Source organism: Rhizobium sp. WSM1328 (assembly GCF_057653715.1).
In genome coordinates this window covers 3925997-4152867 of sequence record NZ_CM172788.1, presented here as the reverse complement: position 1 = coordinate 4152867, position 226871 = coordinate 3925997, and the positions used below count along the sequence as shown (strand labels likewise).

Genomic DNA, 226871 nt, shown 5'->3' with positions numbered 1-226871 from the left:
CATCTGCTCGCCGAACCAAAGAATGTCGTGCGCGACTCCACGCTTTCGGCCGATGCGCTGGAGCAGAACGCCCGCATGCTCGAAGGCGTGCTCGAAGATTTCGGCGTCAAGGGCGAGATCATCCATGTCCGCCCCGGCCCGGTCGTCACGCTCTACGAACTGGAGCCGGCACCCGGGATCAAGTCGTCGCGCGTCATCGGCCTTGCCGACGATATCGCCCGCTCGATGAGCGCCATTGCCGCCCGCGTCGCCGTCGTGCCCGGCCGCAACGCGATCGGCATCGAATTACCGAACCAGACGCGCGAGACCGTCTATCTGCGTGAACTCATCGCCTCGAGGGATTTCGAGGGCAGCAAGGCGAAGCTCGCCATGGCGCTCGGCAAGACGATCGGCGGCGAAGCTGTGATCGCCGACCTCGCCAAGATGCCGCATCTGCTGGTCGCCGGCACCACCGGCTCCGGCAAGTCGGTCGCCATCAACACGATGATCCTATCGCTGCTTTACCGCATGACGCCGGAACAATGCCGGCTGATCATGATCGACCCGAAGATGCTCGAACTCTCCGTCTATGATGGCATCCCGCATCTGCTTTCGCCTGTCGTCACCGATCCGAAGAAGGCCGTCGTCGCGCTCAAATGGACCGTTCGCGAGATGGAAGAGCGCTACAAGAAGATGTCGAAGATCGGCGTGCGTAACATCGACGGCTTCAACACCCGCGTCGAGCAGGCGCTGTCGAAGGGCGAGGCGATCTCGCGTACGGTGCAGACCGGATTCGACCGCCACACCGGCGAAGCGATGTACGAGACCGAAGAATTCGATCTGCGGCCGATGCCCTATATCGTCGTGATCATCGACGAGATGGCCGACCTGATGATGGTCGCCGGCAAGGATATCGAAGGCGCCGTCCAGCGTTTGGCGCAGATGGCCCGTGCCGCCGGCATACATGTGATCATGGCGACACAGCGTCCGTCGGTCGACGTCATCACCGGCACGATCAAGGCGAACTTCCCGACCCGCATCTCCTTCCAGGTGACCTCGAAGATCGACAGCCGCACCATCCTTGGCGAACAGGGCGCCGAGCAGCTGCTGGGCATGGGTGACATGCTCTACATGGCGGGCGGCGGGCGTATCCAGCGCGTGCACGGCCCGTTCGTTTCGGATGTCGAGGTGGAGGAGATCGTCTCCTACCTGAAGACCCAGGGCTCGCCGCAATATCTCGACGCGATCACCGCCGATGATGACGAGGATGGCGATTACGGCGGCGGCGGCGGCCCGGCCGGCACGTCCAATCTTTCCGAATCGGAAGATCCCTACGACCAGGCGGTCGCCATCGTGCTGCGCGACGGCAAGGCATCGACATCCTACGTCCAGCGCCGCCTCGGCATCGGCTACAACCGCGCTGCCTCGCTCGTCGAGCGCATGGAGAAGGAGGGCATCATAGGACCGGCCAACCATGCCGGCAAACGCGAGATCCTCGTTCCCACAGAAGGCGACATCCTCGACCGCTGACAGAACAGGCATATATTTCCAATACAGCCGCTTTTGCGGAAACCTGATAGCGCCGAAGCCGTTACCTCTCGCAGGCCGATCGCAACGCCTTGAAGACGCCGCCTTTCGGCAGCATGCAGATCGCATAAAGGAGATTTAGATGAGTCACTCCGATACCTTCCTCTCCGGCCTGACGGTAACGCGCCGCGACCTTCTCGGCGCCTTTGCCGTCGCTGCGATAGCGAGCGCCATTCCCCTTGGTGCTTATGCGCAGGCGGCAGCTCCCGCCTCCGGCACGGCGCAGGCGATCGCCGATCATTTTTCCGGCGTCACGACGATGCAGGGCGAATTCGTGCAGTTCGGCCCGCGCGGCGAACAGACCGGCGGCAAGTTCTTCATCCAGCGCCCCGGCAAGCTGCGCTTCAACTATGACGATCCGTCGCCGATGCGGGTGATCGCCGATGGCAAGAACGTCGCCATCGGCAATATGAAGCTCAAAACCTGGGATCTCTATCCGCTGTCCAAGACCCCGCTCAGCCTGCTCCTCGCGCAGCATATCGATCTGTCGGCGGGCATGGTGAAGGGCGTGAAGGAAGAGTCTGACCTGACGACGATCGCGCTCGGCAACAATACGGTGTTTGGAAACTCGACCATTACCATGATGTTCGACCCGAAGACTTACGACTTGCGTCAGTGGACGATCACCGACAATCAGGGCAAGGACACCTCGGTGATGATCTTCAATGTCAAAACCGGCATGCAGTTCGAGGATCGCGTCTTCCGCGTGCCCTATGAGACCATTCCAGGCACGCCGCAGTCGCGCGACTGAGAGCTTTTCGGTTGATCGCCGGCCGCTTTTACCAGATCCGGATGTTTTCAGGCCGATTGGCTTGAAAACATCCGGATCTCAATCAACGATTTGAGCATGATGTCGTCCGAAAACCGCTCACACTTTTCGGCATCATGCTCGTGGCTGGTTCCCTCGCGTCCGCCTTTGTTTTAAAGCCCTTCATGAAAGCGCGTCGCGTCGAGCTGCGGTTCGGCCGGCATGCAGGCATTGGACGCGAGAGGGTATGGGGCATGGGTTTTTCGATCACCACCTGGAACATCAATTCGGTGCGGCTGCGCATGCCGATCGTCGAGCAGCTCGTTCTCAAGCACAGGCCCGATATTCTCTGCCTGCAGGAAACCAAGGTGACGAACGACCTGTTTCCGGCGGCACCGCTCAGGGCTTTGGGCTACACTCACATCATCATCCATGGCCAGAAGGGTTATCATGGCGTGGCGATCGCCTCGCGCATTCCGTTGACCGAGGATCACCGGCAGGATTATTGCGGCGTCGGCGATGCGCGTCACATCTCGGCGATCTTCGAGCGCGGCAATCGTCGGGTTCGGCTGCATAATTTCTATGTCCCGGCCGGCGGCGACGAGCCGGATCGCACGATCAATCCGAAATTCGGCCACAAGCTCGATTTCATCGAAGAGATGAAGCTGCTGAAAGCCAATGGCGAGGCCAACACTTCAGCCATCCTCGTCGGTGACCTCAACATCGCGCCGCTGGAGCATGACGTCTGGTCGCACAAGCAGCTTTTGAAGATCGTCAGCCATACGCCTGTCGAAACCGAGGGGCTGCTCGAGGTGATGAAGCGCGGCGCCTGGCTCGATCTGATGCGCCAGCATGTGCCTGCCAGCGAGAAACTCTACACCTGGTGGAGCTACCGCGCCAAGGATTGGGAGGCCGCCGATCGCGGCCGCCGTCTCGACCATATCTGGTCGTCGTCGGATCTCGGGCCGCATCTCAAGCGAATCGAGATCCTGAAGGAGGCACGCGGCTGGGACCGGCCCTCCGACCACGTACCGGTGACGGCGCATTTCGATTTCTAGGGCGATTCGGTTCAGCTTTTCGTAAAGCGCAGAAGCGCTCTAGCGGGGATCAGTTGAAGCGATAGAATTGGCTTGCGGCCTTTGCCGCGAGTTCGGCGAGATTGTCGCGGATGCGGTTCTCGATCAGTCGGGCTGCGTCCGGATATTCTTCGATCAGCCGGTGGAAGAGGGCGCGGGTGATACGGATGATGCTGGTGTCCTCGCGCGCTACCGCGGTGAACTTGCGCTCCACCAGCGTCACCAGCGCCAGCTCGGAAACCAGGGTTCCGGGACCGGCGATCCCCTCCGTCCTCTGCATGCCGTCGCTGCTCGTCGCGCTCAGCTCCAGGCTGCCGCCGAGGATGACATAGGCGCTCTCGGCGGGCGAACCCTGGCGAAACAGCATCTGGCCGGCAGCGATCATGCGCCGGTCGGCGCCAAAGGCGATCAACCGCAGCTGATCCTCGTTCATGTCCTTGAACAGAGGAAGCTGCGCGAGCATGTGGATGTCGTCGGTCAGCGCCATGCGGGCTTTTCGCCTTAGAGCAATTCCAGCAGAAGTGCGTCGCAGTCTGCGTTCGGAATTGCATGAAAACAAAGAGATAGGCATTTCCGTGATTCGGAGAAAAACGGAACTGCTCTAGGGTATGATCTTGTAGCCGCCGTTTTCCGTGACGAGGATTTCGGCATTGGAGGGATCTCGCTCGATCTTCTGGCGCAGGCGATAAACGTGGGTTTCCAGAGTATGCGTCGTTACGCCGGAATTATAGCCCCAGACCTCTTCGAGCAGCACGTCGCGGGTGACGACCTTCTGTTCGGCGCGGTAGAGATAGCGGATGATCGCCGCTTCCTTTTCCGTCAGTCGGATCTTCTGGCCGTTATCGGTGGTCAGGAGCTTCTGGCTGGGCTTGAAGAGGTAAGGGCCGACGGTAAAGGTCGCGTCCTCGCTCTGCTCATGCTGGCGCAGCTGCACGCGGATGCGGGCGAGCAGCACGGCGAAGCGGAAGGGCTTGGTGACATAGTCGTTGGCGCCGGCTTCGAGGCCGAGGATCGTGTCGGAATCGGTATCGTGGCCAGTCAGCATGATGATCGGCGCCTTGAAACCGCCCTTGCGCAGCAGCTTCACTGCCTCGCGGCCGTCCATATCGGGCAGGCCGACATCCATGATCAGCAGGTCGATCGGCGTCGCGCGGGCGGTCGCGACACCTTTGCCGGCGTTGGCTTCCTGCAGAGCCGTGAATTCCTCATACAGCGACAATTGCTCCGTCAGCGTCTGCCGAAGGTCATCGTCGTCATCCACCAGAAGAATGGTGCGTGCGGTCATGCCGTTTGCGTCCTCATGTTAAGTCCCCTAGTCCTACGCCAAATTCCTGGTTTGGCAAGGATCGGGCAGCGGGCTGTTGCCGGGTCGGTTTCGATATGATTTCAATCGAAGCCCCAGACAAGGCACGACATGCGAGAAAAATGGAAAAAGCAAGGCAGAGGCGGGGTATGACGCCGTCGACGATGGTGGTGCGTGCTGCGCCGGGGCGCAAGAACCGGGCGATCGTCCGGCTCGGCGCCATCACCGTGCCCGCTGCGATCGGCCGCTCCGGCCGCACAGTGATGAAACGCGAAGGCGACGGCGCCACGCCGATCGCCTCGATGAGGTTGATATCAGGCTTCCGGCGCGGCGAGCGGAATGGCCGGCTCGTCACTCCGCTTTCCATCCACCGCATCCGCCCCGACATGCTCTGGTGCGATCAGTCCGACAGTGCCAGCTACAACCGCCTCGTCCGGGCGCCGTTTTGCGCAAGTCATGAGGAAATGCGGCGCAGCGACGGGCTCTACGATATCTGCCTGGTGATGGACTGGAACATCTCCTCGCGTGCGCGCAATCGCGGCTCGGCGATCTTCTTCCATCTCATCAGGCCGGGCTACGAGCCGACGGCGGGCTGCGTGGCGGTAAGCCTGCGCGACATGCGCCGCCTGCTGCCTCACCTTCGAAAGGGAACGATTGTCCGCGTCGTCTGATTGTCTTCCGGATGCGGTCGCCTATATGCTGTCGGTGACCGAACGCTCCGGCTGAAATGCGTTCAGGGACGTCCGCAAGAGCGGGCGCAATTCATGCCTCGTCCAATTCTTCAAACTCCCGGAGATATATTGTGACCGCTCAACCTATCATCACTTTCCATGACGGACATTCCATTCCGCAAGTCGGCCTCGGCGTCTGGCAGACGCCGCAGGATATTGCCGCTCCCACCGTGCGCACGGCGATCGCCGCCGGTTATCGTCACATCGATACGGCTTCCGGCTACGACAACGAAGAGGGTGTGGGCGAAGGCATCCGCTCTTCCGGCCTCGACCGCAAAGACATCTTCGTCACCACCAAACTCAGGAATACCGATCAAGGCTATGACAATACGATGCGCGCCTTCGACGGCAGCCTGAAGAAGCTCGGTTCCGAGTACGTCGACCTCTACCTCATTCACTGGCCGTCGCCGCATCGCGGCCTCTATACAGAGACCTGGAAGGCTTTCGCCCGCATCCGGGAAGAGGGTCGTGCCCGTTCGATCGGCGTGTCGAATTTCAATCCCGAACATCTCGAGCGTATCATCGGCGAGACCGGCGTCGTTCCCGTCATCAACCAGATCGAGCTGCATCCCGATTTCCAGCAGAAGGTGGCGCAGGAGGCTCACAAGAAGCTTGGTATCGCCACCGAATCCTGGAGCCCGCTCGGCCAGGGCAAGTTCATCTCGAACGCGGTGATCGGCGAGATCGCCAAAAAACATCGGAAGACGCCGGCTCAGGTCATCATTCGCTGGCACATCGACACCGGCCTCGTCGTCATCCCGAAATCGGTGACGCCGTTGCGTATCGAGGAGAATTTCCAGGTGTTCGACTTCAAGCTCGATACCGATGATATGGCCGCGATCGCCAAGCTCGACAGCGCCGGTGCCCGCATGGGACCGGATCCGATAACGGCGACCTTCTGATCGTCGTCTCAATCATTGCCAAGGCAATCAACGGCCGCCTCGGGAGAGATTACCCGCGGCGGCCTTTGTATGACGGGCCTGCCGCTTCAATAATTACATTTGGACGAGCCGTTGGTCGGGGTAAAACCGAAGTTGCAGGCGTTGTTCAGGCGCTGCGGACGCCCGATCGAACCGGTATAATCGTCCGAAGCGAAGGCGCGCGAGGGATACCAATAGCCATTCGAGCTCTTGATATAGCCGGGCCGGGCGCTGCTATAGCCACGATAGCCATTGAGAGACGATGCCTTGTTTTGCGCGACCTGTTGCCACAAGCTGGAAGAGATCGTGATCGGCGGTGCTGCCGGATGGATCGGCGCAGCCGCGGCGGCATCGATCGATGCCAGCGATACGAACAGGCCCAGGATGGTTTGCGGCAGGCGTCCTGCCATTTTCTGTCTCATGGCTATTCTCCCAGATCACACAACGCGGAACTTTGCTCCTGCATAATTCCTTAAATCGGAATCGATTTAAGGATGAAATTATGCAGCAATCCAAAGTGTTACAGCGTCCTTTGCGCGTCTGAAAAGACGCGCGCGCTGTAGCGCCGCCAGGCCAATGATCGCCGAAACCGGCAATGGACGCCCGAAAGCGTGTCTGTCGAAAGTCGCGCGAGATGCGTCTGAAAGCGCCATCTCGATGAAGCCACAGGCACCCTCCGATGTCGATTGCCCGAACGGGTGAAATCGAGAACGCGGGTCATTCACTGACGAGCCCATGGGAGCATTATCCACCAGGTGCCGAAGGCACGGGGTGCCATAAATGCGAAGCCCACCGATGCGCAGGGGCATGGGTGGGCTTTTGATTGTCATCCGTTTCGACGGATCAGTTCCACTCGCGGATATCGACGAAGTGCCCGGCGATCGCGGCTGCAGCGGCCATTGCCGGCGAGACGAGGTGCGTGCGGCCCTTGAAGCCCTGACGGCCCTCGAAGTTGCGGTTTGAGGTCGAAGCGCAGCGTTCGCCCGGCTTCAGACGGTCGTCGTTCATCGCAAGGCACATGGAGCAGCCCGGTTCGCGCCAGTCGAAACCGGCGGCCTTGAAGATCTTGTCGAGGCCTTCGGCTTCCGCCTGTTCCTTGACGAGGCCGGAGCCCGGCACGATCATCGCGTCGACGGTTGAGGCAACCGTCTTGCCTTCGACGACCTTGGCGACTTCGCGCAGATCTTCGATGCGGCCGTTGGTGCAGGAGCCGATGAAGACGCGGTCGAGCGTGATGTCGGTCATCTTCGTGCCCGGCTTCAGGCCCATATAGTCGAGCGCGCGCCACTTGGAGGTGCGCTTGGTTTCGTCCTGGATGTCATCGGGGTTCGGAACGATGCCCTGGACGGAGATGACATCCTCGGGCGAGGAGCCCCAGGAAACGATCGGCGGCAGGCTGGCGGCGTCGAGGACGACGACGCGGTCGTAATGAGCGCCCTCGTCGGTTTGCAGCGTCTTCCAGTAGGCGATCGCCTGTTCCAGCGCCTCGCCCTTCGGCGCGCGCGGCTTGCCCTTGATGTATTCGAAGGTCTTTTCGTCCGGGGCGATCAGGCCGGCGCGGGCGCCGCCCTCGATCGTCATGTTGCAGACGGTCATGCGGCCTTCCATCGACAGCGCGCGGATCGCTTCACCGGCAAATTCGATGACGTGGCCGGTGCCGCCGGCCGTGCCGATCTCGCCGATGATGGCAAGGATGATGTCCTTGGCGGTGACGTGCGGCGGAAGCAGGCCGTCGACCCGCACCAGCATGTTCTTGGCCTTCTTCTGGATCAGCGTCTGGGTCGCCAGCACATGCTCGACCTCGGAGGTGCCGATTCCGTGCGCCAGCGCCCCGAAGGCGCCATGCGTCGAGGTGTGGCTGTCGCCGCAGACGATGGTCATGCCGGGCAGGGTGAAGCCCTGTTCCGGACCGACGATGTGGACGATGCCCTGGCGCTTGTCGCTTGCCGAATAATATTCGACGCCGAATTCGGCGGCGTTGGTGGCCAGCGCTTCCACCTGGATGCGGCTTTCCTCGTTCTTGATGCCGAGATGGCGGTCGGGCGAGGTCGGAACGTTATGGTCGACGACGGCGAGCGTCTTTTCCGGTGCGCGAACCTTGCGGCCGGTCATGCGCAGGCCTTCGAACGCCTGCGGCGAGGTGACTTCGTGGACCAGGTGGCGGTCGATGTAGAGAAGACAGGTGCCGTCCGGCTGTTCGTCGACCAGATGATCGTCCCAGATCTTGTCGTAGAGGGTACGCGGTGCGCTCATGGCGTTAAGTCCGTTTTTCTGAAGCTTTTGGAAAATCGAGAAATGGCAGATCAGGCTCCGCCGGCCGTCATTCGATCAACGAAGTCGGCTGTTGAGCGCACCGGATACACACGCAAAAAACCGCGCCGGCAGGCGATAATGGTCCTGCAGCACGAAAATATGCGCCCCAATGCATCTGAACTTGGATTCCATGGCCTGCATATACCAACTTTCCGCCGCCTGGGCAATGTTCTGCCAAAAGCCCTATGGGGTCAGCAAAAAGCGGTTATAAGGTCGAATATCCCTTGGGTGAAGCCGCTGCTCAATTCCAGCTACAGCTCAGTTCGTCTTGAAAGCAACTATAGCCGACATTGCCCGCCAAGCAGCGTAGGAGTGATCGATAAGATCCCGGGCCTAAGGTACGGCAGTAGCCAAATGATTTTTCTGAGACGATTGCCCAGTGCTCAGCGAGCTTCTTCTTTGCGTCAGCTTCATCCTGAAGGCACTTGTTAGTCTCGACATTCTTTTCATCGGCGTTCAGCATCTTTGAGGTTAGCCGGACACAGAACGAGCCGTCATATTCAGGCAACTCTGCCGCTTGCAGAGAATTCGATGTTGCAACAACGGGTACCAAAAGTAGCGACGCGACCGAAAATTCCAAGAGTGATATTCTCATAGCGTTTTTCCGCGACAGGTCAGCTTTCCCGAATACCATTTTTCGCCGACAGCCAGCGACAGACAGCCCATAAGCTGCTGATATGATTTCGTTTCGTTCTTGGTTCCCTTGTATTTCATACAGATTTTCATGTCATCGTCGGTGACCAGGGACCAATGTTTCTGCAATTGCTCCTTGAAGCGATTTTCGAAATTATTGCATTGCATATAGGCAAGGAAACGCTGGGCGGGCTTGATCGGATGTTGCGATACTTCTTCACAGTAACCCTGGAAGACGGGTAGTTCGGCAGCCTTGGTCGAAAATGATATCGTGCTGATAAGAACAAAGACCGCCAAGAAAAGGGAGATGGGCGCTGTCATTCAAAAATGCTCCAAGATTTTTGCAACCTAAAAATTGCTCTTGGGGAAATGCAAGTAAAAAGTTGATGCATTCACCGCGACTTCATCCATTTCTCCGTCCGCCGGAGCGCCAGCGACAGGCCGATCGTCAGGATCAGATAGATATAGGTGACGATCGAATAGGTCTCGAAGAAGCGGAAGGAGCCGGCGGCATAGACCTTGCCCATCTGGGTGATGTCGGCGACGCCGAGCACGGAGACGAGCGAGCTGTCCTTCACCATCGAGACGAAATCGTTGGAGAGCGGCGGGAAGATCACCCGGATCGCCTGCGGGAACACGACGGAGCGAAAGCGCCGGTAGCGCGACAGGCCAAGCGCCTTGGCCGCCTCGATCTGGCCGAGATCGACCGACTGGAAACCGGCCCGGAAGATTTCGGCGATGAAGGAGGAATAACCGACCGTCAGCGCGATGATCGCTCGCCACATCAGCGACAGGTCGCGCACCAGGATGGGCTCGGCCATGCCGGATGTCACCAGCGGCGAAATCAGGAAATTATAGGCTGCGACCAGAGCCGGCGCGCCGACGAAGGCGACGTAGAACAGCAGCACGAGGATCGGTATGCCGCGGATGATCTCGATGTAGAATCGCGCAATCTGACGCAGCACCTGGCTGTCGGCCATGCCGAGCAGGCAGATGCCGAGGCCGAGCACGGTGGCGAGCACGAAGGCGACCAGCGTGACGAAGACGGTGACGCCGACACCGTTGACGACGGTGCGGAAGACCTGGGCGTATATATCGTTGGCGACGATGACGACGGCAAGGACGATGCCGATCGTGACGAGGGCGACCAGCCACCAGGGATAGTCGTCCTTGACGTGTCTGTCGGGCGATGGTCGCAAGGCCATCAGCGGCTGCTCGGCGTCATTCGCCCATCTTGTAGTCGAGGAACCACTTCTTGTTCAGCCCATCCAGCGTGCCGTCGGCCTTGAGTGCGGCGATGGCGGCATTGACAGGGGCGACGAGGTCGGACCCTTTCGGGAAAATGAAGCCGAAATCTTCGGTGCCGAGCGGTTCGCCGATCAGCTTCAGGGCGCCGTTCGAGGCATCGACATAACCCTTGCCGGCGGTGCCGTCGGTCAGCACGACGTCGACATCGCCGGCCTTCAAGGCCTGGACGGTGGCGCCGAAGGTTTCGAAGAGCTTGATACGCGGGTTCTGCTCGTTGCCATCAAGCACTTCATAAACGGCGGTGTAGAAGGGCGTGGTGCCGGGCTGCGCGCCGACCAGGCCGTCCTTGAATTCGCCGAAGGACTTGGCATCGGTGAAGCGCTTCTCGTCGCCACGCACCAGCATGAACTGCTGCGAGCGCATATAGGGATCGGAGAAATCCACCTTCTGCTTGCGGTCTTCCTTGATGGTGATGCCGGTCATGCCGATGTTGTACTGGCCGTCGGAAACTGCCTGGATCATCGCGTCCCAGCTGGTGTTCTGGTATTCGACCTTGAAATTCAGCCGCTTGGCGATCTCGTTCATCGCATCATATTCCCAGCCGATCGCCTTGCCGGATTTCGGATCGACGAATTGCAGCGGCGGATAGGCATTCTCGGTGACGACGACGACGCTCTTGCCGCCGAGATCGGGCAGCTCGGCCGCCGATGCGGCGAGGGGTAGAAGAGCAAGGGCGGCGAAGCTCGCAAGAACGGTACGACGAAACAACATTGAACGGTTCCCCAAATTGAACGGCAAAAACTGTCACGGAAGATAGGCCCGAGGCAAGGCCGCCCACTGCGTGCTCACGCAAAAAATAGAAAAGGCGACCCGAAGGCCGCCTTTCCAAGCAAAGAATTTTGCGTGGCGCAGATCTTATTCTGCTGCCGGTTCCGCTGCAGCGGCGGCTGCTTCTGCGGCGGCCTTTTCAGCAGCGGCCTTGGCTTCCGCAGCTTCTGCTGCTGCCCTCTCGGCGGCGAGCGCCTGGGCTGCTGCAACCTTTTCAGCTTCGATGCGTGCCTTTTCCTCGGCAATGGCGGCGCGCTCGGCGTCGTTGAGCTTGCGGGCGCGGACGCCGGTGTCTTCAACAATACGGGCAGACTTGCCGCGACGGTCGCGCAGGTAATAGAGCTTGGCGCGACGGACCTTACCGCGGCGAACGACGTCGACGCTCTCGATCATCGGCGAGTAGATCGGGAATACGCGCTCGACGCCTTCGCCGTAGGAGATCTTGCGGACCGTGAAGTTTTCCTGCAGGCCGCCGCCGGAGCGGGCGATGCAGACGCCTTCATAGGCCTGAACGCGGGTACGGGTGCCTTCCGTGACCTTCACGTTGACGCGGACGGTGTCGCCCGGGGAAAATTCGGGGAGCGTGCGCTTGGCTTCGATCTTGGCGGCCTGTTCGGCCTCAAGCTGCTGAATGATGTTCATCGTCTTAACCTTTGGTTCTTCTGAAACAGCCAGAGCGCTCGACACTGATCCTTCGGAACTGGCCTCGGGACTTTGCCCGTCAGGGCGGGAGCGGATTCGCCATTCTTTGTTTGCTGGCAGACGGGGATAAACCCCATTTCCGCGTGCGCCAATACACGAAAGACCAGGGCTTGTCATCCCTTGGACGGCATTTTTGTGAAAAGGGCTGCAAAATCAGCCGTTTTTCTCACTTTACAGCGCCGATCGTCTTTTCAGACGCACAAAGGACGCTGTAGCATTTGAATCTACGCATCGCGCTTTCCGATATTCGATCCCGATTTCGGGGCCGATGCGCCAGCCTTTTCCAGCAGATCCGGCCGCCGCTCCCGCGTCAGCCGCACCGCTTCCTGATGCCGCCATTTTTCGATGGCGCCGTGGTTGCCCGAGGTGAGGATCGCGGGGATCTCCCGCCCTTCCCATTCCTGCGGCCGGGTATAATGCGGATGTTCCAGCAGTCCGCCTTCGAAGCTTTCGTGCAGGCCGGAAAGATCGTTGCCCATGACACCGGGCAGGATGCGGATAATCGCATCGAGCACGATCAGCGCCGCCGGCTCGCCGCCTGATAGGACGTAGTCGCCGATCGAGACCTCTTGCAGTCCGCGCGCCTCGATCACCCGCTGGTCGACGCCCTCGAAGCGGCCGCAGACGATGATGACGCCGTCACCCGCCGCGAGCTCGCGCACACGCTCCTGCGTCAGCGGCCGGCCGCGCGGGCTCATCAGCAGCCGCGGGCGGGTATCGTTTTCTGAGGCGCTGTCGATCGCACGCGCAAGAACGTCGGCCTTCAGCACCATGCCGGCGCCGCCGCCGGCCGGGGTGTCGTCGACGGTGCGGTGTCTGTCGGTGGCGAAGTCGCGGATCTGCACCGTGTCCAGCGACCATTTGCCCCGCTCCATCGCCTTGCCGGCCAGCGAGAAGCCCAGATGCCCCGGAAACATTTCCGGATAAAGTGTCAGCACGCTCGCCCGGAAAGCCATTACTTCTTCTTTTTCGGCTTGTCGGGAGTGAATTTCGAAAGCTCTTCGGGATCTTCGACCAGCCCCGCCGCCAGCGGATCGATCAGTAGCGTGCCGGCCTCGAGGTCGATCTCCAGCACCGAGGCTTCCGAGAAGGGGATCAGCACCGGGCGTTTGCCCGGACCTTTGAGTTCCAGCAGGTCGCCGGCGCCGAAATCGAACACGCCGGTGACGGTGCCATAACTGACACCCTTGTCGTCGCGAGCCTCGAGCCCTTCGAGATCGGCATAGTAGAACTCGTCGTCCTCCAGCTCCTCGTCCGGCAGGTTGTCCCGCTCGATATAGAGTTCAAGCCCGTTCAGGGCCTCGGCGGCATTGCGGTCGTTGACGCCGCGGAAACGGACGACGACGACATTCTTCATCTCGCGGATTTCGAGGACTTCGAAGCTGCGGCCATCCATGCTGTGCAGATGCCCGTAATCGCCAAGCGCGCCGGGATCGGCCGTATAGGCCTTGGCGCGCACCTCGCCCCGGAGGCCTTGCGCGCCACCGATCGTCGCCATCAGAACGGGGTTTTCAAGCTTGGTCATGGGTTCCTTCATGTGAAGCCGAAAGACAGGTTTCTCATAAACGAAGTGCGTGCGATTGGAAACGAAAACGGGCGGCATGTCGCCATGCCGCCCGCTCGAAGGGAATGTCGCGATTATTCCGCAGCGTCTGCAGCAGCAGCGGCGGCGTCGGTGACCTTCTGAGCCTTTTCGGCGGCGCGTTCCTGGGCGCGCTTGCCGGGCTTTGCCTTGACCGGGTTGTTCTTGACTTCGCGCTTGGCAACGCCGGCCTCATCGAGGAAGCGCAGAACACGGTCGGTCGGCTGAGCGCCGTGTTCGATCCAGTGCTTGATGCGCTCGGCGTTCAGCTGAACGCGCTTCTCGTCGTCCTTGGCAAGCATCGGGTTCCAGGAACCGAGGTTTTCGAGGAAGCGGCCGTCACGCGGGCTGCGCGCATCGGCGAGAACGACGTGGTAGTACGGGCGCTTCTTGGAACCACCGCGGGCGAGACGAATTTTCAGTGCCATGTTCTTTACTCCTTGGGCTTTTCTTGACCGCTTTCTTGAGCGGTACGGGTTATCGGGCTGCAGCGCTCTGTTCAGCGTGATCCGCAGCGATCTGCTCATGATGCCGGATGACTTCCTTGATGACGAAGTTCAGGAACTTCTCAGCGAAATCCGGGTCCAGATTGGCGGCTTTCGCCAGCTGGCGAAGGCGTTCGATCTGGTATTCCTCGCGCGCCGGGTCGGCCGGCGGCAAATTGTATTTGGCCTTCAGCACGCCGACCTCTTTGGTGCAGCGGAAGCGTTCGGCCAGCATGTGCACGAGAGCGGCATCGATATTGTCGATCGACTGACGATAGCTCGCGAGCTGGGATTTGACGTTTGGATCAATCATGGGGCAAGCGATCCTTTCACTTCTTCTTCGGCAATCCGGGCAATCCCGGGAAACCACCGCCAAGGCCCGGCAGCTTGGCGCCGCCGAGGCCCGACAAACCACCCGGCATACCGCCGAGACCGGGCATGCCCCCACCCGGTTTTCCAAGCCCCGCCGCTTCCGCCTGCTTCTGCAAGGCCTCGAGCTGTCGGGGATCGATATTCGAGAGATCGGGCATGCCGCCACCCATGCCGCCGCCGAGCCCCATCTTGCCGGCAAGGCCGCCCATCATCTGCTTCATCATGCCGCCTTTGCCCTTGCCGCCCATCATCTTCATCATGTCCGCCATCTGGCGGTGCATCTTCAGAAGCTTGTTGATGGCGGCGGCATCGGTGCCGGAACCGGCGGCGATGCGCTTCTTGCGCGAATGCTTGAGCAGGTCGGGATTGGTACGCTCGGCCTTGGTCATCGACTGGATGATGGCGATCTGGCGGCCGAAAAGCTTGTCGTCGAGGCCGGCTGCGGCCATCTTGTCCTTCATGCCGGCCATGCCGGGCATCATGCCCATGATGCCGCCCATGCCGCCCATCTTCTGCATCTGACGCAGCTGGTCGGCGAGATCGTCGAGGTCGAACTTGCCCTTGGCCATCTTGGCGGCCATGGCGGCCGCCTTCTCGGCGTCGATGTTCTCCGCCGCGCGCTCGACGAGCGAGACGATGTCGCCCATGCCGAGAATACGGTCGGCAATGCGGCGAGGATGGAATTCCTCCAGCTCGCTCATCTTCTCGCCGACGCCGATCAGCTTGATCGGCTTGCCGGTGACGGCGCGCATCGAAAGGGCGGCACCGCCGCGGCCATCGCCGTCCATGCGGGTCAGCACCAGACCGGTGATGCCGACGCGTTCGTCGAAACTGCGGGCGAGGTTGACGGCGTCCTGGCCGGTGAGGCTATCGGCGACCAGCAGAATTTCATGCGGGTTCGACCGCTTCTTGATGTCTGCCATCTCGACCATCAAGGGCTCGTCGATATGCGTACGGCCGGCGGTATCGAGGATGACGACATCATGGCCGCCGAGCTTCGCCGCCTGCACGGCGCGGGCGGCGATATCGGTCGGCGACTGGCCTGATATAACAGGCAGCGTGTCGATATTGGCCTGCGCGCCGAGCTGGCGAAGCTGTTCCTGGGCTGCCGGACGGCGCGTGTCGAGCGATGCCATCAGCACCTTCTTCTTCTCGCGCGTTGTCAGTCGATGGGCGATCTTCGCCGATGTCGTCGTCTTGCCGGAACCCTGCAGGCCGACCATCATGATGACGACAGGGGCAGCGGCATGAAGGTCGACGCCAACGCCTTCGCCGCCCAGCATCTCGATCAGTTCGTCATGCACGATCTTGACGACCATCTGGCCGGGCTTGATCGACTTCAGGATCTCGGCGCCGACGGCCTTTTCACGCACGCGGTCGGTGAAGGAACGCACGACGTCGAGCGCGACGTCGGCCTCCAGCAACGCACGGCGAACCTCGCGCAACGCTGCGGAAACATCGGCTTCCGAAAGCGCGCCACGGCCTGTCAGTCCATTCAGAATGGATCCAAGTCGGTCCTGGAGGTTTTCAAACATCGGCTCTTCCTTGATACGTTTCGGGCGGGTTCTTACCTGCCCGGAAACGTCGTGCTTTTCCTTGACGAAAACAAGACGCAAAGCCAAAAAGCACCCGAGGGCGCATCGCGCTGTCGGGTGTTGACCTCCGGGATCTTAAGGTCCCGGTCGGCGGCTCGGAGTCATGTGGCTCGTCGCGGATTGGGCGCGATAAACAGGAAAGCCGCGCGAAAGTCAAGGCAATGCGGACAAATGACCGCATGACCGACTTCTTAGAAGCCGTGTGACGAGAGGCCGATGGCGCCTCATCCAACGGTTGCAGCAAAAGTACATACGCAAACAAAGCGACGTATTGGCTTGCGCAATCCGCCAGGGTTTCAGGTTTTGCCGATAAATATTGCCACTCCGGCGGCCGAATTCGCTGTCAACGCCAGTTGCAAATTATTCTGCTTATGATTCTACTTTCTACTTAAGTGCGTCCTGTAAAATGATTCGTGAATATCCTTGATGCCGAATGAATCGGCGGAGATATCGAATGTTAAATGCTGATATTGAGAGCTGGGCGCTGGCGCGGGCCCATCATATTGTCCTGAACGAAGGCCTGAATCTTGCAAAGGCGGCACAGGATCTGGATCGCAAGCGGTCCCGCTCGCTGGTCTACGAGCTGAGAAAAGTCATCACCGCAGCGATTGTTGAAGCCCATGCTGCATCCTTCGATCCCGACGGTGCACAGCGGTAAAAGCCGAACTGCTGCCTCGAAGGGGTCGGCGGGCCGCAACGTCTGCCCGGCACTCACCCACTGGTAATTCCTTCGCATTTCCGCCATATACACCGGAAAGACAGACGGAATGATACCCATGAGCGCAACGGTCGAATTCGCGAGGATGAACGGGCTTGGCAACAAGATCCTGGTCGTCGACATGCGCGGCCGGCCGGACAAGGTGACGCCGGCGGCGGCGGTGGCGCTCAATGCCGATCCGCAGACTGAGTTCGATCAGATCATGGCGATCCATGATCCGAAGGCCGAAGGCACCGATGCCTTCATCGATATCCTGAATTCCGATGGCTCGAAGGCGCAGGCCTGCGGCAACGGCACGCGCTGCGTCGTGCAGGCGCTTGCCGCCGAGACCGGCAGGAAGGCCTTCACCTTCCAGACGGTTGCCGGCATCCTCAACGCCGTCGAGCACGAGGACGGGACGATCTCCGTCGATATGGGCCGGCCGGTCTTCGATTGGGACAGGATCCCGCTGGCGGAAGAATTCCACGACACCAGCCGCATCGAGTTGCAGATCGGTCCGATCGACAAGCCGGTGCTGCATTCGCCTTCGGCAATGTCGATGGGCAATCCGCATGCGATCTTCTGGGTGGACAGGGACGTGATGTCCTATGATCTCGCCCGCTTCGGACCGTTGCTCGAAAACCATCCGATGTTTCCCGAGCGCGCCAATATCACGCTGGCGCAAGTGACGTCGCCGACATCGGTGACGACGCGCACCTGGGAGCGCGGCGCGGGACTGACGCTTGCCTGCGGCTCGGCTGCCTGTTCTGCTGCCGTCAGTGCTGCGCGCACCGGCCGCACCGGCCGCAAGGTGACGATCAATGTGGCAAGCGCCAAGCCGCCGGCCACGCTTTCCATCGAATGGCGCGAGCGCGACGATCATGTCATCATGACCGGCCCGGCCGAATGGGAATGGTCGGGCAGGGTCGATCCTTCGACCGGTCTCTGGTCGCGCGAGGGTACCCGAGAGGCGGAGGCGCAGTGAGCGGCATCGAGGTCATTACCTTCGGCTGCCGCCTCAACACATATGAATCCGAAGTGATGAAGGCGCAGGCTGAGAAGGCCGGGCTCAACAACGCCATCCTGGTCAACACCTGTGCCGTGACCGGCGAGGCCGTGCGCCAGGCCCGCCAGGCGATCCGCCGGGCACGGCGTGACAATCCGCATGCCCGCATCATCGTCACCGGCTGCGCCGCGCAGACGGAAAAGCAAACCTTCGCCGCGATGGCAGAGGTCGATGCCGTGCTCGGCAACGAGGAAAAGCTGACGACCGCTTCTTATCGCGGCCTGCCGGACTTCGGCGTTTCGGCCGAAGAGAAACTTCGCGTCAACGACATCATGAGCGTCAAGGCGACGGCGCCGCAGATGGTCAGGCACATCGACGGCCATGTGCGTGCCTTCATCCAGGTGCAGAATGGTTGCGACCATCGCTGCACCTTCTGCATCATTCCCTATGGCCGCGGCAATTCCCGCTCGGTGCCGATGGGAGCCGTCGTCGATCAAGCCCGCAAACTGGTCGACGGCGGTTATCGCGAGATCGTGCTGACCGGGGTCGATGCCACCAGCTATGGCTGCGATCTGCCCGGTGCCCCGACGCTCGGGCTTTTGGCCAAGACGCTGCTGAAACAGATCCCTGATATCCGCCGCCTGCGGCTTTCCTCGATCGACAGCATCGAAGCCGATGCCCATCTGATGGATCTCATCGCCGACGAGCCCCGTTTCATGCCGCATTTGCATCTGTCGCTGCAGCATGGCGACGACATGATCCTGAAACGCATGAAGCGCCGGCATTTACGCGCCGATGCGTTGCGTTTCATCGAGGATGCGCGCCGCCTCCGCCCCGAGATGAGCTTCGGCGCCGATATGATTGCCGGCTTTCCCACCGAAACCGAAGAGATGTTCGACAATGCCGTGCGATTGGCGGAAGAAGCCAATATCGCTCATCTGCATGTCTTCCCCTATAGTCTGCGTCCGGGCACGCCGGCCGCCCGCATGCCGCAGCTCGACCGGTCGCTGGTCAAGGATCGTGCCGCAAAGCTACGCGCCGCTGGACATAGGCTGCATCAATCCCATCTCGATCGGATGATCGGAACCCGGCAATGGCTGCTTGTTGAAAACAACGGCCTGGCGCATACGGAGAACTTCACGCTGGTCGCAGCCCCCGGCCTTCGTCCCGGCGAACTTGTGCCGGTCACGATCACCGGCCACAATGGCAAGCATCTCGACATGCAATTGACGGCCGCAGCAGCGGCCTGACTTTCACGGAATCCCCATGGCGCTCAGTTTCATCAAAAAGGTCTTCACCTTCGGCAAGCCGGCTGAAGAACCTGTGCCTGCGGCCGTGGAAAGGGAGCTGGAGCCGCGTTCGCGCGACGAAGATCTGCCGGTTGCCGACGATCCGGTGCTGGCCGAGGAAATGGATACGGCCGGCGGACCGGCTGCCGATATTGACGAGGGCGGGGTCGAAGCAGCGGTTGCTGAAGATGATGTCGAATCCTCAATCCTGCCCGCCGCCGACCAGCTGAACGACATGGGTGTCGTGCCGCTCTCATTGCTGGAAGCCGAGGCAGCAGCGGAGGCGGAGGCGGAAGCTGAAATCCAGGCGGTCGCCGAACCCGTTGCGGAAATACCCGCTTCTGTCCCTCTGGAACATCTCCCGCACGAGGCGGCAGATCCTGTGGAGACCGGAGCGCTCGAACAGCCGGCTGACCTCGAAGAGATCGTCGAAAAGCTTCCGGAAGAGGTTCCGGCTGAGCCGGAAGAGATTCCGACTGAGGATGATGCAGGGCTGGATTCGCCCTCCCAGCCAATCTCCCCACCTGTGGGGGAGATGCCCGGCAGGGCGGAGGGGGATAGCCCCGCGGCAGAACCGGAGATTGGCTCTCCCATCCTCCCCAGAGGCTTTGCCACCGGCCCGAAGGTCGTCGAGCCGGAGCCCGTTGTCCTGCAGCCAAAACTCAGCTGGTTCCAGCGCCTGCGCAATGGCCTTGCACGCACCTCTTCGCAGCTGACCGGCCAGATCACCGCGCTCTTCACCAAGCGCAAGCTCGATGACGAGACGCTGCAGGATCTCGAGGACCTGCTGATCCAGGCCGATCTTGGTGTCGAGACCGCCATGCGCGTCACCGACACGCTCGCCTCTGAGCGCTATGGCAAGGATGTCACCGGCGAGGATGTCAGCCGGATCATGGCGTCCGAAATCGCCAAGGTCCTGAAGCCGGTCGCCAAGCCGCTGCAGCTCGACCTCTCGCACAAGCCGCATGTCATTCTCGTCGTCGGCGTCAACGGCACGGGCAAGACCACGACGATCGGCAAGCTTGCGGCAAAGCTTTCCGGCGCCGGGCTGAAGGTGATGCTGGCCGCCGGCGATACGTTCCGTGCGGCGGCGATCGAGCAGCTGAAAATCTGGGCCGACCGGACGAATTCCGAATTCATCGGCACCAAACTCGGCGCCGATGCCGCCGGCCTTGCCTATGATGCCTTCGAACAGGCGAAGGCGAAAAAATGCGACGTGCTGATCGTCGATACCGCCGGCCGCCTGCAGAACAAGGCAGAGCTGATGGCCGAGCTCGAGAAGATCGTGCGCGTGCTCGGCAAACTCGATCCCGATGCGCCGCATACTGTGCTGCAGACGCTCGATGCCACGACCGGGCAGAACGCGCTCAGCCAGGTCGAGATCTTCCGCAACGTCGCCGGCGTCAACGGGTTGATCATGACCAAGCTCGACGGCACGGCGCGCGGCGGCATTCTTGTTGCCATCTCTGCCAAGCACAAGCTGCCGGTCTATTTCATCGGCGTCGGCGAGGGCGTCGAGGATCTGGAGCCGTTCGAGGCCGAGGATTTTGCCCACGCCATTGCCGGACTTGGGCAATGATGCCACAGATATGCCGCCAAAAGCCTGCAGGCCAAGGCCGCGACAGGTTTCCAGGAAAACAGGTTTGAAGAACGCATGAGCACCGAAAGCGATATCACCCCGTCTGCTGCCGACCGGCATCATCCGCTGCTGAAACTGGCGCTGGAACTCGGGCCGCTGATGATCTTCTTCTTCGCCAATCTGCGTGGCCAGTGGCTGGTGGAGACGTTTCCCGCTCTTTCCGAATTGGGCGGACCGCTGTTCGTCGCGACCGGCCTCTTCATGGCGGCGACGATCATCTCGCTGATCGTTTCGAAGGTCGTGCTCGGCCATCTGCCGATCATGCCTTTTGTATCCGGCATCGTCGTCGTCATCTTCGGCTCGCTGTCGATCTGGCTGCAGAACGAAACCTTCATCAAGATGAAGCCGACCATCGTCAACGCGCTCTTCGGGGTGGCGCTGCTCGGCGGACTGGCTTTCGGCAAGTCACTGCTCGGCTACGTCTTCAACGCCGCCTTCCAGCTCGATGCCGAGGGCTGGCGCAAGCTCACCATTCGCTGGGGCATCTTCTTTCTCTTCCTTGCCGTGCTGAACGAAGTCGTCTGGCGCAACTTTTCCGACGGTACCTGGGTCGCCTTCAAGGTCTGGGGCACGATGCCGATCACCATCATCTTCACGCTGGCGCAGATGCCGCTGGTGCTGAAGCACAGCATCAACCTGGAAACGGAAGGCGAGAAGTGAGCGCTGCAGAGGCCGAATACCGCGTAAGACACCAGACCTTTTGGTTCGCCGCCTGCCTTGCGGTTCTGATCATTCAGATTGCCGCCGAATATATGATGGGCCGCGTGCCGATCTGCGCCTGCGGTTATGTCAAGCTGTGGGAGGGCGGGGTCAATACCAGCGGCAATTCGCAGCATCTGTCGGATTGGTATACGCCCTCGCACATCATCCACGGCTTCCTGTTTTACGGGCTCGCGCATCTCATCCTGCGCGGCAAGCCGTTGGCGGCAAGGCTGCTGCTGGCGCTCGCCATCGAATCCGGCTGGGAGCTGCTCGAGAATTCGCCGCTCATCATCGACCGCTACCGCACGGCAACGATCGCGCTCGATTATTACGGCGACAGCATCCTGAATTCGGCGATGGACACCGTCTTCATGTGCGTCGGCTTCTTCTTCGCGCGGCGCGCGCCGGTGGCGCTCACGGTGGCGATCGCCATCTTCTTCGAGATTTTCACTGGCTACGTGATCCGCGACAACCTGACGCTCAACGTTGTCATGCTGATCTGGCCGGTGGAGGCGATCAAGGTCTGGCAGAGCGGGCTTTAAGGCTTTTCCGGAGACGAAACTACGAAGCCGGCTTGCCGAGCGCCTTTTCCATCGCTGGAAAAAGCCCTTCCTTCAGGCTGATATCGTCGAAGGGGCCGACGCGCTTGTAGAGGATCGTGCCGTCAGGCCCGACCAGATAGCTTTCCGGAATGCCGTAGACACCCCAGTCGATCGCTGCCTTGCCGTTCGGATCGACGCCGATCGCCCGAAAAGGGTTGCCGAGCTCGCCGAGGAAACGCAGGGCGTTGGCGCTCTGGTCCTTGTAATTGATGGCGACGATATTCAGCCGTCCGTCCTTTGCCAGTTCTTTCAAGACCGGATGTTCGTCGCGGCAGGGGAGGCACCATGAGGCGAAGACGTTGACGAGGGTCAGTTTGCCCTTGATTGCCGCATCGGTCAGCGCCGGCAGGTTGGCGCCGTCGAGAGGCGGCAGGTTCAGCGCCGGTGCCTTGGTGCCGATCAGGGCGGAGGGAATTTCTGCGATGTTCTTGCCATGGAAATCCTGGTCGTAGAGCATCTTTGCGGCCGTGGCAGCGATGCCGCCGAAGACGATGAGCGGCAGCAGCGCCAATGCGTAACGGCTCAGCCCGCGCGGCTTGGCGGCGGTGTTTTCCGGCGTGTCGTTCATTCGCCATCCCCCACGCTGTCCTTGGGGCGCGCCGAACGGCGGCGGATGCCGGCAGCCTCAAGGGCTGCAAGTTCCCTGCGGCGGGCGCGGCCGTCGGCCCAGGTCCAGGCCGTGACGGCAATCGTCACCAGGGCTGCAAAGCCATAGGAAGCGTAGACGTAGAAGGCATGCGTCACGGCTATTCCTCCCGGCTCGCCATGCGGGCAGCAAGACGGCGCTGGGCGGCAATGCGGCGGCGCCAGATCTCGTTCCTCATCGCCATGATGTGCAGCGTGAAGAAGAGCAGGGTGAAGGCGATCGCCATGACGAAGAGCGGCCGCAGGAATTCCGGATCGATCGCCGGGCCGTCGAGGCGCAGCACGCTTGCCGACTGATGCAGCGTGTTCCACCACTCGACCGAGAATTTGATGATCGGGATGTTGACGAAGCCGACGAGGATGAGCACGGCGCTGACGCGCGCGGCCTTCGACGGATCGTCGATGGCGCGGCCGAGCGCAATCAGCCCGAGATACATCAGGAAGAGAACGAAGACGGAGGTCAGCCGTGCATCCCAGACCCACCAGGTGCCCCACATCGGCTTGCCCCAGAGCGAACCGGTGACGAGTGCAAGCAGGGTAAAGGCGGCGCCGAGCGGGGCTGCGGCTTTGGCGGAGACATCGGCCAGCGGATGGCGCCAGACCAGCGTGCCGATCGCCGAGACGCTCATGATCGTATAACACATCATCGAAAGCCAGGCCGAGGGCACATGCACATACATGATGCGCACGGTCTCGCCCTGCTGGTAATCGCCTTCGGTGGCGAAGCTTAGATAGAGGCCGACCGCGAAACAGAGTGCGGTGATGCCGGCCAGCCACGGAATGGCGCGCGCCGCCAGCGCCAGAAACCGCGTCGGGTTGGCGAGGTCACTGAATTTGCTAATGGCAAGGCTCGTTTCGCTCATGTCCGCTTCCTTACCTTGAACCGGCTTTTCCCGCAATCGAACGGCCCATCAATCCGCTGTGTTTCGTAGCGCCAGGGCGGCGGCTGCCGGGCCGATGACCGCGAAGAAGAGCGTCAGGGCAATGAGGATCAGGAAGGGTGGCAGGAAGGGGGCGGGATCCTCGACTGCGGCATAGGTGGCGCTGACGCCGAAGATCAGCACCGGAATGGTCAGCGGCAGCACGAGGATCGAGACCAGCAGGCCGCCGCGGGGCAGCGCCACGGCAACGGCAGCACCCACGGCGCCGATGAAGGTGATGGCGGGCGAGCCGACCAGCAGCGTCAGCATGGTCGCGCCGATCGCCGTCTCGTCCATGTTCATGAAGAGGCCGAGCAACGGCGAGGCGATAACGAGCGGCAGGCTGGTGGCGGTCCAATGGGCAAGGCATTTGACCAGCACGGTCAGGACCAGGGGCGTTTCCTGAATCAGCATCAGGTCGAGCGATCCGTCGTCGCGTTCGGCCTGGAACAGGCGGTCGAGGCCGAGAAGGGCGGCGAGCAGCGCGCCGATCCAGACGATGGCGGGGCCGATACGCGACAGCAGCTTGAGATCGGGACCAACGCCGAAGGGAATGACGGCGACGATGGTCAGGAAGAACAGCACGCCGATCAGCGCACCGCCGCCAGCGCGAATCGAGAGCTTCAGGTCGCGGAGAAAGAGGGCGGTCATGCGCGGCGGCTCTCTGCATGTGCGGTGGACGGGGTAGCTACGTCGAAAAGCATCAACCCCATACCCCATGATCCACACCGGCAAAGCCCGTCATCTTCAATTCCTGCGAATTCCTCAGCCCCAGCGGCTGATGCGTTGCCGCCAGCACGATGCCGCCCCTTGCCAGATACGCCGTGATCAAATCGGCAAGCAGCCCGTCGGCGTTGGCATCGAGTGCCGCGGTCGGCTCGTCGAGGATCCAGACGGGACGGTGGGCGACGAGCAGTTTGGCGAAGGCTATCCGGCGCTGCTGGCCGGCGGAGAGATAACCGAAGGGAAGGTGGGTGATGCCGGAAAGGCCGACGGCGTCAGCGGCGTCCTCGACGGAAAGGGCGGCAGCGGAGCCTGTATTGCCGAGAAAGCTGCGCCAGAAATCGAGGTTTTCTGCAACCGTAAGTTCGTTCTTCATCGCATTTCTATGACCGAGGTAGTGGCTTACTTCGCCGGCATGTCTGTCTGCCCCGCTCTCTCCATCGTGAAATTTGACGGTGCCTTTTTCCGGCCTGAGGAGGCCGGCCACGACACGCAACAAAGTGGACTTTCCCGATCCATTTCTACCGGTCAGGACAAGCGCCTCGCCGGCTGCCAAGTGAAAGGAAATGTTAACGAAAATGAGATCCTCACCGCGCCTTGCAGCCAGATTTTCGGCGGTGAGATGCATGCGTCGGCTCTTTCTTGGTTTCGGCTCGCGGAGGGGTCAAAAAATGTCCGATTTTGACTGTGCTCGGGTATGGCAAGTTTTTAGGAAATTATCTATAAGACCTGCAACCACGCCAGCGGTCGGCGTGAATTTCATCCTTGCGCCGAACTTGGAGCGTCTGTTCCACGTGCGGACAGCGGAAATGGCCGTACCCGCATCCTGATGTGCATTAAGTGCATAGGCGTTCGCACGACTGTGTTGGCTATCAGAAACGGGGTATCTCGTGTCTAAATCTCTTGACAGTTTCAATTGTCGTTCCACGCTTTCCGTCAACGGGAAGGACTATGTCTATTACAGCCTGCCCAAGGCTGAGGCAAACGGTCTGGCCGGCGTGTCGAAGCTTCCCTATTCGATGAAGGTGCTGCTCGAAAACCTGCTGCGCTTCGAAGACGGCCAGTCGGTCACCAAGGAGCACATCCTGGCTGTCGCCGAATGGCTGAACAACAAGGGTGCGGTCGAAAACGAAATCGCCTATCGCCCGGCGCGTGTGCTGATGCAGGACTTCACCGGCGTTCCCGCCGTCGTCGATCTTGCCGCGATGCGCGACGCGATGGTGTCGCTCGGCGGCGATCCCGAGAAGATCAACCCGCTCGTTCCCGTCGATCTCGTCATCGACCACTCCGTCATCGTCGACGAATTCGGCACGCCGCAGGCCTTCGCCCGCAACGTCGAGCTGGAATACCAGCGCAACGGCGAGCGCTACCGTTTCCTGAAGTGGGGCCAGCAGGCCTTCAAGAATTTCCGCGTCGTGCCTCCCGGCACCGGCATCTGTCATCAGGTCAATCTCGAATATCTCGGCCAGACCGTCTGGACCAAGGAAGAGGACGGCGAGACGATCGCCTATCCGGATACTTGCGTCGGCACCGACAGCCACACGACGATGATCAACGGTCTCGGCGTTCTCGGCTGGGGTGTGGGCGGTATCGAAGCGGAAGCTGCGATGCTCGGCCAGCCGGTCTCGATGCTGCTGCCCGAAGTCATCGGCTTCAAGCTGACCGGCAAACTCAAGGAAGGCGTCACGGCGACCGACCTCGTTCTCACCGTCGTGCAGATGCTGCGCAAGAAGGGCGTCGTTTCGAAGTTCGTCGAATTTTTCGGCCCCGGCATGGACAACATGCCGCTCGCCGACCGCGCGACGATCGGCAACATGGGCCCGGAATACGGCGCGACCTGCGGCTTCTTCCCGGTCGACGGCGAAACCATCAACTACCTCACCATGTCCGGCCGCACGCATGACCGGATCGCCCTCGTCGAAGCCTATTCGAAGGCCCAGGGCATGTGGCGTGAGGGCGACGGTTCCGAGCTCGTCTTCACCGATACGCTGGAACTCGATCTGAACGATGTCGTGCCGTCGATGGCCGGCCCGAAGCGTCCGGAAGGCCGCATTTCGCTTGAGAACATCGCGACCGGTTTTGCCGGCTCGATGGATGCCGACTACAAGAAGCCCGGCCAGTTGAACAACCGCTATGCCGTCGAAGGCACCGACTTCGATCTCGGCCATGGCGATGTGGCGATCGCCGCCATCACGTCGTGCACCAACACCTCCAACCCGTCAGTGCTGATCGCCGCCGGCCTTCTTGCCCGCAACGCCGTTGCCAAGGGACTGAAGACGAAGCCGTGGGTGAAGACCTCGCTGGCACCGGGAAGCCAAGTCGTCGGCGAATATCTCGCCAAGTCGGGCCTGCAGGCCGACCTCGACAAGCTTGGCTTCAACCTCGTCGGTTTCGGCTGCACCACCTGCATCGGTAATTCCGGCCCGCTGCCGGCACCGATCTCGAAGACGATCAACGACAAGGGCCTTATCGTTTCCGGCGTTCTGTCCGGCAACCGCAACTTCGAAGGCCGCATCTCGCCCGACGTGCAGGCGAACTATCTCGCATCCCCGCCGCTGGTCGTCGCTTATGCGCTTGCCGGCACGGTGCAGACGGATCTGACCAAGGAGCCGATCGGCGAGGACCAGAGCGGCAACCCGGTTTATCTCAAGGACATCTGGCCGACCTCGAAGGAAGTTCAGGAATTCATCCTGAAATACGTGACCCGCGAGCTTTACGAAAGCAAGTATGCCGACGTCTTCAAGGGCGACGTCAACTGGCAGGCCGTTCAGATCCCGCCGGGCCAGACCTATGCCTGGGACGACAATTCGACCTATGTGCAGAACCCGCCCTACTTCGTCGGCATGGGCAAGAAGGGCAGCGGCGTTTCCGACATCAAGGGCGCCCGCGTCCTCGGCCTGTTCGGCGACAAGATCACCACCGACCACATCTCGCCCGCCGGTTCGATCAAGGCGGCATCGCCGGCCGGCGCCTACCTCATCGACCACGACGTCGCCGTTGCCGACTTCAACCAGTACGGCACGCGCCGCGGCAACCATGAAGTGATGATGCGCGGCACCTTCGCCAATATCCGCATCCGCAACCACATGCTCGGCCCGAACGGCAAGGAAGGTGGCTACACCATCCATTACCCGTCGAAGGAAGAGACCTCGATCTACGACGCCGCGATGCAGTACAAGCAGGAAGGCGTGCCGCTCGTCATCTTCGCCGGTGTCGAATATGGCAATGGCTCCTCCCGCGACTGGGCTGCCAAGGGCACCAACCTGCTCGGCGTCAAGGCGGTGGTCGCCCAATCCTTCGAGCGCATCCATCGCTCGAACCTGGTCGGCATGGGCATCATCCCCTTCGTCTTCGAAGAGGGCACGACCTGGCAGAGCCTCGGCCTCAAGGGCGACGAACTCGTCACCATCGAAGGTCTGGAAAAGATCAAGCCACGCGAGAAGAAGATCGCCAGGATCACCTATGGCGACGGCACCGTGAAGGAGGTTCCGCTGCTGTCGCGCGTCGATACGCTCGACGAGGTAGTCTACCTCAACAATGGCGGCATCCTGCAGACGGTTCTGCGCGACCTCGCTGCCTGATTTTTAAGACACTCACATGATAATGGCCGCCGGAGAGCAGTTTCCGGCGGTTTTTCTTTGCGGCGACAGTCTTTAAACGGGGCTCACGATGATTTGTTTTACGCAAGTTCCCGTCTAGCTACGTCTCACCCGTTCGTGACTTTTCGTTTGAACCCGGAAGGATTATTCGTACGTTCATATGTCAGGGCCTCCGGTTCCAACATGCCGTCGGCGCTGAAAAAGAGGTGCAGGTGAATGTCCCCCCGTTTTTTGATTCCGCTGATCGCCGGCGTTGTTCTCTCGGGCCCGTTGCAGGCCGAAGACGGCACACCGAAAGGTGTCGTCGAACTCTTCACGGCGCAGGGCTGCTCCTCCTGTCCTCCTGCTGATGCCGCTTTCCGCAAGCTGGTGAACCAGGGCGATGTCATCGCGCTCGCCTATCATGTCGATTACTGGAACTATCTCGGTTGGGCCGATACGCTGAGTTCCAAGGAAAATACCGAGCGGCAGTATGGCTATGCCAAGACAATGGGCCGCAGCAACGTCTACACGCCGCAGGCGATCGTCAATGGACGCGGCCATCTGGCCGGCGCCGATCTCAATGGCATCAACAGCCAGATCGACACCTATAGCAGCGAAGGCAATGGGCTGACCGTTCCGATCAGTGCCGCGATGCGCGGCGATGAGCTGGAGATCAAGATCGGCGCGGGACAGGGCAAAGCCAATGTCGTGATGGTCTATTTCGACAAGGAAAAGACCATCGACGTCGAAAAGGGCGAGAACAGCGGCCAGAAGATCTCCTATCTCCACAGCGTCACCAATGTCGAAACCGTCGGCATGTGGGACGGCAAGGCGACCAGTCTGACGCTGCCGGCCAGCGTGCTGCAGCGGCCGCAGCTCGAGGGCTGCGCGATTCTGCTTCAATCGGCAACCGCAGACGGCGATCCGGCTGCGATCCTTGGCGCGACCGTGGTGATGGCTGGCAAAAATATCTGAAATTTCATCCGGCTGCGGATGAAATGCTGGGGCGGCCCGGCCGAGCGTATTCGGGGCTGGGGTTAAGGTCGATACGCTCCGCCGGGCCCTTTGGCGCGCTGGCGCCAAACTGGAGCTCATAAATCTCCTGCAAATGAGGCGCTGTTTTGACTGAAATGCGGCGCTGCGGAGAAAGCGTTGGCCTGCCCAGCGCCCTTGCCCGAGAGACGCGCGGCGCTGTAGTGCGGCTGAATGTGACAGCCGGCACTCTTGCAATTTGCGGCAGCTCGGGCAAACTGTCACTCTCCTGTCATATGTGGAGGCCTTGTGAGACTGATGACAGATCAGCCGGATTTGCGACACGGCGAAAGCCGTTCCGTCGACCACAGTTCCTCAGTCGTCGTCGATCTCAGGGAATACAAGCAAAGCAAGGACCCGCTTCCGGTGACCTTCCACCGGCGCGAACTGGACGCGATCCTCTGGATCTACGGTCGGATGGTCGGTGATGGTGAATGGCGCGACTACGCCATCGATCACCTGAAGGACAGGGCGGTCTTTTCCGTTTTCAAGCGTTCCGGTGAAATGCCGCTCTTCCGCATCGAGAAAAACCCGAAGCTCGCCGCCAAGCAGGGCGCCTATTGCGTGATCAGCGTCAACGGCACGATCCTGAAGCGCGGTCACGAGCTGAACCAGGTGCTGAAGGTCTTCGACAAGGCCCTGAAGCTCGTCGACAAGTAAACCATATCAGCCGTTAAACAGCGTGCCGGGATAGGTCGACGGGTCCGGATCTGCGCTCATACCCTCACCGAGGGCGCGCTGCATGAACATCGTATCCAGCCAGCGGCCGTGTTTGTAGCCGGTGCCCTTCATCAGACCAACCTCCTCGAAGCCGGCCGTGCGATGAAGCGCGATCGAGGCGGGGCTGGCGCCGCCGATGACGGCTGCCATCTGACGAAAGCCGAGGGTGGTGCAACGGATGATCAGTTCGGCGAGCAGCGCCTTGCCGATGCCGCGGCCGCGGGCTTGCGGCGCCAGATAAATCGAATCCTCGACCAGCCAGCGATAGGCAGGACGCGTGCGGAAGGCCGAGGCGTAGGCGTAGCCGAGCAAGGCCCCGTCCGTGCCGATGGCTGCGATATAGGGATATTGCTGGCCGACGATGGCCGCAAAACGTTGCGCCATCTCGGCCTCGGAGGGCGGGACGATCTCATAGCTCGCGACGCCGTTCAGGACCGATTCGCGATAGATATCGGCAATGGCGGGAATATCGGCGTTCGAAGCATCGCGCAGGAGGAAGGACATTTCAGCAGCATATCCATAAGGGCGGCAGGGGCTTTCTAAAACCATTCCGTGAAAGCCTGCGCAACAAAAAAGGCGGCCGAAGCCGCCTTTTCGATCTCAGTCTGCCCTGCTTATTTACGGTTGCCCATGAACTGCAGCAGGAACATGAAGAGGTTGATGAAGTCGAGATAGAGCGTCAGCGCACCCATGATCGCCTTGCGGCCGGCCACGGCGACGTCATCGGCTTCCAGGTACAATTCCTTGATCCGCTGCGTATCGTAGGCCGTGAGGCCTGCGAAGATCAGTACGCCGAGTACCGAGATCGCGAACTGCACGGCGGACGACGCCAGGAAGATGTTGACGATCGAGGCGATGATCAGGCCGAAAAGACCCATCATCAGGAACGAGCCCATCGCCGACAGATTACGCTTTGTCGTGTAGCCGTAAAGCGACAGCGCGCCGAACGAGGCGGCGGTGACGAAGAAGGTCTGAACGACGCTCTGACCCGTGTAGATCAGGAAGATCGACGAGAGCGACAGGCCGACGAGCGCGGCGTAGACCGCAAAGGTCGTCTGGGCGGCGGCCACCGTCATCGTATTGATCCGGAAGCTCAGGAAGAACACCAGAGCCAGCGGCGCCAGAATGACAACCCACTTCAGCGGGCTTACATAGATCGCCTGACCGAAAGCGGTCAGCTCACCATTGGCGAAGGCGAATTGGAACGACAGATATGCGGCCACACCGGTGATCGCCAGACCCAGCGCCATCAGGTTGTAGACCTTGAGCATATAAGCGCGCAGGCCTTGATCAATCATCTCGCCGGTCTGAGCGCGGCTTTGATAGTTACGAAGATCAGCCATAGTTTCCTCTTACAAGCTCCGATGGAAATACGGTGTCGGGGTTTTCGACCCGGGCGCCGCTGCGGAGCTCCAGCATGCCTGCGGATAATATGAGGCTTTCGCCCTTTGCAAACAAGAGGCTTGCAAAGGCTCGATCGGTTAAATCGCCGTAAGGTGAAGGGTTTGGGTGCCGCTGCCCGGTCAAAGCTCGCGCAAGACGGGTGCCGCCTTCTGCCCGAGGATGCGCCAGGTGCCGATCAGGCCGATGCCGACGGTCAGGACGAGCGCGGTGACAAGCGTCAGTCCCGCGACGTCGGGCAGAAAGGTCGAGGGCAGACGCATGATGCGGGCGACGATGAACCAGGCGGCGACGCTGCCGGCGATCAGCGCGAAGATCGCAGTCGCGAGGCCGAGGATTAGATATTCGTAGCTGAAGGCGCGGATCAGCATGGCGCGCGTGGCGCCGAGCGTCTTCAGCACCACCGCGTCGTGGGTGCGCGCCCGGTTTCCGGCGGCAAGCGCGCCGGCAAGGACGAGGATGGAAGCGAAAAGGGCGACGGAGGCCGCAGCGCGGATCGCGGTCGCGAGCTGTGCGACCAGCTGGTTGACGATATCGATCGCGTCCTTGACGCGCACACTGGTGATCGTCGGATAGGTGTTGGTGACGGTTTTCAGGATCGCCGCATCTTCGGCCGGTGTCGAAGAGGGATCGGTCAGGGTCGCCAGCCACGCATGCGGGGCGCCGCGGAAGGTATTCGGCGAGAAGACCATGACGAAATTGATCGACAGCGATTCCCACTCGACGCGGCGCAGATTAGCGATTTTCGCCGTGATGTTGCGGCCGAGCACGTTGACGGTGACTTTATCGCCGATCTTGAGGCCGAGCTCATGTGCCTCTTCCGAGGAGAAAGAGACGAGTGGCTCGCCGCTGTAATCCTTGTCCCACCATTTGCCTTCGGTGAGGGCGGCGTTGTCAGGCAGGGTTTCGGCATAGGTGATGCCGCGATCGCCGTTCAGCACCCAGCGGCCGGCGGCCGGCACGTTCATCTTGGTGACGTCCTCGCCGTTGAAGGCGATGATCCGGCCGCGCAGCATCGGCACTTCGACGAGCTTGCCCTGCGGCGCCTGGCCCTGGACGAGATCGCGGAAGGCGCCGACCTCGGCGCTCTGGATATCGACGAAGAAGAAGTTCGGCGCACCCTCGTTCATGCGGCCGGTCAGCTGCCGGCGCAGGTTCCCGTCGATCAGGGTCAGGGTCACCAGCAATGCCAGGCCAAGGCCGAGCGAGAGCACGACTGAGGGCGTCAGTGCGCCGGGGCGGTGGATATTGCCGATCGCAAGCCGCAGTGCCGGCGAATTGACGCGCGGGCTGCGGCGCGCGAGCCAGGCGATCAGCGCGGCGACGAGGCGCAGGACGACGAAGGCGAAGACGATCGCGCCAACGAAGACGACAGCGATGAAGCGGTCATAGGCGGTGAGGATGGCAAGCCCGGCAAGGGCGGCCATGAATAGGGCGGCAAGCAGGATGTAGGGCCAGGAGGGCAGGTGGCGGGCCTCGAAGCCCTGCTCGCGGAACAGTGCGGTCGCCGGCACTTCGCGGGCGTGGCCGAGCGGCAGGATGGCGAAGGCGAGCGTCGTCAGGATGCCGAAGAACGTGGCGAGCAGCAGGGCGCCGGGGTAGAGCGTCGGCACGGTCGAGACCGGCAGGAATTGCGCCAGGAACTGCGCGGCAAGCATCGGCGACAGGGCGCCGATGACGAGGCCGATCAGGATGCCGCCGAGAGCGATGATGGCGATCTGGAAGAGATAGATCAGAACGACGACCTGCGCCGGGGCGCCGAGGCATTTGAAGGTGGCGATGGTGGTGCGCTTGGAATCGAGGAAGGCGCGCACCGCATTGGCGACACCGACGCCACCGACGATCAGTGCGGTGAGGCCGACCAGCGTCAGGAACTGCGAGAAGCGGGTGATGTTTTCGGTGAGCGAGGGCGCGGCACGGTCGCTGGTGCGGATCGCCCAGCCGGCGGAGGGGAATTCCTTCGAGGCGCGCGCCTGGATGCCCGACATCGCGCCCTTGTCGCCCAGCCGGATCTTATAGGCATGTTCGACCAGGCTTCCGGTCTGGATCAGTCCGGAGGCTTGGAGCGCCTGGCGGCTGACAAGCAGGCGCGGCGCAAAGCCAAAACCTTCCGACAGTGCATCCGGCTCGGTTTTCACCGTGCCGGTGATGCTGAGCTTGACGTTGCCGAGCAGCAATTCGTCGCCCACCGCAAGCCCGAGCCGATCGAGAAGCAGTGGCGCTGCGACCGCACCATAGGTGCCGCCTTGGCCCGAAAGCAGGGCTGCAAGCGAATAGTCCGGCTCGGCCACGAACTTGCCGTAGAGCGGGTAAGCGTCATCGACAGCCTTGACCTCGACCAGCGCCTGATCGGAACCGTCGGGCTTGCGGGCCATCGAGCGCAGGCCGGTTGACACCGAAACGGTGCCGAGGCCTTCGAGGAAACCCAATTCCTCAGGCGTGGCTTCGCGGTTGTTGAGTTCGAAGCGGACGTCGCCTGCCAACAGTTCCTGCCCCTGCGAGGCGATCGTATCGGTGATCGACTGCGAAACGGAGTTGACGGCGGCAATGGCGCCGGTGCCGAGCGCGATGCAGGCAAGGAAGATGTAGAAGCCGCGGATGCCGCCGCGCAGCTCGCGCAGCGCCAGGCGAAAAGCGAGCGAGACGCGTGGGGTGATTATCCTCATGCGATCGCCGCTTCGCTGCGGCGGGCGGCGCTGTCGCCTTCGATCCTGCCGGAGCGGACGCGAATCTGGCGCGAGCATCGGTTTGCGAGCGAGACGTCGTGGGTGACGAGAAGCAGGGTCGTGCCGCGTTCGGCCTGCTTGGAGAACAGAAGGTCGGCGATCTGGCGGCCTGTCTCGGTATCGAGATTGCCGGTCGGCTCGTCGGCGATCAGCAGGGCGGGCGAGGGGGCGAGCGCCCTGGCGATCGCCACGCGCTGCTGTTCGCCGCCGGAAAGCTGGCCGGGATAGTGGTTCAGCCGTTCGCCGAGGCCGACCGACTTCAGCTCGCGATGAGCGATCTCGAAGGCGTTGCTGACATTGGCGAGTTCGAGCGGCACGGCGACGTTTTCCAGCGCCGTCATGTTGGCGATCAAGTGGAAGGACTGGAAGACGATGCCGATGTTGCGGCCGCGGAAATCGGCGACCTGGTCCTCGCTGAGGCTATGGAGCGGCGTATCGTTGATGTTGATCTCACCACTGTCGAGTTTTTCCAACCCGGCAAGCACCATCAGCAGGGTGGATTTGCCGGAACCGGAAGGGCCGACGATGCCGACGGATTCGCCGGCAGTGATATCGAGATCGATGCCCTTCAGCACATGGACGGAGGCGGCTGCGCTGCCGAGGGTCAGATCGGCGCCCTTCAACTCGATAATGGTTTTTGCCAACAGAAATCGCCTATATAAGTCCGTAATCGAATGGCCGCATAACGGCACTTCGCCAATCTAGGGAAGCTGGAATGAGATTTAAAGTTGCCGCCCTTCAATTCACCGTCATCGCCGTCGCGCTGATCCTTGCCACTGCGGCCGATGCCCGGACAATCAATCTCGTCGGTTTTGGGGACAGTTTGATGGCGGGCTATCAGTTGCCGCCCGGCGACGGCTTTCCGGAAAAGCTGCAGGCGGCCCTGAAAGCGAAGGGCCTCGACGTCGCCATCGCCAATGCCGGGGTCTCCGGCGACACGACGACAGGGGGCCTTGCGCGCATCGACTGGTCGGTACCCGACGGCACCGATGGGGTCATTCTCGAGCTTGGCGCCAATGACGCGTTGCGCGGCATCCCGCCAGAGGAGAGCGCGAAGAATCTCGATCAGATGATTACCCGGCTAAAGGAGCGTGGGATTGCCGTACTGCTCGCCGGTATCATAGCGCCGCCGAACATGGGAGCGGATTATGCCGCACGATTCAACCCGATCTATCAGAAGCTCTCGGAAAAACATGGGCTTCCACTCTATGCCTTCTTCCTCGACGGCGTCGCACTGGAGGCTGGGTTGAAGCTCGACGACGGCATGCATCCAAATACGAAAGGTGTCGACGTCATGGTCGAAAAGATGGAGCCTGCTGTCACAAATTTCGTCGAAACGATTTCTTCTGTGAAGAAATAGGGGCTTGCGCGGTTATTGATTGCATGATTCCGTGTGAGCACCTGCAAAAGATTCGGGGAGTGCTCGTGATGCCGAGACTGTTTACCGCCCTCGAAATTCCGCGCAATGCGGCGATGAGTCTTTCATTGCTGCGCGGTGGCCTCCCCGGAGCACGATGGATCGATGTGGAGAATTACCACATCACCCTGCGCTTCATCGGTGATGTCGACGGCCGCACGGCCGATGAAATCGTTGAACGCCTCGACCGGATCGACCGGCCGGAATTCCAGTTCCGGCTTGAAGGCATCGGTTCCTTCGGTTCGAAGAAACCGCATTCGGTCTGGGCCGGCGTCTCGCAATCGCCTGAAATGTATGCCCTGCAGGGCGAGATCGAGCGGATCTGCCAGCGCATCGGCCTGCCGCCGGATCCCCGCAAATTCATGCCGCATGTGACGCTGGCGCGGCTGAAATCCTCGCGGCTCGACGACGTCGTGCAATATCTGGCCGGACGCGGCAACTTCCACACAGCAACCTTCACCGCACCGCGCTTCGTGCTGCTTTCGTCACGCGAATCGGTCGGTGGAGGGCCTTACCTCACCGAGGAAGTGTTCCCGTTGCACGAGGCACGCTCGACGCCCAGCGTTTCGAGCAGCCTGCAGCAGCCGGTCAAGAGCCTGGTGTAGACCAGTTCGAAACCTTCAGGACCGCCATAATAGGGATCGGGAATATTCTCTCCCGTTCCCAGCGCGGCATCACCGAAAAGGTGGATATTCGCCCCATGCGGCGCGCTCTTTTTGAGCGCCGCCAGGTTGTCGCGGTCCATGGCAAGGATCAGATCGAAATCCATGAAATCCCTCGACTGAATGCGCCGGGCGCGCTGCCCCGATATGTCGATGCCGTGGTTTTTCGCGGTGGCGATCGAACGCCGGTCGGGCGGATCGCCTTCATGCCAGCTGCCGGTGCCGGCGGAAGCGACCGTAAAATCGCCGGTCAAGCCGGCCTCGGCGACGAGGTGGCCAAAAATTCCCTCCGCGAGCGGAGAACGGCATATATTGCCCATGCAAACGAAAAGGATGCTGATGCGTTTCATCGGTGAACCTGTCGGACAGAGAAGAGGAGCATGGCATGAAAATGGAAAAACTGGAACGGACGGCGGTTGAGGCTGAGCTGACCGAGCTTTCGGGCTGGGCGCTCAATGATGCGGGTTCGTCAATATCGAAGACGTTCAAGTTCGCAAATTTCGTCGAGGCTTTCGGTTTCATGACGCAGGCAGCACTTGCGGCCGAGAAGCTCAACCACCATCCCGAATGGTTCAACGTCTATTCCAGGGTGGATGTGACGCTGAACACGCATGATGCCGGCGGGCTGACGGAGCTGGATTTCAAGCTCGCCAAAGCCATGGAGAAGGCTGCGGCGCGACGTGTTGCTTGAAAGCGGGGCCGATTGAAAGGGGCCGATTGAAAGACTGGGCGCCGTCACCATATGTTCGCATGGACAAAAGGGATGCAGGGATGGACGAGGTCAAATTCGGGGAAATCCTGTTGCCGGGCGACGAGGACACCCAGAGCCGGCGCGAGAAGACCGTCAGGCAGAAATTCTGGCCGACATTCCGGCGGGCCGTGCGGCAGATCCCGTTCTCGCGCGATGTCGTTGCCGGTTTCTATTGCGCGCTCGATCCGCAGACGCCGACGAAGGTGCGCGGCGTACTGCTTGCAGCACTCGCCTATTTCGTCATGCCGATCGACATGATCCCGGATATTTTCGCCGTCATCGGCTTTTCCGACGACATCGCCGTGCTCTCGGCTGCCTTCGCCATGGTGCGCGGCCACATCCGGCCGGGCCACTACGAAGCGGCCGACCGCGTTCTCGCCGACCGGCCGGAAGAAGCGATGAAGACGATCTAAAGCGCGTCGCGATCTTTCGTCCTTCCAAAACCGCTGCCCACTTTGGGCGACATTCGTCAGGCGATTTCGCGTTCCAGCACCTTGCGGAGCTTGCCGAAGGCAAGCCGGATACGCGACTTCACCGTGCCGAGCGGCAGTCCGGTCGCTTCGGCGATCTCCGAATGCGATTGACCGAGGAAGAAGGCGGCTCGCAGCATGTCGCGCTGTTCCTCCGGCAATTGGCCGACGGCGGCGCGTATCTTGGCGTCGCGATCGTCATTGGCGATGATTTCTTCCGCGCCGATATCGGCCGGCGGCTGCAGGGCCGGATCGGTCTCATCGAAGATGCGGGTGTTGGCGCGCCGCTGCATGTCGATGCGGCGGTTACGGGCAATACGGAAAAGCCAGGTCGAGAGGGAAGATCGCGTGGCATCGTAGAGCTCTGCCTTGTGCCAGAGCACGATCATGATCTCCTGGACCAGTTCCTCAGCCTCGCCTGATGTCATCCTCTGGCGCATCAGCCAGGCTTTCAGGCGGGGTGCGAAATAGTCGAACAGGATGGAAAAGGCCTGCTGGTCGCGATCGTTCGCGACGGCCTTCGCGAGGGCAGCGAAACGCTGTCTTTCCTCGGCATCCATATCCCCTCACCAGCCCCCTGCGGCAATAATTTCGTCTCGGATTTCCAAGTCTTACTGAGGTACAACGGATTTGGGAAAGGTCAAACTCTTGCCTGAATCTTTGTGTCTTAAATTCAGCCGAACGGACGGCCAGTGCCATTGGGGCACGGTGTCGCGGTCGATACCGTCAAAGGGGCGAAAATTGACACTCGAGCTGAAATGACACAGGCACATACAAATCGCAGCTATCGTTGACCATTTGGTAACCTGAATTAAGTCAAAATAAAGCAGATCGTGATTATGCGGCGCCCGCTATGATCGCTTCGGGCCTTGAATCGCAAGAACCGGCAGGAATCCATGTTTGTAAAAAGTATCGTATCCGCTCTCGCACTCACCCTTGTTATGGCCGGAGTTGCGACAGCGCAGCAGGCCGCGCCGAACCGCATCCAGCAGTTCCAGGCATGGGGCGCTTACTCCTACAAGTCGGGCAGCAGCACCGTCTGCTACGTGCTGTCCGTTCCGACGGCAAAGCAGCCGGCAAGCGTCGACCACGGCGACAATTTCTTCATCGTCTCCCAACGTCCGGGCCAGAATATCTCCTACGAGCCGCAGGCGATGATGGGCTACACGGTCAAGGAAAATTCGAAGATCAACGTCGTCATCGACAACAAGACCTTCGTAATGTTCACCAAGGACAAGGCCGGCTGGGTCGAGAACGCTGCCCAGGAGCCGGCCCTCGTCGCCGCGATGAAGACCGGTCATTCGATGACGGTCAATGCCGTTTCGCGCAAGGGCACCGGCACCTCCTACAGCTATTCGCTCTCGGGTATCTCGGCTGCGCTGAAGCAGATCGAAACCTGCAAGTAAGCTTTTTTGTTGTCAGAGCTTCGAGGGCCGGCCTTGCGCCGGCTCTTGTCGTTTCCATCTATAGTGACGCGCGGGCAAAATGATGCTAAAGGCCGCGCAACAGCGGACAGATCGCGATATCAGTCGCCGTTCCGCCATTCAATTTCTGCCAATGTGCCGTCATGCACCCGCCAGTCTTCCGGCTTAGCCCTGAAGTTCGCAGGGTTTGCGGGGCGGTTACGTGTTCGAATTCGGGATGAAAGACTATGTCCGTCATGGATGCGATTGATGTCATCACGTCTCAGGCGCCTCGTGCCGCTTCCGGCGTCGAGAAGCCGTCCCTGATCGGGCTGTCACGCGAGGAGATGGGGGCGGCACTCCGGGAAAAGGGTGTGGCCGAGAAGCAGATCAAGATGCGCGTCTCGCAGCTCTGGAACTGGATCTATGTGCGCGGGGTCTCTGACTTCGACCATATGACGAATGTCGCCAAGGACATGCGGGAGATGCTGAAGCAGCATTTCACCATCGAACGTCCCGAGATCGTCGAGGAGCAGGTCTCCAACGACGGCACGCGCAAATGGCTGCTGCGCTTTCCCGCCCGCGGCGCCGGGCGTCCAGTCGAGATCGAGGCCGTCTACATTCCGGAAGAGGGCCGCGGCACGCTCTGCCTTTCCAGCCAGGTCGGCTGCACGCTCACCTGTTCCTTCTGTCATACCGGGACACAGCGTCTGGTGCGCAACCTGACGGCGGAGGAAATTCTTTCGCAGCTGCTGCTTGCCCGCGACCGGCTTGGGGATTTCCCGGACCGTGAAGCGCCGCAGGGCACGATCATGCCTGCCGAGGGCCGCAAGGTCAGCAACATCGTCATGATGGGCATGGGTGAGCCGCTTTATAACTTCGATGCCGTCAAACAGGCATTGCTGATCGCCACGGATGGTGACGGCCTGTCGCTGTCCAGGCGCCGCGTGACGCTTTCTACTTCTGGCGTTGTGCCGGAGATCTTCCGCACCGGCGAGGAAATCGGCGTCATGCTGGCGATTTCGCTGCATGCGGTGCGCGACGATCTGCGCGACCTTCTGGTGCCGATCAACAAGAAGTATCCGCTGAAGGAGCTGATCGAAGCCTGCCGGACCTATCCTGGCCTTTCGAACGCACGGCGCATCACCTTCGAGTATGTGATGCTGAAGGATGTCAACGACAGCCTGGAAGACGCCAAGGGGCTGATCAAGCTCCTGAAAGGCGTGCCGGCGAAGATCAACCTCATTCCGTTCAATCCGTGGCCCGGCACCAATTACCAGTGTTCGGACTGGGAGCAGATCGAGAAGTTCGCCGATTTCATCAATTCGGCAGGCTATGCCTCGCCGATCCGCACACCCCGCGGTCGCGACATTCTTGCCGCCTGCGGCCAGCTGAAATCGGAGTCGGAACGCATGCGCAAGACCGATCGTTTGGCCTTCGAGGCGATGATGATCGCCAATCACGGCGCCGACGACTGATCAGCAAGTTTGATCCTCGCTACAATTCTCCGCGATTGATTTCAGGGGGCACTTTTCCTAAAAGTGCCCCCAAAATCATTCAGGAGGATCCCCATGCGCCCGATTTTGCTCGCTCTTGCCGCCACTTTGGTCCTTTCCCTGCCTGCAAAGGCCGATGATGTCACCGTCGCCGTGACGGCGATCGTCGAACATCCGGCGCTGGATGCGGCGCGCAAGGGCGTTCTCGATGCGCTTACGGCTGCCGGCTACAAGGAAGGCGAGAACCTGAAATTCGTGTTCGAATCGGCGCAGGGCAATCCGGCGACGGCAGCCCAGATCGCCCGCCAGTTCGCCGGTGACGAGCCCAATGTCATCGTGCCGATCTCGACACCCTCGGCCCAGGCCGTCGTCTCCTCGACGCGCGACATTCCTGTCGTCTTCACGGCCGTGTCCGATCCGCTCGGCGCCCAGCTCGTCAAGAACATGGACAAGCCCGGCGGCAATGTCACAGGCCTCTCCGATATGTCGCCGGTCGCCGAGCACCTCGCGCTGATCAAGGAAATCCTGCCCGATGTGAAAACCATCGGCTATCTCTACAATTCAGGCGAGGCGAATTCCGTTTCGCTGCTCGCCGTGTTGAAAGCTGAAGCCGAAAAGGCTGGCCTGAAGGTAGTCGAATCGGCTGCCACCAAATCGGCCGAGGTCCAGGGTGCGACACGCGCGCTCGTCGGCCGCGCCGATGTGATCTACATTCCGACCGACAACACGATCATCTCCGCGCTCGAAGGCGCTGTCGCGGTGGCCGAGGAGAGCAAGCTGCCGCTCTTTACCGCCGATACGGATTCGGTTTCGCGTGGCTCGATCGCTGCCCTCGGCTTCAACTATTATGATGTCGGCAAGCAGACCGGCGAGATCGTCGTGCGTGTGCTGAAGGGCGAGAACCCGGGCGACATCGCGGTCAAGACTGCCGCCGGCAGCGACCTCGTCGTCAACAAGGCGGCGGCCGAGAAGATGGGGGTCACGCTGCCGCAGAGCGTGCTTTCCCGCGCTACCAAAGTCATCGAATAAACAAGGCGACTGCCGTCGCTGATCGAGTTTGCAGCCGCTCCCGTTCCACACGGGGGCGGCTGATGGTATTAAAAGCCTGATGTTTCGCGCAAGGCGCGGAGCGGAAACGGACAGAAGAGGGGCGGAAGCCTTGAGCCAAATCGCATTCTGGGGGGCCGTCGAACTCGGACTGGTCTATTCCTTCGTCGCCCTTGGGGTCTATCTCGCCTTCCGTGTTCTGGATTTCCCTGACCTGACGGTCGACGGCTCCTTTCCGCTTGGCGCGGCGGTGACGGCCGTGCTGATCATTGCCGGCGTCAACGCCTGGCTTGCAGCGCTGATCGCCATGGCCGCCGGTGCCGCCGCAGGCATGGTGACGGCGCTGCTCAACGTGCGCTTCAAGATCCTCAATTTGCTCGCCTCGATCCTGACGATGATCGCGCTGTTTTCCGTCAATCTGCGCGTGATGGGCAAACCCAATGTCGCGCTTATCAATGCCGACACGATGATCAGCCCGTTCTTCGGCCATGGCCTTCGCGATTTCTACGTGCGGCCGCTCTTCGTCGGTGTTCTCGTCGTCATCGCGCTCATCCTGGTCTGGCGTTTCCTGGAAAGCGATGCCGGGCTGGCAATGCGGGCGACCGGCGCCAATGCAAGGATGGCGCGGGCCCAGGGCGTCGATACCAGCCGGCAGATCTATCTCGGCATGGCGATCTCCAATGCGCTGGTGGCGCTCGGCGGTGCGCTGTTTGCCCAGACGAACGGCTTTGCCGACGTCACCTCGGGCGTCGGCACGATCGTCGTTGGTCTGGCTGCCGTCATCATCGGCGAGACGCTGCTCGGGCGGCGCGGTCTGCTGATCGCGTTGATCGGCTGCGTGCTCGGCTCAATCCTCTATCGCATCGCGATCCAGCTGGCGCTTTCGAGCGACGTCATCGGCCTGCAGGCATCCGACCTCAATTTCGTCACGGCCGTGCTGGTGACCGTGGCGCTCATCCTTCCCCGTTTGCGCGGAGGTGCCGCGTCATGATCAACCTCAAGAACATCAAGGTCGTCTTCGGGCGCGGCACGCCGCTGCAGAAGCAGGCGCTCTCGGGTGTCAGCCTGACGATCGAGGAAGGCTCCTTCGTCACCGTCATCGGCTCGAACGGCGCTGGTAAATCGACGCTGCTCGGCGTCCTCGCCGGCGATGTGCTGGCGAGCGAAGGGCAGGTGCTGATCGGCAGTGCCGACGTGACGCGCAAGACGACGGCGGCGCGCGCCGGGCTGGTCGCCCGCGTCTTTCAGGACCCGTTGACCGGAAGCTGCGGTGCCTTGTCGATCGAGGAGAACCTGGCGCTTGCGGCGCGGCGCGGCGAGCGGCGCGGGCTTGTTTCGGCGCTTGGCGCAAAACGGCGCGACCATTTTCGCGAGAGGATCGCCGAGCTCAATCTCGGGCTGGAGAACCGCATGAAGGACCGCATGGACCTGCTTTCCGGCGGCCAGCGGCAGGCGGTCTCGCTTGTCATGGCGACGCTGGCGGGCTCGGAGGTGCTGCTGCTCGACGAACATACGGCGGCCCTCGACCCTGGCATGGCGGAATTCATCATGGGCCTGACCCAGAAGATCGTTTCCGAGCGCAAGCTGACGACGCTGATGGTGACGCATTCGATGCGCCAGGCGCTCGATTATGGCCACCGCACCGTGATGCTGCATGGCGGCGAGATCGTGCTCGATGTCGCCGGCGACAGCCGCAAGACATTGCAGGTCGAGGATCTGATCGCGATGTTCCGCAAGATGCGCGGCCAGACGCTGGATGATGACGCGTTGCTGATCGGCTAGGCCGACAGCGGGCTGATCGGTTAGCGGGCAGCTGATCGTTTCACGACTCCTCAGAGGCCAGTGGGACCGTCATCAAGAGCAGACTTCCACCAGCACGCGATGGCCGTACCGGTTGAGCCATTCCGGCTGGCACTGTTCCGGGTCATAGTCGTCATCGCCGAAGAACAGACGATTTCTATCATGGAAAGCGAAACGGCCGTCGCGATGTCCGCCAAAATGGCCGGCTCCGCCGAAATGATGCGCTCCGAAGCCGCGATCGGCGAAATTGCCGCCGCCCATATGCGCACCACCGCCGAAGTGGCCGCCGTCCCGCGAGAAGCCGCCACCGCCATGGCCTCCGCCGCCGTGAGCTAAGGCAGGTGCTGTCGCTGTAAGGGACGTGGCGGCAAACGTCAGCGCAACAACTCCTGCTGTTATGATATTGCGAAACGCAAACATGGACTTATCCTTTCAAGGCAGCTCTTCGTGAGCCGTAAAGGATATGTGGGCAGCGAAGGTGGCGTGGCCTAGCCACAATTGCCGACTTACGATCATATGTTGATCACAAGTAATCGCGCGAAAGGCATGGAATAATTTTGGAAGACGACGAAATTCGCGGTCACTGCCTGCTCCGGCGTGGCGTCTCGCGAATATTGGTGTCGTTGGCGGCGGATCGTTTCACGACCGCGGATCGATCAACCGACCGCGGGCGGATCGATATGCCGACCGCGGGATTGCTGCGCAACCGCGGGATTGCTGCGCAACCGCGGTTACCGCGCCTGGGTGAGCAGGATCTTTGCGGCGAAGACCGAGAAGACGCCGGCGAAGGTGTAGTCCATGCCGCGCAGCACTTTCTTGTTGTTCTGCAGCCAGGAGGCCAGCCAGTCGGCGGCAAAGACGACGCTGGCGTTGACCGGCATGCCGATCAGGATGAAGCAGAAGCCGAAAAAGAGCAGCTTTTGGGTGACGGCGGGATCGCCGGCGCTGACGAATTGCGGCAGGAAGGTCATGAAGAAGATGATGACTTTGGGGTTCAGAAGATTGACCCAGAAGCCCGAGGAGATGTTGGAAAGTGGTGTGCCCTTCTGCTCCTCGACCTTGGCGACAGTGAGCTTCGAGCCGAAACGGATCGCCTGCACCGCCAGCCAGAGCAGATAGGCAGCACCGCCGGTCTTCAGGATCAGGAAGGCGGTCGGCGAGGCGGTGATCAGCGCCGAAATGCCAAAAGCGACCAGCATGGTGTGGACGACGATGCCGAGGCTGGTGCCGACGACCACGAAGAGCGCCGCCTTCTTGCCCTGGGCCAGCGCGCGGCTGATCGACAGCGTCATATCAGGGCCTGGGGTTGCCGCGAGCAGCAGCGTCGCGGCGGCAAAGGCGAGAAGGGTCGGCAGGCTCGGCAGGAAATCCATGACACACTCTGAAAGCCGGAAAGGATCTGGGGATCTCTTACCCGGCTTTCGGAAAATTACCAATCAAACCTTCTGATGGCGCCGATTACTTCTGTTCGAGGAAGGCCTTGAACTTGTCGGCATAATCCTTGTGCCAGCGTGACAGCGGCGGCCGGTTCTCGACGATATCGCCGGCTGCCCAGAGCATGCGGCGCTCGTCGAGAGGACGCGCGACGTCATTGTCGGGGCAGAGAATATAGAAATCGCCGCGTTCGAGGCTCTCGACCATGAAATCGACCGTCTGCTCGGCGGTCCAGGCAGCGGCCGGTTTTTCGGCGCGGTCGCCCTTGGTGAGGCCGGTGAAGACGAAGCCTGGGATCAGAAGATGGGCGGAGATCTTTCCGCCTTCGGTATTGCGAAGCTCGTGCTGCAGCGCTTCGGTAAAGACTTTCACGCCTGATTTGGAGATGTTGTAGGCGGGGTTGCCGGGCGGCGTGGTGATGCCCTGCTTGGAGCCGGTGTTGATGATCAGGCCCGGCTCGCCGTGCGACAGCATCTTCGGGCCGAAGGTGCGCGTGCCGTTGATCACCCCCATCAGGTTGACGGCAAAGATATTGTCCCAGTTCGCCTGCGGGCTGAAGATCGAGGTTTCCGGGCCGATGCCGGCATTGTTCATCAGTACGTGCACACGGCCGAAACGCTGGAGCACGGCGCGCTCGAGCGATTCCAGCGAGTCTCTGCTGGCGACGTCGGTCTCGACGGCCATCACATTTTCCTCGCCGGCAATGGCCTTGAGTTCATTGGCCGCGTCGGCCAGCCGATCGCCGCCGAGATCGGCGATGGCGACGCTCATGCCGCGTCCGGCGAAATATCTCGCTGCGGCAAGACCGATGCCGGAGGCGCCGCCGGTGATGACGGCAACATTGGGCTTCTTGAAAATGTCTTGAATATTCGTCACGGGGGCAACCTCTCCTCGAGCATTTGCGGACGCTGGCGAATATGGGCTCCGCTTTCGCCCTGTCAAACGCTATCGGCACCATCACCGTCGCACTTGGCCTTGCGTCACGCGCCAATCTCGCTAAAAGTGCCGCGACACCGGGTTTTCGCCGGCCTTTTATGCAACGGACCTCATCATCATGGCATCATACAAAGACGTGAAGAAAGTCGTTCTCGCCTATTCCGGCGGCCTCGACACCTCGATCATCCTGAAGTGGCTGCAGACGGAACTCGGCGCCGAAGTCGTCACCTTCACCGCCGATCTCGGCCAGGGCGAAGAGCTGGAGCCGGCGCGCAAGAAGGCCGAAATGCTCGGCATCAAGGAGATCTATATCGAGGATGTGCGCGAGGAATTCGTACGCGATTTCGTCTTCCCGATGTTCCGCGCCAATGCCGTCTACGAAGGCGTCTACCTGCTCGGCACCTCGATCGCCCGTCCGTTGATTTCCAAGCATCTGATCGATATCGCCAAGAAGACCGGCGCCGATGCGATCGCCCACGGCGCGACCGGCAAGGGCAACGACCAGGTCCGGTTCGAGCTCTCCGCCTATGCCCTGAACCCCGACATCAAGATCATCGCGCCGTGGCGCGACTGGGCGTTCAAGAGCCGCACCGACCTGCTGGCTTTCGCCGAGCAGCATCAGATCCCTGTTGCCAAGGACAAAAAGGGCGAGGCGCCATTCTCCGTCGACGCCAACCTTCTGCATTCCTCTTCCGAGGGCAAGGTTCTCGAGGACCCCTCCAAGGAGGCGCCTGAATATGTGCACATGCGCACCATTTCGCCTGAGGCTGCACCCGACAAGGCAACGACCATCAAGGTCGGCTTCGAAAAGGGTGATGCGGTTTCGATCAACGGCGTGCGCATGAGCCCGGCGACGCTCTTGGCTGCGCTCAACAATTACGGACGAGACAACGGCATCGGTCGTCTCGACCTCGTCGAGAACCGTTTTGTCGGCATGAAGTCGCGCGGCGTCTACGAGACCCCAGGCGGCACCATCCTGCTTTCGGCGCACCGCGCCATTGAATCGATCACGCTCGACCGCGGTGCCGCCCATCTCAAGGACGACATCATGCCGCGTTACGCCGAGCTGATCTATTACGGCTTCTGGTTTTCGCCGGAGCGCGAGATGCTGCAGGCGCTGATCGACAAGAGCCAGGAGCATGTCGAAGGCGAAGTGACGCTGAAGCTCTACAAGGGCAATGTCATGGTCATCGGCCGTGAAAGCGACAAGTCGCTCTATTCCGACAAGCTCGTCACTTTCGAGGATGACCAGGGCGCCTACGACCAGAAGGATGCGGCCGGCTTCATCAAGCTCAACGCGCTGCGCCTGCGCACGCTCGCCAAGCGCAATCTCGTGAAGTAATCACGGGTTCCCTTCGAACCGAATATCAGCCCGCCGGCATTGCCGCGCGGGCTTTTTCGCGGAATGAGGTAGCAAACCAGCAACTCTTAGAGCGTCTGGATGACCGGATTTGCGCAAGGAGCAGTAGTTGGCCCAGGGTGAAGGAATGACCGTTACGGGGCCGACTGCCGACCGTCCGCTGTTAGCATACCCGACGAGAAAACGGACATTCGGGCACTCCGCGCCAAGGTCTGGGAATGGCCCAAAGCCGTCGCTAATCATTGCTCTGCAGGCAATAATTTTGGATGTAAGCCTGTCGGTTGAGCGCCTGCTGTGTTCACTGAGCCTCCAGCATTTCAGCAGCCTTTGTGTATCCGCCGCCCATTCCGTCGAGGAAATGAAGATGAGAGCCCTTGTTGCCGGAAGGTACCAGGCAAGTCATGAGCGCGTGGGACTGCCGGTGTAGCCCAAACCTGATGTCACCACGATTTCTGGCGCGGACAAGCAGAGCTTCGACCACTCCGATCTGTTCGGCCGTGCAATCCAGCGTCAAACGTAGAACGTCGTCGTATCTGCGATAGTCCGAATTCGCGACGACATCGGCCCATGCTGCGCCGCTGAGATAGTCTTCGACGTCCTGCGTGATGACGATGTCGTTAGGTACCGGGTGGGAATGTCGCTCTCCTGTGTCGAAAACCGCCACGATTTGCTTGGCAAGCTTCGCGAACATCGTGGACCTCGAATGGTCGCAGGGTTCCACGAGGAGGGAAAGTATTTCGCCGCTCCGGCTGGGGATCGGTGCCCATTCGCAAGTCAGGCCGCTCAGGTTCGCGGAGGTGTCCGTGACGTTGTCGGCGATCCCATACTTTCCGGATTTGATCTGCCGATCAGCCCAGTTAAGTCCGCCGCCAGCAAACATCGAATAGATAGCAGTTTCGGATGCTGAGAATCGAGCAGTACGGACATCTTTACCCCCTGCACGGATTTCTCTCACCGAGACCAGGCCAGCCCGGAGATCAAGCTGGAAGACGTCGCGGACGTGTCCAACGGTCTGCCGGAGCGCCGCCGTCGCTGTTTCCAGTCTGTCGGGATGGAAGGCGAACGCGGCACCGTCGCCTCGAAACACGAATGGGAAATCGAAGCTGTTCCAGGCGTTCCCCAATGCCGCGATGGCCGATGCGCCCGCGTAATTGACGTCCTTGTAGCGTCCCGCATTCACCGCAGAAGTGGAGTTCACGACATCCGTAATCCCGACAAGCCATTCGTCAGGCAATGGCTGGTAGATCGTCGTGTCAAGCAACTCGGCAAAATCATGATAGGCGTGACGTTTAGTGCTGAATCTGAACATTGCATTTCCTCCAGACATTTCGACGTCGCTGTTTGTGCGGATGGCTTGACAGCTCGATGATTGTTGGGTCTGCCCGTTAAACCGGACAGACCCAAAAGGTCGCGCTTAGATGAGATTGGTGACGACGTCGATATTGCCGTGCGTTGCCTTCGAATAGGGGCAAATGCCGTGGGCGGCATCGAGCAGCTCGCGAGCAATCACCGGGTCGATGCCGGGGACGCTGACATTGAGGCGGGCACTGAGGAAGAAGTTGCCATCGTCATTGTTCAGATCGATTTCAGCGTCGACTGATATCCCGGCAGGGAGCTTGATCTGTTTTCTGGAGGCCACCAGTTCGATGGCTCCCATGTAGCAGGCGGACCAGGCGGCTCCGAACAGGTTTTCGGCGGCAGGATGCGGCTGCTTCATCTTGATGTCCAGAAAGCCATCGGCGCTGCGAGCACCGCCATCGCGGCCATTGGTGTTGTGTGTCTTACCAGTGAAGAGAACCTTGGAGGTCATGGCGAAATTCCTTTTGGTAGCTGTTGATGATTGAGCGTCTGCACCGCTGTGCTGACCAAAGACCTACCTCGCCGAGTCCGGGATCGCACGTTATGCGTTGCTAGCTGTTAATAGCTGCGATTAACGGCACACGAGCACCGCATAAGCGAAGCCCGTCCACACGGGGGGCTCGCAGGCCAACGGATGCTGCTTCCGATAAGCATCGGGCCGTTATCAAGATCTCACAACACCTAACGTGTGAACTCCACGTCCCCAGCGTACCCCTTGAAGCAGCACAGTCGTGCAGACGATCAACCTGTTTCCAAGGAGAATGATCATGACCGCTATCAAGACTGACGTTATCGACGAGGATCGCCGTCGCCTTCTGGCTGCTGCAGCGTCCGGCATTGCTGCCCTGGGCATCGCAAGTTTGCTTCCCGCGGGTTCGACTGCCGCAACGGAATCCGATGCCATCCGCCCGTTCCGGGTGAACGTTCCAGAGGCTGATCTCGCCGACCTTCGCTATCGCCTTGCTCACACCCGCCTCCCCGAAAAGGAGACAGTCAGCGATTTCTCCCAGGGTGTACCGCTCAAAACCACCAAGCAGTTGCTCGATCACTGGCAGAACAAATACGACTGGCGCAAGGTCGAAGCCCGGATCAATGCCGTGCCGAATTTCATCACCGAGATCGATGGGCTGGACATCCATTTCATCCATGTTCGTTCCAAGCACGAGAACGCGCTTCCTCTGATCGTGACCCACGGATGGCCGGGCTCGATCATTGAGCAATTGAAGATCATCGGGCCGCTCACCGACCCGACAGCCTACGGTGGCAGTGCCTCGGATGCATTTCACATCGTCATCCCGTCGATGCCAGGATATGGCTTTTCCGGAAAGCCTGATGCGACCGGCTGGGGACCAGAACGGATAGCGACGGCATGGATCACTCTGATGCGGCGTCTGGGCTACAAGCAATTCGTTGCGCAAGGCGGCGATTGGGGCGCAGTCGTGACCGATATGATCGGTGTGCAGGCTCCTCCGGAATTGCTCGGCATCCATACCAACATGCCAGGAGCGATCCCCAACGACATCAACAACGCATCCTTTGTCGGAGCCCCTGCTCCAGCAGGGCTGTCGGACGAAGAAAAAGCCTCCTACCACCAGCTCGTCTCCTTCTACAAGAATGTCTACTACGCATTTCTGATGGGCACGCGTCCCCAGACCCTCACGGGCTTGTCGGACTCACCCATCGCACTCGCGACCTATATGCTCGATCATGACAGGGCGAGCCTGGCGATGATCGCACGATCATTCGACGGCCAGGATGAGGGTGTGAGCCCTGACGATGTCCTCGACAACGTGACGCTGTTTTGGCTGACAAATACCGGCGTATCCGCCGCGCGGCTCTATTGGGAGAACAAGCTCGTATTCTTCGCTTCGAAGGGCGTCAAGGTGCCGGTCGCAGTCAGCGTCTTCCCAGACGAACTCTACCAGACGCCCCGCGCCTGGGCCGAGAAGGCTTATCCAAACCTGGTTCACTACAACAAGCTTCCGAAGGGTGGACACTTTGCAGCATGGGAGCAGCCGAAGCTCTTCACAGACGAGGTCCGTGTCGGCTTTCGCAGCCTGCGGAAGTCCGGCTGATCTTATCAGGCGAGCGCCCCAACCGGCGCTCGCCGCTCAAGGGATATGTCCATGAACAACACCATGCATCTGATCTACACGGCAATCACCGAAACGACAGGCGGGCGTCAGAACGGGATCGCCCGCAGCACCGACGGCGTGCTCGACATCAGGCTTTCAGAACCCGGTTCGGCCCGAATCGGCACCAATCCCGAACAGCTCATGGCTGCCGCCTGGTCGGCGAGCTTCGCAAGCTCCATGGCGAAGGTCGCCAGAGAGACCGGAGTGAACCTTCCCGCCAACGTCAAAATTCATGCCGAAGTCGATCTGTCATCGGACGACGATCAATCAATCCTCGGCGTTCGGCTCGCCATTCAACTTCCCGGTTTGGAAAGAGACGTCGCTTCCTCTTTGATCGAAGAGTCGCGGCGGATATGTCCTTTTTCCAGGGCTACACGGGGCAATGTCGAGGTCGTATTCAGGATCGGGTGAGAGCGCGCTGCGGCAGTATTCGTCCTCAATAGCCTCAGCAGTGCGATTGGAGTATAAGGAGCCAGTGGGGACGGCTGGGGCAAAGCCATGAACATAGGCGGCGACGTTAAAGCGGAGGAGTTATCCTTCGGTCCGTTCCGTTTGAGTGTCGGCCAACGGCTTCTCGCGAAGGACGGGGTTCCGATAAACCTCGGGGCGCGTGCACTGGACTTGCTGGTCGCTCTCACCCTCGCTCCCAATGTCATCGTCAGCAAGCAAGACCTGATATCCCGCGTCTGGCCTGATGTCATCGTCGATGAAGGCAGCCTGCGTTTCCACATGACAGGCCTGAGGAAGGCGCTGGGCGACGGTCACGATGGAGCACGGTACATCACCACTATTGCCGGACGGGGCTATTGTTTCGTCGCGCCAATCTCACGATCCGGTCTCCTTCGACAAGTCTCCGCCGAACTCGATTTCCGTTACGCTATTCTGCCGGGCCGACCGGATCGCATGGTCGGCCGAGAGCAGGATGTTCTCGCGCTGACCGAAAAGCTGATGGCCTCGCGAATGGTCACCATTGTCGGCGTCGGCGGTGTCGGAAAGACGACCGTCGCCACGGCAGTTGCGCATCACCTCGCTCCCACATTCAAGGGAGCAGTCCTGTTTGCCGATTATGGCATGTTGAGCGATCCGGCTCTAGTCGCGGCCGGGATCGCGTCGATGCTTGGTTTGTCCGTCAGCTCCAGCGATGTACGTCCCAGTTTGATTGCCTACCTCCGCGACAAGCAAATCATGCTGATACTCGATACCTGCGAGCATCTGATTGATGCCATTGCCGATCTCGTGGCCGCCATTGTCGAAGCCGCCCCTCAGGTCTTTCTGCTGGCAACAAGTCGCGAGGCGTTAAGGATCGAGGCCGAAAGCGTCTACCGGCTAGATACCCTCGCTTTCCCCCCGGATGACCTGGAACTTACGACCGACACGATACTTGCCTTTCCAGCGACTCGGCTGTTCGTCGAACGGGCTGCGGCGAGCGGTGCCAATCTCAATCTCAGCGACCAGGATGCCCGCGTCGTCGCGAGTATTTGCCGAAAACTCGATGGTATGGCGCTTGCGTTAGAACTCGCCGCCAGACGCGTCGAGAGCTATGGCCTCCTTCAGACCGCCAAGCTGCTCGATCAGCATCTGACATTGGGATGGGCGGGATCGCGAAACGCACCGCCGCGACAAAGGACCCTACAGGCGACGCTCGACTGGAGCTTTGGACTTCTAACAGACCTGGAGCGCATGGTGCTCCGGCGGCTTGCCGTTTTTGTCGGCGACTTCACCCTCGACGCCGCGCTGGAGGTCATTTCCACAGCGGACATGGCGCCCTCGGCCATATTCGAGGCACTGGACAATCTGGTCGCCAAGTCTCTGCTCGCAACGCGGCCGGCAGGGGCGACGATGCGCTACCGCTTGCTGGATACGACACGTGCCTACGCGCTCCATGCGCAGACGGACGAGGACCGCGCCGGATTGAATGCGCGTCACGCGACCTATTGTCAGCGTTGGCTGGAGCAATTCGGACCGGATTGGCCGACGCTTTCTACGGGGCCTGAGCGATTACCGTATTTCGTGAGCATCAACAACGTGCGGGCGGCACTGGAATGGGCGTTCGGGGAGCATGGCGATATCGACGTCGGCATCAGGCTTGCGGCTGCTGCTGTACCTGTGTTCCAGGTGATGTCACTTTTCCCGGAGTGCCAGCGATGGTCGAAACGGGCGGTTCTTGCACTGGATGAGGCGTTCAGGGGAGGCGTCGAGGAAATGCACCTACAAGCCGGTCTGGGAATTTCCCGGATGTATCTGCAGGGAGGCCGCGAGACACCGCAGATCGCTCTTGGTCGCGCCCTCCATATTGCCGAGGACCGGGGGAACACGCTCGACCAGTTGCGCATACTAGGTCCGTTGCACATGTTCAGCCTTCGGATAGGAGATTTTAACGCCGCTCTTGATTATGCCCGGCGGTGTTCGGCAATCGCCGCCACTCTTGATGACGCCGCCACTGTCGAACTGGCGCACTTCTTCCTCGGCAATTCGCTGCACTTTACCGGTGATCTTCGCCACGCCCGCACCGAACTCGAAGCGGCTACAAGAAGCGAACATCAGCCACAACGAACACCTGCAAGCTACGTCGGCTTCGAGGGAAAGCATCTCGCTGGCGGAATTCTTGCACGGAACCTTTGGCTACAAGGCTACCCGGAGCAGGCCGACGTCCAAGCGCGACAGGCGATCAGCGATGCCGCTAAGTTGGATCACTCGCTGACACTCTGCATCGCACTGCTTGGAGGCATTGCAGTCTTCCTATGGCGGGGCGACGTGCCGAGTGCCGAGGAACACATTGAATGGCTGGTCTCCCGTGCGGGGCTACACAACCTGTCTCCCTACGTGTCGGTGGCTCGGGGTTTCGAAGGCGAACTGGCCATCCGTCGGGGACAGGTGAAGCTGGGGATCGAGACACTCAGACGATGCATCGAGAAGCTTCATGCATCCACCTACGAGGTGTTCACGACGATGCTGGAGCTGTCCCTTGCAAAAGGACTGGCACTGATCGGAGAGCGCGAGGAAGGGATGGCCCGGATCAACAAGACCATCGAACTTGTCGAGAGGAACGGCGACCTTTGCTATATGCCGGAGCTGCTGCGCGTGAAGGCAGGTTTGCTGTCGATCAATTCCGCAACCGACGCCGAGGCTTGCTTGGTCTCGTCTTTGGAAAGAAGTGCCAGCATGGGTGCACATGCCTGGGAGCTGCGGGCGGCAACCGATCTGGCCGCACTGATGGCCAGCGACGGTAGGTTACGCGAGGCTCGGGTACTGCTGACGCCAGTGTGTGAGAGATTTGAAGAGGGTATGGACACGACAGACGTGATGGCCGCAGACACACTACTACAAAACCTGTCATAACCTCGCGAGTAACTGAAGTGGCTGCTTTTGGTGCACAGGGGGACGGAGACCGTGCCCAAGACGATGTCCGCTTTCAGGAAGCTGCGAAGCCGCCCTCTATGGTCGACATGGGCGCGCAAAGCGGCCTTATCCTTCTAAAGCGAAAAAGTTCGCTTAGGGCCGAAAGCCGCTCCGCTTTTCGTGCTAATGCAACCACCCTTGACGAATGCCCGCGATTGCCTAGTCTGCTGTCATCATCCTCCGGAGCATTTCCATGACGCAGTCTTTGCTCTTCGGCGCTTTTCTGGCGGCGCTCTTCTACGTGCTGATTCCAGGTCCCGCCTTCCTGCAACTGCTCGGCATCGGCGCCGGGCAGGGTCGCAAGGCGGGCGCTTTCTTCATGATGGGGCATCTGGTCGGGGATCTCATCTGGTCGTCGCTGGCGCTGATCGCGATCGTCGGCGCAAAGACGATCGGAACCTTCGTCTTCGACCTGCTCGGCCTTGCCTGCGGTTTCTATCTCGCCTGGATCGGCTGGAGCGCCGTCAATGCCAAGCCGAAAGCGGAGGGGCAGGCGCTTGTTGTGGTCGAGCGGCCGTTTCGCCGTGGTCTGATCTTCGGCGTCACCAATCCGAAGGGTTATCCGGTGGCGCTTGCCACCTTCACCGCACTCGTTGCAGGCTCGGCCGGCGCGCTCGATTTCGAGGCGTTGCCGGTGCTGCTCGTCGTGTCGTTCGTCGGTTTCGTGACGGCCGACATCATCCTGATCGGCATCATCGGCGCCGGTACGGTGCGGCGCTTCTATCGCGCCCATGAGCGGCTGATCGTGCGCTGCTCCGGCGTGCTTTTCATGGGATTTGCCAGGCGCTCTGGCACGCAACGCCCGGCCTGCTCGGCTGGCGCAAGGCCTGACCTGGATTTTCGGCATCATGCCCCGATCAGCCATCCAGGAAATTGACGATCGATTTCAGCGTCTGGACCTCGTCAGCATCGCCGATCGACATGGCGACCTGCAGCTGGTTCTTGTAATAATCGAGGAAATTGAAGCTGGTGCCGTCGGTGACGCTGGAGAGATCGACGATGTTGCCGAGCGGATCGATCGCATGCATCGGCAGCGGTTCGGAGATCGCGGCGTAAGTGTTCTGATCGATCAGGCCGCTGTCGAAACTCTGGCGTGCGTAATTGCGTAGTTCTCCAGGGCTGACCGCGGTGAAATCCGGGCCTTCGCCAACATCGTCTTCGATCTGGAACGAGGCCGGGGCGGGAGCTCTGGTCTCGATTTGAATATCAGAGGTCTTCGAACTTTTTGCGTTATTAGGATTGTTTTTAAAAAGCAAACTCTGAGAAGACCGCACAGAAAAAATTTCCATGGCGCATGTCCCCTTACAAGAAGAACATCGGAAAACTAGCGTCTGTGCGTGATTCGCGTCAATCGTTAACGATTGGTTAATTTTCACGTATCAATTGTTGTCCACCGGATTTGGCAGGCGCCCGCCGGATTTGCGAGGCGAGGCAAAAGGTCCTTCCCGGCAACATACCAATTCTACGACGGCTCTCCTATATTGCCGATTCACTTGCATGCCAAAAAGGAATTCTCCGATGTCCTCTTCCCATGATTTCAATCCAGCGCTGGTGACCTGGGACGGTCTTCACGGTCTGCCGCGTTTCGATGCCTTGAACGACGGCGATTTCGCCGCGGCCTTCGAAGCCGCACTTGCCGCGCATGAAAGGGAGATCGACGAGATTGCCGGAAACGGCGATGCGCCGACATTCGACAATACGGTCGTGGCGCTGGAGATTGCCGGAGACGCACTGTCGCGCGTTTCGTCGCTATTCTGGAACAAGGCGGACGCGCATACCAATGATGTGATCCAGGCGCTGGAGCGGGAGATCTCGCCGAAGATGTCGCGCCACTATTCGAAGATCGGGATGAATGCAGCGCTTTTTGCCCGCATCGACACGCTCTGGGAGAGCCGCGACAGCCTGGGCCTGACGCTCGAACAGACACGGGTGCTGGAACGCCACTGGAAAGGCTTCGTCAAATCGGGCGCCAAGCTTGAGAAGGCCGAGCAGGAAAAACTCGCCACGATCAATGAAAAGCTTGCCGGCCTCGGGACGCAATTCGGCCAGAACGTGCTGGCCGACGAAAAGGCCTGGGCACTTGTGCTTTCCGATGGCGCCGAGCTCGAGGGCCTGCCGGAATTCCTGCGCGACGCGATGGCGGGGGCAGCGCGCGAACGCGGCGAGGAGGGCAAATATGCGGTGACGCTGTCACGCTCGATCATCGAGCCGTTCCTCACCTTTTCGGAGCGCCGTGATCTACGCGAGCAGGCTTTCAAGGCGTGGGTGGCGCGCGGTGAAAATGATGGTGAGACGGACAATCGCGCCGTCATCAGGGAAACGCTGGCGCTGCGCCATCAGGTGGCGACGCTGCTGGGCTACGGCAATTTCGCCGAGCTGAAGCTCGACAATACGATGGCGAAGACGGCGGAGGCCGTAAACGGCTTGTTGCGGGCTGTCTGGGCGCGAGCGGTGAAACGCGCCGGCGAGGAGGAGATCGATATCGCGGCAATGATTGCCGAGGAGGGCCGGAACCACGAGGTCATGCCCTGGGACTGGCGCCACTATGCCGAAAAGATCCGGGCGCGGAAGTTCGACTTCTCCGAGACCGAACTCAAGCCTTATCTGCAGCTCGAGAAGATCATCGAAGCCTGCTTCGACGTGGCCGGCCGGCTGTTCGGCATCCGGGCCGTCGAGAAGAAGGGCGTGGCCGCCTATCACCCTGACGTTAGGGTGTTCGAAATCAGGGACCGCGAGGACAAGCTCGTCGCCCTCTTCCTCGGCGATTATTTCGCCCGCAGTTCGAAACGCTCAGGCGCCTGGATGAGCTCGCTGCAATCGCAGCACAGGCTGGAGCTGAAGAACGGTCGCCATGGCGAATTGCCGATCATCTATAATGTCTGCAACTTCGCCAAGCCCGCGGAAGGCAAGCCGGCGCTGCTGTCGCTCGACGATGCCCGCACGCTGTTCCATGAATTCGGCCATGCGCTGCACGGCATGCTTTCGAACGTCACCTATCCCTCGGTTGCGGGCACCGGCGTCTCTCGCGATTTCGTCGAGTTGCCGTCGCAGCTCTATGAGCACTGGTTGACGGTGCCCGCTATCCTGAAGCGTTACGCCGTGCATGTCGAAACCGGCGAGCCGATGCCGCAGGCCCTGCTCGACAAGGTGCTTGCCGCCCGGACCTTCAATGCCGGCTTCAATACCGTCGAGTTCACCTCGTCGGCGCTGGTCGACATGGCGTTTCACACGAGAACGGCCGTCGAGGACCCGATGGCGGTGCAGGCCGAGGTACTGGCCGAGATCGGCATGCCGAAGTCGATCGTCATGCGCCATGCGACGCCGCACTTCCAGCACATCTTTTCGGGAGGCTATTCGGCCGGCTATTACTCCTACATGTGGTCGGAGGTGCTCGACGCCGACGCCTTTGCCGCCTTCGAGGAGACGGGAGACGCCTTCAACGGCGAGATGGCGCGCAAGCTCAAGGACAATATCTATTCCGTCGGCGGTTCGGTCGATCCGGAAGACGCCTACAAGGCCTTCCGCGGCAAGCTGCCGAGCCCGGATGCGATGCTTGTCAAAAAGGGACTTTCGACCTTCGAGGAATTGACAGGCAGCGACGCCTAAGACAATTTGATGACACGCTATGATGCGGCGGGGCGACAGCCTTGCCGCAGCTTTTGCGCGTTCCCCCCTTTCGCAAACGCAAAAAAAACTGTATGGACGCCCCAAACTAATAGGCGCGTCCTCTAGAGCGTGCGCCCCAGCCTCAGAGATTTCACATATGTCACTTCGCAATATCGCGATCATCGCGCACGTTGACCATGGCAAAACGACCCTGGTGGATGAGCTTCTCAAGCAGTCCGGCTCGTTCCGCGAAAATCAGCGTGTCGCTGAACGCGTGATGGACTCGAACGATCTCGAAAAAGAACGCGGCATCACCATTCTCGCCAAGGCGACCTCGGTGGAATGGAAGGGTGTCCGCATCAACATCGTCGACACCCCTGGCCACGCCGACTTTGGTGGTGAAGTCGAGCGCATTCTCTCAATGGTGGATGGCGCGATCGTTCTCGTCGACTCCTCTGAAGGCCCGATGCCGCAGACGAAGTTCGTTGTCTCCAAGGCGTTGAAGGTCGGTCTTCGTCCGATCGTCGCGATCAACAAGATCGACCGTCCGGATGGCCGCCACGAAGAAGTCATCAACGAAGTCTTCGATCTTTTCGCCAATCTCGACGCGACCGACGAGCAGCTCGACTTCCCGATCCTCTACGGTTCCGGCCGCGACGGCTGGATGAACGTCAATCCGGAAGGTCCGAAGGATCAGGGTCTTACGCCGCTTCTCGACCTGGTGCTCAAGCATGTTCCGGAGCCGACCGTCCACGAAGGTCCGTTCACGATGATCGGCACGATCCTCGAAGCCAACCCCTTCCTCGGCCGCATCATCACCGGTCGTATCAATTCCGGTTCCATCAAGCCGAACCAGGCCGTGAAGGTTCTCCACGCCGACGGCAAGACGATCGAAACCGGCCGTATTTCCAAGATCCTCGCTTTCCGCGGCATCGAGCGCACGGCAATCGACGAAGCGCATCAGGGCGACATTATCGCGATCGCCGGTCTTTCCAAGGGCACGGTCGCCGACACCTTCTGCGATCCTTCGATCACAATACCGTTGCCGGCGCAGCCGATCGATCCGCCGACCGTCACCATGTCCTTCATCGTCAACGATAGCCCGCTGGCCGGCACCGAAGGCGACAAGGTGACTTCACGCGTCATCCGCGACCGTCTCTTCAAGGAAGCGGAAGGCAACGTCGCCCTGAAGATCGAAGAAGCCGAAGGCAAGGATTCGTTCTACGTGTCAGGCCGCGGCGAACTTCAGCTCGCCGTTCTCATCGAAACCATGCGTCGCGAAGGCTTCGAGCTTGCCGTGTCGCGTCCGCGCGTCGTGATGCACAAGGATGAAAACGGCCAGCTTCTTGAGCCGGTCGAAGAAGTCGTCGTCGACGTCGACGAAGAACATTCCGGTGTCGTCGTGCAGAAGATGTCCGAGCGCAAGGCTGAAATGGTCGAGCTGCGTCCGTCGGGCGGCAACCGCCTTCGCCTGCGTTTCTACGCACCGACCCGTGGCCTGATCGGCTACCAGTCGGAGCTGCTGACGGATACGCGCGGCACGGCGATCATGAACCGCCTGTTCCACGACTATCAGCCCTACAAGGGTGTGATCGGTGGCCGCGTCAACGGCGTGCTGCTCGCCAACGCTCCCGGCGAAGCCGTCGCCTATGCGATGTTCAACTTGGAGGATCGCGGCCCGATGATCATCGAGCCGGGCGAAAAGGTCTATGCCGGCATGATCATCGGCATTCATTCGCGCGACAACGACCTTGAAGTCAACGTCCTGAAGGGCAAGCAGCTCACCAACATCCGCGCCGCCGGCAAGGACGAAGCTGTGAAGCTGACGCCGCCGATCCGCATGACGCTTGATCGCGCGCTCTCCTGGATCCAGGATGACGAGCTGATGGAAGTGACACCGAAGAATATTCGTCTGCGCAAGATGTATCTCGACGCAAACGATCGCAAGCGTTTCGAAAAGACGAAGGCGGCGCTCTGAGCGCCATTCAAAGTGCTGCAGCGTCTTGGGTCTCTCGAAAAGAGGCGCGGCGCTGGAGAGAAATCCTTCAAAACCCCGGCCTTCGCGCCGGGGTTTTTTATTGTGCGCCGCGTCGATTCCGTCTTGTGACAATCGTTAAAAAAGCGTTAACTTTTGATCGTCGTCCACATATCAAGTCTGTGGGCAAGCGATCACAATGCCTCTGTGCATATGGTTAGTTGCCTTCGGCGGGACCAGAGTAAACGTTATGAAGACGTTGTCGATCGATGTCCGGCGGGCCGAGCCGCAAGATGCCCGAGCCATATCGGAAACACACAGGCTTGCCTGGCAACACACTTATGCGGGCATCATTCCGCATCGCGCGCTGACGCAGATGATCGAGCGGCGCGGCGAAAGCTGGTGGCGCAAGGCGACGCGCGGACCGGCGACGCTGCTGGTTCTCGATGTTGCCGGGACAGTCGCCGGCTACGCGACGCTCGGCCTCAACCGGGCCCGCGCCCTGCCGCAGGAAGGCGAGATTTACGAGCTCTATCTTCGGCCTGAGTATCAGGGCATCGGTCTTGGCAGGATGCTGTTCGGCGAGGCGCGCCGTCTCTTGAAGTCACTCGGCTGCAACGGGCTGGTCGTCTGGTGCCTCGAGGATAACGAGACCGCCAGCCACTTCTACCGCAATCATGGCGGTGTCGATTTCTGCGAAGGCATGGAAAGTTTCGACCACAGGCAATTGAAGAAGATCGGCTTCATCTGGAGCTGAACGGCCATTCAAAGTGCCACAGTGTCCTTCGCGTCTGAAAAGACGCGCGGAGTCGGCGGTCGCCTATCTCCTATTAGAAACTTTTGATGTGAATGTGGCCCGGTGCAGTCAAGCATTGGTGCTGTGCCATGTTGCGTTGCCACATGAAACTGATTATCTGGCTGCCAGCACATTCAACCTCGCGGGAGCTTCTTATGCGCATCGACGCCATTGCAATCGGTAATAACCCACCTGAGGACGTCAACGTTATCGTCGAGGTTCCGGTCGGCGGTCATCCCATCAAGTATGAGATGGACAAGGAAGCCGGCACGCTGGTGGTCGACCGTTTCCTCTATACGCCGATGACCTATCCGGGCAATTATGGTTTCGTGCCGCACACGCTGTCGGAAGACGGCGACCCGATCGACGTCCTGATCGCCAGCACTCGTCCGCTGGTTCCCGGCTGCGTCATCAATGTGCGCCCGATCGGCGTCCTGAAGATGGAAGACAATTCCGGCAAGGATGAGAAGATCATCGCCGTGCCGTCGCCGAAGCTGACGCTGCGCTATGAGAAGGTGAAGGACTACACCGATCTTCCCGAGATCACGCTGAAGCAGATCGAGCATTTCTTCGAGCACTACAAGGATCTGGAACCCGGCAAGTGGGTGAAGATCTTCGGTTGGGGCGACTCCAAGGAAGCAGGCGAACTCATCCTCGAAGCCGTCGAGCGCGCCAAGAAGAAAGGCTGATCGCTCAGCCTAAAAATATCTCGAGCTTTTTTACCAAATCCTCCGGATCGCCGTCGATCCGGAGGATTTTTTTGCGTGCCGTGTCGCCGGAGATAAGGCTGACGCTGGATTTGGGGATGCGGAGCGACTGGGCGATCAGCAGGATGAGGGCCTTGTTGGCCTTGCCTTTCTCGGGCACGGCAGTGACGCGTGCCTTCAGGAACGCTTCACCCTCGCCGTCGGCCTCGATGCCGTCGAGAGCGTCACGCCCGCCATTCGGCGTCAGCCGGACGGCGAGGCGAAGATGGTCATCGAAAAGGCTCCAGGGACGGCTCAAGCGACCAGCGGGTACAGCGTGGTCCAAAGCAGGGTGCGCAGGAAGAAGATGATCAGCAGCAGGATGATCGGCGAAATGTCGATACCGCCAAGGTTCGGCAGCAAGCGGCGGATCGGCTTCAGCACCGGTTCGGTGACATTATAGAGGAATGTGCCGACCGAATTGACGAACTGATTGCTGGAATTGATAACATTGAAGGCATAGAGCCAGGAAAAAATGGCACTGCCAATCAGGATCCAGGTGTAAATATTCAAAGCCAAATCAATGGTTTGAAACAGCGCAAACATCATCGTCTCCAATTCGTTGTTGACAGACATGTAGACATTGGCGACTAAACGAGCAAGTGCCGTGTGGAAACGCACGGTGAATCATGTTTAACGGGCGGCTTTGCCGCTATTCCGGCGCCCGTCTCCTCGGAAAACCTCCATGTCGTTTTCGCCCACCGGAGACCGTTTTGCCGCGTTCCGGCACTCGTCCTATACGCGGTTCTTCTTCGCGCGCTTCCTGCTTTCCTTCTCGCAGCAGATCGTCAGCGTCGCCGTCGGCTGGCAGATGTACGACCAGACGGGCAGCGCGATCTATCTCGGTTTGATTGGTCTCGTGCAGTTCCTGCCGTCGCTGCTGCTCATCCTCGTCACCGGTTCGGTAGCCGATCGGTACAATCGCCGGGCGATCGCCGCCCTCTGCTCGCTGGTGAGCGCGCTCTGTACGCTGGCACTGCTGGTTATGACTTTAATGGGAAGCTTTACGCCGCTGCCTGTCTTCGCGGTGCTTTTGATCTTCGGCATCGAGCGCGCCTTCATGTCGCCGGCGGTACAGTCGCTGGCGCCCAATCTGGTGCCGGAGGAGGCACTCTCCAATGCGATCGCCTGGAATTCGTCGTCCTGGCAGCTCGCGGCAATCACCGGACCGGTGCTCGGTGGCCTGCTCTATGGTGTCAGCGCGCCGACTGCCTATACGGTGGCGGTGATCTTTTCGGTGCTCGGTGCGGCCCTTCTCTACATGATCCCGAAACCGGTGCAGAAGACGACCGGCGAGACCAAGAGCTGGGCGATGATCCTCGGCGGCTTCAGTTTCATCCGTGCCGAAAAGGTGGTGCTCGGGGCGATCTCGCTCGATCTGTTCGCCGTGCTGCTCGGCGGGGCCACGGCGCTGATGCCGATTTTTGCGCGCGATATCCTCACCCTCGGTCCCTGGGGCCTCGGACTGCTGCGCGCCGCACCCGGACTTGGCGCCATCGTCATGGCGATCTTCCTGGCCGCCTATCCGCTCAGACATCGCGCCGGCATCTACATGTTTATCGGCGTCGCCCTGTTCGGCGTCGGAACGATCATCTTCGGCATCTCGACCAACACCGAGGTCTCGATCGCGGCGCTAGCGCTAATGGGGGCGGCTGACATGGTATCGGTCTATGTGCGCGAGAGCCTGATTGCGCTCTGGACGCCGGATCAGCTGCGCGGCCGCGTCAATGCGGTCAACATGGTCTTCGTCGGCGCTTCGAACGAGCTTGGGGAATTCAGGGCGGGCACGATGGCGGCGCTCTTCGGCGCTGTGCCGGCGGTCGTCATCGGCGGAATCGGGACGCTTGTCGTGGCGGCGATCTGGGCGTCGAGTTTCCCCAAACTGCGCGGGATCGATACGCTCGACGCGCCCAGCGCATCGTCGAAATCGATTTAAAGAAGGTTAGGCGCGAAGAGCGATAGAAGACGTCGCCTTCGCCGTCTTTCCCTCGAAGACGATATCGAGGAATTCGGTCAGCCAGGCTTTCAGCGGCGCGTCGAACAGCATCCGGCCTTCGAGATGTTCGCGGCCCTGCTGGGCATTCGGCAGGATGAAGCGATGGGCGCCATGCACGACCCAGCGATGCATCATCACCCGAGTCAATTCGGCATGGAACTGCAGGCCCCAGGCGTTGCCGTCGTAGCGGAAGGCCTGGTTCGGATAGGCATCGCCTTCGGCCAAGAGGTCGGCGCCACGCGGCAGCTCGAAGCCCTCGCGGTGGAAATGATAGACCATCTTCGGCCAGTGCATCAGCAGGCGACCCTTCTCGGTCGGGTGCAGCGGATACCAGCCGATCTCCGTCGAGCCGTCGGCATTCGACTGCACCTTGCCGCCGAGATGATGCACCAGCATCTGCGCGCCGAGGCAGATACCGAGATAGGGACGTTTTTCCCGAAGCGGAACGTCGATCCAGTCGATTTCCTTCTTGATGAAGTCATCGGGATCGTTGGCGCTCATCGGCCCTCCGAAGACGACGGCGCCGGCATGGTCTTCAAGTGTTGTCGGAAGCGGCTGGCCCAGAACCGGGCGACGGATATCGAGGCGGTAGCCCTTTTCGACGAGCAATTGGCCGACACGGCCAGGGCTCGACCGCTCCTGATGCAGGACGATGAGGATCGGGCGCCCGTCGCGGTTCAGGTTTTGCTCAGTCGGTATCATCTTGCGCAACCTGGACATCTGTCACCCTGGCGGCGGCCTCCTGCCGCTTCTGGATGCGCTCGCGCGAGGAGACGCCGAGCAGATCGGCGATACGCCAGATCACATGGTCTTCCATCTCGCTGCGTTCACCATCGGCATAGACGATGTCCCAGAGGACGCCGATCAGCTCGAGGCGTTGCTCGGTATTGAGATGGCGTTTCAGGTCGGCGGTGAAGCGATAATAGTCGACGGCGGAGCTTTCGGCCTCAAGGCCGGCGGCTATCAGAGCATCGAGCTGCTTGCCGTCGAGTGCATACTGCTCCTTCAGAAGCTTGCGCAGCCGCTTCTTTTCGCTGGCTTTGATCTGACCGTCAGCCTCCATGACCTGCATGCAGAGCGCTGCCACTGCGATGCGGGGATCATCAGGGGCAAAACCTTTCTTCGGGTGGTCGGCGGTGAGATTCTGGAAGAATGCCTGAAAGCGTTCGAACATGCGGTTTTCGTTCCATTTCAAAAAAGGCGGAGCCGTGTCTTGGGTTCCGGTTCCACCCTGGGATCGCGAACGCCGGGATCATCCGGCAGTCCGCCAAAGAAAGGTTTTGCCTCGCTCGGTGCGGGCGCCTTATCGCTTACGGCCGGTTCGACGGGTTTCGGTTTTGCCGATGTCGGTGCTGGTGCTGGTGCCGGTGCTGGTGTGGGGCGCACAGCCTCGGCAATCGTCGCGGCGCGTTCCAGCTCAATGATGCGATGGTCGTTAACCGGGCTTTCCGGCCTGACGTCACGCAGCGGCGGCAACGTCTTCAAAGCCGTTTCGATCGAGGCCGGCGCCGAACCGTCTTCGAGCGCACCCTCGATCTGGCCGAAGGGCGCCTTCCACTCGAAGGCATCGAGACGGCCGGTCACCGGCGATACCGGCAGCCACTTGTCGGACACGAAGCCGTCTGCAACCCAGGCCGGATCGCGCGGCGCCTTGAGCGCCTGGGCCAGCCAATGGCGCACGCGACCCTGGTCTCCGGTTTCGGCTTCTTCGATGTCGGCCAGCAGCAGGTAGGCGGCTTCACGCGGCTGCATGCGGGCCGCCGCTTCCGCCTTGGCGCGCGCCTTGGCGAATTCCTGCGCGTCGAGGGCTGCCTGGGCGACGACGAGAAGAGATTCGACGTTGTTCGGGCGCTGCCCTTCCAGCCGCTCAGCGCGCTTCAGCCGGTCGAGCGTGGAATCTCCGCTGCGGGCCCTCACATAGGCTTGTCCGATCTCAGGATGAGGTGCGGATTTCCATGCCTGTTCGAGGATCGAGGCGGCCTTGCGCACGCCGCCTTCGCGAAACAGCGCTTTTGCGGCAATGAGGGCCGCCGGAATGAAATCGGCGGCAAGCTTCAGCGCCTGCAGCGCATCGTCGCGGGCACCCGTCGGGTTGCTTTCCAGCTTCTCGCCGGCGCGCGCCGTCAGAAGGACGGCGTGCAGGCGGTTGGCTTCGGCCTTTTCGACGACGCGGGCAGCCTTTTGCTGTTCGAGCAGGCGGATCGCATCGTCCCAGCGGCCGGCCTGGCTGCGATATTCGAGCGTCGCCTGTGCGGCCCAGGGCAGATATGGCGCGTTGTCGGCCGCCTTTTCGGCATATTGGCGGGCGGCCTCGTTGGCCCCGAGACGGCGGGCTTCCAGATAGAGGCCGCGCAGACCGAGTTCGCGCGTCTCGGGATCGTTGGCCATGGCCTCGAACTTGGCGCGCGCCTCGTCATGGCGACCTTCGATCAGGGCGGCCTGGGCCTCGAGCAGGTTGATCAGCGGTTCCTGATCGGCGCGGATCAGGCCGCGCGAGCGGGCCGCCATCTTGCGGGCGAGCAGCGCATTGCCGGCGCCGGCAGCAATCAGGCCGGTCGACAGCGCCTGATAACCGCGGTCCCGCTTGCGGGCGCGGAAATAACGCGTCACCGAATGCGGCGAGGTCCAGACGAGACGGACGAACCACCAGGCGATCATGACGGCGGCGACGAGGGCGATGATCGCGCTGGCGGCGACGATCAGCTTCGTCTGGTAGATCCGGCCTTCCCAGATCAGCGAGAGGTCGCCGGGACGATCGGCGAGCCAGGAGAAGCCATAGGCAAGAAGCAGCACGAAGAGGGCGAAGACGACAAGGCGGATCAGCATGGCCTCATCCCTCCTTGCCGGTGCCGGAGACCGCTTTCGACAGCGCCCCGCCGACCAGTTCCTCGACGCGGATGCGCGCTTCGAGCGTTTGCTTGAAGGCGGCGGAGGCCTGCTTGCCGAGAGCCGGCAGGTTGTTCCATTCGGCGGAAGCGCCGGGCAGGTCGCCGTTCTTCACCTTCTCCTCCATGCGGGCGGCGATGGCTTCGACGCTTTCACCCTCGATATTGCCGACGGGACGGACGCTCACCAGCGACTTGGCACTCGACATCAGCCGGTCCGACCAGCTTTGATTCGGATCCGGCTGGTTGACGGCTTCGACGATCGCGGTGGCGACATCGGGAACCTCGCCCACCAGCTCGGTGCGTGAGGGAATGCCGGTTTCGGCAAAGGCTCTAAGGTCGGCGACGGCTGGATCGTCGGGTGCGACACCGGCGAAAGTGTCGAGTTCGGCCAGGAACGGGCCACCGTGATCGATCGCCGCCTTCAGGGCGGCAGCCGCGATAGCCCGGGCAACGGCGACGTCCTCGCGCGGCTCGTTCAGCTTCTTTTCGGCCTCTTCGAGGCGCTTGGCGATATCGGCGCCGTTCGTCGTCTGCTGCTCGGATGACTGGGTAAGCGTAGAGCGCAGTTGGTCGACCTGACCGGTCAGCTCCGCAATCTTCTGGTTGAGTGCCTCGACATTTGCCGAATCGGCCGGTGCGCCGGCTGCGGGAGCTTTTGCAGCCGTTTCCAGCGCAGCGACGCGTTTCGCAAGCTCGCCGTTATCTGTGCTCGCCGGATTGGCGGCAAGGTTGGCGACGGACTGCTTCAGGCCGTCGATCTCACCGGCAAGATTGGCCGTCTCCGGCGAGGTCGTCTGCGGTGCGGAGGAGCCTGGGAGGTAACCGGCATACTGGATGGCGCCGGCGCCAAGCAACGCCACGAGGCCGCCGAAGATGCCCGCAGCAATGAGACCGGAGGTGCCGGCGCTCTTTGGCTCAGGCTGTTCGGGAGGAGGGGTAAAGGACGGTTCTGGGGCTGCCGGTTCCTCCTCCGGGGCCTCCATCACAGGCTTCTCTTCATATTCGGCATGCGACGCAGTCTCGGTTTCGGGCGGCAGGCCGACATCGGCGGCAGCGGTGCTGTCGGCGTCGGCAGTTTCATTGTTCACCGGTTTTTCGGTATCGGCCGCAGCGGCGAATTCCTGTGCATCGAGGTCGATCGTGACCGGTTCGTCGGCGCTCTTCGAATGGCGTGGCGGGTTTCCCGATACCATGAGGTCCTCTTTATCCTGCATTGCAACGAAACTAGACAGTGATGCCAGTTAAGGGAAGAGGTTAGATCAAATTTGGGCGGTTAGAGCCTTCAAAGCAGCGACAGAAGACTTTTCTCATCCGCCATCGGTGAAATCTCGACGCTTTTTTTCAAAGCCGCCGGAATGGCCTCCGCAACGGCCTCGCTAAGGCAGAGAATGCGGATTCCGCTGTGTTCCGGCACGGCTGATCGCAGTTCCGGCACGCGAAAGAAATCCTCGGCCGTCTGCCGGGAATAGAAGAGAATGGCGTCAGGACGAGACCTTGAGAAAATCGCTTCGATCTCGGGCTGGCCGGGAACGATCGGCTGCATGCGATAGCATTCGGCGATAGAAAAGCGGATGCCGAGTTCGCGCAATCCTGCTTCGAAAGTTTCGGCGCGCGGCATGCCGGCAAGATAAAGCAACCCGTCCGCTCCCTGCGTCGCGACGAGATCGGCGAGATCGCGGCCATTGCCTTGGGATGAGGTGACCGATCGGAAGCCGAGGCTGCGCGCTTCTTCCGCCGTCGTTTCGCCGACCGCAAAAAGCGGACGGGCGAGATGCGGGTGAAGTTGCTCGCCGAGCGCGGAGAGGACCCTGATGGCTTCGGCACTGGTCACCGCGATTGCGCTGCCGGTGGCTGCAAGTGCGCCTGCGGCTGCGGCGCTGTCGTGCAGCGGCTGACGCAGCGGCAGCAGCAAGGGCTCATGGCCCAAATCGCGCAAACGTTGTGCTGTTCGCTCGGCCGAATGCGCGGGGCGGGTGACGAGCACACGCATGGCCGCTTCAGTGCCAGTCGTCGAAAAAGGCGCTGCCGGCCCTGGCGCGCACGTCCTGGCCGGCGCGGGTGCCGAGCGCTGCCGCATCGCGGCGGTGGCCGTCAGTCGTCACCGCATGCTGGCTGCGGCCGTCGGGGGTGATGATGAGGCCGGAGAACCGGATCAGGTCGCCTTCGCAGACGGCATAACCGCCGATCGGCGTGCGGCAGGAGCCGTCGAGTGCGGCGAGGAAGGCGCGTTCGCAGGAGACGGTGTCGAAAGTCGGGCCATCGTTAACCGGCGCCAGCAAATCGTCGACCCTGGCATCGCCGATGCGGCTTTCGATGCAGATCGCCCCCTGCGCCGGGGCCGGCGGGAAGGTGTCGGGATCGAGGATATCGGTCAGCACGTCGACCTTGCCGAGCCGTTTCAGGCCGGCAAGCGCCAGCAGGGTCGCATCCACCTCGCCCTGTTCGAGCTTGCGCAGGCGGGTTTCGACCAGGCCGCGGAAGGTGATGACATTGATATCCGGCCGCATGCGGCGGATCAGCGCCTGGCGGCGGAGCGAGGAGGAACCGACGGTGGCGCCATGCGGCAGGTCGATTAGTTTGCGCGCGGTGCGGCCGATGACGGCGTCGCGGATATCCTCGCGGGGCAGATAGGCAGAGAGATAAAGCCCCTCGGGCAGCTTCGTCGCCATATCCTTGGCGGAATGCACGGCGAAATCGAGCTCGCCGGCGGCAAGCTTCTGTTCGAGCTCTTCGGTGAACAGCCCCTTGCCGCCGATCTCGGCCAGCGACCGGTCGGTGATGCGGTCGCCCTTGGTCGTCAGCACGACGATCTCGAACATGTCCTCGGGCAGATGATGCGCCGCCATCAGCCTGTCGCGGGCCTCATGCGCCTGGGCAAGCGCCAGCGGGCTGCCTCGCGTGCCGATCCGGAAAGGTTTTGTTTGCATCCGTTCTATTCCGTTGTTACCGGAGTTCTCGTAAACGGGTTTCCATCCCATCGCAATCAACGAACAGGCTTCATGGTTCCCTTTCTGCGCATCCTTGGCATCGAAACGAGCTGCGACGAGACCGCCGCGGCGGTCGTCGAGCGCGATGCTGAGGGGCATTCCAACGTGCTGTCGGACGTGGTGCTTTCCCAACTCGACGAACATAGCGCCTATGGCGGCGTGGTGCCCGAGATCGCCGCACGCGCCCATGTCGAAGCGCTGGACGAGCTGATCGAGGAGGCGCTGAACCGCGCCAATGTGTCGCTCGATGATGTCGACGCCATAGCCGCCACGTCGGGGCCGGGGCTGATCGGCGGGCTGCTGGTGGGGTTGATGACCGGCAAGGCGATCGCCAGAGCTGCCGGCAAGCCGCTCTATGCGATCAACCATCTCGAAGGCCATGCGCTGACGGCGCGGCTGACGGACGGGCTTTCCTTTCCCTATCTGATGCTGCTCGTCTCCGGCGGCCATACCCAGCTCATCCTGGTGCGCGGTGTCGGGCAATACGAACGCTGGGGCACGACGATCGACGATGCGCTGGGCGAAGCCTTCGACAAGACGGCAAAGCTGCTCGGCCTGCCCTATCCCGGCGGCCCGGCGGTGGAGAGGATGGCGCGGGACGGCAATCCCGATCGCTTCGATTTTCCGCGGCCGCTGGTCGGCGAGGCAAGGCTCGACTTCTCCTTCTCCGGCCTGAAGACGGCAGTGCGGCAGGCGGCGCAGGATATCGCGCCGCTCAGCGATCAGGACGTGGCGGATATCTGCGCCTCGTTCCAGAAGGCGGTTTCGCGGACGCTGAAGGACCGTATCGGCCGTGGCCTGCAGCGGTTCAAGACGGAAATTCCCGCGACATTCCCTGCCACTGGCCCAGCGACTGGCGAAAAGCCGGCGCTCGTCGTTGCCGGCGGCGTCGCCGCCAATCTCGAACTGCGCGGCACACTGCAGGCACTGTGCGACAAGAACGGCTTCCGCTTCGTCGCGCCACCGCTGCACCTCTGCACCGACAACGCCGTGATGATCGCCTGGGCAGGACTGGAACGGATGGCGACCGGTGCCGCACCGGATACGCTCGACGTGCAGCCGCGTTCGCGATGGCCGCTCGATTCCAATGCGGAAACGCTGATCGGCTTTGGAAAACGAGGGGCCAAGGCATGAGGGAAAACATCGCCGTCGTCGGATCGGGGGCTTTCGGCACGGCGCTTGCCGCCGTCATCGCGCTTGCCGGCCGCAGCGCCGTGACACTCGTCGGGCGTAATCCGGCGCTGATTGCCGATCTGAAGAGCGAACGGCTGCATGATGCGGTGCTGCCCGGCATTCTCCTGCCCGATACGCTGGAATTTTCCGCCGAGGCGGATGCGATCGCTGGTGCCTCCATCGTGCTTTTTGCGATGCCGTCGCAGGCGCAGGCCGATGCGGCACGGCAATACGGCCCTTATCTAACCAAGGATGCTGTCGTCGTTACCTGTGCCAAGGGTATTGAACGGGCGACCGGCAATCTTTTGACCGACATGCTGCAACGGGAACTGCCGGACCATTCGGTCGCCGTGCTCTCCGGCCCGGGTTTTGCCGCCGATATCGCCAAGGGCTTGCCGACGGCGATGGCGATTGCGGCAGCCGACATGGAGATCGCGGAGCGGCTGGCTCAGGCCATATCAGGCCGGACCTTCCGGCTCTATGCCTCCAACGACCGGATCGGCGTGCAGCTTGGCGGCGCGCTGAAGAATGTGCTGGCGATCGCCTGCGGCATCGTTGAAGGCCGTGGCATCGGTGATTCGGCGCGTGCGGCGCTGATTGCGCGCGGGCTTGCCGAGATGTCGCGTTTCGTCGTCGCCAAGGGTGGCCAGGCGGATACGGTGCGCGGGCTTTCCGGCCTCGGCGATCTGGTGCTGACGGCAACAAGCCATCAATCGCGAAACTTGCGCTTCGGCATCGCGCTCGGGCGCGGCGAAAAGACCGATCCCCTGCAGGGTGCGCTGGTGGAAGGCGCGTTTGCCGCCTCCGTCGCCTCGCGGCTTGCGGCGGAATTGAAGGTCAGCATGCCGATCACCGATGCCATTTCCGCCATCATTGACGGCAAGCTCGATATATCAGAGGCGATAGAGCAGCTGATGACGCGTCCGATCACCACCGAATAGGAGACAGACATGCTTTTCGCCCTTCTCTGCAAGGACAAACCGGGACACCTGAACGTGCGCATGGATACGCGTCCGACGCATATCGAGCATCTGAACAAGCTGAATGCCGAGGGTAAGCTGAAGATCGCCGGCCCGTTTCTCGATGACGACGGCAAGCCCTGCGGCAGCCTGATCATCGTCGAAGCGGAATCGAAAGAGGCGGCGCGTGCGCTTGCCGATGCCGATCCCTATGCCAAGGCCGGACTATTCGAAAGCGTCGACGTCAAGGCCTATAACTGGGTCTTCAACAAACCGGAGGCGTGAGCATGGCGCACTGGCTCTATAAATCCGAACCCGCCTCCTGGTCCTGGGAGCAGCAGAAGGCTGCCGGCGAAAAGGGCACGGAATGGACCGGCGTCCGCAACTATCTGGCGCGCAACAACATGCGGGCGATGCAGATCGGCGACAAAGGGTTCTTTTATCATTCCAATGATGGACTGGAGATCGTCGGCATCGTCGAAGTCTGCGCCCTGTCGCATCCCGATTCTTCCGCCAAGGGCGATCCGAAGTGGGATTGCGTCGACATCCGCGCCGTCATGGACGTGCCGAAGCCGGTGACGCTGAAGGATGTCAAGGCGAGCGAGAAGCTCGCCAAGATGGCGCTCGTCACCTCGATGCGGCTTTCGGTACAGCCGGTCACCGAGGAAGAATATCTCGAAGTCTGCCGCATGGGCGGACTGGACAACCCGCCGCGTTGAAGACTGATCCGCAAGCTTTTATCCGCGCCAACACCAGCCTGATGCCGCCACCGCATGTGCCGGAGATTTCGCTCTATCTGGCGAATGAGGCGCATGAACTCTGGCTGAAGACGGAGGAGGAGCTGGAGGCGATCGGCCTGCCGCCGCCCTTCTGGGCTTTTGCCTGGGCGGGCGGCCAGGGACTGGCGCGCTACGTTCTCGATCATCCGGAAGCGGTGCGCGGCAAGCGCGTGCTTGATTTCGCCAGCGGTTCCGGCCTTGTCGGCATTGCGGCTGTGATGGCCGGTGCCCGGGAGGTCATGGCTAGCGATATCGATCCCTGGGCGGAGACGGCAGTCCGGCTGAATGCCGAGGCCAATCACGTTTCACTCGGATTTACCGGCGCCGATCTGATCGGGCAGGCCGTCGATACGGATATCGTGCTTGCCGGCGACGTCTTCTACGACCGCGCTTTCGCCGATGCGCTCGTTCCCTGGTTGGCGAAGCTCGCGGCCGACGGGAAGCGGGTGCTGGTCGGCGATCCCGGACGTAGCTATCTGCCGCGGGATCAGCTGGAATTCTGCGCGGTTTATGAGGTGCCGGTAACGCGGGCGCTGGAGGACAGCGAAATCAAAAAGACGACGGTGTGGCGCTTCGCTTCCTAGATCAAAAATGAGAGCCTGATGTCCCAGGCCATTCAGGGGGAACTAAAGCGGCCGTCGCTTCGCCGCCCGCTGCTCAAGCGACTGCTCAAGCCGACCCTCGATATCCAAAATGTTCCCGACGAACTTAACCTGACATCACCGCGCTGGCTTGTGGCGGGATAGCGTGCATATTCACACGGGCTATCCGCAGAGCGTTGATCAACGGGGGAACTTATGACGATCTACGACGAGCTTCGCAAAGCGCCGTTCAACCTCGACGACGCTGCGATATCCTGGATCCGCGATGTCTATGCCTCGCTCGATCTTGATGACAAGATCGGCCAACTCTTCACCTTGATCATGATCGGGACGGATGAGGAGGATTTCAAACGCATTGCTTCACTAAGGCCGGGCGGCGTAACCCGCTTCTTCACGGCTGACCTCGAGTTCGAGCGGCGGGTCATCTCTGACCTCGTGGCCAAGAGCAAAGTCCCGCCCATCATCAGCGCAGACCTCGAAGGCAGCCGTCATTCCTTCGCTTTCGGCACTCCGGTGCTGGGCCAACTTGGCCTTGCCGCCGTCGACGACGTTCAGGCGACCGAGAAAAGCTCGGAAATCCTGGCACGCGAGGGCCGCGCGATGGGCGTGCGCTGGTCCTTCACGCCAGTCATCGATATAAATAACGCGTTCCGATCGCCGATTGTCGGTACGCGCTCATACGGCTCCGATGTCAACAAGATTGAGCGGCACGCGGTTGCCCATGTTCACGGTCTCCAACGAAATGGCGTTGCCGCCACCGCAAAGCACTGGCCGGGCGAGGGATATGACGACCGCGATCAGCACCTCGTTACGACGACCAATCCGCTTTCCATGGACGAGTGGAAGGAAACCTTCGGTCGGCTCTATGGAACGTTGATCGCCGAAGGCGTGTTGGCAATCATGAGCGGGCACATTTCCCTTCCGGCCTATGTTCGATCGAAGATGCCAGATGCCGGGCTTGAAGCCTTCCGACCGGCCTCGGTTTCCCGGTTGCTGAACGTTGATCTTCTCCGAGACGAACTCGGCTTCAATGGCATCATCGTCTCTGACGCGACACCCATGGGAGGGCTGTCCGCCTGGGGCCACCACCTCGATACGCTGCCTGATATCATCGCAAATGGCTGCGACATGATCCTCTTCAGCGATGAACCTGAGCAGGATATGGCGGCGGTCAAGGGTGCCATCGAAGATGGGCGAATTACTCCGGAACGACTTGAGGAAGCGGTTCTTCGCGTGCTGGCGCTCAAGGCCCATCTCAAACTTTTTCAACCGTCAGACGTCCTCCCCGATGCGGCGGAAGCGCGCCACCTGCTTGCGCATCCAGACAATGTCGCAGCATCAAGGGAATACATCGGCCGCTCGCCTACGCTTGTGAAGGACGTCAATGGTATCTTTCCGCTCGATCCGGCGAAAACAAAGCGCGTGCTGCTGGTCGACGGCGGCATCATTCATCCGCTCATGCCGCAGCCACTGGAATTCTTGCTACCCGCGCTGTTGCGGAGGGAAGGTTTCGAAGTCACGATCGACCGACCGGACATCGTGCCGACCCCCGACGACTTCGACCTCGTCCTCTACGCGCTAGGCGACGAGTCGCTACTCGTGCGAGGTCGGATATTCGTCGACTGGCATAGGATGGGTGGTGGAGGCCTCTTCAAGGCCATGTACCGACCCTGGACGAATATTCCCTCCGTAATGATCTCCTTTGGGCATCCCTATCACCTTTACGATGCGCCGCGCGTACCGGCCTATATCAATGCGTACTCCACCATGGACAGCGTCCAGGAAGCCGTCGTTGATTGTATGCTCGGTCGCAAGCCCTTCCTCGGTACCAACCCGGTAGACCCTTTCTGTGGCCTGGAAGATGCGCGCTATTGAAGTCGTCGGGAGCAGAGGCTGCCGGCCTATTGGAACGGGGCAACAGGCGCGTTCCGATCATTCGCGATCGCCCCGACCAGAAGATGTCAGCCGGCGATCAAAGGCGGCTTCATACACCATCGTGGCGGCAAGATCAGCCAACGCCGTTCCGACTGCCTTGTAGCGAGTGATCTCATCGTTGGACGTCCGCGCGCGTCGGCGTGTTCGCATCATGGCCAGCGCTTTACTCACTTGAGGAAAGGGAGAATGATATCTGCAGTCCGGCGGTCTTTTGGTGAAGCTCGCTTAGTCGGAACGATCAGATCGCCGCACGTCCCACAGCGAGTTCCAAGGTTCAAAATGCAGCACTTCGACACAGATGCGCTCGCGACCTTCGTGGCAGTGGCCGACGCCGGTGGCTTTACTGCAGCAGGGACGAGGATCGGCAAGTCGCAAGCGGCCGTCAGTCTCATCATCGCCCGTTTTGAAGAACAGATCGGGCGGAAGCTGTTTGACCGGACAAGACGCGGCGTGCACCTGACTGAAACAGGCGAGATCCTGATTGGCTATGCCCGCCGTATCATTGCGATCGAGGACGAGGCGCTGGCAGCGCTCGATCCAGGTGCCATGCGCGGCTATGTCCGTCTTGGAATGCCGGACGACTACATCGAGCTGTTTGGCAAGCCTTTGATCGAAGAGTTTTCGCGCGCCAATCCCCGTATCCAAGTCGAGATCCAGTGCGACTTCTCCCGCTCCCTCGAGGCGATGGTCGAACACGGCACTATCAATCTCGCTATCATCACTCGTGCACCGGATTCGATCGTCGGCGAGTTGCTGCGTCGCGAGCCGCTGGTCTGGTGCGGACCTCCAGATGGGCAGATTGAGCGGCAGCGCCCCCTCCCTCTTGCCTTGTTTCCGGAGAAGGATTGTCGAGCACGGCCCCATATCGTCCACGCTCTCACCCAGGCCGGCATCGGATGGCGAGCGGCATGGACATCCTCACATCTGCCGTCGATTCAGGCGGCGCTGGATGCGGGTGCCGCGGTTACAGCTTTGCCGGCCTCGGTTGTCGCTTCGCGACACCGCCGTCTGACCGCGGAAGCCGACGGCCTGCCGTCGCTGAAACCGCTCGAGATCGCCCTTCTCGTTCCACATGGCGCGCGCGCCGCTGTTCGCACGGTCGCCAGCTTCGTCCGCTCGCATTTTCAGCAGCTTTGACACTATCTACTGGTCGCCGTGATCAGGGTCGCGATCCGGTAAACGGCCAGTTGCAAGGCATATGGTTTTCAGGATCCCAAAACAGCAAATTGGCTAGGCCGCCATGTCTCTTGCTGCGTCTTCAAAAATACCGATCATCTCGTCGATAACGCCATCGGTGTGGGCATTGGAAAGATAGAGACGACCGAAGGCAAACGGCATGATCAACAGCCCGCGGCGGCGAAGCGCCTCATGAAGTTTGAGTGTCATGACGGCATTTGCCCTGTCCAGCGTCTCTGCGTAGTTCGAGGGCGGGCTATCGGCAAACCAGATTGTAAACACAGAGCCCTCCCCAGAGGTTGTAACTGCCCTGCCATAACTGGCAAAAGCTGAATTTATGCCATGCCTTAACCGCTCGCCGCGCGCCAGCAAGGCGGCGTAATCGAGGTCTCTCAGAACCTGAAACGTTGCGGTGACGGCGGCTGTGGCCACAGGATTGCCGCTGTAAGTCCCGGCGCGGTTGACTGTACCCTCTTCTGCAAGCGCCATGAGGTCGGGTCGACCGACGACAGCGGCCACTGCGACGCCACTGCCGATGGCTTTGCCGACGGTGGCCAGATCTGCTTCCACCTCCATGCTATGCCCCGTCAGCCCGAAACGCGTGCGAAATCCCATCAGCACCTCATCGAGAATGACAAGCGCGCCATGGCGCCGCGCCGTCGCTTCCACATGAGCAAGATATCCGGGCGCTGCCGGGATGCATCCCGCATTGGCCAGCATCGGTTCCAGGATAACGGCAGCGATGTCACTGTTTTCTGCGAACAGTTGATCGACATCATCGAAGTCGTTGAAGCGCAGCAGCGTGGTTCGCTCGTGCACCGGCCGTGCGTTTGTGAGCATTGCCGCATCGGCGGATCCCGCCTGGCCTAGCGTAACGTCGTCATACCAGCCGTCATAGCCGGCAGCCATTTTTGCGATATAGGAGCGGCCCGTGGCAGCGCGAGCGAGCCGGCAGGCGAGATGAACGGCCTCGCTACCGGTATTGGTAAAGATCGCCCGCGACAAATGCTGCGTCGCAGCGGTCAGCACGCCGGCAGCTTCCTCCTCTCCATCATGGGCAAAGGCCGGCATCGGCCCATTGCGCAGGGCGGCAGTGACTGCCTCGACAACCAGCGGATTCGCATGGCCGATCACCGTCGCCCCAAATCCGAGCGCCGTATCGATATACTGGCGCTGTCTGTCGTCCCAGATATAGGCGCCTTGGGACCGTCGGGCGACAAAGGGTTTGCCGTCCATGGGTGGCAAGGCCCGCCCGGCGCTGGAGATTCCCCCAACCAGATGTTTCGTCATCGTATTTGTCCATTCGTTGCGGCCACGGACGGTTGCTAGAACCCGAAGTAACGCGGAAGCCATTCCGTCGTCTCTGGAATGAAGGCGACGAGCAAAAGGCAGATGTTGCTGGTGATGAAGAACGGAATGAGTCGGCGAGTGACAGCGTTCACTCCAACCTTGGCGACGTTGCAGACGACGAAGATGTTGGTGCCCACCGGTGGCGTGAACAATCCAATACCCAGCGCCATTGTGAAGATCAGACCAAGTTGATATGGCTGAAGCCCTGCTTCGACGCCGATCGGATGAACGATCGGTGCAAGGATGATCAGCGAAGGCCCAAGGTCCGCCCAGGTGCCGACGAAGGTCAAAAGCGCCAGGATGAGCAGGATCGTGATGGTCGGACCGGCTCCCCAAGCATGAAGGAGCCCGGCGGTCCATTGCGGAATCTGCTCGACGGTCAGTATCCAGGAAAACGGAACGGAAACAGCCATGATGATCATGATCGCGCCGGTCATGCGTACCGTCTCCGCCCCGATCTTCCAAAGGCCGGCTAAGGTAATTTCGCGATAGAGGACACCTCCGACCAGAAGAGCCCAGACCACTGCCACGAAGGCAGCCTCCGTCGTTGTAGCAAGCCCACTCAGCATGGAACTGAGAACCGCAATAGGCATCATTAACGCAGGAAGTGCCCGCAAAAGGTGCTTGCTGAAGCTTGTTACGGTCGGACGGGTCTCCGACTTTGGAAAGTTCTCCTTCACCCCAACCCACCAGGCCGTGAGCATGAATGTGACCGCCAACATAAGACCCGGAATGATGCCTGCTGCAAATAGTCCACCAATCGACGTATCCGTTATGACCCCGTACATGATCATCACAACGCTTGGCGGCAGGATGATGCCGAGCGTGCCGGCTGCGGCCGTAACTGCTGCAGCGAAGTCTCTTGGATAGCCCCGTTCGGCCATCGCCGGGATCATGATGGCGCCGACAGCACCCGTGTCGGCCGTGGCCGATCCGGTAATTCCTCCATAAATCATGCAGGTCGCGACATTGACGACACCCAATCCTCCTCGCACCCATCCGACCATGTCATTGGCAAGGTCGATGATCCGGCGTGTCAGGCCACCCTCATTCATGATGCCGCCGGCGACGAGAAACAGCGGGATGGACGCCAATGAAATGGAATCGGCTCCCATATAGACCTGTTGCGCAAACCAGGAGGGTGGGAGCGGAACCAGACCGAAATAAATGACGACAAGGGTGGAAAACGCGATCGACCATGCGACCGGCACACCAGTGTAAAGCGTAATGGCGAAGACGCCGAAGAGAACCAGAAGCGTCATCGGACACGCTCCCGGAATGCCGAAACGATGCGCGCAATGGCGATGATGGCGAGAGTGGCGCCCATGAAGACGATGATGCTCTGAACGATCCAACTCGGCGCGCGCATAACGGGGGTCGGAACAAATCCCGTGCGCGCAAGCATGGCCTTGCCGCTCCACAGAAAGGCGGCGGCAACGGTGAGCAGGATGAGATTGTGATAGATGCGAAACCAGCGGTTCCGGCCACTGGTGGACGTGTTGCCGTCGATGGAAACGTTTTCGCCGGCGACCTCCGACAGAACAGCACCAATCGCGGTCGTCCACAAGAACAGGATGCCGACCATTTCAAATGACCAAGTGATTCCGGAAAGACCGAGATACCGGCCTACGGCACCAAGCCCGGTAGAAAGGATTAGGGCGACGACAACGAGGACACCAACGATCGTCATCACGAAGACCGCTGAAGAAGCGAGGCGTTTCATGGGGCTTTCCATCAAAGGAGGACGTGGCTGCACAGGCAACGAATACGGCAAGGACACGTCGGGGGACCGATCGAATCCTCGCCGCAGGCATTGCCTATTTTCCGGCTGCTGCCGAGCGCACGGACGACACCAGATCGTCGCCCCATTCCGCCCCGAATTTCACATAGACAGGATCAACCATCGCACGGAAGGGTGTCGTGTCCACCGTCGTTACGGTGACGCCCTTCGACTTGAGGTCCTCAATGACCTGGGCATAGACTTCGTCGAGTTTTCCGCGGTACCAGATCGTCGTCTCTTCGACTGCCTTGGTCACCGCAGCCTGGTTTTCCGGGCTCAGAGCGTCGAAGCGCTCCTTGTTCATGAACCAGTAATTCGGCGTCCAGATATAGTTCGAGACCGATAGGAACTTCGCGCTTTCGTACCATTTCTGATCCGCGAAATCGCGTATTTCCGGCTCCACGCCGTCGACCACATGCGATTGCAGCGAGGTATAGACCTCCCCGAATGGAATCGATTGCGGCAGGGCACCCAGCTGTTCGATGGTTGCGAGAATGACGGGGTTCGGCGGCGTGCGCAGCTTCAGACCCTTGATATCCTCCGGCGTCGCGATTGATTTGCTGACAGTTGCAAATTGGCGGAAACCGGAATCAAGCGCGCCGAGCATCTTGAAGCCGTTGTCGGCACCCGTGTCGAAGACCTTCTTCCCGACTGGTCCGTCGAGAAAGGTGTGCGCTGCGTTTGCATCGGAAAACAAGAACGGCAAGGTGACGACGTTGAGCTTCGGATCGATCGCATCGGCAACGCCGCCTAACCCGATATCGATGGAGCCGGAGCCGACACCATCGGCGATCGGTCCCTCATCGCCCAACTGACCATCTGGAAAAATCTGGACGGTAAGGCCGCCCTTGGTTTCGCCGGCGAGCTTGTCGGCGAACATGACGACAGCCTCCTGAATGAGGCTCTTCGAGCTCGATGCGTGGGCGAGCCGAAGAGTTTCGGCATTCGCTTGGCCGGTGCAAAGCAACATGATGCCGGCGATGGTGGACATGGAAAGGCGACCGGCGTGAGCCCGCATGATATTGAATTCTAACATGTTACCCTCTTTGTCATTGTTATGACCAAGAGTATGTGCGGCCTTTCTCAGGGGTACAATCGGTAAAGCAACGTCTTCGATCAGGAAACGTTATGTTGCTATATCAGATCGTTATGCTGCGCCGCTTGTCACGCAACTGTCCCAAATTAACCCATTAATTAGCATTCACTTGCATGCGCGGACTGCGATGCTACCGTCGCCGGCATCGTGGGGGATCGCGCATGACGATTGAAGAGCTGATCGATTTACAGGAAGCAGGCTCAAGGGCGCGGGTGCTCGGCCTGAAGGCTCACGAAAACCCATACCTCGCCGCCCATAGGATGCCGACTGGTGATACCAGCGCCCTCGGGGATTGGCTTGCGCGTCACGACGCGTGGAAGTTCGGTTGGGAAGCGGAGGACGCTAGCCGCGAAGGTAGGATTGCTGCGCACTTCAAGGAGCTGATCTCGATTGCCAAACGAGGTGCGCTCGATGCGTAACGTTAGGTTTTCCTGCCTCGTCACGGCGAAGGATCGGCACCTCTTTCACCATCGGATTACCAGCGTTCAGGTCTATTCGAAGAGCGGCGAGATCACCATTTCCGGCACCAGCACCAGGCCCTTGTCGGTTATCCGGATTTCCGGGATGACCGACAGCGGGATAAGGTTGAAGCCCATATAGGCGATGGTGCAGCCTGCCTTTTCCCATTCGAGCTTCAAGGCCTTTACCTCGTCGGCGACCTGGTGCACGCGCTTGTCGGACAAAAGCCCGGCGATCGGCAGCGGCACCATGGCCGTCACCTTGCCGTCCATCACGACACAGACGCCACCCTGCTTTTCTTCGATCGCGTCGAGCGCCACCTGCATGTCCGCGGCATTGGTGCCGGCGACGATGATGTTGTGGCTGTCGTGGCCGACCGAGGATGCGACAGCGCCTTGTTTGAGCCCGAAGCCATTGAGCAGTCCGTGGGCGACATTGCCGGCAGACTTGCCGTGACGTTCTACCACCGTCACGAAGCAGAGGTCGTGCTTGTCGAAATGGGCTTGCCAGTCATTGGCCGGTTCCAGCGTGACGGTGACATGGCCGAGGGTGATGCCAGGCAGCTCCGTCTTGATCGTATGAGCGACGACCGTCTCTATCGGTAGGTCCGGTGTCAGCTTGAGATTTTTTGGCAGCTTGACCGTGTGGTAGGCGGCGTCCGGATAGCGATACGGTTTCGACAGGGCTTCGTCGAGGATCGGCGTGATCTTCTTGCCGTCGACGACGAGCTCGCCGCCATACCAGGTGCTAACAGGCGTAAGGTCGTCGCTGAGAAGCACCAGGTCGGCGCGGCGTCCGCCGCCCAGACCGCCGATTTCGCCTTCCATGCCGAACCGCGTCGCGCCGTGCAGCGAACCCATCGCCCAGGCCTGTTCCGGCCTCATGCCGTATTTCACGGCTTCGCGCGTTACCCAGTCCAGGCCGAAGGCGAGCAGATCTTCCGCATCACGGTCGTCGGTGCAGACGGCAACGCGCTTGTGGGAGGCGCCGAGCTCGGTGATCGTCTTGATCGCCTGCGGCAGCGAATGCCAGGGGGTCGTCGGCGGGCCGCCGCGCAGGAAGATCCACACGCCGGCTTCCAGCAGGTCGTCGGCAATGTCGCGGTCGATAGCTTCATGCGTGTCGGTGACGCCGGATGCGGCATAGGCGGCAACGAACTCCCGTCCGTAGACATGGCCCGACACCGGCCTGCCGCGCTCGAGTGCTGCAGCCAGGATCGCATGGCTGCGCTCGTCGCCCATTGCAACGGGGACAAAATCCATCTTCTCACCGAGAGCCACGGCTTCCGGCCACTTGTCGAACAGGGCGGCGATCTTGTCCGGTGTCAGGTCGCCACCGGCTGTTTCCAGATCCGGCGTCGTCGCCGGCACGGTGCTCGGCACGGTCAGGAAGATCGACAGCGGCGCCTGCCGTGCATCCTCGAGCATGGCCTCGACGCCGGCGACGTCCATGACATTGCCGATCTCGTGGCTGTCGCAGAAGATCGTCGTCGTGCCGTTGAGGAGCGCCGCTTCGGCATAGGCGCAGGCCGTCACCATCGAGGATTCGATATGGATATGCGGATCGACCAGACCGGGCGCGATGATGCCGCCCCTGGCGTCGTAGAGCTTGGCGCTCGCGCCCCTGTAGCTGCCGGCCGGCTTCACGGCTGCGATGCGGCCCCCCGAAATCCAGACTTCGCGTCCGTCGAGAAAGCGCTCCGAATAGGTGGACAAGACGCGTGCGCCCTGGATGACCAGGTCGGGTTCGCGACGAGCGGAGGCGACATCGGCAAGACGGCGGGTCATGGTCGAGAGCGGCTGAACGGAGAAGCGGGTAAGCGTGCTCATGTAAACCTCATTTCCAGGCTCGGGGAGGACTGGCGAGATTGTAAGGAACGCCGCCGGCGGAAGGAAGCACGAATAGTTCTTGTCTCTGGCCTCAAACGGATGCCAGTCAGCGTTTCCCGCGAACTGCCAGAACGGCTTCCGCAAAGGTGTCGATCTGGCTGGCCTGCAGCCCAGCGACATTGATGCGTCCGTCCTCGACGATGTAGATCGCGTGCTGCTCGCGCAGCATCACGGCTTCTCCGGGTGTCAGGCCGATCAGCGAAATCATGCCTTTGTTCTTGGCGAGGAAATCGTAGTCGCTGCCATTGGTGAAACGCCGGAACGAGGCAGCAAGCCCCTGGCGCAGCGACAGAATGCTGGAGCGCATATCGTCCAGTTCGGCGCGCCAGTCGGCCGAAAGCGCCGGGTCTTCCAGGACGGTGCGAACGATAGCCGCGCCATGATCCGGCGGCATCGAATAGACGAGACGGGCTCGCACTGTGAGTTGCGCCTTGGCTGCATCCGCCCGATCCGCGTTCGCGGCGAGAATGAATGCGGCACCCGTACGCTCGCGATAGATTCCGAAATTCTTCGAGCATGACGAGGAGACGAGCATTTCCGGAACCATGCCGGTGAGCAGCCGTACCACGAAGGCATCGTCCTCGAGACCCTCGCCAAACCCCTGATAAGCGATATCGACCAGCGGAACGAGCCCGCGCTCGGCGATGATCTCTGCCAGCGCCTGCCATTGCGAACGGCTCGGGTCGGCGCCGGTCGGATTGTGGCAGCAGCCGTGCAGCAACACGATGTCGCCCCGCTCCGACCGTGAGAAATGATCGAGCAGGGCGTCGAAATCCACCTCGCCTGTTCGGCGATCGAGGTAAGGGTAAGTGACGACCCGAAGCCGGTTGTCTTCGAGGATCGACACATGGTTCACCCAGGTCGGGTCGGGCACATGGACCGCAGCACCCGGGCGCGCCAGGGAGATCAGGCCGGCGAGCACCGTCAAGGCGCCTGCTCCGCCCGGCGTCTGGATGCCGCGAATTCGCTCCCACGGCGCGGCTTCGCCGAAGACAAGCCTGCCGATGAGATCGCAGAAAACAGGATCTCCGGCCGGGCCGACATAGGCTTTGGTCGTCTGCGCGGTATGGATTCGCTTTTCTGCCTCCCTCACCGCCCGCGGGATCGGCGTCGTACCGGAGGCGTCCCGGTAGACTCCGACGCCGAGATCGATCTTGTTCGAACGACTGTCCTGCCGGAAAATCGGCATCAACGACAGGATCTTGTCGGCTGGCGGCATTATCAGATCATCGAACATGGTTCTCTCCGGTCAGGGGAATTGCGGGCGGCGATGAAATGCCGGCGCTTCATGATGCGGCCGCAGCGCAAATCAGCCGGCCCGCCTATTTCAGGGCGCCGATCTTGTTCTCGATGGTCTCGAGAAATGCGCCGGACCGCACGATCTCGAGAGCCGGTGTGGTCTGCTTGGGCATGTAGCTGTCCTCCTGCTGGAACGGGATCGCGTCGCGAAGCGCGTCATAGAGCGCCTGGCTGCCGGTCCCGAGCTTGTAGCCGCCGAGTGCCTCTTCGGTCAGGAAGATGGCGCGGGCCGCAAGCAGGCATTCGACACCAAGGATCTTCGGCATGTTGTCGACCACCTGACGCGTCTTGCGGCATGCCCATGTCGCCATCGAAACATGGTCTTCCTGGCTGCTCTTGGTCGGGATGGTATCGGCAACGGCGGGGAAAGCCAGCGTCTTGTTTTCCGATGCGACGGACGCCGCAGCCGTCGAGATGATGCCATAGCCGTAATTCAGGCCGATCGGCTTGCCGGCAAGGTTCGGCGGCAGGCCGTAGTTCAATGTCGTGTCGCAGAGCGAGAACAGGCGGCGCTCGGAAATATTGCCGATTTCCACCAAAGCGATGGTCAGCAAGTCCATGGCAAAAGCGATGGGTTCGCAATGAAAGTTGCCGCCGGACAGAAATTCCAGCGCGCCGAGTTCGTTCCAGAAGACGAGCGGATTATCGGTCGCGGCGTTGAGCTCGCGCGTGATCAGCTCCTTGGCGTGCTCCAACTGGTCGCGGCAGCTTCCATGCACCTGCGGCAGGCAACGGAAGGAATACTGATCCTGGATTCGAGCGGTGTGTTTCGGATGCAGGATATCGTCCTCGAGGCGCACCGCACGCGCCGCCTCGGTCGTGCGACGGCTGCCCTCGATAATGCGACGGATATTTTCCGCAGTTGCGATCTGCCCGGGCTGCTTGCGCACAAGATGAATGCGGGGATCGAACGCCGCCTGCTCGCCGCGGATCGCCTCCAGACTGAGCGCGCCGGCCGCATCGGCTGTCTTCATCAGCATCTCGGCGTCGTGGAGGTTGAGAACCGCCATGGCCGCGCAGAGGCTGTTGCCATTGATGAGGGCAAGGCAGTCCTTCGCCTTGAGATCGAAAGCAATTGGGAAAATGCCGGCTTTTTCCAGCGCCTGCGGCGCCGGCATGCGTTCGCCCTGGTAATAGGCTTCCGCCTCCTCATAGCCGATCAGCACCGAAACCATGTGCGCGAGCGGCGCCAGATCGCCAGACGCGCCGACCGACCCCTGGATCGGCACCACAGGGTGAACGCCGCGGTTCAACATCTCAACAAGACGATCAACCACCTCGATCCGCAGGCCGGAAACTCCGAGGCAGAAGGCGTTGATGCGGACGGCCATCATGGCGCGGACGATTTCTTCCGACGCCGGCTCTCCGATGCCGGAGCAATGAGAGAGCACGATATTGCGCTGGAAGCGGTCGTTATCGGCCTGGTTGATGGCATAATCCTTGAGCTTGCCGACGCCGGTATTGAAACCGTAGGTCGGCGGCGCGTTTTCGGTCAGCCAGTTTTCCTCGATATAGTTTCTCACCTTGATGATTTCGGCGCGGGCTGCATCGGCGAGCGCGACCTTGGCGCCCTGGCGCGCGATGCGAACGGTATCTTTGATCGTCAGGCTGTCACCGTCTAGAATTATGGCGTTCATCTCGATGTCCTTGAAGCTCGATAGGTGTGAGAAAGTAAGTGCCGAAATCGAACACGCGCGCCGGGAGCGCAGCCTGTCTCGATCGCAGCGGTAATGCCGCCAGTCACGGCGACGTAGTTTTCCGCGACGCCTTCTTCGGTGGCGATGGTTCCTGTCATGACGGCGTCGAAATCGCTCATGATGTCTTCAGATCCTCGGTGCGCATGATGGGGAAGCCGTGGCACACGGCTTTGGTGGCGTCCCGAAGCCGCTCGACCAATTCCGCTGCTTCGGGTTCCGGCATGGAAATCGTTTCGAGATAACGGGCTGCCAGCCCGCCCGGCCCTTCGAGCGGGAGAAAGTCGTCGGCCAGACGCCGGACCTGCAACCGTTCCGCCTCCAGCTCGGCTGCCTTGATCTTCTCGTAAAATTCAATCTCTGCCGTGTTCCTGCGGCCTTGACGCAGGGTTAGCCGAAGATGTCGCAACGGCAGGACGAAATGCGAGCGCCATTCGCCGGCACGTTCCAGAAGCCGCTGCATCTCGCCGTCATCCGTGCCGTGTCCGTCACTATCCGCGAGAGCGAAGAACAGCAGTGACGGCACGTCCACCGCATGACGTGTCTGGGCTTCGAGGCACCAGGACGCGATGCCGGGCTCGCCGTAGAGCCGGACAATGACATCGAAGACATTGGCACAGAAAGCAGCGCGCCTCGCAGCTCCGCTATCCTGTCCTGAGCGCGCGTTGCCGCTTGCCAGCGTTTTTTCTGCCAATGCATCAGGGGCTTTTTCCATCACGCTTGTTCCGCCGTCTTCATTCCGGGCGCCGGTTCGTCGTGAGGGAAATGACAGGCCGCGAATTGGCCGTGGGGCATCGATGCAAGCTTCGGTTCCTGTTCCGCACAAACCGCCTGAGCGCGTGGGCAACGCAGGCGGAACCGGCATCCGGACGGCGGCGCGCTCCGCGACAAGGCCTGCGTCGGCGTTGTGCTCGGCACGATCTTCCGGCTGGCATCGGGAACCGGGACTGCTTCCAGCAGCATGCGGGTATAGGGATGCGCCGGACGCTGATAGATGGCATCGCCGGTTCCGATCTCGACGATCCTGCCCATGTAGAGGACCGCGACCCTGTCGCTGACATTGCGCACGACGGCGAGATCGTGGGAAATGAAGATCAGCGCCAGGTTTCGCTTCTGGCGGATATCCTGCAGAAGATTGATCACATGCGCCTGCACCGAGACGTCGAGAGATGCAACCGGCTCGTCGCAGACGATCAGCTCCGGCCCAACGGCAAGCGCCCGCGCGATCGCAATACGCTGGCACTGGCCGCCGGAAAACTGATGCGGCCTGCGGCCCTCCACCATCGTCCGGCTCATGCCGACATCGTTGAGCGCACGATCGACCCTTTCCAGTCTTTCCGCTTTGTGGATGCCCTGGATCTCGAGGCCTTCTCCGACGATATCCTGCACCTTGCGGCGCGGATTGAAGGAAGAAATCGGATCCTGGAAGATCATCTGCAGCTTGCTGCGGATGGCGCGAAGATCGGAAGCAGACAGATCGGCAACATTCAGGCCGTCATATTCGACGTGGCCGTCGACACGCGTGTCCGCCTTCGGCAGAAGCTTCAGAAGGGCACGGCCGATGGTCGTCTTGCCGCTGCCCGACTCTCCGACGAGACCGAGTGTTTCCCCAGGAGCCACGTCGAAGGAGACGCCGTCGACCGCAACAAAGATCTTGCCGCCGCGCCGGTATCTGACTGAGAGATCGCGTACCTTCAAAAGCGCGTCGTCGCGCAGGAAAGCAGCGAAGGCATGCGTTGCGGCACCTGTATCGACGGCTTGGCCGGAAGCCTCGTCATTCATGACAATGCCCTCCTTTCGACCGCGGTGTCGGCTGCATCGCCGGTTTGAACAGGCACATAGCAGGCGAAGCGGTGCTTGCCGTCCGCACTGGTCGTCATCGGCGGCATCGAGACATGGCAGCGGGCCTCGGCGGCGGGACAGCGCGGTGCGAACGGGCATCCCGGCGCGGGGTTGGCGAGATCGGGCGGACGGCCCGGGATCGTGCGCAGTTTCGTGTGAGCCGGCTGGTCCATGCGCGGCATCGCCGAAAGCAGAGCCTCGGTATAGCGATGGCGCGGATGGGAAAAGACGGTGTCCGTCGGGCCGTATTCCACGACATGCCCGCCATAGAGCACGAGGATGTCGTCGGTGCGTCCGGCGACGATGCCCAGATTGTGAGTGACCAGGATCATCGACATCTGCCGCTGCTGCTGGATAAGCTGCAGCAGATCGAGAATTTCCTTCTGAACCGTCACGTCGAGCGCGGTCGTCGCCTCGTCGGCGATCAAGAGATCCGGCTGGCAGGCAAGTGCCGTGGCGATCATGATCCTCTGCTTCATGCCGCCCGAAAACTGATGCGGATAATGCCCGTAACATTCCGCGGCATCGGGAATGCCGACGCTTGCCAGCAGCTCGATCGCGAGTGCCTTCGCCTTCGCCTTTCCGAGCCGCAGATGGAAGCGGCTTGCCTCTTCGATCTGCCGTCCCACCCGCACGAACGGATTGAGGGATGTCATCGGGTTCTGGAAAACCATCCCGAACTTGCGGCCTAGAAAAGCGCGGCGTTTCGTCTCGTTAAGCGTCGACAGATCGGTCCCGTCGACAAGGATGCGGCCGCTTGTTTTCATCCCCTCCGGCGCAATGCCCATGATCGTCTTGACCAGCATGGATTTGCCCGCGCCGGATTCTCCGACGATGCCGAGCGTCGTGCGCGGCGGGATGCTGAAGCTGATGTCATGCAGCACGCGGATCGGCCCGAACGGCGACCTGAAATGACAGGAGAGCTCGTGACAATCGAGGACCGGGGTGGTGTTCGCTGCCTCGTTCATATCAGAGTTCCCTGCCGCGATGGTTCATGCGACGGGCCAGACAATCCCCGACCGTGTTGAGCGAGTAAACTGTTAGAACGATGGCGACGATTGGTCCGAAGATCAGCAGTGGAAAGCGGCTGAGCAGGTCGGTCGAGCTGGCGATCATCCCGCCCCAGCTCGGCGCCGGCGCCGGAATGCCGTAACCGAGAAAGCTCAGCGATCCCTCTGTGATGATCAACCCCGCCATCAGCGGCGGAACGATGGCCGTCAGCGCCGGAACGAGATTGGGCAGGATCTCGCGCAGCAGAAGCCGCATGTCCGATGCGCCCATGGCGCGTGCCGCCAGCACGTAATCACGGTCGTTCTGGGCAATCACGCCGCCTTTGGCGATGCGTGCATACGTTCCGATGTCGAGCAGGCCAAGCGCCAGCATCATCGTGAAAACCGAATTTCCGGTCACCGATATCAGCGCCAGGATGACGAGGATCGGCGGAAGCGACGCCATGGAATTGGCATAGAGATCGACGATCCGCTCGACCGGGCCGCGATAGAAGCCGGCCAGCATCCCGAGGATCATGCCGATCACCAGCGAGATCAGCGTCGCGACCGAGACGATGGCGAGCGTCGTTCGCGCACCGTAGAGCACCCGGGACAGGATGCTGCGCCCGAGCGCATCGGTTCCGAACAGGCCGTTCAGGCTCCATTCCGGGCCTTGCGAGAAATCGCCATAGGGGAAGCTTGCCCGAACGAGACCCGGAATGAACTCCACGAAAACCGAGGAGATGATCAGGACCGTCAGGAACACGAAGGCGAACCATTCCATCGGATGGCCGCTCGGCATGCGGAAACGCGCGGTCTTCGGCATCGCGGCATTCAACGTCTCCGCCAATGCGACCGCTTCGCCGGGCACGAGGTCCGTTTGTGTTGGCTGGAGGCGGCTCATGACACGTCCACCCGCGGATCGATAAGCGCGTAACCGAGATCGACCAGGATGAAGATGACGACGAAGATCACCACCGTCAGCGACAAGATGGCCTGCATGACGGGCAAGTCGTGGCTGCTCACCGCATTGAGAACGGTCCAGCCGATGCCGGGCACCGCGAAATAGCTCTCGACGATGAAGGAACCGCCGAGCAGATAGGTCATCGACAGACCCATCACCGTCAGCACCTGGGGAGAGGCCGGGCGCAGCACGTGGCGCATCAGGATATAGCGCGTCGGCAGGCCCTTGGCCCTGGCAACGAGGACATAGTCCTCCTGGAGGACCGCGACGAACTCGCTGCGGCTCACTCTGTAGAAATAGGCTGCCTGATGCACGCTGAGGCACATCACCGGCAAGGCGACGTAATAGAGATTGCCGATCGGATCGTCACTGAAGGTAACCCAGCCGGTCGCCGGCAGCCAGCGCAGCACGATTGCGAAGACGAAGCCGAGCAGAACCACAATGACGAAAGTCGGGATCGACAGCATGACCGAGGACACCGCCCGCAGCACCGTATCGACGATGCCGCCCGGCCGGCTGGCGGTATACATGGCAAGCGGCACGCCGATCAGGAGCGAGACGAACATGGCAAGCAGCGCAATTTCGAACGTCACTGCCGCCCGGTCGACCAGGAGTTTTGCCACGGACTGCTGGCTGAACATGGTCTGCCCGAGATCTCCCTGAAGAAGCCGTCCGAGCCAGCCGAGGTAACGTTCCCAGACCGGCAGATCGTAGCCGTAGCGGCTGTTCAGCGCATCGATCTGCGCCTGCGTCGCGTTCTCTCCAAGGATCAGCTGCGCCGCCGACCCCGGCATCAGGCTCGACAGCGCCGTCGCCGAGAACGTGACCAGCAGGAAGACCGGAATGCCGGCCAGAAGCCGGACGCCGACCGCTTTCAGATAGGAGAGATTGGCAATTCGCAACGATCGGACTCCGATTGTCAGGTGGAACATCCAATGCCGGACTGGACCGGCATCCGGATTTCGCAAAACGAGATGGCAGAGCGGCCAGCCTCCGGGATCAGAGCGCCTTCCATCTGTCCTCGGCATCGAGCCAGCCGCTGTCCCGCTCCAGCGAGGCCTTCTGCTCGGCAGGCGTCATGCCGCCCATGCTGTGCTCGTCCGCGTAACGCGTGCTGCGGTCCTTGAAGACATGCCGACCGTAATCCATCATGCCATACATCGATCCCTTCTCGAGATAGTGCATGGTCACCAGGTTGAAGCCGAGCGCCTCGATTTCCTCGAGCCGCACGAAGGGGACGCCGTTGACGGTCGCGACATCGCCGAACATCTTCCAGCCGGGCAATTCCTTGGCCACCTTCCGGCATTCCTCCAACGTGCGCAGGCCGTGCACATAGGTCATCTCAGCGCCGAGTGCTGCGGCGCGCACGCAGCGTTCGATAGCGTCGTCCAGCCCCTTTTCGAGCTTGGATTCAGTGCGTGCGATAACCACGCAATCGGTGCCTTGACAGGCTTCGATCGAGGCCTTGATCTTGGCGAGCCAGAGCTCCTGCGAGACGACCTCGTGCGGCACGTTTCCATCGACCTTGCCGGCAAGCGTCGCCGCCTCCATGGCGCGGCCGAACCGCGCGTAGCCGCGTTCATTGGGCGTATCCTCGATCAGGATCGCTCCGGCGCCGGCTTTGGCGAGACGATAACAGGTGCGGAAGGTCTGGACGACATCGCCGAAACCGTCATCGGCATCGATGACCAGTGGCAGAGGCGAATAGTCGGCGATGCGGTCGGTCGCGTAGACCAATTCCTCCTGATTGTGCAGGCCAAGATCCGGCACGCCGGACATGCTGAATCCCAGTGATGCGCCGCTGAGCAGGATCGCCTCGAAGCCGGCCATTTCCGCCGCCTTGGCGGAGTAGCAATCCCAGACGCAGGGCGTGAACACCTGCTTGCGGGAAACCAGGTCCCGAAACTTCACCTTCTCGCGATTGCCGATCATCGTCATCCACCTTTTCCGATCGCCCCGCATCGCAGGGCTCATTCTGTCGTCTTAACGTCTTTGGCTTGTACGGTCGTCCAGCCCATCGACCGGCCCTTCGCTGCCCGCCCGGATCTTCCGGGCGAGCCTGCACGTCGTGATCTGGAACCCGCTATTTCTGGCAGACATCCGTGCAGACGTAGAGGAACTGCTTTTGCAGGATGCCGCCGTTCGAAGGAACGACGCCGCCGGTATTGTCGCGCAGCAGCAGCGAGCGCGTCTGTTCACCGAAGATGTAAAGCGGCATTTCGGTTGCGACGAGCTTCTGAACCTTGACATAGGCGGCTTTGACAGCGGCAGGGTCGAGGGTGGAGCTGGCCTCCTTCAATGCAGCGTCCATCTCGGCGCTCTTGTACTGTCCCCAGTTGAAAGCACCGCCGGAACTCAGCAGATTGGAAATGTTCGGCTCGGCGCCGTTCGACACCAGCACCCCGCCTTCGACGCAGATGTCGAAGTCGAGCTGCGTCTTGCATCGCTGGATCAGCGAGGCCTGGTCGACCTCGACGATCTCAGCCGAGGCGCCTTCATAGCCGGTCAGCACCTGCTGGATGTAGGCGGCAAGACGCTTCAGGTCCGAGTTGGTATAGGTGACGATCTTGATCGAGAACGGCTTGCCGTCCGCCTTCAGAGCGTCGAACAGTTCCTGCGCCTTCTTCGGATCATAGGCCGGAAGAGATGAAGCGCTGTCGAAATAGGGCGAATTCTCTCCAAAGTAATTGCTGGGTGCCTTGTATCCGGGCATCTGCGTGAAGGCCTGCATCAGCCGCGCGCGGTCGATGGCGGAATAGAAGGCCTCGCGGGCGCGAACATCCGTGAAGATACCCTTGGCCTGGTTGAGATAGGCGCGGTTGATGCCGCGGATCGGGATCTCGCGGGTCGCAACCCCCGGCGCCGTTGCGTTCGAGCCGAACTGATAGGGATAACCGGCCATCATCGTTGCACCACCCTGCACGACGGTGGCGATGCGGCTGTTGGTTTCGGGAATGATCGCGAACTTGATCGTCTCCAGATAGGGGCGCGGCTGATCCCAATAACCGGGATTGCGGGCCATGGTCATCGATATGCCCTGGTTCCATTCGGTCAGCGTAAAGGCGCCGGCGCCCACCGGCTTGATGTCGGTCTTTTCCTTAGCGGCCTTCAATGCTGCCGGCGAGGCGATGAAGGGGCACAGCTCGGCGACCTGGGCTGCGAAATTGGCGTTCGGGGAGGACAGCTTGATCGTCAGCGTCTGCGGATCGACGACGGTGATCGCCTTGTTCCATGAGGATATGAACGGCTGCGCCGGTGAAAGCGTGGCCGAATCGGCGGCGCGGTCCCAATTGTATTTGACGGCTTCCGCATCATAGGGCGTCCCGTCTGTGAACTTCATGTCCTTGCGAAGCTTCAAGGTCCAGGTCACGGCGTCTGTGCTGGTCAGGCTTTCGGCCATGCCGCCGGTCACGACGCCCTTGTCGTTGACGTAGACGATAAAGCCGTAGACGGCGTCGAGCACATCCATCGGCCCGCCGGGATAGGTGCCGGCGGAGATCGCCGGATCCCAGCTCTTGATGTCCGAACCGTTGATAATGGTCATCGCGCCGCCGCTAACGGGTTTTTCCGTCTGCGCGGCGGCTTGAGACGCGGCGAGCATCACGGGTGCGGCCGCCATGAGCGACAACAGCAACACGGCGGCGCCGCGCATGAACAGGCTCTGCAACCTTCTGGAACGATTGTCTGACAACATCACTCTATCTCCTTTTTTTTGAGTTCCCCTGGGGGAGTGATTGTGCGTCGTTGTTTTGCATGCGGTTGACATGATGGCCCGGCAGCTTTCAGCGCTGCTCTTCATGGCTCAGTCGTTATGATCCTCCGTCCAGCGCCGGACCGTCGGATGATGAAGCCCGAATTGATCCAGCGCACGCCCCACGGTCTGGTCGACCATTTCGGCGATTGATTTCGGCAGCGTGTAAAAGCTCGGCACCGGCGGCATGATGACGGCGCCGTTGCGTGTTGCCTGGTCCATCAGCGCGATATGGCCCGCATGCAACGGCGTTTCCCGCACCATCAGCACCAGCCGGCGGCGTTCCTTCAGGCAGACATCGGCGGCGCGCACGATCAGATCGTCCGCATAACAATGCGCGATCCCGCTCAGCGTCTTGATCGAGCATGGCGCAACCAGCATGCCGTCGCACCGGAAGGAACCGGAGGCAATCGAAGCGCCGATATCCCCGTGGCTGTAGACCCGGTCGGCGAGGCCACGGATTTCGTCTGCGGTCTTTCCCGTCCCTTCGGCCAGTGCCGTGCGGATCGCCGCGGGCGATATGACGAGATGCGTCTCGACATCGTCGAAGTCCCGCAGCATCTCCAGCGCACGCAGTCCGTAGATTGCACCGGAAGCCCCTGATATGCCGATGATCAATCGCCTCAAATCAGCATCTCCGGCTTGACGCGCAACAGCAGCTTGCGCATCCGTTCGTAGGAATCCGGCGGCGGAAGCGCCTTGTCGAACCCTTCCCTTCGATCGCCCGGCTTCATCGTGGCGTCGTAGCCGACCTTGGCGATCACGCCGCCGTCTTCCTGAGGCTCGGACCGGTCTGCCGGAAGGTCCGTGACGATGAGAATGTCGCGCTCCGCGCGCATGCGCGTCATCTTTGCCAATTCGACGGCATCGAGATCCCAAGGGTCGACATCGCTGTCGACGATCGTGATGTTCTTGACGATGCTGACCGCACCCCAGCAGATCGACATGATGCGGCGTGCCTGTCCCGGGCGGGGCGCATCGATCTGCACGACCACGTTGTTCCGTCCGCTGCCTGATGCGGTGACGGCAACCTCGCCGACATTGAGAACGGACCGCCGGATGACGGCCTTGAGGCTGGCGGCGATCGGCACCGCGCCGAGATAGAGGTGCTCCATGTGGTAACCGGGCTCGATCACCTGCAACATCGCGTCGGAGCGGCAAGTCATGCATTCAAATCTGACGCGCACCCCGGAACCGTAATCCTCGTACATGCCGTGATATTCTGAGACCAACCCTTCAAGGATCGGCTCGTCGATATGAATATGACCTTCGAGCACGATCTCCGCCTCTGCAGGCACGGCAAGATCGATCGACTTGCAGCGGACAAGCCGCACCGGCTCGCCGAGCAGCGATCCGGCGCAGTGCATTTCATCGTCACCAAGCCCCAGATAGAAGCAGGCGGCAAGCTGAATGGCTGGATGCGCGCCGAGGACGACGGCGAAGGGGAGCGGCTCGCCTTTGGCGCCCGCCTTGCGGGCCATGATGGCGAGATGATGGTTCGGTGCAATTCCGATCATCGCCTCGTTCGGACCAAGCACCTTGATGCGGGCATAGGACGCGTTGCCCAAGCCCGTTTCAGGGTCGCGCGCCACGATCAGACCCGCGGTAATGTAAGGACCGGTCTCCTTGGAAAAGAAGGTCGGGACTGGAAGCCGGGTCAGGATGTCGTCCTGGAAGAGCTGTTGCTGTACCGGCGCATCGTCCACGAAGACTGGCGGCACCGGAGAGGCGATCGAGGACAGCAGCTTTTCCTGGATATCGCTTTTCGCGACGTCAAGCGCCAGGGCGACACGATCGAGATCCGACAGGATGTTGCCGAAGATCGGCATGTCGTGACCTTTGATGCAGTCGAGCCGCACCGCCGCCTTTTCATCGACGATGGAAAGAATGGCCGATACGTCGTGGATCGGGTCGACCTCCTCCGAAATCACCAGCAGCTGACCGCGACGGTCGAGCTCCTGAAGAATGCCCCGACACGACTGATCGCTTTCGCTGCGTGGCATTGCAGCGCCGGCCGTCCCGGATGTCATGGCCGGGTTTTCAAGCGGATCAGGGTGATCATTCATCCGGCAATCCTGTAAAAGTCATTTCCGAGGGCTGTTTTGATGCGGCAAGTATCAGCCGCAGGCCGGAGGCTGGGTAGCTCGAAAATCGTGAATTGGAGGATAGGAAAATCAGAATGCTCGGTGCATGAGCGCGATTCGATACGATATGTTTTTTAGATCACGCCTGTCGGCCGAAGACGGCAGCGAGTGACTGGATCATCGTCCGCTCGGCCTCGGACAGCGTCCTTTCGCCGGAGAAAATCACCGAGAGGTTTCCGGCGATGACGTCCTCCGTAATCGGCGCCGCGGTGAGGCGGCCGCTGTCGATATCCTGCTGGACCGAGGACACCGGCAGGACCGTACAGACCGGCAAACGGCGGACCATGGCGATGGCCAATGGCAGGGAACCGACGTCCATGACCGGCTCGACACACAGATGCCGCGCGCTGGCGGCTGCCATGAACGCCTGATGGATACTGAGATGCTTGATTCCGAGAACCAGCGGAAATCCGCAAACTTCCGCGAGTGGAATCTCCGTTCGACCGGCAAGGTCCAAGGCCGGATTGGCAACGACCGACAGACGCTCGCTCGGCCCGAGATGGATCCGGGCCATCTGCGTCTGGACGGCACCGACAATAGCCAGATTGAGCTCTCCCGCACGTACCTGGTCGTGAAGCGCAGCGTTGGAACCTTCTATGATTCTCAGCCGGTATTCGGGATGGCCAAGGCGGGTTGCCGTCAGCGCCTGCGCCACCTTGTCCGTCATGACGCTATCATGCCCCGAACTCGGCAGCATGCCGATCGAGATGGTCGCCTGTGTGTGGGCGGCAATATCCAGACTGGCCCGAAGGAGGCTATCGATGCGCTCTTCGATCTCCAGGGTGAAGGGAAGCAATGCCTTGCCGGCCTTCGTGCTCTCGGCACCGTTGCGCCGCCGTTCGAACAGGGGTTGCCCGACAACTGCCTCGATCTTCTGAATCTGCGTCGAAACGGAAGGTTGCGTGATATGCGCCGCGCGCGCCGCCGCCGAAATACCTCCGCTGAGATGCGCAAGGTTGAAGTAGTGCAATTGACGTGCCGTCAACTGCGGCCGGAAGACGATATTGGCCTCCGTTGCCTCCAGATTTTTCTTGAGGTTACAAAGCAGGGCGGACACGACCTCCTGGTCCGGCCTGTTTGCGCGCACGCCCAAGGTGCTCGACAACGGCGGATCGAGGGGCTCCAGATGCAGGCGCGCAAGTCCGAGCCGGTCGGCGACCATACTGCGGGGCATCAGGAATCGCATTTGCGGAAACTCGTTGAGCAGCCGATGAAGGTCTGCCGGCTCCTCATCCATCAGGATCATGCGGTCGCGGATGCCATGCTCGTCCGCATATCGGGTGACGGCATCGCGAAGCGCCTGACGCATTTTCAAAACGACAAATTTCTGATTGGGGGAGCGAAGATCAACCGCGGCCTCCGCCGTTCCGACGGAAAACCAGACCTCATCGTAGAAGGGCGTCATCGTAGGCAGGTTCGCGGATGGCACGCCAGTCACATAGCCGACTTCGATTTCCATCGAACCCGTGTTGCCCGGGATTTCCGCGGCCCCCTCTTCAACAAGGGATTTTCCTCGTGCGTCTGCAAACATCACGTCGATCAGCAGGTCGGGCCGCTCGCGTTCCATATCTTCGACGGTACGTCCGATCGCCTTCGAAAACCGGCCGATGGAGAAACTGAGATCGAGGCGAATATTGATGCGAAGATGGTCCGTGTCCCCGTTCCGCATCCGACGCACGAACCTTTCGCGATGAAGGATGGCCGTTGCCTGCTGAAACAGCCAGAAGGCTGCCGGTAAAGGACTGAGGTGACCGCTTTTCCGAATGAAGAGCTTGAGTTGAAGTTCATTTTCCAAAGTACGCAGACTTGATGTCAGCGCCGAAGGAGCAATCCCAAGCTCGCGCGCGGTCTCTGCCAGCGTCGGGCTCTGACAGGCCAGCACGAAATGGGCCAGTTGCTGGATTTCGATGCGCGGCGGATTTGTAATCACTGCGGGTCTGTATCGGATTTGCACAAGGGGCTTACCCGACTATGGCATACAAAGCGTTGTACCGCACGAATATCAGCGCCGGCCCGTTGCTTCCCCTTCGCCCCAAAGACATCAGCCTGCGATCAAGACTGCCTCATACACCATTGTCGCGGCGGCAAGATCGGCCAACGCCGTTCCGACTGCCTTGTAGAGAGTGATCTCATCGTTGGACGTCCGCGCTGGAACATCCCGGCGGCACAGCTCGTCGAGTGTCGCACGCACCGCATCTGCGGAAATGACGCGGGCCCCGATCGGCTGAACCAGATCGCCTGCTTCGTGAAGGGCTTCGTGCGTATCGATATAGACCGAGGAGCGCCGAAGCGCCTCGTCATCGGCCTCGCGCATCGCCGGGGTGAAGCCGCCGATCAGATCGACATGGGTGCCCGGCCGCAGCCATTCGCCGCGGATAAGCGGTGCTGTCGCCAGCGTCGCTGCGCTGACGATATCGGCTTGCCGCACTGCTGCTTCCAGATCCGTGACGGCAGCGACCTGGAGCCCTTGTTGCCGGAGGCTCTGCGCCAGCCGTTCGGCGCTGGCGGGATCGATATCCCAGATATCGACATGCGCGATCGGCCGGACGGCGCGGTAGGCATCGGGTATGAGGCTCGCGACGCGGCCTGCGCCGATCACCAGCAGGCGGCGGGCGTCTTTTCGAGCAAGATAGTCCGCGGCAAGGGCCGATGCCGCTACCGTACGGCGCGCTGTGATCGTGTTTCCGTCAAGGAGCGCAAGCTGCATCCCGGTCCGGCCATCATAGAGCATGTAAGTCGAGGTCAAACCGGGAATGCCGCGCACCGTGTTGCCGGGAAAGACGGTGACGATCTTGATGCCAAGGTAGCGCTCCGGCCGGTGCGTTTCATGCCAGGCCGGCATCAGAAGCAGCGTCGCATCCGGCTCACCGCTATTGGCTATCGTGTGGTGATGCCGTACCGGCACGACACAGCCTTCGGCAAATGCTTGCCGCAGGGTCGCGACCAGTGGGCCGAAAGGGAGAAGCTCGCCCGTTGTCCGGGCATCGAGAATACGGATTTGTGTGTCGGTCATTGAAGCGATCTCCCGGTAAATTCTGACTGCTGGATAAAGCGAATTCTGTGTGATTGAACGAGAGCCGCGTCGCCGCTGCGTGGCGCACCAGCTTTTTAACCGGCATCGGCCCTTTGGACACTTCGTTGCGATCGGAATACGGAGCATTGAGCACCGCTCAGCCAAACGCCGCCTTCTTCTCCAGAAATCTGGCGTATTGCGTCAGCGGATAGCACAGGGCGAAGAAGATCACTGCGACGAGACCGTAGACCTTGAAAGGTTCGAAGGTCGCGTTGTTGATGGCGTTTGCGGTTTTCAGCAGTTCGTCGAAGCCGAGGATCGAGGCCAGTGCGGTGCTCTTGATCAACTGGACCAAGAACCCGACGGTCGGCGCGCGCGTGATCCGGAAAGCCTGCGGCAGGATGATAAGGCGAAGTTCGAGGAGACGATGCAAGCCCAGGCTGGCTGCGGCGTCCCATTGCCCGCGCGGCACCGCCTCGACGCCGCTCCGCCAGATTTCGGCAAGATAAGCGCTGGCGTAGAACGTCAGGCCGCAGACGGCGGCGGTCCATGACTCGATCCGGAAACCGAGCATCGGCAGGCCGAAAAACATCAAAAAGAGCTGCATCAGGAGCGGCGTTCCCTGAAACAGGGCAATGTAGCCGGACGCGAAGCTGCGCGGCCAGCGTGTTTTCGATATCCGCGCAGACAGGATGGCCAGGCCAACGATGGCGCCGCCGGCAAAGGCTGCGAGCGAAAGCATGAGGGTCCAGCGTGTCGCGAAGACAAGATTGCGCAGAATGTCCCAGAAGGTGAACTCAATCATGTCAGACCGGCTCCCAGAAAACGGCGTTTCCCGGCGACAAGCAGCCGGCGAAGTGCGGCGGACATCGAAAGATAGATCAACGTCGCCACCAGATAGGTCTCGAAGGAGCGGAAGGTGCGCGATTGAAGCAGATCGGCCTCCTGCGCCAGCTCGCGGACGGATATTTGCGAAACCACCGCCGATTCCAGCATCATGATGATGATCTGGCTCGTCAGCGCCGGAAAAATGATGGCGATCGCCTGCGGCAGGATGATCTTGAAGAACACCAGCCGAGGCCTGAGGCCGAGTGCCTGCGCAGCCTCTTTCTGGCCTCTCGGTATGGCATCGAGCCCGGCCCCGACCACCTCGATCGTGTAGGCGGCCATGTTGAGGGTCATGGCAAGGACGGCGGCAGTGATCGGATCGAGGCGAATGCCGAGGCTAGGCAAGCCAAAGAAGATGAAGAACAGCTGCACCAGAAATGGCGTGTTGCGCATGATTTCCACATACAGGCCGACGACCTTGCGCAACCATGGATAAGGTCCCCGGCGCGCAGCCGCGCCGAGAATGCTGAGAACGATCCCGAGGACCGATGTGGAGACCGTCAGTGCAAGCGTCGTGCATGCGCCATAAGCCAGAGCTCCCATTCCGTCCCAAAGCCAATTGAAATCGAGGCTGTATCTCATCGCTTGTCCTTTGGAGCCGGATGATCCGGGCCGGGTCGGCCCGAAATCCCGATCCGCCTCTCAACCAAAGAATTGGAGCATGATGCCACCGCAATCGCTTGCAGTTTTCGGCATCACGCTCTGGTGAGTGGGAGGCCGCCCTCGTCAGTCCTTCAGGTTTTCAGGGTTGAGCGGCGCTTTCAGCCAGCTCTTCGAGCTTGCGTCGAGCGAACCATCGGAGATCATTGCGGCGACGCTGTCATTGACGACTTTCTTCAGGCCTTCCTCGCCCTTGCGGAGCGCGATGTGTGAGGGGGAGCTGAGGAGCTGGAATTTCTGCTCCGGCTTCAGTTCGTCCTGTCGTGCCAGAACCTGCGCACCGACATCGTTGCCGACGACCATCAGCTGGGTCTGGCCGGATATGAAGGCCTGGATGACCGAATTATAGTTCTCGAAACGCTGGATCGCAGCCGAGCCGGGGGCGACGGCCGTCAGCGACGTGTCTTCGAGCGTCCCACGATTGACGGCAACGGTCTTGTCGGCGAGGTCTTCCTTGCCGCTCACCTTCAGCGCAGCCGGACCGATGACGGCGATATAGTAGGGGGCGTACGGGGCGGCAAAATCGATAACCTCGGCACGCTCCTTCGAATAGCCGACGCTCATCAGCAGGTCGACGCGGTCGTCGTTCAGGTAGGCGATCCTGTTCTGGCCGGTAACGCTGACGAGATTGAGTTTCACGCCGAGCCCGTCGGCGATCTTCTGGGCGACGTCGACGTCATAGCCCTTGATGCTCATATCGGCGCTTGCCGAAGAGAAGGGCGGGAAATCGGAGAAGATGCCGATGTTGATTTCGCCTGCGGCCTTGATATCGGCAAGTTCGTCGGCCTGCGCGGCCCCTGCCAGGATGCCGAAAACGGCAATTGCCGCGGTGGCGGTGTAACGCAACTTCATAAGAGCAGTCATGTCGTTCCCCTTTTTGAGACGTGTTGTGCGACAGGTGATGGATGGCAGCGGGCACGAGGCACGCTGCCGTTGTGGAGCTGGTTCTCAGGTCAGCTTTGTCCTGACCGCGGGACTGAACATCGCGAGGCACAGGAGTTCGAACAGGACCTGCGCGGCGATCTGCGCGGTGTTGGTGGTGTTGTCGTATTGCGGCGCGATTTCCACGACGTCGCCGCCGATGAGGTTGATGCCTTTGAAGCCGCGCAGCAGGGTCAGGGCCTCCCTCGGCTGAAGCCCGCCGACTTCCGGCGTGCCGGTTCCCGGAGCGAAGGCCGGATCGAGGCTGTCGACGTCGAAACTGAGATAGGTCGGACCGGCGCCGACAACCTCTAGAGCCTTTGCGATCACAGCCTTGAGGCCCATCTCCGCCACCTCTTCGGCGTGGATGACGGTCATGCCGGAGACAAAGGAGAACTCCCAGAGATATTCGCCGCCGCCGCGGATGCCGATCTGGATCGTACGCTTCGGATCGAGCACGCCCGCCAGAACCGCCTCGCGGAAGGGCGCGCCGTGATGGAACTTCGAGCCCTCATAGGGACCAGCGGTGTCGCAATGAGCGTCGATGTGGATCATGCCGACCGGCTGGCCGGCCGCCAGGCCCTTGAGGATGGCGCCGGAGATCGAATGGTCGCCGCCGACCGACAGCGGGATAACCCCGGTTGCCGCGATCATCCGGTAGCAGGCCTCGATGTCGGCATGGCACTCGGCGAGGCCGAACCGGCTGCGCATCGGCACGTCGCCGACATCGGCGACCTTTAGCCCTCCCATCGGCGCGACACGCAGAACATGCTCGTAGGGACCGATACGCTCGATCGCCCGGACGGCCCGCGGCCCCAGCCGCGCGCCGGCGCGATTGGTGACGCCGAGGTCCATCGGCACGCCGATCAGAGCCACGTCAAGCGCCTCAAGCACCTCGGGCCGCAAGCCGTTCTCGATGAAACGGGCATCCAGAAAGGTCGCAGGATCGGCGAAGGGCCATTTGCGGCTGTCGCCGTCCTTGAATACGCTCGCCGCCACGGCGCGGAAGTGCGGATCTTCCATCTCCCCGCCTGCAGCGCTGCCGAAGCGCTTTCTCAAGTCTTCCAGAAAATCCCGGTCAATGGTCAAGGCAGGCTCCCACGGTATTGATGCTGCCATCATCATCAGCGCCGCCCACTTCTCTTGGAACCGCGAAAATTCGAGAGGGGATATAACGATTCTTGATAGCTCAGATCCGCCGAGGCTCAGCGATGCGGGTAGCTCGTTCATCGGGATGTTCAGAAAACTTTATAACCCGGCGAGAATTTTCCCACTACCGCGGCTGGCAACCTCCAAGCAGTCTCCGATGCGAACGGCCCGGCAGAGGGCCGACAGCAAAGGGAACCTACCATGTTGCACGATATGACACGCCGCCGCTTCCTCGGATCCGCCGCCGCCGCGGGGATTGCCAGCACGATGACCGGGTTTGCAAGATCCGCCGCAGCCGGTAGCGGCAATCTCACCGCCGTCGAATGGGGCGGCGATGTCGTCGAAGCGATGAAGCAGATTGCCGCCGACCAGAATGCGGCGACATTCAACTGGGTTCTTCACCAGGGCGGCGCGGGCGCCATCCTGCCGAAGATCAAGGCCGTCTGGCCGAATGTCGACTACGACTATGTCGCCGGCTGGGAAGGCTCGTTCAACAGCATGGTGAAGGAGGATTGGCTCGAGACCATCAATCCTGCAGATGTTCCCAACCTTGCGAATATTCCCGAGAAAATCATCATTCGTGACGGCAAGGGCAATATCAAAGCCGTCCCGCGCGCAGTTGGCGGCATGTATTTCGGTGCGCGAACCGACACGGCTCCGATCACCGTGAAGACCATCGATGATCTGCTGAGCCCCGATCTCAAGGGCGCGATCTGCTGGCCAGGCCCGACACAGAGCATGATGCTCCAGATCGTCGCGCTCGCCCTTCACGCCGGCGGCAGTGAAACGAATATGGAGCCCGGGTGGAAGCTCATGACGGAATTGGCGAAATCCGGCAATATCGGCCGCGTTGCCGTCACCGATATCGATTTCACCAATTCGCTGACGTCGGGCGAGACCTCCGTCGGCTTCTTCGCCGAGCCCGGCTGGGCGGCGGTGGCCAAAAACTTCCCGGTTACGCGTTTCACCAAGGACAGCAACTTCAAGGCCTTCCTCTACCAGAGCGGTTTCGGCGTCCTGAAGAATAGGCCAAGCACCAAGGCAACGCTCGATTTCGTCAACTTCGCGATCAGCCCGGACATGAACTCGCTCTACGCCAAGGTGGCTGGCGAAGCGCCGTTGAACAGCAAGGCGGTCACACCCGACAATCTCAAGCATCTGTCCTTCACGTCGGACGAGTTTTCGAGCTTCGTCTATGTGCCGGACTACAATGTCGTTCTCGAACAGCAGGATGCCTGGTCCAAGCGCTGGGAGCAGGATATCGCCCCGTTGCTCTAAGACACCTCGCGGCAGGTTGTCGTAGGCGCGGGCTTCGACAACCTCCCTTTCTCATGGCCCGCAAGGGCGAGGAAAAGGCTGTTCCATCATGACTAAGGTAAGGCGGCAACCCGTCGCCATTTCAATTCCGGATCGCCGAGATGCTGCCCTGACGCTCGGGCCAGCCCTGCTGGTGTTCGCATTCGGTTTTCTGTCACCGCTCATCAATCTGGCAATCGAAAGCTTGAAGGAGTTTACGCCGGGGCGTGTCGGCTCCGTGGAAAATGCCGCGGCAACGGTTCAAAACTATTACGAGCTTGCAAACCAGGCGTTTGCAAGCGTCCTGCTGACGACCTTCTGGATTGGAGGAGTTGCCGCGATCATCGGCCAGCTTGTGGCATTCCCGCTGGCCTATTTCATCGTGCGGCGGATTTCGCCGCGGATGCGCACGCTCACCCTCGGCTTCTTGATTACGCTTGTTCTTTCCAGCGTCCTGATCAAGACGTATGCGATCGAACTGACCTTCGGGTCGGTCGGCATCTTCCGACCCTTCCTCTTGACGCTGGGCCTTTCGCCCAACAGCCGCGAATATATTAATATCGTCGTTATTGCGGGTCTGGTTCACTCGATCATACCGGTCGCAACGCTAACGCTGATTGGCGCGATGCAATCGATCGATCCGCGTCTGCTCGATGCGGCCCAGTCGCTCGGCGCGCCGGGATGGAAAGCCCATCTGTCGATCACGCTTCCCCTGAGCTTCCCGGCTCTGATCTCAAGCACGCTCGTGTCGCTGACTTTTGCGATCAGCGCCTTCGTCATTCCCATGGTGCTCGGGAGGGGCCGGGTGCTTTTCATGTCGAATGTCATCTACACCCGGTTCAGCGATATCGCCAACTACCCGAGCGGTGCGGCGATCTCGCTCGTCATGCTTGCCGCGGCCTTGGCGGTCGTCGCTGTCATAACGTTTGCGCAGGCGCGGAGGGTTTCCCGATGAGCATGCAGTCTCTTGCCGCGAGAACCGGAGACCGGATCGCCGGTTCCCTTGCCTACGGTGTCATCGGCCTTGGATTGGCGTTCCTCGCCATCCCGTTGGTGATAACATGCGTCATGGCTTTCGACGCCAGGACCTACCTCGGCCCGATGCCGCCACCTGCCTTGTCGCTTCACTGGTTCGAACGGCTCGTCTCCCAGGCGGATATCCTTACCAGCCTGCGCACCAGCCTCATCTTGGCGGTACTCACGACGGTTCTGTCCGTCACGATTGGAACTGCGGCGGCTGTGGGTCTTGCCCGGGGCAATTTTCCAGGAAAGGCAGCGCTGACTTCGGCCTTTCTCTCGCCGCTCATCGTCCCGCCGGTTGTCATTGGATTCGGCCTGCTGCTTTTCCTTTCCAAGGCCGGCATCACAAATGGTATGGCGCGCCTGCTGCTCGGCCACGTGATCGTGACGTTGCCCTATTGCATAAGGACCAGTCTCGCCAGCCTTCTCGGCAGCGACCAACGATTGACGGAAGCCGCAATGGTTCTCGGCGCCACCGAGCGCCAGGCCTTCTGGACCATAACCCTGCCGCTCATGCGGACGGGCGTCGTCACCGGCGCGATCTTCGCCTTCGCAATTTCGATGGATGACGTATCGATCAGTCTGTTTCTGAGCGATCCGTCCGCAACGACCTTGCCTGTTACGCTGGTCAGCAACATGCGCGCGGCTTTCGATCTGACGATCGCTGCGGCGGCCGTGGTCCTGATTGCCGTCACTGCGTTGCTGATCGTCGTGCTGGACCGTGTCGTCGGCTTTGACACTGTCGTGGGCCAAGGTTTGTTTCGTTCATGAGGACAATACGATGATTTCTGCCGTGGAATTTCAAGGGGTCAGCAAGCGCTTCGGCGAAACTGTCGCCCTCGGTGATATCTCCTTCTCTGTGAACCCAGGTGAAACAATCGCACTGCTTGGACCGAGCGGCTGCGGCAAGACCACCATTCTTCGGCTCATTGCCGGATTCGAGCGGCCCGACAAAGGCTCGATCCTGATCGACGGCGAGCCGATGGCCGGATTGAAACCCTATGAGCGCAATGTCGGGCTGCTGTTCCAGCACTACGCTCTTTTCCCGCATATGACAGTCGAACAGAACATCGGTTACGGACTTCGCCATCGCAACCATCCGCCGGGGCAAATACCGCGCCGCATTGCCGAGATGCTTGAGCTCGTCCGGCTCGTCGGTTTCGGACAGCGGCGGCCGCACCAGTTGAGCGGCGGACAGCAGCAGCGTGTTGCGCTTGCGCGGGCGCTCGCCACCCATCCGAGCCTCGTTCTTCTGGATGAACCTCTGTCGGCCCTCGACGCCAAGCTTCGGCATGAGCTGCGCACCGAATTGAAGGATGTGCTCGCCGCGGTCGGCTCGACCGCAATCGTGGTAACCCACGACCAGGAGGAGGCGATGAGCCTGGGAGAGCGTATCTTCGTGATGAACCGCGGGGCAATCATGCAATCCGGCAAGCCGGATGATGTGTATTGGCGTCCAGACTCACGTTTCGTCGCGGATTTCATGGGTCGGACGAATTGGATTCATGGCTCGATTTCGGCCGCGGGCGGAACGGCCCGCAAATTTCGCTCCGAATCCGGCTGGGAGTTTCCGGTCGCGTCCACGGCAAATCTTTCAGGTGCCGCCGAGATTTGCGTGAGGCCGGAAAGCGTCGAGATATCGTCCGGCGCTCCGGCTGCCGGAGCCATGACCGGACGCGTTGCCGACGTCGTGACACTCGGTGCCTTCAGGCATGTCGTTCTGGACCTCGTCAGTGGCGACCGGATAATCTCGGCTTGCCCTAACCGTCCAGACATAGCCTTCGCTCGGGGGCAGGAGATCAGCGTTTCCATTCCGCCCGAGGCATGCGTCCTCTTCGCGCGATAAGCTGGCATTGATGGGGCGCAGCTTGTGCTGCGCCCGGGGGCTAAGGGTCACCAGTTGCCGGAAGAACATGGTTCGTCCAATATCCGCTTATAGGCGGAGAGGCCCTCGGCTATCGAGCGCCACAAAGTATGGAATGCGGCTTCTGATGCTTGATCTTGATTCCTATCTGCTTCGTGCATTTCTGACCGTCGCGGAGATCGGCACCGTCAATGGAGCAGCCGTCAAGCTGAACAGAACGCAGGCCGCCGTGAGCATGCAGATCCGCAAGCTGGAGGAGCTTGTCGGCGTTACGCTGTTTTCGCGTTCGTCAAAGGGCCTCGAGCTGACGAGCCATGGGCAGATCATGCTGGCTTATGCCCGCGAAATGGTCGCCCTCAGCGACGAGGTCGGGAAAAGGCTGACAGGCAAGATGATCGAGGACCGCATTCGCCTCGGCGTCGTCGAGGACTTCGCAGCTGGCCACCTGATCGACATTCTTAGTGCCTTCAGAGCCCAGAACCCGAAGGTCGAGATCGACATCATTGTCGAGCCGAATCGCCGCCTCGCCAGCCTGTTTGAAGACAGGAAGCTGGATCTCGTGGTTTGCGACATCACCTGCCTCTCGCGAAAACCGACCCTGATCTGGACCGAATATTTGATGTGGACGGTGAGATCCGACTTTGTGGCGGATACGGAAAAACCGCTTCCGATCATCATGTTCGAGGAGGAGTGTCCCTGGACGCTTCCGACGATTGCGGCTCTGTCCCAGCGAAACATCAAGTGGAAGACGGCGTGCGTCGCATCGACGCTGGTGGCCATGGCGACCGCGGTTCGCGTCGGTATCGGTATCGCGCCAATGATGCTCACGACGAAACCGGAGGGCTGCCGGACGCTTGACCGATCGGCGGATCTGCCCGGTCCGGTGCGCATCGAGATCGGTCTGTATGCTCAATCCGAGTCGGCCGAAGGCGCGCGCTATCTTGTGGACTTCATTTCGCGGCATACCGCCATATTGTCCAGCTAGAGCCTTTCCTGGTCAGATTGCAGCATTCTGCCGGAGCAGGTTTTCGTCAGGGCAGAGGCGATTGGCGACGGGCATACCCCAGGGTACGTCCGAGCCGATCGCCTTTGTCCTGGCGGAAAGATGCCCGGCCCTTCGGGTTGGCTGAAACGGGCCGGCTGATCGACCGGCCGGCTTGGCCGTAGAGCCGGGCTACGACGCGCGCCGGCCGGTCGACCATCCGACTCCGTTTGAGCCAACAGAATGCTTCAAGCTGACCAGGAAAGGCTCTAGGAGCGTTCAGCTTCCATTATATCGGCTCAAATTAATTCGCTCTACCGAAGTGGCGGGCGAAGCCCCACAGTGATCGGATGAAGGGTCGACGACCCAATATCAAGCATTGGAAGTCTGCGAATACGATGATGGGGCAAGCCAAAGTTGACGAAACTCTCCTCGCAGATGCCGCCTATCTGCCCGGCCAGGTCGCAAACCTGACGAGGGGAGCGAGCGTGACGGCGCAGACCAACGAAATACTGGAACGCATCAATGACATGCTGCTGCGCGAAGGTACCGACAAGTCAGAGATCATTCTCGCCAACATCTGGCTCAGGGACCTTGCCTCATTCGAGGAAATGAACAGAGCCTGGGATGCTTGGATGCCGGATAGCGGAACGCCACGGCGGGCGACGTTTGAGGACAAGAATCTCCCGCCGATGTGCGCCATCCGTATCGACGTAGCCGCGTCGCGAAAGAGTGGGGCCGGGCAAATTTGAGCCGCCTGCATTCGTCATCCTGCTCTAAAGCGCGTCCCGACCTTTCAGATTCGCTCCTCGCGCTTTAGGTCTTTGTTTTAGGCGTGTCGTTGTCGCAAAACCGCGGCATACTCTTGCGCGACAGGCTCTAAGGCCGGATGACGCAGACATTGGCCTCATAGGAGCAGGGATCGTCCCGCACTGCGATATCGATGACCTTTGCTTTCGGGGCCAGCAGCTCCGGCCGTGCTGTAGGATAGCCATAGCCGTTGCCGCCGACATAGGTCCCGCCATCGACCTGATAGACATAGGAAGAGCCGGCATAAGTGCCGCCGCCGTCACCACCCTGCGTTTGGGGCAGGACGACGATGAGATTGTTGCGGGCTATGCGATTTGTCGCCGGCGATGAAAACTGTTTCAGGAACGGCATCCGTTCTTTGCGGTTCCGATATCGATAGGCATTGTCGAAACGGATGCCGCGATCGCGCCAGATGGCACGTTCGCCGAGGAGTAATCCGCCGTGGAAAGCGTGACGATGGCCGGGAAAGCGATGATCGTTGCGGCGGTCGCCGGCTTCGGCGGGAAGTGCAGCAAGCACGGACAGGGCAAGCAGGGCGACTGCGGACAGACTGCGAAACATGGGTGGCCGGCCTCCGGAATTCCGATCCCTAACAAATCGTTAACGCCAGATTGCGCCAAAAGCCGGAGCTTGTCCATTCAGGTCGGACAACCGGCACAAAATTTGAGCGGAAGAGACCAGTTTTGTTAGCCTGCAAACTTCCCGGTAACGCGAATCGATTAAATTAAAAGCAGACAGCGATTGTGCTTGTCGTCGGCGTTCCCGGTGATTAAACGTCGCAATTGATGCAACGCACACAGAGAATTTTGTCATTCGTGTGGTTGACTGAGCATGCTCCGAAATCCGGGAGCGCAGAGAAGCCGCCGCGAGGTTCTGATGGCGAACGTGACAAATAACCGGCCCCTATCGCCGCATCTGCAAATCTACAAGCCTATTCCCACTATGGTCATGTCCATCGTCCACCGCATTACCGGTGGCGCGCTCTACGTCGGCACGCTGCTCGTCGCCTGGTGGCTGATCGCGGCGGCAAGCGGCCAGGGCTCCTATGACTGGGCCAACTGGGTGCTCGGCAGCCTTCTCGGCAAGCTCGTGCTTCTCGGCTATACTTGGGCGCTGCTGCACCACATGCTCGGCGGCTTCCGCCACTTCATGTGGGATCTCGGTTATGGCTTCGGGAAAGAGTTCTCGACCAAGCTCGCCATCGCCAACATCATCGGGTCGCTCTGTCTGACCGTGCTGGTCTGGGTGATCGGCTTCCTCATTCGCTTCTGAAGGTCCTCTCATGGATATGCGCACCCCCCTCGGCAAGGTTCGCGGGCTCGGCTCCGCCAAGGACGGAACGGATCATTTCTGGCGCCAGCGGCTGACGGCCGTCGCCAATGTTCCGCTGATCCTCTTCTTCGTCTTCTTCATGCTCGCCTATGCCGGCGCGCCCTATGCGGATGTGGTTCGCGCGCTATCGAACCCCTTCGTCGCCGTGGTCATGGGGCTGATGGTAATCTCCGGTGTCATCCACATGAAGCTCGGCATGCAGGTCATCATCGAGGATTACGTGCACGGCGAATTCGGCAAGATCGTTCTCCTGATGCTGAACACGTTCTTTGCGATCCTGATCGCCGGCCTCTGTCTCTTCGCCATTCTGAAAATCGCATTCGTAGGATAAGCTGATATGGCACCGACTTCACCCGCCCAGAACGGCAAAGCCTACAAGTATGTCGATCACTCCTACGACGTGATCGTCGTCGGCGCCGGCGGCGCCGGGCTGCGCGCCACGCTCGGCATGGCCGAGCAGGGTTTCCGCACGGCCTGCATCACCAAGGTATTCCCGACCCGCTCCCACACGGTCGCGGCCCAGGGCGGTATCGCCGCTTCGCTGCGCAACATGACGCCGGATAGCTGGCAGTGGCACCTCTACGACACCGTCAAGGGCTCCGACTGGCTCGGCGACGTCGACGCCATGCAGTATCTCACCATGGAAGCGCCGAAGGCGGTCTATGAGCTCGAGCACTACGGCGTGCCGTTCTCGCGCAACGAGGAAGGCAAGATCTATCAGCGCCCGTTCGGCGGCCACATGCAGAATTACGGCGAAGGCCCGCCGGTACAACGCACCTGCGCCGTTGCCGACCGTACCGGCCACGCCATCCTGCATACGCTCTACGGCCAGTCGCTGCGCAACAATGCCGAGTTCTTCATCGAGTATTTCGCGCTCGACCTGATCATGTCGGAAGACGGCAGCCGCTGCACCGGCGTCATCGCCTGGTGCCTCGATGACGGTACGATCCATCGCTTCGCCGCCAAGATGGTGGTGCTGGCGACCGGCGGCTACGGCCGCGCCTATTTCTCGGCAACGTCGGCCCATACCTGCACCGGCGACGGCGGCGGCATGGTGGCGCGTGCCGGCCTGCCGCTGCAGGACATGGAATTCGTTCAGTTCCACCCGACCGGCATCTATGGTTCGGGCTGTCTGATCACCGAAGGCGCGCGCGGCGAAGGCGGTTATCTCGTCAACTCCGAGGGCGAGCGCTTCATGGAGCGTTACGCGCCTTCGGCCAAGGACCTTGCCTCGCGCGACGTCGTTTCGCGCTGCATGACACTGGAAATCCGCGAAGGCCGCGGTGTCGGCAAGGCGAAGGACCACATCTTCCTGCATCTCGATCATCTCGATCCAGCCGTTCTTCATGAACGCCTGCCGGGGATTTCCGAGAGCGCCAAAATCTTCGCCGGTGTCGACGTTACACGCGAACCGATCCCGGTTCTGCCGACCGTTCACTACAATATGGGCGGCATTCCCACGAATTATTGGGGCGAAGTGCTGAACGCCGACGGTGCCAATCCGGAACGGATCATCCCCGGCCTGATGGCTGTGGGCGAGGCCGGCTGTGCCTCGGTGCACGGCGCCAACCGTCTCGGCTCCAACTCGCTGATCGACCTCGTGGTCTTCGGCCGCGCCGCTGCGATCCGCGCCGGCGAGGTGATCGACCGCGCAGCGCCGATCCCGCATCTCAACGTCGCCGCCTGCGACAAGATCATGGACCGCTTCGACGGTCTGCGTCACGCCAGCGGCGGCACACCGACGGCGGAACTGCGCGAGAAGATGCAGCGCGCCATGCAGGAAGACGCCGCGGTGTTCCGCACGCAGGAATCGCTGGAGTCGGGCTGCCAGCGCATCTCGGCAATCTGGGGCGAGATGAAGGACATCAAGGTCACCGACCGCTCGATGATCTGGAACTCGGATCTGGTCGAGACGCTGGAGCTGCAGAACCTGATGGCCAACGCCATCACGACGATCTACGGAGCCGAGGCCCGCAAGGAGAGCCGCGGTTCGCATGCCCGCGAAGATTATACCGAGGGTGCATTCGCCGGCCGCGACGACGTCAACTGGCGAAAACACACGCTCGCCTGGGTGAACGAGGCAGGCGATGTGAAACTCGACTATCGTCCTGTTCACACCGAGCTCATTGCCGAAGGCATCGATCCGCACAAGATCGAGCCGAAGGCTCGCGTGTACTGATCTCAAGAGGAACCGGACATGGTTGAACTCGCTCTCCCCAAGAATTCTCAGATGCGCGAAGGCAAGGTCTGGCCGAAGCCGGCGGGTGCCAAAAACACCCGCGAGTTCCGCGTCTACCGCTGGAGCCCGGACGACGGTCAGAACCCGTCTATCGACACCTTCTATATCGATGTCGACGATTGCGGGCCGATGGTGCTCGACGGTCTGCTCTACATCAAGAACAAGATCGACCCGACGCTGACGCTGCGCCGTTCCTGTCGCGAGGGCATCTGCGGCTCCTGCGCGATGAATATCGACGGCACGAACACGCTTGCCTGCACCAAGGGCCTCGACGATATCAAGGGCGCGGTGAAGATCTATCCGCTGCCGCATCTGCCCGTCGTCAAGGATTTGGTACCCGACCTCACCAACTTCTATGCCCAGCATCGTTCGATCGAGCCATGGCTGAAGACGGTGTCGCCGGCGCCGGCCAAGGAGTGGAAGCAGAGCCATGAGGACCGGCAGAAGCTCGACGGCCTCTATGAATGCATCCTCTGCGCCTGCTGCTCGACCTCCTGTCCGAGCTATTGGTGGAATGGCGACCGCTATCTCGGTCCGGCCGTTCTGCTGCAGGCCTATCGCTGGCTGATCGATTCCAGAGATGAGGCGACCGGCGAGCGTCTCGACAATCTCGAGGATCCGTTCCGCCTCTATCGCTGCCACACGATCATGAACTGTGCGCAAACCTGCCCCAAGGGCCTCAACCCGGCCAAGGCGATCGCCGAAATCAAGAAGATGATGGTCGAGCGCCGGGTTTGATCAACCTCGGTACCGATGGCGGAATAGACGGCTTCGATTCCGAAGCCGTCACCGAGATTCGGTCGCGGTGCACGAACAGGGCATCCGCATCGATCCCGGTGCAATCCTTCTGCAAGATGCGGTGAGACACTATTCCAGGACATTGCGCGAGTTCGACAGGGATCCTGACTGAGATGAACGCGCTCAACACCTTGCTGACAAATTCTATGTGCAGGAAGTTTTGCAGCAGGACAGTTGAACTGTATCGTTTTTCGGTTAGTTGTTGTCACGGGCAATTTATGCAGCACGACTTGATTAACCAAATCGAATTACGATAATCGGACTTGTCTCACGCCCGTTTCTCTACGGCGACAGCCGAATTCAGGAGTATGATGATGCAGTTGCGATATGCGATGACAGGTCTGGTGGTGGTTCTGTCGCTAGCCGGTTGTCAGCGTACGGCATATGATTACAGCTCCAACGCCAGTGCCGGCCCGGCGCCGTTGACGGCGCAGCCGGTGCCCTCGGTGCAGGGCGGGCAGCTTCCGCCGCCGACCGGCGGCTCACAGTTTCCGGCCGCGCCGACGACGACGGCGCCGATGCCGGGCGCTGAGCCTGGTGCAATGGCCGCGAATGCGCTCGATATCACCAAGGAATCGATGGTCGGGAGCTGGCGCGTCAACGGTAGCTGCGACATGTTCCTAACGCTCACCAATCTCGGCAGCGGTTCGCGCGGCGGAACGCGTGGCTGTGTCGGCGAGCTGACGGCGATGGGCTCCTGGGAGGTCGCCGGCAAGCAGGTGCTGCTCAAGGACCGCTCGGGCAACCAGCTCGGCAGCGTCTACAAGACGGCCGACAACCGCTTCCAGGGACAGACGAGCACAGGCCAGTCGATCAGTCTCAGCCGGTAAATGTTCCGGCGGGTTCTCCGCCGTTGACTGACAGGCGGATATGCCCTCATGCAACCAATGCCGGATTATGCGCTCAGCGTCTGCGAACAGCTTAAAGCGCTGACCGCATCGGGCGCCCTTCAGGCCGATTCTGCCCAATTGGACGTGGCAAAGAGCCTCGACCGGGTGCTCGCCGGTCTGAAGCAGCGGCGGCCGGCGGCAAAGTCGAGCGCGCTCGGCTGGCTGTTTGCCGCCAAGAAGAAATCGGCCGACGGCATCAAGGGGCTTTATATCCACGGCAGCGTCGGGCGCGGCAAGACCATGCTGATGGACATGTTCTTCGCGATGGCGCCGTGCAGGAAGAAACGGCGGGCGCATTTCCACGAATTCATGGCGGATGTGCACAACCGCATCGCCGCGCACCGGCGGAAGCTCAAGAACGGTGAGACGAGGCAGGCCGATCCGATGCCGCCGGTCGCCGCAGCGCTTTACGACGAGGCAGAACTGCTTTGCTTCGACGAGTTCACGGTCACCGACATCGCCGATGCGATGATCTTGTCGCGGCTGTTCTCCGAGCTTTTCGCGCGCGGATGCGTGCTGGTCGCGACCTCGAACGTCGAGCCCGACAATCTCTACGCGGATGGTCTCAATCGCGGCCTCTTCCTGCCCTTCGTTGCCTTGCTCAAGCAGTATGTCGATGTCGTTACCCTGGATTCGTCGACCGACTACCGGATGGAGAAGCTGAGCAGCCAGCCGGTCTACCTGGTGCCGATCAACGAGCATAACGACATGGCGATGGATGCGTCCTGGACCCAGGCGCTGCATGGGCGCAAGGCGCAGCCGCTGGATATTCCGATGAAGGGGCGCCACATCCATGTGCCGCTCGCCGTCGACCGCATGGCGCGTTTCTCTTTCGCCGATCTTTGCGACAAACCGCTCGGGGCGGTCGACTTCCTGGCCATCGCCGAGCGCTACGATACGGTCTTCGTCGATCACATTCCCTTGCTCGGGCCGGAAAAGCGGAACCAGATCAAGCGGTTCATCATTATGGTCGATACGTTTTACGATCATGCCGTGCGGCTTTACATTTCCGCGGCGGCGATGCCGGAGGAACTGCTGCTACAACGTCGGGGCACCGAGGGCTTCGAATTTGACCGCACGGCTTCGCGCCTGTTCGAGATGCGCAGTGCGGAATATCTTGCGCTGCACCATCAGAAACGCGCCGCAGAGTAACAATCTGGTGACAGAATGTATTACGTTTACGTAAGAATTTTTGGATCTAAACGATTGAAAACGCTGCATCAAAAATAATGCATTGCCATTTTTAGGCTTTGGGTCTATGCGATTGCGTCATTGGGCGGTGCCTTGCGCGTCCGTTCGACGAATTTGATCGCAAAGGAAACAGCGAAATGGCGCGTAACAAGATCGCACTCATTGGTTCTGGCATGATTGGTGGCACGCTGGCGCACCTCGCCGGCCTGAAGGAACTGGGCGACATCGTTCTCTTCGACATCGCGGACGGCATTCCCCAGGGCAAAGGTCTCGATATCTCCCAGTCGTCGCCGGTCGAAGGCTTCGACGTCAATCTGACGGGTGCCAGCGACTATTCCGCGATCGAAGGCGCTGACGTCTGCATCGTCACGGCAGGCGTCGCCCGCAAGCCCGGCATGAGCCGCGATGACCTTCTCGGCATCAACCTCAAGGTCATGGAGCAGGTCGGCGCCGGCATCAAGAAATATGCCCCGAACGCCTTCGTGATCTGCATCACCAACCCGCTCGACGCCATGGTCTGGGCGCTGCAGAAGTTTTCCGGTCTTCCGGCCAACAAGGTCGTCGGCATGGCTGGCGTTCTCGACTCCTCGCGCTTCCGTCTTTTCCTCGCCAAGGAATTCAACGTGTCCGTCCAGGATGTCACGGCCTTCGTTCTCGGCGGCCACGGCGACACGATGGTGCCGCTCGCCCGCTACTCGACGGTCGGCGGCATTCCGCTCACCGATCTCGTCACCATGGGCTGGGTCACCAAGGAGCGCCTCGAAGAGATCATCCAGCGCACCCGTGACGGCGGTGCCGAAATCGTCGGCCTGCTGAAGACCGGCTCGGCCTATTACGCGCCGGCCGCCTCGGCAATCGAGATGGCCGAATCCTACCTCAAGGACAAGAAGCGTGTTCTGCCTTGTGCTGCCCACCTCTCCGGCCAGTACGGCGTCAAGGACATGTATGTCGGCGTTCCTACCGTCATCGGCGCCGGCGGCGTCGAGCGCATCATCGAGATTGATCTCAACAAGACCGAGAAGGAAGCCTTCGACAAGTCCGTCGGCGCAGTCGCCGGTCTCTGCGAAGCCTGCATCAACATCGCGCCTGCCCTGAAGTGATTGGCGCTGAAGTAATCGAAATAGGGATAGACCCATGAACATTCATGAATATCAGGCCAAAGCTCTGCTGAAGGGCTATGGCGCCCCGGTTGCCGAGGGTGTGGCTATTCTCAAGGTTGAAGAAGCCGAAGCTGCCGCCAAGTCGCTTCCCGGTCCGCTTTACGTGGTCAAGAGCCAGATCCATGCCGGCGGCCGCGGCAAGGGCAAGTTCAAGGAACTCGGTCCTGACGCCAAGGGTGGCGTTCGCCTCGCCAAGTCGATCGACGAAGTAGTCGCCCACGCCAAGGAAATGCTCGGCAACACGCTGGTGACCGCCCAGACGGGCGACGCCGGGAAGCAGGTCAACCGTCTGTATATCGAAGACGGCGCCGACATTGCTCGCGAACTCTATTGCTCGATCCTTGTCGACCGCTCGGTCGGTCGCGTGGCCTTCGTCGTATCGACCGAAGGCGGCATGGACATCGAGGCCGTCGCCCACGACACGCCCGAGAAGATCCACACGATCGCCATCGATCCGGAAGCCGGCGTGACGGCTGCCGACGTTGTTGCGATCTCTAAGGCACTTCAGCTCGATGGTGCTGCCGCCGAAGACGCCAAGACGCTTTTCCCGACGCTCTACAAGGCCTTCGGCGAAAAGGACATGGCTCTGCTGGAGGTCAATCCGCTGATCGTCATGAAGGATGGCCATCTGCGCGTCCTCGATGCCAAGATGTCTTTCGATGGCAATGCGCTTTTCCGTCACGACGACGTCAAGACGTTGCGCGACGAGACCGAAGAAGACGCCAAGGAAATCGAGGCCTCGAAGTGGGACCTCGCCTATGTCGCGCTCGACGGCAATATCGGCTGCATGGTCAACGGCGCAGGCCTCGCCATGGCGACGATGGACATCATCAAGCTCTACGGCAAGGAGCCGGCCAACTTCTGCGACGTCGGCGGCGGCGCCGGCAAGGAGAAGGTTGCTGCGGCTTTCAAGATCATCACCGCAGACCCCAAGGTCGAAGGCATTCTCGTCAACATCTTCGGCGGCATCATGAAGTGCGATGTCATTGCCGAGGGCGTCATTGCCGCGGTCAAGGAAGTCGGCCTCAAGGTTCCGCTCGTCGTGCGCCTTGAAGGCACCAATGTCGAGCTCGGCAAGAAGATCCTGAACGAGTCTGGTCTGGCGATCACGGCGGCTGACGACTTGGACGATGCGGCCAAGAAGATCGTTGCGGCGATCAACGGCTGAGAACGATCATGGCCTTCCAGTCCACGCCCTCCGCTGCTCATTTCCGCCTCCACGCCTTCGCCGGCGTGTGGGAAGGGGACGAGCGTGTCGCGGCGTCGGCGTGGACGAGTGAAGGCAAGGCCAGTGCGGAGTTTTCCGGCGAGGCGTTGTTCGGCGGGTTCTTCCTCGAGCAGCGCTATCGCCAGACGCGCGATGGTGCTGTTTCGTTCGAGGCGCGAAATGTTTTCGGCTTCGATGCTTCGGACAAGGCCTACAAACTCTACCAGTTCGACACCGCAGGTTTTGCGCCGCCCGTGCCGGCGTCCGGCGAGTGGAACGGCAATGAGCTTGTGCTGATGAAGACTTCGCCGCGCGGCAGCCAGCGCACCATATTCACATTTGAAAATGAAGACTGCTACCGGATGGGCGTCAGCTTTTCGCCTGCAGGCAGCGATACTTGGCAGGAGGTCGTCAGCGGCGTCTATCGTCGTGCGTCCCCCACGTCTTCCAACCTCTCCTAAACAAAGGCCTCGCATGTCCATTCTCGTCAACAAAGACACCAAGGTTCTCGTTCAGGGCCTAACCGGCAAGACCGGAACCTTCCACACCGAACAGGCGCTTGCTTACTACGGCACCCAGATGGTCGGCGGTATCCATCCGAAGAAGGGTGGCGAAACCTGGACCGGCGCGAAGGGCGAAAGCCTGCCGATCTTTGCAACCGTTGCCGAAGGCAAGGAAAAGACTGGCGCCAACGCGTCTGTCATCTATGTTCCGCCGGCCGGAGCCGCCGACGCGATCATCGAGGCGATCGACGCCGAGATCCCGTTCATCACCTGCATCACCGAAGGCATTCCGGTCATGGACATGGTGCGCGTCAAGGCTCGCCTCGACCGCTCCAAGTCGCGCCTGCTCGGCCCAAACTGCCCGGGTATCCTGACGCCGGAAGAATGCAAGATCGGCATCATGCCGGGCTCGATCTTCCGCAAGGGTTCGGTCGGTATCGTTTCCCGCTCGGGCACGCTAACCTATGAAGCCGTGTTCCAGACCTCCAATGAAGGTCTCGGCCAGACGACGGCCGTCGGTATCGGCGGCGACCCGGTCAAGGGCACCGAGTTCATCGACGTCCTGGAAATGTTCCTGGCCGACGAAGCCACCCAGTCGATCATCATGATCGGCGAAATCGGAGGTGCGGCTGAAGAAGACGCAGCCCAGTTCCTCAAGGACGAAGCCAAGAAGGGCCGCAAGAAGCCGATGGCCGGCTTCATTGCCGGCCGTACGGCGCCGAAGGGCCGCACCATGGGCCATGCCGGCGCCGTGGTTTCCGGCGGCAAGGGCGATGCGGAATCGAAGATCGCGGCGATGGAATCGGCAGGCATCAAGGTATCGCCCTCTCCGGCCCGCCTCGGCAAGACGCTGGTTGAAGTCCTCAAGGGCTAAGCCACCTATATAGACCGGGCGGAGGAACGGCATCTGCGCCCTCCGCCCGGCCTCGACAACACGAAACCAGCAGATGCGCCGCGGACAGGCGGCAATCGAATGCGGCAGCCGGCCATCAAGCCGGCAAATTCATCAAAGTCAGGAGGCGGACGGAAGCGTCCGCATATCACCATGGCACGGCAAGAAGCCAACGAGCAGTTTCAGATCACCTCGTTTCTGGATGGCGCCAACGCTGCCTATATCGAGCAGCTCTACGCGCTGTATGAAGAGGACCCAGCATCGGTCGACGATCAGTGGCGGTCTTTCTTCAAGGCGCTGGAGGAGGATCCCAGCGATGTGAAGAGGGCGGCCAAAGGGGCTTCCTGGCGCAAGAAGAACTGGCCGCTTCAGGCCAGCGGCGATCTGGTGTCGGCTCTCGATGGCGACTGGGGCATCGTCGAGAAGGTGATCGAGACCAAGGTCAAGGCCAAGGCCGAAGCTCAGGGCAAGCCTGCCGACAGCACCGAGGTGCTGCAGGCGACGCGCGATTCCGTGCGCGCCATCATGATGATCCGCGCCTACCGCATGCGCGGTCACCTGCATGCCAAGCTCGACCCGCTCGGCATCGCCGCTCCCGTCGACGACTATCATGAACTGTCGGCGGAGAATTACGGTTTCACGGCCGCCGATTACGATCGCAAGATCTTCATCGACAACGTGCTCGGCTTGGAATACGCGACCATCCGCGAGATGATCGAAATCCTCGAGCGCACCTATTGCTCGACGCTCGGCGTCGAATTCATGCATATCTCCAATCCGGAAGAGAAGGCGTGGATTCAGGAGCGCATCGAAGGACCGGACAAGGGTGTGGCCTTCACGCCGGAAGGCAAGAAGGCGATCCTTGCCAAGCTGGTCGAAGCCGAAGGCTACGAGCAGTTCCTCGACGTCAAGTTCAAAGGCACGAAGCGTTTCGGTCTCGACGGCGGCGAATCGCTGATCCCGGCGCTGGAGCAGATCCTCAAGCGCGGCGGTCATCTCGGCCTCAAGGAAGCCGTGTTCGGCATGGCCCATCGCGGCCGTCTGAACGTGCTCTCCCAGGTCATGGGCAAGCCGCACCGGGCGATCTTCCATGAGTTCAAGGGCGGCTCGGCCGCTCCCGATGAGGTCGAGGGCTCGGGTGACGTCAAGTACCATCTCGGCGCCTCCTCCGACCGCGAATTCGACGGCAACAAGATCCACGTTTCGCTGACGGCGAACCCGTCGCATCTCGAAATCGTCGACCCCGTCGTCATGGGCAAGGCCCGCGCCAAGCAGGATATGAACGCCACCGTCTGGGACGGCGACATCATCCCGCTTTCCGAACGCGCCAAGGTTCTGCCGCTGCTGATCCATGGCGACGCGGCCTTTGCCGGCCAGGGTGTCATTGCCGAAATCCTCGGCCTTTCCGGTCTGCGCGGCCATCGCGTCGCCGGCACCATGCATGTGATCATCAACAACCAGATCGGCTTCACCACAAACCCGGCCTTCTCGCGCTCGTCGCCTTATCCGTCTGACGTCGCCAAGATGATCGAGGCGCCGATCCTGCACGTCAACGGCGACGATCCGGAAGCCGTGGTTTATGGGGCGAAGATCGCCACCGAATTCCGCATGAAGTTCCACAAGCCTGTTGTGCTCGACCTGTTCTGCTACCGCCGCTACGGCCACAATGAAGGCGACGAACCGTCCTTCACGCAGCCGAAGATGTACAAGGTGATCCGCGCCCACAAGACCGTGCTGCAGCTCTATGCGGCCCGTCTCGTCGCCGAGGGCCTGCTCACCGACGGTGAAGTCGAGAAGATGAAGGCCGACTGGCGCGCCCATCTCGAGCAGGAGTTCGAGGCCGGCCAGCACTACAAGCCGAACAAGGCCGACTGGCTTGATGGTGAGTGGTCGGGACTGCGCACGGCCGACAATGCCGACGAGCAGCGCCGCGGCAAGACCGCCGTGCCGATGAAGACGCTGAAGGAGATCGGCCGCAAGCTCTCTGAGATCCCGGCGGGCTTCAACGCACACCGGACGATCCAGCGCTTCATGGAAAACCGGGCCAACATGATCGCCACCGGCGAGGGTATCGACTGGGCGATGGCCGAAGCGCTCTCCTTCGGCGCGCTCTGCGTCGAAGGCAGCAAGATCCGCCTCTCCGGCCAGGATTGTGAACGCGGCACCTTCTCGCAGCGTCACTCGGTTCTCTACGATCAGGAAACCGAAGAGCGCTACATCCCGCTCGCCAATCTTTCGCCGACGCAGGGTCGCTACGAAGTCATCAATTCGATGCTTTCGGAAGAGGCCGTGCTCGGTTTCGAATATGGCTATTCGCTCGCCCGCCCGAATGCGCTGACGCTCTGGGAAGCCCAGTTCGGCGATTTCGCCAACGGCGCGCAGGTGGTCTTCGACCAGTTCATCTCGTCGGGCGAACGCAAGTGGCTGCGCATGTCGGGCCTCGTCTGCCTGCTGCCTCACGGTTATGAAGGTCAGGGTCCCGAACACTCCTCGGCCCGCCTCGAACGTTTCCTGCAGCTTTGCGCGGAAGACAACATGCAGGTCGCCAACGTCACGACGCCGGCAAACTATTTCCACATCCTGCGCCGGCAGCTGAAGCGCGACTTCCGCAAGCCGCTGGTCCTGATGACGCCGAAGTCGCTGCTGCGCCACAAACGGGCGGTCTCGACGCTTGCCGAAATGGCCGGCGAATCCGCCTTCCATCGTCTGCTCTGGGACGATGCCGAGGTGATCAAGGACGGCCCGATCAAGCTGCAGAAGGACAACAAGATCCGCCGCGTCGTCATGTGCTCCGGCAAGGTCTATTACGATCTTCTCGAAGAGCGTGAAAAGCGCGGCATCGACGACATCTATCTCTTGCGCGTCGAGCAGCTCTATCCGTTCCCGGCGAAGGCGCTGATCAACGAGCTGTCGCGCTTCCGCAATGCCGAGATGGTCTGGTGCCAGGAAGAGCCGAAGAACATGGGCGCATGGTCGTTCATCGACCCCTTCCTCGAATGGGTGCTCGCCCATATCGATGCGAAGTACCAGCGCGTCCGCTATACCGGCCGTCCGGCCGCCGCCTCGCCGGCGACGGGCCTGATGTCCAAGCATCTGTCGCAGCTCGCCGCATTCCTCGAGGATGCATTGGGCGGTTAAAACAAGGGGGGCGCAATGGCTTATTTCTTTCTGAGACTGCAGCCGCCGCGCCCCACTTTCCCGCATGACGGGACCGGGGAGGAAATGGCGGCGATGAAACGCCATGCTGAATACTGGCATCGGATCGCCCTTGCGGGATCGGCTATCGTCGTCGGACCCGTCTTCGAGGGTGAAGGCGCCTGGGGCATGGCGATCGTCGAGGTCGAGGATCAGGCGGCGGCGCAGCTTCTTGCCGACGGCGATCCGATCATCGCTTCCGGTTTCGGTTTCCGCTTCGATATCCTGCCGATGCCCTCGATCATCTCGCGGCCGCCCGCCATCTGAAACGCATAAACGAAAACACACGAAATCAGGATCTGAACAATGGCCACAGAAATCCGCGTTCCAACTCTCGGTGAATCCGTCAGCGAGGCAACCGTCGGCACCTGGTTCAAGAAGGTCGGCGACGCCATCAAGGCCGACGAGCCGATTCTCGAGCTTGAAACCGACAAGGTGACCATCGAAGTTCCAGCACCCGCCTCCGGCACGCTTTCGGAAATCGTCGTTGCCGCCGGCGAGACCGTCGGCCTCGGCGCGCTGCTCGGCCAGATCGCTGAAGGTGCTGCCGCTGCTGCCGCGCCGGCTGCCGCTGCACCGGCTGCCGCGCCTGCCCAGCCAGCCCCGGCGGCGGCTGCCCAGCCAGCCCCGGTTGCCGCTGCTGCGTCGTCATCGAGCGCCTCCGTCTCCACCATGCCGCCTGCACCGGCAGCTTCGAAGATGCTTGCCGAAAACAACCTTTCCGCCGATCAGGTCGACGGTAGCGGCAAGCGCGGCCAGGTGCTGAAGGGCGACGTCATCGCTGCCGTCGCCAAGGGCATTTCCGCCCCGGCCGCCGCACCCGCAGCAACGCCTGCCGCCGCGCGTGGTCCGTCGACGGTCGAGGATGCCTCGCGCGAAGAGCGCGTGAAGATGACGCGCCTGCGCCAGACGATCGCCAAGCGCCTCAAGGATGCGCAGAACACCGCCGCCATGCTGACCACCTACAACGAGGTGGACATGAAGGCGGTCATGGATCTGCGCAACAAGTACAAGGACATTTTCGAGAAGAAGCACGGCGTCAAGCTCGGCTTCATGGGCTTCTTTACCAAGGCGGTGACGCATGCGCTGAAGGAACTGCCGGCCGTCAATGCCGAAATCGACGGCACCGACGTCATCTACAAGAACTACTGCCATGTCGGCATGGCCGTAGGTACGGACAAAGGCCTCGTCGTTCCCGTCATCCGCGACGCCGACCAGATGTCGATCGCCGAAATCGAGAAGGAACTCGGCCGTCTTGCCAAGGCAGCCCGTGATGGCTCGCTCTCCATGGCCGACATGCAGGGCGGCACCTTCACCATCACCAATGGCGGCGTCTACGGGTCGCTGATGTCTTCGCCGATCCTCAACGCGCCGCAGTCCGGCATTCTCGGCATGCACAAGATCCAGGAGCGGCCGGTTGCGATCGGCGGCCAGGTCGTCATCCGTCCGATGATGTATCTGGCGCTGTCCTACGATCACCGCATCGTCGACGGCAAGGAAGCGGTCACCTTCCTCGTGCGCGTCAAGGAAAGCCTGGAAGATCCGGAACGTCTGGTTCTCGATCTCTAAGGGAGCGCTTTCGATGCGGAACCGGATCATGCGAGCGGCGCGCCTTCTTCTTTGCGCTGCCGCCGCGCATATTCCGGTCGCCGCATCGGCTGCCGGCTGGGATATCGGCAAGGCAAGCAGCAATTTCGACCTGGTGGCGCTCAGCGATGCCGAGCTTTCCGGCCGATCGATCGGCGTCATCCATATGGGCAATGTCGAGCTGACATCGGGGCGCATCGTTGCGGCGGATCCGCTGGCCCAGCCCGACCGTCCGGCACTCGCAAGAACGGTTGCGCCTGGCGAGTATCCGGTAACGCTCTACCAGGCCTTCGGGCGCGTCGCGGCCGCCAGCATGCGGTTTGCCGAGGGCAAGCCGGATCGTTGGGAGCTTGCGGTCCTGCCCGGGCAGGACCCGGCGACGCTGAAGGACGGCGAGATCTTCGGCTATCCTGTCGATGCCGGCCTCGGCTGTTACATGGACGCCGATACGCTTGATCTGATCGGAGAGCGCGAAAAGCAGGTGCAGGCGCAGAAACCGGATTCCGACGTCAACTATTACGACGACGTGCTGGCGTCGGACCTGGAAGCCAACAAGGACATCTATGCGCTGCACCGGCCGGTCGCCGGTAAGAAGGGCAATGTCGCGGTGTTCTGGAGCGGCTGGGGCGACGGTTTCTATCCAGCCTTCTGGGGGCTCGACAGGGATGGCCGTGCGCTGGTGCTGTTGACGGATTTCAGCGTTGTCGAGAACGCCGACGGGCGGAGGGAGCCGAAGCTGCAATGAGCGGAAGGATCAGGATCACGGCGAGACGGAAAGGCGTGGCTGCAATCGCAGCCGCCGCGTTTTTCGTCGTTCCGGCCTCCACCTTCGGTGCCGCATGCAAGCAGGAGCAGGCTGTCTATGTCGATCGCGATGGTGCCTATGAATTGCGCTTTGCACCGCTGAATTCTCCATCGGCGGCCGCCAGCAACCAGTTCAAGGTCAGCGCGCTGAAGACACCTGTCGTGATGGAAGGTTATGTCATGCCGTCGGAAGATCCGGTGCGCGCCATCGGCATCCTGATGTTCAACTGCCCCGAGGGTGATGCGACCGGCGCCGATCTCAATGCCTGCACGGTCTGGCAGGGCGCCGTCTATGGCATGGATGCCGAGGGCGAGATGGACAATCTGCAACCCGAAGGCGCTGAAGCGGCTGAAAAGCTCGTGCTTCCCGGCCTTGGTCCCGCCATCCGCGAATCCAGCGCCTGGGGCGAGGGCAAGGCCGTGGTGGCACCGTGGGACGTGCTGACATTCAAGGAGTGTGCGACATGAGCGATACACCTGTTGTTCTCATTACCGGCGGAAGCCGGGGTATCGGCGCCGCGGCTGCACGGCTCGCGGCACGCCAGGGCTGGCGTGTCGCGGTGAACTACGCCGCCAACCGTCAAGCCGCGGATGCCGTCGTGGCTGCGATTGTCGAGGATGGCGGCGAGGCCGTGGCGATCCAGGGGGATGTCGGCAAGGCTGCGGATATCGTCTCGATGTTTACGACGGTCGACCGGCATTTCGGCCGGCTCGACGGGCTCGTCAACAATGCCGGCATCGTCGATTATCCCCAGCGCGTCGACGAGATGTCGGCGGAGCGGATCGAGCGCATGCTGCGCGTCAATGTGACAGGCTCGATACTCTGCGCCGCAGAGGCCATACGTCGCATGTCGAGCCGGCATGGCGGGCAGGGCGGGGCGATCGTCAACATCTCGTCGATGGCGGCGATCCTCGGTTCGGCGACGCAGTATGTCGATTATGCCGCCTCGAAGGCGGCGATCGACACGTTCACCGTCGGGCTGGCGCGCGAGGTCGCAGCCGAGGGTATCCGTGTGAATGCGATAAGGCCCGGCGTCATCGAAACCGACCTTCATGCCTCCGGCGGCCTGCCGGATCGGCCGCGGGAACTGGCGCCGTCGATCCCGATGCAGCGCGCGGGCACGCCCGCGGAGGTGGCGGATGCGATCCTCTATCTTCTGTCACCTTCGGCTTCCTATATCACCGGCGCGATCCTCAATGTGAGCGGCGGCCGCTAGAACGACAGGGCGAAAAACAGCCTGCAATATATTCTCGAATTCTACGGCCAGATATCGCGCGCGGCCGATTAAACGAAAAATCCAAAGGGAAAGAAGCAATGTCCTACGATGTGATCATTATCGGAACCGGCCCGGGCGGCTATGTCTGCGCCGTCAAGGCGGCCCAGCTTGGCCTCAAGGTCGCCGTCATTGAAAAGCGGGCGACCTATGGCGGCACCTGCCTGAACGTCGGCTGCATTCCGTCGAAGGCGCTGCTGCATGCCTCCGAAATGTTCCATCAGGCCGGCCACGGGATGAGCGCGCTCGGTATCGATGTCCCGGCGCCGACGCTCAATCTCGGCAATATGATGGCCCACAAGGATGCGACGGTGAAGTCGAATGTCGACGGCGTCGCCTTCCTCTTCAAGAAGAACAAGATCGATACCTTCCAGGGCACCGGCAAGATCGTCTCGGCCGGCAAGGTCTCCGTCACCGCCGAAGATGGCAAGGTGCAGGAGATCGAAGGCAAGAACATCGTCATCGCCACCGGCTCCGATGTCGCCGGCATTCCCGGCGTCCAGGTCGAAATCGATGAAAAGACCATCATCTCGTCCACCGGCGGCATCGCGCTGGAGAAGGTGCCGGAAACGCTGATCGTCGTCGGCGGCGGCGTCATCGGGCTCGAGCTCGGTTCCGTCTGGTCGCGCCTCGGCGCCAAAGTCACCGTCGTCGAATATCTCGACACCATCCTTGGCGGCATGGACGGCGAAGTCTCCAAGCAATTCCAGCGCATGCTGGCCAAGCAGGGCATCGATTTCAATCTCAGCGCCAAGGTCACCGGCGTTGAAAAGGCCGACAAGGGCGCCAAGGTCACTTTCGAGCCGGTCAAGGGCGGCGACAAGGTGACGCTCGACGCCGAGGTCGTGCTGATTGCCACCGGACGCAAGCCATACACGGCGGGCCTCGGCCTCGAAGAGGCCGGTGTTACGCTCGACAATCGCGGCCGTGTCGAGATCGACGGTCACTACAAGACCAATGTCGCCGGCATCTATGCGATCGGCGATGTGGTCAAGGGTCCGATGCTGGCGCACAAGGCGGAAGACGAGGGCGTGGCGCTTGCCGAAATCCTCGCCGGACAGCATGGCCATGTGAACTACGAGGTCATTCCGAGCGTCGTCTACACCCAGCCGGAAATCGCTTCGGTCGGCAAGACCGAGGAAGAGCTGAAGGCGGCAGGCGTCGCCTACAAGGTCGGCAAGTTCCCGTTCACGGCGAACGGCCGGGCGCGTGCGATGCTGGCGACCGACGGCTTCGTCAAGATCCTTGCCGACAAGGAAACCGACCGGGTGCTCGGCGGCCATATCGTCGGCTTCGGCGCCGGCGAGATGATCCACGAGATCACCGTGCTGATGGAGTTCGGCGGTTCGTCGGAAGATCTCGGCCGTACCTGCCACGCGCATCCCACAATGTCGGAAGCGGTGAAAGAGGCTGCGCTCGCAACCTTCTTCAAGCCGATCCATATGTAATCTTACATATTCGTAACAAAGCATACAGCCGCTTGCCGGAAGGCAGGCGGCTGTTTTAGTTTTTGCGTATCGTTGGGTTCTGCATTCGTAAAGGTCCAGAAATGCAACAGCCGTCCATCGTGAGTTACAGCCTGAGCCAGCGTTTTCTTCACTGGGCCGTGGCGCTGCTGATCTTCTTCAACCTGCTGTTTCCCGACGGCATGAATATCTGGCATCGGCTGATGCGCAGAGGCCAGGTACCGACGCCGGAGCAGATTTCGTCGGCGAATATCCATGCCTATGTCGGCATCGCCATCCTGCTGCTTGCCGTCCTCAGGCTCGGGCTGCGTTTTACCAAGGGCGTTCCGGATGAGATCGCGCAGGAGCCGGCGATCTTCCGTCTTGCAGCGAGGCTTGCCCATGCCGGCCTCTACATCCTGATCTTCGCGATGCCGCTTTCGGGCATCGCCGCCTACTATTTCGGTATCAATCCCGCCGGTTCGTTCCACGCGGATGTCCTGAAGATCATTCTCTGGGCGCTGATCGCGGCGCATGTCGCCGGCGCCCTCGTCCATCAGTGCTATTGGAAAAGCAATGTTCTGCGCCGCATGACGCTCGGCTGACCGCCGGCATAAGCGATCACATGCGCCTTGGCCCGTTAATCGAAGAGGTGGCACAAATGGGAGTTTGATTTAGCTTATCGTTGGTTCGCAACGCATCCCATTCCATGGAAAAGACGCCTTCCCTCCGTCACTCCAGTTTCCTTGGAATTCGGAGAAATCCGATGTGAAGGTTATAACCAGATTCCCGTGGCCATACTTGTCTTGCCAAACGAGATTGCGCGTTAAATCATTTCCATCACCGTCGTCGCTCGGCTCAGCCAGCAAGCCCGTGACAGTCTGCCCCTCCTCGAAGAATACGTAGCTTCCCCTTATCTTGCCGTCTGTGACACTCGGACCGAACGTTGTCTGCGCCTCTGCCATGATGCCGTTCGACAGGAGTTCCCCGCAATATTTTCCCAGCGGAAATCGATTACTCTGGGTGGCGGTGGCGATGCATGGGATAGCGGAAGCGGCAAGAATCGCGACCATTCGTAAACTGCGAATAGCTTTCAATTTGTGCTTCCGCGGTGGCGGCAAAAAGTTGGGCCGATTTATAGTTTCCATCTCCGGCGAAATTAATTCGCTTCCCGAACCAGAGCTTGTTTTCACGCCGCCCATCCGGTGCACAAGGCCGACTTTGCCAAGCATGTCCGCTCCGTCAATCTTGGCACTGAAGGCTTAATTTACATCTGTTACGGTGAAGCCCTGCTGGCGCAGCAGTTCGATGACGCCGTCCTTGCCGGGCAGATGCAGGGCACCGACGGCCATGAAGACGTTGCCGCTGTCGAGGATGGGCGCTGCGCGCTCGGCCATCACCTTGTTGCGGTCAAGGATGACGCGCTGCTCGAAGGCGGCATAATCGCTGTTTTCACCTTCCTCCTCCGGTGTCACGGTTTTCAGCATCGGCATGGTCATGCCGATATCACCCGAGAGGTAGAGGTCGGTCATCGTCTCGACGACATCGCTCATCTTGTCGCCGAGTTCCAGCGTCTCGATCAGCGATTTCAGATGGAATTCGACCGGCAGATCGGCCATGGCCTGGATCTGCTCGGCAAGGGTTTCCAGCCCCTTGACCTGTTTGCCCTGAGCAATGGCATCGGTGGCGATCTTCTGGTCGAGGAACTGCGCGCCTTTTGCCTTGCGGGCGATTTCGCAGGCCGGCAGGGCGACGGCGCTGGAAATCATCCAGGGCCGCATCCGGGAAACGGTACTGATCGGGATACCGCGCTGCTTGAGGCCGGTTTCGAGACGCTTGTAGTCCTCGGGAGAAAGCAGCTTGTCGATCGTCGTGCCGTCGGTGAACATCGTCAGTTCCGGCTTTGCAAGCAGGGCGGCGGTCGCCTTCCGCTCATCGAGGATCTCGTCGGATTCGATGATGATCGTGTCGGCGGCATCGTGGGCTGCCTGGGCGCGCGGCGGCAGGGCCAGCACGCGCGGATCGGTGACATGCATGCTGCCGAGCAGCCACGAGGGTGCCAATCCCGGCTTCTCGATCTTCCAGAAGATACCCTTGCCGTTCGGCGTGGCGTCGGCTTCCTTCAGCGCCTCTGCGTAGCGGGCAGGGTCGTTCTGCTGCAGCTCGACCATCAGATTGCGGCCGGTGCAGGCGACGTCTTCGGCCGCTGCCGGCCTTGCCGTCAGGAAGGCGGCAAACAGGGCGGCAAGAAGCAGCATGTGAAAGGCTGCGATCAGCCAGAGCAACAGATTGGCCGGCACTGCGAGGTAAGACGTCCGGCGGCCGATTGATGTCGTCATGATGGGTGTTCCGATCACATGCTATAGGCTTCATGCTCTACGCCCGGCTTGCGCATATTCCTTTAAGAGAATGCCTTAACGAGAGCTTAAAGCGCCTCACATTCAATCGCATCCATGCGATGCGCTTTAAGCCTATCGTTTATGCATGTCGTTGCCCCAAAACCGCTGCGCACTTTTGGGCGACATCCATTACGCTCGCGGATGCGCCCGATCATACACCTCGAGCAGCCGCGATGCATCGACGCCGGTATAGACCTGCGTTGTGGAAAGGCTGGCATGGCCGAGCAATTCCTGGATGGTGCGCAGATCGCCGCCGCCGGCAAGCAGATGGGTGGCGAAGGAGTGGCGCAGTGCATGCGGTGTCGCCGTCTCCGGCAGGCCGAAGGCGCTGCGCATCTTCTGCATGGTGCGCTGGATGATCGCCGCTTGCAGCTTGCCGCCGCGGGCGCCGCGAAACAGCGGCTCGCCAGCCTCGAGATGGTATGGGCAGAGCGTGCGGTATTTCTCGACCGCGTCGAAGATCACGGAGAGCAGCGGCACCAGCCGCGTCTTGTTGCCCTTGCCGGTGATGCGGAGAGTCGTCGCGCCCTTCTGCAGGTCGGCGGGAGTAAGATCCAGCGCTTCGGAGATGCGCAGGCCGCAGCCGTAGAGCAGCGTCATAACCGCCGCATCGCGCGCCGCAATCCAGGGTTCGTCATGGAGCTGGGCGTCGTCGCTGACGACGGTGATCGCCTGGGTGTCCGACAGCGGCTTGGGCAGCGATTTCGGCTGTTTCGGCGAGCGCACCGCGGCAGCACCGGCGGCATTGACCAAGCCCTTCTTTTCGAGATGGCGCAGCAGCGAGCGAAGACCGGCGAGATTGCGACCGAGCGATCGGGCGCCGGAGCCCTGCTTTCGCCGGGCCGCCAGGAAGGCGCGGAAATCGGCGGAGCGCAACTCCCTGATATCGCCAAGCGTCACCGGGCCGGCGAGATGGCCGGTCAGAAAGGTCAGAAACTGGCGGGTATCGCGCTCGTAAGCGTCGAGCGTGTGCTCGGAAAGACGGCGCTCACTGGCGAGGTTTTCGAGCCAGGCGGCCCGTTCCGTCATCAGGCGCGGATCGGCGATAACAAGCAGTTCGTTCACGTTGCGGGCCTTGATTTTGCCTTCAAGTCCGCCAATTTGGAGCAGGAACAGTTATGGAATTGCTAATGCCGGCCAAGCCTTTGTCATCCTTCGATCATATTCTATTGCGATAGCTTATACCCCATAGACAGGATCTTTCATGGCACGGCGCGATTCCATGACGGCTTTCGGACAGCTCGCGGAAGCGATCGCTCTCGTTTCACAGGGAAAGCCCGGTCATATCGTCGATACGCTGATTGCCGAACGCGGCCAGAGGATCGTGAAAAATCCGCTCTGGCCGGTTATGCGGCCGTTCCTCTACACGCTGCTGCGCTATAACAAGGCGCTCGAATTCGCCAATGCGGTCGCCAAAATGCCGGGCTTCCAGTCGTTCGAATATCTGAGCGATGTGCTGAGGCTCGACATCGGCATCACCAATGGTGAACGCATTCCCGATACCGGCGGCTTCATCCTCGTCAGCAACCATCCGACCGGAATTGCCGACGGCGTTGCCGTGTTCGATCTCTTGAAAACGCGCCGGCCGGACATGATGTTCTTTGCCAATCGCGATGCCATCCGCGTCAATCCGCGCTTTGCCGAGATGATCATTCCCGTCGAATGGCGGGAGGAGCATAAGAGCAAGCTGAAAGCGCGCGAAACGCTGCAGCTGACCAACCATGCGGTGAAGGAAGGCAAGGCGACAGTGCTCTTTCCCTCAGGCCGTATCGCCTATTGGGCGAACGGCCGGCTGAATGAACGTCCGTGGAAGACCTCGGCCGTCGGGTTGGCGCGCAAATACAATCTGCCGATCCTTCCCGTTCATATGACGGCACGCAATTCCGGCCTGTTCTACTGGCTGGCGAAATGGTCTACCGAGCTTCGCGACATGACCGTGTTCCACGAATTGTTGAACAAACGCGGCGACCGCTTCGATTTCGTCATCGGCAATCTCATTCCGGCCGAACAGCTGGACGGCGACCTCAATGAGGTGACGAAGGCGCTGGAGAAACATACGGTGCAGGACATGGCTAGAGATGGTGACGCGAGTTTCGTGCCGGTCGGCCTGCCGGTTGCGGCGACGCGCCGCGAGATTCCGGTTCCTGCAATCTAACCATCGGCATTGCAATGACCATCGATATCCGCCGGCTCCGCGATCGATTGCCGCAGGAGATCGCAGATCTCGAAAGCGAGGCCCGGCGGGAGGGCTATCGCCATGTCGCCCGCCTTATCGACGAATGGTCGGCCGGCGCCGTCAGGTTCGAACGTGACGGCGAAAGGTTGCTTGGCGCCTATGTCGACGACGCGCTCGTCGGCATCGGCGGCATGACTGTCGACACCGCCATGTCAGGAGCGTTGCGGATGCGGCGTTTCTACATTCGTCCGGCAATGCGCGGGCGCGGCATCGGCCGGATGCTTGCCCTGGCTCTGGTCGATCATGCGCGTTCCTTCTGCACTGTCGTCACCGTTCATGCGGGAAACGATGGTGCAGCGAAGTTCTGGGAGTCGCTCGGGTTTCAACCCCACGGACGAGATGGATATACGCATCTGCTCGCGCTGCAGCGCCATAGCGATGATCCAGCGGCTTTGCATTTGCGCCGGTGTGCTACGCCCCGATCTCCTTGAGGCGGATGGCCTGGCGCGCCAGCAGCCGCTCGACATCGGCAATATCAAGCGCCGAGAGCTTGGCGCCCGGCTTGCGCAGGGTGGCGGACTTGATCACACCGCGCTTGGCAAGCACATATTTGCGCGAGGCAAGACCGATGCCCTGCTGCTGTTCGTAGCGGGCGAGCGGGAGATAGGCATCGAAGATCGCATGGGCGCGATCGGGATTTCCGGCGGCATAGGCCTCGACGACACCAACCATCATCTCGGGATAACAAAAGCCGGTCATGGCGCCATCGGCGCCGCGGCCCATTTCTTCGGGCAGGAAAAGCCCGCCATTGCCGCACAGGATGGAGATGCGCCGCGTGGCGCCCTTGTCGCTGGCGGCGCGAAGTGCCGAGATTTTCGAAAGACCCGGCCAATCCTCATGCTTGAGCATGACGCAGTTTGGCACCTCGTTGACGATGCGCTCGATGACCTTGGGCGCAATCGTCACATTGGTGGTGAGCGGATAATCCTGCAGCACGAAGGGCGTATCGCCCAGGGCCTCGCCGACCGACTGGTAGAAGGCGAAAGCCTGATCGTCGGTCTTGACGGTCCAGGGTGGCGCGACCATGACACCGGCGGCACCCTCACCCATGACGGCTTCGGCGAGCTCGCTCATCGGCGCAAGCCCTGGCGCCGAAACGCCGACGACGACGGGGAGGCGGCCATCGAGTCGCTTCAGCACCCTTTCGACGACTATCCGCGATTCCTCGGCCGTCAGCTTCGGGGCCTCGCCGAGCTGACCAAGCACCGTCAGGCCGGTGACACCGGCACCTTCGTAGAAATCGACCATGCTGTCGATGCTGGCGAGATCGAGCGCGCCGTCATCGGTGAAGGGGGTTACGGCGATCACATAGACGCCCTTGGCATCTTCAGTCAGTCTGGCCATTGGTGCTCTCCAATTCAGCGGCCGAAGAACAGCGCTTCGGCATTTCGAACAAAAATCTTTTCAGCAACCGCGGGGTCGTCGATGGTGGCCTGCATGGTCTCTACTAGCTCAGTGTCATCGGGCATGCCGTCCCACAATTCGGTGTGCGGCCAATCGCTGCCCCAGAGCAGCCTTTCCGCATGGCTGGTGGCAAGGGCGCGGCCGACCTCGGCAAAACCGTCGTAATTCACGTCCTTCGTCAGACGATAGGGCGCGGTTACTTTGACGTAGGCCTCGGCTCTGTCCATCAGTCTTTTCAGCGCATCGACATGCAATGATCTCGTCTCTCTGGCAAGCGGAATGAAGCCGAGATGATCGATGACGATGGGCAGGCGGATGCCGGACAGCGTTGCTGCAATATCGGAAAGTTGTTCGGGATTGATCTGCAATTGAAGCGACCAGCCGAGAGGGGCAATACTCTCCGCCAGTGTCCTGGCGGCGGCGAGCGGGAGGCCGCCCTTGTTGCGCGTATTGATCCGCACGCCGCGCACGCCGAGCCGGTCGAGCCGCTCTATCTCGGTTTCTGTAGTTTCGGGATCGATGACGACGACGCCGCGCAGACGATCTGGATAGGCGGCAAGCGCCTCCAGCAACACCCTGTTGTCGCGGCCATAGACGCTTGGCTGCACCAATATGCCTCTGACAATGCCAAGGCTGCCGGAGAATTCGATCCAGTCGGAAATCGTCGCGATGTCAGGCGTGTAGCTGCGTGGGGTGTTGAGCGGAGCGCCGGTGCGAAAGACGTGGAAATGCGTGTCGACCGTGCCTTGCGGCAGTGCCGCCCGAGGCAGCCGCGTCAGCGGCCGGTGGGGCAGGCAAAGCGGTGCCTCGATATCAGCGGCGCTCATCGCGCGTCGAACTCCTCGCTTTGCAGGAAGTCGAAGTCGGCGCCTTCGTCAGCCTGGAGCACGCGCTCCTGATAGAGCCTGGCATAGCCGCGCGCCGGGGCCGGGGAGGGCCGGTTGACGACATCAAGCATGCGGCGATCGAATTCCGCCTGGTCGATGTCAAGGTCGATGCGCCTGCCCTCGACGTCGAGGCGAATGCGATCGCCGGTGCGGACGATCGCCAGAGGGCCGCCATCGGCGGCTTCAGGCGCGATATGGAGGATGATCGTGCCGAAGGCCGTGCCGCTCATGCGGGCATCGGAAATCCGCACCATGTCCTTCACGCCCTGCCGCGCGAGCTTGCGCGGGATGGGTAGATAGCCGGCTTCCGGCATGCCGGGCGCACCTTTTGGCCCGGCATTGCGCAGAACCAGGATGTCATCGGCATGGACGTCGAGATCGTCGCTGTCGATGCGCAGCGTCATATCCTCGACGGAATCGAAGACCACGGCGCGGCCGATATGCTGGAGCAGATCCTTGGAGGCTGCGGATTGTTTGATGACGGCGCCACGCGGCGCAAGATTGCCGTGCAGGACGGCGATCGTTCCGATCGGCTTCAACGGTTTCTCGACGGTGCGGATGATGGTCTGGCCCGGCTCGTCGACGACAGCGTCGATGATTTCGCCGATCGTTTTGCCGTAGACCGTCGGGGCGCTGCCGTCGATTTCATGGCGCACCGCCTTCAACAGAGCCGGGACGCCGCCAGCCTCGTGGAACTGCTCCATATAATGCTGGCCGGAGGGCTGCAGGTCGACGAGCAGGGGAATGCTCCGGCCCAGCCGGTCGAGCTCGGCCATGTCGAGGCGCAGGCCGAGGCGGCCGGTGATTGCGGTAAGGTGGACGACGGCATTGGTCGAGCCGCCCATCGCCTGAAGCGCGACGAGGCCGTTGCGGACTGCCTGCGGCGTCAGGATATCGCGCACCGTCGGCGCGGCCTCATCCATGGCGAGACGCGCAGCGACACGGCCCGTCTCCTCGGCAAGGCGAACCCGTTCGGATTCGACGGCGGGCGCCGAACCGGCGCGGGGAAGGCAGAGACCCATGACTTCGGTCAGGTTCGCCATGGTGCTCGCCGTGCCCATCACCGTGCAGGTGCCGATCGAGCTGGCCAGCTTGTTGTTGACCTCGGCGATCTCGGCCTCGTCGATCTCTCCGGCGCGGAAGCGCCCCCAGAAACGGCGACAATCCGTACAGGCGCCAAGCCGTTCGCCCTTGTGGTGGCCGACGGCCATCGGGCCGGTCGGCAGGAAGATCGCCGGTATCTCGCTGCTTGCGGCGGCCATGATCTGGGCCGGCAGGGTCTTGTCGCAGCCGCCGATCAGGACGACGGCATCCATCGGCTGGGCGCGGATCATCTCTTCCGTTTCCATCGCCATCAGATTGCGCAGATACATCGAGGTCGGCGAGGCAAAGCTCTCATGGATCGAGATCGTCGGAAACACCATGGGCATCGCACCCGTCAGCATCACGCCGCGCTTGGTTGCCTCGATGAGTTGCGGCACATTGCCGTGACAGGGGTTGAAATCACTGTAGGTGTTGGCGATGCCGACGATCGGACGGTCGAGCGCATCGTCCGAATAACCCATGGCCTTGATGAATGCTTTGCGCAGGAAAAGGGAGAATCCCTGATCGCCATAACTCGTCAGCTTGCGGCGAAGACCGTTCGACAAAGCTGTTCCTCCCTCGCCAAATTGATCCATGGCCGTGGCGTCAGGGTAGAGGGATACGGAGGATTGTCAATAAATAAGATGGTGTCACTGTATCGTATTTTTGGATTTCTTCGGCGATCACCATAAAATACAATAGGAATCTCCGCAATTCGCGCTTTCGTTCAGCAATCAGATGATTGGCTTTTGTGAGGAAGCAGGATAGATTATTGATAAAATAGGATTGAATGCAGAGGAAGCGCGATGATGGGAACGGAACGACGGCGTATCGGCATTATCGGTGCCGGCTGGGTCAGTGCCTACCATCTGCCTGCATGGATGCGGCAGTCGAAAAGAGCCGAGGTCGTGGCGATCGCCGACCCGTCGCTGAGCGCCGTCGAAGCCCGGCTTGCCGCCTTCGATATCGCGCGCAGCTATGCGAGCGCGCAGGCGATGCTGGATGCCGAGCAGCTCGATGCCGTTGATATCTGCGCGCCGCGGGAGTTCCATGTCGAACTGGTTCGGCTGGCGGCAGCAAAGGGCCTCGACATCATCTGCCAGAAGCCGCTCGCGCCCTCTTACGGCGAGGCGGTCGACCTGCTGGAAGGACTTTCCGGCAGGGGCAGGCTGATGATCCACGAGAACTGGCGGTTCCGCGCCTATTATCGGCGGCTGAAGGCGTGGATTGACGAGGAGCTAGCCGGCGAGATCCGGCAGGTGCAGTTCGAATTCCTGTCCAGCGGCATGATCGCGGATGCGGAGGGAAAGAGGCCGGCGCTGGTGCGCCAGCCGTTCTTCCGGACCCAGCAGCGATTGCTGGTCATGGAGGTCATGATCCATCATCTCGATGCGCTGAGATATCTTCTGGGCGAGTTGGAGGTGGTCAGTGCACGGCTTGAGAGGAGCAATCGCGATATCGTCGCGGAGGATGTCGCAAGCGTCGTCCTGCGCCGGACGAGCGACGGCGTTCTCGTCACCATCAACGCCAATCTCGCCGTGCATGGCGCGGCGCCAGCGCCGCGTGATCACCTACGCATCTTCGGGGCGCTCGGCACGCTCGAACTGAACGGCAATCTGCTCTCGGCCGAGGGTGCGAAGCAGCGCCGGGAGAGCTTCGATCCTGACGAGACCTACCAGGGCGCCTATGACGCGACCATTGCGCATTTCCTCGACAGCCTCGATGGAAAGGTGGCGATGGAGACATCGCCGGACGATAACATCAAGACGCTTGCCCTTGTCGAGGATATCTATCGCCTGAGCCGGTTCGACCCAGAACGCAATCCACTGTAACATGGCTCGCCGTTAGAGCGCCGCGCGTCCGACAGGACGCGCTAAGGACGCTCTATCACATTAAATTGGCGCATAATCCTTTTCCGAAAATCGACTTCGATTTTCGGGGTTATGCTTCAGAGGAGATGACATTTGCAGACGCTCAACGAAAGCCGCGAAGACGGCATCGAGCATGATGATTTAAGTATTGCCCGCGCGCTGGAGGAAGACATCATTTTCGGGCGGCTTGCGCCCGGAACCCGCCTGACCGAAGACACGCTTCTTGCCCGCTTTCACGTCACGCGCCATTTCGCCCGGCAGGCGATCGTGCAGCTCGAGACGATGGGCATCGTCGTTCGGGAGCGCAACAAGGGGGCAACGGTGCGTTCGTTGACGGCTCGCCAGGTCCAGGAAATCTACGACGTGCGGGAATTGCTGCAACGGCAGGCGGCGCTGTGGATAAAGCTGCCGGCGCCCGAGGCATTGATTGAGGAACTGCTGGCGCTGCATGAGGAGCATGGCCGCCACATCGAATCCGGCTATCTCAGGGGTGTGCACGAGGCCAATGACAAGTTCCACCTGACGCTCTTTAGCGCCTGCGGCAATGCGCATCTCGTGCAATCGATCGAGCTCTATATGCGGCTCAGCCTGCCGGTGCGTGCCAATTCAATGTCGAGCAAGGAATCGCTACGCATCTCGCATGAGCATCACCGGCTGATGATCGAGATGCTGCGTGGCGGGGATAACTGGGTTCTCGCCCAGCTCTGCGTCGACCATCTACAGCCGAGCAAGAAACGTTATCTTGCCTATGTCAGCGAGAATTGACCGGGCCGTTTAAAGGGAGCGCAATCTTTCGATTACGCTCCCTTCGCCTGCCGGCTCACCAATCGAGACGCAGGAGAGACACGCCTTGACGCGGTAGGGAGACCTTGAGCTCGATCTTGCCGTCGTCGACCTTGACCGACGCCTGACCATCGATCTCGGCGAGTTTTCCCGAGGCTTCCAGCCTGGCATAGTCTTCGCCGGCCGGATTCTGCGGCTTGCCCATCGCCTTCCAGACCCCGAAAGCGTTGGAATGCTCCTCGTCCATCCTGAAATGCTTGAGCGAGGCGAACTTGCCGTCCCAGCCGTCGAGATTGACCGTGATATTGGCGGACGGCCCGGCTTCATCATCGTCGTGGTAGTGCCAGACGAGAATGGAAACGCCCTTGTCGTCGCGGGTTGCCACGACGTTGACATCGGGCTTGCCGCGAACGCCATGGCTCATGATATCTTCGATGTCGCGGCGATAATCGCTTTCCGATTCCAGCCATTCGCCGCCGAGTTTGCCGAGCATGCGGAAGCCGTTGAGAACAGCCTTATCGACGCCGTTGGTGGCAAGATCGCGGAAACCGTCGAAATAGGGCTGGTCGTCGAAGAGGAAGGCCCAGGTCACCGCGCCTTCGATGTGGATGTTGGCGCGTCTTGCAAGCTCGTAAGTGCGGATCATACTCTCGACCACATAGACGCCGTAAAGCGGACCGTTGCGATAGCCGTTCTGGGGATGGACGCGTGCGGAGCAGGCCGCACAGCCTTCCGGATCGGATTCGCCGATCACCACAGGCAGGTGCCGGAGTTCCGGAAACTCATTGATGATGGCAAGGTTCGTCTCGATGTCGCGGAGCTGCTTGTGCAGGCCCATCCGCACGTGACCCTCGTAGATCACAGGATTGCCCTTGGCGTGGAAGGCGAGGAAATCGATCGGCGACTTGTTCTCGACCACGTGCCTGAGGAAGGCGCGCAGGAAGGTCTGGGCCTTTTCATTGGCAAAGGCGCCGCAGGTGTGCGGGCCGCCGACGCGGGCATTGGGCAAGGCACGCTTCAGGGCCTTGGCGCTGACATCATACATTTCGCAGAATTGCGGGATGGTGCCGGTCCAGTAGTGGCCGTCCGGCTCGTTCCACACTTCCCACGGCCAGCTTGAAACGACGTCCTCGCCATATCTCTCGGCAAGATGCCGTGCCCATGCTTCGATCAGGTCGCCCCATTTCTTCAGGTCCGTCGGCGGGGCCGTCCAGCCGGTGGTGATCGTCGCGTATTTGTCGGCCGGCTCCCATTGGTGGCGATAAGGGCCGTCGAAATCGGAGAGCGTCTCCGGCGTGAAGCCGATCTGGATGAGCGGAATGTTGCCGGCTTCGACATAGGTGTCGAAGATCTTGTCGATGATCGTCCAATCATAGACCGGATTGCCGTTCGCATCCTCGGTATAGGCATTGGTCGAACCCCATTTGAGGGCAGGCAGGCCGTCGCCGCTGGTCAGAAGATTGTGCGCACGGATGCGGGGCGGCTCCGGGCTCAGCTCGGTGAGTTCCTTCAGCAGCTTCCTGCCGTGCGGGGAGTAGGTGTAGTTCGGCTCGTCGTAGCCGAACCAGTTCCACAAAGGTTGGTATTTGCCGGTTGGCCGGTTGGCGTGAACGGAGATTGTCACGTCATAGGGGCTGCTCATTCTGGTGTCCTCTTGAACGGTCATGCCAAAGCCTCCTCCCGAAAGCAGCCGACCTGTCTGGTGATGAAGTGCGGCCTCTTGGGAGGGCGCCGCGCTCGCCGCAAAAGCTAAGCCAAACGCTCACTTTGTCAATAATATAAAAAAGCACATCGCTGCCCTGCGCCAAAAATGCCTGAAAATGCGCTATTTTTTATGACCAGCAAAATTATTAGTTGCCGTTTCTCAAAAAATTGTCGATAACTACGGCGTGAGTTCACCCGCCGCCGAGGAGTGCATGTGCCCTACGGCACGCGCAGGCAGGGGTTCGCTGGACGCCATCGTCAATTGATTACGGGAAGCGCTCGCCGCGGCGAGTTGAGGAGGAGGAACATCCGATGAAGTTCCGTAAATATGCAGCCTTTGCCTTATTGTCGCTCATGGCCCTTCCGGCATTTGCGCAGGATTTCATTGCCGGCATACCGCGCAACGAAACGCTGATCATCCAGGGCACGCCGCAGCAGAATGCCGACTGGTTCAACGTCTGGGCTCCGGGCGGCGGGGCGGCGGCAAACCTCAACGGCCTGCAGCAGCTGACCACCGATACGCTGTGGTTCATCAATCCCGAGGGCGGCAAGGATGCCTGGCAGAATGCGCTTGCCAGCGAACCGCCGAGCTACAACGCCGATTTCACCGAGATGAAGGTAAAGCTGCGCAAGGGGATCTTCTGGAGCGACGGTGTCGAATTTACCAGCGACGACGTGGTCTATACCGTGCAGACGCAGATCGACCATCCCGGCATGGCCTGGAGCGCGCCCTTCACCGTCAATGTCGCGAGTATCGAAAATCCTGATCCGCAGACCGTCGTCTTTCATCTGAAGAAGCCGAACTCGCGCTTCCACACGCTGTTCACGGTGCGTTGGAATGCCGCCTGGATCATGCCGAAGCACGTCTTCGAGAAGGCCGCCGATCCGCTGTCCTTCAATAATAATCCGCCGGTTTCGCTCGGGCCCTACCAGCTGCAGAGCTATGACAAGGGCGGCAACTGGACGATCTGGAAGCTGCGTGATGACTGGCAGCGCACGTCGATCGGCCTGGCTGCGGCACAACCGCCTGAGGTCAAATACGTCGTCTATCGGGCCGCCGGCAATCCGGAAGCGCGCGTCATCGAACAGCGCAACCACAATCTCGACGTCATCAACGACATGGCGCCCGAGGGCATGTTCTCGATCATGCGCGACAGCAAGAGCACGGCCTCCTGGCTGAAGGGCTTTCCTTTCGCACATCCGGACCCGACGCTGCCTTCCGTTCTCTTCAATACGAAGAAGGCGCCCTTCGACAATAAAGACGTGCGCTGGGCTCTCGCTCTACTGATCGATATCCGCGAAGTGGCGCTCGGCTCCTACCGCGGCGCGGCCAATATCGCCGCCCTTGCCACGCCGCCGACGGGTTCTGCCCCGGACGACTATTACGCACCGATGCAGGACTGGCTGACGAATTTCGAGCTCGACACCGGATCCCGCAAGATCAAGCCCTACGATCCCAACATCTCGGCGCAGATCGCCAATATGGTGCGCAGCCAATGGGCCGATCAGATCCCGACCGATCCGGCCAAGCTGCAGCGTACATTCGGCTTCGGCTGGTGGAAGAAGGACGTTCAGGCTGCAACCGAGCTGCTGCAGAAGGCTGGTTTCAAGAAAAGCGGCCGCCAGTGGGTGAAGCCTGACGGCACGCCCTTTACGATCCGCCTGCAGGTGGAAGGCGATGCCATCCCGACGCTTGCCCGCGCCGGCACGGTGATCGCCCAGCAATGGTCGCAGGCCGGCATCGCGACCAAGGTCGATGTCGCCGGCCCGACCAATGGCCAGCGCCTCAGCACCGGCGATTTCGAGACGGCGATCTACTGGAGCATCGAGACCTGGGGCGGTCATCCCGACCTCTCCTTCTTCCTCGACAGCTATCATTCGGAGTTCATCAAGCCGGTCGGGCAGATCCAGCCGCCGCGCAATCTGCAGCGCTGGCAGGATCCGCGTCTCGACCAGCTGATCGAGCGCAATCGGTCGATCGCCTTCGATTCGCCCGATGTCGCCAAGCTCGGCCAGGACTTCCTGAAGCTTGCCGTCGAGGAAATGCCGATGATCCCGCTGATGGCCTACAACAAGTTCGCACCGCTCGATACGACCTACTGGACCAACTATCCGAGCGCTGACAATCCCTATTCGGCCTCGGGTCCGAACTGGTCGAACATTCGCTACATGGTGGTCGGGCTGAAGGCCAATCCGGATGCGCCGAAGCCTTGATCGAGGCACAACAAAGGAAACAGCCGGCCGCCGGCTGTTTCCGTTCTGCTATTGAAGGGTCGATGTCATGAACGGCTTTCTGATCTATGCGGCAAAACGCTTTCTGCAATTTCTCTTCGTGGTCTTCACCGGCATCACGCTGGCCTTCCTGATCGCGCATTTTTCGCCGGTCGATCCGATCGAGCAGACCGTATCGCTGTTGACGAGCTTCGGTTCCACCGATCCGCAGGCCGTCGAAATCCTCCGCGAATCGCTGCGCGAGCTCTACGGCACCGGCGGCCCGCTGCTGGAGCAGTATTTCACCTTCTGGGGCCGTGTCCTGACCGGCGATTTCGGCCCGTCGCTTTCGTCTTTCCCGACTCCGGTGATGACCGTTATCGGCCGGGCACTGCCCTGGACCGTCGGGCTTCTGACGCTCGCAACGATCATTTCCTGGATCATCGGCAATTTTCTCGGCGCGCTTGCCGGCTATTTCCGCAGCAGCAAGCTGCTGAAGGTCGCCGGCATCGTCATCATGGCGCTGCAGCCGATCCCGACCTACATCATCGGTCTCAGCCTGGTGATCCTCTTCGGTTTCATCTGGCCGATCCTGCCGATCAGCGACGGCGCGCAGGTCAATCTCGCGCCGGCCTTCAACTGGGCCTTCATCAGCTCGGTGATCGAACACGGCATCCTGCCGGCCCTGACCCTCGTGCTCGTCGGCATCGGCGGCTGGTTCATCTCGATGCGCTCGCTGGTTTCCAACATCGTCACCGACGACCACGTCGTCTATGCCGAACTTGGCGGCGTGCGCTCGCGCAGCATCTTTTCGCAATATGTGGCGCGCAACGCCATGCTGCCGCAGGTCACCGGCCTGGCGCTCAGTCTCGGCAATGTCTTCGGCGGCGCCGTCATCGTCGAGTTCGTCTTCAATTATCCCGGGATCGGCAAGCTTCTGATCTCCGGCATCTATTCCGGCGATTACAGCCTCGTGCTCGGTGTCACCACCATCGCCATCATCGCGGTTGCCGCCGCGGTCTTCGTGATCGACATCATCTATCCGCTGATCGATCCACGCGTGAAACTGGGGTAATCCGCGATGTTCAAAGTCCTCAGAGACCTGCTGCGCTACAACAAGGAGTTCCTGCTCGGAACCATCCTGATTTCTATCATCCTGGCGCTGATCGTGGCGTCGTTCTTCTCGCCCTATGACGAGAATGCCATCTATGTAGTCGCGCCCGACATGCCGCCTTCGGCCGAATTCTGGCTCGGCACCACCTCGCGCGGCCAGGAGGTTTTCTGGCAGATCGCCGCCTCGATGCGCAATACGCTGTTCTTCGGCATCATCGTCGCCTTGGTCAGCCGCATCATCGCCATCGCCGTCGGGCTGATCTCCGGCTATATCGGTGGGCGAACCGACCAGATCATCATGGCGGTCAACGATACGCTCGGCGCACTGCCGAACATTCCGATCCTGCTGCTTCTGGTCTTCGTGCTCCGCGACCAGATGACGTGGTTCATGCTGGCGATCACCGCAGCGCTGCTCGGATGGACACATGACAGCCGCCTGATCCGTTCCGTCGCCCTGTCTCTCCGTCAGCGGGAATTCACCCGGCACGCGGTCTTTTCGGGCATGCGCACACCGCAGATCCTCATCCGCGAACATCTGCCCTATGTCATGCCGATCGTCTTCTTCACGACGATGAACAACATGATCTGGGCGATCGGCCTCGAAGTGACGCTCTCGGTGCTCGGATTTTCCGACATCAACCGGCCGACGATCGGCGGCATGATCTACTGGGCCAATGCGCATTCCGCGATGGTATCGGGCATATGGTGGTGGGTCGCCTTTCCGATGCTCTTCGTCGTCATCCTCTTCCTCGGCCTGTTCATGCTCGCCATGTCGGTGAACGAATATATCGACCCGCGCTCGCGGCTCGCCCGCATGGGAGCTTGAGGAGATGCAGAACCTGATGAGGACGCAGCCTTTGACCCTTGCCGAAAACACCATGGACGCACTGACGATCGACGGGCTGAAATGCTACTACGTCAACGACTATTTCGGTGTGCGGCGGGAAATCCGCGCAGTCGACGATATCAGCCTGACCATCCGCAAGAACGAGATCTACGGCATTGCCGGCGAATCCTCGAGCGGCAAGACATCGCTGATCAAGACGCTTGCCGGCGCCATCCGCCCGCCGATGCGCGTCGTCGGCGGAACGGTGAAATTCAATTTTGCCGACGGGCCGATCGATGTCTACGGCGAACCGGCGAAGATGAAGGCGGCACGCTGGCGTCACCTCTCCTACATCATGCAGGGTTCGATGAACGTGCTGAACCCGGTCAGAAGGGTCAAACACGCCTTCACCGATTTCGCCTCCCGCCATATGAACCTCGATCCCGCCGCCTTCCGCGCGCGCGTCGAGGCGCATCTTGCCAGGCTGCATCTCGATCCTCATGTGCTCGAAGCCTTTCCGCATCAGCTTTCGGGCGGCATGCGCCAGCGTCTGACGATCGCCCTTGCCACCGTCTGCGAGCCGGAATTCATCATCGCCGACGAGCCGACGACGGCGCTCGACGTGCTTGTCCAGCAGGACGTGCTGGCGCTGATCAAGGAAGTGCAGACCCGCCTGCAGTCCTCGGTCATCTTCGTGACCCACGACATGTCTGTGCATGCCGCCATCACCGACCGGCTGGCCATCATGTATGCGGGACGGCTGGCGGAGGAGGGGCCGACGCAGGCGATCTTCGACAATCCCCAGCATCCCTACACCGTCCACCTGATCGGCAGCCTGCCGCGCATTGGCGACGTCTCGACGCGGAAAAGCCTCAAGGGCAAGCCGCCGGCACTTTCGGATCCGCCTTCGGGATGCCGTTTCCATCCACGCTGTCCGATCGCGATCGACAAATGCGCACGTGAAGTGCCGGCGATGCTGCCGAGCGCGACGGGAGGGCGGGTCGCGTGCTTCCGTGCCGGGGAGTACCAGATCCAATGAGCAGCAATCTCCTCGAACTCGACCATGTGACCAAGCTCTTTCCGATCGGCGGTTTCTTCTCGCGCGAAAAGATGAAGGCGGTCGACGATGTCAGCTTTGCGCTTGCCGCCGACAAACCCGAGATATTCACGATCGTCGGCGAATCCGGCTCCGGAAAATCGACGCTGGCGAAGATGATCCTCGGCAGCGAAAAGGCCGATCGGGGCAGCATTCATTTCGACGGCACGGATGTGAAGGCGGTGCGGTCCCGCAGGGATCGCGAGGCTTTCATGGCCAAGGTCCAGCCGGTCTTCCAAAATCCATTCGAGGCCTTCAATCCGCTGACCCGGATCGACGAGTATCTGCTGGCCACCGCGCATCGCTTCAAGGGGGCAAAGAGCCGCACCGAGAAAGAGGCGCTTGCCGACGTTGCCCTCCAACGCGTCGGCCTGTCGATGGCGGAGATAAAGGGCCGCTTCTCGCACGAGCTTTCAGGCGGCCAATTGCAGCGCATCGCTGTCGCCCGTGCGCTGATACCCGAGCCGAAGCTGATCGTGGCGGACGAGCCGGTCTCGATGGTCGACGCATCGCTTCGCATGTCGATCGTCAATCTCTTCCGCGATCTGCGTGATGCGCTCAACGTCTCGATCGTCTACATCACCCATGATCTTGCGACCGCCTATTATATTTCCGACCGCGTGGTGATCATGCGCAAGGGCGTGGTGGTGGAGAGCGGCGATGCCAGGGACGTGCTGGAACATCCGAAACACGCCTATTCGATCGCGTTGAAGAACGCCGTTCTGCCGCCCGATCCTCGCGAGGCATCGGCGATCCTGCGTCTGCGGCAGCGCAATGCCGAGACAAATGAAGCCACTTCCGGCAGTGGCGACCGACTTGCCAGGTGAAGCGCAATTCTGAGCTTCACTGTTTAAATCGTTGCGACCAGCCGGAACGCGTCGCTGCGTCTTTGCGGTTCCAATTCCATCGATTTGCGGGCATGGTCTCGCGCGATGAGCACAGATTCGTCCGATCTCTTTGGCGCGCTTTTCGAGGCACCGCCCGCGAACCGAACGGTTCCCGTGCTGGTGCCGATGCCGGCGCCGAAACCCTATTCCTATTCGGTGCCGGATGGCATGGCGGTCGAGCCCGGCTCGGTCGTGCAGGTGCCGCTCGGGCCGCGGCAGGTGATCGGCGTCGTCTGGGACGGCGGCGAGGACGGCGTCGATCCAAAGAAGCTTCGGCCGATCAGCCATGTCTTCGATTGCCCGCCGCTTGCCAGGGAGATGCGGGATTTCATCGATTGGGTGGCGACCTATACGCTCTCGCCGCCCGGCCTCGTCGCCCGTATGGCGCTGCGGGCGCCGAACGCCTTCGAGCCGGAACCGATGGTGGAGGGGCTGAAGCTCGTCGGCGGCGAACCGGAGCGGATGACGCCGGCGCGCGCCCGGGTGCTCGATACCGCCTCCGACGGCTTTTCCTGGACACGCAGCGGCCTTGCGCATGCGGCGGGTGTCTCGACGAGTGTCGTCGACGGGCTAATCACGCTCGGCATTTTTGAGGCGATATTCCTGCCGCCGCCGCCGGTCGTTGCGATGCCGGATCCGGATTTCGCCGCCGCACGTCTCGAAGGGCCGCAGAAGCAGGCGGCAGAAGAGATCGTTGCCGATGTCCGCAAGGGCGAATTTTCGGTGTCGCTGATCGACGGGGTAACCGGCTCCGGCAAGACCGAGGTCTATTTCGAGGCGATTGCCGAGACGCTGAAACGCGGTAAGCAGGTGCTGATCCTGCTGCCGGAGATCGCGTTGACGGCCAGTTTCATGGAGCGCTTCCAGGACCGCTTCGGGGCAAAGCCTGCCGAATGGCATTCCGATCTTGCGCCGCGCATGCGTGAAAAGGTCTGGCGCCAGGCGGTGACCGGCGAAGTGCGGGTGGTGGCCGGCGCTCGCTCGGCGCTCTTCCTGCCCTTCGAGGATCTCGGCCTGATCATCGTCGACGAGGAACACGATCCCGCTTACAAGCAGGAGGATCGCGTCTTCTACAATGCTCGCGACATGGCCGTCGTGCGCGGCCGCATCGGTGATTTTCCCGTCATTCTGGTGTCGGCGACGCCGTCGGTCGAAAGCCAGGTCAACGGGCAGAGCGGACGCTACAGCACCGTCCACCTGCCGACGCGTTTCGGCGATGCGGCGATGCCGGACCTGCATCTGGTCGATATGCGCAGGCACGCGCCGGAGCGGGGCGGCTTCCTGTCGCCTGTGCTGATCCGGGCGATCGGCAAGACGGTGGACAAGCGCGAACAGGCGCTGCTGTTTCTCAACCGGCGCGGTTATGCGCCGCTGACGCTCTGCCGGGTCTGCGGCCATCGGTTCCAATGCCCGCAATGTTCGAGCTGGCTGGTCGAGCATCGTTTCCGCAAGCAGCTGCAATGCCATCAATGCGGCCATGCCGAGCGCACGCCCGAGGCATGCCCAGAATGCGGCACGCTCGACCATCTCGTCGCCTGCGGGCCAGGCGTCGAGCGCATCGCGGAGGAGGTGGAACGGCATTTTCCGGAGGCGCGGACGATCGTTCTCTCCTCGGATATCATGGGTGGGGTGAAGCGGCTGCGGCTGGAGCTGGAAGCGATCGCCAAGGGCGAGGCCGATATCGTTATCGGCACCCAGCTTGTGGCAAAGGGGCACAATTTTCCGCTGATGACGCTGGTCGGCATCGTCGATGCCGATCTCGGCCTTGCCAATGGCGACCCGCGCGCGGCCGAACGCACCTTCCAGCTCTTGTCGCAGGTGACGGGCCGGGCCGGGCGCACCGGCCTCAAGAGTCATGGGTTGCTGCAGACCTATCAGCCGCAGCATCCTGTCATGCAGGCAATTGTCTCCGGCGATTCCGACGCTTTCTACGAGCGCGAGATCACCGAACGCGAACGCGCCATATTGCCGCCTTTCGGTAGGCTGGCGTCGATCATCGTTTCGGCCGAAACCCGCCACGACGCAGAAAACCATGCGCGCGGCATGCGCAACGCCGCACCGCAGGTGTCAGGTATCTCGGTGCTCGGTCCGGCCGAAGCGCCGCTCGCGCTGGTGCGCGGCCGCCACCGCTTCCGTCTTTTGGTCCACGGCCGGCGGAACTCGGACATGCAGGGCTTTCTGCGGGCGATGCTCTCACAATCGCCCAAAGAGCGTGGATCGGTGCAGGTGCAGCTGGATATCGATCCGCAGAGTTTTCTCTAAATCAAATGAAGTCGCCATTTCCTCCTTTTTCGGCCCATGCCATAAAACACTGATTCATCCGGGTGATTTGGGGCTGATGCATGGAGTTTTACTTTCCGACCGAGCTTGGCGAGCAGCTTGCCTTTTGCTCCGCGGCTTTCACGGCGCTTGCCGGCTTCATCATGATGTTCGCGCCGGGCCATACTTTCCGTCTTCTCGGTCTGCAGGCGCAGGAGGGGCGGCCGGAAGGCTTCGGCGAGGGACGCTCGATGGGCGGTTTCTATCTCGGTTTCGGGCTGTCGGCGATCATGCTCGCCCAGGACTGGATCTACATGGCGCTCGGCGCCTCCTTCGCGATGGCGGCCTTCGCCCGTGTCATCTCGATTCTGTCCGATAAGGGGAGTAATCTCGTCAACTATTTACTCCTGGTTGTGCAGATCGCTTTGGCCGCGCTACCGCTGCTCTACGTTTTCGGCTTCACCCAGACGTGACTCTTACTGCCGGCAGACGGCTTCTTCGGCCTGCTTTCAGGCCATTGCGCGATTTTGCAGACAGAAATTCATGCGAAAGGCGTATTCGGGCATTACGCGTGTTGCGAGTCCGAACATCCTATGTTAGACGGACCCCGAATTTCGGAAGAAGCAAGAGGCTTCTCTTGTGATTTCTGGGGGAAATCAAAACGAATTCAAGATCATAGGTTCGGCGCCCGCCGAGAGCCGGATTTTGGGTTGAAATCAGGGAAATTTGTGCCAGTGGCAGACACGTCCCAGCTTACTTCTGGTGTTGCCGAACGCTATGCCTCGTCGCTTTTCGAACTGGCGCTCGAGCAGGGCGCCGTCGACAGCGTCACCGCCGATCTTGATCATTTCCAGGCTATGCTGGATGAGAGCGCCGATCTGAAGCGCTTCGTCGCAAGCCCGGTTTTTTCCGCTGAAGACCAGCTGAAGGCGATCGTCGCCATCAGCGAGAAGGCCGGTATCAGCGGTTTCTTCGCCAATTTTCTGAAGGTCGTGGCGCGCAACCGCCGCCTGTTCGCCCTGCCGGGCATGATCAAGGCCTTCCGCATCATCGCCGCGAACCATCGCGGTGAAATCTCCGCCGAGGTCACCTCGGCGCATGCGCTTTCGCAAGCGCAGGAAACCGAATTGAAGGTGGCACTCAAGAGCGTTACCGGCAAAGACGTGACGATTGCCGTCACGGTTGATCCGTCAATTCTTGGTGGCCTGATCGTGAAGGTCGGGTCCCGTCAGATTGATACGTCTCTTCGTACCAAACTCTCTACCCTTAAGCTCGCATTGAAAGAGGTTGGCTGATGGATATCCGCGCCGCGGAAATTTCCGCAATTCTCAAAGACCAGATTAAAAATTTCGGCAAAGAGGCAGAAGTCTCGGAAGTCGGCCAGGTTCTCTCCGTCGGTGACGGTATCGCTCGTGTCTACGGTCTGGACAATGTCCAGGCCGGTGAAATGGTCGAGTTCCCGGGCGGCATCCGCGGCATGGCCCTGAACCTCGAATCCGACAATGTCGGCGTCGTCATCTTCGGCTCCGACCGTGACATCAAGGAAGGCGACACCGTCAAGCGGACCGGCGCCATCGTTGACGTTCCAGTTGGTCCGGAACTGCTCGGCCGCGTCGTCGACGCGCTCGGCAATCCGATCGACGGCAAGGGCCCGATCAACGCGACGCGCCGTTCGCGCGTCGACGTCAAGGCTCCCGGCATCATTCCGCGCAAGTCGGTTCATGAGCCGATGTCGACCGGCCTCAAGGCCATCGACGCGCTGATCCCGGTCGGCCGCGGCCAGCGCGAGCTGGTCATCGGCGACCGCCAGACCGGCAAGACTGCGATCCTTCTCGATGCCTTCCTCAACCAGAAGGCCATTCACGACAACGGTCCGGAAGGCGAAAAGCTTTACTGCGTCTACGTCGCCGTCGGCCAGAAGCGTTCGACCGTCGCCCAGTTCGTCAAGGTGCTCGAAGAGCGCGGCGCACTGAAGTATTCGATCATCGTTGCCGCCACCGCTTCCGATCCGGCGCCGATGCAGTTTCTGGCGCCGTTTGCCGGCTGCGCCATGGGCGAATATTTCCGTGACAACGGCATGCATGCGCTGATCGGCTACGACGACCTGTCCAAGCAGGCCGTGTCCTACCGCCAGATGTCGCTGCTGCTGCGCCGCCCGCCGGGCCGCGAAGCCTATCCGGGCGACGTTTTCTATCTGCACTCGCGCCTGCTCGAGCGCGCTGCGAAGATGAACGACGACAAGGGCGCCGGTTCGCTCACCGCTCTGCCGGTCATCGAAACGCAGGGCAACGACGTGTCGGCCTTCATTCCGACCAACGTGATCTCGATCACCGACGGCCAGATCTTCCTTGAAACCGACCTGTTCTACCAGGGTATCCGCCCGGCTGTGAACGTCGGTCTGTCGGTTTCCCGCGTCGGTTCGTCGGCGCAGATCAAGGCGATGAAGCAGGTTGCCGGCTCGATCAAGGGCGAACTCGCCCAGTATCGCGAAATGGCCGCCTTCGCCCAGTTCGGTTCGGACCTCGACGCTGCGACGCAGCGCCTGCTGAACCGCGGTGCACGCCTGACCGAACTCCTGAAGCAGCCGCAGTTCTCGCCGCTGAAGACGGAAGAGCAGGTCGCCGTGATCTTTGCTGGCGTCAACGGCTATCTCGATAAGCTGCCGGTCGCTTCGGTCGGCAAGTTCGAGCAGGGCTTCCTCTCATATCTGCGTTCGGAAGGCTCCGCCATCCTCGACGCGATCCGCACGGAAAAGGCAATCAGCGACGATACCAAGGGCAAGCTCAATGCTGCTCTGGATAGCTTCGCAAAGTCTTTCTCGTAATCAGGCCCTAAGTTAGGACGGATCACGGATGCCTTCACTTAAGGATCTGAAAAACCGGATCGCCTCCGTCAAGGCGACGCAGAAGATCACCAAGGCGATGAAAATGGTCGCCGCGGCGAAGCTTCGGCGTGCGCAGGAGGCGGCCGAGGCCGCCCGGCCTTATTCGCAGCGCATGGGTGTGGTTTTGGCGAACATCGCCAAGGCCGTCACCGATGCCGACGGCGCACCGACGCTGATGACCGGCACTGGCCAGGACAAGGTCCATCTGCTGGTGGTCTGCACGGCCGAACGCGGTCTTTGCGGCGGTTTCAACTCGCAGATCGCACGCTTTGCACGCGAACAGGTCCGCAAGCTGCTTGCCGAAGGCAAGACGGTGAAGATCTTCACCGTCGGCAAGAAGGGTCACGATATCCTTCGCCGCGAATTCGCCTCTCTGATCATCGAGCGCAAGGAATTGCGCGACGTCAAGCGGGTCGGCTTCGAGAATGCGGATCAGATCGGCAAGCGTATCATCGAGATGTATGCTGCCGGCGAGTTCGACGTCTGCACGCTGTTCTATTCCGAGTTCAAGTCGGTGATCAGTCAGATTCCGACGGCGCAGCAGCTCATCCCGGCTTCAACGGGAGCTGTGCAGGCCGAAGATGCCGCACATGCAGGCGCCGTCTACGAATACGAGCCGGATCCGGCATCGATCCTCGAAGATCTGATCCCGCGCAACATCTCGGTCCAGATCTTCCGCGCGCTCCTTGAGAACGTCGCAGGCGAGATGGGCGCCAAGATGAGCGCTATGGACAATGCGACGCGTAATGCCGGTGAGATGATCAACAAGCTGACGCTGAGCTACAACCGCCAGCGTCAGGCGCAGATCACCAAGGAACTCATTGAAATCATTTCGGGCGCGGAAGCGCTCTGAGGCTAGGAAAAGAGGGTCAGAAAATGGCTGAGGCAGCTACCCCCAAGATCGGCTCTGTCGGCAGAGTCACCCAGGTTATCGGCGCCGTCGTCGACGTTGCTTTCGAAGGCGAACTGCCGAAGATCCTGAACGCGCTGGAAACCAGCAACAACGGCAACCGCCTGGTTCTCGAAGTTGCGCAGCACCTTGGCGAAAACGTCGTCCGTACCATCGCGATGGACTCGAGCGAAGGTCTCGTCCGCGGTCAGGAAGTCGCCGATACCGGCGCTCCGATCATGGTCCCGGTCGGCAACGAGACGCTCGGCCGCATCATGAACGTCATCGGTGAGCCGGTCGACGAAGCCGGTCCGCTGGTTACCGCTCACAAGCGCTCCATCCACCAGGAGGCGCCGTCCTATGTCGAACAGTCGACGGAATCGCAGATTCTGGTGACCGGCATCAAGGTCGTCGATCTTCTGGCTCCCTATGCACGCGGCGGCAAGATCGGCCTCTTCGGCGGCGCCGGCGTCGGCAAGACCGTTCTGATCATGGAATTGATCAACAACGTCGCCAAGGCGCATGGTGGTTATTCGGTTTTCGCAGGCGTCGGTGAACGCACCCGCGAAGGCAACGACCTCTACCACGAAATGATCGAATCGAACGTCAACAAGCATGGCGGCGGCGAAGGCTCGAAGGCCGCGCTGGTTTACGGTCAGATGAACGAGCCGCCAGGCGCCCGCGCCCGCGTCGCCCTGACCGGCCTGACGGTTGCCGAACACTTCCGCGACCAGGGCCAGGACGTTCTGTTCTTCGTCGACAACATCTTCCGCTTCACGCAGGCAGGTTCCGAAGTGTCGGCTCTGCTCGGCCGTATCCCGTCGGCCGTCGGTTATCAGCCGACGCTGGCAACCGACATGGGCCAGATGCAGGAGCGCATCACCACGACGACGACCGGCTCGATCACCTCGGTTCAGGCCATTTACGTTCCGGCCGACGACTTGACCGACCCGGCGCCGGCAACCTCGTTTGCTCACCTTGACGCAACGACGGTTCTGTCGCGCTCGATCGCTGAAAAGGGCATCTACCCGGCGGTCGATCCGCTCGACTCCACGTCGCGCATGCTCGACCCGATGGTCGTCGGCGAAGAACATTACGACGTCGCCCGTAAGGTCCAGTCGACGCTGCAGCGTTACAAGGCCCTGCAGGACATCATCGCGATCCTTGGCATGGACGAATTGTCCGAAGAGGACAAGATTGCTGTCGCCCGCGCCCGCAAGATCGAGCGTTTCCTGTCGCAGCCGTTCTTCGTCGCCGAAGTCTTCACCGGTTCGCCGGGCAAGCTGGTTGCTCTCGAAGACACGATCAAGGGCTTCAAGGGCCTCGTCAACGGCGAATATGATCACCTGCCGGAAGCTGCCTTCTACATGGTCGGCTCGATGGAAGAAGCGGTCGAAAAGGCCAAGAAGCTCGCAGCTGCTTAATGAGCGATGCGCTAGACGAGATATTCTGCTGCGACTCCCTGAAAGGGGTCGTGGCGGATCTTCCGGAACCGGCAGCGCCGACCGTCTATCGCGCCGATAATGGCGTGCTGATGATGGTGGTGGGGCTGGTCCAGAGCGAGGAAGGCCTCGGTTATCTCGACCAAGCGATAATGCACTGCCCGTTCTGCGGGACTAAATTGCAAGATGCGAACGCCATAGCCGAGAAGGTAAGTCACTGATGGCTGACAATTTCAACTTTGAGCTCGTTTCGCCGGAGCGTCTGCTGCTGTCGGAGATGGTGACCGAGGTCGTCATCCCCGCGACTGAAGGCGAGATGACGGTCATGGCAAACCATGCGCCGACGATGACGACGATCAAACCGGGTGTCGTGAGCGTGCGTTCGGCCTCCGGCAAGAAGCAGGACTACGTCGTGTTCGGCGGTTTTGCCGATATCCTGCCGACCGGCTGCACATTGCTGGCCGAATCCGCGGTTCCGGTCGAGGAACTCCACAAGGACGAACTGACGCGCCGCATCGAGGCCGCCCGCAAGGAACTCGAACATGCCGAGTTGCACGAGCACAAGTCGAAGCTCGAGCACTTCATCATGGAACTGACGCACCTGCGCGGCGTCGTTCAACAGGATTGATTACAATCGGTAAGATCCATGAAACGCGGCCGCGATGGCCGCTTTTTTGTTTCTGCCTTTATCTGTCGATGTATGGAAAACAGCACTATCGGCCGAGTTGAAATTAAGCGGCGGCCGCAACAATTCAAAGGGCTAATGCGACCTTTGCGCGTCTGATAAGACGCGTGACGCTGCAGGGCGGCCTACCTCTGGTAGTGATGCCGGCTTCGTCTCAGAAGCCGGTTCCACCGCGCAGCTCGATGACGACCGTCTTGAACAGGATCTTCAGGTCGAGTAGCAGGCTGAAATTCCTGACATAATAGATATCGCAGGCGATGCGAGCGCGGGCTGCCAGGGGCCGCGCCGTCGGGCCGCGCCAGCCGCGCGTCTGCGCAAGGCCGGTGATGCCGGGGCGCATGATGTGGCGGTGGTGGTAGTCCGGCACCAGTTCCTCGTAGAGCCGACCGGCTGCCCGCATATTGATGGCGTGGCAGCGCGGGCCGACCAACGACATCTCACCCCTGAGAACGTTGAAAAGCTGCGGCAGCTCGTCGATATTGGTCTTGCGGAGCACCGAGCCGATGCCTGTCACCCGGCTGTCGCCCTTGACGGTCTGTTGAATGCCGCTCGGATCGCAAGCTTCCGCACGCATCGACCGGAACTTGAAGACCATGATCTTCCGGCCGTTCAGCCCCCAGCGGATCTGGCGGAAAAACACCGGACCGCCATCGTCGAGTTTGATGAAAAGAGCGATTACCAGAAAAAGCGGCGCCAGCACGATGAGGGCGCTGACTGAGGCGACGATGTCGATCAACCGCTTCACGCCCAGCCGCACAGCCATCTTTCTTTCGATAAGGGAAAAGCTATCCGGCTGGCGAATGTTGGAGTTCGCTATAACCAGGGTCTTGGTTTTGTCCTGACGCTGAGACGGATCGAAGCGTGGATTCGTCTTCGAAGTAAAAGCATTCATTACGCAAGGTCCACAAGTTTAGATGCGATACTGAACAGCAGGGAGACAAATACATGGTCAGGTATCGTTTGTCATCGGGATAAATAAGAATTTGATAACCCTAAAGACGCCAAAAATGGGAGTATTCCGCGTTAACCTTAACGCCTGTAGTTGCGTTTACGGGAAATTTATACTTTGAAAGGAGTAGCCCGATTGGGTTGACGAGATGTCAGCCGGCTTCCGAAATGGATCGCCGGCTTTTCCAGCAGCGCGTAGCTGAGGGTTGCGACCAGAAGGATGAGCGCTGCCGCCAATCCGCAAGACTGCAGCCAGCCAGTGACGACATTTTCCGAGGAAACGCCGAACGAACCCGGGTCGAGCCTCTGGATCAATATCAGGATGATCTCCTGCCAGATATAGATGCCGAAGGAGATCCTTGCGATGTAGCGGACAGGAGCGTTGTCAAGCAGCACGCCTAGGCGTTGTGAATGGCTGAGTGAGACGAGCGCCGTTGCGACTGCCAGTGGAAAGACCGGAAAACCGTAGGGGATTTCGAGCCAGCCGTAGGCTTCGGCGGAGCCGCCGGGCGATATGACGAGGCGGTAGGCGGCAATGGCGAGGGCGAGGAGCGCTGCGGCATCGAACCAGGAGGAGCGCCTTCTTGGCAGCATGACCTCGACGCCGGCGGCAAGCGCGCCGAGCGCGAAGACGGCGAAGAAGCCGATCGGGTTATATCTCGGCATCCACTCCTTAGCCCCGCCCTGCAGGCCATACTGCCAGCCGCGTCCGATGTCGTCGAGCGGAAGGAAGGTCAGGATCAGCACATGGGCGAGGAGTACGCCGGTGATGACGCAAAGCCAGGCGAAGCGGGCAAGCAACGGGCGCTGCCTCAGGAAAGGCAAACGAAACAGCACGAGAAAGCAGACCGGCAGGAGCACATAGCTGGTGACCTCGAAGGGAATGGACCAGAGCGGCCCGTCGGCTTCGACAGGAAACAAGGTGCGCCAATGCCATTGGCTCATGAACAGCAGCCCGGAGACGTAGCGGAGCACAAGCTCAGGCGTCAGCGGCAGAGCCAGCAGCGTTAGGCTGAGGGCGAAGCCGACGGTGGCGGCGAACCAGAAGCCCGGAGCGATGCGCGCCATCCTGCGTATCGTGTAATGCCGCAGGCTCGGCATGTCGCTGGCCGCGTCGAGCGCGCGCCAGAAGGGATAGGCAAGAAGAAAGCCGCTGAGCACGAAGAAGATGGCGACGCCGAAATTGCCGAAGCGGAGGATATTTGCGGCCGGTCCGAGTTCGTCGGGGATTCTGCGCATATCCAGCCGCAGCGCGAAGTGGTGGGCGAGCACCAGCAGACAGGCCGTCGCGCGCAGAAAGTCCGCTCCGGCCAGTCTCTCCTGTTGTCGCATCTTATCCCCCGCCCTGCCCAGAGCATGATGCCGAAAAGTGTGAGCGGTTTTCGGACGACATCATGCTCCGGGGTCTCGGACTTTGCAGCGGAAAGTCACGACGGGCAAGGCAGGCGTTGGGCTCAGTCGAGAAGTTCGTTGGTATAATAGGTGGAAAAGTCCGGCTTCTCCTTGAGTGCGGCGCCATTCGCATCGACCAGAATACCATTCTCGATCAGGAAGCCACCCAGGGCCTCGGCCTTTGCCGGGTCGAGCTTACCGATCACACCGGCCTCGGATTTCAGGAAGTGGCCCTCGATCAATGCCTTCTGAGAAGCCTTTACCAGTTCCGTATTCATCAGTGCGCCGTTGCTTCCAGAGATCAACAGGTCGCAGGCTTCGTCGGGATGGTCGACGGAGTAGGCATAACCCTTTCGTGTCGCCTGGATGAAGGCGCGGGCGTGGTCCCGACTTGCGGAGAGATAGGCGTCGCTGGAGACGATGACCGTCGTCTGCTCGTCGGGAATGCCATAATCGGAATAGTGGAAGCGGCCGATCTTGCGGTTTTCCAGTTCGGCAGCGATGCCTTCCCAGGTGTAGATCTCCAGCGTGAAATCGATCGAGCCATTGTCCAGCGCCTCGTAAGCGGAGGTGCCGAGGGTGACGGTCTTGACGTCGCCTTTGCCGCCGTCATTGCGGATCATCGCCGAGATCAGCGCGCTCTCCCAGGTGCCACCAAAGCCGCCATAGGTCTTGCCGTCGAGGTCTTTCGGGCTCTTGATGTCGTCGCGTCCGCCCTTGAAGATCAGGCGTGCGGTTTCCGTCTGGACGACGCCGTAGACCATCTTCACGTCACCGCCGCCAGCGCGTTGCGTCAGCGTCTCGATCTCGCTGCTGATGCCGAAATCGGCAACGCCGTTCGACACCAGCGTTCCGGCGCTGGTATCGGTGAAGGGAAGAATCTCGACATCGAGCCCGGCATCGGCATAGAAGCCCTTCGCCTTGGCGACATAGATGCCGATATGGTTGGTGTTGGGCGTCCAGTCGAGCGCGATGCGAACCTTTGCGGGCGCCGATTGGGCAAAGGCAGTGCGGCCGGCGACGCTTGCCGCGATGGCGGCGAAGATCGTCTGGCGACGGGTGAGAAGCAGCATGGTGACCTCCTCAGGTCTCTAGAGCATGATGCCGAAAAGTGTGAGCGTTTTCGGACGACATCATGCTCTAACTCTTTAAATTAGAACAGGATTCAGATTTTAGGCCGACCGACCTAAAATCATCCTGTTCTAGCGGATGAAGCAGGGTTTGCAGGATTTCGGTTTCGATCGCCTGGGCCGCCGGCGAGCCGAGATCGGCGATGCTTCTCGGACGGGGCAGGGGAACGCGGAATTCACGGATAATACGCGCTGGACGGGCCGAAAGCACGTAGATCCGGTCGGAGAGGAACACGGCCTCGCGAACATCATGGGTGATCAGCAGCGCCGTCCAGCGGTGCTCGGTCCACATGCCCTGCAGCCATTCCTGGATCTGCGTACGCGTCAGCGCGTCGAGGGCGCCGAAAGGCTCGTCGAGCAGCAGCATGTCCTGGGTCTGGACGACGGTGCGCAGCAGCGCGGCGCGCTGGCGCATGCCGCCTGACAGCGCGGAGGGATAGTGTTGCTCGAAGCCTGCAAGGCCGAAGCGCTCGAACAGCGGCGCGACAGCGGCGCGGGCCGCGCGACGGCTCATGCCTTTCACTTCGAGACCGAGTGCTGCATTGTCGATGATCCGGCGCCAGGGCATCAGCGCATCGCGTTGCGGCATGAAGGCGAAGGAATGCGGCGCCTGTTCCAGCGGCGCGCCTTTGAAAAGCATGGTGCCGGAATCGGGCCGAAGCGCCTGGGTCAGCAGTCGCAGCACCGTCGATTTTCCGGAGCCGGATGGGCCAACGATCGAAACGAACTCGCCGCTTGCGACAGCGAGTGAAATGTCGTCCAGCACCTTCATGCCATCGAAGGACTTCGAGATGTTGCTGAGTTCAACCATTGCATCGCTCATCGGCGCTGCTCCCCGGATGGCTGCCAGGGCATAACGAGGCGCTGGATCATCAGCGTCAACCCGAAGAGGCAGAGTGTCAGCACGGCGCTGACGATGACGGCGGCGAGCACGAGATCGGGACGGAAGTTGTTCTTGGCGTTGAGGATATAGATGCCGAGGCCGCGGGCGGCACCGGCATATTCGGCAAAGATCGCGCCGACGACGGCATAGGTGATCGAGATCCGCAGGCCGGCGAAGAAATAGGGCAGCGAGGAGGGAAGCCGTGCCAGACGGAAAATGCGCCAGCGGCTCGCCTTCATCGAATACAGCAATTCGGCGATGTCGCGGTCAGTCGATTCATAGCCCTGCAGCAAGGCGACGAGCAGCGGGAAGAAGGTGACGAGCGCCACCAGCAGGATCTTCGGCAACAGGCCGAAGCCGAACCAAAGGACGACGAGGGGGGCGATCGCCACCAGCGGCAGGGTCTGGCTGGCGATGAAGACCGGCAGCAATGCCCGGCGCATGAAGGGCACGAAATCCATGAGGATCGAGGCGGCGAAGGCGAAGGCCAGCGACAGGGCGAAACCACCGAGTGTCGCGCCGAGCGTCGGCCAGGTATTGGCAATCAGTCCCTCGCGGTTCAGCCAGCCCTGCATGACGATGCGCGAAGGCGCCGGCAGGATGGACGGTTTGATGCCGGAGAGATCGACATAGAGTTCCCATGCCGCCAAAAAAACGCAGCCGGCGAGCAAGGCGGGTATGCCCCGGTAGAGAGCGGCGCGGAGCGCGGCAAGGCGCGAATCCGATGGTTGTGGCAGTGTCATCAGCGTTCGTTTCAGGCTTTCGTCGGGCACTGCATAATTCCTGAATTCGGAATCGATTTAAGGATAAAATATGCAGCAATTTAAAGTGTTACAGCGTCCTTGGCGCGTCTGAAAAGACGCGCGGCGCTGTATTGGCGGACACTGTGATGTCGAGCGTCACATGTCCCTCGGGGTCGCCGAAGCGAAGGAAGGCCTCACGAATGGTGGAGAAGACCGCGCCGGCGTCGCCAGAGAGCCTGGTGCAGAAATTCTTGGCACGGTCGAAGGTGCCGGAGCGCTTCAGGAAGTCGATGCAGCCGTAGATCTCGTCCATATGGGTACCGGTTCCCATGACGTAGAGCGAGAATTGCGCAGCGGTCGGCTGTCCGGTCTCGGCGGTGGTTTCAACCGCGGCAAGTGCGGCTGTTATACGCTCGGCAAGCGGCTCCGCCTGGCCGAGGGAGGGGTTGACGCCGCAGATGGCGTCGTCGGGCTCGCCGGGGCAGCCGCGTGAAATCGCAGCGGACAGCACGCAATGCTCGCCGGTCTTTGCGGCAGCGACGAAAAGGTCGTGCATGGCGGCGAAGAGAATGTCAGGCGGGCCGACCAGCAGTGTGGAAATGTCATCGGTCTCGATGCGCAGCCGGTCGCGATAGGGATCGAGCGCCGTGACGGCATCGAGAATGATGCCGACGAAATTGTCGGACATCGGATAGAGTGACACTTGTGCGCCTGAGAACATCTGAACCTCGCTCCGCTGGCATTACCCAGATCAGCTTTGAAGGGTCCAGAGGCTTGCGCCTCACATCTCAGCCCCGGCAATACGGAGCCCCCCTGTTATTTGCGCGGAAACTATCACCGGGGTTTTCTCCCCGCAACCGCAAAATTGCGAACCCGTCCGTGCGGTCGGAATGAACCGGATGTGACGGAAAACACCCGGGCGGAGGATCTGCCCGGGTGTTCCCAATGGTTCCGTACCTGCCGGGAACGGAACCGGAGCTTTCTGGCTCAGGCGGCTAGCGCATAACCCCGAAAATCGGAATCGATTTTCGGAAAGGATTATGAGCAGATTCAAAGTGATAGAGCGTCCTTAGCGTGTCTGAAAAGACGCGCGGCGCTCTATGTCGGCATAGGGACGATTGCTGCGGGCGGTGACGAGCGCCTGCGTCCACCATTCCAGCCTCGCCATCATCCGATCGAGCAAACGCATTCCATCGGCGGGATTATCGAGTCGTCCGTCTGGATCGAAGCGGTTCCAAGGTGCGGCAAAGCTGACCGAATCACGGATGGTGACGGCGTGCAGTTCGGCGAAGACCAGCCGCAGCTGTTCGACGGCGCGCAGGCCGCCGGATATGCCGCCATAGGAAACGAAGGCGACCGGCTTGCCCTGCCAGGGCTCGAAGAAGAAATCGATGATCGATTTCAACGGGGCGGTGAAGCTGTGATTATATTCCGGCGTGACGATGATGAAGGCGTCGGCCATGCCAAGCCGTCCGGCGAGCCTGTCGACTTCTAGGTGCGTCACATCGCGGTTGGCCGGCAGCGCGAAGTCGAGCGGGTCGATGATGTCGATATCAAACTGCGGGAAGCGGAGGAGCTCCTGCGTCAGCCATTTGACCACCCGGTCGCAGATGCGGCCCTCTCTCGTGCTTCCGTAGATGACAGCCAGCCTGGTGGGTGTTTGCATGCGTCGCTCCTTGTTGCGATTGGACTTTACGATTGCAGGAGCAAGGGTTATAAAACCTCAACTAATCTTGAGGTCAAGAGGCGATGGATACAATTCCGGCAGCGCCGCTCGGCAAGCTCCTGACGGTCGGCGAAGTGGCGGCGCGCAGCGGCCTGGCCGTCTCGGCGCTGCATTTTTACGAGACCAAGGGGCTGATCTCGAGCATCCGCTCCCGCGGCAATCAGCGGCGCTATGGGCGCGATGTGCTTCGCCGGCTCGGCATCATCAAGGTGGCGCAGCGTGTCGGCATTCCGCTTTTGGAAATCCAGGCGGCGTTCGAGTCCCTGCCGCAGGGACGCACGCCGACCGTGGCCGACTGGCAGACGCTGTCGGCGCTGTGGAAGGATGATCTCGACGCGCGAATCAGGCGGCTTAGCCTGCTGCGCGACCGTCTGACCGGCTGCATCGGCTGCGGCTGCCTGTCGATCGAAAGCTGTCCGTTGCGCAATCCCTGTGACCGGCTCGGCAAGGAAGGGCCGGGCGCGCGACTTCTGGAGGCCGAAAACTAGTCTTCCGCCGGAAGGTACGTCTTTCCGGAAAGATCGATGCGCGCCTTCCTTTCGGTCGGCGCGCTCATATGTTAAGGGCGAATGACACAACCGGCGGCACTGTCCGCGAGGAGGACGGCTTCGTGTTCCATCCCAGACTGTTCGAAAATCGCAATGTTGTGGTGACCGGCGCCGGCCGCGGCATCGGCCTTGAAGTGGCCCGGCAGTTCCTGGACTGCGGCGCGAAGGTGATCGTCCATACCGGGCGCAAGCCGGGACGCGACCTGCCGGATTTCCTGCTGACGGCTGAATCCGAAAGACGGGCGCTGCTGCTTAATGCCGATTTCTCTGCAGTCGGTGGCGCAGCGCAATTTGCCGAGGATACTCTCGCCTTCTTCGATAAGGTCGATGTGCTCGTCAACAATGCCGGCACCATGCTTGGTCGTTTTCCCGCCGCCACACTCACCGACGCAGAATATGAGGCGGTCGTGCGGCTCAACCAGACATCGGTGGTGGCGCTGACGCGGGCGCTGCTGCCGGCATTGAAGGCGGCCGAGGGCGCTGCCATCGTCAACACGGTTTCGATTTCGGCGCTGACCGGCGGCAGCCCCGGTTCCTCGATCTATTCGGCTTCGAAAGCCTTCGTTGCGACCTATTCCAAGGCGCTTGCCCGTGAGCTTGCACCGGACGGAATCCGCGTCAATTGCGTGTCGCCAGGCACGATCGAGACGGATTTCCATGAGCGCTATTCCTCGCGCGAAAAGCTGGAGCAGACGAGAAAATCCATCCCCCTGCAGCGGCTCGGCACGGCGGAGGATTGTGCTCCGGCCTACCTATTCCTGGCGGCTCCCTCGCTCTCGGGCTACATCACCGGACAGGTGATCGAGATCAATGGAGGTCAGCTTATCTGCTGATTTGTTTGGACTTTTTTTGACATTTCATCACTTTTGACCAATTCGCTTGTGCGAATATGCTATTGTGCTGATCTACCTCATTGCCTACCTTCCGAGATACCGAATGCCGTTGCCCAAACCCGAGCCGGGGATGACCGGCCAGGAATTGCACACACTCGCTGGAAAAGCCCACGAAGCGAGCGATCTGCTGAAAGCGTTAGCGCACCAGACCCGACTTCTGATCCTCTGCATATTGGCGAACGAGGAGCGGACGGTGGGTGAGATCGAAAATATCCTCGGCATCCAGCAGGCAATGGTCTCGCAGCAGCTGGCGCGGTTAAGGCTAGAAGGCCTGGTCCATACGCGCCGCCAGGGCAGGCTGGTCTATTACAGCATCGGCAATGTCAGCGTGCTTGCCTTCCTCGAATCGCTGTTCGATCTTTTTCCGGTTGCAGAAAACAGTTAGAGCATGATGCCGAAAAGTGTGCGCGGTTTACGGACGACATCATGCTCTATTTCTTTGATTTAGATCAGGATTCAGATTTTAGGCCGATCGGGCCTAAAATCATCCTGATCTAGAGATCGCCCTTGCAGAGCACGGCTGCTGCGTCAAAGATGAACTGACCCGGATGATGTCATGCCGGATCGGGAGACCGGATGATCGACAAGCTGGAATTCTTCATCGCCCTTGCCAATGAAAAGCATTTTGGCCGCGCCGCGGAGGAGTGCGGGATCTCGCAGCCTACGCTTTCGGCCGCCATCCGGCAGCTCGAGGATCAGCTCGGCGTCATGCTGGTGCAGCGCGGCTCGCGGTTCCAGGGGCTGACGCCGGAGGGGCAGCGTGTGCTCGAATGGGCCCGGCGCATCGTCGGCGATGCCCGCACCATGCGCGAGGAGATGCGCGCCGCGCGCCGCGGCCTTTCCGGCCACATTCGCCTCGCCGCCATTCCGACCGCGCTTGCCATGCTGTCGCGCATCACCACGCCCTTTCAGGAGCGGCACCCCGGCGTGACCTTCTCGATCGTCTCGCGGAATTCGCTGCAGGTGCTGAGCATGCTTGAAAACCTCGAAATCGATGCCGGCATCACCTATCTCGAAAACGAGCCGCTCGGCCGGGTCACGACCGTTCCCCTCTATGCCGAGCGCTATAATCTGATCACGGCTGCCGGCAGCCCGCTATCTGATCGCGACAACGTGACCTGGCGGGAGATCGGCGACCTTCGGCTTTGTCTATTGACTGCCGACATGCAGAACCGCCGCATCATCAACCGCCACTTGACGGAAGCAGGCGCCACAGCGCATCCGACGCTCGAATCCAACTCGATGATCGTGCTGTTCTCGCATGTCAGGACCGGACGCTGGGCGAGCATCATGCCGCGCAACGTTGCAAAATCCTTCGGATTTCCAGTGGAAATCCGCATGATCCCGATCGTCGAGCCAGAGGCGCATCATCTGGTCGGCCTTGTTGCGCCTTATCGCGAGCCCTTCACGCCGCTTGTCTCGGCTTTGCTGCATGAAGCGAGAGTGCTCGTGCAAGATGAAGAACTTTGATAGAAAAAACCTATCAAGCAACGAGATAGCTTTATTGATCGCCGGCTGCTTCCCTGAGATGGTGGTTACGGAATAGCACTCGGCTGGGGGAGGCCCGCTATTTCGCAACGAGCAAGCCGCCGGGAGGGCTGCCTTATGACCATTCATATCGCCGAAGGCGATATTGCAGCACGCACCCGAGCCATCATCGCCGATCTTCGCTTTCTCGAAGGGCCGCTGCTTCCCATTCTGCACGAGGTTCAGCAAGAATTCGGCTATGTGCCGCAGGAGGCCATGCCTGTTATTGCGGAGGAATTGAACCTCTCCCGCGCCGAGGTGCATGGCGTGGTGACCTTCTATCACGATTATCGCGACCATCCCGCCGGCCGGCATGTGCTGAAGCTCTGTCGCGCTGAAGCCTGTCAGTCGATGGGCGGCGATGCGCTGGCCGAACGTGTCAAGGCGCTGCTCGGCATCGATTTTCATCAGACGACGCTCGATGGCGGCGTGACGCTGGAGCCGGTCTACTGTCTCGGGCTCTGCGCCTGTGCGCCGGCGGTGATGCTCGACGGCGAGGTTTATGGCCGGGTCGACGATCAGACGGCGGCGGAACTCGTCGCGGAGGCACGCCGATGACGGTCAGGATATATGTTCCGCGCGATGCCGCAGCGCTGGCGCTCGGGGCCGAAAAGGTGGCAAAGGCGATTGCCCAGGAGATCGCCGCCCGCGGCTTCGATGCCGAGATCGTGCGCAACGGCTCGCGCGGAATGTTCTGGCTGGAGCCGTTGGTCGAGGTCGAGGTTGCCGGCAAGCGCATCGGCTACGGGTCGGTGAAGGCGAAGGATGTGCCTGATCTGTTCGATGCCGGGATGATTGATGGAGGCGAGCATCGGCTCTGTCTCGGGGAGGTTGAAGACCTCCCGTTCCTCAAGGAACAGACCCGCCTGACCTTCGCCCGCTGCGGCGTCACCGATCCGCTTTCGCTGGGCGATTACGAGGCGCATGGCGGTCTTGCCGGCCTTCGCCGCGCCGTTTCGATGACACCAGTCGATATCGTCAAGGAAATCACCGATTCCGGCTTGCGCGGACGCGGCGGTGCCGGCTTTCCCACCGGCATCAAGTGGAAGACCGTTCTCGAGGCCGCCGGCGAACGCAAATATATCGTTTGTAATGCCGATGAGGGCGACAGCGGCACCTTTGCCGACCGGATGATCATGGAGGGCGATCCCTTCGTGTTGATCGAGGGCATGGCGATATCAGGGCTCGCGACCGGGGCGACCAAGGGTTTCGTCTATACGCGTTCGGAATATCCGCATGCGATCGCTGTCATGACCGAGGCCGTCGGCATCGCGCGCGAGGCCGGCATTCTCGGACCATCGGTGCTCGGCTCCGGCCACACCTTCGATATCGAGGTGCGCGCCGGCGCCGGCGCCTATGTCTGCGGCGAGGAGACGGCGCTGCTCAACAGTCTCGAAGGCAAGCGCGGCATCGTGCGTGCCAAGCCGCCGCTGCCGGCGCATAAGGGGTTGTTTAACTGTCCGACCGTCATCAACAATGTGATCTCGCTGGCTTCGGTGCCCGTTATCATGGAAAAGGGTGCGGCCTTTTATCGCGATTTCGGCATGGGCCGCTCACGCGGCACCATCCCACTGCAGATTGCCGGCAATGTCAGATATGGCGGCCTCTTTGAGACGGCCTTCGGTCTTTCGCTCGGAGATATCGTCGACAGGATTGGTGGCGGTACAGTGACGGGACGGCCGGTCAAGGCCGTGCAGGTCGGCGGACCGCTCGGCGCCTATTTCCCGCGGGCGCTGTTCGACACGCCATTCGATTACGAATCCTTCGCCGCCAAGGACGGCCTGATCGGCCATGCCGGCATCGTCGTCTTCGACGACACGGCCGATATGCTGAAGCAGGCGCGTTTCGCGATGGAATTCTGCGCCGTCGAAAGCTGCGGCAAGTGCACGCCCTGCCGCATCGGCTCGACGCGCGGCGTGGAGACGGCCGACAAGATCGCTCACGGTATCGAGCCGGAGAAGAACCGGGCGCTGCTTGCCGATCTCTGCAACACAATGAAGTTCGGCTCGCTCTGTGCGCTGGGTGGGTTCACGCCCTATCCTGTGATGAGCGCCATGACGCATTTCCCGGAGGATTTTTCGCCGGCACCTCTGGTGGAGGCGGCGGAATGACGCGTTTTTCATGGAACGCCTGCGCTGACCTCACCATCTCAAGCAAGGAGGCCAATCATGTCTCTCATCCATGAAATCGACTACGGCACTCCTGCTTCGAAATCCGAGGTCATGGTGAAGCTCACCATCGACGGACAGCAGATCAGCGTGCCGGAGGGCACCTCGATCATGCGCGCCTCGATGGAGGCCGGCATCAAGGTGCCGAAGCTCTGCGCCACCGATATGGTCGACGCTTTCGGCTCCTGCCGGCTCTGCCTCGTCGAGATCGAGGGCCGCAACGGAACACCCTCCTCCTGCACGACGCCGGTGGCGGCAAACATGGTGGTGCACACGCAGACGGGGCGGTTGAAGGATATCCGCCGCGGCGTGATGGAACTCTATATTTCCGACCATCCGCTCGACTGTCTCACCTGCGCGGCTAACGGTGATTGCGAATTGCAGGACATGGCGGGCGCCGTCGGCCTGCGCGACGTACGTTACGGCTATGAGGGCGACAACCACGTCAAGGCGCGCAGCAATGGCGACATCAATCTGAAATGGATGCCGAAGGACGAGTCCAATCCCTATTTCACCTATGATCCCTCGAAATGCATCGTCTGTTCGCGCTGCGTGCGCGCCTGCGAGGAAGTGCAGGGCACCTTCGCGCTGACGATCGAGGGCCGCGGCTTCGGCTCGCGCGTTTCGCCCGGCATGCACGAGCATTTCATCGATTCCGAATGCGTCTCCTGCGGTGCCTGCGTCCAGGCCTGCCCGACGGCAACGCTGACGGAGAAATCGGTGATTCAGATCGGCCAGCCGGAGCATTCGGCTGTGACGACCTGCGCCTACTGCGGCGTCGGCTGTTCCTTCAAGGCGGAGATGCGCGGCGAGGAACTGGTGCGCATGGTGCCGTGGAAGGACGGCCAAGCCAATCGCGGCCATTCCTGCGTCAAGGGACGCTTCGCCTACGGCTATTCCACCCACAAGGACCGCATCCTCAATCCGATGATCCGCGAAAAGGTCAGCGATCCCTGGCGGGAAGTGAGCTGGGACGAGGCCTTCGCGCATGTGGCGCTGGAGTTCCGCCGCATCCAGTATCAATACGGCCGCGAGGCAATTGGCGGCATCACCTCGTCGCGCTGCACCAATGAGGAAACGTATCTGGTGCAGAAGCTGATCCGCGCCGGCTTCGGCAACAACAATGTCGACACCTGCGCCCGCGTCTGCCATTCGCCGACCGGTTACGGCCTCGGCCAGACCTTCGGCACGTCGGCGGGCACACAGGATTTCGACAGCGTCGAGCATTCCGACGTCGTCATCGTCATCGGCGCCAATCCAACCGATGGGCATCCGGTGTTCGGCTCGCGGCTGAAGAAGCGGCTGCGCCAGGGCGCCAAGCTCATCGTCATCGATCCGCGCCGCACCGATATCGTCCGCTCGCCGCATATCGAGGCCTCCTATCACCTGCCGCTGAAGCCCGGCACCAATGTCGCGGTCATGACGGCGCTGGCGCATGTGATCGTCACCGAAGGGCTCTTTGACGAGGCGTTCATCCGCGAGCGCTGCGACTGGTCGGAGTTCGAGGACTGGGCCGCCTTCGTCGCCGAACCGCAGCACAGTCCCGAAGAGACCGAGATCTTCACCGGCGTGCCGGCGGCGGATCTGCGCGACGCGGCAAGGCTCTATGCCAAGGGCGGCAATGGCGCAATCTATTATGGCCTCGGCGTCACCGAACACAGCCAGGGCTCGACCACGGTCATCGCGATCGCCAACCTGGCGATGGCGACCGGCAATATCGGCCGTCCCGGCGTCGGCGTGAACCCGCTGCGCGGCCAGAACAATGTGCAGGGCTCCTGCGACATGGGCTCGTTCCCGCACGAATTGCCGGGCTACCGGCACATTTCCGACGATGCGACGCGCGATATCTTCGAAAAGCTCTGGGGCGTGAAGCTCAACAACGAGCCGGGCCTGCGTATTCCGAACATGCTGGATGCAGCAGTCGACGGCTCGTTCAAGGGCATCTACATCCAGGGCGAAGACATCCTCCAGTCCGATCCCGATACCAAACATGTCGCGGCCGGGCTTGCGGCGATGGAATGCGTCGTCGTGCAGGATCTGTTCCTCAACGAGACCGCCAATTACGCCCATGTCTTTCTACCGGGCTCGACCTTCCTCGAGAAGGACGGCACCTTCACCAATGCCGAGCGCCGCATCAATCGTGTGCGCAAGGTGATGTCGCCGCGCAACGGCTATGGCGACTGGGAAGTGACGCAGAAGCTTGCCCAGGCGATGGGGCTCGACTGGAATTACACCCATCCGTCGGAGATCATGGACGAGATCGCCGCGACGACGCCGAGTTTCGCGATGGTCTCCTACGACTATCTCGACAAAATGGGCTCGGTGCAGTGGCCCTGCAACGAGAAGACCCCGCTCGGCTCGCCGATCATGCATGTCAATGGCTTCGTGCGCGGCAAGGGCAAGTTCATCCGCACCGAATATGTGGCGACCGACGAGCGCACCGGTCCGCGCTTCCCGCTGCTGCTGACAACCGGCCGCACCCTCAGCCAGTACAATGTCGGGGCGCAGACACGGCGAACCGAGAATGTCGTATGGCATGCGGAAGACCGGCTGGAAATCCATTCGCACGATGCCGAGCAGCGCGGCGTTCGCGACGGCGACTGGGTGAAGCTCGGCAGCCGCTCCGGCGACACGACGCTCAGGGCGCTGATCACCGATCGCGTCGCGCCGGGTGTCGTCTACACGACCTTCCATCATCCCACGACGCAGGCGAACGTCATCACCACCGATTTCTCCGACTGGGCGACGAACTGCCCGGAATACAAGGTGACGGCGGTGCAGGTCTCGCCCTCCAACGGGCCGAGCGAATGGCAACTCGAATATGACGAGCAGGCGCGTCAATCGCGCCGCATCGCCGGCAAGCTCGAGGCAGCGGAGTGACGATGCGGGGGCGGCTCTGTAAGCAGGAACGTGGATCATGACCTTCACCGTCACTGCCCATGCCCCCGAAACCGCCTGCCGCAACGGCATCCTCCAGACCGGTTCGCGCATCGTGCCGGAAGAGGTGCCGATCGCCTTTTCCTACGGCGGCAGTTCGCATGCGGTGATGATGGCAACACCTGCGGATATCGAGGATTTTGCCGTCGGTTTCAGCCTGACCGAAGGGATCATTGCCGGGCCGGCGGAGATATCGGGCATCGAGGTCGTCGAGGGTGAGCAGGGGATCGATGTGCAGGTGAGCCTGGTCGATGATGTCGCCGATCGGTTGCGGGCACGACGCCGCAGCATGGCGGGACCGGTCGGCTGCGGGCTCTGCGGCATCGAATCGATCGAACAGGCGGTACGGCCGGTGCCTGACGTTTCGACATCGCCGCTGGCGCTGTCGCATGCGGATATCGTCCGCGCCGTTTCGCTTCTGAACGAGGCGCAGCCGCTGCATCGTGAGACGCGGGCGGTGCATGGCGCCGGGTTCTATCTTCCCGGCAGGGGGCTGATTGCCGTGCGCGAAGATGTCGGTCGGCACAATGCGCTGGACAAGCTCTGCGGCGCCGTCATCGGCGCCAGTGAAAGAGGCGGGGACGGCGCCGTCGTCGTCACCAGCAGGCTTTCCGTCGAGATGGTGCAGAAGGCGGCGATCCTCGGCAGCCCGGTGCTCATCGCCATATCGGCGCCGACGGCTCTCGCCATCCGCACGGCCGAAGAAGCCGGCATGACGCTCGTCGCGCTGGTGCGCGGCGAGGATTTCGAGATTTTCACCCACCCGCACCGCATCTCGCCCGGAAGCATTGCCGATGTCGCATGATACCAAGACCAAGCTCGTCTATATGGCAAACCAGATCGCCACCTTCTTCAAGAGCCAGCCGCAAAGCGAGGCCGCGCAGGGGGTCGCCACCCATATCAATAAATTCTGGGACCCGCGCATGCGGCGGCAATTGTTCGAAATTCTGGAGAATGAGGAGAACGGCCTGGACGCGCTCGTGCTTCAGGCCGTTCCTCTGATTAGAAAGCCAGAGCCGGTGACACACCAGGTCCCATAGTCTGGATCGGCCCATGCGCGAAGGGGAGGCGGGAGCAACCTGCCTGCGCATATGTCGGTGACAGTAAAATCTGAGAAAAACCAAGTCTGAGCCAGGAGGAGTTGTTCATGACTGCAGCGGAAACACGTACAGACGGGGCGTTGGCGGGGGTAGGCCTGCTCGATCGTGAAAGGATCGTCGCAAGGCCCGGGTTCAATCGGTGGCTGGTGCCGCCGGCAGCGCTCGCCATCCATCTCTGCATCGGCATGGCCTATGGTTTCAGCGTGTTCTGGCTGCCGCTTTCCAAGTCGCTCGGGATCACGGCCTCGACGGCCTGCCCTGATCTGACACTCGCCTCGGCGCTGTTCACCACGACCTGCGACTGGCGCGTTGCCGACCTCGGCTGGATCTATACGTTGTTCTTCGTTCTACTTGGCTCATCGGCCGCCATCTGGGGCGGCTGGCTTGAGCGCGCCGGTCCGCGCAAGGCGGGCGTCGTTTCCGCTTGCTGCTGGTGCGGCGGCATCATTCTTGCGGCGATCGGCGTCATTACTCATCAGCTCTGGATGATGTGGCTCGGTGCCGGCGTCATCGGCGGCATCGGTCTCGGCCTCGGTTACATCTCACCGGTCTCGACACTGATCAAATGGTTTCCCGACCGGCGCGGCATGGCGACCGGTATGGCGATCATGGGCTTCGGCGGCGGTGCGATGATCGGCGCCCCATTGGCCAACCTGCTGATGAATGCCTTCAAGACCGACAGTTCGGTCGGCGTCTGGCAGACCTTCATCGTCATGGCGGTGATCTATTTCGTCTTCATGATGGGCGGCGCCTTCGGCTATCGCATTCCGCCGGCCGGCTGGCGTCCCGAGGGTTGGACGCCGCCTGCAGCCAAGAGCACGATGATCACCACCAAACATGTGCACCTCAGCAATGCCCACAGGACAAAACAGTTCTGGCTGATCTGGGCGGTGCTTTGCCTCAACGTTTCGGCCGGTATCGGCGTTATCGGCATGGCCTCGCCGATGCTGCAGGAAATCTTCGCCGGTTCGCTGATCGGCCTGCCGGATGTCGGCTTCGCCCAGCTCGACGCCGGGCAGAAGGCATCGATCGCCACGATCGCCGCCGGTTTCGCCGGCTTGCTGTCGCTCTTCAACATCGGCGGACGGTTCTTCTGGGCGTCGCTGTCCGACAAGATCGGCCGCAAGAATACCTATTATTGCTTCTTCGTCCTCGGCATCGTGCTCTATGCACTGGCGCCCACTTTCGCAGGCATGGGCAACAAGGCGCTGTTCGTTCTCTCCTTCGGCATCATCCTGTCGATGTACGGCGGCGGCTTTGCGACGATCCCGGCCTATCTTGCCGATATTTTCGGTACGCAGTTCGTCGGCGCCATCCACGGCCGGCTGCTGACGGCCTGGGCAACGGCCGGCATCGTCGGGCCCGTTGTCGTCAACTATATCCGCGAAGCGCAGATCGCCGCCGGCGTTGCGCCCGGGCCAACCCTCTATACCGGCACCATGTATATCCTCGCCGGCATGCTGGCGCTCGGGCTCATCGCCAATGCGCTGATCAGGCCGCTTTCGGACAAATGGTTCATGTCCGATGACGAGGTCGCCGCGTTGCAGGCGAAGTCGGCCGCCGTCAATGCCGGGCCGACGGGTTCCTTCGGCATCGGCACAGGCGGGCTGGACGCCAAGGCGATGCTTGCCTGGGCCGTCGTCGGCATTCCGCTGCTGTGGGGTGTCTGGGTGACGCTGAGGGCAACCTTCGCGCTGTTCGGCTAAGCCATCAAAGCGCGTCGCATGGGCTTCATGCGGCGGCGCTTTATCGTCGTATACGGCGCAATCCGGTCAAGGTGCCGCCTTGCACCGGTATGGTTCAGAACTCTTCCCAGCTCTGGGCGGTCGCCGCGGCAGCGCCGTGCGCCTTTGCGACACGTGAAACGAGATGCAGCGCCGGCGAGCCCGTTTGTCTTGGCCCCGCTCCGCTGGTCGACTGCGTCTGCCCGGGTAGGCGGAACCTAGCCAGCAGGACACGCAGCGTTTCGGCTTCTCTCGCAAGGCTGAGGCTGGCGGCGGTACTTTCCTCGACCATCGCGGCATTCTGCTGGGTTGCCTGATCCAGCGTATTGACCGCCTGGTTGATTTCCTTGAGGCCGGTTGCCTGTTCCCTGGAGGCTTCGACGATGGCGGCGACATTGCCATTGATATCGCCGACCTGTGCGACGATCGCCTCGAGCGCCTTGCCGGTCTCGCCGACGAGCCCGACGCCGTTCTTGACATGCTCGCCCGACGTGTTGATCAGCGCCTTGATCTCCTTGGCAGCATTGGCGGAGCGTTGGGCGAGTTCCCGCACCTCCTGAGCCACGACCGCAAAGCCCTTGCCGGCTTCACCGGCGCGAGCCGCCTCGACGCCGGCATTCAGCGCAAGCAAGTTGGTCTGGAAGGCGATGTCGTCGATCACGCCGATGATGTTGGTGATCTCGCGCGAGGATTGTTCGATCTGGCCCATGGCCGCGACGGCATTGCGAACCACGACGCCGGAATGTTCGGCGCCCTGCTTGGTCACGGCGACGAGACGCCCCGCCTCATCGGCACGACGGCTGGAATCGTTGACGGTCGTGGTGATCTCCTCCAGCGCGGCGGCCGTCTCTTCGATCGATGCTGCCTGCTGTTCCGTCCGCTTGGAGAAGGAGTCGGCCGATGCGCCGATCTCGCTCGACCCTGCGGCGATCGCACTGGCATTCTGACCGATCGTCTTCATGGTCTCGGAAAGGCCTTTGACAGCGGTGTTGAAATCGTGCCGCAGCTGCTCCATCGATGGAACGAAAGGCGCGTCCACCGTTCTTGTCAGATCGCCTTCGGAAAGATTGCGCAGCGCGGTGCCGAGAAGGGAAATGGCGCTCATGCGCTGGGTAACGTCGGTCGCGAACTTCACCACCTTGTAGACCTTGCCGTCGGCATCGAGGATCGGGTTGTAGGCTGCCTGTATCCAGATTTGCCGGCCACCCTTGCCGAACCTGACAAATTCATTGGCGATGAACTCGCCCTGCGCCAACCGCTTCCAGAAATTGGTATAGTCGGCCGTATCCGTATAGGCACGATCGCAGAACATGCTGTGGTGCTTGCCGGTGATCTCGGCGAGCGAATATCCCATGGCGTTGCAGAAATTCTCGTTGGCGGTCAAGATTTCGCCCGTCGGGGCAAATTCGATCACCGCCTGCGAGCGCGAGATCGCCGCGAGCTTGCCGGAATCCTCCACCGCCTTCTTTTTCGCTGCGGTGATGTCGGCCGCGAATTTCACGACCTTGTATGGTTTGCCTCCTTTGAAAACCGGATTGTAGGACGCCTGGATCCATATTTCCCGGTTGCCCTTGGCAAAGCGCTTGTAGGCGCCGGCGTCATATTCGCCGCGTCCGAGCCGCGCCCAGAATTCGCGATACGCCGCGGTTGCCGTATAGGCCCGCTCGCAGAACATGCCGTGATGCTTACCAACGATCTCGCTCAGGCTGTATCCAAGCGCCTTGCAGAAATTTTCGTTCGCCTTGAGGATGTTTCCTTTGAGATCGAACTCTATGATCGCCTGCGATTTGGAGATGGCATCAAGAATGTAGTTCGAATCGGAGCTTAGACCAAACATTGCTGTCCCTTTGAGATGCGCAGCTTTTGCTGCTTAGGCTGGTAGACGCAAGGGTCGACGAGGAGTGCTGGTCCCGGGACGAACCGTTGGCCGGTTCGCAATCCCAATGTGCCGCAAACATGTCATCCGAACGCTTCACAACCATGCTGACTGGGCATGGTTAATATTGCGTATAAAAGCTTTTGCTAATCTTCTGATATCAGAATCACAGTCGCAGCTGGCCGAGTATCTCACGCAATAAAAAACCGCCCCGGAGGGCGGTTTTTCGATAATTTAGCGGCTTCTCAGAATCAGGCGGCCAGTTCATCCGTCTCGTTTTCCTTGAACATCTTGGCGAGGTTCAGGAAGCAGATCATGCCATTTTCCGAGGCGATGATGCCTTCGCAATAGGCCCGGTCGAAGGAGGCGGTCACTTCCGGCACCGGCTGGACCTGGCTGGACGAGATGGTGAGAATGTCCGAGACGCGGTCGACCAGCATGCCGATGACCATGCTGTGAACTTCGGCGACGACGATGGCGCTGCGCTCATTGGCGACGGTGCTCTTCATGCCGAGTTTGAAAGCAAGATCGATGATCGGGATCACCGAGCCGCGCAGGTTCATGACACCGATGACATCGGCCGGTGCATGGGGGATCGGCGTCGACGGCGCCCAGCCGCGGATTTCGCGGATGGTCGTGGTCTTGACGCAGAATTCCTGGTCATGCAGGCGGAAGGCAATAATTTCGAGCGTATCGCCGCTGAAGTTAGTTGAATTGATCGTCGCCATTAGAATTCTTCCCAACTATCGTAAGCCAGGGCAGAAGCGGATGCGCCACCATTGGCGCGGACAAGCTTTGCCTTCATCCCACGCGATGGCTTTGCGCTCGGCGAAGCATCGTTACGGTTATCGATGACTTTAGCGAAAGAGTGTTGCCCAAATCTAAATTGGGTGTCGGGATTGCGAAGGTTTTTAAGCTCGGATGAAGGCAAGGCAGTTTTGCTGCCGATCTCCTCCAGCCGAAATTTTCGCAGTCAGGATACTCCAGGCTTATTCGAGATCCTCAAGAAGAAGTTCGCCGATTTACTCAGCTTATCGTCTCTTCGATCTGCGAGACCGCCCAATCGACCTGCTCTCTAGATATGACCAGTGGCGGAGCGAGGCGAATTGTGTGGTCGTGGGTGTCCTTGGCGAGAAGGCCGCGCTCCTTCAGCGCATGGCAATATTGCCGCGCGCCGCCGGCTTCGGGTTCCAGCTCGATGGCCATCATCAGGCCGCGGCCGCGGACGTCCCTGACGATGTTCGAGCGGATCGACCTCAAGCCTTCGAGGAAATAGTCGCCCATAACGGCGGCGTTCTCGATCATGCCCTCTTCCGTCAGCACCTTGAGTGCTGCGCGGGCCACCGCGCAGGCGAGCGGATTGCCGCCGAAGGTCGAGCCGTGCTGGCCGGGCTTCAGCACGCCCAGAACTTCGGAATTCGAAAGCACGGCCGACACCGGATAGAAGCCGCCGGATAGCGCCTTGCCGATCAGCGTCACGTCTGCCTCGATGCCTTCGTGCTCCTCGGCCAGCAGCTTGCCGGTGCGGCCGAGGCCGGTCTGGATCTCATCGAGGATAAGAGTGACGTTGTTTGCCGTGCAAAGCTCGCGGATGCGGGTGAAATAACCCGCCGGCGGAATGATGACGCCGGCTTCCCCCTGGATCGGTTCGATCAAGGCGGCCACGGTATTTCTGTTGATTACGGCGGCGAAAGCCTCGGCATCGCCGAACGGAATGATGCGGAAACCTGACGTGTAGGGGCCGAAACCGCTGCGGGCCTCGGGATCCGTCGAGAAGCTGATGATGCTCAGCGTCCGGCCATGAAAATTATCGGCGCAGACGATGATCTCCGCCTTGCCCTCCGGCACACCCTTGACCTCGTAACCCCATTTGCGCACCGCCTTGATGGCGGTCTCCACCGCTTCGGCGCCGGAATTCATCGGCAGGATCTTATGCGAGCCGGTGAGAGCCGCGAGTTCTTCGTAGAGATAGGCAAGTTGATCGTTGCGGAAGGCGCGGGAGGTGAGCGTCAGCCTGCCTGCCTGTTCGACCATGGCGGCAAGGATTTTCGGATGGCAGTGGCCCTGGTTGACGGCGGAATAGGCCGAGAGGCAATCGAGATAACGGTTGCCGTCGGTATCCCAGACATAAACACCTTCGCCACGCGTCAGCACCACGTCGAGCGGCTTGTAGTTATGGGCGCCGAGCCGTTGTTCAGTGGCGATCAGTTTTTCCGAAGTGTTCATGGTCGTTCTCCCTCTAATCTTATTTCAACGCATGTCGTTATCGCAAAACCGCTGCACACTTTTGCTCGACATGCTCTTACGCGGCGCGTGTCGGACGATCGAAGATGCGGCGGCCGAAGAGGCTTGCCGTCAGTTCCACCAGGATGCGGGCGCTCTTGCCGCGATCGTCGAGAAACGGATTGAGCTCGACGAGATCGAGCGACGAGACGAGGCCGCTGTCCGAAAGCATTTCCATCACCAGATGCGCCTCGCGAAAAGTCGCGCCGCCAGGAACCGTCGTGCCGACGCCCGGCGCAATCTCGGGATCGAGGAAATCGAGATCGAGGCTGACATGCAGCAGGCCGTTCGCTTTGGTGACGACATCGAGGATCTCACGCATGGTGGCGCCGATACCCTGCTCGTCGATCGCGCGCATGTCGAAGACGTTGACGCCGTGTTCGTGGATTTCCTCGCGCTCGCGCGCATCGACCGAACGGATGCCGACCTGGAAGACATTCTTCGGGTCGACGAGCGGACGGCCCTTCGGCAGGATCTCGGCGAACTCCGCTTGGCCACAAAAGAAGGCGACGGGCATGCCATGAATATTGCCGGAAGGCGATGTGGCCGGAGAGTTGAAATCGGCATGGGCATCGAGCCAGAGCACGAAGAGCGGGCGATCTTTGCCGGCGGCATAACGGGCCATGCCGGAGACGCTGCCCATGGAAAGGCTGTGGTCGCCGCCGAGAATCAGCGGGAAACGGCCGGAGGCCGCGACGTCGTGGACGCTGCTTTCGAGCGCGCGGGTGAAGGCACCGACGATCCTCAGATTGTGGGCCTTCGGGTGGTTCGGCAGGTCCATCGCCGGTACGATCCTGAGATCGCCAAGATCGGCAACGTCATGGCCAAGCTCGATCAGCGTCTGGTCGACGCCGGCAATGCGCAGGGCCGCAGGGCCCATGGCAGCGCCTCTGCGGCCGGAGCCTTCTTCCAGCGGCGCGCCGATGAGGGTGACAGATCGCGATTGGGCATTCATTTTGGAGGGCTCCGTGTTGAGGCCTGTTTCGACCGATAGTGGGATAAAGGGCTGGCGGCAAAAAGATGGAAAAGTGTCAGAAATGGACTATGATTGCGCAAATTGATAAACCATTTTTGACAAAGTGATCAGCGTGGACGATCTCGACACCGAACTTCTGAGTGCACTTCGCCATAACGCCCGGATTTCCGTCTCCTCGCTTGCGGCGATGACCGGCGCATCGCGGGCAACGGTTGCCGCCCGTATCGACCGGCTGGTGGCCGGCGGCATCATCGTCGGCTTCACCATCCGCACCGGCCATGAGACGCGCTCCGCCGGCGTTCGCGCCATCGTCATGATCGAGGTGCTCGGCAAGCTCGCCGACAGGGTGGCCGATCAGTTGCGGGGCCTGCCGCAGGTGCGCGCGCTGCACAGCACCAACGGCAAATGGGATTTCATCGCCGAACTCGAGGATCGCGACCTCGCCTCCTTCGACGAGACGCTGCGCCGCATCCGGCTGGTCAACGGCATCAATTCGACCGAGACCAATATCCTTCTCAAGACCAGCAAAACGGGTTTCTAAGCCGGGTTAGAGCTTTTGCATGCCGTCGGTCCAAAACCGCTGCCCAGCTTCGGGCGGGATGGATCAGTATTCCCGTTCGTAGACAATCCCGGCTTCGCCCTCGCCATTGCCGCCGGCCCCTCCGCGCAGCTTGACGCCGCGGCCGACATCGAGGTTGATCACCGCCTTGGCGCCGGCCGAACCGCCCTGCTGCAATTCGAAATAGGTGCGGTCGTTGAGATAGCGGCCGACGCTGACGCTCGTCTGGCCCTTGGAATCGGTGCTGACGTCGAAATCGTCGACGCCGAGCTGGTTGCGCAGACCTTCGAAAAGCGACGTGGAGCGGTTGCCGGCCAGCTGACTGACGGCGTCGGCGAGCTGGGCGATCTGCACCGGCGAGAGCTTCGACATCGACTGGCCGAAAATCAGCTGCGCCAGCACTTCGTCCTGCGGCAGCTGGGGCGAGGAGGAAAAGGTGATGGCGGGGTCGGTGGCGAGACCTGCGACGTCGACGGTCAGCGTCGTCGTGCCGGAGGCCGAGGTCGCTTCCATATCGAGCGCCGGCGTCATGTCGCCGGCAAAGGTGATCCGGCTCTTGTCGGAGAAATCCAGGCGGCGGTTGAGAATGGTCATGCGGCCGCGGCGCATGGTGAAACCGCCGGTCACGATGGGTGCAGCCGCCGTTCCGCGGATCGTCACCAGGCCGCCAAGCTCGGCGTCGATGCCGCGGCCGCGCACGAAGATATGCGAGGGCGCATCGATTTCGAGATCCAGGGTGATCACGGAGGATTTCTCGCCGGGTTTGCGCTCGCCGTCATCGCGCAGCTGCGCAAGTACCGCGCGCGGTGCATTCTTGTGGCGGATGTCGATTTCTCTCAGCGAGGTCGGCAATTTTTCCGGAACCGTGATCGAGGTCTTGTCCAGCCGAAGCTTGCCGCTCAGCGTCGCATTGGTGATCGGCCCGCGCAGGCCGACTATGCCATTGACGGTCGAGACGACAAGCGTTCCATCGACATAGACTGCCTTGTCGAGCTTGATCGAAATGTCGGCGGGAAAGCCGCCGGCTGGCTGGATGCCGATGGTGCCGCTGGCCGAAATCGTGCCGCCGCCGCCAAGGCTGCCGTTGAGGCGCGATATCACGGCCTGGCTGCCATTGAAGGTCACGGTTGCCGTCAGATTGTTGACAGCAAGATTGCGCCGGACGTCGACGAGCTTGGCGCCATTGGTCGAGACAGTGCCGTTGATGACGGGTGCTACGGCCGTTCCGCCGATCTGGAGATTGACGGTGGCGACGCCGTCGGCGACGAGGCCCTGTTGCGCAAGCGGGGCGCCGAGCACGGCGAAAGGAAGATTGCCTGTGAAGCGCATGTCCATGGCGCGATTGCCTGTGATGACGACGCTGCCGCCGCCCTTCAGCGACATGCCGGCATCACCGGCAAGACTGGTATCGACCGTCAGCCTGTTTCCGGCAAGTTTGCCTGATGCGTCGATGCTGAACGGCGAAAGGCCGGCACCTTTTGTCTGGCTCGTCGCTGCGTTCTTCCAATCAACCTTGAAGTCGACGGAGGGCGCCGATAGCGCGCCGGTGGCCTTTACGGTCGCCGAGACCGCGCCCTCGGCTGCAAGGCCGGGAACGAAGCCGTTGGCAATGCCGGCCGGAAGATTGGTGGTATTCGCCGTGACATCGAGCGACCGGATCGACGTGCCTGCGATGGCAAGATTGCCGGCAGCTTTCAGCGCAATGCCGCCGCCGTTGAGGGCGGCATCGAAATCCAGCCTGTCACCGGCGTATTTCCCGGTCGCCGCCAACGCAAGGCGGGACAGGCCGGCAGCCTTGGTATGGCTGGTCGCGGCATCCTTCCAGTCGAGCTTGAAATCGACGACCGGATTTGCCGGGGTTCCCGACGTTACGGCGTTTGCCGAAAGCGTGCCTTCGGCACCGAGTCCTGGAACGAAGGCGTTTGCGATATTTGCCGGCAGCGCCGGGATATCGGCATTGATCGAAAGGTCCCGGATGGCCGTTCCCGCGATCGTGACGCCGCCCGTCGCCCTGGCCAACACGCCGTCCTTGCCGGTAAGGTTGGCATCCGACCCGATCGTTGGCGAACTTGCCGGATGCCGCGGCACTCAGGCCCGAAAGGCCGCTGCTTTTGGTCTGGGCGGTCGTGGCGTTCTTCCAGTCGAGCTTGAAATCGACCGCTGGCTTTGGCAGCGCGCCGGAGGCGGATGCCGTGCCCGACACGGTGCCTTCAGCGGCAAGACCGGGGACGAAGCCGTTGGCGAGGCCTGCAGGAAGGTTGGCGAGATCGGCCTTGACGTCGAGGTTGCGGACTGACGTGCCTGATATCGCGATGTTGCCGGCGGCCCTCAGCGAGAGGCCGTCCCGGCCGCCGAGATTGGCATCGAAATCGAGCCGGTCGTCGGCGAAGCGTCCGGATGCGGCAAGTGCGAGGCCCGAGAGATGAGCGCTTCTGGTCTGGCTGGTCGCAGCATCCGCCCAGTCGAGCTTGAAGTCGGCCTTCGGTGCGGCAGGGGTCCCGGCGGCGGACATAGTGCCGGATATCGTGCCGCCGGCCGCCAGATCGGGAACGAAGGCGTTTGCGAGGCTGGCCGGAAGCTTGGCGATCTCGGCATCGACCTTGATGCTGTCGATCGCCGTACCGGCCAATGCGACATTGCCCATGGCCTTCAGGGAGAGGTCTTTATCGCCGCTGACCGCCGCATTGAAATCAAGCTTGTTTTCGGCAAATTTTCCCGATGCGGTCAAGCCGAGCGCTGCAAGGCCAGCACGTTTCGTGTGGCTCGTCGCAGCGTCTTTCCAATTGAAATCGAAATCGGCACTCGGGGCGGAAAGTGACCCGGTGGCCGAGATCTTTCCAGAGATCGTGCCTTCGGCGGCGAGATCGGCGACGAAGCTGTTTGCGATATTAGCCGGGACATTCGCCAGCACGGCATCGACTTTGACGTTGCCGATCGTCGTGCCTGTGATGGCGACATTGCCGTTTGCCTTCAGCGAGAGGCGGTTGGCGCCGCCGATCACTGTATCGAAATCGAGCTTGCTGTCTGCAAATTTACCGGATGCCTTGAGGCCAAGATCGGCAAGGCCGACGCGCTTCGTCTGGCTCGTCGCAGCACCTTTCCAATCGAGATCGAAATTGGCGGTGGGGGCAGCGAGGGAACCGGAGGCCGCCACTTTTCCTGTAATCGTGCCTTCGGCGGCGAGATCGGGAACGAAACCATTGGCGATGCGCGCAGGCAGGTTGAGGATATCGGCGTTGACATCAAGCACCGGTGCCTTCGGGTCGGCGAGCGCGACATTGCCGGCAGCCTTGAGCGAAAGGCCGTCATTGCTGCCGACCGTCGTGTTGAAATCGAGCTTGTTGTCGGCGAATTTGCCGCCGGCGGTGATGCCGAGCGGTGCCAGGCCGGCGCCTTTGGTCTGGCCCGTCGTCGCATCCTTCCAGTCGAGCTTGAAATCGGCGACCGGTGCCGCCGGTGTTCCGGTCACGGCAATCGTTCCGGAGATCGTGCCGCCGGCTGAAAGGTTGGGCACGAAACCGTTGGCGAGGGCTGCCGGCAGCTCGCGGATGTCTGCATCGAGCTTCAGCGTTTCGCCGGCGGAACCTGTGACGGTCACCGAACCGGTGCCGGTCTTCAGCGTCAGTTCGTTCAGGCTGGCGGCACCGCCGCCGACGGCGACCTGCGTCGGGGCGGCAAGCTCGATCGGGATATTGCGGGGGCTTGCCGAGAACCGGTCAAGGTTCAGGTGCATCGTGCCGTCCGCTGCCTCGATATTGCCGGCGGCCAGCACGGGATTGCCGTCATAGGCAGCATTGAGATCGAAATCGGTATGGTCTTGCTGCTTGGTAAACCTAAGCGAAAGGCCGGCGAGCCTGTTCGTTCCGGCACTTACCTCCTCGGCCTTGACCGTGCCGTTTGCCGCAAGGGCTTTGAGATCGCTGACCGTGACATCGATATCCGGCTTGACGATCGCAAGCGTATCACGGCGGATCGAGCCGCCGGTCGCAAGCAGCTTGAGCGCAATCCTGCCGCCATCGCTGCTGACGCCGAGCGACCCTTTGAGATCGCCGTCGGCCTTCTGCCCGCCGAGTGCGGCGAGCAGGCCGACATTGGGGAAATCGAAGGTCAGTGCGGCTGTTGGCTCCAGGGTAGGCGAGAATTCCACATTGCCGGTCAGCCGGTTGCCGCCGATATCGGCGGTCAGCGCCGGGATGCTCGTCTTGCCGTCCTGCGAACTTATATCACCGTTGATGCCGATCGGCTGGCCGTCGATCGTGCCGGTGGCGGCGATCCTGCCCTGCGGCGCCTTGGGATCAGCAAGACCCGACAAGTCGATATTGAGGTTGCCGAGCGTGCGGTCTGCCATTTCAAGGCTGGCGGCCTTGAGATTGGCCGTCACGGAAATTGCCGGGAGCTCACCTCCCACTCTCAACGCATAACCCGCCCCACCGCTGGCGCCGGGGATGAGCTTGCCGATGTCAGGCAGCCGGCCCGAGAGATCGGCATTCAACATCCCGCCATCGAGTGCGACGTTGCCGGCGGCTTCGAGCGTACCGGACTTCAGGACGAGATTGGACAGCGCGAATTTTGACGGGATGGTGCCGACCACCTGGCTTTCGAGCGAGATCGGTCCGTCGAACCTGCTTGTCACCGCAGCCGGCAGGGCTGCCGGGTTGATGGTGAGCTTGAGGTTGCCGGTCAGCGCTTTGTCCGCCAGCCGGTAGGAGCCATTGAGGCCGCCGTTGATATTGGCGCTTTCGACGGTGGTGCCGTTGAATCCGATGCCGGAGGGCGAGATCTGCAGCGGCGAGGCGATCGTGACCGGGCCTTGGACGGCGCGATTGAGGTTCGGCTCGGTAAAGGTCGTATCGCCAGCAACGAGGCGCAGCTGGACGCTGCCGGAACGGGCGGCGAGATTGAAGGCGTCGCTCTTTGCGGTCAGCTTGATGTTGCCGATAGTGGCCTGCGGCAGGGTTGCGGTGTCGAGCGAGCCGCTGACGTTCAGTCGGGCGGTCTGCGCATCGCCTGTCAGCGCCAGGTTGAGGCCTGATATCAGGAAGCGGGCATCGCCTTCGGCGAGCGGCCAGCGGAAATCGACAGGCCCCGACGTGCCGAGCAGATTGGCGTTCAGGCTGTTGTTGCCGGCAGGATCGAGGGTACCCGATGCGGCGATCACAACGCTGCCGGTGGCGATATTGCCGGTCTGGATATCGATCTTGCCGTGATTGTCGAAGGTGGTGGCAAGATCGATATTGGTCTGGCCGGCAAAAAGCGGCCGGAATGCCGATGGAAGCAGCGAGCTCAGGTCACCGCCGCCCTTGAGGTCGAGGTGGTGCAGCCCGTCTTCCGTAATTTGGTGCCGGGCTTCGATTGCGGCACGTTGCTGCCCGTCGAGGGCGGCCTGCAATTTGCCTTTCCAATCGGATATCGGCCCCTGGCCATCGAGATCGATGTTAACGGCCGGGCTGTCCGGCAGGCCGAGAAAGCCCGCCAGCAGTCCGCCCTTCGGCTCGGACAGCTGCGCCTTCAGCCGCAGCCGGTTTTCGGCTGGCGCAAAAGCGATGTCGGCGGCAAGCCGCGCATCCGGAACCGCGTGACGGCTGACATTGACGACGGCCTCGCCGCCATCGCCGTTCGCCGAAAGGCTGCCTTCGGCAGCGAGCGCAAAGGCGCGGCCGGCAACGGGTGCGGCAAGTTTGATATCGGGCAGCGCGATGCGGTCGACATCGACCTTGATCGGAAGGCTGAATCCGCCGGAATTTTCAGCTTGGGGCCGCGAGGGCAGGGTGCGTACCGGCTTGCGCAGCACGTTGATCGCTTCGATCTCGAAGCGTTTGGCATGGAAGGTTCCGGTCAGTAGCGCAAACGGATTCCAGTCGATCGCGACGCCATGAATTTCCGCAAAGACGCCCCTGGTGTCGGAGATGGAGATCTCGGCGGCGCGAAGCCCGCCGGTCAAAAGGCCTTGCGGTTCGCGAACCTCGATCGTCATGTCGCGGTTGGAAAGCGTGGAGGCTATCTTTTCGGTAACGATGCGAGCGCCAAAACTGGTGAAGCCGAAGATCGCCAGTGCGACGACGGCAAGAATCAACGTGGCGCCGACGGCATAGCCGGTGAGCCGTACGATCCAGTTGACGATTTTTGTCAGCGTTTGCATCGGCGCGAACACTACCCCGTTTTCATGACGGCTCACAGATCGGAAAACACGAGCGGAATCGGCAACCCTAGAAGGATTGGCCGATGCCGGCGTAGATTCCGTAATCTGTGCCATCTTCGTACTTGTTCAGCGGCATGGCAAAATCAAGCCGCAACGGGCCGAAAGGCGTTGCATATCGTATTCCGGCGCCGGCGCCGGCGCGAATATCGGAAAAACCTGGAAAGGTGCTGTCCGATACGGTGCCGACATCGATGAAGGGCACGATGCCGATCGTATCGGTGATCTTGATGCGGGCTTCCAGCGAACCAGTCACATAGGAGCGGCCGCCGGTGGGATCGCCATTGTCGTTGTAGGGCGAGATTTCCTGATAGCTGTATCCGCGCACCGAGCCGCCGCCGCCGGCAAAGAAGCGCTGCGTGGCGGGAATGTCCCCAATGCTATCGCCGCCGATCAGGACGCCGGCGGCGACCTTGCCGGCAAGCACCACGCCGTCTTCCTGGCCGAACGGCAAGTAGCCGGAGATCGAGCCCTCGAATGCCGCATAGGGCGTGGCGTTGAAGATCTCGTAGCCGGGCTTTGCCGAGAGCGTCGCGCGATAACCCTCTGTCGGGTTGAACTTGTCGTCGCGTGCGTCGCGATCATATTGGATCGGCAAGGTGAAGGTCAGATAGTCGTTCGTGCCGAAGGCGTCGTCGTCGCGCTCCCAGCTGACCTCGCCGCTCGCGGAGATCGTGTCCTGGTCGGTCAGCTCGTAGGAAAGGCCGAGCGAGGCGGTGACGAGCGTGGCGTTATAGGCATCCGGATTTTCGGTCTTGGCGATGATGCCGGCCTTCAGCGTGGCGGCGGGGAAGAAGGCGCCGGGCTTGGTGAAGAGGATGCCGGCGGAATAGTCGAGGCTGCCGACATCCGTCGTTTCGCCAAGCCGCGAGACCGCTCCCTCGATCCTCAGCGTTTCGGCTTCGCCGAACAGGTTGCGGTGGCCCCAATAGCCCTGAACGCCGAAGCCGTCGGTGGTGGAATATTGCGCGCCGACGCCGAAGTAGCGTCTCTTGCCTTCCGAAACCTCGATCGTCATCGGCAAGGTGCCATCCGGTGCCAGCGCATCCCCTTGGTGGATGGTGACGCTCGAAAAGACGCCGAGGGCGCGAAGGCGTTCGCCAGCCTTTTTCAGCGCTTCCGGGGAATAGGCTTCGCCCTTGTTCAGCCGGGAATAACGCTGGATGAAAGCTGGCCTGACGGTCTTCTCGCCGGTGACTCCGACATCGCCGATCGGGGCGATGGGACCGCCTTCGGCAGCAAGGACGATATCGACGGTATCGCTGTTGTGATCGGCGACGACCTTGCGTTCGGTCAACTTGGCAAACGGCCGGCCTTCGCTCTTCAATTGTTGGACGATCTTGTCACCGGCCCTGATGATGGCGAGCGAGCCGGCCTGCGCACCGGGGGCGAGATCGTAATCGGCGGGATTATGGTTTGCGGCATCGCCGCCGAACTGGACCTCCCTGACCTTGAAAACGGGGCCGGGAGCAATGTCGACGGTAACGGGGATCGGCCCGGACCGGTCGAATGTCGGATTGGGCGGCAGGTCGTCGATATTCTTGCCGTCGATGGTGATCGTCACCAAGCCGCCATAACGGGCCTTTTCATACAGAGTGGCGATCAGCCGCTCACGGTCGTCGCGCGCCTTGACGACCACGCCGAGATCGCCGGACACCGGCTGCTTCTGGTCGCTGACGAGACGGGAACTGTTTTCCAGCGCTTCTTTCAGGTCGGGATCGGCGGTATCGGCTTTGAGGTCGACCTGGTAGCGCACCGGATCGGGCACCTGTTCGCCTTCGTCTTCTTCCTTACCGAAAATGGTGATGCCGAAAAGCTTGAAGGCGTAAGCGTCGCCGATCAGGACCGGTGAGAACGCAGCTGCCGCTGCGACCACCATCATGGTGCCTGTTCGCCGATACGCAGTACTTGTTTTCGGGCCTGTCCCTCTGATCCGCATCCGCCGCTTTTGGTTATGTCTACATTGAAGCTTCGTTGCCCAGCCGTGAACAGCTTAGCGACAAAATCGCGCGGGGTGTACCATTTTAAATTGCCAACGCGCTAATTTAGCACAAAAAATCCCGGACCTGTGTCCGGGATTTCCTGAATTTACCGATTTCCAAGTGCTCTCAGCGCGGGCAACTATCGATGTAGCGGCGGCCGTAGCGGTCGCGATAGTAGCACTGGCCGGGTTGTTCGGCGACGCTGCCGATGAGGGCGCCGGACACGCCGCCGATAGCGGCGCCGACTGCCGCGCCACGGACGTTGCCGGTGACTACGCCGCCGATGACGGCACCTGATGCAGCGCCGATGCCGGCGCCCTGCTGCGTCGGCGTGCAGCTTGCGATCGACAGGCCGATCAATGCGAGTATGACAACTTTCTTCATCTTTTTTCTCCGAGGTTGTTGCCCAGTGGGCAAAGGCCGTCCCTTTTATTTTTTGTCAGGCTAGACCGAAAACTATGTCGGAAGAAAGGGTTGTCCATCCGGTGTGCTGATTTTTTTGCGATCGGGCTGGGTCGCCTTTTGCTCGGTCCGCAAACTCGGCTGCCTTCTGCGGCATCAATTTCGTTGATCGCGGCTTGCATATTTTTTATCTGGAATCATTCAAAAATCTGGGCCTTTTGCCGCAGTTGATGTTAAAGCAAAGGGTAAGGATTGACGCGCGGACGTCCAGTCATCAAGAACATCCGCGCGATACTGGAGCATATGATGGATTTCGAAGCGTTTTTCAAAAACGAGCTGGACGGGCTTCATACCGAGGGCCGTTACCGCGTTTTTGCCGATCTCGAACGTCACCGCGGCAATTTTCCCCGCGCGACGCGTTACACCGCGGATGGCGAGAAGGAAGTCACGGTCTGGTGCTCCAACGACTATCTCGGCATGGGCCAGCATCCGAAGGTGATCGAGGCGATGAAGAACGCCATCGACCACTGTGGCGCGGGTGCGGGAGGCACCCGGAATATTTCTGGCACCAACCACCATCATGTCATGCTCGAGCGTGAGCTTGCCGACCTGCACGGCAAGGAAGCAGCGCTGATCTTTACGTCTGGCTATGTTTCCAACTGGGCAGCGCTTGGCACGCTCGGCGCCAAGATCCCCGGCCTGATCATCTTCTCCGATGCGATGAACCATGCCTCGATGATCGAGGGCATCCGCTATGCAAAGTGCGAAAAGGTGATCTGGAAGCACAATGACGTGGCCGATCTCGAAGCCAAGCTAAAGGCCGCCGATCCGAAGGCGCCGAAGCTGATCGCCTTCGAGAGCGTCTATTCGATGGACGGCGATATCGCCCCGATCAAGGAGATCTGCGACCTCGCCGACAAATATGGGGCGATGACCTATCTCGACGAAGTGCATGGCGTCGGCATGTACGGCCCGCGCGGCGGCGGCATCGCCGAGCGCGAAGGGCTGATGGACCGGTTGACCGTGATCGAAGGCACGCTCGGCAAGGCATTCGGGGTGATGGGCGGCTATATCGCCGCTTCGACGGCACTTTGCGACTTCATCCGCTCGTTTGCCTCCGGCTTCATCTTCACCACGGCGCTGCCGCCGGCACTTGCCGCCGGCGCCGCCGCCTCGATCCAGCACCTGAAGGTCAGCCAGTTCGAGCGCGCCCGCCATCAGGATCGTGTCCGCAAGCTGAGAGCACTGCTCGACCAGCGTGGCATTCCGCATATGCCCAATCCGAGCCATATCGTGCCGGTGCTGGTCGGCGATGCGGCCAAGTGCAAGTGGATCTCCGATCTGCTGCTCGACAATTGCGGCGTCTACGTCCAGCCGATCAACTATCCGACAGTGCCGAAGAAGACCGAGCGCCTGCGCATCACGCCGACGCCGCTGCATTCCGACGCCGATATTGCCCATCTGGTCGAGGCGCTGCATTCGCTCTGGTCGCGGTGCGCGCTCGCAAGGCACGTCGCCTGATTTTTCGATGATCGCTCGGTTCGAACCGTAGTTCAGGGCCTCCACTGGAGGTTCTGACAGCGATCGGTCTTGCTCCCGCAAGACGCTGCAACAAACCTCCCTTGCCCGTTTAAGGTCATCCGCTCTGCGCTTGGTCTTAAACCGATGACACATCGCAATCGGCCCGACCGATGCGCGTGGATCTTTTCCTGTGCTTGCGTCCTCCCGCAAGCTGCGTTGCCGATCCCAGCTTTAGAGTCGCATGAGAAAACCTTTTCTCACTTGACATGGAGATTGGTAAAAGCTTTTCTCAGGTCACTTCAGAAGGAGGATGTTCTGAACATATCGGGAGGAAAAAGAGGCAGGATCACCATCCACGAGGTGGCGGCGGCTGCCGCGGTGAGCATCTCGACGGCGTCGAAAGCTCTCAATGATACCGGCCGGATGGGGTCGGAAACGCGCGAACGGGTGAAACGGATCGCCGCCGAAATCGGATATCGGCCGAATGCGCTGGCGAGAGGTCTTCTCAGCAAGCGCAGCTTCACCATCGGGCTGCTGACGAACGACACTTACGGCCGTTTCACGCTGCCTGTCATGGCGGGTATCTCGGACGCACTCGTCGATCACGGCGTTTCGGTCTTCCTGTGCGCCATTGAAGACGATCCGGCGCTCGCCCAGATCCATGTCGATGCGATGCTGGACAAACAGGTCGACGGCATCATCGCGACGGGAAAACGCCTGGACCGGCGCCTGCCTGTCGATCTGTCGAATTTGCATGTGCCTGTGGTCTATGCGTTCACCGAGGGGGCGCAAAACAGTGTCACCTTCCGGTCGGACGACGAGCAGGGTGCGAAGCTGGCCGTCGAATGGCTGATGAAGATCGGACGGCGGCGGATTGCGCACATCACCGGGCCGCAGGATTTCTTCTCGGTGCGGGAACGTGCCGGCGCCTATCACGAGGTGGCCGGTCACCGCGAGCCGGTGCTCTACGGCGTCTGGTCGGAAAGCTGGGGGCATGATGCGGTCGAACAGCTTTGGAAGAGACCCGGAGAAAAACCGGATGCGCTCTTCTGCGGCAATGACCAGATCGCCCGCGGCGCTGTGGATGCGTTGCGCGAGCGCGGCGTCAAGGTGCCGCAGGACGTCTCGGTCATCGGCTTCGACAATTGGGAGATTGTCGCGGCCCAGACGCGGCCGCCGCTGACAACGGTGGACATGGAACTGAAGGAGCTCGGGCGGCAAGCCGGATTGACCGTGCTTGCACTTGCGGAAGGCCGGCCTGTCGAGCCGGGAGTGAGGAAATTGCCGTGCCGGCTGATCGTCCGGCAGTCATGCGGGGGAAAGCCCCCAAGGGAATGAGAACAAGAGAATGAGCAAAGGCGCGAGGAGATGCGCCATATCGGGAGGAGTGTCATGATCAAGCGTCTATTGGCTGCGACCAGCATCGCTACCTTATGTCTGGTGTCGGCCGCGTCAGCTGCCGAAAATGTCGAAATGTGGGTTCGCTCGGGGATTGGCGATGCCTTCAAGAAGGTCGTCGAAGCCTATAATTCCGGTCACGAGAACAAGGTCGTGATGACCGAGGTGCCGTTCTCCGAGCTGGTACAGAAATATGCGACGGCAATCGCCGGCGGACAGGCGCCGGATGCCTTGTCGATGGATCTCATTTATAATCCCGCCTTTGCCGCGGCCGGCCAGCTGGAAGACCTGACGGACTGGGCAAAATCCCTGCCCTATTTCAATTCGCTTTCGCCATCGCATGTTCGCCTCGGCACCTATCAGGACCGGATTTACGGCCTGCCGCTTTCGGTCGAAACCTCCGTCTTCGCCTGGAACAAGGATCTCTACAAGAAGGCCGGTCTCGACCCGGAAAAAGCGCCGGCGAATTGGGACGAAATTACCGCCAATGCTGAGAAGATCCGGGCGCTGGGTGACGATACCTACGGCTTCTATTTCTCCGGTGGCGGCTGCGGCGGCTGCATGATCTTCACATTCACGCCGCTTGTCTGGGGTGCCGGCGCTGATATTCTGTCGGCCGACAGCAAGACGGCGACGCTCGATACGCCTGAGATGCGCAAGGCCGTCGATATCTACCGCAACATGGTCAAGAAGGACCTCGTACCGGCGGGTGCCGCCAGCGACAACGGCGCCAACTTCCTGACCTTCACCAACGGCAAGATCGGCCAGCAAAGCCTCGGCGCCTTTGCCATCGGCACGCTGGTAACCGAGCATCCCGATATCAACTTCGGCGTGACCCTCATTCCTGGCGTCGACGGCAAGCCCTCGTCCTTTGCCGGCGGCGACAACTTCGTCATCACCAAGGGCACGAAGAAGATCGACGCGGTGAAGGAGTTCCTCGAATATATCTATTCGATGGACGGCCAGAAGATCATGGCGAAGTATGGCAGCCTGCCGACGCGCGGCGATATCGCCGACAAAGTGCTTGAGGGCCTCGATCCGCGCATGCAGGTCGGCCTGAAGGCGATCGGCGTCGCCAAGACACCCTATACGCTGCAGTTCAACGACCTGATCAACAGCGCCAACGGGCCTTGGGCCAGCTTCACCAACGCCTCGATCTTCGGCGACGATGTCGACGGGGCGTTTTCGAGCGCCCAGTCGGAGATGCAATCGATCATCGATAGCGGCCAATAACTCTCTCCCGGCCGCGGCCGGGGAGCGGTGGCAGCTTCCCGGCCAATTTCACTCGACAGATGCGGAGCGTTTTGATGACCGGTTCCGGTTCAGAGATTCTATTGCCTCGGCGCAAGCGACGGCGCCGATCGAACTGGCGCGGCCTCGTCTACATTGCGCCGGCCATGGCGCTGGTCATCGTCTTCTTCATCATGCCGGTTCTCTTCACCGGATGGATGAGCCTGCATAACTGGCCGCTGATGGGGGCGTCACGCTGGGTCGGTTTCAACAATTATGTCCGCATGGCCAACGACACCCGTTTCATGACGGCGCTGAATTTCACGGCCTATTATACCGTGATCGTCACCATCGCGATCTTTGCCATCGCCTTTCCGCTGGCAATCTTCGTCGAAAAGGAACGGCAGTTCGTCGGCGCCTACCGGACGATCATCTTCCTGCCCGTCGTGGTCGGCCTTGCCACCGCCTCACTGCTCTGGGTCTGGCTCGCCAATGTCGATAGCGGCTTCATCGGCCCGGCCTTGAAGGCGCTCGGCCTCGTCGAAAAGAGCCCCAATCTGCTTGCGACCTTCGACACCGCCTTTCTGACGGTAGTGGTGATGGTCGTCTGGAAAATCGCCGGCTTCACCATGATCATTCTTTTGACCGGGCTTCAGGCCATTCCGTCCGAGCTGACGGAGGCCGCCCGCATCGACGGCGCCGGCCGCTGGCAGCGTTTCCGGCATCTGACGCTGCCGCTGATGCGCAAGACGATCGCATTGGCGCTGATCGTCTCCGTCACCGGTTCGATCCTCGCCTTCGACCAGTTCTACATCATGACGTCGGGGGGACCGCAGAACAAGATGATCTCGGTGGTCTACTACATCTTCAATCAGTCCTTCGTGTCGTTCAATCTCGGTTATGGCGCAGCGCTGTCGATCGTGCTTCTCGCCATCCTGGTGGCGATCAGCATCGTGCAGCTCTGGCTGCTTCGCGTCGGGGAGGAGCGTCCATGACCACGTCAAGGGAACGCCGCGCGCGCAAGGCCATTCGGACGAAGTCGGCCTATCATCTGACCGGCATCGCTATCTCGATCTTCTTTCTCGCCCCCTTCGTGATCACGCTGTTGTCGTCCTTCCGGCATGGCACGGAGGCCAGCCTGCCGCCCTTGCCGCCATGGCCGACCTCAGGCGTCAGCATCGATTCCTACGCGCTGCTCGACACGTTCGGCGCCGGTATCTGGCGGCACATGATCAATTCGCTGTTCGTTTCGGTCGCCACCGTGGTGCTCACCGTCGCTGTCAGCCTGCTCGCCGGTTATGGCTTCTCGCGCTATCGATTCCCGCTGAAGAATGCGCTCTTCGTGCTGATCATCGCGACGCTGATGATCCCGTTCCAGTCGATCCTGACACCGCTCTTCATCATCCTTGCAAAGCTCGGCCTCAACAATTCGCTGCTTGGGCTGACGCTCGTCTATGTGACGCTGCAACTGCCCTTCTCGGTGTTCATGATGCGCAACGCCTTCGACGCCGTGCCGAAGGAGATCGAAGAGGCTGCGCGCATCGACGGCGCGCGCGACCTCCGGCTTCTGGTGCGGGTTCTTCTGCCGCTGGTGCTTCCCGGTGTCGCGACGGTCGCGATCTTTGCCTTCCTCAATGCCTGGAACGAGTTTCTCGCTGCGCTGGTGCTGCTTTCCAGCAATGAGAAATACACCCTGCCGGTGCTGATGACGGCGGTTCGCGCCGGACGGCTCGGCGCCATCAACTGGGGAGCGGTCCAGGCCGGTGTCGTCGTCATGACGATCCCTTGCCTGATCGTCTTCCTGCTCCTGCAACGCTACTACATGCGCGGGCTGATGGCCGGCGCGGTGAAATGATCTTAGAGAAAGTGGAGCCTATGACCAAACCAAGCAATGACCGCCAGTTTCGTCCCGTCGCCGTTCCCGATGTGGAGCTTGGCGGCTTCTGGGGCAAATGGCAGGACGCCGTCTGCAATTCCACTGCCGAGACCCTGCTCGACCGCTGCGTCGAGGCCGGCATGCTCAAGGCGATCGATGTCAGCCAGCCGAGCCCGGGGGTCGTCATTCCCATTCAGCCATGGGGCGGGACGACGCAGATGTTCTGGGATTCCGACCTCGGCAAGTCGATCGAAACGATCGCCTATTCGCTCTATCGCCGGCCGAACCCGAAGCTCGAAGCGCGTGCCGACGAGATCATCGACATGTATGAGAAGCTGCAGGATGAGGACGGCTATCTGAACGCCTGGTTCCAGCGTGTGGAGCCGAGCCGCCGCTGGACCAATCTGCGCGACCATCACGAACTCTATTGCGCCGGCCACCTGATGGAAGCCGCGGTCGCCTATTATCAGGCGACCGGCAAACGCAAGCTGCTCGACATCATGTGCCGTTATGCCGATTACATGATCAAGATTTTCGGCCATCGCGAAGGCCAGATATCAGGCTATTGCGGCCACGAGGAAGTCGAGCTGGCGCTGGTCAAGCTCGCTCGCGTGACGGATGAGAAGAAATATCTCGAGCTGTCGAAATACTTCATCGACGAACGCGGCACCGAACCGCATTTCTTCACCGCCGAGGCAAGCCGCGATGGGCGCGATGTCTCCGAGTACCACCAGAAGACCTATGAATATGCGCAGGCGCACCAGCCGGTGCGCGCGCAAACAAAGGTCGTCGGCCACGCCGTGCGCGCCATGTACCTCTATTCGGGCATGGCCGACATCGCCACCGAATACAAGGACGACAGCCTGACGGCAGCGCTGGAAACGCTCTGGGACGATCTGACGACCAAGCAGATGTACATCACCGGCGGCATCGGGCCGGCGGCCTCCAACGAGGGCTTTACCGATTACTTCGATCTGCCGAACGATACCGCCTATGCGGAGACCTGCGCCTCGGTCGGGCTGGTGTTCTGGGCGAGCCGCATGCTCGGCCGCGGTCCGGATCGGCGCTATGCCGACATCATGGAGCAGGCGCTTTACAACGGCGCTCTGCCGGGGCTTTCGATCGACGGCAAGACCTTCTTCTATGACAATCCGCTCGAAAGTGCCGGCAAGCACCACCGGTGGAAATGGCACCATTGCCCCTGCTGCCCGCCCAACATCGCCCGGCTGGTGACGTCGATCGGCTCCTACATGTACGCCGTTTCGGATAACGAGATCGCCGTGCACCTCTATGGTGAAAGCACCGCGCGGCTGAAGCTTGCCAATGGCGCCGAGGTCGAACTCGAGCAGACCACCAATTATCCGTGGGAAGGTGCGGTCGCCTTTACCACCAGGCTGGAGAAGCCGGCGAAGTTTGCACTGTCGCTGCGCGTTCCGGACTGGGCTGATGGCGCAACCCTCAGCGTCAACGGAGAGATGCTCGATCTCAATGCCAATATGCGGGACGGATATGCCAGGATCGATCGTGAGTGGGCCGCGGGCGATCGTGTCGCCCTCTACCTGCCGCTGGCGCTTCGGCCGCAATATGCCAACCCGAAGGTGCGCCAGGATGCCGGGCGCGTCGCATTGATGCGCGGCCCGCTGGTCTATTGCGTCGAAACGACCGACAACGGCGAAGACCTCAACGCCATCGTCCTGCCGCGTGAGCTCTCCACAGCCGAAACCGTCGTGCTGAAGGATCTCAATGATGCCGTCGCCCTCGATCTCAAGGTCGAGCGCGAGGAAACATCGAACTGGGGAACAGCGCTCTACCGCAAGGCGCCGGCGGAAAGGCAGGTCGCCACCGCGCGTTTCGTGCCCTATCATCTCTGGGACAACCGCGCGCCCGGAGAGATGCTCGTCTGGGTCCAGTCGGACAGATAGGTCTTTTTGGGGATGACCAACGGTATGGGTAACAAGAGCGTCGTGCTCCAGGACGTGCGAAAAAGCTATGGCAATCTGCAGGTGGTCCACGGGATCGACCTGACGATCGCGGAGGGCGAATTCGTCGTCTTCGTCGGCCCTTCCGGCTGCGGAAAATCGACGCTTCTTCGCATGATCGCCGGCCTGGAAGACGTGACCGACGGGGAGGTCGAGATCAAGGGACGTGTTGTCACCGATCTCGATCCGTCCGAGCGCGGCATCGCCATGGTCTTTCAGTCCTACGCACTTTATCCGCATATGAGCGTGCGCGACAATCTGGCCTTCGGGTTGAAGATGGCGCGCACCAATGCCGCGGAGATAGAGACCCGCGTCAAGGCCGCCTCCGCGATCCTGAAGATCGACCATCTCCTCGACCGGCGGCCGGGACAGCTTTCCGGCGGCCAGCGGCAGCGTGTGGCGATTGGCCGGGCGATCGTGCGCAAGCCGGACGTCTTCCTGTTCGACGAGCCGCTGTCCAATCTCGATGCGGAACTGCGCGTTTCGATGCGCATCGAGATCGCCCGCCTCCACCGCGAACTCGGCAATACGATGATCTATGTCACGCACGACCAGACGGAGGCGATGACGCTCGCCGACAAGATCGTCGTGCTGCGCGACGGCCGCGTCGAACAGGCGGGAACGCCGCGGGAAATCTACGAGAATCCCTCCAATACCTTCGTGGCGGGCTTCATAGGCTCGCCGAGGATGAACCTGCTGAATGCCCGCTGGGGTGAGGGAGGCCTGGTCGAAGTCGCCGGCCGGCAGATCGAAAGCGGCCTGCCGCCGGCGAACAGACCGGTCGGTGGCGCGGTGACGCTCGGTCTGCGGCCGGAGCATCTGAAGGTCGCCTCCGACCCATCGGGCAGCCTGACGGCCAGGGTCGATTTTTCGGAATATCTCGGGGGAACGCAATATCTCTATTGCCAGCTTGCCGATGGCCAGTCGCTGACCGTCGAACATCGGTCACCGATCAGTATCGCGGCGGGCGAGCAGGTGAGCCTGCTGTTTGAACCGTCGGATTGCCGGTTGTTCGACGAGGGTGGCAACCGATTGCGCTAGCCAACAGCGGTCGTCAGGATCACAGGCGGGCGACCACTCCGCGATCGGGCGGTCTGAACTTCACTCGGCGATCGCTAGTGTCATGAGCTCTGCCGCCCTTTGCCGGGCCTGCCTGTCGGCGGCGAAGACATCGTCCATGCCGGAAGCCGGCGGCAGGCCGGCGAGGTCGTCCATGACCCTTTCGGTGATCTCGGCCATGGCAAGGAAAGACAACCGCCCTTCGATGAAGGCTTCGAGCGCCACTTCCTTGGCGCCGTTCAGCACTGCGCCCTGAACGCCGCCGCGGGTCATCGCCAGGCGCGCGAGCCGCAGCGCCGGAAACCGCACGTCATCCGGGGCCTCGAAATCCAGCCTGGCGAGCTTGGCGAAATCCAGCCGCTCCACCGGCAGGTTCGGCCGGCGCGGAAAGGACAGGGCATAACCGATGGCGGTGCGCATATCGGGCGCGCCGAGCTGCGCCAGCACCGACCCATCCGTATAGCCGACCATTGAATGGATGATCGACTGCGGATGGAAGATGACCTCGATCTGTTCGGGTCTGAGGCCGAAAAGGTGCCGGGCTTCGATCATCTCCAGCGCCTTGTTGAACATCGAGGCGCTGTCGATCGAGATCTTCAAGCCCATCGACCAGTTCGGGTGGGCGCGTGCGGTTTCCACCGTCACATTAGCCATGTCACGCAGCGAGGCGGCGCGGAAGGGGCCGCCCGACGCCGTCAGGATGACACGCTCGACGGCGTGGCGCTGGTTCTCTTCCAGAACCTGGAAGATGGCGTTGTGCTCGCTGTCGACCGGAAGCAGCTTGCCGCCGCCCGCGCGGATCGCTGCGATGAACAGATCGCCGGCCGATACCAGGCATTCCTTGTTGGCAAGGGCGATATCGGCGCCGCGGCGTGCGGCGGCAAGCGTCGGGGCCAGGCCCGCAGTGCCGACGATTGCCGCCATCACCCAGTCGGCTTCGCGGTCAGCGGCGTCCATCAGGCCGGACTTTCCCGAAGCGACGGCGATGCCGGTGCCGGAAAGTGCGCTCTTCAGTGATTCGTAATGGCGGTCGCTTGCCGTCACCGCCAGCCGCGCGCCGGATGATTTCGCCTGCCGGGCCAGCAATTCGACATTGCCGTTGCCTGTCAGCACGGAGATTTCGAAGTTCTCCCGTCCGCCCAGATGATCGACGACATTGAGTGTATTTTGGCCGATCGAACCCGTCGAACCGAAGATGCTGAGGCGCCGCGGCGCGCTTTTGCCGGTCATCATGTGGAATTTCGCGAAAATTTCTCTCGAGGCTCAGGCTCTACTAGGCTTTGGAGGGGGCGGCAAGTGTGCGGTGCAGCAGATTTCAACCCTTAAGGGGTTTACAGAACGGCGGTTGGATGTGATCCTTCTAACATTGCCTGAGGAATCGCGGTTCCGTTGCGGCCGGTTTCGGTCGCATGGCAAGTTGGGGCGCTGCGCGGCGTCCATCGAAGAACAGGCACTCGGTGCCGCCGGCCTTTCGGCCAAACATTAAGTCGAGGATGAAAACCGGGATGGACGGCTTGGCCGTAATCCCTCATCGCGTTCGCTTCGAGCGCTTTCATGTGCGCTGCTGCATCGACTCCGCGCAGCAGCCCTGTGGCAGGTCAAAACGTTTTACCTTCATGACGACATTCAAATTAGCATGCATTCTTTTCGCCATCTTGCCCTCGCTCACAGCCGCAGCGAAGGCGGACGACCTGGTGATCTGGTCGCCGGCCAAGCTTTCGGAACAGTCCTACAAGGCAACGATCGGGTTTCGCCTGCCGGCGGAATGGGAGACGAGCGCTGGCGCCGACATCGCGCTTGCCTCGACCAAGGGCGGGGCGCTGCTGCCCGATTCCGAACAGGCAATGCTTTGGGGCAGGATCATCAGGGCGAGCGTCACCCCGGCAAGCCGGTCACAGCAGGGTGCCAGCGTCAGCGTCGACACGCTGCGCGGCAGCGGCGCGCTGACCCTCAGCCGCTCGCGCAGCTGGATCCTCTCCGATTCGCTCGACATGCAATCGAGCCGGTCCATCAGCGTGCAATATGACGCGGTCGAGGCCCGGCAGGCTTCGGTGACGGCATCGCAGGCGCTGAAGCTGATCCATCCCTGGACGGGAACCTCGCTTTCAGCAGGGACGGGCATCAGCAATGCCAGCGGTGACTTCTCGAGCACGGTGGGGGTCAGCCAGGCCATTCTGCCGAATCTCAATCTCGATGCCTCGGTGAGCAATCCATTTTCAGGGGGTGAGGCGGGCAGCGTCAATCTCCGCTATCGCGTCAACTGGTAGCCGGTGCTGAACCAAACTCTGCCGACAGCGTTTCCTACGAGGTTTCACGGAGGAACGGATCATGGTTTTCAAGGAGCAGACATTTCACGGGCTCGAGCCCGAGATGGAAATAGAGATCGCCAATCGTGCAGCGGTCGAAGCGGCCGTCGCCAATGCGCTGGCGATTGCCGGCGGCATCGATGCGTCGGATGTCGAGGTGACGATGGAGTACGACCAGATCGTATTGAGCGGCACCGTGGGCACGGTGGGCGAAATCGAACGGGCAACCGCGGTTGCCCAAGCCGTCGAGGGCGTGCATGTGGTGCAGAACCGGATCCTGCTTGGCGGAGCCTCGCTCGACGGCACGCATTAGCCGGATGACGGGTTACCCCCGGGCCAGACCTGCGGGACGAGGAATAGTTCCACGTCGTCGCCTATAAGCTGGCGCTCAGCTGATCAACCGGCGAAGCGTTCGACGAGGAAGGACGAGCCGGCCAGACGATCTGTCTTCTGCGCGGCGACCGACCCTTGCGGCTGATAGGCGATGGCAAGCAGCACGGCGCTGACGGCGACATAGGCGATAGCCAAAAGAATCATCTTGATACGCATGATGAATACTCCTGTTTCACAATAAACGCGGCTGATATTGCGAAGTTCCTCATCGGCGGGGTCAGATAGGAAAAGCCCGGCCGATAGGCTCAGCCGGGCTTCCCTGCATGGATTGCCTTATCGGCAGATTCGGGTTTCCTTGACGACCGTATGGCCGTGACGGCGGATTTTTTCCGTCTTGGTGAAGCAGTCCTGGGAGACGTGGCGCGGCCGCATGTGATGGCGGTAATAGGGCCGTTCCGCGTGACGGTAAGTGGGACGCGCATCATCCGTGGTGATGGTCACACTTGCCGCCTGGGACGGCATTGCGGAAAAAATGGACGCAGCAGCAAGCGTGCAGGCAAGGATAATCTGTTTCATGACAAGCCTCTCTTTCTGAGTTGGTCACGGCATCAACTCGCCGGAAGTGCCGTCGGTTCAATCACATAGAGTTACCGATTGTGACGGAGGCAGAAACCTTTGACGCGCCGGATCGTTAGCGCAGGGGATAGCCGGAGGCATCAATCATGGGACCGATTGCAAGGATCATCACCGTCGTCGCCGGGCTTGCCGGCGGCACGGTGTTTTCGCAGGCGCCGGAATTTGCCCAGCAATACCGCCAGCGGATCGGCGGGGCGATCGACGAATTGCGGGTCATCGTCGAGGATTTCAATGCCCAGGCGGCCGCGCACCATCTCGATCGCCAGCAGGCGCTGAACGCCTATGCGTTATCGTCCGACGATTTCCTGCGCGACCGCGGCGTCTCGATGCAGAGCACGATCTCGCGCTATGAAACGCTGCTCTCGCAGCAGTTCCACCTCGGCACCGCCGCCCCAGTCGCCAAACCTTTCGTTCTGCTGGGGAATGCCGATGACGTCGTTTTCGCCAATACCTGGCGCGACTTCGTGCCCGGCGTCCCCGTCAGCTTTGCGGGTCTTGTCTGGGGCGCGATTGGCTTTGTCGGAGGTTGGGTCGTGGCGGCGTTACTGGGATTGGGGGCGCGGCGGTGGACAAGAACCACGCGGCCGTCACCCCGGCCTTGGAAGAATGGAAGCGGCTGAAGACACTCGGGGTCGGTATATCATGACTAATTGCGCTAGCCGGTCTCACAGTCGGCGGGATGGTCGCCTATGCGAGCGATGGTGCTGTGGCGACCCTTAGGCATTGGCTGAAAATCAACTGATCGCCAGCGCTTTGCGTGCAAGGCTTTGACAGAAGCGCTTTTGGCCGGATCGGAGATTATTTCGGCTTAACCGGTTTTCACAACGGCTCGTGACAACATTCAAAACTCATCTTAAGGATTTGTTAAACTATAAAAGCGCGGGAGGCTCGCATGGACGGGGGCGGAGTCGAGAAGCCGTTTTACCCAAACTTCAACATGATCAGGCTCGTCGCAGCCTCGATGGTCATCTTCTCGCATGCGTTCCTCATCTCGGAAAAGACCGAGGCGAACGAGCCCTTTGTGCGTTTGCTCGGCGAGGGCAAGCTTCTCGGCATATTCGGCGTCTATGTGTTTTTCATCACGAGCGGGTTCCTCGTCACGCAGAGCGCGCAGTTCGGCAGCGTGGGTGGTTTTCTCTGGCGGCGGGCGCTGAGGATATATCCGGCGCTCGTCGTCTGCACGCTGCTCAGCGTCTATGTCTTAGGCCCCTTCTTCAGCCCGTTGGGAATCAGCGGTTACTTGCTCAAGTCGCTTCATGTGAAGACGACAGTGCATTCGTTGCTCGATCCGAGCTTTGGCATGACCCTGCCGCATGTGCAGTTTTATGATCCAGCAATCTCGTCGCTTGCCATCTCCATCAACGGCTCTCTCTGGACGATCGGGCAGGAAATCTTGTGCTACCTGATCGTCGCGGGATTAATGGCAATCGCGTGTCTGCGAGCGCCGTTCATGGCACTTGCGCTCGCCGTGGGCGTGACCTGGGAGCTCTTCTTCGATCATCCGTGGCCAGACAGACGGCTCCTGACTGATTTCACTTTCATCGCTCCCTACTTCTTCTGCGGTTCGTTTCTCTGGTTCGTGATGGACAGGCGGCAGCCAAATATTGTCCTGGCGTTGATCTTCGTGGCGCTCGGCGTGCTCTGCCTCGTCTTCTGGCCCGCCTATCTCCACGGACCTATGTTGTTTGCCTATCCGCTTGCCTACATCGCGACTTCACCGACCATACGCCTGCCGACCCTCGATCGGTTGGGCGACGTCTCCTACGGGACCTATCTCTATGGCTGGCCAGTGGAGCAGGTGATGAACCATGCCCTCGGCCAGTACAGCACGTGGTGGATGGTCTTCGCCCTTTCTTTGCCGACAAGCTTGTTGCTCGGCTGGCTTTCATGGCATCTGCTGGAAAAGCGTGCGCTGCGATTGAAGCGAATTTCATCCTTCCAGCGGCAGCCTTTCAGTCCGTTAAGCTGACTTCGACCCACACACCCGAGCGAGTGCAGTCTGGCGCGCTTGATCAGAAGGTTCTGCCCGTCACATTTGGCCGTGTCGCCATCGACGACGGTCAACGATGCGCAGATGATGCAGCAATCATCGCAATATCTATTCGTTCGTCGTGGCCGACGGCTCTGCCAAAGACGGGCACCGTGTGCATAACCTATACAGCTCCTGATGACTGGCAACATGTTGCATCTCATGTTGCACGGATTCGCCGCGACCTCGTTGAAATGCTTGGAAATCAGGGGAAGCGCTTGCAACACGAATGCAACAAGCGAAATGGATTATCTAGTCGTAAGTTATTGAAATTAATGGTGATCCCGGCGCGATTCGAACGCGCGACCCCCAGATTAGGAATCTGGTGCTCTATCCTGCTGAGCTACGGGACCACTTGAGTGCCATGCATACAAAAGGCTTGGCGCGAAGCCAAGCCTTAATTGTTGCTAAAGGCCAAGGCGTTGTTCGGCGAGGCGGACCCAATAGGAGATGCCGTGGGCGATGGCTTCGTCGTTGAAGTCGTAGGCCGGGTTGTGGAGGCCGGCGCTGTCGCCGTTGCCGATGAAGATGAAGGCGCCGGGACGGGCGTTCAGCATATAGGAGAAATCCTCGCCGCCCATCATCGGATCGATCTCGGCGTTGACGTTGCCTTCGCCGGCGATGGCGCTGGCGGTGGCGACCGCATGCTCGGTCTCATCGGGATGGTTGACGGTGACGGGATAGTTGCGGTGGAAGCTGATGTCGGCCTCGGCGCCGTGGGCCGCGACCAGTCCCTCGATGATCTGCCGGAACCGCGTCTCGGCAAGTGTGCGCACCTCCGGGTCGAGGGTGCGGACCGTACCGGCGAAGGTCGCATCGTTCGGAATGACGTTATGGGCGAAGCCGGCATTGAACTTGGTCACCGAGACGACGACCGAGCGCAGCGGATCGGCGGTGCGCGAGGCGATCATCTGCAAATTGGCGATGATCTGGGCGCCGATGGCGATCGGGTCGATCGTCTTATGCGGCTGGGCGGCGTGGCCACCGCGGCCCTTGACGGTGACGGTGAATTCGTCGGTCGCCGCCATGATCGCGCCCTTGCGGGTGGCGAACTGGCCGACAGGCAGGCCCGGCAGATTGTGCATGCCGTAGACCTCTTCGATAGCGAAGCGCTCCATCATGCCGTCCTTGACCATCAGATTGCCGCCGCCGCCGCCTTCTTCGGCGGGTTGGAAGATAACGGCAACATTGCCGTTGAAGTTGCGGGTCTCGGCCAGGTATTTCGCGGCGCCGAGCAGCATGGCGGTGTGGCCGTCATGGCCGCAGGCATGCATCTTGCCCGGCGTCTTCGAGGCCCAGGGCTTGCCGGTGATCTCAGTCAGCGGCAGGGCGTCCATGTCGGCGCGCAGGCCGACCGTGCGGGAGCCTTCGCCCTTGCCCTTGATCAGGCCGACGACACCGGTGCGGCCGATGCCGGTGACGATCTCGTCGACGCCGAATTCCTTGAGTTTTTCGGCGACGAAGGCGGCCGTGTTTTCCACCGCGAAGAGGAGTTCGGGCCGGGCGTGGATGTGGCGGCGCCATTCGGCGACCTCGTCCTGCAACTCCGCGGCTCTGTTCAAAATCGGCATATCGGCGTTCCTGTTATGAAGTCTCGACAATCTTTCATCGCTTCACGAGGGTGTGAGGCTGTGGAAATTACTTAGTCAATGACCTTTGCCATGTCATAGCCATATAGGCTAAATAGGGGAGGATTTCGAGATTTTCCTGATATCTGAAGGACGAACCGTGTCGACGCGCCACTTCCGTTTGTTTGCTGCCTTGCGGCCGCTTTCTTTCGTATCAGCGGCGACTGCCGTTTTTCTGGGCTCTTTTTCGCTTGCCCAGGCCAATCCGCATATTCTGGTCGATGTGCAGACCGGCCGCGTGCTCGAGCATGAAGAAGCCTTCCGCAAATGGTATCCGGCCTCGCTGACCAAGCTGATGACCGTCTATACCGTGTTCGATGCGATCCGCGCCGGGCAGATCAGCCTCGATACACCCATCGTCATGAGCAAGCGCGCCGCCGCGCAGCCTGCCGCCAAGATGTATTTCAAGCCGGGCCAGAAGCTGACGCTCGATAGCGCGCTGAAGATCCTGATGGTGAAATCGGCCAACGACATCGCGGTCGCGGTTGCCGAAGCCATCGGCGGCACGCAGGAGGGCTTCGTGACGCGGATGAACGGCGAGGCGCTGAAGCTCGGCATGACGGATTCGCATTTCGTCAATCCGAACGGCCTGCCCGGCAAGGGCCAGTATACGACGGCGCGCGACCTTGCGGTGCTGACGGTGGCGCTGCGCCGCGATTTTCCGCAATATGCCGGCTATTTTTCGCTGGAAGGTTTCACCAACGGCCAGCAGAACGTGCCGAGCCTCAATATGCTGATCGGCCGTTTCGCGGGCGCCGACGGCATGAAGACCGGTTTCATCTGCGCCTCGGGCTTCAACCAGATCGGCTCGGCGACGCGCAACGGCCGCACGCTGGTCTCCGTTGTGCTCGGCACCGACAGCCTTGCGGCGCGTGCCGATGCGACGGCGAATCTTTTGCAGAAGGGCTTCACCACCCAGCCTGCCAGCAACGACACGCTGGGTTCGCTGAGACCTTACGGGGTGGGACAGGACCAGGTAACCGACATCAGCGCCGATATCTGCAGCGCCAAGGGCGCCAAGGTGCGCAGCGAAACGCGCGACGAGGTCGGCCGCATGAAGGTGCAGTCACCCTATATCCAGCCGATGGACCACGATCCGCAATTCGTCTTTGCCGGGCTCATTCCGGGCCAGGATCCGCAGCCGGCCGCGCAGCCGGAAAAAATGGCGCGCGGTGATACGGCAGGAGCGATCGCCAACGTGCCGGTGCCGATGCCGCGCCCGACATCCTTCTAAGCTTTAAGGTAAGATGATATGAGCGCGCTCAACGACAGGATTCCGGTCACCATCCTGACCGGCTTTCTCGGCGCCGGCAAATCGACGCTCCTCAACCGCATCCTCAAAGATCCTGTCATGAAGGATGCGGCCGTCATCATCAACGAATTCGGCGATGTCGGCATCGATCATCTTCTGGTCGAAAGTTCCGGCGATTCGATCATCGAACTGTCCGATGGATGCCTCTGCTGCACCGTGCGCGGCGAGCTTGTCGATACGCTGGCCAACCTGATGGACGCGGTGCAGACGGGCCGCGTCAAGCCGGTCAAGCGCGTCGTCATCGAGACGACGGGCCTTGCCGATCCTTCGCCGGTCATGCAGGCGATCATGGGCAACCCCGTCATCGCCACGAATTTCGAGCTGGATGGCGTCGTCACTGTCGTCGACGCAGTGAATGGGCTGCAGACGCTCGACAATCATGAGGAAGCGCGCAAGCAGGCGGCGGTCGCCGACCGGCTGATCGTTTCGAAAAAATCGATGGCCGAGGTGACGGGTGGGCTGGAAAAGCGCCTGCGGGCGCTCAATCCGCGTGCCGTGATGATGGATGCCGACAGCGCCGAGGCCGGCAGTGCCGCAGTGCTGGTCAACGGGCTCTACGATCCGGCGACGAAGATTGCCGATGTCGGCCGCTGGCTGCAGGACGAGGATGCACACGAGGCGCATCACAATCACGACCATGATCGTGATGGACATCACGATCATCATCATGATGGCGATCACCATGGTCCCCACCATCATGATCATGCTGCGGATCAGGACCCGCACGACGTCAATCGTCACGATGCCTCGATCCGCTCTTTCTCGATCATCGAGGAGAAGCCGATCGATCCGATGGCGCTCGAGATGTTTATCGATCTTCTGCGTTCGGCTCATGGCGAGAAGCTGCTGCGGATGAAGGCGATCGTGTCCGTTTCCGACCGTCCGGATCGGCCGCTGGTGCTGCATGGGGTGCAGAGCATCTTCCATCCGCCGGTGCGGCTCCCCGCCTGGCCGGGGGAAGACCGGCGCACGCGCATGGTGCTGATCACCCGGGATCTGCCGGAAGCCTTCGTGAAGGATCTCTTCGACGCCTTCCTCGGCAAGCCGCGCATCGATATGCCCGATCGTGTAGCGCTGTCGGACAATCCGCTCGCTATCCCCGGCCTTAGAATTTAGCGCTTGCGAATCAGGAAGCGGTGGCCGTTTTCGGTCTTTTCCGTCTCGATCAGCTCGTGACCGTCCTCATTGCAGAAATGCGGCATATCGATCACGGCCAGCGGATCGGTGGTGTCGACGCGAATGAGCGTGCCGCTCGCCATCGCGGCGAGCTTCTTGCGTGTCTTGATCACGGGAAATGGGCATTTCAGGCCGCGAAGATCGTAGAGAACGGGGTTCAAGCCGTTCAGTTCCTCGCCCAGAATTTCCAGAACGGCTTCTTTGCCGTGGCTTCCGCCGTTTCCTGCGGTTCGGGCGCCGCAAAGGCCAGTGGGTTCTGCATCGGCACCGGCACGACCGCAGGGGTCGCGGCAGCGACGGCCACTGCCTGCGGCTGGGCAGGTGCTAGAGGTGTCGCGCCCGGCGCGCTCTTGGCAGCGAGGCCCTGCGCGGTGCGCTTGGCCATCATGTCTTCGAGTTCGGCGACCTTGACCATGCGGCCGGCTTCCAGCGAGGTGCCGGTCGGAGCGTAAGCAAGTTCGCGGCCCTTGCGCGTCTTGGCGACCACGGCCTTGCGCTCGGCTTCCGTGGGATCGTACCAGGCCATGCCGTCAAATTTGCTCATCGCCTTGGCATAATCGGCATCGTAGGTCTTGCCGTAGGAGGCAAGGGCGGCCGTCAGCGCCGGCGGCGTCGACATAGCCGGGCACTTGCCGGCGGCATTGAAGGCGCTGCCGTCGGTTGCCTGCTGGTTGAAGACGTACTTCTTCTCGCAGACGTTCACCTCAGGCGGGCGCTTCGTCACTTCGAAATTGTCGTAACCGACCTTCAGCATCTTCCAGAAGTCGTAATTGCCGTCGAGACGATGCTTGACCATGTTTTCCGCCGTCATGCGGAAGGGGAAGGCCTGCAGCTGCACGGTCGCCTGGCCGCCCTTGAAGGCGTCGCGGGCAAAAGCGTAGATCTCCAGCACCTGCTGGTCGGTCATCGAATAGCAGCCGGAGGAGGAGCAGGCGCCGTGGATCATCAGATCGGAACCGCTGCGGCCGTTCGCCGCGTCGTAGCGGTTCGGGAAGCCGGTATTGATCGCCAGATAATATTTGGAATTAGGATTCAGGTTGGCGCGCGTCAGGTCGTAGAAACCTTCCGGGGCCTGCCGGTCGCCGGTCTTTACCTTCGGGCCGAGACGGCCGGACCAGGCGCAGATCTTGTAATCGGCGATCTTGTCGAAACGGTTGTCGGTTTTCGCCTTCCAGATCTCCATGGCACCTTCTTCCTTGAAGATGCGGATCATGATCGGCGAATTACGGTCCATGCCCTTGGCGGACATCTGAGCGAGGATATGGCTGGGAAGCGGCTGCTCGACCTTGTTCTTGACCTTGGAAAGATCGACCTGCGCGGTTTCCAACGCGTCATTGCAGCCGGACAGAGCCAGCGCCATGAGGGAAATATAGGCAAAATGACGTATGCGCATCCAAACTAGCCCATAAAGATAGTGCGACCCGGTCCGCCTATGGAGTCCGGGCATCAGAAGGAATCATAGGCGGCTTATACTTTATAAATCCTTACCAGCCTATGACTGTGCCTGGAACATCCCCGCAAGCGCGAATGCTACAGATAACATCAATGTGGCCAAGATTTGGCCCCAATCGGCGAAGAGCCGAATGTCTGCTAGAGATTGCGGCCTATGGCGAGAAATTTCTGGCGGCGGTCGTTGCGCAGCTGTTCGCCGGAGCGGGGTGCCATCTCAGCCAGCGCGCTGGCGATTACGTCGCCGGTTGCGGCTATCACGCTGTCGGGATCGCGATGCGCGCCGCCGAGCGGCTCGGAAATGATGCCGTCGATAACACCGAGCGATTTCAGGTCCTCGGCGGTGATCTTCATGTTGGTCGCCGCTTCCCGGGCGCGGGTGGAATCGCGCCAGAGGATGGAAGCTGCCCCTTCGGGCGAGATGACACTGTAGATCGAATGCTCGAGCATATAGACCTTGTTGCCGGTGGCGATGGCGATCGCGCCGCCCGAGCCGCCTTCGCCGATGACGACGGAAACGAGGGGAACCTTGACGCCGAGACACATTTCCGTCGAGCGGGCGATCGCCTCGGCCTGGCCGCGCTCTTCGGCGCCGACGCCGGGATAGGCGCCTGCCGTATCCACCAGCGAAATCACCGGCAGGCCGAAACGATCGGCCATTTCAAGGATGCGGATCGCCTTTCGGTAGCCTTCCGGGCGGGGGCTGCCGAAATTGTGCTTGATGCGGCTCTTGGTGTCGTTGCCCTTTTCCTGGCCGATGACGGCGACGGGTTGGCCGCGGAAGCGGGCAAGGCCCGCCTGGATCGCGGCATCCTCGGAAAATTTGCGGTCGCCGGCGAGCGGTGTGAATTCCTGGAACAGGGTCTTGGCGTAATCGATGAAATGCGGTCGCTGTGGATGGCGGGCGACCTGAGTCTTCTGCCAGGGATTGAGCTTGGAATAGATTTCGACGATCGCCTCGCGGACGCGAACCTCCAGCCGGCCGATCTCATCGGTGGTGTCGATGCTCTCGTCTTCCGTTGCGAGCTTCTTCAGCTCGATGATCTTGCCTTCGAGGTCGGAGATCGGCTTTTCGAAGTCGAGATAATTGTGCATGAGGTGCGTTTCCGTTCCTTGTGCCCGGGGCGTTTTCCTGGCTCCGCCCCATGTCGCCGGTCCTATTCGTGCTTTTTCGCCTGTTTGGCAAGGGGGTGATGCGTCTGGACAAGCTGCTGCAGCCTCTCTTCGAGGACATGTGTGTAGATCTGCGTGGTCGAAATGTCCGAATGGCCGAGGAGTTCCTGTACGACGCGCAGATCGGCGCCGTTCGCCAGCAGGTGGCTGGCAAAGGCGTGGCGCATGACATGCGGCGAGATCAGCGACGGCGTCAGGCCGGCGCGGATCGCCAGGTTCTTGAGGTCGCGGGCAAAAACCTGGCGCGGCAGGTATCCCTCCTTCGAGGCGGAGGGAAACAGCCACGGGCTTTCCTGCCGTTCCTTCACGGCTGCATTTTCGGCCGCCAGCAGGCGCCCGTAGGATTTCAGGGCTGATATTGCCGAATGCGACAGCGGCACCAGCCGCTCCTTGTTGCCCTTGCCACGGATCATCAGGAAACGGCCTTCCTGATCGAGCACGCGGGCGGGAAGCGAGACGAGTTCGCTGACCCGCATTCCGGTGGCATAGAGCAGCTCCAGCAGCGCCAGCATGCGCAGGCGCTGCAGCTGGCCCGGAGCCGTATCCTCCGCCTCGGCCTCGGCCTGCGAAAGCAGCCTGCCGACCTCTTCGACGCCCATCGTCTTCGGCAGCGGACGGCCCTTCTTCGGCGCGTCGAGAATGCCTGTGGGGTCGTCGGTCCTCAGGCCCTCGGCATAGAGGAACTTGTAGAACTGCCGCATGGCGGCAAGCCGGCGCGCCTGGGACGAGGGTTTGAAGCCCTCTCGGGCGAGCGAGGAGAGATAGGCGGCGAGATCGGCGGAGGCGGCTTCTGTGAGCCGTATGCTGCGCTCGGTCAGGAAGGAGCGGACGTCGTCGAGATCGCGCTCATAGGATTGCAGCGTGTTGGCGGCAGCGCCGCGCTCGGCGCTCATCATCTCCAGGAAGGATTCCACATGGACGCGGCCGAGATCCACCATGCCGGTCACTTCCTGGTCGTGTCGATCGCGCCCGTGGCGGGCGGATTGACCCGCTCGGACGGAATGCGGATCGTCACGTCGCGCTGCTGCGGCTCCACGAAGGTCACAAGCGCCAGCATCGCTCCGTAGACCGTCCCGGCGAGGATCGCGCAGACGAACAGGAAACGGAACAGGGTCGGCATCCAGCAACTCCTTCATGCTCTGCTTCTGTTATAAGAAGCCTATCTGCAAGTGCAAGAAGCGGTATTCAAGCCATGATTCCCTTGTCCGCGACTTGACGCTCCATCTGCATTTGTCGATACCGTTTGCAAACAAAGTGTGAATGGACCGATGAGTGAACAACTGCTGACCGTTGCTGACAGCTTGAAAGACAGAGCTCGCGCCGCGCTCGGTTCACGCAATCTGATCCTTGTCGGCCTGATGGGCGCCGGCAAATCCTCCGTCGGGCGCATCGTCGCCAGCCAGCTCTCCATTCCCTTCATCGACAGCGATCTCGAGATCGAGCGGGTTTCGCGCATGACGATCGCCGAGCTTTTCGCCGCCTATGGCGAGCAAGAGTTTCGGGCGTTGGAAGCGCGGGTGATCAAGCGGCTGCTAAAGAGCGGGCCGCGTGTCGTCTCTACCGGCGGCGGCGCCTTCATCAACGACCGGACGCGCAAACATATCAAGAAGGGCGGCCTCTCCGTCTGGCTGAAGGCCGATCTCGACGTGCTCTGGGACCGGGTCGCCAAGCGCGACACGCGGCCGCTGCTCAAGACCGAAAATCCGAAGCAGACGCTCGAGGGCCTGATGAATGCGCGTTATCCGATCTATGCGCAGGCCGACCTGACCGTGCTTTCGCGCGACGTCCGCAAGGAAATCATGGCCGACGAAGTCTTAAAGGCCTTGATCGAAGCTCAGAAGGAAAGTGCAGCGTCATGAATGCGATAACCTCCGCCTCCGCCATCCGAACGGTGCATGTGCCGCTCGGCGAGCGCGCCTACGACATCCTGATCGGGCCGGGGCTGATTGCGCGGGCCGGCGCCGAGATCGCCTCTCGCCTCAAGGGCCGCAAGGCGGCCGTTATCACCGACGAAAATGTCGCGCCGCTCTATCTCAAAGCTCTCGTCGCAAGTCTGGATGAAGCGGGTATCGCCTCGGCTGAGGTCGTCCTGCCGGCCGGCGAGAAGACCAAGAGCTTCGAACATCTGATCACGGCCTGCGACAAGGTGCTTGAGGCGCGCGTCGAGCGTAACGATTACGTCATCGCGCTCGGCGGCGGCGTCATCGGCGATCTTTCGGGATTTGCGGCCGGCATCGTCCGCCGCGGCGTGCGCTTCGTGCAGGTACCGACCTCGCTGCTGTCGCAGGTCGATTCTTCCGTCGGCGGCAAGACCGGGATCAATTCCCGCCACGGCAAGAATCTGATCGGCGTCTTCCACCAGCCGGACCTGGTTCTGGCCGATACGGATGTGCTGAATTCGCTGAGCGCGCGCGAATTCCGCGCAGGTTACGCCGAGGTCGCAAAATACGGGCTGATCGACAAGCCGGATTTCTTTGCCTGGCTGGAAGCGAACTGGAAGGCAGTTTTTACCGGCGGCTCCGCACGCATCGAGGCGATTGCCGCCAGCTGCCAGGCGAAGGCCGATGTCGTCGTTGCCGACGAGCGTGAGAACGGTCAGCGGGCGCTGCTCAATCTCGGCCATACCTTCGGTCATGCGCTGGAAGCGGCGACTGCCTATGACAGTTCCCGCCTTGTGCATGGCGAGGGCGTTTCGATCGGCATGGTGCTGGCGCATGAATTCTCCGCACGGATGAACCTTGCAAGCCCCGACGATGCGCGCCGCGTCGAGCGGCATCTGAAGGAGGTCGGCCTGCCAACCCGCATGTCCGACATTCCGGGCGAACTGCCGCCGGCCGAAACGTTGATGGACGCGATCGCCCAGGACAAGAAGGTCAAGAGCGGCAAGCTCACCTTCATCCTGACGCGCGGGATCGGCCAGTCCTTCGTCGCCGACGACGTGCCGGCGTCCGAAGTGATCAGCTTTCTTCGGGAAAAACACGCCTGATGTCGGTCGAAGGCGCTCTGGCATTTCTTTCGACATATTGGCCGGAGATCCTTTCGATCACGGCGCTCGTGCTCATGTCCGCCTTCTTTTCCGGCTCCGAGACCGCGCTGACCGCCGTTTCGCGCAGCCGTATCCATACGCTCGAGGTCAACGGCGACGAACGCGCCGGCCTCGTCCGGCAGTTGATCGAACGGCGCGACCGGCTGATCGGTGCGCTGCTCATCGGCAACAATCTCGCCAATATCCTGTCCTCCTCGATCGCCACCAGCCTCTTCCTCGGGCTGTTCGGCAGTTCCGGCGTGGCGCTGGCGACGCTCGCGATGACCGTCATCCTGGTGATCTTCGCGGAAGTGCTTCCGAAGAGCTGGGCGATTTCGGCGCCTGAGCGCTTCGCACTCGCCATCGCGCTGCCGGCCAGGCTGTTCGTTGCCGTCGTCGGCCCGGTTTCCTCCTTCGTCAATGCGATCGTGCGGCAGATTCTTTCGCTGTTCGGCATCAATCTCTCACGAGAGACATCGATGCTGACGGCGCATGAGGAACTGCGCGGTGCCGTCGATCTGCTGCACCGCGAGGGATCGGTGGTGAAGGCCGACCGCGACCGCCTCGGCGGCGTGCTCGATCTTAGCGAGCTCGAACTGTCCGACATCATGGTCCACCGCACCGCGATGCGGGCGATCAACGCCGACGATGCGCCGGAAGCGGTGGTGCGGGTTATCCTCGAAAGCCCCTATACGCGCATGCCGCTGTGGCGTGGCACGATCGACAACATCATCGGCGTCGTCCATGCCAAGGATCTGCTGCGGGCGCTTGCCGAGCCGAACATGGAGCCGCAGAACCTCGATATCGTGAAGATCGCGCAGAAGCCGTGGTTCGTGCCCGACAGCACCAACCTCGAGGACCAGCTCAACGCCTTCCTGCGGCGCAAGCAGCATTTCGCCGTCGTCGTCGACGAATATGGCGAGGTGCAGGGCATCGTCACGCTGGAAGATATTCTCGAGGAAATCGTCGGCGACATTTCCGACGAACACGATATCGAAATACAGGGCGTGCGTCAGGAGGCTGACGGCTCCGTCGTCGTCGACGGCGGCGTTCCGATCCGCGACCTGAACCGCGCGCTCGACTGGAACCTGCCCGATGAGGAGGCGACGACGATCGCCGGCCTCGTTATCCACGAATCGATGACCATCCCGGAAGAGCGCCAAGCCTTCACCTTCTACGGCAAGCGTTTCGTCGTCATGAAGCGGGAGAAGAACCGCATCACCAAGCTGCGCATCCGCCCGGCCGGAGAAGACGGCGCAAAGCCAGCCTGATTCTGCTTGGATCGTAGACGGCTAGTGCCTATATGGGTTGCGTGCCGCTACCAGCGGGTCGGTTCACCAGGTGCAGCCGGTTCGACGGCCAGCGCATGCAGGCCGGCATCGAGCTCCGGTTTCAGCAGGTCGGTGATTGCCCGGTGGCGCGCCAGCCGCGACAGGCCGGCGAATTTTCCGGAAACGATCCTCACCCGCATATGGGTTTCGCCGGTGCCCGTGATATCGGGTTGGTGGCCGGCATGCAGATGGCTTTCGTCGATGACGCTCAGGCGTTCGGGCGCGAAGGCTTCGACAAGTTTTTCTTCGATGCGGGTTCGCAGGGTCATCATCCGGTCTTGCTGTTCGCGAAAAGGGTTCCTACCAAGCCTGCAACATTCCCGTTTGTCAATTCTTGTTGTCGCTTCGCGACAGCCCCATAATTAGCGCCGTCATGAGACTTGATTCCAAATATTTCGATCGCATCCGAACACGCCGCAAACGCGAGCCGGAGACAGAGCAGGCGCCGCCTACCTGTCAATGGGACGGGTGTGACAAGAAGGGCGCGCATCGCGCTCCGGTCGGCCGCAATGCGGAAGGCCAGTTCTTCTTGTTCTGCTTCGAGCACGTCAAGGAATACAACAAGGGCTACAATTATTTCTCCGGTCTTTCGGACGGCGAGATCGCGCGTTACCAGAAAGAGGCGATCACCGGCCATCGGCCGACATGGACGGTCGGCGTCAACAAGGCGGCGAAGGACAGTCCGCTGCATTCGGAGATCCGCTCCGGCGCCTATACCCGCGTTCGCGATCCCTTCGGCTTCGTCAAGGAAGGCGGCAAGGGCAGCGGACCGCGTTTTCCCCAGGCGCGCAAGCTGAAATCGCTTGAGACCAAGGCCTTCGAAACGATGAGCCTCGACGCCAATGCGACATCGGCGGAGATCAAGAGCCGCTACAAGGAACTGGTGAAGAAACACCATCCGGATGCCAATGGCGGCGACCGCGGCTCGGAGGAGCGTTTCCGCGCCGTCATCCAGGCCTATCAATTGTTGAAGCAGAACGGTTTTTGTTAATTCCCGTCCTTGCTCTTAGGCTTCAATCGGGTATGGTCCAAATCGGCTGAGGCCGCAGGCAAACGCGGCTCATATTTGTGCGTTTTCCCGACATCGCCTCCGCCGACCTTCCGGACGCGGCGTTTCTTGTCCGGGACTCTTTCAAGAATGCTCGCACGCGGTCATTATCCCGCCGAGGTTTCGTTTCAGTCCCGGAGAAGCATCGCCGACGTTCCGACCTGAACGGGCGCGGAATAAAAAAACGCGGCGTCTGGGTTGCGACATGGCCTGAGACAGTATGGCCGGGTGGCATCACCCGCCTTGGAGACACGATGAGCAAGATCGACCTGGATATATCAGAACTGCCCGATACCACCGTTTCGGTCCGCGAGGCCTTCGGCATCGATTCCGACATTCGCGTTCCCGCCTACAGCAAGGGCGACGCCTATGTTCCGGACCTCGACACCGACTACCTGTTCGACCGCGACACGACGCTCGCCATTCTCGCAGGCTTCGCCCATAACCGCCGCGTGATGATTTCCGGCTATCACGGCACGGGCAAGTCCTCGCATATCGAGCAGGTGGCGGCGCGGCTCAACTGGCCTTGCGTGCGCATCAACCTCGATAGCCATGTCAGCCGTATCGATCTCGTCGGCAAGGATGCGATCGTCGTCAAGGACGGGCTGCAGGTCACCGAATTCAAAGACGGCATCCTGCCCTGGGCCTATCAGCACAATGTCGCGCTGGTCTTCGACGAATATGATGCCGGCCGCCCCGATGTGATGTTCGTGATTCAGCGCGTACTCGAATCCTCCGGGCGCCTGACGCTGCTCGATCAGAGCCGCGTCATTCGGCCGCACCCGGCCTTCCGTCTGTTTGCGACTGCGAACACGATCGGCCTCGGCGACACGACCGGCCTCTATCACGGCACGCAGCAGATCAACCAGGCGCAGATGGACCGCTGGTCGATCGTCACCACGCTGAACTACCTGCCGCATGATCACGAAGTGAATATCGTCGCCGCCAAGGTGAAGAGCTTCGGCAAGGACAAGAACGGCCGTGAGACGGTTTCGAAGATGGTGCGCGTCGCCGACCTGACGCGTGCCGCCTTCATGAACGGCGATCTCTCGACCGTCATGAGCCCGCGTACGGTTATCACCTGGGCCGAAAACGCCGAAATCTTCGGCGATCTCGCCTTCGCCTTCCGCGTCACCTTCCTCAACAAGTGCGACGAGCTGGAGCGTCCGTTGGTCGCCGAGCATTATCAGCGCGCCTTCGGCGTCGAGCTGAAGGAAAGTGCCGCCAACATCGTTCTCGGGGCTTGAGACCGACCGATCATGGCAGCTCGCGGTGACAATTCGAAAGCAAAGCCCGGCGCGCCTGTCGACGTCGAGCCATTGCGCCGGGCGATAACCGGCTGCGTGCGCTCGATCGCCGGTGACGGCGACGTCGAGGTGACCTTCGCCAATGAGCGGCCGGGGATGACCGGCGAGCGCATTCGGCTGCCGGAACTTTCCAAACGGCCGACGGCGCATGAGCTGGCGGTCACCCGTGGTCTCGGCGATTCGATGGCGCTGCGGCTCGCCTGCCATGACGAGAAGATGCATGCGACGATGGCGCCGCAAGGCTCGGACGCCCGGGCGATCTTCGATGTAGTCGAACAGGCGCGCGTCGAATCGATCGGCGCGCTGCGCATGGAGGGCATGGCATCGAACCTGCGCTCCATGACGGAAGAGAAATATTCCAAGGCGAATTTGACCGGCATCGAGCGCCAGGAAGACGCACCGGTCGGCGAAGCGGTTGCGATGATGGTGCGCGAGAAGCTGACTGGCCAGCGCCCGCCAGCCTCCGCCGGCAAGGTGCTGGACCTCTGGCGCGACTTTATCGAGGACAAGGCAGGGTCCGAACTCGACAATCTGTCGAGCGCGATCAACGACCAGCAGGCCTTCGCCAAGGTCATCCGCAACATGCTGTCGGCGATGGAAATGGCCGAGGAATACGGCGACGATGACAGCGACGCCGACAATGACGACCAGTCGGAGCAGGAAGACCAGCCGAGCGGCGACGAACAGGACCAGGACGAGGTCGACGAGGATGCCGGTACCGATGCCGCCCCCGTCGAGGACAGTGAGGTCGCCGACGAGCAGATGGAGGACGGCGAGACCGAAGGCGCCGAAATCTCCGACGACGACATGATGGAAGAGGGCGAGGACGATTCGGAAACGCCGGGCGAGACCCGCCGGCCGAATACGCCTTTTGCCGATTTCAACGAGAAGGTCGATTATCACGTCTTTACCGAAGAGTTCGACGAGATCATCACCGCCGAGGAACTTTGCGACGCCGCCGAGCTGGAGCGCCTGCGCGCCTTCCTCGACAAGCAGCTGGCGCATCTCCAGGGCGCGGTCGGCCGTCTCGCCAACCGGCTGCAGCGCCGCCTGATGGCGCAGCAGAACCGCTCCTGGGATTTCGACCTGGAAGAGGGTTATCTCGATCCGGCCCGGCTGCAGCGCATCATCATCGATCCGATGCAGGCGCTCTCCTTCAAGATGGAGCGCGACACCCAGTTCCGCGATACTGTCGTTACCCTGCTCATCGACAATTCCGGCTCGATGCGCGGCCGGCCGATCACGGTTGCCGCCACTTGCGCTGATATTCTCGCCCGCACGCTGGAGCGCTGCGGCGTCAAGGTCGAGATCCTGGGCTTTACGACCAAGGCCTGGAAGGGCGGGCAGGCGCGTGAAAGCTGGCTTGCCGGCGGCAAGCCGCAGACGCCTGGCCGCCTCAACGACCTGCGTCATATCATCTACAAGTCGGCCGACGCGCCGTGGCGGCGCGCGCGCGCCAATCTCGGGCTGATGATGCGCGAGGGCCTGCTCAAGGAAAATATCGACGGCGAGGCGCTGATCTGGGCGCATAATCGCCTGCTCGCGCGCCGCGAGCAGCGCCGCATCCTGATGATGATCTCGGACGGAGCGCCAGTGGACGATTCGACGCTGTCGGTCAATCCGGGCAATTATCTGGAGCGGCACCTGCGTGCCGTCATCGAGCAGATCGAGACACGCTCGCCTGTCGAGTTGCTGGCGATCGGCATCGGCCATGACGTGACGCGCTACTATCGCCGCGCCGTGACGATCGTCGATGCGGACGAGCTTGCCGGTGCGATGACCGAGCAGCTTGCCTCGCTTTTCGAAGACCAATCCGTGCAGCCGCGCGGCGGCCGGATACGCCGTGCCGGCTGACGCCGCTGGAAGAATGACGGTCAAGCGCCTCTGCCGTGCGGCGTCGATCGCTCTCGGTATCGCAGCCGGCGCTTCCTCGTCATGGGCCGGCGACGACGTGCCGGTCATTAGCCGGCAAATCTCCGATTTCAGGATCGGCTCTTCGGAGATGCAATTCGGATCGCTGGAATTTCTGGGCGGGCTGGAAATGGTGTCCAGCCGAGCGCTGTTCGGCTCGCTCTCCTCCATCCGTTTCCGGCCGGACCAAAAACATTTCGTCGTCGTGCTCGATACCGGCCAGTGGCTGACCGGCAGCATCGAGCGCGACGTCAAGGGCAGGCTTTCCGGCCTTTCGGATGTCGAGATCACGCCGATGAAGAACAGCGCCGGGCGCAGCTTCGAGGGCAAGGGACATATGGATGCCGAAGGCCTGGCGCTCGACGGCGACCGGATCCTGGTCTCCTTCGAGCAGGCTCATCGCGTCGATGTCTATCCCGATCCCGGCTTTGCCGGCTCGGGAGCGATCGCCACCCTGCCGATCCTCATCCCGCGGAAGATGCTGAGCGACAATCGAGGTATCGAAACCATCACCGTGGCGCCGGCATCGAGCCCACTCAAGGGCGGGGTGGTCATCATCTCCGAGCGCGGTCTCGACAGCGATGGCAACCGGATGGCGGCCATTCTCAGCGGGCCGCTGAAAGGACGTTTCTCGGTCGAGCGGGATGGCAGCTTCGACATCACCGACGGCGCCTTCCTGCCGAACGGCGACCTGTTGCTGCTGGAGCGCCGCTTCAACATGGCCGAAGGCATCGGCATGCGCCTTCGGCGCATCAAGGGCGCCGACATCAGGCCCGGCGCCGTCGTTGACGGCGAATTGCTGCTGGAAGGTAATTTCAACTCGCAGATCGACAATATGGAAGGGCTCGATGCTTTTCAGGCCGCCGACGGCACGACCCATATCATTCTGGTGTCGGACGACAATCATTCGATCCTGCAGCGCAATCTGATGCTGGAATTCCGGCTTTCGGAAGAGGCCGCGTGGGCAGCGCCGAGTTCCCAGAAGCGGAATTAATCCAAGACGTCAGACCGATGTCATATGCCTCGGCTATCCCCCGCGGCATCGGGAAGCAGTCTTCGCAGGGAGATTCATGGTGCATATTCATGTCATGGGCGCGTCCGGTTCCGGTACGACATCGCTCGGCCATGCGCTTGCCGAAAGGCTCGATATCGCCCATCTCGACACTGATGATTTCTTCTGGATGCCGACCGATCCGCCGTTCACGACGCCGAGGAATGCCGACGAGCGCATCCGGCTGCTCCTCGAGGAAGCGGCACGGCATGACGGCTGGGTCCTCTCCGGATCCGCGCTGAAATGGGGTGGGCCATTGGAGCCGCTTTACGATCTGATCCTATTCCTCAGGATCGAGCCGGGGCTTCGAATGGCGCGCATCCGCGTGCGGGAGATTGCCCGATATGGAAACAGGATCGGGCCTGGTGGCGACATGGAAGTTAAAAGCGGGGAATTCCAGGAATGGGCGGCCAGCTATGAGACGGCCGGCCCCGAGGGTCGCAGCCTTGCGGCGCATGAACAATGGCTGGATACGCAGACGGCGCCGGTGTTGCGGCTCGATTCGTCAAGAGATATCGACGATCTGGTTGCCGAGGCTCTGCTGCATCCCGCGATCACCGCCGGTGCGGTCCGGCGGCGTCCGTGATTAGCTGGCGCGAGCGGCCTGCATCGGCCGCAGCACGTTCATCAGCGCGCCATAAGGCAGCAGCATGACGAGGCCGACGATCATCTTCACGACGAAATCGCCGATCGCCCAGGAAATCCATCGCGGAGCCTCCGTGGCGAAAACGCCGAGGACGGGGGCTGCTTCCAGCGCAAAGGGGTCGTTCGGGCCGAGGAAGACGAAGAACGCGGCGAAGGAAAGCGAGAAGAACATCACCGTATCGAGCGCCGAGCCGATCAGCGAACCGACCAGCGGCGCGCGCCACCAGGCCTGGCGGCGAAGGCGGTTGAAGACGGCGATATCGAGCAACTGGCCGGCGAGATAGGCCGAGCCGGAGGCGATGGCGATGCGTGGCACCGAGGTGAAGAAGGAGAGCGTCACACCGACGACGAAGCCGGCAAAGACGACCTTGCGGGCTGCCTGCGGGCCGAACTGACGGTTGGTCAGGTCGGTGATCAGGAAAGCGATCGGATAGGAGAAGGCGCCCCAGGTCAGGATGTCGGCAAGGTTGATGCCGGCGACTTCGGCGTTCAGCGGAAACTGGACGAGGAAGTTGGAGGCGACGACGACGAGCGTCATCAGCGCGACATAGGCGATGGTATAGCGGGTCTTCAGCATTTTTTTATCCTGGGTGATGCCACCAGTTGGAGGAGCAAACCGGCAAAGCAAAAGGCTTGTCCGGTATTATCCGTTCAAGCCTTTTGAAGCCGTATGAAAGAAGGGCAGAAGGAAGCTTACGCAGCAGCGGCTTCGGCGGTCTTCTTGGCGATCTGACGGCGCAACAGGCGCGCGCGCATCGACAATTCGTTTTCGCTGGCCTTCAGCAGGAAGGCATCGAGGCCGCCACGATGCTCGACGGTGCGAAGAGCGGCAGCCGAAACGCGAAGACGATAACGCTGGTTGAGAGCGTCGGAAATCAGCGTGACCTGGCACAGGTTCGGCAGGAACCGGCGCTTGGTCTTGTTGTTGGCATGGCTGACATTGTTACCAGTCAGGACGGCCTTGCCGGTCAATTCGCACACGCGGGACATGGAACACCTATTCTTGTTTTTCTCGGGCCATCGAATTGCCATTCCCGGCAAAACCAGGCGCGCAATCCAACGGGCATGATTGGAAAGTTGCGGTTCTATAGTCAGACAGGCTGCTCGCGTCAAGCCAAACCTTGGCCTTTCCCGCAATTCTGTCAAAAAGCTGCTGTTTTCTTCCCTTCGCGGCAGGAGTATAGACCGCTCAGCAAAGGTTGCCAGCGCGCAGCAAGACAAGGCTTTTTTCCATGGCTCATTCGGGCAGACGGATTTTCATTTCGGCCATCGCCGCACTTCTTGCCATACCCGCATCGGCGGCCGAAATCCAGCATCGGACGGAATACCGGGTGGCGCTCGCCGGGCTGCCGATCGCGCGCGCCGCGTTCCTGACGCAGATCGAGGACGATCACAGCTACAAGATCGCCGGGAGCATCAATTCCGCCGGTCTTGCCGATCTCATCACGACGATTTCGGCCAAGACCAGCGTGAGCGGCGTCGTGCGCAATGACAGATTGCAGGCGCAGAAATACTCGCTCTACTACAAGAGCGGCAAGAGGAAGGCCCGCGTCTACGAGGTCAGCTACCGCAACGGCAACATCATCTCGGCGACGACGACACCGATGCCGAAGCGCCCGAAGAACTGGATCGACGTCACGCCGCGCGACATGCGCTCGGTGCTCGATCCGATCTCCGGCCTGGTCTTCACCGGCGATACCAAGGTCTGCTCGCAGACGCTGCCGATCTTCGACGGCGAGACGCGCATGGATCTGGTGCTGTCGCCGAAGGGCGACGAGGATTTTTCCACCAATGGGTTCAAGGGCAAGGCGACCGTCTGCAGCGTCCGCTTCGTGCCGCGCTCGGGCTACAAGAAGGGCCGCAAGGATATCGACTATCTGAGCAAGAGCGATCGCATGGAAATCTGGTTTGCCAAGTCGGACGCGGCAAATGTATACGCTCCTGTTTATGTGCGCATTCCAACCGAATATGGAATGGTGACGATCACTGCCGTCAAATACGGCAGCAACAGCTGACGGGGCTTCTGCCTCCGTGAAGGGGGACAGGTGAAGCTTCGCGCGACGTTGATCGGCTTTACGGCCATTCTGATGTGGTCGTTCCTGGCGTTGTTCACGGCCGCCTCCGGCAAGATGCCACCGTTCCAGCTTTCGGCCGTCTGCTTTGCGATCGGCAGCATTCCCGGCCTCGTCGTGCTTATCCTCAATCCCGCGCGGCTGGCGCTGCTGAAGCAGCCGGCCAAGGTCTGGATAACCGGCATTGCGGGGCTGTTCGGTTATCACTTCCTCTATTTTACCGCGCTCCGGAACGCGCCGGCGGTGGAGGCGGGGCTGGTCGCCTATCTCTGGCCGCTGTTGATCGTCGTCGGTTCGGCGCTGCTGCCGGGCGAACGGTTGCACTGGTATCATGCGGCGGGTGCGCTTGCCGGACTTTGCGGTACCTTCCTGATCGTCGGTCGCAACGGCATCGATTTCGACGGCGCCTATGCCGTCGGTTACGGTGCCGCCTTTCTCTGCGCCTTCACATGGTCCGGCTATTCGCTGCTGACGCGGCGTTTCGACGCCGTCTCCACGGATGTCGTCACCGGCTTCTGCCTTGCGACATCCATGCTGTCGTTGCTCTGCCATCTCGGCCTGGAGACGACCGTCTGGTCGGCAACGAGTTTCGAGTGGGTCGCCGTCGCCGGGCTTGGGCTCTTTCCGGTCGGGGCTGCCTTCTACGCGTGGGATTACGGCGTCAAGAACGGCGATATCCAGATTCTCGGCGCGGCAAGTTACGCCGCACCTCTGCTTTCGACGCTTATTCTGCTGCTGTTTGGATTTGCCGAGCCGAGCTGGCGCATTGCTCTCGCCTGCGTGCTCGTCACCGGCGGGGCGGTGCTCGCCGCCCAGGACATGTTCCGCCGCAAGAGCCAGGCGCAGCCCGCAGCAGCAGAATAGGCCTTAGATAGTTGGAGCATGGTGTCGCCCGAAAACCGCTCACACTTTTCGGCATCATGCTCTAGCCGCCGGGCTTCCAACCGGGCGGCGCCATCTCGAAGCTCGAAAACTCGAAGCCGGGCGAGACGGTGCAGCCGACCAGGGTGAAATCGCCGAGGGTTTCGGCCGATTGCCACCAATTGGCGGGAATGATCGCCTGCGGCCGCTCGCCGGCGGACAGGTTGGTTCCGAGCGTCAGGGTTTGGCTTGCCGTTCCGTCTTCCGAGCGGTGCAGCGAGAGCGGCGCGCCGGCGTAATAATGCCAGGCCTCCGCCGCGTCATGGACGCGATGCCAGTGCGAACGCTGTCCCCTGGTCAGCAGGTAATAGATCGCTGTCGAGTGGCCGCGTTCCCCGCCCGCCGTATCGCGGAATGTCTGCACGTACCAGCCACCTTCGGGATGCGGCTGCATGCCGAGTTCGCGGATGATGTCCTCAGGCGACATCAGAAATGGTCCTTGCGCTTGCGGATCTCTGCAAAGACTTCCTCGTTGGTCTTGCCTTCCATCAGCAGATTGCGGCGGATCGCCGGATCGGCGGCGCGCAGGAACGGGTTGGTTTCCTTTTCCAGCCCCAATGTCGTCGGGATGGTGAATTTGCCATCGGCGCGCAAGGCCTCGATCTCGGCGGCGCGGCTCTTCAGTCGCTCATTGTCGGGATCGACGGTCAGCGCGAAGCGGGCATTGGACAATGTGTATTCATGGCCGAAGTAGATGGCGGTCTCATCGGGCAACACGGCGAGTTTCTGCAGGGAATGCCACATATCGGCGGCCGGGCGTTCGAACAGCCGGCCGCAGCCGAGCGCAAACAGCGTGTCGGCTGCAAACAGCAGCTTGTCATCGACGAAGTGATAGCAGATGTGGCCGGCGGTGTGGCCGGGTGTCTCGATGACGTTGACGGTGTGATCGCCGAAAAGGAAGCTGTCGCCATCGGCCATCGTCCGATCGAGGCCGGGAATGGCGACGGCCTCGTTGATCGGGCCGATGATCTCGCAGCCGAATTGTTCCTTCAGCGCCAGGTTGGCAGTGACATGGTCGGTGTGATGATGAGTGGTGAAGATATGGGTGATTTTCCAGCCGCGACGTGTCGCCGCTTCCAGGATCGGCGCCTCCTCCGGCGCATCGATCGCCGCGGTAAAGCCTGTCTCCGGATCGTGCACGAGAACGCCGAAATTGTCGGTGCGGCAGAGAAAAACGTCTATTTCCAAAGGTTTCATCGTTCAATAATCCCTTATCCCAGGAGTCTCGCGGAAATGTAGAGGTTCCGGCCTTGAAGTCCAACCGCCCGCTGATAACATTTGTCGCAATGCACGCCGATATCGTCGACTTACGCCAGTTCTATCATTCCGAGCTCGGACGTCTTGCCGAGCAGTCGATCGCCATGGCGCTGTCCTCGCTCTGGGTGCGGCTGCCGCAGGAGCGTCTGGTCGGTCTCGGTTATGCCGTGCCCTTCCTCGATCGCTTCCAGGCCGATACCGAGCGTACCTTCGCTTTCATGCCGGCCGGGCAGGGCGCGGTGAATTGGCCGATGGGCTCGCTCTCGACGACGGCGCTTGTCTTCGACGAGGAACTGCCGCTGCCGGATTCGTCGATCGACCGGGTGCTGATGGTGCATTCGCTGGAATTCGCCGAAAGCCCGCGCGAGACGCTGAAGGAGCTCTGGCGGGTGCTGGCGCCGGGTGGACGGCTGGTCATCGTCGTGCCGAACCGGCGCGGCGTCTGGGCACGCATGGAGCATACACCCTTCGGTTCGGGCCGGCCCTATTCCCGCGGTCAGTTGACCAATCTGCTGCGCGAGACGAATTTCACCCCGGGCGCGACGGCTGAAGCGCTGTTCTTCCCGCCCTCGAAGTTGAGGACCATCCTGCGGCTTCGCCGCGCCTTCGAGCGGATCGGTCGAACGCTGTGGCCGGCCTTCTCGGGCGTCATCATCGTCGAAGCGCAGAAGCGGCTCTATCAGGGGCTGCCGGTGGCGGCGCGGGCCTCCCGCCGCGTCTTCGTGCCGGTTCTCGCACCGCATGGCGTGCCGACCACACGCAGCAGGTAGCTCTCGGCGGTCTCCAACTGCTTGTGTCACGCCCATAGGTCTCGACAACAATCTCATTCCGCTTTAATGCCACTTGGTGTTTTTCAGCCCGGATTTCCGGCAATTCCAAGGTCGAACCCATGAGCGTTGAGATGAGCAAGCCCGTTCCGCGTCCCGGTATTCTCGATATCGCAGCCTATGTGCCGGGCAAGGAACATGCGCCGGGTGTTGCCCGCGTCTACAAGCTTTCGTCCAACGAAACGCCGCTCGGCGCCAGCCCGAAGGCAATCGAAGCCTTCAAGACGGTTGCCGACAATCTGGGGCGTTATCCTGACGGGCAGGCGATCGAACTGCGTGAGGCGATTGCCGCCGTGCACGGCCTCAATCCGGCAAACATTCTCTGCGGCAACGGTTCCGACGAACTGCTCGGCTTGCTCTGCCATGTCTATCTCGGTGCCGGCGACGAGGGCATCATCACCGAGCACGGCTTCCTCGTCTACAAGATCCAGATCCTGGGCGCCGGCGCCACGCCTGTTGTCGTCAAGGAGAAAGACTATACCGTCGATGTCGATGCGATCCTTGCCGCGGTGACCGAGAAGACGAAGATCGTCTTCATCGCCAATCCCGGCAATCCAACCGGCACCTATGTTTCCGTCAGCGAGATCCGCCGCCTTCAGGCCGGACTGCCGAAACATGTCGTCCTCGTGCTCGATGCCGCCTATGCCGAATATGTGCGCCGCAACGATTATGAAGCCGGCATCGAGGTCGTCTCCTCCAATGCCAACGTGGTGATGACCCGCACCTTCTCGAAGGCTTATGGCCTTGCGGCGCTGCGCGTCGGCTGGATGTATGCGCCCGCCGAGATCGTCGATGCGCTGAATCGCGTGCGCGCGCCGTTCAACTTGAACGCGCCGGCAATCGCCGCCGCTGCCGCTGCCATCCGCGACCAGGCCTTCATCCAGCAGGCCGTCTCCTTCAATCAGATGTGGGTCGAGACGCTCACCCAGGCACTCGAAGCGATCGGGTTGAAGGTGACGCCGTCCGTCGCCAATTTCGTCCTCATTCATTTCCCCGAGATCGACGGCAAGCGCGCCGCGGATGCCGATGATTTGTTGACGAGCCGCGGCTACATCCTGCGCGCCGTGCGCGGCTATGGTTTCGCCAATGCGCTGCGCATGAGCATCGGCCCCGAAGAGGCCAACCGCGGCGTGATTGCCGCGCTCACCGAATTCATGGGTCATCAGGCATGAGTGTGCAGTTCGATCGGATCGCGCTGATCGGCATCGGCCTGATCGGCTCTTCGCTCGCCTATGACATCAGGCGGCTTGGTCTTGCAAGGGAGATCGTCGTCGCCACGCGCAGCCCCGATACGCTGAAGCGTGCGGAGGAACTCGGCCTCGGCGACCGCTACACGACGTCTTCACAGGATGCCGTCAAGGATGCCGATCTGGTGATCGTCTCGGTGCCGGTCGGCGCTTCGGAAAGTGTGGCGAAGGAGATTTCGGCAAGCCTGAAGCCCGGGGCGATCGTCACCGATGTCGGCTCCACCAAGGCTTCTGTCATTGCGCAGATGCTGCCGCATATGCCTGATAATGTGCATTTCATCCCCGGCCACCCGCTGGCCGGTACGGAGAAATCCGGCCCGGATGCCGGCTTCCCCGGCCTCTTCGAAGGCCGTTGGTGCATCTTCACGCCGGTCGCGGATACCGATGAGACCGCTTTGAAGCGGCTGCGCAGCTTCTGGGAAGCGTTGGGCTCGAAGGTCGACGAAATGGATGCCGAACATCACGACAAGGTGCTCGCCATCGTCTCGCACCTGCCGCATATCATCGCCTACAATATCGTCGGCACCGCCGACGATCTGGAGACGGTGACGGAGTCGGAAGTCATCAAATATTCCGCCTCTGGCTTTCGTGATTTCACTCGCCTCGCCGCCTCCGACCCGACGATGTGGCGCGACGTCTGCCTGCATAACCGCGATGCGATCCTCGAAATGCTGGCGCGCTTCTCGGAGGATCTCGCCTATCTGCAGCGCGCCATCCGCTGGGGCGAGGGCGACAAGATTTTCGAACTCTTCACCCGCACGCGCGCCATCCGCCGTTCGATCGTCCAGGCCGGCCAGGATGTCGACGCGCCGGATTTCGGCCGCCACGCGCTGGACAAGAAGTAGCCGCCGCGATGGTGGAGGTGGCACGTGCCGGCCGGGCGGATATCGACTGGTTGGCTCGCGAGGATGCCAGCGCCGGTGAAGCATGGGTATCGCGTTGCGTCGCGCTCGGCGAATATCTGGTTGCCAGGGAAGACGACGAGATCGTCGGCTTCCTGCGTTTCTCCCGCTTCTGGGGCAGGGTTCCCTATATGGAAATGATCCGCGTCCTGCCCGGCCATCGCCGGTCGGGCGTTGGGACGGCGCTGTTTCTCGCCTGGGAAGAAGCCATGCGCGGCGATGGCGCCCGCCTGCTGATGACGTCGAGCGAATGCGACGAAAGCCGGCCTCAGGACTGGCACCGCCGCAACGGATTTTCCGAAACTGGCGCGATCGAGTTGCCCGGCCTGCAATCGGTGCCGGAAGTCTTCTTCATCAAGCGAATTGCCTGAAGCGCCTCGCGTCGAGCCGGACTCATTCGACGCGCTTCAGGCCTTTCCTATGCATCCCGTTATCCCAAAACCGCTGGACACTTTGGGGGGATGCATCAGATCGGTGGAATGCGGCCGAGCGGGATGAAACCGCTGACGGTGGCATTGCCGCGATTGACGACGAGATCGACGGAGACCTTGTCGCCGCCGCCGGCAAGCGATTTCAGCAGCTTCGTCGCCGTGTTGACGGTCGAGGCGATATCCGGAAAGGCCTGTTTCAGGCTGTCCCCCCAAGGGCCGAGTTGTTCGATCTCCAGTTTGAATTTTCCCGAAAGCAAGCCCTGCTCGTCGAAGGAGAAGGGGCCGGTGAGCGTCATCACCTTGCCGTCACCGATGTCGGCGACGATGCGGCGCAGGTCGCCGGTGGCGCCATTGAGGCCGTTCCGGTCACTGCCGTCGATCAGGCCGGCCTTGCCGGCGACGGTCAGATCGATGCTCGCCGAGAATTTCGGGAAGATCTGCGGCCAGTCCTTGATCGCCGCGTTGGCGTCCTGCACGGAAATCGCACCGTCGAGATCAGCACCATTCTGGCGCAGGTGGATTTCGGTGCGAGCGGCATCGAAGCTCATGGTCTGGCCGGTGTAGGAGGAGAAGGCCATCGCCTTCAGACCCTCGATGACGGTCGAGCTGTGGTCGATGCCCTGCAGCCTCGTCGTAAGGCTCGCCTGCAGGTTCGTCCATTGGGCCGAGATCGAAAGGCCGTTGCTGGTGCGGATCTCTGCCGGAGAATCGAGTTCCCAGACGATATTGCCGGGCGCGTAGACCTGTGCTGCCGAGCGCAGCGCGCCGAAGGTGGCGGAGACGCCGTTGACATTGTCGTCGACGTCGATCTTGGAGCAGAACAGGCCGATACGGAAGGGATAGCCGCGAAATTCGATATCGGAGCATTCGCCGCTGACGCCTGCCTGGTCGCGCGGCGCGATCGCTTTCAGCACTGTGTTCTTCAGCGCCGAGGCCGCATAGAACCAGCCGCCGGTATAAAGCGCAATCACCAGGAGGACGCCTCCACCCAGCAACCAGAATTTCTTACCGCTGCCGGATTGGCTGCTGCCGGATTGGCTTGACGCTGCCATGATGTTCTCCAATGGTGAATCGCAAATGTGATTCCCGGTCTGGCGTGCGATATGGACGAATTTTGGGTATTTGGCTACGGTTCGCTGATGTGGAATCCGGGCTTCGAGTTCATGGAGCGGGCAGAGGCCCTAGTCTACGGCTACAGGCGTTCGCTCTGCGTCCGCTCCTTTGTCCATCGTGGTACCCGCGACAATCCGGGCCTGGTTCTCGGCCTCGACAGGGGTGGCGCCTGCCGCGGCATGGCTTTCCGCATTTCGCCGGAAAAATGGGATGAGGTGATCGATTATCTCCGCGCCCGCGAGTTGGTCACCAATGTCTACCTGGAGCGCCGGGTGCGGCTGCAGCTTGCCGGCCGGCGTCGGGTCGAAGCGGTCGCCTACATCATCGACCGCGAGCATGAACAATATGCCGGCGCGCTCGATGCGCTTGCGGCGGCACGGGTGGTGAACGAAGCAAACGGCCAGTCAGGTCCGAATGATGCCTATGTCTTCAACACGCTGACGCATCTGAAGCAGATGGGCATTCGCGACCATTGGCTGGAGCAGGTCGTCAACGAAGTGGAGCGGCTGCGCGCCGCCTGATCTCAGCCAGTTGCCGCGTTCAGCTTGCGCAGCTCGACCAGCCTTTCGACCGCCGTCGGCGGGAGCGGCAGATGCGGATTTCGCGCGACGGTTTCGAGCAGAAGCTCGTCGCTTGCCCGCTCCGATACCTCGATCAGATGGGCGAAAAAGGCGTCCGGATCCATTCCCGGCATGATCGGCGGCAGAATCTTCACCTTGAAATGGCCGGGATAACGTCGAATGCTCCGCCGCGGCCAGAACAGACCGGGATGCATGGCAACCGGCACGACAGGGAGGTTAAGATCGCGGTACATGCGGGCGATGCCGTATTTATAGAGCGGCTCTGCGCCTGGCGGGCGGCGGGTGCCCTCGGGATAGATGATGAGCTGGCGGCCGGTCGACAGTTCCTCCTTCGTGCGTTTCAGCACTTCCACCATCACCTTGCCGCGGGCGCCGCGATCGACCGGGATCATACGCTGTTTCTTCGCATACCAGCCGAAGAGCGGAATCCACATAAGCTCGCGCTTCAGGATGTAGACCGGATCCTTCAGCCAGGGCAGCAGCGCGTAGGTATCCCAGAAGGACTGATGTTTCGGCGCCAGGATGTAGCTGCCATCAGGCAGGTTCTCCAGTCCCTCGATCTCGAAGGTGGTGCCGACGATCACCCGCATCAGCCAGTGGTTGGAGCGCGCCCAGTTCTTCGGGATCGCATAGGCGATCTTGCGCGGCACGACGAAATAGTAGGGCGAGAGCACGATCATCCGGATGATGAGGTTGGCGTAGAAGATCGTGTTGAAGAGAACGGAACGCAGGGCGATCATGAAACTTTCCCGAGGCATGCTCACGCGACCGGCCTACACGATATTGCCCGCCATAAAAAGCGTTTGATGACGCCCTGATGTAAAAGCCTAGAACAGGATGATTTAGGCCTGTTCGGCCTAAAATCTGAATCCTGTTCTACATTATAAAGTTAGAGCATGATGTCGTCCGAAAACCGCTCACACTTTTCGGCATCATGCTCTGAAGAAATTCCGGCAAAAGTGCATAGTGGTTTTGCGTCCGGATTGCGCAAAACAAGAAGACGGAGCGTCCGTAGCGCGTTCTATCAGACGCGCGGTGCTCTATTGTTGGCCGGACGCATTTGCCGAGCGCAAGCCGGTGTGGCGGCCGAAGCCGGTGATGTTGCGGGCCCCGGTCAGCAACACTTTCACATATTCGGCCAGCATCACGCGCATCGCATTCGGATCGGTGAACCAGTTGCGGCTCTTCAAATCCGAATTGACCACGGGATAAGCGATGAATTCGATGTCGGGATCGACATAGGAGAGTTCGGCGAGGCTTCGGGGCATGTGATAGTTGTTGGTGACGATCAGAACGCTGCGGTATCCCTTGGTGTGGATCCAGTTCGAAGCTTCCTCGGCATTGCCGATCGTGTCGATCGCATCGTAGCCGATATCGACACAGCAGGAGAAGAGATCGGCCGAACCCTGCGTCATCTTGCGGATCTGTGCCGGCGTCGTCGTCGGGTGGACGCCGGAAATGAGCAAGCGCTTGCCTGCCCCCTTCTGCAGCAGCTCCACGGCCTGGTCGATGCGCTGGTAACCACCCGTCAGGACCACGATGGCATCCGCCTTCGGCTCGGCCGGGGGCTTCAGCGTCGTCACGGAATCGGCGAAACGCAGAAAACCGCCGAATACCAGGGCGATTGCCAGCAAGCAGGCAAAGCCGCCCCAGCGCAGCAGGCGGCGGATTGGCCCGCGTCGCGGCGGCAGACCCGCCGGGCGATCAAGCTCCGGGTCCTGATGAATCGGGTTGGGTGTCGTGTGTCCCATCGTCATGAATCGTGATTATACGCTGATTGCGGCGCGGAACAGACGCTTTCATGGCAAAACGGCACGGTCACGATCAACTTCCGATGCCGTCGGTGCGTGTCGGGTCTGAGCGTAGTGTATCGATTTCGTAGATCGTCCGCATGACGGTCAGCCGCGCGGTGAAGGTGGTCAGGAGTGCGATGACGATCATCGTCGCGAAGATGCCGGCATAACCGAGCACGCCGACGGAGAAGGTGCCGAAGAGC

At 61.2% G+C, this 226871-nt stretch carries 222 protein-coding genes, 1 tRNA gene, 3 pseudogenes and 1 riboswitch (2 of these 227 running past the window's edge); of the genes and pseudogenes, 124 read left to right on the top strand and 102 right to left on the bottom strand.

The window, feature by feature from the left end; translation table 11 throughout:
* The 3 genes from AC2444_RS20685 to AC2444_RS20675 all read left to right on the top strand — a co-directional run.
* Positions 1-1509: the 3' portion of an FtsK/SpoIIIE family DNA translocase gene (locus AC2444_RS20685; RefSeq protein WP_017995458.1), read on the top strand. The gene continues 1185 nt to the left of window position 1, outside the view; only the last 1509 of its 2694 coding nucleotides appear in the window; its start codon lies off the left edge, out of view; it ends in the stop codon at positions 1507-1509.
* Between the two features lie 139 nt (positions 1510-1648).
* On the top strand, positions 1649-2317 hold the full coding sequence (locus AC2444_RS20680) for an outer membrane lipoprotein carrier protein LolA (RefSeq protein ID WP_012759384.1): 669 nt from the start codon (positions 1649-1651) through the stop codon (positions 2315-2317).
* Between the two features lie 251 nt (positions 2318-2568).
* Complete coding sequence (locus AC2444_RS20675; RefSeq protein ID WP_012759383.1) at positions 2569-3372, top strand: exodeoxyribonuclease III; 804 nt, start codon at positions 2569-2571, stop codon at positions 3370-3372.
* A gap of 49 nt (positions 3373-3421) precedes the next feature.
* Here the strand turns inward: AC2444_RS20675 and AC2444_RS20670 are convergent, their stop codons facing one another.
* Positions 3422-3877 carry a cyclic nucleotide-binding domain-containing protein gene (locus AC2444_RS20670; protein ID WP_012759382.1) on the bottom strand — a complete coding sequence of 152 codons (456 nt, stop codon included), beginning with the start codon at positions 3875-3877 and terminating at the stop codon, positions 3422-3424.
* Between the two features lie 114 nt (positions 3878-3991).
* Positions 3992-4675, bottom strand: coding sequence for a response regulator transcription factor (locus tag AC2444_RS20665; protein ID WP_012759381.1), 684 nt, complete (start codon positions 4673-4675; stop codon positions 3992-3994).
* Between the two features lie 167 nt (positions 4676-4842).
* Here AC2444_RS20665 and AC2444_RS20660 point away from each other — a divergent pair, with 167 nt between their 5' ends.
* Together AC2444_RS20660 and AC2444_RS20655 are read left to right on the top strand one after the other, a co-directional pair.
* Complete coding sequence (locus AC2444_RS20660) at positions 4843-5364, top strand: L,D-transpeptidase family protein (protein ID WP_012759380.1); 522 nt, start codon at positions 4843-4845, stop codon at positions 5362-5364.
* A 131-nt stretch (positions 5365-5495) separates the two neighbouring features.
* A complete protein-coding gene (locus tag AC2444_RS20655) occupies positions 5496-6326 on the top strand; it encodes an aldo/keto reductase (RefSeq protein WP_012759379.1) in 831 nt (276 codons plus the stop codon).
* Positions 6327-6412: 86 nt separating this feature from the next.
* Here AC2444_RS20655 and AC2444_RS20650 read toward each other — a convergent pair whose 3' ends face one another.
* The 12 genes from AC2444_RS20650 to ffh all read right to left on the bottom strand — a co-directional run bounded on the left by AC2444_RS20650 (position 6413) and on the right by ffh (position 16042).
* Entirely contained in the window at positions 6413-6766 is a 354-nt protein-coding gene (locus tag AC2444_RS20650; RefSeq protein ID WP_128448907.1) for a cell surface protein, read from the bottom strand.
* Positions 6767-7187: 421 nt separating this feature from the next.
* Positions 7188-8597, bottom strand: a complete 1410-nt coding sequence (gene leuC, locus AC2444_RS20645) for a 3-isopropylmalate dehydratase large subunit (RefSeq protein WP_003543674.1) — start codon at positions 8595-8597, stop codon at positions 7188-7190.
* A 301-nt stretch (positions 8598-8898) separates the two neighbouring features.
* Complete coding sequence (locus AC2444_RS20640; RefSeq protein WP_012759377.1) at positions 8899-9252, bottom strand: hypothetical protein; 354 nt, start codon at positions 9250-9252, stop codon at positions 8899-8901.
* Positions 9249-9611 (bottom strand): hypothetical protein, encoded by a 363-nt coding sequence (locus tag AC2444_RS20635; RefSeq protein ID WP_012759376.1) that lies wholly within the window; start codon positions 9609-9611, stop codon positions 9249-9251. The genes AC2444_RS20640 and AC2444_RS20635 overlap by 4 nt, the downstream gene beginning before the upstream one ends.
* Positions 9612-9682: 71 nt before the next feature.
* Positions 9683-10495 (bottom strand): amino acid ABC transporter permease, encoded by an 813-nt coding sequence (locus AC2444_RS20630; protein ID WP_012759375.1) that lies wholly within the window; start codon positions 10493-10495, stop codon positions 9683-9685.
* Positions 10496-10511: 16 nt separating this feature from the next.
* The gene (locus AC2444_RS20625; protein ID WP_011653909.1) at positions 10512-11309 is read right to left on the bottom strand and encodes a basic amino acid ABC transporter substrate-binding protein; all 798 of its coding nucleotides are present in this window, start codon (positions 11307-11309) and stop codon (positions 10512-10514) included.
* Between the two features lie 144 nt (positions 11310-11453).
* Positions 11454-12008, bottom strand: coding sequence for a 50S ribosomal protein L19 (gene rplS, locus AC2444_RS20620; RefSeq protein ID WP_012759374.1), 555 nt, complete (start codon positions 12006-12008; stop codon positions 11454-11456).
* A 284-nt stretch (positions 12009-12292) separates the two neighbouring features.
* The gene (trmD, locus tag AC2444_RS20615) at positions 12293-13024 is read right to left on the bottom strand and encodes a tRNA (guanosine(37)-N1)-methyltransferase TrmD (protein ID WP_012759373.1); all 732 of its coding nucleotides are present in this window, start codon (positions 13022-13024) and stop codon (positions 12293-12295) included.
* Positions 13024-13593, bottom strand: coding sequence for a ribosome maturation factor RimM (gene rimM / locus AC2444_RS20610; protein ID WP_012759372.1), 570 nt, complete (start codon positions 13591-13593; stop codon positions 13024-13026). Before rimM ends, trmD begins: the two co-directional genes overlap by 1 nt.
* Before the next feature lie 113 nt (positions 13594-13706).
* A complete protein-coding gene (rpsP, locus tag AC2444_RS20605; protein WP_012759371.1) occupies positions 13707-14078 on the bottom strand; it encodes a 30S ribosomal protein S16 in 372 nt (123 codons plus the stop codon).
* A 49-nt stretch (positions 14079-14127) separates the two neighbouring features.
* A complete protein-coding gene (locus tag AC2444_RS20600) occupies positions 14128-14448 on the bottom strand; it encodes a chorismate mutase (RefSeq protein WP_012759370.1) in 321 nt (106 codons plus the stop codon).
* Between the two features lie 16 nt (positions 14449-14464).
* On the bottom strand, positions 14465-16042 hold the full coding sequence (ffh, locus tag AC2444_RS20595) for a signal recognition particle protein (protein WP_012759369.1): 1578 nt from the start codon (positions 16040-16042) through the stop codon (positions 14465-14467).
* Positions 16043-16535: 493 nt separating this feature from the next.
* Here ffh and AC2444_RS20590 point away from each other — a divergent pair, with 493 nt between their 5' ends.
* From AC2444_RS20590 to AC2444_RS20565, 6 genes are all read left to right on the top strand, one after another.
* On the top strand, positions 16536-16760 hold the full coding sequence (locus AC2444_RS20590) for a hypothetical protein (RefSeq protein WP_017962453.1): 225 nt from the start codon (positions 16536-16538) through the stop codon (positions 16758-16760).
* 118 nt (positions 16761-16878) lie between these two features.
* Complete coding sequence (gene dapF / locus AC2444_RS20585) at positions 16879-17784, top strand: diaminopimelate epimerase (RefSeq protein ID WP_012759367.1); 906 nt, start codon at positions 16879-16881, stop codon at positions 17782-17784.
* Entirely contained in the window at positions 17781-19055 is a 1275-nt protein-coding gene (gene mtaB / locus AC2444_RS20580; RefSeq protein WP_012759366.1) for a tRNA (N(6)-L-threonylcarbamoyladenosine(37)-C(2))-methylthiotransferase MtaB, read from the top strand. The genes dapF and mtaB overlap by 4 nt, the downstream gene beginning before the upstream one ends.
* Before the next feature lie 16 nt (positions 19056-19071).
* Entirely contained in the window at positions 19072-20673 is a 1602-nt protein-coding gene (gene ftsY / locus AC2444_RS20575) for a signal recognition particle-docking protein FtsY (RefSeq protein ID WP_012759365.1), read from the top strand.
* A gap of 75 nt (positions 20674-20748) precedes the next feature.
* Positions 20749-21393, top strand: coding sequence for a septation protein A (locus AC2444_RS20570; protein WP_012759364.1), 645 nt, complete (start codon positions 20749-20751; stop codon positions 21391-21393).
* Entirely contained in the window at positions 21390-21977 is a 588-nt protein-coding gene (locus AC2444_RS20565) for a DUF2585 domain-containing protein (RefSeq protein WP_012759363.1), read from the top strand. Before AC2444_RS20570 ends, AC2444_RS20565 begins: the two co-directional genes overlap by 4 nt.
* A gap of 19 nt (positions 21978-21996) precedes the next feature.
* Here AC2444_RS20565 and AC2444_RS20560 read toward each other — a convergent pair whose 3' ends face one another.
* The 5 genes from AC2444_RS20560 to ccmA are packed head-to-tail and all read right to left on the bottom strand — an operon-like array spanning position 21997 to position 24953.
* Complete coding sequence (locus AC2444_RS20560; RefSeq protein ID WP_012759362.1) at positions 21997-22605, bottom strand: DsbE family thiol:disulfide interchange protein; 609 nt, start codon at positions 22603-22605, stop codon at positions 21997-21999.
* Entirely contained in the window at positions 22602-22781 is a 180-nt protein-coding gene (ccmD, locus tag AC2444_RS20555; protein WP_012759361.1) for a heme exporter protein CcmD, read from the bottom strand. Before ccmD ends, AC2444_RS20560 begins: the two co-directional genes overlap by 4 nt.
* 2 nt (positions 22782-22783) lie before the next feature.
* A complete protein-coding gene (locus AC2444_RS20550; RefSeq protein ID WP_012759360.1) occupies positions 22784-23545 on the bottom strand; it encodes a heme ABC transporter permease in 762 nt (253 codons plus the stop codon).
* 48 nt (positions 23546-23593) lie between these two features.
* Positions 23594-24253 (bottom strand): heme exporter protein CcmB, encoded by a 660-nt coding sequence (ccmB, locus tag AC2444_RS20545; RefSeq protein ID WP_012759359.1) that lies wholly within the window; start codon positions 24251-24253, stop codon positions 23594-23596.
* Positions 24254-24305: 52 nt separating this feature from the next.
* Positions 24306-24953 (bottom strand): heme ABC exporter ATP-binding protein CcmA, encoded by a 648-nt coding sequence (gene ccmA / locus AC2444_RS20540; RefSeq protein WP_012759358.1) that lies wholly within the window; start codon positions 24951-24953, stop codon positions 24306-24308.
* Positions 24954-25215: 262 nt separating this feature from the next.
* On the opposite strand from ccmA, the gene acnA reads away from it, so the two are divergent.
* From acnA to AC2444_RS20525, 3 genes are all read left to right on the top strand, one after another.
* The gene (gene acnA, locus AC2444_RS20535) at positions 25216-27906 is read left to right on the top strand and encodes an aconitate hydratase AcnA (RefSeq protein ID WP_012759357.1); all 2691 of its coding nucleotides are present in this window, start codon (positions 25216-25218) and stop codon (positions 27904-27906) included.
* A gap of 234 nt (positions 27907-28140) precedes the next feature.
* Complete coding sequence (locus tag AC2444_RS20530) at positions 28141-28881, top strand: DUF1223 domain-containing protein (RefSeq protein WP_012759356.1); 741 nt, start codon at positions 28141-28143, stop codon at positions 28879-28881.
* Between the two features lie 315 nt (positions 28882-29196).
* Positions 29197-29598, top strand: a complete 402-nt coding sequence (locus AC2444_RS20525; protein ID WP_041935591.1) for a DUF2794 domain-containing protein — start codon at positions 29197-29199, stop codon at positions 29596-29598.
* A gap of 6 nt (positions 29599-29604) precedes the next feature.
* On the opposite strand, the gene AC2444_RS20520 is transcribed toward AC2444_RS20525, so the two are convergent.
* From AC2444_RS20520 to AC2444_RS20505, 4 genes are all read right to left on the bottom strand, one after another.
* Complete coding sequence (locus AC2444_RS20520) at positions 29605-30162, bottom strand: GNAT family N-acetyltransferase (RefSeq protein WP_041935590.1); 558 nt, start codon at positions 30160-30162, stop codon at positions 29605-29607.
* 110 nt (positions 30163-30272) lie between these two features.
* On the bottom strand, positions 30273-31001 hold the full coding sequence (locus AC2444_RS20515) for a Bax inhibitor-1/YccA family protein (RefSeq protein ID WP_012759353.1): 729 nt from the start codon (positions 30999-31001) through the stop codon (positions 30273-30275).
* A 180-nt stretch (positions 31002-31181) separates the two neighbouring features.
* Entirely contained in the window at positions 31182-33725 is a 2544-nt protein-coding gene (locus AC2444_RS20510; protein WP_012759352.1) for an ABC transporter permease, read from the bottom strand.
* Positions 33722-34429 carry an ABC transporter ATP-binding protein gene (locus tag AC2444_RS20505; protein ID WP_012759351.1) on the bottom strand — a complete coding sequence of 236 codons (708 nt, stop codon included), beginning with the start codon at positions 34427-34429 and terminating at the stop codon, positions 33722-33724. Before AC2444_RS20505 ends, AC2444_RS20510 begins: the two co-directional genes overlap by 4 nt.
* A 71-nt stretch (positions 34430-34500) precedes the next feature.
* Between AC2444_RS20505 and AC2444_RS20500 the strand changes: the two genes are divergently transcribed.
* Entirely contained in the window at positions 34501-35145 is a 645-nt protein-coding gene (locus AC2444_RS20500; RefSeq protein ID WP_012759350.1) for an arylesterase, read from the top strand.
* A gap of 68 nt (positions 35146-35213) precedes the next feature.
* On the top strand, positions 35214-35807 hold the full coding sequence (thpR, locus tag AC2444_RS20495) for an RNA 2',3'-cyclic phosphodiesterase (protein ID WP_003543644.1): 594 nt from the start codon (positions 35214-35216) through the stop codon (positions 35805-35807).
* Here the strand turns inward: thpR and AC2444_RS20490 are convergent.
* Positions 35714-36214, bottom strand: a complete 501-nt coding sequence (locus AC2444_RS20490; protein ID WP_012759349.1) for a low molecular weight protein-tyrosine-phosphatase — start codon at positions 36212-36214, stop codon at positions 35714-35716. The two genes, thpR and AC2444_RS20490, sit on opposite strands and share 94 nt — an antisense overlap.
* Before the next feature lie 35 nt (positions 36215-36249).
* Here AC2444_RS20490 and AC2444_RS20485 point away from each other — a divergent pair, with 35 nt between their 5' ends.
* Both AC2444_RS20485 and AC2444_RS20480 read left to right on the top strand, forming a co-directional pair.
* Positions 36250-36555, top strand: a complete 306-nt coding sequence (locus AC2444_RS20485) for a 4a-hydroxytetrahydrobiopterin dehydratase (RefSeq protein WP_012759348.1) — start codon at positions 36250-36252, stop codon at positions 36553-36555.
* A gap of 80 nt (positions 36556-36635) precedes the next feature.
* Entirely contained in the window at positions 36636-37028 is a 393-nt protein-coding gene (locus AC2444_RS20480) for a YkvA family protein (RefSeq protein ID WP_012759347.1), read from the top strand.
* A gap of 56 nt (positions 37029-37084) precedes the next feature.
* On the opposite strand, the gene AC2444_RS20475 is transcribed toward AC2444_RS20480, so the two are convergent.
* The gene (locus AC2444_RS20475; RefSeq protein ID WP_012759346.1) at positions 37085-37645 is read right to left on the bottom strand and encodes a sigma-70 family RNA polymerase sigma factor; all 561 of its coding nucleotides are present in this window, start codon (positions 37643-37645) and stop codon (positions 37085-37087) included.
* A gap of 336 nt (positions 37646-37981) precedes the next feature.
* Here AC2444_RS20475 and AC2444_RS20470 point away from each other — a divergent pair, with 336 nt between their 5' ends.
* The 6 genes from AC2444_RS20470 to AC2444_RS20445 all read left to right on the top strand — a co-directional run bounded on the left by AC2444_RS20470 (position 37982) and on the right by AC2444_RS20445 (position 43167).
* Positions 37982-38491, top strand: a complete 510-nt coding sequence (locus AC2444_RS20470) for an invasion associated locus B family protein (RefSeq protein WP_003543638.1) — start codon at positions 37982-37984, stop codon at positions 38489-38491.
* 245 nt (positions 38492-38736) lie between these two features.
* Positions 38737-39966, top strand: coding sequence for a dual-specificity RNA methyltransferase RlmN (gene rlmN / locus AC2444_RS20465; RefSeq protein ID WP_012759345.1), 1230 nt, complete (start codon positions 38737-38739; stop codon positions 39964-39966).
* A gap of 93 nt (positions 39967-40059) precedes the next feature.
* On the top strand, positions 40060-41013 hold the full coding sequence (locus AC2444_RS20460) for an ABC transporter substrate-binding protein (RefSeq protein WP_012759344.1): 954 nt from the start codon (positions 40060-40062) through the stop codon (positions 41011-41013).
* A 130-nt stretch (positions 41014-41143) separates the two neighbouring features.
* Complete coding sequence (locus tag AC2444_RS20455; RefSeq protein ID WP_011653881.1) at positions 41144-42022, top strand: ABC transporter permease; 879 nt, start codon at positions 41144-41146, stop codon at positions 42020-42022.
* A complete protein-coding gene (locus AC2444_RS20450; RefSeq protein WP_011653880.1) occupies positions 42019-42813 on the top strand; it encodes an ABC transporter ATP-binding protein in 795 nt (264 codons plus the stop codon). Before AC2444_RS20455 ends, AC2444_RS20450 begins: the two co-directional genes overlap by 4 nt.
* 99 nt (positions 42814-42912) lie before the next feature.
* On the top strand, positions 42913-43167 hold the full coding sequence (locus AC2444_RS20445) for a hypothetical protein (protein ID WP_041935589.1): 255 nt from the start codon (positions 42913-42915) through the stop codon (positions 43165-43167).
* Between the two features lie 395 nt (positions 43168-43562).
* Here AC2444_RS20445 and AC2444_RS20440 read toward each other — a convergent pair whose 3' ends face one another.
* Positions 43563-44204 (bottom strand): LysE family translocator, encoded by a 642-nt coding sequence (locus tag AC2444_RS20440; RefSeq protein ID WP_012759342.1) that lies wholly within the window; start codon positions 44202-44204, stop codon positions 43563-43565.
* A gap of 85 nt (positions 44205-44289) precedes the next feature.
* Positions 44290-45141: an SDR family NAD(P)-dependent oxidoreductase gene (locus tag AC2444_RS20435; protein WP_012759341.1), complete on the bottom strand. Its 852-nt coding sequence runs from the start codon at positions 45139-45141 to the stop codon at positions 44290-44292.
* Positions 45142-45319: 178 nt separating this feature from the next.
* Here AC2444_RS20435 and AC2444_RS20430 point away from each other — a divergent pair, with 178 nt between their 5' ends.
* A complete protein-coding gene (locus AC2444_RS20430; protein WP_012759340.1) occupies positions 45320-46543 on the top strand; it encodes an argininosuccinate synthase in 1224 nt (407 codons plus the stop codon).
* A 316-nt stretch (positions 46544-46859) separates the two neighbouring features.
* Here AC2444_RS20430 and AC2444_RS20425 read toward each other — a convergent pair whose 3' ends face one another.
* Together AC2444_RS20425 and AC2444_RS20420 are read right to left on the bottom strand one after the other, a co-directional pair.
* A complete protein-coding gene (locus AC2444_RS20425) occupies positions 46860-47870 on the bottom strand; it encodes a DUF3095 family protein (RefSeq protein ID WP_128448904.1) in 1011 nt (336 codons plus the stop codon).
* Between the two features lie 105 nt (positions 47871-47975).
* A complete protein-coding gene (locus tag AC2444_RS20420; RefSeq protein ID WP_012759338.1) occupies positions 47976-48371 on the bottom strand; it encodes an Ohr family peroxiredoxin in 396 nt (131 codons plus the stop codon).
* Positions 48372-48687: 316 nt separating this feature from the next.
* Between AC2444_RS20420 and AC2444_RS20415 the strand changes: the two genes are divergently transcribed.
* The 4 genes and pseudogenes from AC2444_RS20415 to AC2444_RS20400 all read left to right on the top strand — a co-directional run bounded on the left by AC2444_RS20415 (position 48688) and on the right by AC2444_RS20400 (position 54285).
* Positions 48688-49995, top strand: a complete 1308-nt coding sequence (locus AC2444_RS20415; RefSeq protein WP_012759337.1) for an epoxide hydrolase family protein — start codon at positions 48688-48690, stop codon at positions 49993-49995.
* 51 nt (positions 49996-50046) lie between these two features.
* The gene (locus AC2444_RS20410) at positions 50047-50466 is read left to right on the top strand and encodes an Ohr family peroxiredoxin (RefSeq protein WP_012759336.1); all 420 of its coding nucleotides are present in this window, start codon (positions 50047-50049) and stop codon (positions 50464-50466) included.
* A gap of 87 nt (positions 50467-50553) precedes the next feature.
* Complete coding sequence (locus AC2444_RS20405) at positions 50554-53394, top strand: ATP-binding protein (protein WP_012759335.1); 2841 nt, start codon at positions 50554-50556, stop codon at positions 53392-53394.
* Positions 53395-53647: 253 nt separating this feature from the next.
* Positions 53648-54285, top strand: a pseudogene (locus AC2444_RS20400) (LysE family translocator).
* 26 nt (positions 54286-54311) lie between these two features.
* Here AC2444_RS20400 and AC2444_RS20395 read toward each other — a convergent pair.
* Complete coding sequence (locus AC2444_RS20395) at positions 54312-54743, bottom strand: hypothetical protein (RefSeq protein WP_012759333.1); 432 nt, start codon at positions 54741-54743, stop codon at positions 54312-54314.
* A gap of 229 nt (positions 54744-54972) precedes the next feature.
* Here AC2444_RS20395 and AC2444_RS20390 point away from each other — a divergent pair, with 229 nt between their 5' ends.
* From AC2444_RS20390 to ppa, 4 genes are all read left to right on the top strand, one after another.
* Positions 54973-57060 carry a M3 family metallopeptidase gene (locus AC2444_RS20390; protein ID WP_128448899.1) on the top strand — a complete coding sequence of 696 codons (2088 nt, stop codon included), beginning with the start codon at positions 54973-54975 and terminating at the stop codon, positions 57058-57060.
* Positions 57061-57217: 157 nt separating this feature from the next.
* Entirely contained in the window at positions 57218-59038 is a 1821-nt protein-coding gene (typA, locus tag AC2444_RS20385) for a translational GTPase TypA (protein ID WP_012759331.1), read from the top strand.
* A gap of 247 nt (positions 59039-59285) precedes the next feature.
* Positions 59286-59792 (top strand): GNAT family N-acetyltransferase, encoded by a 507-nt coding sequence (locus AC2444_RS20380; protein ID WP_003543622.1) that lies wholly within the window; start codon positions 59286-59288, stop codon positions 59790-59792.
* A 194-nt stretch (positions 59793-59986) separates the two neighbouring features.
* A complete protein-coding gene (ppa, locus tag AC2444_RS20375) occupies positions 59987-60520 on the top strand; it encodes an inorganic diphosphatase (protein WP_012759330.1) in 534 nt (177 codons plus the stop codon).
* A 4-nt stretch (positions 60521-60524) separates the two neighbouring features.
* Here ppa and AC2444_RS20370 read toward each other — a convergent pair whose 3' ends face one another.
* Both AC2444_RS20370 and AC2444_RS20365 read right to left on the bottom strand, forming a co-directional pair.
* Positions 60525-60836, bottom strand: a complete 312-nt coding sequence (locus tag AC2444_RS20370; protein WP_012759329.1) for a DUF167 domain-containing protein — start codon at positions 60834-60836, stop codon at positions 60525-60527.
* A complete protein-coding gene (locus AC2444_RS20365; protein WP_012759328.1) occupies positions 60833-61123 on the bottom strand; it encodes a YggT family protein in 291 nt (96 codons plus the stop codon). Before AC2444_RS20365 ends, AC2444_RS20370 begins: the two co-directional genes overlap by 4 nt.
* 139 nt (positions 61124-61262) lie before the next feature.
* Between AC2444_RS20365 and AC2444_RS20360 the strand changes: the two genes are divergently transcribed.
* Complete coding sequence (locus tag AC2444_RS20360; protein ID WP_012759327.1) at positions 61263-62513, top strand: MFS transporter; 1251 nt, start codon at positions 61263-61265, stop codon at positions 62511-62513.
* Between the two features lie 6 nt (positions 62514-62519).
* On the opposite strand, the gene AC2444_RS20355 is transcribed toward AC2444_RS20360, so the two are convergent.
* From AC2444_RS20355 to hemC, 6 genes are all read right to left on the bottom strand, one after another.
* Positions 62520-63293: a glutamine amidotransferase gene (locus AC2444_RS20355; protein ID WP_041935588.1), complete on the bottom strand. Its 774-nt coding sequence runs from the start codon at positions 63291-63293 to the stop codon at positions 62520-62522.
* A complete protein-coding gene (locus tag AC2444_RS20350; protein ID WP_012759325.1) occupies positions 63262-63747 on the bottom strand; it encodes a tellurite resistance TerB family protein in 486 nt (161 codons plus the stop codon). Before AC2444_RS20350 ends, AC2444_RS20355 begins: the two co-directional genes overlap by 32 nt.
* 17 nt (positions 63748-63764) lie before the next feature.
* A complete protein-coding gene (locus AC2444_RS20345; RefSeq protein ID WP_012759324.1) occupies positions 63765-65399 on the bottom strand; it encodes a heme biosynthesis protein HemY in 1635 nt (544 codons plus the stop codon).
* Between the two features lie 4 nt (positions 65400-65403).
* Complete coding sequence (locus AC2444_RS20340; RefSeq protein ID WP_171815703.1) at positions 65404-66675, bottom strand: COG4223 family protein; 1272 nt, start codon at positions 66673-66675, stop codon at positions 65404-65406.
* Positions 66676-66743: 68 nt separating this feature from the next.
* Positions 66744-67451 carry a uroporphyrinogen-III synthase gene (locus AC2444_RS20335; RefSeq protein WP_012759322.1) on the bottom strand — a complete coding sequence of 236 codons (708 nt, stop codon included), beginning with the start codon at positions 67449-67451 and terminating at the stop codon, positions 66744-66746.
* A gap of 7 nt (positions 67452-67458) precedes the next feature.
* On the bottom strand, positions 67459-68388 hold the full coding sequence (gene hemC, locus AC2444_RS20330) for a hydroxymethylbilane synthase (RefSeq protein ID WP_012759321.1): 930 nt from the start codon (positions 68386-68388) through the stop codon (positions 67459-67461).
* Between the two features lie 72 nt (positions 68389-68460).
* On the opposite strand from hemC, the gene tsaD reads away from it, so the two are divergent.
* The 8 genes from tsaD to AC2444_RS20290 all read left to right on the top strand — a co-directional run bounded on the left by tsaD (position 68461) and on the right by AC2444_RS20290 (position 75033).
* On the top strand, positions 68461-69582 hold the full coding sequence (gene tsaD / locus AC2444_RS20325; RefSeq protein WP_012759320.1) for a tRNA (adenosine(37)-N6)-threonylcarbamoyltransferase complex transferase subunit TsaD: 1122 nt from the start codon (positions 68461-68463) through the stop codon (positions 69580-69582).
* Entirely contained in the window at positions 69579-70562 is a 984-nt protein-coding gene (locus AC2444_RS20320; protein ID WP_012759319.1) for an NAD(P)H-dependent glycerol-3-phosphate dehydrogenase, read from the top strand. Before tsaD ends, AC2444_RS20320 begins: the two co-directional genes overlap by 4 nt.
* 9 nt (positions 70563-70571) lie before the next feature.
* Complete coding sequence (locus AC2444_RS20315) at positions 70572-70865, top strand: YciI-like protein (RefSeq protein WP_012759318.1); 294 nt, start codon at positions 70572-70574, stop codon at positions 70863-70865.
* Between the two features lie 2 nt (positions 70866-70867).
* The gene (locus tag AC2444_RS20310) at positions 70868-71299 is read left to right on the top strand and encodes an EVE domain-containing protein (protein ID WP_003543603.1); all 432 of its coding nucleotides are present in this window, start codon (positions 70868-70870) and stop codon (positions 71297-71299) included.
* Positions 71296-71943 carry a class I SAM-dependent methyltransferase gene (locus AC2444_RS20305; RefSeq protein WP_012759317.1) on the top strand — a complete coding sequence of 216 codons (648 nt, stop codon included), beginning with the start codon at positions 71296-71298 and terminating at the stop codon, positions 71941-71943. Before AC2444_RS20310 ends, AC2444_RS20305 begins: the two co-directional genes overlap by 4 nt.
* Positions 71944-71961: 18 nt before the next feature.
* Positions 71962-72105, top strand: a complete 144-nt coding sequence (locus tag AC2444_RS20300; RefSeq protein WP_012759316.1) for a hypothetical protein — start codon at positions 71962-71964, stop codon at positions 72103-72105.
* Between the two features lie 51 nt (positions 72106-72156).
* Positions 72157-73836, top strand: a complete 1680-nt coding sequence (locus AC2444_RS20295) for a glycoside hydrolase family 3 protein (RefSeq protein WP_012759315.1) — start codon at positions 72157-72159, stop codon at positions 73834-73836.
* Positions 73837-74175: 339 nt separating this feature from the next.
* Positions 74176-75033, top strand: coding sequence for a LysR substrate-binding domain-containing protein (locus AC2444_RS20290; RefSeq protein WP_012759314.1), 858 nt, complete (start codon positions 74176-74178; stop codon positions 75031-75033).
* Positions 75034-75126: 93 nt separating this feature from the next.
* On the opposite strand, the gene AC2444_RS20285 is transcribed toward AC2444_RS20290, so the two are convergent.
* The 4 genes from AC2444_RS20285 to AC2444_RS20270 form a co-directional block, all read right to left on the bottom strand.
* Positions 75127-76425, bottom strand: a complete 1299-nt coding sequence (locus AC2444_RS20285; protein ID WP_080518563.1) for an aspartate aminotransferase family protein — start codon at positions 76423-76425, stop codon at positions 75127-75129.
* Positions 76398-77684, bottom strand: a complete 1287-nt coding sequence (locus tag AC2444_RS20280) for a TRAP transporter large permease (protein WP_012759312.1) — start codon at positions 77682-77684, stop codon at positions 76398-76400. The genes AC2444_RS20285 and AC2444_RS20280 overlap by 28 nt, the downstream gene beginning before the upstream one ends.
* Positions 77681-78145 (bottom strand): TRAP transporter small permease, encoded by a 465-nt coding sequence (locus AC2444_RS20275; RefSeq protein ID WP_012759311.1) that lies wholly within the window; start codon positions 78143-78145, stop codon positions 77681-77683. Before AC2444_RS20275 ends, AC2444_RS20280 begins: the two co-directional genes overlap by 4 nt.
* Before the next feature lie 94 nt (positions 78146-78239).
* Positions 78240-79238 (bottom strand): TRAP transporter substrate-binding protein, encoded by a 999-nt coding sequence (locus tag AC2444_RS20270; protein ID WP_012759310.1) that lies wholly within the window; start codon positions 79236-79238, stop codon positions 78240-78242.
* Between the two features lie 221 nt (positions 79239-79459).
* Between AC2444_RS20270 and AC2444_RS20265 the strand changes: the two genes are divergently transcribed.
* Positions 79460-79717, top strand: a complete 258-nt coding sequence (locus AC2444_RS20265) for a CrpP-related protein (protein WP_012759309.1) — start codon at positions 79460-79462, stop codon at positions 79715-79717.
* Positions 79718-79789: 72 nt separating this feature from the next.
* Here AC2444_RS20265 and AC2444_RS20260 read toward each other — a convergent pair whose 3' ends face one another.
* The 19 genes from AC2444_RS20260 to speB form a co-directional block, all read right to left on the bottom strand.
* Positions 79790-81586, bottom strand: coding sequence for an adenine deaminase (locus AC2444_RS20260; protein WP_012759308.1), 1797 nt, complete (start codon positions 81584-81586; stop codon positions 79790-79792).
* A gap of 106 nt (positions 81587-81692) precedes the next feature.
* Entirely contained in the window at positions 81693-82883 is a 1191-nt protein-coding gene (locus tag AC2444_RS20255) for an amino acid aminotransferase (RefSeq protein WP_012759307.1), read from the bottom strand.
* A gap of 85 nt (positions 82884-82968) precedes the next feature.
* Positions 82969-84582 (bottom strand): HAL/PAL/TAL family ammonia-lyase, encoded by a 1614-nt coding sequence (locus tag AC2444_RS20250; RefSeq protein ID WP_012759306.1) that lies wholly within the window; start codon positions 84580-84582, stop codon positions 82969-82971.
* Complete coding sequence (locus AC2444_RS20245; protein WP_012759305.1) at positions 84579-84761, bottom strand: hypothetical protein; 183 nt, start codon at positions 84759-84761, stop codon at positions 84579-84581. The genes AC2444_RS20250 and AC2444_RS20245 overlap by 4 nt, the downstream gene beginning before the upstream one ends.
* A complete protein-coding gene (locus tag AC2444_RS20240; RefSeq protein WP_012759304.1) occupies positions 84758-85354 on the bottom strand; it encodes a TIGR02444 family protein in 597 nt (198 codons plus the stop codon). The genes AC2444_RS20245 and AC2444_RS20240 overlap by 4 nt, the downstream gene beginning before the upstream one ends.
* Positions 85354-86421 (bottom strand): ABC transporter ATP-binding protein, encoded by a 1068-nt coding sequence (locus tag AC2444_RS20235; RefSeq protein ID WP_012759303.1) that lies wholly within the window; start codon positions 86419-86421, stop codon positions 85354-85356. The genes AC2444_RS20240 and AC2444_RS20235 overlap by 1 nt, the downstream gene beginning before the upstream one ends.
* Positions 86418-87449 (bottom strand): ABC transporter ATP-binding protein, encoded by a 1032-nt coding sequence (locus tag AC2444_RS20230; protein ID WP_012759302.1) that lies wholly within the window; start codon positions 87447-87449, stop codon positions 86418-86420. Before AC2444_RS20230 ends, AC2444_RS20235 begins: the two co-directional genes overlap by 4 nt.
* 1 nt (position 87450) lies before the next feature.
* Positions 87451-88374, bottom strand: a complete 924-nt coding sequence (locus AC2444_RS20225; RefSeq protein WP_012759301.1) for an ABC transporter permease — start codon at positions 88372-88374, stop codon at positions 87451-87453.
* Positions 88371-89366 carry an ABC transporter permease gene (locus AC2444_RS20220; RefSeq protein WP_041935587.1) on the bottom strand — a complete coding sequence of 332 codons (996 nt, stop codon included), beginning with the start codon at positions 89364-89366 and terminating at the stop codon, positions 88371-88373. The genes AC2444_RS20225 and AC2444_RS20220 overlap by 4 nt, the downstream gene beginning before the upstream one ends.
* 67 nt (positions 89367-89433) lie before the next feature.
* Positions 89434-90372 carry an isocitrate lyase/PEP mutase family protein gene (locus AC2444_RS20215; protein WP_027689410.1) on the bottom strand — a complete coding sequence of 313 codons (939 nt, stop codon included), beginning with the start codon at positions 90370-90372 and terminating at the stop codon, positions 89434-89436.
* Positions 90373-90517: 145 nt separating this feature from the next.
* Positions 90518-92128 (bottom strand): ABC transporter substrate-binding protein, encoded by a 1611-nt coding sequence (locus AC2444_RS20210; protein WP_012759298.1) that lies wholly within the window; start codon positions 92126-92128, stop codon positions 90518-90520.
* A 108-nt stretch (positions 92129-92236) separates the two neighbouring features.
* The gene (locus AC2444_RS20205; RefSeq protein ID WP_012759297.1) at positions 92237-92812 is read right to left on the bottom strand and encodes a UbiX family flavin prenyltransferase; all 576 of its coding nucleotides are present in this window, start codon (positions 92810-92812) and stop codon (positions 92237-92239) included.
* Positions 92809-94251 (bottom strand): UbiD family decarboxylase, encoded by a 1443-nt coding sequence (locus AC2444_RS20200; RefSeq protein WP_012759296.1) that lies wholly within the window; start codon positions 94249-94251, stop codon positions 92809-92811. Before AC2444_RS20200 ends, AC2444_RS20205 begins: the two co-directional genes overlap by 4 nt.
* Before the next feature lie 157 nt (positions 94252-94408).
* Positions 94409-96259: a LysR family transcriptional regulator gene (locus AC2444_RS20195; protein ID WP_012759295.1), complete on the bottom strand. Its 1851-nt coding sequence runs from the start codon at positions 96257-96259 to the stop codon at positions 94409-94411.
* Between the two features lie 111 nt (positions 96260-96370).
* Positions 96371-97342: a bifunctional Delta(1)-pyrroline-2-carboxylate/Delta(1)-piperideine-2-carboxylate reductase gene (gene lhpI, locus AC2444_RS20190; RefSeq protein ID WP_012759294.1), complete on the bottom strand. Its 972-nt coding sequence runs from the start codon at positions 97340-97342 to the stop codon at positions 96371-96373.
* Positions 97343-97499: 157 nt separating this feature from the next.
* The gene (locus tag AC2444_RS20185) at positions 97500-98147 is read right to left on the bottom strand and encodes an amino acid ABC transporter permease (RefSeq protein ID WP_012759293.1); all 648 of its coding nucleotides are present in this window, start codon (positions 98145-98147) and stop codon (positions 97500-97502) included.
* Entirely contained in the window at positions 98144-98812 is a 669-nt protein-coding gene (locus AC2444_RS20180) for an amino acid ABC transporter permease (RefSeq protein WP_012759292.1), read from the bottom strand. Before AC2444_RS20180 ends, AC2444_RS20185 begins: the two co-directional genes overlap by 4 nt.
* Before the next feature lie 144 nt (positions 98813-98956).
* Positions 98957-99754, bottom strand: a complete 798-nt coding sequence (locus AC2444_RS20175) for a transporter substrate-binding domain-containing protein (protein WP_012759291.1) — start codon at positions 99752-99754, stop codon at positions 98957-98959.
* Positions 99755-99838: 84 nt separating this feature from the next.
* Entirely contained in the window at positions 99839-100900 is a 1062-nt protein-coding gene (speB, locus tag AC2444_RS20170) for an agmatinase (RefSeq protein ID WP_041935586.1), read from the bottom strand.
* A 261-nt stretch (positions 100901-101161) separates the two neighbouring features.
* Here speB and AC2444_RS20165 point away from each other — a divergent pair, with 261 nt between their 5' ends.
* The 6 genes from AC2444_RS20165 to AC2444_RS20140 all read left to right on the top strand — a co-directional run bounded on the left by AC2444_RS20165 (position 101162) and on the right by AC2444_RS20140 (position 106874).
* Positions 101162-102238, top strand: a complete 1077-nt coding sequence (locus tag AC2444_RS20165; RefSeq protein ID WP_012759289.1) for an extracellular solute-binding protein — start codon at positions 101162-101164, stop codon at positions 102236-102238.
* Between the two features lie 88 nt (positions 102239-102326).
* The gene (locus tag AC2444_RS20160; protein ID WP_027689403.1) at positions 102327-103211 is read left to right on the top strand and encodes an ABC transporter permease; all 885 of its coding nucleotides are present in this window, start codon (positions 102327-102329) and stop codon (positions 103209-103211) included.
* Positions 103208-104047: an ABC transporter permease gene (locus AC2444_RS20155; protein ID WP_012759287.1), complete on the top strand. Its 840-nt coding sequence runs from the start codon at positions 103208-103210 to the stop codon at positions 104045-104047. The genes AC2444_RS20160 and AC2444_RS20155 overlap by 4 nt, the downstream gene beginning before the upstream one ends.
* A 10-nt stretch (positions 104048-104057) precedes the next feature.
* On the top strand, positions 104058-105122 hold the full coding sequence (locus tag AC2444_RS20150) for an ABC transporter ATP-binding protein (protein ID WP_012759286.1): 1065 nt from the start codon (positions 104058-104060) through the stop codon (positions 105120-105122).
* 133 nt (positions 105123-105255) lie between these two features.
* Positions 105256-106125 carry a LysR substrate-binding domain-containing protein gene (locus AC2444_RS20145; protein WP_017995383.1) on the top strand — a complete coding sequence of 290 codons (870 nt, stop codon included), beginning with the start codon at positions 105256-105258 and terminating at the stop codon, positions 106123-106125.
* Positions 106126-106520: 395 nt separating this feature from the next.
* Positions 106521-106874 carry a RidA family protein gene (locus AC2444_RS20140; protein ID WP_012759284.1) on the top strand — a complete coding sequence of 118 codons (354 nt, stop codon included), beginning with the start codon at positions 106521-106523 and terminating at the stop codon, positions 106872-106874.
* A gap of 127 nt (positions 106875-107001) precedes the next feature.
* Here AC2444_RS20140 and AC2444_RS20135 read toward each other — a convergent pair whose 3' ends face one another.
* Complete coding sequence (locus AC2444_RS20135) at positions 107002-107493, bottom strand: hypothetical protein (protein WP_012759283.1); 492 nt, start codon at positions 107491-107493, stop codon at positions 107002-107004.
* A gap of 315 nt (positions 107494-107808) precedes the next feature.
* Here AC2444_RS20135 and sdhC point away from each other — a divergent pair, with 315 nt between their 5' ends.
* The 18 genes from sdhC (at position 107809) to AC2444_RS20045 (ending at position 126054) form a co-directional block, all read left to right on the top strand.
* Positions 107809-108204 (top strand): succinate dehydrogenase, cytochrome b556 subunit, encoded by a 396-nt coding sequence (sdhC, locus tag AC2444_RS20130; RefSeq protein WP_012559217.1) that lies wholly within the window; start codon positions 107809-107811, stop codon positions 108202-108204.
* Positions 108205-108214: 10 nt separating this feature from the next.
* Positions 108215-108595 carry a succinate dehydrogenase, hydrophobic membrane anchor protein gene (gene sdhD / locus AC2444_RS20125; RefSeq protein WP_012759282.1) on the top strand — a complete coding sequence of 127 codons (381 nt, stop codon included), beginning with the start codon at positions 108215-108217 and terminating at the stop codon, positions 108593-108595.
* Positions 108596-108601: 6 nt separating this feature from the next.
* A complete protein-coding gene (gene sdhA, locus AC2444_RS20120) occupies positions 108602-110443 on the top strand; it encodes a succinate dehydrogenase flavoprotein subunit (RefSeq protein WP_012759281.1) in 1842 nt (613 codons plus the stop codon).
* A gap of 18 nt (positions 110444-110461) precedes the next feature.
* Positions 110462-111241 carry a succinate dehydrogenase iron-sulfur subunit gene (locus AC2444_RS20115; protein ID WP_003567268.1) on the top strand — a complete coding sequence of 260 codons (780 nt, stop codon included), beginning with the start codon at positions 110462-110464 and terminating at the stop codon, positions 111239-111241.
* A 374-nt stretch (positions 111242-111615) separates the two neighbouring features.
* Entirely contained in the window at positions 111616-112131 is a 516-nt protein-coding gene (locus AC2444_RS20110) for a protease inhibitor Inh/omp19 family protein (RefSeq protein WP_011653815.1), read from the top strand.
* Positions 112132-112179: 48 nt separating this feature from the next.
* Positions 112180-113343, top strand: coding sequence for a cell division protein ZapE (gene zapE, locus AC2444_RS20105; protein ID WP_012759280.1), 1164 nt, complete (start codon positions 112180-112182; stop codon positions 113341-113343).
* Between the two features lie 176 nt (positions 113344-113519).
* Positions 113520-114482, top strand: coding sequence for a malate dehydrogenase (mdh, locus tag AC2444_RS20100; RefSeq protein WP_003543522.1), 963 nt, complete (start codon positions 113520-113522; stop codon positions 114480-114482).
* Between the two features lie 34 nt (positions 114483-114516).
* Positions 114517-115710, top strand: coding sequence for an ADP-forming succinate--CoA ligase subunit beta (gene sucC / locus AC2444_RS20095; protein ID WP_012759279.1), 1194 nt, complete (start codon positions 114517-114519; stop codon positions 115708-115710).
* Positions 115711-115718: 8 nt separating this feature from the next.
* Positions 115719-116210, top strand: coding sequence for a DUF1579 family protein (locus tag AC2444_RS20090; protein ID WP_012759278.1), 492 nt, complete (start codon positions 115719-115721; stop codon positions 116208-116210).
* Between the two features lie 13 nt (positions 116211-116223).
* Entirely contained in the window at positions 116224-117126 is a 903-nt protein-coding gene (gene sucD, locus AC2444_RS20085; protein WP_012759277.1) for a succinate--CoA ligase subunit alpha, read from the top strand.
* A gap of 171 nt (positions 117127-117297) precedes the next feature.
* Complete coding sequence (locus AC2444_RS20080; protein ID WP_012759276.1) at positions 117298-120282, top strand: 2-oxoglutarate dehydrogenase E1 component; 2985 nt, start codon at positions 117298-117300, stop codon at positions 120280-120282.
* 15 nt (positions 120283-120297) lie between these two features.
* The gene (locus AC2444_RS20075) at positions 120298-120606 is read left to right on the top strand and encodes a YciI family protein (protein ID WP_012759275.1); all 309 of its coding nucleotides are present in this window, start codon (positions 120298-120300) and stop codon (positions 120604-120606) included.
* A gap of 39 nt (positions 120607-120645) precedes the next feature.
* Positions 120646-121908, top strand: a complete 1263-nt coding sequence (odhB, locus tag AC2444_RS20070) for a 2-oxoglutarate dehydrogenase complex dihydrolipoyllysine-residue succinyltransferase (RefSeq protein ID WP_128448896.1) — start codon at positions 120646-120648, stop codon at positions 121906-121908.
* Positions 121909-121921: 13 nt separating this feature from the next.
* Positions 121922-122671 (top strand): DUF4241 domain-containing protein, encoded by a 750-nt coding sequence (locus AC2444_RS20065; RefSeq protein WP_012759273.1) that lies wholly within the window; start codon positions 121922-121924, stop codon positions 122669-122671.
* Positions 122668-123198 carry a hypothetical protein gene (locus AC2444_RS20060; RefSeq protein WP_012759272.1) on the top strand — a complete coding sequence of 177 codons (531 nt, stop codon included), beginning with the start codon at positions 122668-122670 and terminating at the stop codon, positions 123196-123198. The genes AC2444_RS20065 and AC2444_RS20060 overlap by 4 nt, the downstream gene beginning before the upstream one ends.
* On the top strand, positions 123195-123947 hold the full coding sequence (locus tag AC2444_RS20055; protein ID WP_012759271.1) for an SDR family oxidoreductase: 753 nt from the start codon (positions 123195-123197) through the stop codon (positions 123945-123947). Before AC2444_RS20060 ends, AC2444_RS20055 begins: the two co-directional genes overlap by 4 nt.
* A gap of 98 nt (positions 123948-124045) precedes the next feature.
* Positions 124046-125452, top strand: coding sequence for a dihydrolipoyl dehydrogenase (lpdA, locus tag AC2444_RS20050; RefSeq protein WP_012759270.1), 1407 nt, complete (start codon positions 124046-124048; stop codon positions 125450-125452).
* Between the two features lie 101 nt (positions 125453-125553).
* Positions 125554-126054, top strand: a complete 501-nt coding sequence (locus AC2444_RS20045; RefSeq protein WP_012759269.1) for a cytochrome b — start codon at positions 125554-125556, stop codon at positions 126052-126054.
* Between the two features lie 69 nt (positions 126055-126123).
* Here AC2444_RS20045 and AC2444_RS20040 read toward each other — a convergent pair whose 3' ends face one another.
* The 3 genes from AC2444_RS20040 to AC2444_RS20030 all read right to left on the bottom strand — a co-directional run bounded on the left by AC2444_RS20040 (position 126124) and on the right by AC2444_RS20030 (position 128913).
* Positions 126124-126681, bottom strand: coding sequence for a hypothetical protein (locus tag AC2444_RS20040; protein WP_012759268.1), 558 nt, complete (start codon positions 126679-126681; stop codon positions 126124-126126).
* 30 nt (positions 126682-126711) lie between these two features.
* Positions 126712-127788 carry a TraB/GumN family protein gene (locus AC2444_RS20035; protein ID WP_012759267.1) on the bottom strand — a complete coding sequence of 359 codons (1077 nt, stop codon included), beginning with the start codon at positions 127786-127788 and terminating at the stop codon, positions 126712-126714.
* A 189-nt stretch (positions 127789-127977) separates the two neighbouring features.
* A complete protein-coding gene (locus AC2444_RS20030; protein ID WP_012759266.1) occupies positions 127978-128913 on the bottom strand; it encodes a tyrosine recombinase XerC in 936 nt (311 codons plus the stop codon).
* Between the two features lie 139 nt (positions 128914-129052).
* On the opposite strand from AC2444_RS20030, the gene AC2444_RS20025 reads away from it, so the two are divergent.
* Positions 129053-130003, top strand: a complete 951-nt coding sequence (locus AC2444_RS20025; protein WP_012759265.1) for a GNAT family N-acetyltransferase — start codon at positions 129053-129055, stop codon at positions 130001-130003.
* A 14-nt stretch (positions 130004-130017) separates the two neighbouring features.
* Positions 130018-130515 carry a GNAT family N-acetyltransferase gene (locus tag AC2444_RS20020; RefSeq protein WP_012759264.1) on the top strand — a complete coding sequence of 166 codons (498 nt, stop codon included), beginning with the start codon at positions 130018-130020 and terminating at the stop codon, positions 130513-130515.
* Here AC2444_RS20020 and AC2444_RS20015 read toward each other — a convergent pair.
* From AC2444_RS20015 to AC2444_RS20005, 3 genes are read right to left on the bottom strand one after another with little or no spacing between them, the layout of a single operon-like run.
* Positions 130496-131428: a dihydrodipicolinate synthase family protein gene (locus AC2444_RS20015; protein WP_012759263.1), complete on the bottom strand. Its 933-nt coding sequence runs from the start codon at positions 131426-131428 to the stop codon at positions 130496-130498. The genes AC2444_RS20020 and AC2444_RS20015 overlap by 20 nt on opposite strands.
* Positions 131429-131442: 14 nt before the next feature.
* The gene (locus AC2444_RS20010; protein ID WP_012759262.1) at positions 131443-132315 is read right to left on the bottom strand and encodes an amidohydrolase family protein; all 873 of its coding nucleotides are present in this window, start codon (positions 132313-132315) and stop codon (positions 131443-131445) included.
* A complete protein-coding gene (locus tag AC2444_RS20005; protein WP_012759261.1) occupies positions 132312-134024 on the bottom strand; it encodes an IlvD/Edd family dehydratase in 1713 nt (570 codons plus the stop codon). Before AC2444_RS20005 ends, AC2444_RS20010 begins: the two co-directional genes overlap by 4 nt.
* Before the next feature lie 240 nt (positions 134025-134264).
* On the opposite strand from AC2444_RS20005, the gene AC2444_RS20000 reads away from it, so the two are divergent.
* Together AC2444_RS20000 and AC2444_RS19995 are read left to right on the top strand one after the other, a co-directional pair.
* On the top strand, positions 134265-135290 hold the full coding sequence (locus AC2444_RS20000; protein ID WP_012759260.1) for a Gfo/Idh/MocA family protein: 1026 nt from the start codon (positions 134265-134267) through the stop codon (positions 135288-135290).
* A gap of 132 nt (positions 135291-135422) precedes the next feature.
* Entirely contained in the window at positions 135423-136094 is a 672-nt protein-coding gene (locus AC2444_RS19995; RefSeq protein WP_012759259.1) for a GntR family transcriptional regulator, read from the top strand.
* A 55-nt stretch (positions 136095-136149) separates the two neighbouring features.
* Here the strand turns inward: AC2444_RS19995 and AC2444_RS19990 are convergent, their stop codons facing one another.
* Complete coding sequence (locus AC2444_RS19990) at positions 136150-137778, bottom strand: GH39 family glycosyl hydrolase (RefSeq protein ID WP_012759258.1); 1629 nt, start codon at positions 137776-137778, stop codon at positions 136150-136152.
* A 350-nt stretch (positions 137779-138128) separates the two neighbouring features.
* Here AC2444_RS19990 and AC2444_RS19985 point away from each other — a divergent pair, with 350 nt between their 5' ends.
* The 13 genes from AC2444_RS19985 to AC2444_RS19925 all read left to right on the top strand — a co-directional run bounded on the left by AC2444_RS19985 (position 138129) and on the right by AC2444_RS19925 (position 152051).
* Entirely contained in the window at positions 138129-140030 is a 1902-nt protein-coding gene (locus AC2444_RS19985; RefSeq protein ID WP_012759257.1) for an ABC transporter substrate-binding protein, read from the top strand.
* A 67-nt stretch (positions 140031-140097) separates the two neighbouring features.
* Entirely contained in the window at positions 140098-141102 is a 1005-nt protein-coding gene (locus tag AC2444_RS19980; RefSeq protein WP_003543481.1) for an ABC transporter permease, read from the top strand.
* 6 nt (positions 141103-141108) lie between these two features.
* Positions 141109-141966 carry an ABC transporter permease gene (locus AC2444_RS19975; RefSeq protein ID WP_012759256.1) on the top strand — a complete coding sequence of 286 codons (858 nt, stop codon included), beginning with the start codon at positions 141109-141111 and terminating at the stop codon, positions 141964-141966.
* Positions 141967-141970: 4 nt separating this feature from the next.
* Positions 141971-143005, top strand: coding sequence for an ABC transporter ATP-binding protein (locus AC2444_RS19970; RefSeq protein ID WP_012759255.1), 1035 nt, complete (start codon positions 141971-141973; stop codon positions 143003-143005).
* Positions 143002-143889, top strand: coding sequence for an ABC transporter ATP-binding protein (locus AC2444_RS19965; protein ID WP_012759254.1), 888 nt, complete (start codon positions 143002-143004; stop codon positions 143887-143889). Before AC2444_RS19970 ends, AC2444_RS19965 begins: the two co-directional genes overlap by 4 nt.
* Positions 143890-143994: 105 nt before the next feature.
* Positions 143995-146211, top strand: coding sequence for a primosomal protein N' (locus tag AC2444_RS19960; RefSeq protein ID WP_012759253.1), 2217 nt, complete (start codon positions 143995-143997; stop codon positions 146209-146211).
* A gap of 80 nt (positions 146212-146291) precedes the next feature.
* On the top strand, positions 146292-146681 hold the full coding sequence (locus AC2444_RS19955; protein WP_012759252.1) for an AGROH133_08824 family phage infection protein: 390 nt from the start codon (positions 146292-146294) through the stop codon (positions 146679-146681).
* 255 nt (positions 146682-146936) lie between these two features.
* Positions 146937-147503 (top strand): F0F1 ATP synthase subunit delta, encoded by a 567-nt coding sequence (locus AC2444_RS19950; RefSeq protein ID WP_012759251.1) that lies wholly within the window; start codon positions 146937-146939, stop codon positions 147501-147503.
* Positions 147503-149032 carry a F0F1 ATP synthase subunit alpha gene (gene atpA, locus AC2444_RS19945; RefSeq protein WP_012759250.1) on the top strand — a complete coding sequence of 510 codons (1530 nt, stop codon included), beginning with the start codon at positions 147503-147505 and terminating at the stop codon, positions 149030-149032. The genes AC2444_RS19950 and atpA overlap by 1 nt, the downstream gene beginning before the upstream one ends.
* Before the next feature lie 28 nt (positions 149033-149060).
* Complete coding sequence (locus AC2444_RS19940) at positions 149061-149945, top strand: F0F1 ATP synthase subunit gamma (protein WP_017995356.1); 885 nt, start codon at positions 149061-149063, stop codon at positions 149943-149945.
* A 23-nt stretch (positions 149946-149968) separates the two neighbouring features.
* Positions 149969-151405, top strand: a complete 1437-nt coding sequence (gene atpD / locus AC2444_RS19935) for a F0F1 ATP synthase subunit beta (protein ID WP_012759248.1) — start codon at positions 149969-149971, stop codon at positions 151403-151405.
* Positions 151405-151644 carry a hypothetical protein gene (locus AC2444_RS19930; RefSeq protein ID WP_012759247.1) on the top strand — a complete coding sequence of 80 codons (240 nt, stop codon included), beginning with the start codon at positions 151405-151407 and terminating at the stop codon, positions 151642-151644. The genes atpD and AC2444_RS19930 overlap by 1 nt, the downstream gene beginning before the upstream one ends.
* Positions 151644-152051, top strand: coding sequence for a F0F1 ATP synthase subunit epsilon (locus AC2444_RS19925; protein ID WP_012759246.1), 408 nt, complete (start codon positions 151644-151646; stop codon positions 152049-152051). The genes AC2444_RS19930 and AC2444_RS19925 overlap by 1 nt, the downstream gene beginning before the upstream one ends.
* A 211-nt stretch (positions 152052-152262) precedes the next feature.
* Here AC2444_RS19925 and AC2444_RS19920 read toward each other — a convergent pair whose 3' ends face one another.
* The 7 genes from AC2444_RS19920 to AC2444_RS19890 form a co-directional block, all read right to left on the bottom strand.
* Complete coding sequence (locus AC2444_RS19920) at positions 152263-153000, bottom strand: sugar transferase (RefSeq protein WP_012759245.1); 738 nt, start codon at positions 152998-153000, stop codon at positions 152263-152265.
* A 167-nt stretch (positions 153001-153167) separates the two neighbouring features.
* A complete protein-coding gene (locus AC2444_RS19915) occupies positions 153168-154388 on the bottom strand; it encodes an acyltransferase family protein (protein ID WP_012759244.1) in 1221 nt (406 codons plus the stop codon).
* Between the two features lie 122 nt (positions 154389-154510).
* Entirely contained in the window at positions 154511-155521 is a 1011-nt protein-coding gene (locus AC2444_RS19910) for an ABC transporter substrate-binding protein (RefSeq protein WP_012759243.1), read from the bottom strand.
* A gap of 67 nt (positions 155522-155588) precedes the next feature.
* Positions 155589-156401, bottom strand: a complete 813-nt coding sequence (locus AC2444_RS19905; RefSeq protein ID WP_012759242.1) for an ABC transporter ATP-binding protein — start codon at positions 156399-156401, stop codon at positions 155589-155591.
* A complete protein-coding gene (locus tag AC2444_RS19900) occupies positions 156398-157204 on the bottom strand; it encodes an ABC transporter permease (protein ID WP_026157492.1) in 807 nt (268 codons plus the stop codon). The genes AC2444_RS19905 and AC2444_RS19900 overlap by 4 nt, the downstream gene beginning before the upstream one ends.
* Before the next feature lie 88 nt (positions 157205-157292).
* On the bottom strand, positions 157293-157925 hold the full coding sequence (locus tag AC2444_RS19895; RefSeq protein WP_012759240.1) for a YkoF family thiamine/hydroxymethylpyrimidine-binding protein: 633 nt from the start codon (positions 157923-157925) through the stop codon (positions 157293-157295).
* Positions 157916-158029: riboswitch (TPP riboswitch) on the bottom strand. Its footprint overlaps the gene before it by 10 nt.
* 244 nt (positions 158030-158273) lie before the next feature.
* Entirely contained in the window at positions 158274-158870 is a 597-nt protein-coding gene (locus tag AC2444_RS19890; protein ID WP_012759239.1) for an NADPH-dependent FMN reductase, read from the bottom strand.
* A gap of 83 nt (positions 158871-158953) precedes the next feature.
* Here AC2444_RS19890 and soxR point away from each other — a divergent pair, with 83 nt between their 5' ends.
* From soxR to AC2444_RS19840, 10 genes are all read left to right on the top strand, one after another.
* A complete protein-coding gene (soxR, locus tag AC2444_RS19885; protein WP_012759238.1) occupies positions 158954-159418 on the top strand; it encodes a redox-sensitive transcriptional activator SoxR in 465 nt (154 codons plus the stop codon).
* Positions 159419-159540: 122 nt separating this feature from the next.
* Positions 159541-160311: an SDR family NAD(P)-dependent oxidoreductase gene (locus tag AC2444_RS19880; RefSeq protein ID WP_041935698.1), complete on the top strand. Its 771-nt coding sequence runs from the start codon at positions 159541-159543 to the stop codon at positions 160309-160311.
* 103 nt (positions 160312-160414) lie between these two features.
* The gene (locus tag AC2444_RS19875) at positions 160415-160756 is read left to right on the top strand and encodes an ArsR/SmtB family transcription factor (protein WP_012759236.1); all 342 of its coding nucleotides are present in this window, start codon (positions 160415-160417) and stop codon (positions 160754-160756) included.
* Between the two features lie 191 nt (positions 160757-160947).
* Entirely contained in the window at positions 160948-161841 is an 894-nt protein-coding gene (locus AC2444_RS19870; protein ID WP_003543441.1) for a LysR family transcriptional regulator, read from the top strand.
* Between the two features lie 135 nt (positions 161842-161976).
* Entirely contained in the window at positions 161977-162456 is a 480-nt protein-coding gene (locus AC2444_RS19865; RefSeq protein WP_012759235.1) for a formate dehydrogenase subunit gamma, read from the top strand.
* A complete protein-coding gene (locus AC2444_RS19860; RefSeq protein WP_012759234.1) occupies positions 162453-164009 on the top strand; it encodes a formate dehydrogenase beta subunit in 1557 nt (518 codons plus the stop codon). The genes AC2444_RS19865 and AC2444_RS19860 overlap by 4 nt, the downstream gene beginning before the upstream one ends.
* Before the next feature lie 57 nt (positions 164010-164066).
* A complete protein-coding gene (fdhF, locus tag AC2444_RS19855; RefSeq protein ID WP_012759233.1) occupies positions 164067-166946 on the top strand; it encodes a formate dehydrogenase subunit alpha in 2880 nt (959 codons plus the stop codon).
* Positions 166947-166983: 37 nt separating this feature from the next.
* Positions 166984-167808, top strand: coding sequence for a formate dehydrogenase accessory sulfurtransferase FdhD (gene fdhD / locus AC2444_RS19850; protein WP_012759232.1), 825 nt, complete (start codon positions 166984-166986; stop codon positions 167806-167808).
* Positions 167798-168043: a formate dehydrogenase subunit delta gene (locus AC2444_RS19845; protein WP_012759231.1), complete on the top strand. Its 246-nt coding sequence runs from the start codon at positions 167798-167800 to the stop codon at positions 168041-168043. Before fdhD ends, AC2444_RS19845 begins: the two co-directional genes overlap by 11 nt.
* A gap of 107 nt (positions 168044-168150) precedes the next feature.
* Positions 168151-169809 (top strand): OFA family MFS transporter, encoded by a 1659-nt coding sequence (locus AC2444_RS19840; protein ID WP_012759230.1) that lies wholly within the window; start codon positions 168151-168153, stop codon positions 169807-169809.
* Positions 169810-169903: 94 nt separating this feature from the next.
* Here the strand turns inward: AC2444_RS19840 and AC2444_RS19835 are convergent, their stop codons facing one another.
* From AC2444_RS19835 to rocF, 4 genes are all read right to left on the bottom strand, one after another.
* Complete coding sequence (locus AC2444_RS19835) at positions 169904-171664, bottom strand: methyl-accepting chemotaxis protein (protein ID WP_012759229.1); 1761 nt, start codon at positions 171662-171664, stop codon at positions 169904-169906.
* Between the two features lie 290 nt (positions 171665-171954).
* A complete protein-coding gene (locus tag AC2444_RS19830; protein ID WP_003543427.1) occupies positions 171955-172431 on the bottom strand; it encodes a chemotaxis protein CheW in 477 nt (158 codons plus the stop codon).
* 298 nt (positions 172432-172729) lie between these two features.
* Positions 172730-173929: an ornithine--oxo-acid transaminase gene (rocD, locus tag AC2444_RS19825; protein ID WP_012759228.1), complete on the bottom strand. Its 1200-nt coding sequence runs from the start codon at positions 173927-173929 to the stop codon at positions 172730-172732.
* 76 nt (positions 173930-174005) lie between these two features.
* The gene (gene rocF, locus AC2444_RS19820; protein ID WP_012759227.1) at positions 174006-174941 is read right to left on the bottom strand and encodes an arginase; all 936 of its coding nucleotides are present in this window, start codon (positions 174939-174941) and stop codon (positions 174006-174008) included.
* Positions 174942-175065: 124 nt separating this feature from the next.
* Between rocF and AC2444_RS19815 the strand changes: the two genes are divergently transcribed.
* Positions 175066-175503, top strand: a complete 438-nt coding sequence (locus tag AC2444_RS19815) for an Lrp/AsnC family transcriptional regulator (protein WP_012759226.1) — start codon at positions 175066-175068, stop codon at positions 175501-175503.
* 63 nt (positions 175504-175566) lie between these two features.
* On the opposite strand, the pseudogene AC2444_RS19810 reads toward AC2444_RS19815, so the two are convergent.
* The 3 genes and pseudogenes from AC2444_RS19810 to AC2444_RS19800 all read right to left on the bottom strand — a co-directional run bounded on the left by AC2444_RS19810 (position 175567) and on the right by AC2444_RS19800 (position 184083).
* Positions 175567-181660: pseudogene (locus AC2444_RS19810) on the bottom strand (translocation/assembly module TamB domain-containing protein).
* A 67-nt stretch (positions 181661-181727) separates the two neighbouring features.
* Complete coding sequence (locus AC2444_RS19805) at positions 181728-183656, bottom strand: autotransporter assembly complex protein TamA (protein WP_171815702.1); 1929 nt, start codon at positions 183654-183656, stop codon at positions 181728-181730.
* A gap of 169 nt (positions 183657-183825) precedes the next feature.
* Positions 183826-184083: a YMGG-like glycine zipper-containing protein gene (locus tag AC2444_RS19800; protein ID WP_012759223.1), complete on the bottom strand. Its 258-nt coding sequence runs from the start codon at positions 184081-184083 to the stop codon at positions 183826-183828.
* A gap of 324 nt (positions 184084-184407) precedes the next feature.
* On the opposite strand from AC2444_RS19800, the gene hemA reads away from it, so the two are divergent.
* From hemA to AC2444_RS19765, 7 genes are all read left to right on the top strand, one after another.
* A complete protein-coding gene (hemA, locus tag AC2444_RS19795; RefSeq protein WP_012759222.1) occupies positions 184408-185622 on the top strand; it encodes a 5-aminolevulinate synthase in 1215 nt (404 codons plus the stop codon).
* A 360-nt stretch (positions 185623-185982) separates the two neighbouring features.
* Positions 185983-186960 carry a LacI family DNA-binding transcriptional regulator gene (locus AC2444_RS19790; RefSeq protein ID WP_012759221.1) on the top strand — a complete coding sequence of 326 codons (978 nt, stop codon included), beginning with the start codon at positions 185983-185985 and terminating at the stop codon, positions 186958-186960.
* A gap of 54 nt (positions 186961-187014) precedes the next feature.
* Positions 187015-188253, top strand: coding sequence for an ABC transporter substrate-binding protein (locus tag AC2444_RS19785; RefSeq protein ID WP_012759220.1), 1239 nt, complete (start codon positions 187015-187017; stop codon positions 188251-188253).
* Between the two features lie 74 nt (positions 188254-188327).
* Entirely contained in the window at positions 188328-189245 is a 918-nt protein-coding gene (locus tag AC2444_RS19780) for a carbohydrate ABC transporter permease (protein WP_012759219.1), read from the top strand.
* Positions 189242-190105: a carbohydrate ABC transporter permease gene (locus AC2444_RS19775; protein WP_012759218.1), complete on the top strand. Its 864-nt coding sequence runs from the start codon at positions 189242-189244 to the stop codon at positions 190103-190105. Before AC2444_RS19780 ends, AC2444_RS19775 begins: the two co-directional genes overlap by 4 nt.
* Before the next feature lie 20 nt (positions 190106-190125).
* Positions 190126-192048: a glycoside hydrolase family 127 protein gene (locus AC2444_RS19770; protein ID WP_041935583.1), complete on the top strand. Its 1923-nt coding sequence runs from the start codon at positions 190126-190128 to the stop codon at positions 192046-192048.
* A 24-nt stretch (positions 192049-192072) separates the two neighbouring features.
* The gene (locus AC2444_RS19765) at positions 192073-193146 is read left to right on the top strand and encodes an ABC transporter ATP-binding protein (RefSeq protein ID WP_171815701.1); all 1074 of its coding nucleotides are present in this window, start codon (positions 192073-192075) and stop codon (positions 193144-193146) included.
* A gap of 60 nt (positions 193147-193206) precedes the next feature.
* On the opposite strand, the gene dxr is transcribed toward AC2444_RS19765, so the two are convergent.
* A complete protein-coding gene (dxr, locus tag AC2444_RS19760; protein WP_012759215.1) occupies positions 193207-194397 on the bottom strand; it encodes a 1-deoxy-D-xylulose-5-phosphate reductoisomerase in 1191 nt (396 codons plus the stop codon).
* Positions 194398-194780: 383 nt separating this feature from the next.
* Between dxr and AC2444_RS19755 the strand changes: the two genes are divergently transcribed.
* Both AC2444_RS19755 and AC2444_RS19750 read left to right on the top strand, forming a co-directional pair.
* Positions 194781-195431, top strand: a complete 651-nt coding sequence (locus AC2444_RS19755) for a hypothetical protein (RefSeq protein WP_080518578.1) — start codon at positions 194781-194783, stop codon at positions 195429-195431.
* 61 nt (positions 195432-195492) lie between these two features.
* The gene (locus tag AC2444_RS19750) at positions 195493-195783 is read left to right on the top strand and encodes a BON domain-containing protein (RefSeq protein WP_012759213.1); all 291 of its coding nucleotides are present in this window, start codon (positions 195493-195495) and stop codon (positions 195781-195783) included.
* Positions 195784-195866: 83 nt separating this feature from the next.
* Here AC2444_RS19750 and AC2444_RS19745 read toward each other — a convergent pair whose 3' ends face one another.
* Positions 195867-196019, bottom strand: a complete 153-nt coding sequence (locus tag AC2444_RS19745) for a hypothetical protein (protein WP_012759212.1) — start codon at positions 196017-196019, stop codon at positions 195867-195869.
* 117 nt (positions 196020-196136) lie between these two features.
* A complete protein-coding gene (locus AC2444_RS19740) occupies positions 196137-196379 on the bottom strand; it encodes a hypothetical protein (protein ID WP_012759211.1) in 243 nt (80 codons plus the stop codon).
* 146 nt (positions 196380-196525) lie between these two features.
* Here AC2444_RS19740 and AC2444_RS19735 point away from each other — a divergent pair, with 146 nt between their 5' ends.
* The 3 genes and pseudogenes from AC2444_RS19735 to AC2444_RS19725 all read left to right on the top strand — a co-directional run bounded on the left by AC2444_RS19735 (position 196526) and on the right by AC2444_RS19725 (position 198408).
* Positions 196526-197059 (top strand): DUF2937 family protein, encoded by a 534-nt coding sequence (locus AC2444_RS19735; protein ID WP_012759210.1) that lies wholly within the window; start codon positions 196526-196528, stop codon positions 197057-197059.
* Positions 197005-197181: pseudogene (locus tag AC2444_RS19730) on the top strand (DUF1515 domain-containing protein); the annotation flags it as partial. The gene AC2444_RS19735 and the pseudogene AC2444_RS19730, both read left to right, overlap by 55 nt.
* 150 nt (positions 197182-197331) lie before the next feature.
* Positions 197332-198408, top strand: coding sequence for an acyltransferase family protein (locus AC2444_RS19725; protein ID WP_012759209.1), 1077 nt, complete (start codon positions 197332-197334; stop codon positions 198406-198408).
* A 336-nt stretch (positions 198409-198744) separates the two neighbouring features.
* On the opposite strand, the gene AC2444_RS19720 is transcribed toward AC2444_RS19725, so the two are convergent.
* Positions 198745-198821: transfer RNA gene (locus AC2444_RS19720), tRNA-Arg, on the bottom strand.
* 54 nt (positions 198822-198875) lie between these two features.
* The gene (locus AC2444_RS19715; RefSeq protein ID WP_012759208.1) at positions 198876-200039 is read right to left on the bottom strand and encodes a M20 aminoacylase family protein; all 1164 of its coding nucleotides are present in this window, start codon (positions 200037-200039) and stop codon (positions 198876-198878) included.
* A gap of 157 nt (positions 200040-200196) precedes the next feature.
* Between AC2444_RS19715 and AC2444_RS19710 the strand changes: the two genes are divergently transcribed.
* Both AC2444_RS19710 and AC2444_RS19705 read left to right on the top strand, forming a co-directional pair.
* Positions 200197-201330 (top strand): D-alanyl-D-alanine carboxypeptidase family protein, encoded by a 1134-nt coding sequence (locus tag AC2444_RS19710; RefSeq protein WP_012759207.1) that lies wholly within the window; start codon positions 200197-200199, stop codon positions 201328-201330.
* An 18-nt stretch (positions 201331-201348) separates the two neighbouring features.
* Positions 201349-202524 carry a CobW family GTP-binding protein gene (locus AC2444_RS19705; RefSeq protein WP_012759206.1) on the top strand — a complete coding sequence of 392 codons (1176 nt, stop codon included), beginning with the start codon at positions 201349-201351 and terminating at the stop codon, positions 202522-202524.
* Here the strand turns inward: AC2444_RS19705 and AC2444_RS19700 are convergent.
* The 5 genes from AC2444_RS19700 to AC2444_RS19680 all read right to left on the bottom strand — a co-directional run bounded on the left by AC2444_RS19700 (position 202521) and on the right by AC2444_RS19680 (position 206326).
* A complete protein-coding gene (locus tag AC2444_RS19700; protein WP_012759205.1) occupies positions 202521-202745 on the bottom strand; it encodes a sulfurtransferase TusA family protein in 225 nt (74 codons plus the stop codon). The two genes, AC2444_RS19705 and AC2444_RS19700, sit on opposite strands and share 4 nt — an antisense overlap.
* Positions 202746-202750: 5 nt before the next feature.
* Positions 202751-203977 carry a L,D-transpeptidase family protein gene (locus AC2444_RS19695; RefSeq protein WP_012759204.1) on the bottom strand — a complete coding sequence of 409 codons (1227 nt, stop codon included), beginning with the start codon at positions 203975-203977 and terminating at the stop codon, positions 202751-202753.
* A gap of 197 nt (positions 203978-204174) precedes the next feature.
* Positions 204175-205128, bottom strand: coding sequence for an acetyl-CoA carboxylase carboxyltransferase subunit alpha (locus AC2444_RS19690; RefSeq protein WP_012759203.1), 954 nt, complete (start codon positions 205126-205128; stop codon positions 204175-204177).
* Between the two features lie 62 nt (positions 205129-205190).
* Positions 205191-206144, bottom strand: a complete 954-nt coding sequence (gene xerD, locus AC2444_RS19685; protein ID WP_017995332.1) for a site-specific tyrosine recombinase XerD — start codon at positions 206142-206144, stop codon at positions 205191-205193.
* A 5-nt stretch (positions 206145-206149) separates the two neighbouring features.
* Positions 206150-206326, bottom strand: a complete 177-nt coding sequence (locus AC2444_RS19680; protein ID WP_012759201.1) for a hypothetical protein — start codon at positions 206324-206326, stop codon at positions 206150-206152.
* 148 nt (positions 206327-206474) lie between these two features.
* On the opposite strand from AC2444_RS19680, the gene AC2444_RS19675 reads away from it, so the two are divergent.
* The 3 genes from AC2444_RS19675 to AC2444_RS19665 are packed head-to-tail and all read left to right on the top strand — an operon-like array spanning position 206475 to position 209502.
* Positions 206475-207065, top strand: a complete 591-nt coding sequence (locus tag AC2444_RS19675) for a shikimate kinase (protein ID WP_012759200.1) — start codon at positions 206475-206477, stop codon at positions 207063-207065.
* The gene (gene aroB, locus AC2444_RS19670; RefSeq protein WP_012759199.1) at positions 207062-208192 is read left to right on the top strand and encodes a 3-dehydroquinate synthase; all 1131 of its coding nucleotides are present in this window, start codon (positions 207062-207064) and stop codon (positions 208190-208192) included. The genes AC2444_RS19675 and aroB overlap by 4 nt, the downstream gene beginning before the upstream one ends.
* Positions 208192-209502 (top strand): HlyC/CorC family transporter, encoded by a 1311-nt coding sequence (locus tag AC2444_RS19665; protein ID WP_012759198.1) that lies wholly within the window; start codon positions 208192-208194, stop codon positions 209500-209502. The genes aroB and AC2444_RS19665 overlap by 1 nt, the downstream gene beginning before the upstream one ends.
* 47 nt (positions 209503-209549) lie before the next feature.
* On the opposite strand, the gene AC2444_RS19660 is transcribed toward AC2444_RS19665, so the two are convergent.
* Positions 209550-209834, bottom strand: a complete 285-nt coding sequence (locus tag AC2444_RS19660; protein ID WP_012759197.1) for a BolA family protein — start codon at positions 209832-209834, stop codon at positions 209550-209552.
* 101 nt (positions 209835-209935) lie between these two features.
* On the opposite strand from AC2444_RS19660, the gene AC2444_RS19655 reads away from it, so the two are divergent.
* The 5 genes from AC2444_RS19655 to AC2444_RS19635 all read left to right on the top strand — a co-directional run bounded on the left by AC2444_RS19655 (position 209936) and on the right by AC2444_RS19635 (position 215465).
* Entirely contained in the window at positions 209936-210553 is a 618-nt protein-coding gene (locus AC2444_RS19655; RefSeq protein WP_012759196.1) for a J domain-containing protein, read from the top strand.
* Between the two features lie 311 nt (positions 210554-210864).
* Positions 210865-211857 (top strand): cobaltochelatase subunit CobS, encoded by a 993-nt coding sequence (cobS, locus tag AC2444_RS19650; RefSeq protein ID WP_012759195.1) that lies wholly within the window; start codon positions 210865-210867, stop codon positions 211855-211857.
* Between the two features lie 12 nt (positions 211858-211869).
* Complete coding sequence (gene cobT / locus AC2444_RS19645; protein ID WP_012759194.1) at positions 211870-213771, top strand: cobaltochelatase subunit CobT; 1902 nt, start codon at positions 211870-211872, stop codon at positions 213769-213771.
* Between the two features lie 13 nt (positions 213772-213784).
* Positions 213785-214822 (top strand): esterase-like activity of phytase family protein, encoded by a 1038-nt coding sequence (locus AC2444_RS19640; protein ID WP_012759193.1) that lies wholly within the window; start codon positions 213785-213787, stop codon positions 214820-214822.
* Between the two features lie 76 nt (positions 214823-214898).
* Entirely contained in the window at positions 214899-215465 is a 567-nt protein-coding gene (locus tag AC2444_RS19635; RefSeq protein WP_012759192.1) for an ATP-binding protein, read from the top strand.
* On the opposite strand, the gene AC2444_RS19630 is transcribed toward AC2444_RS19635, so the two are convergent.
* On the bottom strand, positions 215466-216101 hold the full coding sequence (locus AC2444_RS19630; protein WP_012759191.1) for a queuosine precursor transporter: 636 nt from the start codon (positions 216099-216101) through the stop codon (positions 215466-215468). It abuts the gene before it with no gap.
* Between the two features lie 116 nt (positions 216102-216217).
* Positions 216218-216514: a 50S ribosomal protein L28 gene (rpmB, locus tag AC2444_RS19625; protein WP_003543341.1), complete on the bottom strand. Its 297-nt coding sequence runs from the start codon at positions 216512-216514 to the stop codon at positions 216218-216220.
* 242 nt (positions 216515-216756) lie between these two features.
* On the opposite strand from rpmB, the gene AC2444_RS19620 reads away from it, so the two are divergent.
* Together AC2444_RS19620 and yddG are read left to right on the top strand one after the other, a co-directional pair.
* Positions 216757-217539 carry a DUF3108 domain-containing protein gene (locus AC2444_RS19620; protein WP_012759190.1) on the top strand — a complete coding sequence of 261 codons (783 nt, stop codon included), beginning with the start codon at positions 216757-216759 and terminating at the stop codon, positions 217537-217539.
* 30 nt (positions 217540-217569) lie between these two features.
* Entirely contained in the window at positions 217570-218460 is an 891-nt protein-coding gene (yddG, locus tag AC2444_RS19615; protein WP_012759189.1) for an aromatic amino acid exporter YddG, read from the top strand.
* Between the two features lie 61 nt (positions 218461-218521).
* On the opposite strand, the gene AC2444_RS19610 is transcribed toward yddG, so the two are convergent.
* Together AC2444_RS19610 and gloB are read right to left on the bottom strand one after the other, a co-directional pair.
* On the bottom strand, positions 218522-218944 hold the full coding sequence (locus tag AC2444_RS19610) for a cupin domain-containing protein (RefSeq protein ID WP_012759188.1): 423 nt from the start codon (positions 218942-218944) through the stop codon (positions 218522-218524).
* Positions 218944-219714, bottom strand: coding sequence for a hydroxyacylglutathione hydrolase (gloB, locus tag AC2444_RS19605; RefSeq protein ID WP_012759187.1), 771 nt, complete (start codon positions 219712-219714; stop codon positions 218944-218946). Before gloB ends, AC2444_RS19610 begins: the two co-directional genes overlap by 1 nt.
* A 53-nt stretch (positions 219715-219767) precedes the next feature.
* Between gloB and AC2444_RS19600 the strand changes: the two genes are divergently transcribed.
* The 4 genes from AC2444_RS19600 to AC2444_RS19585 all read left to right on the top strand — a co-directional run bounded on the left by AC2444_RS19600 (position 219768) and on the right by AC2444_RS19585 (position 223121).
* On the top strand, positions 219768-220544 hold the full coding sequence (locus tag AC2444_RS19600) for a class I SAM-dependent methyltransferase (protein WP_017995330.1): 777 nt from the start codon (positions 219768-219770) through the stop codon (positions 220542-220544).
* Positions 220545-220675: 131 nt separating this feature from the next.
* Positions 220676-221773, top strand: a complete 1098-nt coding sequence (gene hisC / locus AC2444_RS19595) for a histidinol-phosphate transaminase (RefSeq protein WP_020487039.1) — start codon at positions 220676-220678, stop codon at positions 221771-221773.
* On the top strand, positions 221770-222693 hold the full coding sequence (locus AC2444_RS19590; protein WP_012759184.1) for a prephenate/arogenate dehydrogenase family protein: 924 nt from the start codon (positions 221770-221772) through the stop codon (positions 222691-222693). Before hisC ends, AC2444_RS19590 begins: the two co-directional genes overlap by 4 nt.
* 8 nt (positions 222694-222701) lie before the next feature.
* On the top strand, positions 222702-223121 hold the full coding sequence (locus tag AC2444_RS19585) for a GNAT family N-acetyltransferase (RefSeq protein ID WP_012759183.1): 420 nt from the start codon (positions 222702-222704) through the stop codon (positions 223119-223121).
* 95 nt (positions 223122-223216) lie between these two features.
* On the opposite strand, the gene AC2444_RS19580 is transcribed toward AC2444_RS19585, so the two are convergent.
* Entirely contained in the window at positions 223217-224233 is a 1017-nt protein-coding gene (locus AC2444_RS19580) for a DUF2125 domain-containing protein (protein WP_012759182.1), read from the bottom strand.
* A gap of 51 nt (positions 224234-224284) precedes the next feature.
* Here AC2444_RS19580 and AC2444_RS19575 point away from each other — a divergent pair, with 51 nt between their 5' ends.
* Positions 224285-224815 carry a gamma-glutamylcyclotransferase gene (locus tag AC2444_RS19575; RefSeq protein ID WP_012759181.1) on the top strand — a complete coding sequence of 177 codons (531 nt, stop codon included), beginning with the start codon at positions 224285-224287 and terminating at the stop codon, positions 224813-224815.
* A 2-nt stretch (positions 224816-224817) separates the two neighbouring features.
* On the opposite strand, the gene AC2444_RS19570 is transcribed toward AC2444_RS19575, so the two are convergent.
* From AC2444_RS19570 to AC2444_RS19560, 3 genes are all read right to left on the bottom strand, one after another.
* Positions 224818-225615, bottom strand: coding sequence for a lysophospholipid acyltransferase family protein (locus AC2444_RS19570; RefSeq protein WP_012759180.1), 798 nt, complete (start codon positions 225613-225615; stop codon positions 224818-224820).
* A gap of 300 nt (positions 225616-225915) precedes the next feature.
* Positions 225916-226626, bottom strand: a complete 711-nt coding sequence (locus AC2444_RS19565) for a YdcF family protein (protein ID WP_020487038.1) — start codon at positions 226624-226626, stop codon at positions 225916-225918.
* Positions 226627-226699: 73 nt separating this feature from the next.
* Positions 226700-226871 carry the 3' end of a cell division protein FtsX gene (locus AC2444_RS19560; RefSeq protein ID WP_012759178.1) on the bottom strand. The gene runs 842 nt beyond the window's last position, so 172 of the gene's 1014 nt are visible here — the last part of the coding sequence; its start codon lies off the right edge, out of view; it ends in the stop codon at positions 226700-226702.

Bases quoted from the DNA above. Each gene is read 5' to 3' on its own strand.
- AC2444_RS20680 (WP_012759384.1), top strand. From the start codon at position 1,649: ATGAGTCACTCCGATACCTTCCTCTCCGGCCTGACGGTAACGCGCCGC.
- AC2444_RS20675 (WP_012759383.1), top strand. From the start codon at position 2,569: ATGGGTTTTTCGATCACCACCTGGAACATCAATTCGGTGCGGCTGCGC.
- AC2444_RS20670 (WP_012759382.1), bottom strand. From the start codon at position 3,877: ATGGCGCTGACCGACGACATCCACATGCTCGCGCAGCTTCCTCTGTTC.
- AC2444_RS20665 (WP_012759381.1), bottom strand. From the start codon at position 4,675: ATGACCGCACGCACCATTCTTCTGGTGGATGACGACGATGACCTTCGG.
- AC2444_RS20660 (WP_012759380.1), top strand. From the start codon at position 4,843: ATGACGCCGTCGACGATGGTGGTGCGTGCTGCGCCGGGGCGCAAGAAC.
- AC2444_RS20650 (WP_128448907.1), bottom strand. From the start codon at position 6,766: ATGAGACAGAAAATGGCAGGACGCCTGCCGCAAACCATCCTGGGCCTG.
- leuC (WP_003543674.1), bottom strand. From the start codon at position 8,597: ATGAGCGCACCGCGTACCCTCTACGACAAGATCTGGGACGATCATCTG.
- AC2444_RS20640 (WP_012759377.1), bottom strand. From the start codon at position 9,252: ATGAGAATATCACTCTTGGAATTTTCGGTCGCGTCGCTACTTTTGGTA.
- AC2444_RS20635 (WP_012759376.1), bottom strand. From the start codon at position 9,611: ATGACAGCGCCCATCTCCCTTTTCTTGGCGGTCTTTGTTCTTATCAGC.
- AC2444_RS20630 (WP_012759375.1), bottom strand. From the start codon at position 10,495: ATGGCCTTGCGACCATCGCCCGACAGACACGTCAAGGACGACTATCCC.
- AC2444_RS20625 (WP_011653909.1), bottom strand. From the start codon at position 11,309: ATGTTGTTTCGTCGTACCGTTCTTGCGAGCTTCGCCGCCCTTGCTCTT.
- rplS (WP_012759374.1), bottom strand. From the start codon at position 12,008: ATGAACATCATTCAGCAGCTTGAGGCCGAACAGGCCGCCAAGATCGAA.
- trmD (WP_012759373.1), bottom strand. From the start codon at position 13,024: ATGGCTTTCCGGGCGAGCGTGCTGACACTTTATCCGGAAATGTTTCCG.
- rimM (WP_012759372.1), bottom strand. From the start codon at position 13,593: ATGACCAAGCTTGAAAACCCCGTTCTGATGGCGACGATCGGTGGCGCG.
- rpsP (WP_012759371.1), bottom strand. From the start codon at position 14,078: ATGGCACTGAAAATTCGTCTCGCCCGCGGTGGTTCCAAGAAGCGCCCG.
- AC2444_RS20600 (WP_012759370.1), bottom strand. From the start codon at position 14,448: ATGATTGATCCAAACGTCAAATCCCAGCTCGCGAGCTATCGTCAGTCG.
- ffh (WP_012759369.1), bottom strand. From the start codon at position 16,042: ATGTTTGAAAACCTCCAGGACCGACTTGGATCCATTCTGAATGGACTG.
- AC2444_RS20590 (WP_017962453.1), top strand. From the start codon at position 16,536: ATGAATCGGCGGAGATATCGAATGTTAAATGCTGATATTGAGAGCTGG.
- dapF (WP_012759367.1), top strand. From the start codon at position 16,879: ATGAGCGCAACGGTCGAATTCGCGAGGATGAACGGGCTTGGCAACAAG.
- ftsY (WP_012759365.1), top strand. From the start codon at position 19,072: ATGGCGCTCAGTTTCATCAAAAAGGTCTTCACCTTCGGCAAGCCGGCT.
- AC2444_RS20570 (WP_012759364.1), top strand. From the start codon at position 20,749: ATGAGCACCGAAAGCGATATCACCCCGTCTGCTGCCGACCGGCATCAT.
- AC2444_RS20560 (WP_012759362.1), bottom strand. From the start codon at position 22,605: ATGAACGACACGCCGGAAAACACCGCCGCCAAGCCGCGCGGGCTGAGC.
- AC2444_RS20550 (WP_012759360.1), bottom strand. From the start codon at position 23,545: ATGAGCGAAACGAGCCTTGCCATTAGCAAATTCAGTGACCTCGCCAAC.
- ccmB (WP_012759359.1), bottom strand. From the start codon at position 24,253: ATGACCGCCCTCTTTCTCCGCGACCTGAAGCTCTCGATTCGCGCTGGC.
- ccmA (WP_012759358.1), bottom strand. From the start codon at position 24,953: ATGCATCTCACCGCCGAAAATCTGGCTGCAAGGCGCGGTGAGGATCTC.
- AC2444_RS20530 (WP_012759356.1), top strand. From the start codon at position 28,141: ATGTCCCCCCGTTTTTTGATTCCGCTGATCGCCGGCGTTGTTCTCTCG.
- AC2444_RS20525 (WP_041935591.1), top strand. From the start codon at position 29,197: ATGACAGATCAGCCGGATTTGCGACACGGCGAAAGCCGTTCCGTCGAC.
- AC2444_RS20520 (WP_041935590.1), bottom strand. From the start codon at position 30,162: ATGTCCTTCCTCCTGCGCGATGCTTCGAACGCCGATATTCCCGCCATT.
- AC2444_RS20515 (WP_012759353.1), bottom strand. From the start codon at position 31,001: ATGGCTGATCTTCGTAACTATCAAAGCCGCGCTCAGACCGGCGAGATG.
- AC2444_RS20510 (WP_012759352.1), bottom strand. From the start codon at position 33,725: ATGAGGATAATCACCCCACGCGTCTCGCTCGCTTTTCGCCTGGCGCTG.
- AC2444_RS20500 (WP_012759350.1), top strand. From the start codon at position 34,501: ATGAGATTTAAAGTTGCCGCCCTTCAATTCACCGTCATCGCCGTCGCG.
- thpR (WP_003543644.1), top strand. From the start codon at position 35,214: ATGCCGAGACTGTTTACCGCCCTCGAAATTCCGCGCAATGCGGCGATG.
- AC2444_RS20490 (WP_012759349.1), bottom strand. From the start codon at position 36,214: ATGAAACGCATCAGCATCCTTTTCGTTTGCATGGGCAATATATGCCGT.
- AC2444_RS20485 (WP_012759348.1), top strand. From the start codon at position 36,250: ATGAAAATGGAAAAACTGGAACGGACGGCGGTTGAGGCTGAGCTGACC.
- AC2444_RS20480 (WP_012759347.1), top strand. From the start codon at position 36,636: ATGGACGAGGTCAAATTCGGGGAAATCCTGTTGCCGGGCGACGAGGAC.
- AC2444_RS20475 (WP_012759346.1), bottom strand. From the start codon at position 37,645: ATGGATGCCGAGGAAAGACAGCGTTTCGCTGCCCTCGCGAAGGCCGTC.
- AC2444_RS20470 (WP_003543638.1), top strand. From the start codon at position 37,982: ATGTTTGTAAAAAGTATCGTATCCGCTCTCGCACTCACCCTTGTTATG.
- rlmN (WP_012759345.1), top strand. From the start codon at position 38,737: ATGTCCGTCATGGATGCGATTGATGTCATCACGTCTCAGGCGCCTCGT.
- AC2444_RS20460 (WP_012759344.1), top strand. From the start codon at position 40,060: ATGCGCCCGATTTTGCTCGCTCTTGCCGCCACTTTGGTCCTTTCCCTG.
- AC2444_RS20450 (WP_011653880.1), top strand. From the start codon at position 42,019: ATGATCAACCTCAAGAACATCAAGGTCGTCTTCGGGCGCGGCACGCCG.
- AC2444_RS20445 (WP_041935589.1), top strand. From the start codon at position 42,913: ATGGCCGTACCGGTTGAGCCATTCCGGCTGGCACTGTTCCGGGTCATA.
- AC2444_RS20440 (WP_012759342.1), bottom strand. From the start codon at position 44,204: ATGGATTTCCTGCCGAGCCTGCCGACCCTTCTCGCCTTTGCCGCCGCG.
- AC2444_RS20430 (WP_012759340.1), top strand. From the start codon at position 45,320: ATGGCATCATACAAAGACGTGAAGAAAGTCGTTCTCGCCTATTCCGGC.
- AC2444_RS20425 (WP_128448904.1), bottom strand. From the start codon at position 47,870: ATGTTCAGATTCAGCACTAAACGTCACGCCTATCATGATTTTGCCGAG.
- AC2444_RS20420 (WP_012759338.1), bottom strand. From the start codon at position 48,371: ATGACCTCCAAGGTTCTCTTCACTGGTAAGACACACAACACCAATGGC.
- AC2444_RS20415 (WP_012759337.1), top strand. From the start codon at position 48,688: ATGACCGCTATCAAGACTGACGTTATCGACGAGGATCGCCGTCGCCTT.
- AC2444_RS20410 (WP_012759336.1), top strand. From the start codon at position 50,047: ATGAACAACACCATGCATCTGATCTACACGGCAATCACCGAAACGACA.
- AC2444_RS20405 (WP_012759335.1), top strand. From the start codon at position 50,554: ATGAACATAGGCGGCGACGTTAAAGCGGAGGAGTTATCCTTCGGTCCG.
- AC2444_RS20395 (WP_012759333.1), bottom strand. From the start codon at position 54,743: ATGGAAATTTTTTCTGTGCGGTCTTCTCAGAGTTTGCTTTTTAAAAAC.
- AC2444_RS20390 (WP_128448899.1), top strand. From the start codon at position 54,973: ATGTCCTCTTCCCATGATTTCAATCCAGCGCTGGTGACCTGGGACGGT.
- typA (WP_012759331.1), top strand. From the start codon at position 57,218: ATGTCACTTCGCAATATCGCGATCATCGCGCACGTTGACCATGGCAAA.
- AC2444_RS20380 (WP_003543622.1), top strand. From the start codon at position 59,286: ATGAAGACGTTGTCGATCGATGTCCGGCGGGCCGAGCCGCAAGATGCC.
- ppa (WP_012759330.1), top strand. From the start codon at position 59,987: ATGCGCATCGACGCCATTGCAATCGGTAATAACCCACCTGAGGACGTC.
- AC2444_RS20365 (WP_012759328.1), bottom strand. From the start codon at position 61,123: ATGTTTGCGCTGTTTCAAACCATTGATTTGGCTTTGAATATTTACACC.
- AC2444_RS20360 (WP_012759327.1), top strand. From the start codon at position 61,263: ATGTCGTTTTCGCCCACCGGAGACCGTTTTGCCGCGTTCCGGCACTCG.
- AC2444_RS20355 (WP_041935588.1), bottom strand. From the start codon at position 63,293: ATGTCCAGGTTGCGCAAGATGATACCGACTGAGCAAAACCTGAACCGC.
- AC2444_RS20350 (WP_012759325.1), bottom strand. From the start codon at position 63,747: ATGTTCGAACGCTTTCAGGCATTCTTCCAGAATCTCACCGCCGACCAC.
- AC2444_RS20345 (WP_012759324.1), bottom strand. From the start codon at position 65,399: ATGCTGATCCGCCTTGTCGTCTTCGCCCTCTTCGTGCTGCTTCTTGCC.
- AC2444_RS20340 (WP_171815703.1), bottom strand. From the start codon at position 66,675: ATGCAGGATAAAGAGGACCTCATGGTATCGGGAAACCCGCCACGCCAT.
- AC2444_RS20335 (WP_012759322.1), bottom strand. From the start codon at position 67,451: ATGCGTGTGCTCGTCACCCGCCCCGCGCATTCGGCCGAGCGAACAGCA.
- hemC (WP_012759321.1), bottom strand. From the start codon at position 68,388: ATGCAAACAAAACCTTTCCGGATCGGCACGCGAGGCAGCCCGCTGGCG.
- tsaD (WP_012759320.1), top strand. From the start codon at position 68,461: ATGGTTCCCTTTCTGCGCATCCTTGGCATCGAAACGAGCTGCGACGAG.
- AC2444_RS20320 (WP_012759319.1), top strand. From the start codon at position 69,579: ATGAGGGAAAACATCGCCGTCGTCGGATCGGGGGCTTTCGGCACGGCG.
- AC2444_RS20315 (WP_012759318.1), top strand. From the start codon at position 70,572: ATGCTTTTCGCCCTTCTCTGCAAGGACAAACCGGGACACCTGAACGTG.
- AC2444_RS20310 (WP_003543603.1), top strand. From the start codon at position 70,868: ATGGCGCACTGGCTCTATAAATCCGAACCCGCCTCCTGGTCCTGGGAG.
- AC2444_RS20300 (WP_012759316.1), top strand. From the start codon at position 71,962: ATGTCCCAGGCCATTCAGGGGGAACTAAAGCGGCCGTCGCTTCGCCGC.
- AC2444_RS20295 (WP_012759315.1), top strand. From the start codon at position 72,157: ATGACGATCTACGACGAGCTTCGCAAAGCGCCGTTCAACCTCGACGAC.
- AC2444_RS20290 (WP_012759314.1), top strand. From the start codon at position 74,176: ATGCAGCACTTCGACACAGATGCGCTCGCGACCTTCGTGGCAGTGGCC.
- AC2444_RS20285 (WP_080518563.1), bottom strand. From the start codon at position 76,425: ATGGCTTCCGCGTTACTTCGGGTTCTAGCAACCGTCCGTGGCCGCAAC.
- AC2444_RS20280 (WP_012759312.1), bottom strand. From the start codon at position 77,684: ATGACGCTTCTGGTTCTCTTCGGCGTCTTCGCCATTACGCTTTACACT.
- AC2444_RS20275 (WP_012759311.1), bottom strand. From the start codon at position 78,145: ATGAAACGCCTCGCTTCTTCAGCGGTCTTCGTGATGACGATCGTTGGT.
- AC2444_RS20270 (WP_012759310.1), bottom strand. From the start codon at position 79,238: ATGTTAGAATTCAATATCATGCGGGCTCACGCCGGTCGCCTTTCCATG.
- AC2444_RS20265 (WP_012759309.1), top strand. From the start codon at position 79,460: ATGACGATTGAAGAGCTGATCGATTTACAGGAAGCAGGCTCAAGGGCG.
- AC2444_RS20260 (WP_012759308.1), bottom strand. From the start codon at position 81,586: ATGAGCACGCTTACCCGCTTCTCCGTTCAGCCGCTCTCGACCATGACC.
- AC2444_RS20255 (WP_012759307.1), bottom strand. From the start codon at position 82,883: ATGTTCGATGATCTGATAATGCCGCCAGCCGACAAGATCCTGTCGTTG.
- AC2444_RS20250 (WP_012759306.1), bottom strand. From the start codon at position 84,582: ATGAACGCCATAATTCTAGACGGTGACAGCCTGACGATCAAAGATACC.
- AC2444_RS20245 (WP_012759305.1), bottom strand. From the start codon at position 84,761: ATGAGCGATTTCGACGCCGTCATGACAGGAACCATCGCCACCGAAGAA.
- AC2444_RS20240 (WP_012759304.1), bottom strand. From the start codon at position 85,354: ATGGAAAAAGCCCCTGATGCATTGGCAGAAAAAACGCTGGCAAGCGGC.
- AC2444_RS20235 (WP_012759303.1), bottom strand. From the start codon at position 86,421: ATGAATGACGAGGCTTCCGGCCAAGCCGTCGATACAGGTGCCGCAACG.
- AC2444_RS20230 (WP_012759302.1), bottom strand. From the start codon at position 87,449: ATGAACGAGGCAGCGAACACCACCCCGGTCCTCGATTGTCACGAGCTC.
- AC2444_RS20225 (WP_012759301.1), bottom strand. From the start codon at position 88,374: ATGAGCCGCCTCCAGCCAACACAAACGGACCTCGTGCCCGGCGAAGCG.
- AC2444_RS20220 (WP_041935587.1), bottom strand. From the start codon at position 89,366: ATGTTCCACCTGACAATCGGAGTCCGATCGTTGCGAATTGCCAATCTC.
- AC2444_RS20215 (WP_027689410.1), bottom strand. From the start codon at position 90,372: ATGACGATGATCGGCAATCGCGAGAAGGTGAAGTTTCGGGACCTGGTT.
- AC2444_RS20210 (WP_012759298.1), bottom strand. From the start codon at position 92,128: ATGTTGTCAGACAATCGTTCCAGAAGGTTGCAGAGCCTGTTCATGCGC.
- AC2444_RS20200 (WP_012759296.1), bottom strand. From the start codon at position 94,251: ATGAATGATCACCCTGATCCGCTTGAAAACCCGGCCATGACATCCGGG.
- lhpI (WP_012759294.1), bottom strand. From the start codon at position 97,342: ATGACCGACACACAAATCCGTATTCTCGATGCCCGGACAACGGGCGAG.
- AC2444_RS20185 (WP_012759293.1), bottom strand. From the start codon at position 98,147: ATGATTGAGTTCACCTTCTGGGACATTCTGCGCAATCTTGTCTTCGCG.
- AC2444_RS20180 (WP_012759292.1), bottom strand. From the start codon at position 98,812: ATGAGATACAGCCTCGATTTCAATTGGCTTTGGGACGGAATGGGAGCT.
- AC2444_RS20175 (WP_012759291.1), bottom strand. From the start codon at position 99,754: ATGACTGCTCTTATGAAGTTGCGTTACACCGCCACCGCGGCAATTGCC.
- AC2444_RS20165 (WP_012759289.1), top strand. From the start codon at position 101,162: ATGTTGCACGATATGACACGCCGCCGCTTCCTCGGATCCGCCGCCGCC.
- AC2444_RS20160 (WP_027689403.1), top strand. From the start codon at position 102,327: ATGACTAAGGTAAGGCGGCAACCCGTCGCCATTTCAATTCCGGATCGC.
- AC2444_RS20155 (WP_012759287.1), top strand. From the start codon at position 103,208: ATGAGCATGCAGTCTCTTGCCGCGAGAACCGGAGACCGGATCGCCGGT.
- AC2444_RS20150 (WP_012759286.1), top strand. From the start codon at position 104,058: ATGATTTCTGCCGTGGAATTTCAAGGGGTCAGCAAGCGCTTCGGCGAA.
- AC2444_RS20145 (WP_017995383.1), top strand. From the start codon at position 105,256: ATGCGGCTTCTGATGCTTGATCTTGATTCCTATCTGCTTCGTGCATTT.
- AC2444_RS20140 (WP_012759284.1), top strand. From the start codon at position 106,521: ATGATGGGGCAAGCCAAAGTTGACGAAACTCTCCTCGCAGATGCCGCC.
- AC2444_RS20135 (WP_012759283.1), bottom strand. From the start codon at position 107,493: ATGTTTCGCAGTCTGTCCGCAGTCGCCCTGCTTGCCCTGTCCGTGCTT.
- sdhC (WP_012559217.1), top strand. From the start codon at position 107,809: ATGGCGAACGTGACAAATAACCGGCCCCTATCGCCGCATCTGCAAATC.
- sdhD (WP_012759282.1), top strand. From the start codon at position 108,215: ATGGATATGCGCACCCCCCTCGGCAAGGTTCGCGGGCTCGGCTCCGCC.
- sdhA (WP_012759281.1), top strand. From the start codon at position 108,602: ATGGCACCGACTTCACCCGCCCAGAACGGCAAAGCCTACAAGTATGTC.
- AC2444_RS20115 (WP_003567268.1), top strand. From the start codon at position 110,462: ATGGTTGAACTCGCTCTCCCCAAGAATTCTCAGATGCGCGAAGGCAAG.
- AC2444_RS20110 (WP_011653815.1), top strand. From the start codon at position 111,616: ATGCAGTTGCGATATGCGATGACAGGTCTGGTGGTGGTTCTGTCGCTA.
- zapE (WP_012759280.1), top strand. From the start codon at position 112,180: ATGCAACCAATGCCGGATTATGCGCTCAGCGTCTGCGAACAGCTTAAA.
- mdh (WP_003543522.1), top strand. From the start codon at position 113,520: ATGGCGCGTAACAAGATCGCACTCATTGGTTCTGGCATGATTGGTGGC.
- sucC (WP_012759279.1), top strand. From the start codon at position 114,517: ATGAACATTCATGAATATCAGGCCAAAGCTCTGCTGAAGGGCTATGGC.
- AC2444_RS20090 (WP_012759278.1), top strand. From the start codon at position 115,719: ATGGCCTTCCAGTCCACGCCCTCCGCTGCTCATTTCCGCCTCCACGCC.
- sucD (WP_012759277.1), top strand. From the start codon at position 116,224: ATGTCCATTCTCGTCAACAAAGACACCAAGGTTCTCGTTCAGGGCCTA.
- AC2444_RS20080 (WP_012759276.1), top strand. From the start codon at position 117,298: ATGGCACGGCAAGAAGCCAACGAGCAGTTTCAGATCACCTCGTTTCTG.
- AC2444_RS20075 (WP_012759275.1), top strand. From the start codon at position 120,298: ATGGCTTATTTCTTTCTGAGACTGCAGCCGCCGCGCCCCACTTTCCCG.
- odhB (WP_128448896.1), top strand. From the start codon at position 120,646: ATGGCCACAGAAATCCGCGTTCCAACTCTCGGTGAATCCGTCAGCGAG.
- AC2444_RS20065 (WP_012759273.1), top strand. From the start codon at position 121,922: ATGCGGAACCGGATCATGCGAGCGGCGCGCCTTCTTCTTTGCGCTGCC.
- AC2444_RS20060 (WP_012759272.1), top strand. From the start codon at position 122,668: ATGAGCGGAAGGATCAGGATCACGGCGAGACGGAAAGGCGTGGCTGCA.
- AC2444_RS20055 (WP_012759271.1), top strand. From the start codon at position 123,195: ATGAGCGATACACCTGTTGTTCTCATTACCGGCGGAAGCCGGGGTATC.
- lpdA (WP_012759270.1), top strand. From the start codon at position 124,046: ATGTCCTACGATGTGATCATTATCGGAACCGGCCCGGGCGGCTATGTC.
- AC2444_RS20045 (WP_012759269.1), top strand. From the start codon at position 125,554: ATGCAACAGCCGTCCATCGTGAGTTACAGCCTGAGCCAGCGTTTTCTT.
- AC2444_RS20040 (WP_012759268.1), bottom strand. From the start codon at position 126,681: ATGCTTGGCAAAGTCGGCCTTGTGCACCGGATGGGCGGCGTGAAAACA.
- AC2444_RS20035 (WP_012759267.1), bottom strand. From the start codon at position 127,788: ATGACGACATCAATCGGCCGCCGGACGTCTTACCTCGCAGTGCCGGCC.
- AC2444_RS20025 (WP_012759265.1), top strand. From the start codon at position 129,053: ATGGCACGGCGCGATTCCATGACGGCTTTCGGACAGCTCGCGGAAGCG.
- AC2444_RS20020 (WP_012759264.1), top strand. From the start codon at position 130,018: ATGACCATCGATATCCGCCGGCTCCGCGATCGATTGCCGCAGGAGATC.
- AC2444_RS20015 (WP_012759263.1), bottom strand. From the start codon at position 131,428: ATGGCCAGACTGACTGAAGATGCCAAGGGCGTCTATGTGATCGCCGTA.
- AC2444_RS20010 (WP_012759262.1), bottom strand. From the start codon at position 132,315: ATGAGCGCCGCTGATATCGAGGCACCGCTTTGCCTGCCCCACCGGCCG.
- AC2444_RS20000 (WP_012759260.1), top strand. From the start codon at position 134,265: ATGATGGGAACGGAACGACGGCGTATCGGCATTATCGGTGCCGGCTGG.
- AC2444_RS19990 (WP_012759258.1), bottom strand. From the start codon at position 137,778: ATGACCGTTCAAGAGGACACCAGAATGAGCAGCCCCTATGACGTGACA.
- AC2444_RS19985 (WP_012759257.1), top strand. From the start codon at position 138,129: ATGAAGTTCCGTAAATATGCAGCCTTTGCCTTATTGTCGCTCATGGCC.
- AC2444_RS19980 (WP_003543481.1), top strand. From the start codon at position 140,098: ATGAACGGCTTTCTGATCTATGCGGCAAAACGCTTTCTGCAATTTCTC.
- AC2444_RS19975 (WP_012759256.1), top strand. From the start codon at position 141,109: ATGTTCAAAGTCCTCAGAGACCTGCTGCGCTACAACAAGGAGTTCCTG.
- AC2444_RS19970 (WP_012759255.1), top strand. From the start codon at position 141,971: ATGCAGAACCTGATGAGGACGCAGCCTTTGACCCTTGCCGAAAACACC.
- AC2444_RS19965 (WP_012759254.1), top strand. From the start codon at position 143,002: ATGAGCAGCAATCTCCTCGAACTCGACCATGTGACCAAGCTCTTTCCG.
- AC2444_RS19960 (WP_012759253.1), top strand. From the start codon at position 143,995: ATGAGCACAGATTCGTCCGATCTCTTTGGCGCGCTTTTCGAGGCACCG.
- AC2444_RS19955 (WP_012759252.1), top strand. From the start codon at position 146,292: ATGGAGTTTTACTTTCCGACCGAGCTTGGCGAGCAGCTTGCCTTTTGC.
- atpA (WP_012759250.1), top strand. From the start codon at position 147,503: ATGGATATCCGCGCCGCGGAAATTTCCGCAATTCTCAAAGACCAGATT.
- AC2444_RS19940 (WP_017995356.1), top strand. From the start codon at position 149,061: ATGCCTTCACTTAAGGATCTGAAAAACCGGATCGCCTCCGTCAAGGCG.
- atpD (WP_012759248.1), top strand. From the start codon at position 149,969: ATGGCTGAGGCAGCTACCCCCAAGATCGGCTCTGTCGGCAGAGTCACC.
- AC2444_RS19930 (WP_012759247.1), top strand. From the start codon at position 151,405: ATGAGCGATGCGCTAGACGAGATATTCTGCTGCGACTCCCTGAAAGGG.
- AC2444_RS19925 (WP_012759246.1), top strand. From the start codon at position 151,644: ATGGCTGACAATTTCAACTTTGAGCTCGTTTCGCCGGAGCGTCTGCTG.
- AC2444_RS19920 (WP_012759245.1), bottom strand. From the start codon at position 153,000: ATGAATGCTTTTACTTCGAAGACGAATCCACGCTTCGATCCGTCTCAG.
- AC2444_RS19915 (WP_012759244.1), bottom strand. From the start codon at position 154,388: ATGCGACAACAGGAGAGACTGGCCGGAGCGGACTTTCTGCGCGCGACG.
- AC2444_RS19910 (WP_012759243.1), bottom strand. From the start codon at position 155,521: ATGCTGCTTCTCACCCGTCGCCAGACGATCTTCGCCGCCATCGCGGCA.
- AC2444_RS19905 (WP_012759242.1), bottom strand. From the start codon at position 156,401: ATGAGCGATGCAATGGTTGAACTCAGCAACATCTCGAAGTCCTTCGAT.
- AC2444_RS19900 (WP_026157492.1), bottom strand. From the start codon at position 157,204: ATGACACTGCCACAACCATCGGATTCGCGCCTTGCCGCGCTCCGCGCC.
- AC2444_RS19895 (WP_012759240.1), bottom strand. From the start codon at position 157,925: ATGTTCTCAGGCGCACAAGTGTCACTCTATCCGATGTCCGACAATTTC.
- AC2444_RS19890 (WP_012759239.1), bottom strand. From the start codon at position 158,870: ATGCAAACACCCACCAGGCTGGCTGTCATCTACGGAAGCACGAGAGAG.
- soxR (WP_012759238.1), top strand. From the start codon at position 158,954: ATGGATACAATTCCGGCAGCGCCGCTCGGCAAGCTCCTGACGGTCGGC.
- AC2444_RS19875 (WP_012759236.1), top strand. From the start codon at position 160,415: ATGCCGTTGCCCAAACCCGAGCCGGGGATGACCGGCCAGGAATTGCAC.
- AC2444_RS19870 (WP_003543441.1), top strand. From the start codon at position 160,948: ATGATCGACAAGCTGGAATTCTTCATCGCCCTTGCCAATGAAAAGCAT.
- AC2444_RS19865 (WP_012759235.1), top strand. From the start codon at position 161,977: ATGACCATTCATATCGCCGAAGGCGATATTGCAGCACGCACCCGAGCC.
- AC2444_RS19860 (WP_012759234.1), top strand. From the start codon at position 162,453: ATGACGGTCAGGATATATGTTCCGCGCGATGCCGCAGCGCTGGCGCTC.
- fdhF (WP_012759233.1), top strand. From the start codon at position 164,067: ATGTCTCTCATCCATGAAATCGACTACGGCACTCCTGCTTCGAAATCC.
- fdhD (WP_012759232.1), top strand. From the start codon at position 166,984: ATGACCTTCACCGTCACTGCCCATGCCCCCGAAACCGCCTGCCGCAAC.
- AC2444_RS19845 (WP_012759231.1), top strand. From the start codon at position 167,798: ATGTCGCATGATACCAAGACCAAGCTCGTCTATATGGCAAACCAGATC.
- AC2444_RS19840 (WP_012759230.1), top strand. From the start codon at position 168,151: ATGACTGCAGCGGAAACACGTACAGACGGGGCGTTGGCGGGGGTAGGC.
- AC2444_RS19835 (WP_012759229.1), bottom strand. From the start codon at position 171,664: ATGTTTGGTCTAAGCTCCGATTCGAACTACATTCTTGATGCCATCTCC.
- AC2444_RS19830 (WP_003543427.1), bottom strand. From the start codon at position 172,431: ATGGCGACGATCAATTCAACTAACTTCAGCGGCGATACGCTCGAAATT.
- rocD (WP_012759228.1), bottom strand. From the start codon at position 173,929: ATGAACACTTCGGAAAAACTGATCGCCACTGAACAACGGCTCGGCGCC.
- rocF (WP_012759227.1), bottom strand. From the start codon at position 174,941: ATGAATGCCCAATCGCGATCTGTCACCCTCATCGGCGCGCCGCTGGAA.
- AC2444_RS19805 (WP_171815702.1), bottom strand. From the start codon at position 183,656: ATGCGGATCAGAGGGACAGGCCCGAAAACAAGTACTGCGTATCGGCGA.
- AC2444_RS19800 (WP_012759223.1), bottom strand. From the start codon at position 184,083: ATGAAGAAAGTTGTCATACTCGCATTGATCGGCCTGTCGATCGCAAGC.
- hemA (WP_012759222.1), top strand. From the start codon at position 184,408: ATGGATTTCGAAGCGTTTTTCAAAAACGAGCTGGACGGGCTTCATACC.
- AC2444_RS19785 (WP_012759220.1), top strand. From the start codon at position 187,015: ATGATCAAGCGTCTATTGGCTGCGACCAGCATCGCTACCTTATGTCTG.
- AC2444_RS19780 (WP_012759219.1), top strand. From the start codon at position 188,328: ATGACCGGTTCCGGTTCAGAGATTCTATTGCCTCGGCGCAAGCGACGG.
- AC2444_RS19775 (WP_012759218.1), top strand. From the start codon at position 189,242: ATGACCACGTCAAGGGAACGCCGCGCGCGCAAGGCCATTCGGACGAAG.
- AC2444_RS19770 (WP_041935583.1), top strand. From the start codon at position 190,126: ATGACCAAACCAAGCAATGACCGCCAGTTTCGTCCCGTCGCCGTTCCC.
- AC2444_RS19765 (WP_171815701.1), top strand. From the start codon at position 192,073: ATGGGTAACAAGAGCGTCGTGCTCCAGGACGTGCGAAAAAGCTATGGC.
- dxr (WP_012759215.1), bottom strand. From the start codon at position 194,397: ATGATGACCGGCAAAAGCGCGCCGCGGCGCCTCAGCATCTTCGGTTCG.
- AC2444_RS19755 (WP_080518578.1), top strand. From the start codon at position 194,781: ATGACGACATTCAAATTAGCATGCATTCTTTTCGCCATCTTGCCCTCG.
- AC2444_RS19750 (WP_012759213.1), top strand. From the start codon at position 195,493: ATGGTTTTCAAGGAGCAGACATTTCACGGGCTCGAGCCCGAGATGGAA.
- AC2444_RS19745 (WP_012759212.1), bottom strand. From the start codon at position 196,019: ATGCGTATCAAGATGATTCTTTTGGCTATCGCCTATGTCGCCGTCAGC.
- AC2444_RS19740 (WP_012759211.1), bottom strand. From the start codon at position 196,379: ATGAAACAGATTATCCTTGCCTGCACGCTTGCTGCTGCGTCCATTTTT.
- AC2444_RS19735 (WP_012759210.1), top strand. From the start codon at position 196,526: ATGGGACCGATTGCAAGGATCATCACCGTCGTCGCCGGGCTTGCCGGC.
- AC2444_RS19725 (WP_012759209.1), top strand. From the start codon at position 197,332: ATGGACGGGGGCGGAGTCGAGAAGCCGTTTTACCCAAACTTCAACATG.
- AC2444_RS19715 (WP_012759208.1), bottom strand. From the start codon at position 200,039: ATGCCGATTTTGAACAGAGCCGCGGAGTTGCAGGACGAGGTCGCCGAA.
- AC2444_RS19705 (WP_012759206.1), top strand. From the start codon at position 201,349: ATGAGCGCGCTCAACGACAGGATTCCGGTCACCATCCTGACCGGCTTT.
- AC2444_RS19695 (WP_012759204.1), bottom strand. From the start codon at position 203,977: ATGCGCATACGTCATTTTGCCTATATTTCCCTCATGGCGCTGGCTCTG.
- AC2444_RS19690 (WP_012759203.1), bottom strand. From the start codon at position 205,128: ATGCACAATTATCTCGACTTCGAAAAGCCGATCTCCGACCTCGAAGGC.
- xerD (WP_017995332.1), bottom strand. From the start codon at position 206,144: ATGGTGGATCTCGGCCGCGTCCATGTGGAATCCTTCCTGGAGATGATG.
- AC2444_RS19680 (WP_012759201.1), bottom strand. From the start codon at position 206,326: ATGCCGACCCTGTTCCGTTTCCTGTTCGTCTGCGCGATCCTCGCCGGG.
- AC2444_RS19675 (WP_012759200.1), top strand. From the start codon at position 206,475: ATGAGTGAACAACTGCTGACCGTTGCTGACAGCTTGAAAGACAGAGCT.
- aroB (WP_012759199.1), top strand. From the start codon at position 207,062: ATGAATGCGATAACCTCCGCCTCCGCCATCCGAACGGTGCATGTGCCG.
- AC2444_RS19665 (WP_012759198.1), top strand. From the start codon at position 208,192: ATGTCGGTCGAAGGCGCTCTGGCATTTCTTTCGACATATTGGCCGGAG.
- AC2444_RS19660 (WP_012759197.1), bottom strand. From the start codon at position 209,834: ATGATGACCCTGCGAACCCGCATCGAAGAAAAACTTGTCGAAGCCTTC.
- AC2444_RS19655 (WP_012759196.1), top strand. From the start codon at position 209,936: ATGAGACTTGATTCCAAATATTTCGATCGCATCCGAACACGCCGCAAA.
- cobS (WP_012759195.1), top strand. From the start codon at position 210,865: ATGAGCAAGATCGACCTGGATATATCAGAACTGCCCGATACCACCGTT.
- cobT (WP_012759194.1), top strand. From the start codon at position 211,870: ATGGCAGCTCGCGGTGACAATTCGAAAGCAAAGCCCGGCGCGCCTGTC.
- AC2444_RS19640 (WP_012759193.1), top strand. From the start codon at position 213,785: ATGACGGTCAAGCGCCTCTGCCGTGCGGCGTCGATCGCTCTCGGTATC.
- AC2444_RS19635 (WP_012759192.1), top strand. From the start codon at position 214,899: ATGGTGCATATTCATGTCATGGGCGCGTCCGGTTCCGGTACGACATCG.
- AC2444_RS19630 (WP_012759191.1), bottom strand. From the start codon at position 216,101: ATGCTGAAGACCCGCTATACCATCGCCTATGTCGCGCTGATGACGCTC.
- rpmB (WP_003543341.1), bottom strand. From the start codon at position 216,514: ATGTCCCGCGTGTGCGAATTGACCGGCAAGGCCGTCCTGACTGGTAAC.
- AC2444_RS19620 (WP_012759190.1), top strand. From the start codon at position 216,757: ATGGCTCATTCGGGCAGACGGATTTTCATTTCGGCCATCGCCGCACTT.
- AC2444_RS19610 (WP_012759188.1), bottom strand. From the start codon at position 218,944: ATGTCGCCTGAGGACATCATCCGCGAACTCGGCATGCAGCCGCATCCC.
- gloB (WP_012759187.1), bottom strand. From the start codon at position 219,714: ATGAAACCTTTGGAAATAGACGTTTTTCTCTGCCGCACCGACAATTTC.
- hisC (WP_020487039.1), top strand. From the start codon at position 220,676: ATGAGCAAGCCCGTTCCGCGTCCCGGTATTCTCGATATCGCAGCCTAT.
- AC2444_RS19590 (WP_012759184.1), top strand. From the start codon at position 221,770: ATGAGTGTGCAGTTCGATCGGATCGCGCTGATCGGCATCGGCCTGATC.
- AC2444_RS19585 (WP_012759183.1), top strand. From the start codon at position 222,702: ATGGTGGAGGTGGCACGTGCCGGCCGGGCGGATATCGACTGGTTGGCT.
- AC2444_RS19580 (WP_012759182.1), bottom strand. From the start codon at position 224,233: ATGGCAGCGTCAAGCCAATCCGGCAGCAGCCAATCCGGCAGCGGTAAG.
- AC2444_RS19575 (WP_012759181.1), top strand. From the start codon at position 224,285: ATGGACGAATTTTGGGTATTTGGCTACGGTTCGCTGATGTGGAATCCG.
- AC2444_RS19570 (WP_012759180.1), bottom strand. From the start codon at position 225,615: ATGATCGCCCTGCGTTCCGTTCTCTTCAACACGATCTTCTACGCCAAC.
- AC2444_RS19565 (WP_020487038.1), bottom strand. From the start codon at position 226,626: ATGGGACACACGACACCCAACCCGATTCATCAGGACCCGGAGCTTGAT.